Raw genomic sequence first — 230,686 nt, forward strand, 5'->3', positions numbered from 1 at the left:
GGCTGTTGCCTCGCGCATAGCTTAGTGGGTGCGTCAACCATCTATGTGTACTCGACTCGTCGGGGCTTGTAGCACACGCCGGATTCATCTGAGTGGTGGCTTCTTCCATAAGGAAGAACTGCTCTTTTTCGAAAGGGTGGTGCAAGTGGGAAAACAATCGTTTGTTGTCAGTACCAACCAAAAACATACTTGGGGTGTTACCATAGGGTGGCATGAATGCTAGAGCGTCAAACTGTCTAGCGATAGACGAAAAGACCTAGTGTTCTAACTCAAGCCCCCACTGAAACGCTTTATCTCAGTGGGGGTAGTTGACATAAAGCTAGAATGGTACCAACTACTTTTATTATTAAGGCGAGAAAGTAAAGTGTTTTTATAAAAAGAAGCCTATCATTTCAAATAAATGAAATGATAGGCTTCTTTATTTTTTAAAAAATGAGGTCAGAGGTGTACTTTTTTTATAAAAATGCATTTCATATAAAAGGTGTAATTATTTTTGGGAGGGGGATTGTTGTGCGTCATCATAGAAAGTGCAAAAAATTTGGAGTGGCACTGCCTCTTCCGCTTATAGGAGCAACTGGACCGACTGGTGATAGTGGCCCAAATGGCCCAACTGGAGGGCATGAAGGTCCGGTTGGGCCTCCTGGAATTACTGGGCCTACAGGAGCAACAGGTCCACAAGGCCCTCAAGGTATTGGGGGGATACAAGGGCCACGAGGGACAATGGGAGCTCAAGGAATACAAGGTGTCGTTGGTGATACTGGAGAACAAGGAATTACTGGGTCGGTTGGCTTACAAGGTCCTCAAGGATTAATTGGAGAGCAAGGTCCAGTTGGTGATATTGGATTACAAGGAGTAGAAGGTATACAAGGAATTACAGGACCTGCTGGTAGTCAAGGTCTCCAAGGTCCTCCGGGGATACAAGGTGAAATTGGAGAACAAGGACAAACGGGCGCACAAGGAATGCAAGGAGAAATAGGTGTAAACGGAATATCAGGTGTAACGGGCCCCCAAGGTCCCCAAGGAGCACAAGGAATCCAAGGAGAGGACGGAACGACAGGTATACAGGGAGAAGAGGGTCCACAAGGCATACAAGGAATCACTGGAGAGCAAGGACACCAAGGTGATCAAGGGATACAAGGTGTAGTAGGACCAATTGGTTCTACTGGCCCGCAAGGTCCTCAAGGTATAAGTGGCGTAAAGGGAATAACAGGTATAATAGGCCCCCAAGGTCCCCAAGGTGTTCAAGGAATACAAGGAATAAACGGATCTACAGGTTTTCAAGGAGCAAAAGGAGTACGAGGGATAACAGGAGCAACTGGAAGTATTGGTATGCAAGGACCAGAAGGACCTCCGGGTGCTCCGACGGGAACAACCGGTCCAATTGGTCCATCTAGTGGAGTGACTGGTCCATCTGGCCCACCCGGCCCACCTGGGGGACCAACAGGTCCAACGGGTGAAACTGGTGCACAGGGGGTAACCGGGGGAACTGGTACAATCGGAACGCAAGGGGTACAAGGTATAACTGGTCCCACTGGCGCTCAAGGTGTAAGGGGAGCACAAGGAGCTCAAGGTGTAGTTGGTGTAGCTGGCGTACAAGGTGCACAAGGTTCTCAAGGTAACCAAGGAATAACAGGAGCAACGGGTGCAGAAGGTCCAATAGGCATACAAGGTCCACAGGGGGAAATTGGTCCAACAGGTGCAGAAGGTTCTAAAGGTGTGCAAGGAATACAAGGGATAACAGGTCAGGCAGGAGCACAAGGCATACAAGGGTTACAAGGAATAATCGGTCCCACAGGCACAACAGGAGCGGCAGGAGTTCAAGGTGCACAAGGAATCCAAGGAGCAACCGGTCCAGCAGGAGCACAAGGCATACAAGGTGCGCAAGGAATCCGAGGAGAAACAGGGGCAGCTGGAGTACAAGGAATACAAGGAGTTCAAGGGATACAAGGGACAACGGGATTGACAGGTCCGCAAGGTGCACAAGGTCCTCAAGGTGTGCAAGGAATACTAGGACCGACTGGAGCTATTGGTTTGCAAGGAACTCAAGGAATACAAGGTATAGTAGGTCCAACAGGAGCGCAAGGCTCTCAAGGTATGCAAGGAATACAAGGAATAACAGGCCCGCAAGGTGCGCAAGGAATTAGAGGTCCCCAAGGGAATATAGGAGAAAACGGGATAACAGGACCACAAGGAGTGCAAGGTGCGCAAGGTAGTCAAGGACCCCAAGGCCCACAAGGAAATGTTGGAATTACTGGTGCAACGGGTGAAACTGGAACTACTGGAGCAACCGGGGGAACTGGACCACAAGGTTTGCAAGGTGTTCAAGGGATTACTGGAATACAGGGAATAACGGGAACGACAGGCAATACAGGTGCAACGGGTCCACAAGGAATACAAGGCATACAAGGAGTTCAAGGTTTGCAAGGCCCAACTGGAGCAAGTGGAGTGACAGGTGTTAGTGGTAGTATAGGACCAGTTGGAGCGCAAGGTAGTCAGGGACAAAATGGAGCGGTTGGACCTACAGGCGCAACTGGTAGTATAGGGGCTATAGGTTCCTTAGGGATAGTAGGTGCAACAGGGGCAACTGGCTTACCTAGCGGTGGCGGTTATTTCTTTTCTACTTCAACGAGTACAATTGCAGCGAATGCATTAATACCAATTAATTCCGGGTCTACAGTTTTTGGTTCTGATGTCAGTTTAACAAATGCAACAACTGTAACGTTAAGTACGCCGGGAATATATTTAGTCAGCTATTATTTTCAAGGTGATCCGAATGGGGGGAATGAAACGATTTCAGTGAGGCTGACGTTAAACGGAACACAAGTCACAGGGAGTTTTATTTTTTATGTTACAGGAGGTACTTTTATATTAGAACCAGCAATTTCTAATACGATGGTCATTAATGTTGTTTCTTCAAATGCTACTTTATCTTTACAAAATGGCCCATTAGCTATTGGGCATGTAACGACATTATCTGGTGTGATAACAGCTAGTTTAAATGTATTAAAAATAGTTTGATACGTTAGTTATAACGGGGGGAGATGCTTGTGAGGGATCAAGATAAGTGTAGTAAGTTTCAAGCACCTATTCCTTTTCCGGCGTCAGGTATTACGGGACCAACGGGTCCAACAGGTCCGACAGGTTCTTTAGGTGGACCGACTGGCCCGCAAGGAATACAAGGCGTACAAGGACCAATTGGTCCAACGGGTCCGACAGGAATTCAAGGAATGCAAGGGGTGCAGGGAGAAAATGGCCCAACTGGCCCAACTGGTTTAACTGGTCCACAAGGTTCTCAAGGGAGTCAAGGACCTATGGGGGAACAAGGTCCACAGGGAATACAAGGTGTTCAAGGAATACAAGGCGAAAGAGGTCCAACTGGTCCACAGGGAAATCAAGGTATACAAGGGATACCTGGTCCAATGGGAGAAACCGGTCCAACAGGAATACAAGGAATACAAGGTATGCAAGGTGAAAACGGTCCAGCCGGTCCAACAGGAATACAAGGAATACAAGGAGTGCAAGGTGAAAACGGTCCGACCGGCCCGACAGGAAATACGGGTATACAAGGTGTTCAAGGGAATTTAGGGAGTAGTGGTTTACAAGGTGTAACAGGAATACAAGGCATTGAGGGGCCGATTGGTCCAACCGGTCCAACCGGTTCTCAAGGGATACAAGGGGAACAAGGGCCAATGGGCCCAACCGGAGCAACTGGTGTTCAAGGCTTACAAGGTCCACAAGGTGAGATGGGGCAGACGGGTCCAACAGGCTCTCAAGGAATACAAGGAGTGCAAGGTGTAATAGGCCCAACCGGGGCAACTGGCTTGCAAGGGGATCCAGGTCCAACCGGTTCGACGGGTCAGGCTGGAGTAACAGGTCCAACTGGATCTGCAACAGGTCCAACAGGAGCAACCGGCCCAACCGGTCCGCCAGGAGGCCCGACCGGTCCAACTGGTCCAGCAGGATCACCGGGAGGTCCAACAGGTCCGACGGGAGCAACTGGGGCAACAGGGGTGACGGGAGCAACAGGAGCGACTGGAATCCAAGGAGTGCAAGGAATACAGGGACCAACAGGTGCGACCGGTTTAACAGGTTTGCAAGGAGTGCAGGGACCAATGGGGGCAACAGGTCCGACGGGTGATCAAGGTATTCAAGGACCCCAAGGTGTAATGGGAGTAACAGGCCCAACCGGTCTACAAGGTTTACAAGGGATACAGGGACCGGTAGGAGCAACGGGTCCAACTGGCCCGCAAGGCGTGCAAGGGGCGCAGGGTCCAATCGGTCCAACCGGTCCACAAGGAATTCAAGGCATGCAAGGTGAGCAAGGTGTAAGAGGAGCAACGGGTCCAACAGGTTTACAGGGGCTACAAGGGATACAAGGAATACAGGGACCAACTGGGCCCCAAGGAATTCAAGGAGTACAAGGACCGAGCGGCATAACAGGCCCAACCGGTCCACAAGGAATTCAAGGAATACAGGGCCCTCAAGGAAATATCGGTCCAACCGGCCCACAAGGAATCCAAGGTGTGCAAGGACCACAAGGCCCGACCGGTCCGACTGGAGCAACAGGTCCTCAAGGTATACAGGGAATTCAAGGACCACAAGGAGTAACGGGTCCACAAGGCATACAAGGTATACAAGGAATTCAAGGTGTAATAGGCCCAACCGGCCCAACTGGACCTCAAGGTATACAAGGGATAACCGGCTCGACGGGTCCAACAGGAGCAACAGGAGCAACAGGTTTGACGGGAGTAACAGGTCCACAAGGAATCCAAGGAATTCAGGGTCCGCAAGGGGTAACGGGGCAGGCGGGAGCGACCGGCCCTACGGGAGTAACAGGTCCACAAGGAATCCAAGGAATCCAAGGTCCACAGGGGATAACGGGTCCGACGGGAGCAACTGGAGTTACTGGAATAACAGGCCCACAAGGAATTCAAGGTTCACAAGGTGTGACTGGAGCAACTGGAGCAACTGGAGCAACCGGAGCGACTGGAGCGACTGGTGCAACAGGACCGACAGGAATACAAGGAATCCAAGGAATAACTGGAGCAACAGGGGGAACGGGAGTAACAGGCCCAACCGGTGCCACGGGTCCAACCGGCTTAACAGGTGCAACTGGATCATCTGCAATATCAACAGGTGGCGGCTATTTCTTCTCTACCTCAACAAGTACAATTGCAGCAAATGCCAACATTCCAATTAATTCGGGATCCACTGTATATGGAACTGGTGTATCTTTAACTAGTGCTACAACTGTTACAGTATCCACGCCAGGAATATATTTAGTAAGCTACTATTTCCAAGGGGATGCAAATGCTGGGAATGAGACAGTATCTGTCAGATTACTATTAAATGGAGCTCAACTAACAGGGAGTTTTATACAAAACGTAACGACATCAACTGTAGTAATCGAGCCAGCCATTTCAAATACACTTCTTGTGAATGTAACGAGTGCTAATTCAACATTAGTACTACAAAATGGCCCGTTAGGTGTAGGGCATGTGACTACTATAGCAGGCGCGATTACGGCAAGTTTAAATGTAGTGAGAATATTATAAGAAATATAAAAAACACAAGGAATGTCTTTTTAGACACACCTTGTGTTTTTGATGTTAAATGAACAATTTCTTTATCTTTTCGGTTGGAAAATATGTTGAAAGAAGTATTTGTGATGTAAATTATCTACAACTTTATTTGCTTGATATGTGCGATGTTGTTCGAGTCGAAGTCTTTGCTCCATCATTTTTATTGCGTGATCAGATAAACGTAACATTATACATGTCTCCTTTTCTATAAATATAGGTGTCTAATGGTATCGATTCCATATTTATAATTAAGGAGGTACACTGTGTAACATAGGCAAAAAGCACCTTCCTCTCCCATTACGCTTACGAGGTTAGCTGTCGGACTCGGGAAGTGAGAGTTTCCCTACTTAAATAAGATTCGCCCCAAGTAGCATGGCTACAAAAATGGTTCCCCCGCTCCAAAATTTGGACTCAGCAAAAGGTTTTATAAAGTAAAAGATAACATAAATAAATTAATGAGTCAAACTATTTATTGTTTTCTGATTTCTTAAGGGAGGTTAAAACCACACCATCGGGTAATATGATATCCTTTACTTCAATAAATCCGTGTTTTTTATATAATGCAATAGCAGGGGTATTTGCTTTCCCTGTTTGTACAATATATGTTTTGGAAGGGGAGAACATGTCAAATACATATAGTAGTAGTTTTGTTGCAATTCCTTTATGAAAATGATCAGGGGATACTACTAAACGATGAATATCAACTTCCTCTTCATCCATTTTAAATGAAATAAACCCGGCAAGTGTATCTTCATAAAAATAGCCGTAAAAAATTTCATCACATGATTGAATATCGGCTACAGTATCATAAAGACGAGGGATAGCGGTACTATTTATATATTTCGCCTCGATTTCATAAGCGGGTATTTGAATGTTTAAAATAGAAGCAGCGGTGTTGTGAGAAGTTGTTATTAATTTTTGAATCATAGGGTAAAACCTCCTTGTAGGCTTTATTTTCATAGATTTGACAAGATTTTTCTTTATTGGATATAATAATTATAATAGTTACATAATAATTTAGTATCAAAAAGAAATACACTATAATAGAAATGGAGGACTAAAAATGGGATGGATTATCACATTAATAGTTGGTGCTATTATAGGTGCAATTGCAAGTTCTATAACGGGTAAAAATTTTCCGGGTGGTATGTTTGGAAATATTATCGCCGGTTTATTAGGTGCTTCGTTAGGCAGTAGATTATTTGGATCTTTTGGGCCATCATTTGGTGGGATTCATGTCGTGCCAGCATTATTAGGGGCAATCGTGTTAATTTTTATTGTATCATTTGTAGTGAAAGCTGCAAGGAAATAAATATAGATTATGACGAAAAGCCCTGAATAAGGGCTTTTCATCATTCGAAGAGGTGGTTTAGTTGGAGAAAGTAAATATAAGAAAAAGAGATAAGCTGAAACAGTTTTTTAGAGAACACAATTATTTAGCAGTGCTACTTGGATTTGCATTATTGTTCATTAATATTTTATTGCTAACGAAAATTTCTTTTGTGTTTACTCCGTTTATCGTCTTTTTAAAAACAATTTTCTTCCCGGTATTATTAGCGGGTGTGCTATTTTATATTTTGCACCCATTCGTTTCGCTTTTAGAAAAGAAAGGTGTTTCAAGAATCGTATCAATCGCTTCTATATATATAATAGTACTAGGATTATTTGTGTTTTTAGTTGTAACAGTAATCCCGATTATTAAAGATCAAATTGATGCATTAATAGATAACTTACCGTATTTCGGTCATGAAATTGAACGAGCAGCACGTAGATTTGGAGAAAGTAATTTACTAGGAAAAATTCAGGAGAATTTAAATATTGATGTAGCGAGTATGGTAAAAGACTACACAGTTGATTTTACGAAGTCGTTATCATCAGTGACAGGAAATGTAACTGGATTTTTAAGTACTGTTACAGAGGTCGTTTTAACGTTTGTAATGGTTCCATTTATATTGTTCTATCTTTTAAAAGATGGTGAGCAATTGCCGAAGCACTTTTTAAAGTTTATTTCAGAACAAAGACACCCAGCAGCTAAGAGTATACTAGACGATATGCATTATGCGATTAGTTCGTATATTAGAGGACAAATTATCGTTAGTTTGTTTATCGGTATTATGCTATTAATCGGTTACCTTATTATTGGTATTAAATATGCAGTACTGCTTGCTATTTTAGCGATGATTGTCAATATCGTTCCGTACGTAGGACCAATTATTGCAATTACACCAGCGTTAATCATCGCATTTATTGACTCGCCAGGAATGGTTTTAAAGGTAATTATCGTAATGATGATCGTACAATTAGCGGAAGGTAAATTTATTTCCCCGCAAGTCATGGGGAAAAAATTAGATATTCACCCGATTACAATCATATTTATTATTTTAACTGCTGGAAACTTATTCGGGATTATGGGCATTATTTTAGCGATCCCAGGATATGCGATATTAAAAGTGTTAGTTACGCATGGTTATAGATTTGTTAAGTTGAATACGTGAAAAAAGCTAGAACAGATATTACTGTTCTAGCTTTTTTGCTCTTTCTATAGTAGACAAATTGACCTCATGCGTAGGCTTTTAATTCAACAATAGGTAGATTGCTTTCCTTCAGTTTGTAATTAAATATTAAATCGTCCATGCGAAAATTCGCATCCACTTCAAGAGAAATAAAAGTACCTCCGATTTCTACTTGATTTCCGTTCTCGTTTTCAAAAGTGAGCGCACCTTCAAACGATTCTATATACTCATCACAAGTGTATAAATATATAGCGATAGGTGTGAAATGTATAATTACCCCTAAAGTATCATCTTGCGTTGTATCATCGTTTTTAAACTCATCAATCTTTTCAACATTCTCTTTAGTAAACCAACCCATTACATCACCTCTTTTTTGTATTGCAAATCGCTTCTGTATATATTGATTATATATTATACGGAATAAATTGGTAATGATTATTGTTAAAATGTTAAAAGTTAGAATGTTTAGTTTTGTTCGAAGAGAAATTGTGATAAACTGTAAAAAATAACAAAAAGCAATGAAAGAGAAGAGTACATATTCGAAACTTTTCAGAGAGCTGATGTGTGGTGGAAATCAGTAAGGGATGAATGTGGAATGGGCTCTGGAGCTTCTAACTGAAATGAGTAGGTAAAGACGGTTGCTTCACGTTAAGAAGTTGAAGTGAGCTAACAATAGCTAATTAAGGTGGTACCGCGGGAGTCTCTCGTCCTTTTTAAGGATGAGGGGCTCTTTTTATTTTGAGAAAGGAGGAGTTAGGATGAGTGAAAAAATAATGTTAACAGGAATTAAGCCGACGGGTTATCCGCATTTAGGAAATTATATTGGTGCGATTAAACCGGCATTGCAAATGTCAAAGAAGAATGAAGGAAAAGCATTGTATTTTATAGCGGATTATCATGCGTTAAATGCTGTGCATGATCCGATTCAGTTTAGTAGTTATACGAAAGAGGTAGCAGCTACTTGGTTATCACTTGGACTTGGAGAAGATGTTATTTTTTATCGGCAAACAGAAGCGCCGGAGATTCTAGAATTAGCTTGGATATTAGCTTGCCTAACTCCGAAAGGTCTTATGAACCGTGCCCATGCGTATAAAGCGAAGGTGGAGCAAAATAAAGAAGCGGGTTTAGAGGTCGATGCTGGAGTGAATATGGGATTATATACGTATCCGATTTTAATGGCAGCTGACATATTACTATTTCAAGCTACGCATGTGCCAGTTGGAAAAGATCAAATTCAGCATATTGAAATCGCGCGTGATATTGCGACGTATTTTAACCATACGTTCGGCGCGACATTTACGCTTCCAGAGTATGTAGTGCAAGAAGAGGGTGCCATTTTACCTGGTCTTGATGGAAGAAAGATGAGTAAAAGTTATGGAAATGTGATCCCATTATTTGCAGAACAAGAAAAACTACGAAAGTTAATATTTAAAATCAAAACCGATTCTTCACTTCCAAATGAACCGAAAGAACTAGAAACATTATTTATGATATATAAAGAATTTGCGACGGAAGCTGAAATACAGTCGATGCGTGAAAAGTATGAAACTGGCATTGGATGGGGTGACGTGAAAAAAGAGTTGTTTCGCGTTGTAGACCGCGAATTAGCTGGACCACGGGAGAAATACGCAATGTATATAAATGAGCCGAATTTATTATATGAAGCGTTAGAAAAAGGTGCTGAGAGGGCACGGGCTATTGCGAAGGTGAATTTAGCGGAAATAAAAAAACGGATTGGATTTGAGAGGGGACGCTGAGCGTTCCCTTGTTTTTTCTATGTGAATCTTAATTGTTTATTCGCTGTATCTGCATGTAAAATGAGGGATTCACATTTTCTTACTGAATTTATTAGTTGCATATATGAAAAAGTATGCTAATATAGGGTTACTTATTAAACGTGTTTAATAAGTGAAATTAAATCCACTTATTAAAGAAGTTTAATAAGTGGAGCTCATTCAATAAAAAAGGAGAGGATTGTATGAAAACGGAGAAAGAAAAGATGGTGGCAGGAGAAATGTATATGCCAGATGATGAAGAGCTAGTAGCTGATAGGACTGAAGCAAAACGTTTAACACGCCTTTATAACGAGGCGATAGAGACAGGAGATGAACAACATTTTACGTTATTAAATCAGCTTTTAGGTTCTTCAGCTGACGGAAAACCCCACGTTAATCCTGATTTTCGTTGTGATTACGGCTACAACATTCATGTTGGAAAGAGCTTTTTCGCAAATTTCAATTGTGTGATTTTGGACGTTTGTGAAGTGCGAATCGGTGATAATTGTATGTTTGCACCTGGTGTCCACATTTATACTGCTACGCATCCGTTGCATCCAGTTGAACGGAACTCTGGCAAAGAATATGGCAAGCCTGTAAAAATAGGTAACAATGTTTGGGTTGGCGGTGGAGCTATTATTAACCCTGGTATTTCAATTGGTGATAATGTTGTAATTGCCTCAGGGGCAGTTGTAACAAAAGATGTACCTCATAATGTAGTAGTTGGTGGTAATCCAGCTAAAGTTATTAAAGCGATAGACGAATAAAAGGCGTTTTCACCAGTTCGTAAATTATCGTATAAACAATGTGAAAGGTGTTTCATATGGAGAAATATAGTGCAGACAATCATACAAAGACATTACGTGCCTCTCGAAACGCTCTTTTTCTCTTATTCGCTTTGCCGGGTGTCGCATTTGCTACATGGATTTCAAGAACAGCAGCTACTCGAGATATTTTAGCAGTGTCAAATGCAGAAATGGGCTGGATTTTGTTCGGACTATCTGTCGGTTCAATAATCGGTCTACTGAGTGCAAGTCGCTTTATTGACTGTAAGGGAGCTAGAGACGTTATTATAGGCAGTATGCTTTTTATGATTGTTGGATTACTTAGTTTAGGTATTACTATTTATTTTGTTTCTAGTATGGGGGCTTTTAGTAGCTTACTAGTATTTGGAGTGGGATATGGATTAGCAGAAGTCGCATTGAATGTAGAAGGTTCTTCTATTGAGCAGAAATTAGGAACAACTCTTCTTCCGAAATTCCATGGTTTTTTTAGTATAGGAACTTTAATAGGCGCGCTCAGTGGTTCTGCCGCCATTTCGCTTCACATCCCGATTCTGTATCAGTTTCTTGCGATTTCGGTCGTGTTTGTATTACTTGTATGTATGTTGTATCGTTTTCTTCCGCATGGAACAGGAAAGAAGGAGAAATCGCGGAACAAAAAGCGAGCGAAGCGTACGTCCTTACGTATGGAAAAAAAGGTGCTTTTAATTGGTCTTTTTGTGCTTGGAATGGCATTTGCAGAAGGGAGTGCGAATGATTGGTTATCTATTATAATGGTAGACGGGCATGAACAAAATGTAGTGACTGGTTCTATTATGTACACAATTTTTGTATTGGCAATGACATTAGCTCGAATGTGCAGTAGTTATTTCCTTGATCGATTCGGTCGCGTCGCTGTCGTACGTGTTACTATTATTATGGCGATTATAGGGATTTCAATCGTAATATTTGGGAGTAACTTATATGTTCTTTCAGTTGGTGTCGTACTGTGGGGGATTGGTGCCGCACTAGGTTTCCCGATTGGGCTTTCTACTGCTGGAGATGACAGTGAAAATGCGACTTCAAATGTTGCTACAGTTTCTATAATCGGTTTTACAGCGTTTTTAGTTGGACCACCATTTTTAGGGATACTTGGAGAAGCATTTGGAATACGTAATGCCTTGCTAGCTGTTTTAATATTTGTTATCTTGTCTGGAATTGTATCGTATGTTACGAGAGAGAATACATCGAGTTAAATACGGAGTGCCGCTAGTAGAAATATATCATCTCTATTGCTTTAGAAAATGATGTATGATATATTGTCAACGCAACTTATTAAAAGTGTTTAATAAGTATGTTGATTAAGGTGGTGAGCGATTTGAGTGAACAATTTATTACTCAAAAATCGATTAAAGAGACAATACTTCGCGGCATTCGTACAGCTCTTCTAGAACGAGGTAGTGCAACGAAAGTTGAACTTAGTAATACATTAGAAATTAGTTTTCCAACGATAAGTAAATTTATAGAAAATATGAAACAAGACGGTGAAGTCACTTTAGCTGGTTTAGATGATTCAAGTGGCGGAAGAAGAGCAAAACGATATGAATATAATCCAGAATATATGTTAGGTTTAGCGATATTTTTAGAGAGAAATGAGACGAACTATACAATTTTTAACTGTTTAGGGGAAGTAAAAGAACAAGGGAGTACTTCAAGTGCATTAATTGATACTGGCCTAAGCGTATTAACAGAACATATAGAAAGTCTTATAGCTACGTTTCCAAAAATAAGTTCTATATCAATTGGTGTTCCTGGTGCGGTCGATAATGGGCGTATTTTCTACATCCCTGGATATGAAAAGTTCCAAAATTTTAATTTGAAAAGTTACTTGGAGGAACGGTTTTCTATACCTGTAGTAATAGAAAACGATATGAATGCTGCAGTGCTTGGCTATCATAAAAACACGGGGAATAATGACAATTCTTCTCTTGTATATTTGTATTCAGGTCAAAATGGGCCAGGTGCGGGAATTATGGTAAATGGAGATGTCGTACGCGGAAGTACATTTTTCTCAGGAGAGATATCTTTCGTCCCGCAGTACGATAATAAAAATTTCTTGCAAGCTTTCAGAATTGGAGAAGAAGTTGAAAATTCCAATAATCCAGAGGGATATAATATAGATGCGATTACTCGTTTAATAGCTACATGTATAGCTATTATTAACCCTCATGGATTCATCTTCTGTCATGATGAAGTGAACCAATTCGTAATAGATCAAATTGTAAAAAGTTGTCCGCAGTATATCCCGGCAGAACATATTCCGAAAATAACAGTGAGTAATTGGAAAGAAGATTATTTATATGGATTAAAAAGTCTTGGACTTGATCTTATGATTACGAGAACAAATAAAGAAAATTAAATGTGCTGGCAATGAAGCGTCCAATTGTCAGTTGAATAACATAAAAGAAAAGGTGTCGATTATGAAAATTGAACATATAGCAATTTGGGTGAATGATTTAGAAGGAATGCGTGATTTCTATAAACAGTACTTTAATGGTGAAGAAAATAGCTTATATCACAATCCGAAAAAGCAGTTTGAATCTTATTTCATAACTTTTGAAGGTGGTGCGCGTCTAGAACTTATGAAGCAGGTAGGGATAGATGATGCATTACAAATACAAACAATAGGATATGCACATATTGCTTTTTCAGTAGGTAGTAAAGAAAAAGTGAACGAATTAACTAATACATTAAGAGAAGCAGGATGCCCTGTGTTAAACGGCCCGCGTACTACAGGGGATGGTTACTATGAAAGTGTAGTAAGTGATCCTGAAGGAAATCAGATTGAGATAACAATCTAACATCTTATTCATAATTGGTAGAAATATAAAACTTGTTGTTCCCCAAAATGTTTATGAGAAATCTATTATTTCTTCAGAAAGGGGGACATAGCACATGCCCATCAACTTAAGAATTTAGAATTCCCCCCAAAAACGAAATTTTGTTACAAGTTATCACAAAATTTCGTTTTTGGGGTAGTTTTATTTTCTTAGCTTGATTTCGATGAGTGTTACCCCATAAAGGCCCTGATACATAATTGATGTTCTGCCATTTGTAGAAAACAATCCACTTATACCATTTTAACAAGAAGAAATATCTCGTCCATGTTGTAATATTGGCTTACGTTAAGCTTGTGAAAAAATCATATTCATGTATAATACAATTGATGTATGATACAATAGTTGTAGGAGGGTGACCTTTTTGAAAAGAGAAGATGCCTTAAAACTAAGAACAGATATTAAGAAAATGATTATAATAACTGGGGTTTTTGAATCTCAAAATTTGCCCAATGGACCATTTGAAAAACCTTTACCAACTTCTCAAATGATGGCGTTAGAAGAACTAGAGGTGGAAAAATTAACTGTTTGGCAACTATCCAATAAACTTAGATTAGAGACTTCAACTGTAAGTAGATTGGTAGATAAGTTAGTAAAAAAGGGGCTTATTTATCGTGAAGTAAATGAAAAAAATAGAAGAGAACTTTTTCTGCACCTCACAGAAAAAGGTCACATAACTGTTAATTGCTTAAGAGAGCAATCCATTACGTTTTATCAAAGTATTCTCAATAATTTATCAGAATCAGAACAAAAAATAGTTGTGGATGGTTTTGAATTATTTATTGATTCTATTTCTAAGCCTTTTGATTAGAGTGAGGTAAGTCATAACATTTGGAGGATAAAATGAGTTTGCATTTTGAACGTCCTATTATTGAATTAAAAGAGAAATTTGATGAATTAAAGAAAATTATGAAAGAAAATAATGTAGATTTATCGTCAGAAATTCATGAATTAGAAAAACGTTTAAATAAAATGCAAGATAAAATTTATTCTAATATTACACCTTTTCAACGAGTTCAAATTGCAAGGCTACGTAACCGACCCACGACATTGGACTATATACCTTTATTGTTTACAAACTTTCTCGAACTTCATGGTGATCGATTATATGGTGATGATAAAGCAATGATAGGTGGTATTGCAAAATTTAAAGGAATGCCCGTTACAGTTATTGGTCATCAAAGAGGTAGAAATACAAAGGAAAGTATAGAAAGAAATTTTGGAATGGCACATCCAGAAGGTTATAGAAAAGCGCTAAGACTTATGAAACAAGCTGATAAATTTAATCGCCCTATTATTACATTTATTGATACAATAGGCGCCTATCCAGGGATAGGGTCTGAAGAACGTGGGATTTCTGAAGCGATAGCTCGAAATCTATTTGAAATGACTACACTTAAAGTGCCAATTGTTTGTATTGTAATTGGAGAGGCATCAAGTGGTGGAGCTCTTGGCATTAGTGTCGGTAACTATATCCATATGTTAGAGTATTCATGGTACTCGGTAATTTCGCCAGAAGGAGCAGCATCTATCCTATGGAAGGACGCTAAGTATGCTCCAGAAGCTGCTGAACATATGAAAATTTCAGCAAAAGATTTAAAACATTTAGGAATTATTGATGAAATCATTCCTGAAATTAAAGGTGGAGCACAAAATGATATAAAATCACAGGCAAAAATGATTGAATCTGTAATCGAATCATCTCTAAAAAAATTGATACTATTATCCTCGGAAGAGCTTATACAACAGCGATATGAAAAGTATAGACAAATAGAGAATTATAAATGAAAGTATTTAAAGTCCGTATTACATTTCGGAGGATTATCTAAAAAATTCTAAATATTTTGCAAGTAATCTCTTGAACTGGGATATGCTGATACTATTACTCTACAAAAGATGTGTGATCGGTATGGAAAAGGAAAATTTGTTCAAATGGAAGCATTATCAGCAAGATATTATTTTGTTAACTGTACGTTGGCACGGTACAACTTAATTTTTCGTGATTTAGTAGAAATGATGAGGAACCAGGATTATCCTACCATTATGCTAGAAATATATATGTTATATTTTCTTTTCCACTACCTTTGCACCAGAACCAAAAAATACGCTATTCTTTCTGTAGAATCATAGGAAAGGATGGCATTTTTGTATGTATCTATCAATTTCTGACGAATTACAATTATTAGCTGAAGAATTAGATGAACATCTTACCCCTTCATTTTTGGAAAATCTCGCTAGAGAGCTAGGTTTTGTAAAACGAAAACGTAAATTTTCAGGGTATGATTTAGCTACTATATGTGTCTGGATTAGTCAACGAGTAGCGAGTGATTCATTAGTCCGATTGTGTAGTCAGCTACATGGCATCAACAGGAACTCTTATGAGTCCTGAAGGGCTAAATAAGCGCTTTAATAAAAAGGCAGTGTTCTTTTTGAAACATATTTTCTCCACATTATTAAAAAATAAAGTTTGTGGAAAGTCAGCAATTCCAAGTGCTTCACTTACCTATTTTCAGCGAATTCGTATTTTAGATGCAACCATTTTTCACGTACCAAAACACTTGGCCAATGTATATCCTGGATCAGGTGGTTGTGCACAAACAGCGGGTATAAAAATCCAGTTAGAATATGATTTACATAGTGGTCAGTTTTTAAATTTCCAAGTGGAACCAGGGAAAAATAATGATAAAACCTTTGGAACAGAGTGTTTATCAACATTACGCCCTGGTGACCTATGTATTCGGGATTTAGGCTATTATTCACTGGATGATTTAGATCAAATGGATCAACGTGGTGTGTACTATATATCGCGACTCAAATTAAACAATAGGGTATATGTCAAAAATGAATTTCCTGAATACTTTCGAAACGGAACAATAAAAAAACAATCTCAGTACATCAAAGTTGATTTAGAGCACATCATGGATACCTTAAAACCAGGACAGTCCTATGAAATAAAAGAAGCTTATATTGGAAAGGATAAAAAACTATTCACTCGGGTGATTATGTATCGATTAACAGAAAAACAACTTCGTGAGCGTATGAAAAAACAAGTGTACACAGAAAGTAAAAAAGGGATTACATATTCGGAAAAAAGCAAACGATTAGCTGGCATGAACCTATATGTTACCAATACACCTTGGGAGATTGCTCCGATTGAAGTGATGAAAATCGCGAAGAATTCCCTCAATAACTGGATGAAGAGTACTAGGTAATTCATCAAGCGGAAAGAAACGTAATTCTTTTGATTCTGCTTGATCACATACAAGCTCACCATTGAATTCACGGCAAATATAAACAACGAGTACACCATGTACTTGATCACCGTTTGGATAGATTTGAAAGAAATCAGGTCCTGAGTATGTACGGAAGAGTTCTGGATTTTCAATGATAAGCCCAGTTTCCTCATATACTTCTCGTTTTAAAGCGTCTTCTAACGTTTCGTTATATTCTAAGGCGCCGCCAATAATACCCCAGCGGTTAAAATCTGTACGGAGCTGGAGTAATATTTCATTTTTCTCATTTACTATAATAGCGTGTGAACCTATTAAAATCAGTGGATGATTTCCTACTAAATTTCTCATATCTTCAATATAACCCATACTTGTTCTCCTTATATTTAATAATAGTTAGGCAGTTCTTTTAACATTTTTTCCGTTTTACGAGCTGTAAAGGCTAAGTTATGGTCATCTTTTGCTCTAAAAAATAATGTGCGTAAAAAGGTTTTAATATTGGCGCATAAAATACAATACTCGTTAAGCGAAAGGCGTTTTCTAATTTGGGGAAGCCTTTTTATTTTTTTATGAATAATAGTGACTAACTCATCTTGCGGGAAGTCATGATACAGCATTGCTAGTAAAGGAGTAACGATGCGTTCATCTTCGTTATTATGAAAAAGGTCAGATGGAATGAAAATTTTATTTAATAAGCAATGAATTAATTCTTCATACCATTCAAAGATTGTATAGGAATTGTGAACTATTTCAGTGAAGGCATCTGATACGTGGGCAAGACAATGAGCCCATCCTTTATTTTCAATATAACCTCGAAAATCTGTTTCTAAGTTTGTGTATGTAATGAGTTTGTTTTTTATTTCTTCGATATCCTCCTCTGTAAAAAAGTAGTGCGAATTAGCGAATTGGAGTATTAACGCAATTAACGAAACGGTGTAAGAACGTGTGAAAACCCCATCTGTATGTGGGGAGTAAATGTCACAATATAAATATTCATCACTTAAACAAGTTTGCAACAGTAATTTTAGCTGATCGTCCATAAGAAATTCGTGATGAATAAAATGGGCAAAACATTTATAGATAAGTTGGTAACGAATATAGCTATCAGTCGTTCCGATAAACTGTAACATGTTCAACGTTAACTCATTAATATCTATATGTTGTAGTTGCGTATAGTCATTTTGTTGTATAAGCTCTAACTGTTGTTGCAGCGCTGTAATATCCAATGGAGAACCTCCTCCGCACTTTAAAGATGCGATGTTTTCTAGTATTCTATATATTCAAGGACAATCCTGCTCATGCAAGGAGAACAAGTAGAAATTCGAGTATGACATAGATGAGGGAAGTATATGATGATGAAAGAACAGTTAGAAAAAAACTTTAAAATAAGAAGAAATGCTTCTTCTATAATAATAAAAGAAAATAATGCAGAGCCTTTTGCAGAAGAGCAATTAAAGCAAATGATGCAGTATTGCGTTGTTGAGGCTGAAAAAGAGGGAATAGAAAACTTACATTTTGAAATTTCTTCAAAAAGTCCAAATTATGATGTGTATAAAAAATGCTTCGAAACGTATTCATTTGAATATATTACTGAAAATGTAATTGTGTTTAAGGATATATATGAAGTAGAAGATGTAGAAAGTGAAATTGATTTTAAGCTTATTGAAGAAGTAGGTGAAGAAGCTTTTTATTCTCTTTGGAACGACATGACGGAAGAACAAGTCACTTATGATCAATTTGTAAATATGATGTTACAAGAAATTGGTGAACAGTGGAAAGAGCATTGTTTAACAGCGAGTATCGATGAAGAGTCGATAGGGATTGTCATCCCGCATATTGAAAGGGGTACGTTAGAAGAAGGGAAACTAATGTATTTCGCAATCGCTCCAAATATGCGAAATAAAGGGTATGAAACAGCATTCTTTACAGGGGCAATGTTTGTCTTAAAAGAAATAGGAGCATCTTATTATATTGGCGAGACAAATGTACAAAATGAGTGGATGAAGAATGTTTTTGAAAAGAATGGATGTCAGCTGCTAAGTTCCACTGAGCGATATGTGAGGAAGTTTTAGGAGGATGAAAAAGGTTCTTGAACTTGTTTAATGGGAATCCGTGTACAAATTTTGAACAAGTAAAAGAACTTATTGCCTATTTGTAAGATAAAAAGAAAAATGAGAACGACAAAATGGATATTTCTATAATACAATAAAGAAAGATTCGATTATATAAGAAAGCGTTGGTGAAAGAATGGAGCAGCAAAGAAATTGGCTACAAGCAACTGTAGAAAGAATTGAAGATAATACGTTACAAATAAAGTGGGAAAATAATATAGAAGAAGTTCGTATTTATTGGAGTACTTCACCAGATCATATTGAAGAAAAGGGAGAATTACTTGCAACGGTAAATGGAGAATTATCATATACAATTGAAAACCCGAGTGAAAATGAACGTCCATATTTTAGATTAGTAGGAAGTAATGGACAAGCAGTAACAGTGGCTGAGCGTAGACTGCCATTACAAGGCGCGTTTAACTTCCGTGATATGGGAGGATATGAAACGACTGAAGGCCGTAAAGTAAAATGGGGCAAGTTGTACCGTTCTGAAGAATTAGCAGGGCTAACAGAATGGGATATCGACTATTTACAAAAGTCTGGCTTAAAGCTAATTTGTGACTACCGTACAGACTTTGAAGTGAAGCATAAGCCGAATCCGGATATTACAGGGGCTCGTCAAGTGTGCTTACCAGTTATGCAAGATTTAGCGAAAGATTTGAATATAAATGAATTTTTCCAAGTTGGTGACCTTTCTATGTTAGGAAAACCAGGCGAGTATCTTGTGAAAATGAATCAAGATTTCGTAAGTGGTAATGAAGCATTCGTGAGCTTCTTAAACTTAGCACAAAACCAGGAAAACTTACCGTTAGTAAATCATTGTACAGCTGGAAAAGACCGTACAGGGTTTGGATCAGCCCTACTATTACTTTTACTAGGTGTACCAGAAAAAACAGTAATGGAAGACTACTTACTAAGTAACGGTTTCCGTGAAAAGTTAAATGAAAAAATGATGGCCTTTTTAGGTGCGAAATTACAAAATGATGAGAGCAGAGCAATATTAGGTGCGATGTTTGAAGCGCGTGCTGAATATTTACAAGCTGCGATTAATGAAATTAAGAAACTATACGGATCAATTGAAGCATATGCTGAAAAAGCTCTAGGCTTTACGAAAGAGTCGTTAGAGGAAATGAAAGTGTTATTGTTAGAGGATAAATAAGAAATCAGGAGGCTAATTGGATTAGCCTCCTTTTATTATTGTTGCTATAATTTTGTTAATTAGGATGTTGTGCACCGAGGAGAAAATGGATGAAAAGAACTTACGAATCGGGGGATAAAATGATTCATACACGTGTAAAAGCAGAGGGGTTAAGAGAAAAGCTAGCAACAATACTAAGTCTAGATTATAAGGAACTAGCTGTTCAGGATTTAAAGGTGATTGGAACGGGAGTGCAAAATATTGTTTTTCGAGGAGATTCAGAAAAGGGGCCTTTGGCATTTCGAGTGCCGTGGGAAAGAGAAGTGGAAAATATAAATGAAGATTTATTTAACAGTCGGATTTCGTTGCAAAAGGAAGCAGAACTGTCTAAGTATTGTCATTCAAAAAGTATTCCAGTACCAAGGATACACGGATTGCATCTTTCAACCGAACTTGATTTTTTAATTTCGGATTGTGTGTATACTGATCATATGCCAATTTCTGCATGTAAAATAGGGGAGTTAGTGAGCAATCTTCATAGTATGCCAATTGATGGTTTGCATTACGAACAAAATAGTGGAGAGCCCATTAGTAAGTATATAGCAGAACGAATTGTGAAACGGATAGAAGGGTTTAATACAATTACGAAATGTGAAATTATTCTTCCGGATACAAAAACAATTGAACATACTCTTAGTACGGCAGATCATGTAAAGTGTTTATTACATATGGACATTCGACCAGCAAATGTAATTGGGTATAACGGGGAAATTAAAGCGATAGTTGATTGGGATAATGCCCTAATTGGTCATCCATTATTAGAGCTTATGAGGATAGCTGAAACGAATGAGGTTAGCTGGGATGAATTTAGAGCTGGATATAAGAATGATAATATCTTTAACTCTATTCCTCATATTGTTAGCTTATTTTATAGACTAGATACAGCGGTCATGCTTGCAAACTTATTTATAGAACATTTGAAAATAGAAGATAAAGGTGTATTCTATAAAGAGCGGGTTAAAGCACTTCATAATGAAATATATAAAAGCTTATAAGATATGAGAGTGAAGCTTTTAAAATAGGAATTGAGGAGAACATCATGAAATACAAAGTTATATTATTCGACGTAGATGATACATTATTAGATTTTCCTGAAACGGAAAGAAACGCATTACATAACGCGTTTGTACAGTTCGGGATGCCTACAGGATATAATGATTATCTTGCAAGTTATAAAGAGATTAGTAATGGATTATGGAGAGATTTAGAAAATAAAATGATTACGCTAAGTGAATTAGCGGTAGATCGATTTAGACAATTATTTGCCATTCATAATATAGAAGTAGATGCGCAGCAATTTAGTGATAGATACCTTGAAAACTTAGGAAAAGAAGTACATCTTATAGAAGGTGCAGTGCAATTATGTGAAAATCTACAAGATTGCAAGTTAGGTATTATTACGAATGGATATACGAAGGTGCAACAATCAAGAATTGGAAATTCGCCTTTATGTAATTTCTTTGATCATATTATTATTTCAGAAGAGGTTGGTCATCAAAAACCAGCACGTGAGATTTTTGATTATGCATTTGAAAAGTTTGGGATTACTGATAAATCAAGTGTATTAATCGTTGGAGATTCGCTAACTTCTGATATGAAAGGCGGAGAAGATTACGGCATTGATACGTGTTGGTATAATCCGAGTTTGAAAGAAAATAGGGCAGGTGTTAAGCCGACTTATGAAGTGGAGAGTCTGCTACACATTTTAGAAATTGTGGAAGTGGCGGAAGAAAAGGTAACTTCATTTTAATTGTGTTGATATATTTTGAGTTACGGTAGATATATTGGAAAAATCGTCGATATAATTTGAGTTGCGTTCAATTTATAGGTACGATCGGTGTAATAACTAGAGGTGAGTAAAGAATGTTAACGTTTTTATTTGAGTTAGACAAGGCTATTCCGCAGAAGGATGATCCAAAGTATGATGCTTATACAAAGGGCTTTATTGAAGGGGATTTAACGATTCGCGTGAGTGATAGGGTACTTTTTCAGAAGTCGTGTATGAAGGTCGCAGAGCTCGGTATTTATTTAGGACAGTGGATGGAACAAGTACAACATGGGCAGAACGAACAGTTGAATTATGAAACGAGTGATCGTGAGGAAGTAATTCTCGGATTCTTATATGAAGAGGAAGATCAGTGGAGGGTTTCTTCCAGTTGGCAACAATTTGAACTTCAAGAGCGTATATCCACTACAGCATTAGTAGAGAGCGTTCAATGTTATTTATATGAGCTAAATAAGGAACTGCGCGCGATAAAATATCCGGTTACATTTGATCAGTACTTAAGAGGAGAGCGAATAATGCAGCTTTCTTATAAGCGACTGTGTGATAGTAAGGCGGATACGACGTCTATCGAGGTTTATAATGAAAGTAAACAGGTAGGCGTAGTACGGGGCTACTATAAAAATACGTTGATGAAAGTGCTAGACTTTATTCCGAAAGTTGGTAGTAATATCATTTACGAAATAAAGGATAGTAAGGACAATATTCGCGTCATTGCAAAGGATGTAAGTAGGCAGCGTCAAAGAAGGATTTTAGTAACATACATCGATCATAATGATGCAGAGCATGAAATACTTGTATGTGACGGGAAGTTATTGGATGCAAATTTCTTATTTACCTTTACATATAAGAGAGAAGAATTTGTTGTTCACAAAACTACAATTGGGCTTGGAAAGTTATTACGAAACGGCTATGTAACTGCAGATTGGAATATTCGTCTTGAGGAAGATATGTATTACATTGAGATGAATCTATATGAGGAGGATTATATAGACGATCAATATTTACTGTTAGGCGTATTTCATGCGGTTTTGTATGGGTGATAAATGAGAAATACCGGTATTCTTCATAGGAAGGATGCCGGTATTTTTACGTGGTTCTGGTGATTTTGTGTCCGTAATTAATCCTCAAAAATAAAAATTTCATCAATTGTACTATGAAGTGCCTTCGCTATATCGTGAGCAAGCTGTAAGGAAGGGTTATATTTACCTTTTTCGAGATGGCTAATTGTTTCACGGCGTACACCAACAGTTTTCGCTAAATCTTCTTGTGTCATGTTCGATTTGGCACGGTATTCTTTTATTCTTGTTACGAACGCCATGGCGCATCTTCCATTTCATCAACTGGTTTATCGTAAAAGAACATAGAGAAGCCGAATGTAAGAATGAGTGTGCCGAAAATAAGAGCGATATCAATTTCTTGTAGCGTAGGGTTTGGAAATAACATTTCAATAAACATAACGATAGCGGTAGTTAGTAATGTAACGATAAAGGCATTGCGGCACGATTTATTGACGATTTGTTCAAACAGTTCATCGTGTTGAACCGTTCTATAAGTCGTGAAAAAGGAGAAGAAACAGAACATAGTAAACAATCCTTTTTCATAAAAAAAGCCGAGGAAACCAAAGAAACCGAGAAATCCTAAATATTTTATCCAAGTTGTTTTCATGGTAGGACCTCCTTAAGGTGTTATAAATAATTAACATTATGTTATAAATATATCATATAAAGAAATGTATAGTAATAATAGTTTTCCAATTCTTTTCATAATAATAGTAAAAAGAGGAAATATACTGCGAAATAAAGAGGATAATATTGTAAAATGGTGTAAGGAGGGGGAGGAAGGTATGCTAACGTGGATCATGATCGTTGTATTACTTGTAGTGATTACTGTAGTAGCAACGGTGTTAATTGGACGAAATGGTGATGCGAATTATAGTAAAGCAACAAAGGGGAATATTAAACGGCTGACAATGATTTATATTATACTAGCTGTCGTTTTAATCGTTGGATTAGGCGTGTATATTTATTTTAAAGGTTGAAAAAACTGAAAAAATATAAAAATCTAAAAATAGAAGTATGCTATAATATCAATATAGTTATTTGGTAATTAAGGAAAGGATTGGATGGAATGATTGAAATTACGAATGTGTCAAAAAGTTATAATGGGTCTACCTATGCAGTAAAAGATTTAAGTTTATCTGTGCCTAGTGGAGAAATCTTTGGATTTTTAGGGCCGAATGGCGCGGGTAAATCAACGACAATTAAGATGATTACTGGTATTCATGGGGTGGACAAAGGAACGATTACGATTAACGGTAAAGATATTATGAAAAATCCGATGGAAGCGAAAAGGACGTTTGGTTATGTTCCAGATAGTCCAGATATGTTTTTACGATTAAAGGGAATTGAATATTTAAACTTTATGGCAGATATGTATGAGGTGCCGAAAGAAGTACGCCAAGAACGAATCGAGTCTTTAGCGAAGAAATTTGATCTTTACAATGCGCTATCGGATCAAATTCAAAGTTACTCGCACGGTATGAGACAAAAAATCGTTATTATTGGTGTGCTCGTGCATGAGCCTGATGTATGGATTTTAGATGAACCGTTAACGGGGCTTGATCCGAAATCTGCATATATTTTAAAAGAAATGATGCGAGAACACGCGGATAAAGGAAAGATTGTATTTTTCTCTACACACGTATTAGAAGTAGCGGAAAAAATCTGTGACCGCGTCGCGATTATTAATAAGGGGAATCTTCAGTTTAAAGGGAATTTAGATGAAATGAGAGATCATTTTAAATCCAATGAATCACTTGAAAAAATGTTCTTGGAGATGACGGGCAATGAGTAAAATTTGGACGTTAACGAAAGTATTATTGAAATTAAATTATGCAGATTTCATAACAGATAAGAAGAAGCGATGGGCATATGTATTTTCATTTGCAGCCATTTTATTTGTCGGCTTTTTAATATTTGGTTCTATCACGCACGGAATGTATGAAGGGATGAAACAATTAGGGCAAGACCCAGGAATGATTATCGCAATGGGACTTGCGATTGCGAGTATATGGGTATTTTTAATGAGTATTACGAACATTTTAACTGTATTTTACTACAGTAATGATATTGAAATGTTACTACCCTTACCATTAAAACCGGCGCAGATTATTTCGGCAAAATTTTTAACAGTATTAATTACACAATACGTAATGAGTTCATTTATTTTACTACCAATCTTTATTACGTATGGGTTAAAAAGTGGCGCATTTATTACATATTACATATACATGATTTTTATTTACTTACTCTTCCCGATTGTGCCGTTAGTATTAGCTTCGTTACTGATGACAGTTATTATGAGGTATACAAATATAGCGAAAAATAAAGACCGAGGAAATATATTTATCGGAATCGTAAGTATACTATTTATTGTAGGAATTAACGTATTTCTGCAGTGGAAAAATAAAAGTTCGTTTTCGGAAGGTGCAATTGCGGATTACCTTGCCAATAATCAATCCTCTCTTTTAGTACAAATGACAAATTATTTTCCAACTACATATTTTGGAGCAGTGGCGTTAGTAGAAAATGCAAATTGGAAGGGTCCTTTATACGTAATCATCTTTGCACTTATTTCATTTGTATTCTTTGTGTTGTTTTATTACATTGCAGAGCGTACATATTTAAAAGGGGTAATTGGCCTGTCAACGAGTACAGCAAAAAAAGAGGTCATTTCAGCAGAAGGCTTACAGAAATCAACGGTACAAAGTTCACATTTGAAAGCATATGTGAAAAAAGAATTTAAAACGTTATTCCGTACACCACAATTTTTCTTAAATTGTATCGTACAAACTTTCGTTATGCCGATTATGTTGTTCTTCGTTTTATTTGTACAAGATGGAAATTTAAAATGGATTACAGGTTATATTAATAATCCAAAATCAGCAGGTCTTGCAATTGGTGTTGGACTTTGTGCCTCTCTATTTTTAATGGGAAGTAACGTTATTGCAACAACTTCATTCTCACGAGATGGAAGTTCATGGTTTGTAAATCGATATTTACCAGTAAAAGCTTCAGACATCTTTTTTGCGAAAGCGATCACTGCTTGGTTAATTAATGTAATTATTTTAGCAGTATTCGGTATTACGATGGCAGTTGTAGCGGGAATTTCTCCAGTATTTATGGTTCTTTGGTTCTTATTAAGTGCGAACGGTTTATTGTTAATTAATTTAATCGGTACACGCTGGGATGCACAAACTGCAGATATACATTGGGATACAGAGCAGAAATTATTTAAGAGCCGCTATACAACTTTGTGGAATTTTTTAGCTAATATTTTAATAGCTTTAGTTATTGTAGCGGGAGTAAGTTTATTATACTTCTTCCTTCAAGTAGGGCTGTGGGTTATGTTTATTGTTTTATTTGTAATGTTTACGATAGTAAATTATATCTTTATTAAAATTTTAAAATTAGGTGCAGAACGTATATTGGCAAATATTGAATAAAAAGATAGATCCTCTGTATTCGTGCAGAGGATTTATCCATAGATGGAGGAGAAAAGGTGAAGAAAATAGCAATTGTAACAGGGGCAACTCGTCTGAATGGAATTGGTGCAGCTGTATGCAAGGTGCTTGCTCAAAAAGGAATAGACATTTTTTTCACGTACTGGTCTCAGTATGATAAAGCGATGCCATGGGGAATGCATGACAAAGAGCCCTTTTTGTTGAAAGAGGAGATTGAAAGTTTAGGTGTTCGATGTGAAATGGCAGAAATCAATTTATCGCAGTCATATTCGCCAAATCGTTTGTTTTATATGGTCTCAGAACGTTTAGGTGATCCATCTATTTTAATTAATAATGCAGCGTATGCTACTCATACGAGAATTGAGGAATTAAATGTAGAACAGTTAGATAAACATTATACAGTGAATGTTCGCGCTACTATGTTATTAAGCTCATTATTTATAAAACATTATGCACTGAAAGCGAGTGGCAGTATTATTAATCTTACTTCAGGGCAATCATTAGGACCCATGCCTGATGAACTAGCATACGTAGCGACGAAAGGAGCAATTGAAGCATTTACAAAATCAGTAGCACCAGTTGCGATGGAGAAGGGGATTACAGTGAATGCTGTTGATCCAGGACCGACGAATACAGGATGGATTACAGAGGAGCTGAAGCATCATTTAGTATGGAAGTTCCCGCAAGGTAAAGTAGGAGAATCGGCGGATGCAGCACGCTTAATTTCTTTTTTAGTAAGCGAAGAAGCAAAATGGATTACGGGGCAAGTCATTCATTCAAATGGTGGTTACTCATAAATATATTATGTTAACAATTGTTGAGAAACAAAAAAATAAAAGAAAATTTTATTTTTTTGTATAAATAAAATGTCAAGAAAGATAAAAATTTGATAGGAGAGTATATCGTCATATGAAGATAGTATTTCTTCATATGACAATATACTCTTTTTCTTTTACTACAGAGAAGAAAAATGTAGTAGAAGAAACTCGAATGTTCAAATGGGTTTATCGTTTTTTGTACGTATTATTATGAAGATTACTGTCGGAAAGATGGTAATTCATATGAAAAGGGATTTTTTAAGGGGAAATCGAATCGTAAAGGGGAGGATAAATTATATAAACATAGGGGGATTTATATGAAAATGAAAAAGGTCGCTATCGCATCGATAACAATTGGTACAATGCTTACTATGGCAGCTTGTAGTCCTTCAGCAGATAAAGAGAAAGAAAAGAAAGAACAAGTAACAGCGCAAAATGAAGGAGAAGCAAAAACGACAAGTGCAGATGAGACGTCAAAAACAACGAAAGATAATGAAAAAGAAACAAATACTTCTTCAAATGAAAAAACAGATAAAGATGCAAAAAATACGAAAGAATCATCAGGAACAGAAAGTAACGGTAAAACTTCAACTCAAAATGAGGGTGTGAAAACGAAAGAAAAAGAAACGACAGGAAAAACGAATGACGAAACGACTAGCGGAAAAACGACAGATCAAAGTACAAGTACAAACTCAAACGGAAAAACAACGAAAGATCCGAAGAAAAGCGTAGCTGTGAAAACAAATGTTAAAGAAGTTGCTGCATTAATTGAAAGCTTAGACAAGCAATTAGCTGCAAATCCTAAATTAGAAACAGTAAATAAACTTGGTAAACAAATTAATGAAAAGTGGGATGTAATCGAGAAAGAATTAGAAGCATCACATCCAGCTGAATATAAAACAATCGGACAAAGTATGTATCCGTTAATTGTAGGAGCGGAGAAGGAAAAGATTGATGTTACTAAAATGAAGTCGTTAACGACGAAAACGAAAAAAGATTTAAATCAGTTATTAACGAAACTTTCGTAGTTTCAAAAGCCTACTTGTGTGAGTAGGCTTTTTTATATTTTTTGTAAAATCCTATTTATTTTCATTTTCAACTACGATACGAAATGAACCGTATGCTTGTTGACTTACATAATGATCTTCACGCACTTTATAAGGAAATGGGAATGCAACTAGTTGAAAATTACTTTCCTGATCCACTGAAGGTAATGTGAAATTGAAAATTTGTCTCGTTTCAGGTGCGACTGCAGTATAAACGACTTTTTTATTATTAAATATTTGAACTTGTTCCCAATCTTTAAAGGCCACGATTGCATAAGTCATTTCATCTTTTGTTTCATTACCGTTAGATAGAGTTAATTTTTTACCTTCCTTTTCAGAAAATACCGTTTGTAATTTTTCTTCATTGTTCGTAACAAATAATGGTTCATAAAGACCATCTTTTAAAATAGTATTTGAATCTATAGGGGTGAATTTTATTTTTTCACTTTCTTCCTGAGAGGGATTTATTGAGTATCGCATACTTAAAATCTCTTCTAATATAGCTGCTTTATTTAAGTCATTATCTTTTAACTTATATTCAGGGTTTTTAATTATTAAAAAGGCTAATTCACTTGCATTAGGAGAAGTGGGTAAAGAGATTTTCGTAGTAATTGAACTATTTGGTTGCATATCGAAAGAATAGTATGATGTTTCATCTGCAGTATCTTCTATTATAAAAGGTTTTTGTTCGTAATCTTCTAGAACAATTAATGCATATTTTCGTTTTTCATCAATGCTATGTACGAATGATAATACTACGTTAATATTATTATTCTTATTAGTAATTTGACTGCCATTGTTAATATGTTGGCCTTGATTATCCTTCAATCCGTAAGAAATAGTGTTGGTTTGTTGCGCTCTCTTATTTTCTTTAGAAGGTGTATGTGGTTGTATGATTGAAGTATGGAACAAAACATAAATTATAAGTAACGAAATAAGTACAACGCTGATAATAATATACATTTGTTTCATAAATAGCACCTCAATATATTTAAAATATAAGAGAAAAAAGATATGCAAGATGCATATCTTTTTTCTCTTTCTTACCAGGAAGCTTTTGTTTCGTGATTCACATCATTATAACCATTCAATTTATAGGTATGATTACCAATAGCATAACCATCTCCATAATAAACACTTGTGTTGGTCGCTGTAGCACTTACATAAGTTGAGTTTTTTGCACTATTACTTTTCGTATTCACTAATGATCCGTCGCCATTGAAAGTTCTTGCTTTTGCATAAATATAGTCTTCGGTCGTAGTTGATCTCGATTTAGCAACTGCATAGGGGTTACCAAAAAAGGGAGTATACACGCTAATGTTAGAGTCATTCTTAGGTGCAGCTGCAACAACCAAACTAGGAACAGTAGATGCTTTTGTTGATTGAACTGTGTCATAGTCAACTAAAATAGGCTGCTTGTTTGCAGCACCCACCTCTGAGGCACTTGCGTTATTAGTAAAACCAAAACCTAAAACCGCTAACCCTAAAGTTGTCACCGCTAAAGATTTTTTCATATTCACTAATTTTCCCACCTTTTTAAATTTTTGAGTTCGAACTCAATTCATACAATATATGAAAAATTTGAAATTCTCAATAACTTGTCCCATACTTAACTTACCTTTTACTTTTGATTCAACATTTCTTCATTTGTAAAAAATCGAATATCTCTTCTAATGCTTAGCCAGCAAGGGAAACAGGTTTAACTTTATGAAGTTCGTGTAAATTTAAATCTATTCATTTCATGATCTCTGTTATTTTTAAGGTTATGTGGGAAACTTATTTAAAAAAGGATGGTGATAAAAATGACAATCGATCGAGTTTGTACAATTGGGCCAGCAAGTAATAATAAAGAAACGTTAGCGCAGTTAATAAACAATGGTATGAAAATAGTACGGTTGAATTTATCACATGGCACGCATGAAAGTCATAAAGACATCATTCGTTTAGTCAAATCGTTAGATGATTCTATTAAAATTTTAGGCGATGTACAAGGTCCTAAAATAAGGTTAGGTGAAATAAAAGGAGAACAAATTACACTTCAGGCGGGAAATTCTTTTATTTTACATACGCAACCAGTTACAGGGAGCAATAGAGAAGCAAGTGTTGATTATGAAGGAATCACGAATGATGTGAAAGTTGGAAGTAGAATTTTAATTAATGATGGAGAAGTTGAGTTAATTGTTGAAACGGTAAGTGCGGATAAAATAGAAACAAAGGTCAAAACAGGTGGTAATATCTCATCTCATAAAGGGGTGAACTTACCTGGGGCAATCGTTAGTTTACCAGCCATTACAGAGAAAGATAAAAAAGATATTCAGTTTCTTTTAGAAGAGGATATTGATTTTATCGCATGTTCTTTCGTACGGAAACCTAGTCATATAAAAGAAATACGAGATTATATACAACAGTACAAAGAAACATCACCTAATGTAATTGCCAAAATAGAAACGATGGAAGCCATCGAGAATTTTCAAGATATATGTAAAGAAGCAGACGGAATTATGATTGCAAGGGGGGATTTAGGAGTAGAGTTGCCGTATCAATTTATTCCGCTCTTGCAGAAAATGATGATTCAGGAATGTAATCGAACGAATACATATGTTATTACAGCGACACAAATGCTTCAATCAATGGTAGATCATTCTATTCCAACAAGGGCTGAGGTGACTGATGTGTTTCAAGCTGTACTGGACGGAACGAATGCAGTTATGCTTTCTGCTGAAAGTGCATCAGGCGAGCATCCAATTGAAAGTGTAAAAACATTACGTCTCGTTTCTGAATTTGCGGAGCATGTGAAAAAAGATGGGCCTTTTGTGATGAAAGAAGTACTGGAATTACTGCATAGATCTTTCGGTGATTGATGAATAAAAAAGAGGGCGGATATGCATCCCCCTCGTGTTTTTCATTCATATTAATCTTGCTCTTGCTCATCCAAAATCTTATCAAAAGCAGCAGATACTTTGTCAAACTCTTCGTCATTTTCAATGTATGAAAACTCATTATCTTCTTCTACTTTTAAAAAGAAGATATCAATGTCTTCCTCAGTTTCTGTTTGGATATCTTCAACAAAGGCAACTGCAATATATTCTGCGCCTTCGACATCCATCGCTCCAAGTACTTCTACTTCCTGATCCTCATTATTCTCATCACTAAGAGTAAACACTTCGCCAACTTCAATATCAGACATATTCATTCTCCTCCTGTTCGACTCTAAAAATAGAGCACTCAAACTGTATACATACTAACATATCTTTCCATGAAAAACCAAATTCATACTAAAGAAAAACAACTGATTCTTCTTTAGTATGAGTATCCAGCTATAAGGAGCATTATTTTTTGCGTGCTATGTTACTAAATCCATTCAACAATTGTATCCGTAGTCTGTCTTGTTTTATCACGCTTTGGCTCTTCTTTACGGTAACCAAAGGCAACCATAACAGATACTTCAAGATTATCGCCCTGTATAATGCCTTCTTGACGAAGTAAAGAATCTACTTTCTCTTTATCAAATCCTTCTATTGGACAAGAGTCAATGCCAATTTGAGCTGCACTCGTCATCATATTACCTAAAGCGATATAAGATTGCTTAGATGCCCAATCAAATACAGCACGATCGGATTGTAACAAGTTAAAATCTGATTCCTGGAACTTTTTGAAGAATTCATATCTAATTTTCTGAGTGTCTTCAGGTAATCCAATAATATCGTTCATCATATATTTAATATACTCTGCATCATAATGCATATCTTTAATATTTCTTGAAAGAACAATGACAAAGTGACTAGCTGTTGCAAGTTGCCCACCAGCGCCCCATGAATACGGTTGTAGTTTTTCTCTTAATTCTTTATTTTGTACGACAAGAAATTTCCAAGGTTCATATCCAAAAGAAGAAGGAGACAATCTGCCTGTTTCTAAAATAAATGTAAAATCCTCTTCTGAAATTTTGTGCATAGGATCGAACGCTTTACATGCATGTCTGAAATGAAAAGCCTCCATAATTTTTTCTTTTGTCATTTGGTTTGTATTTGTCATAAGAAATCCTCTTTTCATTTGTTTATTTTGTAAGTAAATTATATTTTTAAAGTAACATAGACACAAGTACGCACATTTATGTGGTATAGTATCAAAAAAGATACTATTGATAAGGGAAGGGATTTCTTATGGATTGTTCAAAAGAAAATAATATAAATTACCCATTTTTAAATAAATATTCTTGTCCAGTCGAAGCGATGGTCGAGGTGATTGGAGGAAAATGGAAAGGGGTTATTTTGTATCATTTATTAGATGGTACAAAGAGGTTTAATGAATTAAAAAGATTAAAACCTAATATCACACAAAGAATGTTAACACTGCAGCTTAGAGAACTCGAAGCAGATGGTATCATACATCGTGAAGTGTACCGTGAAGTGCCTCCAAAAGTAGAATATTCGTTAACCGAGCTTGGTGAATCACTTCGTCCAATGATTCTATTAATGATGGAATGGGCAACTCATAATATGGAGAAAGTTTTGGAGAGTAGGAATACGAAAAATAATAGTTAAGAGTTGTAGAAATAAAAGGTGGTTCCATAGGTGAAGACACCTTTTATTTTTTACTTTCTAAAATTTTGGTTGTCATTAAAATGCATGTGAATCTATTCTTGGGATGTGCTATTGATTTTGCTATGAATCAAAAACTTTCTTTTTAGTAGTGGAAATAGCATCTAATAAAAGGAAAACGGCTGCTATCATATGTAGAACGATTTCTATATAAGGAAAGAAGGCAAATAGAGTAACGATAATACCTATATAATGAGCGTACGTATTCATGCCTGCTTTTTTAGCTAATAAAATAGTAGTGATATGTAAAACAACCAATAGTAGTAAAGGTATCCCATTTAGGTTAACAAGACTTGGAAATAAATAATAACAAGGAAGTAAGAAAAGATGATAGATCCCTGTGGTCCACTTTAGTGCTTGTATGTAAGTTTTCAAAGTAAATCCTCCTAAAATCATTCGTATCTATATATTACCAAAAATAATAGATGATTGGATATTAAATACTTGTGGTTTTTAGTAGAATATAATTATTTTATGTAAACCAATTGTTTTCTTATCTTTAAAATAGAAAAACCACCCAAACGAGGGTGGTTCGTATTATAAATAACTATTTAAAGAAGAAAGGGGAACCTTCACTTCACTACCTTCCTTCATATTCCGCAGCATAACGGTTTCTGTACTAAGTTCTTCTTCCCCAATAATAAGCACATAAGGGATATTCTCTTTATTAGCATAATTAAGGGCACGCTTTAATTTGCGGCCTGCTAGTTCGAGTTCGACTTTTAAGGAAGTGGTAGCACGTAATTGCTGGGCAATTTGTAAGCATTGTAATTCTGTCCCGAGTGGGATGATAAATACATCCGCTGTAGATGATATCGTTTCTTTCTGCGATAGTGCTGTATAAATAACGTCTAAACCGAATGAAATACCGACTGTTGGATAGCTTATATTATCACCACGGAATGCCCCAATAATATTATCGTATCGACCGCCGCTACCAATGCTGGATGTAATTGAGCCGTCTTTTAGAAAGATTTCATATACGGTGCCTGTGTACATTGTAAGTCCTCGCGCTAAAAATGGATTGAATATAGCATTCTCACTTATTCCAAGGGCGATTAAATATTGCTGTAATTGTTGTAATTCGTTTACTCCATCAGCAACGAGTGGAGTATTGAAAGCGTCTTTAAAGTCAGCAATTGTAAGCTCTAGACAAGATAAAACGGTATTACATATCGTATCAGCCATTTCTTCAGAAATTCCGCGCTCTAACACATCTTTTCGTACACCATTAATCCCAATCTTTTCGATTTTGTCTAATGATAAAATGACGTCACTTGTTAATTCAGTAGGGATGTTAATGGCCTGAAGAATACCATTTAACAATTTTCGGTTATTATATTGGATCGTTATCTCTAAGTTTAATGTTTGGAACAGCTCAAACGCCATGCTCATAAGTTCCGCTTCTGCCATGACTGATTCTACACCGACTATATCAACGTCACATTGAATGAACTCACGAAATCTTCCTTGTTTAATTGGTCCATCTCGAAAGACTTTTCCAATTTCATACCGCTTAAAAGGAAGGCGGATGTTCGGATTCATTGCTACGACTTTTGCGAATGGAATTGTTAAATCATATCGTAAGGCAAGGTCGCGTTTTCCTTGATCCTGAAGCGTATATATTTCTTTTAATATTTCATCACCACCGCCGTACTTGTAAGACATAAGCTCATACATATTTAACGTTGGTGTTTCTAACGGTTTACATCCGTATCGTTCAAACGTGTCTTCACAAGTTCTTTTAATTTTATTTCGCAACACTTGTTCCTCTGGTAAATAGTCTTTCGTTCCTTTTACATTTTTCATTTCCATTGTAATCACTCCTTTTTAAATTAAAAAAAGCTATGCAGGTATAAAAATACCCACATAGCTTTATGAACGCTTCGTGGGTCAACAGGAAAAGCCCTGTACCCACGAAGAAAAATTTTTCTTCGGATACACGGCGTTACGTATGATGATGAAGTTGGAAAGAAGTATTAACATTTCGCATGACAAATCTCTCCTTAACATAAGTTTTTCCAAATTATATCAGATGATTTTTGAATTATCAATATTTTTAGTTTTGAAATATACGTGAAGTTATGTAGGAGAAATGGAAAAGAGTGTATAATAAAACTTAATAATATGAAATAACCTTTTAAGGAGAGCGCTATGAAAAAAGATAAAACGAATGCGATGCGAATATTAGATAAAGAAAAGATCGAATATTCGATGATGTCATATGATCCGGAAGACGGAAAAATTGATGGTGTATCAGTAGCTGAGAAAATTGGACGTGAAGTGAGAGAAGTATATAAAACGTTAATCGCTCAAGGGAATAGTAAAAATTATCACGTGTTTATCATCCCGGTAGATGAAGAGCTAAATTTAAAAGCTGCTGCAAAAGCAGTAAGTGAAAAGAAGATTGAAATGATTCCTGTTAAAGATATTACGAAAGTGTCAGGATACATTCGCGGTGGTTGTTCACCAGTAGGGATGAAGAAGTTATTTTCAACATGCATTGATGATAGTGCTCAATCTCTTGAAACGATTATAGTAAGCGGCGGGAAAATTGGCGTGCAAATTGAGCTGAAAGTGGATGACTTAGCGAAAGTGACGAGAGCGCAGTTTGGTGAAATAACGAAATAACGAAATAACGAAATAACGATATATAGGAAAAGAAGTTCTAGTTTTATTAAGTTTAGATAAAGATTTTAGGATAATTAGTCCGTTTTGTCTTAGAAAGGTGTAGATTTTTTGAATACGAAATTAATCATAGTAGAAGGGCTTCCTGGCTTTGGGAAATCCACCACTGCAAGCTTGCTTTACGATATTCTAATTGAAAAAAATATTGACGCTGAGTTATTTCTTGAAGGGAATCCAGACCACCCTGCTGATTATGATGGGGTATCTTGTTTTGATAAAAGTGAATTCGAAAGTTTGTTAGTGAATAGTGGTAATTTTAAGGAAGTAATTAGTGATAGAGTCACGAAGCGAGAAAACAATTATTTATTGCCATATAAAAAAATTAAAAATGAATACAGCTCTAATTTTCCTGAAAATTTATTAAATACCATTTTCAAAAATGATATATATGAATTACCGCTAGAGAGGAATATTGAATTAATAACTGAAAAATGGAGGGATTTTGTTGAAATAGCCAACAACGAAAATAAAATTTATATTTTTGAATGTTGCTTCATACAAAATCCATTAACAATCGGGATGGTTAAATATGGTGCAAAAAAAGAGAAAGTTATAAGTTATATTAATGCATTAGAGAAAATTATAGAGAAATTAAATCCAGTATTGTTTTATATAGAACAAGATGATTTGGACTTCTCATTCAGAAAGGTATTTAATGAAAGAGCAAAAGAATGGTCTTCTGGATTTATTGAGTATTATACAAATCAAGGGTATGGGAAGATGAAAGGCTATCACGGTTTAGACGGAACAATTAAAGTTTTAGAAGCAAGAAGAGATATTGAAAGAGAAATATTTGATATGTTAAATATAAAAAAGACAAAAATTGATAATTCACAGTATGAAGCTATCAAATATAAGTCAATGATAATTGGAAAATTGGAATCACTTAAATTTCTAGATTAATGTATTGCTTTAATTGCGCAAGAAACTAAAAACTTTTAACTTCCACTTTCGAAAATGATGTAAATAAGCTAATCACTGGATTCTCATAGAAAACTGTGGTGAGATGAAATTTTTGATTTTACAGCACTTCAAAATCTTAGCTAGATGGCTATGTATCGGTACCCCACAACAAAAAGGCAGGAACATATCAAATATGTTCCTGCCTTTCATTTCAGAGAGACGTTATGTCAATTAGATGTGTATAGAATATACAAGAGGAACTCTTTACTACTTACACGAATCTATTATAATTGAGAACGTCTTGATAATAAGGGGGAATCACATGTTTAAACAATTTGGGGCATCGATAAAGGGAGAAATAATAGATTAAAATTTATAAATTGATTGAGCATCTAAAAGGAGTATAAAGTATTTTGAAAAAAACTAAAATGAGAAACTATGTGAAATTATTTATTCTTTACTTAATTATTGTTTTAATATATTTCCTATTGTTTGATTGCAGTAAAGTATATATTAAGGGAAAAATAAATAACGAATTTTTATTTCAATTATATTTATTAATAGGACGTATTAGTATGGGCTTGGGAATATATTTTATTCCAGAGAAGCTAGGTATTAAGATTAAATTTAGATTTAAATTTCTTATAGCAGTTATCGCGATAATAACTACTATAATTTTTCTTGATATAGTTGGTTTAATTGAATAGCTTTGATAACTTCCTATATCGAAAATTATGCAAATAAGCTGTTCACTGGATTCTCATAAAAAACTGTATTGAGATGAATTTTTTGATTTTGCAGCACTTCAAAATCTTAGCTAGATGACCACGTATCGGTACCCCACAATAAAAAGGCAGGAACATATGAAATATGTTCCTGCCTTTGAATTTAGAGAGAGGTTTCCTAACAGTTGATTTTGTTAACGAAAGTCGACTCTAAATCTATATTTTATGTGGAATAAAGAACATATAATAAAAGTATGAGGTGATACAGTGAGAGAGATTTATATTCATAAAATCATTGCGGATAAGAGAAAAGAAAAGGGAATTACGCAGGAAGAGTTAGCGGCGTATATCGGTATTACGAAGGCATCTGTTTCCAAATGGGAGACGGGGCAGAGTTATCCGGATATTACATTTTTACCACTATTAGCATCGTACTTTAACATAAGTATTGATGAACTAATATGTTATACACCGCAAATGGAACAGGAAGATATTAAAAATTTATATCATCGACTAGCGGCAGCTTTTAGTGAAGAACCGTTTGATGAAGTAATAATAGAGTGCAGAGAAATAATCAAAAAATATTATTCTTGTTTTCCATTATTACTTCAAATGGGACTACTTTTTGTTAACCACCATATGTTAACTGAGGATACGGATAGAAGAATTGAAATGTTAGAAGAAGCAACGTCTCTTTTTAGCAGGGTGCAGGAAGAAAGTGATGATGTTTCTCTTGTGAAAGAGGCGGTATCGTTTCAAGCAACTTGCTATCTTATACTCAATAGACCAAATGAGGTACTTCAATTACTTGGCGAAACGATACGTCCTAACTTTCCAGAAGAGGATTTAATCGCACAAGCGTATCAAATGCTTCGAAATGCTGAAAAGGCGAATGAAATGATGCAAATTAGTATGTACCAACATTTAATACAGCTCGTTGGGACAATACCGAGTTATGTAGTAGTAAATGCTTCAAACGCTGAAAAGGTAGGGATAATCTTAAATAGGGCTTTCATGTTAATAGACATGTATGAAATAGAAAAACTACATCCAAATATGACTTTAAAAGTTTACTATGCTGCTGCGCAAGTGTATTGTATGCAAGAAAATTTTGAAAGTGCATTAGAAATGCTACGGAAATATGTAGCGGTTTGTGCGGTTAGCTTCACAGTAAATAGTCTGCATTTACACGGAGATTCCTATTTTGATGCGATTGATGGATGGTTTGCAGAATTTCCGCTCGGTGCTAAAACAATTAGAAATGAAGAAATTATAAAGCGGAGCATGCTACAAGGTATTGCAGAGAACCCGATTTTCGCATCGATGAAAGATTTACTAGAGTATAAAAATATGATAGCGAGTTTGAAATTTAAATTGGGTATAAAAGAATAGAGGGAGGGCAAAATGATGACCTGTGATGAATATGAAGTAGCGATAAAAAGTGAAATAACTTTGCGTGGTACGATTACAAAGCCGAAAAAAGATGGAAAGTACGCTGCTGTTGTAATTATCGCTGGATCTGGCGAAGTTGATCGTGACGGAACAATAGTACCAATGAATATGAAAGGGAATATGTATAAAGACTTGGCACATTTGATCGCAAACCTCGGAGGAGTTACATTACGTTTTGATAAACGTGGTGTCGGAAAGAGTGATGGGGAATTTCAGAAGACTGGAATGTGGGATTTAGTATCCGATATAGAAGCTGTTATTACGTATCTAAAAGAACAGCCATTTGTAGATTCGGAAAATATCATTTTAGCTGGTCATAGTGAAGGGTGTATGTTAGCGACTGTAGTAAACGCAAGAACGCCCGTTAATGGACTCATACTTCTTACAGGAGCTGCGGAATCGTTAGAAGAAGCTTTGAAAAGACAACGAGAGATTGCTTATAAAGAGTTAAAAGAGCAAAAAGGAATAAAAGGCAAGCTAATGCGTCTTCTCAATGTAGAGAAACGTGGAGAAAAGCAGATGGAAAAAATAAAAGAGAAAATGATGAATACAGAAAAAGATACGATTAAAGTTGGTTTTAAACCGATGAACGCAAAATGGTTTAGGGAGCATTTTGAGCATGACATTTATAAGGACTTACAACAAGTAACATGTCCAGTACTAGCAATTGCTGGTGATAAAGACTTTCAGGCGAATCCTGAAAAAGCGAAGCGAATTGGTGATTATGTGAAAGGTGGTTCTGAAGTACATGTCATAAAAAATATGGATCATATTTTGAAAGTTTTTGAAGGTGAGTTTAAAGCGTTAGAGTTTAAAAAGAATTATGAAGCAGGGGCCGGAAAGCCACTTCATCCAGAGCTGGAAGAAATAGTTGTGAATTGGATGGATGCACATTTTATCTCGCAATATGAGGAAGTTGGAAGAGAGAGTAACTACCTGTAAAAGTCCGATTAGTGTGGGTACCTATGAATCCTACACCAATCGGGCTTTTTTGTAATTGTCGCTTCAATTCCACGAAAGAAGCAGCATTGTTCAACTAACTCTATTACAGAAGCCGATACACCCTCATCACAATGATTCTTTAAAGAACCTATCATAAGAAATTTCTCTTTTTATTTATAATAAAGATTAAAAAAATGTGAATTTCATAGAAAAAGAACGACATATGAAGTAAAATGTCATGTATAGTTTCTATCATTTTCTTTAATAATTGTTTGAAATGTTCTTACATATTGATTTATCTGGGAGAATGTATAGATTTCGATTGATTATATGTAATGAAAAAATGAAGGTGTTATGTAACTATTAGGATGTACATTAGAAGAAGTGTGAGGAGGAAGGTATATCTATTAAAATAGCGAGATATACTAAATTAAACATGAGTATTAGATTGAATAAAAAAGTAGTAGCATTAACAGCAGGACTAACGGTATTATCCTCATCGATGGTATCATTTGCAGAAGAACAGCCATCTGTAAATAACCATCAATCTATAAGTATTCAGGAACAAAGCGGGACAGATCCACTTCAAGTATCAGAAGAACAAGTTTTAAAAAGTATTGAAGAAAGTTTTGAAGGGGTAGATGGACGTGGTGGAGGTACTGTCAATAATAAGAAAGTGGACAGTCTTCAAAGTTCAGAAGGTATTTATGAAGAAACGGGTACATTAACGGTTCCTCACAATTCAAATAGAACAAAGCGTAGTCTTGCTTTTTCAGCACCTACAGTTTCTAGTACGATAAACGGGGTTCCATTTACGGAATGGATTGTTCCAGCAGGTAACGATAATATTCGCCCTCAAAATCATATGATTCCAAAGTATATTACAATTCATGAGACTGATAATAAAAGCGTAGGAGCAGGAGCTAAAAGCCATGCTCAATACTTATATAACCAAGCAGTAGGGGAAACAGACCGAGCTGCATCATGGCACTTTACAGTAGATGATAAAGAAATTTATCAACACTTACCATTAAACGAGAACGGATGGCACGCAGGAGATGGTGATGGGTCAGGTAATAGAGAATCTATTGCAATTGAAATTGCAGTTAATAGTGATGGTGACTACAATAAGGCAGTCGATAACGCTAAGAAACTTGCAGCTTATTTAATGAAAGAAACGGGTGTACCATTAAACAACATCGTAAAACATCAAAAATGGAGTGGTAAAAACTGTCCCGATATGATGATTAATAGTGGACAATGGGTACCATTCGTAAATGGCGTTGAAGGATATTATAATAAATTTTATCAACCGACAGACGATATAACGGGAGGTTGGTATGAATCGGCTATTCGTGATTTGAACAGAAGAGGTATTATGGTAGGAGAAGGAAACGGCATTTTTGCGCCTAATAGATCTGTAACAAGAGCTGAGTTTGCGCAATTAATCTCGAATTCTTTAAGTCTTCCAGCTGGAGATGCGACGTTTAAAGATTTAAATGATGTAAATTCAACTTTACGAGATGGTATTAAACGTACTGCAAGTGCAGGCATCATTTCTGGTAGAGGAGACGGTAATTTTGATCCTAACACACCTATTACAAGAGAAGAAGCAGCGGTCATTGTAAATAAAGCTTTACAGTATAAAGGAATAAATGGACCATTGGTAAACTTGCCATTTGCAGATAAAGATCAAATTATCTATAAAGAAGCTGTACAAAGATTATACGGCTTAGGTATTGTAACAGGTATGGGAGATAACTTGTATGTCCCTAAAGGAACAACAACTCGTGGTGAAACTGCAGCATTCATTTTAAACATGCTTCAAGTTATTGAAACTGGGAATGTTCAAAAAGGAATTGGTACGGTTGAAATAAATGGTATTGGGGTAAATGTTCGCAGCGGAGCAGGATCTAGCTACTCTGTTGTTAGAAAAGCAAGCAAAGGTGAAAAAGCTACTGTATACGAAGAAAAGAATGGTTGGCTAAGAATTGGCACAGATGAGTGGGTTTATAATGAGCCTAGCTACATCGTCTATACGAAAGATAAAAATTAAATAGTTAAGAAGTAAGTCATACATCACATATTTCATTTATTCCCAGGCAATGGACAGCATTTTCTCCATTGCCTGTTTTGTGTTTCAGTTTTTTAATAGTTATATAGAAATTTGAAATGAAGTTTGAAGGAAGAGTAATTGTCTGTAAAATATTGGCCGTTTTAGGTTAGTTTAGTATATAGGCTTTTTTGGTTTTTTTCGCAATTATGTATTTGTTAACAAGTGTTTCGGGTTATTGTTAGGGGTGAAAACGAACATTTTTAATTATTTTATAAAAAATGTTCATGTTTTTATTGCGCGTATACTAATAGTTTGTTATATTATCCATACAATAATTTAAAATATCATCACTCGTATATACTCGGTAATATGGTCCGAGCGTCTCTACCTAGTTCCCAATGAAAGAACTGGACTACGGGTTAAAGTATTCGGTTGTGCTGTTCAATGAGCGCTATCGATCTATAATTTTGCATTTGTTTTACCTTATGCTTAATTAACTTTGACTACCGTAGTTCTAGAAAGTAGAGATTCTTCTACAATTTCTAGAACTTTTTTGTTTGGAGCAAAAGCATCGAGTATAGAAAACAACAAGAGAAAGAGGAGAGATTATTTATGAAGAACAATATGTCGAAAAAATGCGCTGCCCTAGCAACTACTATTACATTGTCATTCTCAATACTTGCGGGATGTAATGGGAGTCCAAAACAAGTAGTAGAAGCAAAAAGTAATCAACAACCTATTTTAATTCAAGGGCCAATGCCGATAGAAGCTGAAAAGTTTGCGAAAAGGCTAAAAAATGTGAAAGAAGAAAAGTCTGGAACTTTCGTATTTTATAAAGGAACTGTCGACAATTATCCTGTAATCGTAGCGAAAACAGGTAAAGGAATGGAAAATACAGCAGCCGCTACAGCAGTAGCTATTGAAAAATATAAGCCTCAGGCGATTATTAACCAAGGAACATCAGGTGGACATGATCCAAATTTACATGTATTTGATATTGTTTTAGGAAAACAAGTTGCAAATATAGGTTCATTAAAAACAACAAATATGGATGAGAATCAAGGAATTGAGCCGACAAAATGGATATCTATGGATTTAATGGCTTCTGAAGGAAGTGCAGGAGAAGATCCAAATGCTGAGAAAATCCGATACTACGAAGGAGATAAGGATTTACTTGCAGCAGCGAATGCGGTAAAAGACACATATACAAAGGGTAAAGTAGTTGAAGGTACGATTGGTTCAGCAGATGTTTGGAATAATGAAGTTGATAGAATGAAATGGTTCCATACAAAATACGGTACATCTGTAGAAGAAATGGAAGGCGCTGCAGCAGCGCAAATCGCAAAAGCGTATGACGTACCATTTTTAGGGATACGAGTATTATCTAACAATAAAACAAACGGCGGAAAATACAACCCAAATACAGCGGCGGCGAATCAAGAATATGTATATGAAGTAGTTAAAAAATATATAGGTTCTATGCAAAATAAGTAGTAGTTCTATTCCAACATAAACGTCAAGAAATCCTAATAGTTTCTGAGACGGGTAGATTTATCTTAGGAATGGTAGTTGAAAAAGAAAAGCTTGTTTCTTATAAAAAATATAAGAAACAAGCTTTTTTATTTAAAATAAATTGGGTAATTCAACTATAACATCAATATGCATCGTTGAATATCATAATAATATAATGGAGGTGATGTTATATGGCTCTTACTACAGGACCAATTGAAAACGTAGGAAATCAACCTGCTAATGCAAATAGAGTTAGGGTGAAGATCCTTAACCGTACTGCGGGCCCACTTACTGGAGTAGCTAGAGTTTTTAGACTTGACGGTTCATTAGTATTAATTGAACAGGTAAACTTCAATGTGAATTCTAATGCTTCTACTTTTGAAACTCTAAGTTTAGTTCATCCTGCTTTTGGACAAGCATTTGAATATGAAGTTCAAATTGTTCCTAATCAACCTGGTGGACTATATAGTGTTTATGGACTAACAGCTGAAAGTGTTATCATTACTGCACAACGTGTTGTGAATTCAGAATTAACACAGTTTCTTTAATTAAAATAGATTGGTGCCTATATGGTATCCAATCTATTTTTATACTTATTCTTCAGAGGAAGAAGGGCTTTACACAAAAATAAAGACAGTTATGGAAAAAAGAAAAAGTCGAGCTATCATCTTGATTTTTATTATTTCTGTCCTAAACTCTATCTTTTTTGTTGCATGGTTTTCTTTGAATGCTTTTTGTTCAAAATGTTTTTTGAAGTATTTATCAAATATGCATTATTGCATAAATAAATGGGAGTTTATAAGTTAACATTAAACTACTTTTTAATTGTAAGGAATATTTTAATAATCTTTACTAGAGAAGGATATTCCTTGTGAAAAGTGAAATTGCTTGAAAAGTAGATAAACCAAAGTGTGGAAATAATACAGACTCAATAGAGTTTTGTATTAAATAAAAAGAAGAGGATGGGGATGGCTTTCTAAAAGGTTTCGGGGGCTAGAAAGCACGTTTTAGTTAATAGCTTCAAATTATATTTTAAAGGGGAAATGGGTATATGAAGTTTCGAAATACAAAGCTTGCTATGGTTACACTATCTTCATTTTTTATTTTAAGTACTGCATCTCTAACATTCACCGATATCATACACGGTGAAGTAGCTTCTGCATCACCACAAGAGATTACTGTAAAAAGCTATGACGATACATATTATAATAATGCAATAGGAAAAACGGGTTTAGAATTAAAGAAGGAACTTCATAATATTATTGATGATCATACAAAGTTATCATACAGTGCGGTTTGGGAAGCACTAAGAGATACTGATGAAGATCCAAATAATAAAAACAATGTGCTACTCTTATATACTGGGCGTTCGCAAGGGAAACTTACGAATGGTTCAGGAGTTGATAATTGGAACCGAGAGCATGTTTGGGCAAAATCTCACGGTGATTTTGGAACGACTGCAGGAGCTGGAACAGATTTGCATCATTTAAGAGCGACGGATGTATCTGTAAATAGCTCACGTGGAAATCTGGATTTTGATAATGGTGGTGTGAATCATTCGGAAGCGACAGAATGTAAATACGATAGTGATTCTTGGGAACCTCGTGATAGTGTAAAAGGAGATATCGCTAGAATGCTATTTTACATGGCTGTTCGTTATGAAGGAGACAGCGGCGAAATAGACTTAGAATTAAATGAAAAGGTGAATAACAATAAAGATCCATACATGGGCAAACTATCCGTTTTACTAAAATGGAATGAACAAGACCCTGTAGATGATTTAGAGCGAAAGCGTAATGAAGTGATTTTTACGAAATATCAACATAATCGTAATCCTTTCATTGATCATCCGGAATGGGTAAATAAAATTTGGAAGTAAAATACTTAAAGGTATTTTACTTTGAGAGAAGGGATTGATTACTATGATCAATCCCTGTTTATATCTATACTAGAATAAATGATTTTTATAGGATTGGATAATAGAATAGATATTTTATTAAGTTAAGTATAATATGAGTCTTTTAATACGGTCCCCATTCAATATTCACACCAACAATAAGAAAAATAAGTCCAATGATAAACCAAATGAATGCAAGGGGTGCCATGAATCGAATCCATTTTCCATAAGAAATGCCGCTCGCTGCGAGAACGCCCATTAAAACACCAGAAGTTGGATTGAGGCAGTTCACTACACCTTCGCCGAGCATAACAGCCTGTACTGTGACTTGGCGTGTAATGTGCATGAAATCGGCTAATGGAGCTAATATCGGAATGAAAATAACAGATTCACCTGTCCCTGATGAAATAAGGAAATGTAATGCGGCACTACTTACATACATACCGAGAACGCCGAATACAGGGCTATGTCCTTCGAGAGACTGTGCGAGTTGGTTAACGATTGTATCAAGTAATTTACCTTGTTCTAAAATGACTGAAATACAACGAGCCATTCCGACGATCAAAGCACCGTATATGAGATTTTGGCAGCCTGCTAGAAAAGTAGAAGCGATATCGTTTGCTTTCATGCCACCTATTATTCCGGCTGTAATTGCGATGAAAATAAAAGTAGCAGTCATTTCTGCGTCCGTCCAATGTAGACGAAAAGCACCTATTAAAAATGCAATTAATGATAAAGCTGAAACGAGTAGAATTAATTTATGACGTATTGTCCAAGGAACTTCTGTTTTCTCTGTTTCTTTCTCGCTTGAAAGAGCATTACTTGGAAACCAGTTATCGCCGAGTATGCTTCCTTTATTCGATTTTTTTAAGCGTTTTATATACCAATTAATATATAGAATGGTAGCCAGTAAAAAAGAGATATAAATTGCTGTACGTAAACCAATTCCTGAAAACATTGGGAGTTCCGCGATTTTTTGTGAAATGCCTAAAGGTGAGGGAGATAAAATAGTAGCATTAAAACCAGCATAAGTGCCTAAATAAATAATTGCTACACCAACGATAGCGTCCCATTTCAATGTACGTGCAACGATGATGCCGATGGGGATAAAGCCGATAACTGAGTTAACAATAATGCCAGTCGTGCCGAGAATAGAAAAGAGCGCAGCGACAATGCAAATGAAAAGTAATTGCTGATTTCGAAATTTGTTAATAACATGATAGATTAAACCGTCAAGAGCACCTGTTTTTTCAAGAATGGCAATGGCACCCCCTGTAAATAAAATTAAGAATATGATAGGAGCAGCAAGTGTCATTCCTTTTTCAATAGCGGTAAAAAAAGAAACAAACCCTACAGGCGATTGTGGAACAGAATGATAACTTCCTGGTATTGTCGTTGTAACAGTCCCATTTGTAACTCTTTTAAACTCTCCAGCCGGAACGAAATAAGTAGCTATTGCACAAAGTAAGGCAATAAAAAACAGTAGTACGTACGCATCAGGCATTTTAAACTTTCGTTTACTAGGTTGTCTTTTTGTCTCAGTTTGTAATTGCATAAAATCCCTCCTTTTTCACTTGGTTAATTTTTAATATTCTGAAATTTATCTGTGAAATAGATTATAATAAAGGTGGCTTCTTAAGGCAATAGTTTTTCTATGCTTTTCCTGCACATACAAATTATTGCAACAATAGACAGGGAAACGAAAATAATCCAAGAATATGTTAAATAGAAGGAAAAAGAAAAGAGGGAAAAAGATGTGGAAAACTACGGATTTATGTGATGAGTTTGAAAAGGAATTACAAATATGTCGCCAGTCTTTTCGGTCTTTTGGGAAGAAAGAACAATTTCACGGGAAAATTGCAACGGTGAAAGTGAAGGATGATAATGTACTAGTAAAAGAGGGATTGCAAACATTACCAGAAGAAGCGGTATTAGTTGTTGATGGCGGAGCATCTACGAATTGTGCGTTACTTGGTGATAATTTGGCAGCTATTGCGGAGGAAAGAAAGCTGGCAGGGATTATTGTAAATGGTTATGTTCGTGATTCGAGTGAACTAAAGAATATTAATATTGGTATTTTAGCACTAGGGACGATGCCAAATAGAAGTGTAAAAGAAGGAAAAGGGGAACGGAATATTTCATTGCAATTTGGACAAGTAGAATGGAAACCAGATGAATATGTTTATGTGGATGAAGATGGCGTCATTATTAGTAAAAAGAGTTTACATAGTTAAGAGTTAATAAGTTACTATTCTTAGAAAATAAATCCGATAAAGCATGGACAAAATTCTTTGTCAATAGTAAAATAATACAGAAATTTATAATTAACAGAATGTATAGGTTTATCGTTTTACGATAACTGAAATGGAAGTAAGTTGTGCCTAGAAAAGTGAATGTTATCACAATGATACGTTCATGAACAAAATTATTTTTCCTATACAAATATAGCCGCGAATGATGCGGGTCGGAGGTGTTGCACAGTTTGTTCGACACTTACAAAAAAAGAGTGTCAATTGCACGCCCTTGAAGGGCCTTTTTTTGTGTAAATAGTAGTAAGGGAGGAAATTTTGGGATGGCAATGTTAAAAAAATGGCTGCTTACGTCGTTAATGGCAGTTACACTTGTATTTGTTTCTTTTGCGAATACAGTACATATTACGTTTGCTGAAGGAAATACAGCAAAACTTGCAATTGTTGGTGAATCACAAAAGGGCATTATGTTGTGTCCGAAAGAAGAGCAGATTACAGATGGGGAAACAGCTTTAAGTTTGCTGCAAAAAGTCATGGGGGACAAAGTAACAGCAGAGACGATGTCGTTTGGAACGTATGTTAAAGGCATTGACGGCTTAATGGCTGGGGACACAAGCGGCTGGCTGTATGATGTAAATGATAAATCTGCAGAAGTTGGAGCAGATAGTTATAAATTAGAGTCTGGAGATGTTGTTGTCTTCCGTTTTGTTGCAGACTGGGGCAATATGAGCCAGGAAACATTACAGCAAACATTAGATAAATTTGGTACTTGTAAAACTGTAGAAGAACCAAAGACAGATGATCCAAAACAAGAAAAACCAGAAGAACCAAAAACGGATGATTCAAAACAAGAAAAACCAGAAGAACCAAAGACGGATGATCCAAAACAAGAAAAGCCAGAAGAACCAAAGACGGATGATCCAAAACAAGAAAAGCCAGAACAACCAAAGCAAGAGAACATTCAAGTTCCAGCAGCACAAGTAAATGAAGCAATCTCTAAGACATCTGAAAAGATGTTACAAGATGGAATTGAAAGTGATTGGGTAGCATTAGGTCTTTCTCGTTCTGGAAAGAATATACCAATTGAAGCGACATTAAATTATGTTAAGTCAGTAACTGAAAAAGTAGAAAAGCGTGTTAATCGTTTTTCAGCGACAGATTTAGCTAGAACGATTATTATGATGAATGCAATGCATGCAGACCCTACAAAGGTAGGTGAACATAATTTAGTTCAAAAATTGTACGAATCAGATAAAGTGAATTCTGTTACAGGTTATACATTTGCCTTACTTGCATTTGATACGAAGAAATATGAAGTTCCAGTGAATTCAAAATGGAATCGAGTTGCTTTAGTAGATGCCCTTTTAAACGCACAGCATACAGATGGCGGCTGGACTTACGATAGTACAAGCAGTAAAGATAGTGCTAGTAGCGTTGATGTAACAGGAATGGTTTTATCAGCGTTAGCTCCTTATCAAGACCGAGAAGATGTGAAACCAGCTGTACAAAAGGCTGTTGCATACTTATATAATGAACAACTAGAAAATGGTGGTTTCTCTGCTGATGGACAAGAAAATTCTAATAGTGCTGCGCAAGCAATTATTGGATTATCACTTGTGAAAGATGTAGATCAAAATCGTCTACATAAGGCAGTGCAAAATCTATTGTCATATCAACTTCCAAATGGTGAATTCAAATGGTTACCAAGTGATCAAAACGGTAGCGGAATGGCAACAGAGCAAGCGTTATTAGCTTTACTTCAGTTTAAAGAGCCTGGAAAATCGATTTATGACTGGTCAAATGTATCTGTTCCTGAAATCGATAAGAAACCAAATGTGGATTCAGAAAATGTTGTAGTAGAAAAAGAAGTTACTGAACAACCACAAGAACAAAAACAAGTACAACAAGAAACGAAAGATGACACTCTAAAAGTTGTTGTCGATAATGAACCGGTTAAAAATAAAAAATCTGGAAACGGTAGCATGTTACCAAAAACAGGAGCATCTTCTCATAGTGCAGCTACAGAAGTAGGTATGGGTGTATTATGTATTGCTTCTGCATATGTATTATGGAGACGTAAAGCAGCTTAACAAAAATTAGGAGCAATCATTTGCTCCTAATTTTCTTATGAAAGGTGAGAGACAACATGAGTAAGATGAAGTGGTTTATTTCTTTAATGCTTTCACTTGGGCTACTTGCCGGATGTGAAGAGGCAGCTGTAAAGCCTGAGAAGAAAGTAGAACCAAAGCAAGAAGAGGTAGCAAAACAAGAAGAGAAAAAAGATGAAGCGAAGCCGGAAGAAAAACCGGAGGAAAAACAAGCTGAACAAGAGCAAAATAAGCAAGATGAGCAGAAAGAGAAACAAGAACAAAAAGTAGAAGAGAAGCCGAAAGAAGAAAAACCTCAGGCACAACCGGAAGTAAAGAAGGAAGAAAAACTTCAGGAACAGCCTGCTACTAAGCAACAAGAACAACAAAAAGCACAAGAAGAAAAGCAACAACCGAAAGCGCAGGAAGTAAAAGAAGAAGCGAAGGTTGTGAATCAGCCGAAAGAAACACCGAAGCAGGAGCAAAAGAAAAATCCAGAAGAGAACAATAGTGTACCAACTCCGCCAACACCGGTACCACCACCAAAGCCAGTACCACCAGTACCACCAGTACCACCAGAACCTAAAGCAAAACAAGTCACTATCTCAGTAAAAGGTGATAAAGGATACTTATTAGGTGCGAAAAAGGTTGATGTACAAGAAGGCGATACAGTTTATAAAGTATTGCAGCGTACAGGATTAGATGTGGATGCGAATGGATCTAAAGGCGATATTTATGTAAAAGGGATTAATGATTTATATGAAAAAGATATTACAGCTACTAGTGGATGGAAATATCGTGTGAACGGTGCGTTTCCAAACCATAGTGCAGGTGTAGTAACAGTTAAACCAGGAGATACAATCGAGTGGGTGTATGTATTAAAATAAGAAAGGCATTCGGTAAAGGACTATGAAAATAAGTTTTGCTTCTTTACATCCTTTTGTGAATTTTTTCTATTATATCGGGGTGATGATACTATGTATGATGTGTCTTCATCCTCTTTTTTTAATTGGAGCAATTCTATTAATCGTTATAATCAATGTGATGCAAGGGAATAGCGAAAAGATTAGAAAGATGTTACCGAGCACAATCGTTTTCTTTTTTATGGTCATTTTATTTAATTCGTTATTAACGCATAGAGGCCGAACTACGTTATTTTGGTTAGGTGATAGCCGGATTAAGCTTGAGGCGATTATGTTTGGATTAGTAATGGGGTTATTACTAGTTGCGATTATGTTTACGTTTGCTTCGTATAATGATATTATTTCAAGTCATAAATTTTTATATTTGTTTTCTAGAATTTCACCGAAAGTAGCATTGTTAACGATGATTACAGTGAGGTTTGTTCCTTTGTTTATTAGACGATTACAGAAAATAACACTCGTCCAAAAGACAAAAGGTGTACAAGTAGGTGCAGGTTCCATTATTGAACGCGTGAAAAATGGTATGCAATTGCTGCAAGTATTATTAATTTGTTCATTAGAAGATGCACTGCAAACGGCAGATTCTATGCAAGCTCGTGGATTTGGTGTAACGAAGCGTACGACGTATATTCGGTATAGAATGGAAAGGCGAGATTGGTATACGCTCAGTTATTTAAGCATTCTACTTATAATTGCTATTATATGTAGTACGTATGGCGGAGGGAAGTTAATCATTTATCCGAAAGTCGAATCTATTCTATTTCAGCAATACGACGGGATGATGTTTGTCGTATTTACGATGTTTATTAGTTTACCAATTATAATGGAAGGAAGGGAATGGATATGGTGGCGCATGCAGAAATAAACAATTTGTCATTTGTATATGCTGATGAAAACGAATACGCGTTACAGCATATTTCTCTTTCTATTCAAAAAGGAGAGTTTATTGCACTTGCTGGAGGATCAGGCTCTGGGAAGACGACTTTATTAAAACATTTTAAAAAGGAGTTACTTCCAATCGGTACGCGTACTGGAGATACATATTATGATGGTACTTTATTAGAAAATGTACCGGATTTATTATCTGCGCAAGAAATTGGTATGGTATTTCAAAATCCAGAAAATCAGCTCGTAATGGATACAGTAATTCAAGAATTAGCATTTTCTTTAGAAAATATCGGGTTACCATCTCATATTATTCAAAAGAGAATAGCCGAGCTTATTAGTTTCTTAGGATTTCAAGATTTATTGCACCAATCTGTACATACATTATCTGGTGGGCAAAAACAACTTGTCAATTTAGCTGCAGTATTAGTTATGCAGCCGAAATTATTATTATTAGATGAACCGACAGCACAGTTAGATCCGATTGCTGCGAAAGAGTTTTTAGGATTGTTAAAGCGTATTAATGAAGAACTTGGAATAACGATCGTTTTAAGTGAACATCGTTTAGATGAAGTGATACCACTTGCAACACGCGTCATTTGTATGAATAACGGCCGAATCGTTTATGATGGTAGTCCAAAAACAGTTATAGCGAACATGTGGGAAGTAGAAAATTTCCGTCCATTTATTCCGCAAATTCCAAGATTGTTTTTAGAGTGGAATGTAGAAGATATTCCATTTACAGTGCGAGAAGCACAAATGAAACTGAATAACTTTTCAGAGATATCATATGTGAATGAGCCAATAGCAAAAAGTGAAAAGCACGAAGTTATTTTAAGTGCAGAGCATATTTCGTTTCAATATGAAAAAAATAGTCCACTTATTTTACGAGACTTGACCGTATCGATTGAAAAAGGAAAATGGGTAGCGCTCGTTGGAAAAAACGGTACAGGGAAGTCTACACTGTTAACGATTTTAGCGGGATTACAAAAAGCGAGAAGAGGGAAAGTAAAGTGGAATGGGAAAGTGATACATAAAATTGATTCGAAAGAACGATTTAAAAGTATCGGGTATGTATCGCAACATCCGTATTATCATTTTACATTTGATACAGTGTGGGAAGAAGTGTATGAACGTGCACGTGAATTATACGGAGAACAAGGAAAAGAAATTGCAGAAAATATGCTAAAACAGTTTTGGTTGTATTCGCTTAAAGAACGCCATCCGCATGATTGTAGCGGGGGAGAGCAACAATTACTCGCATTATGTACAACGTTATTGTCAAAGCCGACGTTATTGTTACTTGATGAACCGACAAAGGGATTAGATCCATGGAAGAAAGAAAGAGTAGGAGAGCTATTTAGGAAGTTGCAAAAGGAAGGTACAACAATTGTAATGGCAACGCATGATATTGAATTTGCGGCGAAATATGTGGATCAATGTATGATGTTATTTGACGGAGCAGTTATTATGAATGATGCACCGAAAGAATTTTTTAGTGGAAACTTCTTTTATACAACATCTATCAATCGATTCATTCGAAAAGAATTGCCATATGCATTAACGTGGGAGGATGTGTACGAAGCGTGTCCAAACGATATGTTGCATTCATAATATGTATTTTTGCAGTTATAATAGCCACATTGTTCTTTACTACATTTATCATGGACGGGTATTACATGTTAAGTAGCTTGTTTTTATTAGTAGTTATTATGTTACCATTCTATATCCGCTTTGAAAGAAAGGCGTTTGTTTCACGTGAAATTGTTCTCGTCGCTGTGTTAGCAGCAATCGCAGCAGTGAGCCGCGTACCATTTTCGATTTTACCGAGTGTACAACCGACCTCTTTCGTTATTATCGTTTCTGCAATCGTGTTTGGGAGTGAAACTGGTTTTATGATCGGTGCAACAGCGGCTATCGTATCTAACATTTTTTTAGGACAAGGTCCGTGGACGCCGTGGCAAATGTTTTCATGGGGGATGATTGGTTTCATAGCTGGATTATTACGCAATACATTTTTAATGAAAAAGTTATGGGGAAGACTACTATATGGATTATTTGTTGGATTTTTATTTGGCTGGATTATGAACTTCTGGGGGCTTCTCGGTTTTATACAGGAAGCAACGTGGGAAACAGTTATTTCATACTATATCGCAAGTTTTTACTTCGATTTGAGCCATGCGATTTCGAATGTTGTGTTCTTACTACTATTTAGTACTTCTTGGATTACGATTCTTACAAGATTTAAAAGGAAATATGGTATATTAGATAAGCATAACATGGCATAGAAAAGCATATTCATATAAGGTAGGGTCGCGACTTACATATTCGTTTGCCTCTTTCATGCTTCTTACATATTGTAAGGAGCATTTTTCTGTATATTTTTTAATTATAACGGCAATAATAATGAAGTATGCCATTTGAAAAAACTTCCCACCAAATTGATGGGAAGTTTTTTCAATCTTGTTCTAAAATGTGAACGGTGTAATCACAGCGTTGAATAGCTTGTTCGATCGCATAAAGGGATTGTTCAATACGAGCGCGATTAAAATCTTTTTCAACAGTCTGTAGTGCTTCTTCTAAACAATGTTTTGCTTCTTGTAATGATTGAAAAGAATTTTGGACATATCCGCGAGCATTTTCGTGCATTTCATAATCCTCCTTGCATATTCATATATGTATAGTATGAACAGTAAGGAACAAAATATAATTTGTTATATTTATTTGACAATTAAAACGAAATTACGTATAGTAGGAATTAAGTGAATATTTTCTTATCCAGAGAGGTGGAGGGACTGGCCCGATGAAACCCAGCAACCGCGATGCAGGTGCTAATTCCAGCAGAACATATTTGTTCTGGGAGATAAGACGAAGATATAAACGTAACTTCTTCTTATCGGAGAGGTTTTTTTGTTGCAAAAAAACCGATTACGAAAATTTATCTTAAGAAGAAAGGGGTTGCGAAGTACTGTGACACTCGAAAAATACGTAAAACTGCGTAGTACAGTTTATGAATATATGATAGAGCAAGATAAGCCAATATCATTGTTAGATATTCAAGAACATATCGTTTCGCATCATGAAGGAAAATTCACGAAAAAGATGTTACATCAATTTTATTTATCAAGACTATTAGATGAACTGAAACTGGATGGGAAAATTACATTAGCTGATGAATATCTCTATACTGAAAAAGGGGTATTTTATAAGGCGGGAAAAGGGAGCTAAGCTCTCTTTTTTTTGAAGTATGTAGAGTAAAAGACTGCTTAAGCAGCCTGATACAAGGGAATGGTGTTGAGTGTGTAGTGTCAAAGATTGAATGTGCCTGAAAGAGGCACTTCATATCGGCTGCAAATGAAAAGAGACACCTCCGCCGAATAGGTGTCAGTCGTTTTGTCATATAGACTTGCTATTTGACAGTTATTAGAATAACATGCAGGGTTTTGGAAGTCAAAAGGGAATTAAAGGAAGAGGTGTTGTTATGTACGCTTACTTACTAAATGATATAACGAAATGGATTCCTAAGTACATTATGGATAAAGGGTATGAATATTATGAAGAAGGACATGTAGAAGATGTTGAAATACAAGAAAAGAAAATATTTGCTTTCGTTACTGGAAATGCAGGAAACTATGAAGTGATTATTGATCTTGAAAATTTTACAGAAAGTAGCTGCGAGTGTCCATATGAGAATTATTGCAAGCATATGGCGGCAGTTGTTTATGATATTCAAGGTGCTGGTGAAAGTACGCTTAAAGAGAAACTGAAAGATTTAGAAAAGGAAGAGTTACTTACATTATTAAATCGTTTATTACAAAGTTCGAAAAACGTGCAAATTGTAGAGAAGATGTTAAAGAAGGGGAAACTTTAACATATAGAGGGAGTTGTTGTGCAGTGAATATACGAATTGTATACGCTCATCCTAGTCCTCCAAGTTATAACGCAGCGATTTTAAAGCATGTGCAAAAAGGATTACAAGAAACAAATCATTCGGTTACGGTACTTGATTTATATAAAGAACAATTTGATCCAGTCCTTGTTTTTAATGAAGAGAAGAAAAGACCCGTACATTATGAATGAAATGGAACGTAGTGTAAACTGTTGTGGGTATGATAATGAACTTTTGCGAACGTATATTACATGTTTACTTCAATTGAATAAATGTAGCGAAACGTTTGAACAAATTCAAATGCAATTAAGAAATAATTATTTAATAAGAGGGATTTGTGAAAGAGAAGTTGATGAGGTTGTACGGGGAAGTAAAGAATATGAAATGTATTTTCTTCCTAAAGCGTTACAGTGGAATTTCTTGAGAGAAAATCCACATCTAATTGAAAAAGTATGTGAAGATTTTTTTGCATTTGAGGCATTACATCTTACGGAGATAGAGTGGAAGAGGATTATAAATTGCGTGGGAAATAAGTGATTCATTATGTAAAAAAGCTAGTATAAAACTAGCTTTTCATTTAAATAAATAGGAAACATAGACTTATGATAAATCCTGCATATAGTAAGTTAACAACGCAAAATCCCATAATATCACGGGCACCTAAACCAGCTATCGCTAATGCCGGTAATGCCCAAAAAGGTTGAATCAAATTTGTCCAAGCATCACCCCACGCAATTGCCATTGCTGTTTTTGCAGCGGGTACGCCAAGTTCAGCGCCAGCTGGAATCATAATTGGTGCTTGCACAGCCCATTGACCGCCACCGGATGGAACGAAAATATTAACGATGCCAGCGCTTAAAAAAGTAAAGAGTGGGAAAGTTGTTTCGTTTGAAATGCTAATAAAGAAATTCGAAATAGCTCCTCCAAGTGAAAGTCCTTCACTATTTGCTCCAATCATCATTCCCATAATTCCAGCATAAAACGGAAATTGAAGTAAAATGCCAGAAGCACTTTTCGTAGAGTCTGAAAAGGCACGAATGTATTGAATCGGAGTGCGGTGAAAAATAAGTCCAGCAATTAATAACATAAAAATAACGATGTCTAGCGTAAGGTTAAAGCCTTTCGTATAAAAGTAATTGAAAATATAAATGAGACCCAACAATCCAACACAAAGTGTAATAATGATGCTATTTTCCATTTTTTCAGCGAATGTATTGTTTCCTACTTCCTGAGCGGCGGCTTCTTCATGGAACACGCTAGGATCTACCGTTATCGTATGTTTTTCATCTGGATGCATGGCCCGGTTAATGAGAGGCATCGTAACGAGAAAAATAATAACTGGTACAAGTGCGTATGGTGAGAATAGCGTTTCTGTTATTGGAATCGCTTCTTTAATACTTCCTGCTGTCGTTTTAATTAATGTTTCACCGCCAGTTGCTAACGTAAGAGGAATAGAAGCAGAAAGTCCCGCATGCCAAATGAGAAATCCAGAGTAAGAAGAGGCAATGGCTAGTCTATAATCTAATCCTTCAAGCTGCCTTGCCACTTCTTTTGCATATAAAACAGATACAACAATACCAAATCCCCAGTTTATGTATGCCCCTAGTAAACTTACGATTGAAATGGCAATAATACCTTGTCCATTCGTTTTCGGTAGTTTTGCCGCTTTCGTTAATCCTTTTTTTATGAGGGGAGCATTTGCTAAAGCAGATCCTGTCACGAGTACAAGTGCCATTTGCATAGAAAAGGCGAGAAGCCCCCAAATGCCATTACCCCAGTGATTAATCATTTCCACAGGTGTTTGGTGCGTTGCAAACATGCCGAAGAAAATAACAAAAACAGTTAATAAACATGATAAAATAAACGGCTCTGGCAAGAAACGTTGCACTAAGGTGACGCAACCATTTGTAAAAGAACGAAACAAAATAGATCAACCTCCTTATGTATATTTATTACAATTATTCGGGGTTGTTTGAATAATATCCTTTAATATATAGAAAATTCAGATATTTATACCAGTTGTTTTTATTTATTAAACCGTTATTTCATTGTGTGTTGAAGTATAGTGCAACCATCTGTTTCAAACATTGCTACTCTTAGGTTACATCATGCTACTTCTCGATTCTTACGGATTTTTATAATCTATAGTAAAAACAAAGTTATAGGAGTTGAAATTATGGAGTTCTATAAAAAGCTAAAAGAAGAACGTTTAAAGCATAACTTATCACAAGAAGAACTAGCTCTTAAATTAAACATTAGTAGACAATCAATTTCTAAATGGGAGCTTGAAAAAGGTTATCCAAATATTGAAACACTTATTGCATTAAGTGATTTATTCAATATTAGCATTGACGAATTAATTAAAGGAGATGCTTTCTTGAAAGACAAAATCATTAAAGAAGGAAAAATGGGGGAATTAAAAATGACAGATCAATTCAAATGGTTATATGTAGTGAGTTCAATTTTAGTAGTATTTTGGCTTTTTGTACTGCCTTGGTCCAATTTATCAGGTCTAACATTAAGCATAATTAATCTCATAGCTATTATTTACTTTGTAATAGTCGTACACTACATCAAAAATAATAAGAAAAAATTTTTTAATTAAATTTTAAAATGAAAGCCGGCAGCAAGTCAGGGGATAAGCATTCTCTAATTGCTGTCAGCTTTAGTCAATTCAGGCTTAATTACAATTTTGGATACTCAAACTTTTGAAGTAGCGGTAGTATTTCTATCCCCAACAAGAAAAAGCCTCCACTACCGTGGAAGCTTCTCTAAATGATGTGCAATATCAATATACATATTGGAGTAAACGGAATGGATTTCATTACTTGGCGTAGCGTTAGAAGAGAAGTGGACAATGACCATATTTGCTTTCGGATCGATGTAGAGCGATTGTCCATAACTACCTAACACTTCAAAAGCATCCTGTTCATTGTGCGGAATCCACCATTGATTATGATAAGAAATGGAAGCTCCAGGGCCAACTGCAAGTTCACCTTCTTGGACATTTATTATATCTTCAGTAATAGAAGAAGGGAGAATTTGTTTTCCGTTATATTCCCCGTTGTTTAATAGTAATTGCCCGAATCTCGCCATATCTCTAGCAGTTGCATGTAAGCCAGCGCTTGCTTGTTCTACTTTTGTTTCATCTGTAACGTAATACGCGTTTTCTTCCATACCAATTTGAGACCATATGCGTTCGCTAACATTTTCTGCTAATGATTTATCCGTGATCGTTCGAATAACCCAAGCGAGTGTTTCAGCTGATCCGTTATCGTAAGAAAAATCGGAACCAGGCGGTTCAGTTTCTTCTACTTCTCGTAACATATCATAAATGTTCATCGGACCGTCGTAGTTTTTACCTCGAGGTAAAATATTACTAGCTAAATATAGTTGTGCATCTTGATTTTCTAACGCTGGATGTTCATATCCGTGAGTAGGGTATTCAACAGAAACTTGCATGTCCATTAATTGCTGAAGTGTGGCATTACCGAACGGTGTGTTTTTTAATTCTTTTATATATGTGTCAGCTGTTTTTTCTAAGTCAATACGGTTTTCTTCAGCGAGCGATTGTATCACTGCCCCAGTAAAGACCTTTGCTAATGACGCCATGCCATGAGGTTCATTCTCGTTATATCCATTGAAATATCGTTCATAAACAAGTTGTCCATTGTGTACCACGACAAAAGCATCTGTTTTGTTATCGTCTAAAAGTTTTTTTAGAGGAGTTGTATTTCCAAACCTACGCTCCACAGCAAAATCGTCTAAGTTTTGTAATGAGGTAGAGAAGTGGAAAACTTGATCCGGGTTATTATTTACCTCGTTAATTAAAGTGAATTCTTTCATATGAGTATACGACCAACGTAAGTAAGGGTCATCTAACCAATTTTTCTTCGTCACGTTATTTTTCGATGGGATTGTTTTATTATGTTTGAAGTATGTAAAACCGAGCCCTGTGATTACAAATATAAATGTGATTATGAGTAAGAGTAGGGGAGATTTTTTAAGTTTCATATCGGTCCCTCCTTTTTATTTCTATTATAAGTATACGCTTCTATTGAAAGAAATACAAAATAAGGAAAGTAAACGGGGAAGTTTACTTTCCTTATTCATGTTAAGCGGAAACTTTTCCGTCTGTATGTTGTTTCTTGAATTTTTGTTTTCGTCCGTGCAATCCATAATAGAGAAGTAAAGTGAAGGCAACGATAATAGCTGCGATGAAATACATATTATGGTAACTTGATTTCGCTGCGACAATACCTAAAATGAAAGAACCCAAACCGAGCCCGCTATCAAAGAATGAGAAGTACGTAGCTGTCGCAGAACCACGTCGATGGTTTGCAGCGGCAGAGATTGCAATCGTTTGGAAACTTGGAATTAATGTTCCGTAACCTAAACCAATTAACATACCTGCACCAAGGAACCAAAACGGAGTTTGCGCTTGGCTTAAAATGAACATACCAATTGTGAAAATAATGATAGCTGGGTAAACAAGTACATTTTCACCGAAGCGATCAAAAATCTTTCCTGTAAATGGACGAGAAATTACAACAACGAGTGCGTATAAAATAAAGAAGTAACTAGCAACTTCGCCTAAACCGAGCTCTTTCGCATAAATAGGAATAAAGGATAAAATACCACTATAAGAAAAGGCTAAAACAAATCCTGTCAGAGCGATCGGAATAGAGGCTGGTTCAATTAAGTCCTTCCATTTCATTTTTTCTCGTTTTTGTTTGCTCATTGGTACTTCATGCGGAATATTTACAAGTAGTCCTAATAAAAATGCAAGCAATGAAAATATGGAACAAACGATAAATAGTACAGTAAATGAAAAATGAGAAATAATTGTTAAACCTAAAAAAGGACCGATTACCATCGGCAAACTCATAAATACGCCGAAATATGCAAGTGCCTCGCCTCGTCTATGAGCTGGTGCAACATCAGTTACAATTGTTCCTGTGGCTGTTGTTGCCATACCGAACCCAATACCATGTAAGAAGCGAAGGGCAAGTAATAAAAATAAACTTTGCGCACCGAAGTACATAACGGTAGCAGCTAAAAATAATGAAAGTGAAATAAATAATATTTTCTTTCTTCCTAATTCATCGAGCCATTTTCCTGTAAATGGTCTACATAAAACAGATGAAATAAGAAAAACAGTTGCAACTAAACCAATTTCCTCAGGTTTTCCTTTTAGGCCGTCTATTACATAGATAGGTAAAGTAGTCATAAGCATATAGAATGTTAAGAAAAGAAATAGACTACTAAAACAAGTTCCGAGGAAATCTTTTGTCCAAAGCTTCTCACTTTGCATCGTCATCCCTCCAATTTAATCTAAATTTTTAATGATTTTTTGTAACACTTGAAATGCTTGATGTAAATCATCTTCGTTAATATCTTCTAGTGTTTTTTCTTCGAAAGTATCAACTTCTTCTTGCCATATCGGAATCATTTTTATCGCTGTTTCTGATAAAGAAATGAGCTTTTCACGGCGATCTTTTCCTTCAGTACGAATAATCCAACCCATCGTTTCCATACGTGTTAACGTACGAGTCATTGTTGGTGATTCAACATTTAAGTATTGGCACAATTCTGTTTGCGTACAAGAACCGGTTTGGTTAATGCGGAAAATAACGGCCCATTGCGCACTAAATAGCCCAGTTGGAGATACGCGTTCATTAAATTTCTTTGTGAATTTTCGAGAAGTCTGGCTGACAATGTGGAAAAAATGTTGTTTTTCGTCCATATAGTTAGATCCTTTCAAATTAGTTACCTAGCTAACTATATACTTTTTTATTATAATTGTCTAGTAATAGACATGTTGATTTATGTAATAATTTTGGATAGGCTTTATGTTGAGAACGTACATTCTGTATGTTATTCTTTAAGTAAGTAAAGAATTTTCTTTCTATTAAATTGAATGGGGGAACTTGTGATGATTAAGCCTGCAACAATGGAGTTTGTTTCACTATCGAACGGAGAAACGATTGCGTATCAGGAAGTTGGAAGGCAAAATACAGAAATTCTTGTACTCATTCACGGGAACATGACATCGTCACAACACTGGGATTTAGTAATTGAAAAACTGCAAGATCAATACCATATTTACGCTCTTGATTTAAGAGGATTTGGACAATCAACATATAATAAATCGATTGATTCAATACAAGACTTTGCAGAAGATGTAAAACTAGTTATCGATCAATTAAAACTAAAGAAATTTTCATTAATGGGCTGGTCAATGGGCGGTGGTGTTGCCATGCAATTTACGGCGAATCATCCAACGTTTGTTGAAAAGTTAATTTTAGTAGAATCAGTAGGAATGAAAGGTTATCCGATTTTCAAAAAAGATATTAACGGGCAACCGATCGTATCAAGTTTAGTAAAGACGAAAGAAGAAATCGCACAAGATCCAGTACAAATTGCTCCAGTGCTAGATGCGATAAAAAATATGAATAAATTATATTACCGTACAGTATGGAATCTATTAATATATACACATAATCAACCTGAACCGGATCGTTATGAAAAGTATTTAGACGATATGTTAACGCAGCGTAATTTCGTAGATGTGAATTATGCGCTCATTACATTTAATATTTCGGATGAACATAACGGGGTTGTAGAGGGAAATAAGCAAATTCATCATATTAAAGCTCCAACACTCGTCATACAAGGTGACAGAGATTACGTCGTACCGCAAGTAGTCGGTGAGGAATTAGCAAAACATTTGCCAAATGCAGAGTTAAAAGTGTTAGAGGATTGCGGCCATTCGCCGTTTATTGATTGTTTAGATGTATTTATACAACATGTAGAGGCATGGTTAGAACAGAAATAATCCCCGAAATGAAAGGTATTGCATATAATATAACAATTTGTATGTAAAAGGGGAGAATGTCAATGCATCACCCATTTTTAGTCGCGTATTCGCCATATAATCATCATGTATATACAAAAATGGTGATAAATCCGCTGTATATGCAAGTTTCACCAGCTGTAGTTCCTTTAGAAATGCAACATACACAGCCACCAATTACTGACGCACAGCAATATGTATATGGAACTGCATTTTATAAAAATCCGTATTTCAAGCAATTTCATAACAATGTGAAAGCGCAAGTATGGGAAGGATAAGAAGCGAAAAGATTCATTCTTTTCGCTTCTTTTTTATTGCGAATATTCGTACACGCATTTGAAGAAACAGTTTATAATGAAAAGTGGACAGCGTGAGAAGGAGAGGGAAAGGGATGTCGATGCGTTTTACTTTTTGGATTATGGTTGGAATTGTAGCAATCTCGGGTTTGTCACAAGGTATGCTCTTACCAGCCATTGCAATGATTTTTGAACAAGAAGGGGTTAGTTCAAGTATTAACGGTATTCATGCGACGGCATTATACATTGGGATATTAGTTATTTCACCGTTTCTTGAAAAACCGATGCAAAAGTTTGGAATGAAACCAATTATCGTTATTGGTGGGTTTCTCGTTATTATTTCATTATTCTTTTTTACACAAACCTTTTCATTTTGGGTATGGTTTATTCTTAGATTTCTAGTTGGAGTCGGAGATCATATGCTTCATGTCGGAACACAAACGTGGATCACGACAACATCAGACCCGAGTAAAATAGGGAGACAAGTATCGATATACGGTGTATTCTTCGGAATTGGTTTTGCAGTCGGTCCGTATTTAGCAAGCACTGTTCAGTACGGTCTTGCAACGCCATTTATTATATCTACTATACTTTGTTTAATAGGTTGGCTCTTACTACTTCCAACGAAAAATGCATTCCCAGCACAAGATGAAAGAGAAGAGAAGAGTGAATCATCATTTTCTCGTTATAAACAAGTTGTTGGATTAGGATGGATTGCATTACTTGGGCCACTTGCATATGGTGTACTCGAAGCAATGTTAAATAGTAACTTACCAGTATACGCGCTTCGCAAAGGATGGTCTGTTTCAGAAGTATCCTTCTTATTACCAGCGTTTGCAGTTGGGGGCATTATTACACAAATTCCACTCGGTATATTGAGTGACAAATACGGAAGGGACCGTATATTAACGTGGACGTTTAGCATAAGTACGGGTATTTTCCTACTTGCAGCAGTATTTGATCAATATTACTGGATCGTCTTTGCTTGCATGTTGTTAGCGGGTATGGTCATTGGATCGTGCTTCTCATTAGGTCTTGGATTTATGACAGATTTATTACCGAGACACTTACTACCAGCAGGAAATATATTATCTGGAATCGCCTTTAGTTTAGGAAGTATACTGGGACCTGTATTAGGAGGCGTATTTATAGAAAAAATACAGTATACAAGCTTTTTCATTGCGGTTATGATTATAATAGGAGTTCTCGCAATGGTATATATGATCTACATGAAGAGTCAATTCGCATCAAGAAAAATAGAAAGTAGGTTAGGGCATGACAAAACAACCTAATAAGAAAAAATTTGAAGTACTCGAAAACGAAACAATTACAGACTGTTTAGCGCGCATGGAACAAGAAGGATACGCACCGTCTCGTCGCATGGAAGAGCCAATCTTTCATGAAGTGAAGAAAGACGGCAAAACAGAAGTTGAACCGTGCGGTAGAAAAATTGTTTTTGAGGGGAAATTGAAGTAATAAGTTATATAAACAAAATTTGCTTTGAGGTGTAAGTAAGATAAAACATATCTTGTTCTCAAATAAAAAAACGCTATTGATTCTAATATCAATAGCGTTTTTATTTATATTAAATATATAGATCAAAATGAATTTCTGCTTGAATTGAACTAGCAAAATCAATAATGTTTTTTTGTAAATACATTGCGGGTGATTCGTTATTCGCCACTTGAATCACTACCATAAAAAGAAACTCTAAACTATACTTCTTCTTGAGATGTTTTAATTGTTCTGTTTTCCCTTCAAGAGATTTTAGAATAACGTTCAACTGATTATTTATGTCGTATGATTCTTGGTATCCAGTGCTTATAGTCCAATCCGTCTCTTTTCTATATAGGGTCTTGGTGGATACAAGATTCGGATTATCATGTCTTTCAACAATATCTCCTTTTTTATAAGTTTGTGTCGGCTCGATACTTAAGGCCTCGGTAATTGCTTCAATAGGGAATATATCACCCGTTACACTAAAATAGGCCATAACTTTGGTTTTATCCAGAACGGTTCCTCCTCTATTATTAAGATACTACTCTTATTAAATTATGAAAATTTATGAATGTAAATAGAATTTTCATCCTGCTATTTGTGGGCAGTCAAACTTCTAATGGGAGGAAAGTTGGTGAGAGCCAGTTGTCCATAAAAGCATGATTAGTGTGGGGCAATAAAACTTCACTAGTTTCATTGTATTGAATTCCGGCGTTGGGACATTAGTTAAAGCTGATACATATACCTTTGTAGGAAAGAACAATTATACAAAAGTATGATGCTTAAAAATATATTAATTTGTATGATAAAAACAAAATATAATTTAAAAAAATCAGAAGGTAGGGGAAGGAGAAATATATAATGATACAAAGCATATATGAAACTCATTTACATGTAAGGAATTTAGAAAAGGCGATAGATTTCTATCAAAATAAGTTAGGTTTATCATTAGCAAAAAAACTATCGAAAAGGCGGGTTGCTTTCTTTTGGGTAGGAAAAAATAAAGCACAAATGCTCGGGTTATGGGAAATGCATACGAATGAAGAGTTTGAGACAAAACACTTCGCTTTTCGCGTAGATTTAGAGTTTTTAAAGACTTCTAAATTATGGTTAGAGAATCGTGGAATAGAGGTAGTAGGGAGTCAGGGGAAGGGAAATGAAGAGCCAATTGTCCAAAGATGGATGCCAGCTGCAAGTGTATATTTTCTAGATTGTGATGGAAATAAATTAGAGTTTATTTCTATGTTATATGATGATCCAGATGAACTAGAATATGCAACGTATTTAAGTGAATGGGATACGGAGCACCCAAAAAAATAAAGTTTAATCAGTAGGAGTTTTATAGCTTTGGATTATGTTAAATAGATAGGGGAAAATAAAATCCCTCAAGAATAAGGCTGTTCTTGAAGGATTTTTTATATTTTATATTACTTGTAACTTATTAATGCTCTTTAGTTTTAGATATTTTAGATATTTCGGCGCGTTGAATATAACCATCAGAGAAGCTGAAATAAAGAGAATAGCTTCCTCGATTATATATAAAGCCTTCACTAGTCATATCCGCTCCAATTTCATCTGGTTCACCAAACCACTCTTTTAATTCACTGATAGGAATACCCATTTTTACCCATATATATCTTGCGTCCGAAGGGTACATATCAATATTATACTCTCCGTATACTGCTGTATTAGGTGCATCACATTCTGTACATGGTGCTTTCTGCAAAACATCAGGCACTCCAAATTCTTTTTTCACCTCAGATATATCTTTACCCAATGCATGTAATGTAAATGGACCAAACGTCCCATTCTGTAAAGCTGTTGTTAACATTTGTTTCAGTTCTTCTTTTGAATTGATGTTGAAATTATAAGATCTGTTTTTGGCTATTGCATTATAGAAAAATTGTGCATACTCCTCACGTTTCACAAGCATGTTACCATTGTAATTACCTGCCTCATCACCGTAGGATATTCGGTTACTACGTAGCGTATTTACAAATTCATAGGCCCAATGATCTTGAGGTACATCTTTAAAGTTACTTTGTCCTTTTGATTGTAATTGAAATGCTTTTTGTAATACTACTGCCATTTCATACCGAGTTAATGCATCATCTGGACGAAAAGCACCTGTTCCATCACCTGTCATAATTCCAGCCTGTACAATAGCTTTAATATCCTTTTCAAACATATGATTTTTAATATCGTTAAACATATTGCTCTGTTCATTGTTTGCTGTTAAACCTAAATGACGAGCGATTAAAGAAGTTACCTGGCCTCGAGTAATATTATCCCCAAAACCAAATTTTCCATTTCCATATCCGTTAAAAAGTCCTGCTGACGCTAAGTAATCAATAGCATCTTTTGACCAGTGGTCCTTTGGTACATCTGTAAATACAGTGTTCGCATTGCCAGCTACCTTATAGTTATTCGTAGTTGTTTGTGCGTTTGCTGTGCCTACCATCATTGTAGTTGCTAGTGCTGCGGTGATTACGAATCCGAAAATTTTTTTAGCTTTGCTTGTTTTCTTGCTCATTTGAGAGAGCCTCCCCAGTTTCATTTAACTTTATTATACGTATTACACATATACATCGTAATTGTAACATATAAACAATGATTATTTTCCATTAATTTCTGTAATGTGGATAAAATTTCAATGATCTACATGAAACTATAATTTTTCTTCAATTAAATATTCATTGCTATTTAATTGAAGAAAAATGCGAAAGCTTTTTATAAAATATGGAAATGTTAAAACCCCTTTGATAAAATGGCAATATGCAAAAATAATTATTTATAAATTCTCAATGTAATGAATATTCATGTTTAAATATACGAATTTAACTACATAGTTATTGTGCTAAAGGGGGAGAAAGATGTTAGATGAATTGTATAATGCTTTTTTAAATGCATCGGGTTTTACAGAAAGCGCGAGGAAACGAGACCAGTATGATAAATTACATGATTATTTAAAAGATCAAGAAAGAGAGTTAAAACAATTCATTCAAGAGGCTGAATCAGCGAAAAGAGATTATGAGAGTAAAAGTAATGGTTTAGAAGCTAATAAAATTCCGGCAGTTGAATTTGAACAAAAACGTCATGAAAAGGATGAAGACTTACATACAGTATTATCCTATTTTAAAAGTGCATTAAGCGATGTTGGATCTGCGATAAGTACAGCTTATGCAAAGTATTTGGAATATAAAGCGAAAGCAGAAGCGGAAAAAGCGTCAGCATACGCTGCAGCGACCAAAGCTTTTGAAGAGAAGAAAAAGGAAATTGAAAAACTTATCCATTAAGTATAGAAAGAATGGAGGGAATCCACATGAGTGGCAAAGAGGTTGAAATTATAGGAAGTAACACAGCAAGTGCCATTTCTTACGCGCAAAATATTGAAAATGGTATGAAGGATTCTTTAAATCAAGCGAAAAACTTAAAAGCATACGTTACATGTGCGAACTGGAATGGAAAAACGAGGGATGCCTTTTTAAGTTATCTAGATTTAATTATTCAATATAATTCAGAAATGGTAGAGGCATTTGAAGGACATACGAAAGCTTTGAAAGAGTTAGAGAAAAGTATTCAAACGTACGGCGATATATCGGAAGTAAGGGCGATAAAACAATTGTGATGGAGAAATGAGGGATAAAAGAATGGGGAAAGAAATGAACTTTGCACCTGCTGAATTATATGTTCTCGCAGGTGCAGCTGGAGTTACAGATATATTTGGATTGCCAAACCGTGACGTAATTATTTTACTTGATGAAGAATGTGTCACGAAAGCAACTACGAGTTTAAAAGAAAAGGGCTTACTTACAAGCGAAAATGGAATTACCCGTGCCGCTTTTCAAATGATTGAACTATTAAAGGAATATGAAAATTGTCATGAATACACGAGAATGAATAATGTATTAATTGGCTTTTTAAAAGAGGATAAAGACCGAGTGGCTGTATTAACAGAAATAGAACCAAATAAAAAATACGAGATCGACTACATACCAAAGCCAGACGTATATTTTTCCTTATTAACACGCATCCCTTTCTTGTTGAGAGAACCGAGGGAAATAGAAGATACATTTTTCTCAAAGAGAATGACAGAAATAGAACAACAAACATTTGAGGAAAAAGATTTATCAAATAAAGACGTTATAGCGATGGAAACGTATACGAGGCCTCGGAGTAATAGAGGAGGAAAATGGGAATGTTTTTTATATTTCACTGAAGGAGAAGATTTCGTTCAAATAGATGTAGAACGTAATCGATATGACTGGGTGAGTCTCTATGCGGTAAATAAGAAATTGTATGACGTGTTAAAAATGCCGTATAAAAAATTAATTGACCCGAGACAATTCTCGTTAGGAGGTATTGAATAATGCAAGTATCAATGGGAGATAGTGGTTCTGGTGGTGGAGAGGAAGTATTAGTTAATTTTCAAGAACTACTTGATATAGTAATGAAGTTAGAAGATATATATGCAATCCATGTAGGCGTCATTGGAACGAATATTGAGAGTTTATTAAGCAGTGATTTTTATCAAAAAGGTGAAGCGATGAGAGTAATTGAAAAATATCCTGATATATTACACAAAACACTTGAATTTGCTGAACACTATTCTAGGTCGGCGACACTTGTAAGGGTCGCATGTGTAGAAATGCTTGAAAAGGACGAACAATTACGTGAAATATTAAGTAAGTTGTAGAAATCACCATACGGCTGGGGGATGAAAACGAAATGGATGTGAAATATAGACCTGAACCATGGCAAAACATGGGAGATGGTATGAATCGAATTACAAAAGATACACTCATAAAATTACGGCACGCAAATGAATTATTGAAAAAAATTGATGGAAGAATACGAGATTTAGACTCAGATGGTAGTATACATTTTAACCCAAAAGATCAATCGCAAAAAATAGGGGAATTACTTGATAGCTATTCGACATTACAAAAATATTGCGGAGAAGCAGGGCGATTGGTCTCTGAACATATAGATAAACCTTTTTTAGTAGAAATGGATAAATTCGCTCAAAAAATGAGAGATACGTCTATTCTCAGTTTCAAAACAGATAACCGAATTGGCTCCACAACAACGACAGTATTACCAGATGCGCATGCAGGGTACGGAAGTGTACCACAAACAATAAAAACAAAAAAAGATAAAATAACAATAGAAGATATTTTTAAAGATTCACCTGCATTTGATAACGTACTGAGAGAGGAATACAAAGAACTAAAAAAACAAAATCCGGATGCAAAACTAAATTATGAAGAATATAAGAAAGTAGTCCCATCCACACGAGGGTTTGAATACAAATCGATAGAAGATGAACAGAAAAAACTAGAAATGGTGCGAGACATAGGAATAGGCCTAGGAATCATCATCACAACAATCCTTTGCCCGCCACTCGGAACCGCTGCCGCAGTAGTATACGGTGCTGTACAAATAAAAAGCGGTATCGACGGAGAAGACTGGGGAACACACCGGAAATTGAGCCAAGAAGAGCGGGTAGGAAACATCATTTTTGGCGGATTAGATGCAATCCCAGTTGTTGGAGCAGTAGGAAAAGGAGTAAAAGCATTCAAAGGCACGAGTGAATTAGCTGATTTAGCGAAATTATTAAAATTCAAAGAAGGAATGCCTGGTTTTAATCCAAATTTGGGTGGAAATGTGGTACAATCGCTTAAGGAAAATAATCTATTAAAAAATTTAAAAATACAAGGTTGGAAAACCGTAGATAAGATTAATGATGCGGACTATTTCATTAAAGGTTTAGTAGCAAAAGGTGTGGACTCCGTAACCCCATTCGTTAAAGGTGTAGAAATACTGCCAGATGGAAGTGTCGTTAGATCTGGAACGAACTATAGCGGGAAATTCCAAGAAGCCCATGATGCCTCAAAGGCGAGTATTCAGAGTAGGATCTCGAATTTGGAGAGTGGTGGGGTTAAGGGTACAGTTAAAATTGATTACGATTTAGCTAAAGATTATATTAGAGATGTAGAGTCAAAAACAGGATTGAAGCTTCATAAAAACCAAGTAGAACAATTAAAGGCTGCTCTAAGGGAACATAAGTATGAAAAAATGACGCCATTGGAAACGTTAAAACACAGAAATAAATTTAACAGTGTGAAAAACAAATTGATAAGTGAATGGGAAGAAAAAACAGGTCAAACATGGCCAAGATATACTGAGGAAGTTTATGATAAAAAAGGTAGAGTAGCAAGGGATATTGGGCAACCCTATGATGCGCATCATATTATAGAGAATAATTTTGGTGGGCCTCATGAATGGTGGAACATACATCCAGCTAAGTTTCCTGATGAACATCAGGCAGGAATTCATGGTAAAGGGTCACCATCAAATAAATTATTTCCAAGGAGGTAGTTTTTATGGCTACATTTGATTTTATAAAAAATAGTCATCATAAGTTTTTTAAATTACAAGAAAATGAACTTATAGTGGCAGAAGAGAGACTTGGATTTGCATTTCCTAATGAACTTAGAAGTTTTTACTTAGAAGTTGGTTATGGTTTTATAAAAGGAAATAATGTGGATGCAATAAATAGAATAATGGATCCAGATACTATAGCGGATATTACATTGAGAGAAGGTATTTACGAGTTTGATCCAGATTTAGAGGGAATATACGAGGAAGAAGATAAATTAGTTTTTTATGAAATAAACGAGGGTGTATATTTAACACTTGATTTGAATACACCTCAACAAACTCCTGTATATTTTTTTGAGACTCAAATAGCTGATTCATTGGAGGAATTTATACGAAAAATTAATCAGGATACTGAATACTTTGTGGATATGGTTGATTAATACTCTATAGTATGGATTAAAAGTCTTCAGTAATAAGTAAACAAACGAGATTGGTTATAGTAGCTTTATAAGTATTATAGTCACATACTACTCAATGTATACTTTACACAAGAGAATGACAAAGTTCGTAATGCTAAAGTTAAATATACACTGGCACATAAGACAAGCAAACGAAAAAGAATAGGCTGTTAAAAGGTATATACTCTATGATGGTTGTACCATCATAGAGTATTACGTGCAATGATAGAATAGAAAATAAAGTACAAGCTTAGGCGAGATAGCATTTTATTGGGCGATGAATATAAAAATGGAATGGGCATGAAACTAACGAACTCGCAAGTTTCAACGTAGTCGTTGTCACGACATATAAAAGGTGTCATACTGTTACTAAAAAACTTACAAATTTATGCTATTTAAAAATATATGAACTTAAAGCGCTTGATTGTCTATTTGAGGCAACAAGTGCTTTTTTAATTGAAAGGTATACTATAAATTTATAGAAATTATTTTTATGAATTAAAGCTAACAGGAATTACTAGTATTATATAATTGAAATTAAACTAGCAAAAGGTGTGGACTCCGTATCCCCAATCTTTAAAGGTGTAGAAATACTGCCAGATGGAAGTGTCGTTAGATCTGGAACGAACTATAGCGGGAAATTCCAAGAAGCCCATGATGCCTCAAAGGCGAGTATTCAGAGTAGGATCTCGAATTTGGAGAGTGGTGGGGTTAAGGGTACTGCTAATAGTCGAATAGATTATTTACGTAATAAATATGGAAAATTTACTTCAAAAGAATTGAATTATAGGATTAACTTACGCGGTGAAACACTTAAGGAATTGCAAAAGTTAAAGGATACGGGGATAAGTAAGAAAAAAATTGGTCCAGCCTTTGCTGGAGTGTATGATAAAACAACTGGTAAAATTCACTATTCGATAAATGACTACGATGGAATATTGCCCGATTTCCATCCTTTAATAAAGTCAAGATATGATTCTATGCCACAAGAAGTTATTGATTCATATACATTTACAAAAGGTGCAGGTTCACACGCTGAAGTAATTGCCTTGAATAAAGCATTAAAGGCTAATCCAAGTGCTGGTTTGGATAATTTTGTTATCAATGTAATTCGTACGGGGCAAAATAGAACAAAACCAGCTGGAATGATGTTTCTAAGGTGTCCTCATTGTGCTTATCTTACAGATGAATTTGAAATAATCACGGAGGTTTCAAAAAATGTTAAATGATATATTAACGAAGGAGTATATAATACAGAACGGCCTAGAGTTTGAGGAGTACTTAGAATACGGGGGGCCTTATGATTTAGGAATAGTAGAGTATACTGATGATGGAAAAGAAAAATTATTTACTGGATTAGCTTACGATATTTATGAAAATGGGAATATAGAAAGTTATTTCTACGTAGAAAATGGTGTTAAACAAGGAAAATATGTGGAGTTTTATCCGAGTGGTAATATAAAAAGGATAGGAAATATGAATAAAAACTCGGCAGAAGGCTACCAGGTTGAATTCTTTGAAAACAGGGCGAAAAAGTATGAGTCTGAATGTATTGCCGGACGTGAGATGACTTTTAAAAAGTATGATGAACAAGGGAATATTATAGAACAAAAAACAGAACCAAGTGAATCAGATTTATTATATGCTAAAAAATTCAGTAGGGAGCCAAAAGTATAATAAAGTAAATACTATACAAAATCAGTTGAAATGTTGAGTTGTAATTCATCAAATGAAGTATGGTTAGAAGACATACAGGAGGTATGCACTAAATTTGGTATGAAAGTGGAGAGGGAAATATGAAGAGGAGTTTAAATACGGCGATATGTTTATGTTGCGCTGAGCGGGATCAACAAGAATATATAAAAAAACAAAAGCTTGAATCAACCAAAGAGAATTTACTATTTATTGAAAAAATTTTACGCTGTGATTGCAATGGATAATTCTAAATTAAAACCTTTAATAGAGGAATTTAAAAATGAGCAGCGTGCATTCTTACCAAAAGTACAACTTAGAAATACCTTTCAATTAGAAGAAATACGATTTGTTGCAGGAGTAGATTTAGCGTATTGGGAAATAAATGGTAAAACGTATGGTACATGCTGTATTGTAGTCATTGATTTTAGTACACATGAAGTTGTTGAAAAAGTGTACAGTTATGGAGAAATAACAATCCCGTATATTTCAGGTTTTCTTGCTTTTCGTGAGTTGCCTTTAATTAAAGCTGCAGCAAAAAAACTAACTAAACAACCAGATATCTATATGTTTGATGGGAATGGTTATTTGCATTATCGACACATGGGTATTGCAACACATGCTTCTTTCTATTTAAATAAACCAACAATTGGTGTAGCGAAAAGTTATTTAAAGATTAAAGATGTAGATTTTACTATGCCTGAAAATCAAGAGGGATCGTATACGGATATTATCATTAATAATGAAATATATGGTCGAGCTTTAAGAACAACCAAAAGTGTAAAACCCATTTTTATCTCATGTGGTAACTGGATTGATATAGAGACAAGTACTGAAATTGTCATGAGACTTATTAATAAAGAAAGTCGGTTACCCATACCTGTTAGATTAGCAGATTTAGAGACACATATAATGAGAAAAAAACTATGGGAAAATTATAAGTTATAGAGCTTAAACCTTGATAAGTTGAATACTTATCAAGGTTTTTATGTAACTGCTTTAAATAGAGTATTACGTGCAAGGATAGAATAGAAAAAGAAGTACGAGCTTAGGCGAGATGACATTTTACTGTGGGATGAATATAAACGCATGGAATGTATATTAAATTAACGAACTCGTACAAACTCGTAAGTTTTAACATAGTAGTTGTCATGACATATAAAAGGTGTCATACTGTTACTACAAAACTTACAAATTTATGCTATTTAAAAATACATGAACTTAAAGCACTTGATTGTCTACGAAAGACAACAAGCGCTTTTTTTATTGAAAGATATACTATAAATTTAAAGAAATTATTTTTATGAATTAAACCTAACGGAAATTACCAGTATTATATAATTGAAAATACATTAGCAAAAGGTGTGGACTCCGTAACCCCATTCGTTAAAGGTGTAGAAATACTGCCAGATGGAAGTGTCGTTAGATCTGGAACGAACTATAGCGGGAAATTCCAAGAAGCCCATGATGCCTCAAAGGCGAGTATTCAGAGTAGGATCTCGAATTTGGAGAGTGGTGGGGTTAAGGGTACGGGTGATAGAGATGCTGATATTCCACCAGCCTTCAAGCAAGAGGAATTTGCCAGTACATATGAATCAAGATTCAAGCAAACACCCGCAGAAACGAATTCAAATGTCGTTTTTGAAGGGGTTAGAGGTGAGTCTTTATGTACCCTAAAACCACCACCAGATCCTACGTTACAGAAAATCTTAAATGAAGCTGGTATTAATGGAATTGAGTATAAAAATGGAGTTCCTGATTTTTCACCTGTAGCGAAGGCACAGTTGGAAATCGATTATATGCTAGGTGGAAAAGGGGCTAAAGGAAATACTGCTAGAGATTATAATTTTAAGCAAGCAAATGAAAGGTTAGCAGATCAGCTTAATAATTCACCAGAATTGGCAAACCAATTTGGAATGGAAGCTGGTGGAATTACGGCAAAAGATATAGAAAAATACCGAGTAAAAAATAAATTAACATGGCATGAGTTAAATGATGGAGTTACTATACAACTTGTGCCAACAGAAATAAACGCCAAATTTGGACACCTTGGTGGAGTTGGTGAAATAAACGCAGGAGCTTTTGAACCTGGAGGATTTGCAAATAAATAATAAGGAGATTATAAAATGACAATAAATGATAAAGTTTTTGGAGTACTTGATTATCAGTATACATGGGTAGGATACAGAACCATAAAGTTTTTAGGAAAGGACACGGAGATAGCATTATTAATTGGAGGAGAAGATGATGGTAAATTTGATGAAGGTCAATATGTGGCATACAATTCATTAATGGATAATTGGGAGAAAATCCAACATAACATATTACAACCAATTTTAAATTATTATAAACAAAAAAGGCATGAGCTTGGTTATGATGTTGCATTTAATGAAGATTACCCATTAATTGAAACAGTTGATCAATTAATAGAACATATAACATTAGTAGGTATTTCTGTTCCGTATGATTTCCTTCGCGATGGACGTGATGTAGGGGTCTCGTTTGATTGTTCATGGGATGAGGAAAATGGTTTAGGAATTCGTCTTATAAATGAAAGGGTAGATGAAGTAGGTTATCAAGATGTCGCTATTTAAAATGGGCTGTTAAAAAGTACAGACTAATGATGGTTGTATCATCATGGAGTGCAATGAAAGAACAGAAAACAAAGTACGAGCTTAGGTGAGATGAGGTTTTATTTGGCTACGAAGATATACACTTAAAATGAACCTGAAACTAATGAACTCGTACAAGCTCGTAAGTTTTAATGTACTTGTCACGATGCATATAAGGTGTCATACTTTTACTAAAATACTTATAAATTTATGCTACTTAAAAACACATGAAATTAAAGCACTTAATTGTCTATGATAGGCAACAAGTGCTTTTTTGCGTTTTAGCGTAGAAATAATGTGGTACAATCGCTTAAGGAAAATAAGACTTTAAAGAATGCACTAGATGCTATGAAAAATACTCCTATTCCAGTAGCAGTTAGGATGGTGGATACTGGAATAGGAATGAGGCTTCCTTATATAGAATCTTCAACTGTTGGAGAAGTAGCTGGAAAGTTTTCAAAGGCAAGTACGGCAGCTAAGGATGACGCTTATCAACTTGCTAAGGGTACGGGTAACGCTGTTCATAGATCTGAAATTGACGAAGTAATTAAAAATAATTACGATAAAGACGGAAATTTGATTAATAGATCAATTGTTCCTAAGGGATATGATAGTGTTGAAGATTTCTTAAAACAAGTAGATGATACTACCATCAAAGAATTTGGGTATGATAGTGTTGAAGAATTTAAATCAGTGGTAGGATATGTTGATGACTTTTTAAACGCTTCACCTAAAAATAATATAATTAATAAAGGATTGGCAGGAGGAACACATGTGCAGGGTGTAGACTATGATGTGTTAGGTTTTCCTATTTTTAAAGGAGATAACTTAAAATTTACGTTAAAATTAAAGGAAGAATATTATGTTATGAAAGATACAGATCAGTTTAAAGAGTGTACAAGGATATTAAAAAAGGCAATTGAAGAAGGTAAAGTACCAAGGGAACTTTTTACTCCACAACAGCTTAATCAGATTGAAAAGGGGAGAGCAAGAATAAAGGGGCTTACTTGGCACCATCATCAGGTTCCTGGAAAGATGCAATTAGTATTAACAGATATTCATGGGGTTAACCATCTTGGTGGAAATAAATTATGGGGAGAGGGTATTAGATGAGAAAAGATTTAGAGTGGGAATATGCTGATGCAGAAGTATCAGAAACTAAGATTAAAGAAATTGGATTACAATTAGGCTTCCAGTTACCTCAAGATTATATTGATTGTGTAAAAATAAATGGAGGTGCGAGTGTATTACCAGAAGAATTTAATGTAGGCAATGTAGAGCGTTGCTTTGGTAGTTTATTTAGTTTTGATGAGGAAAGTAGTGAGTACATTATTAAAAAGTATGAAATATACAAACCTACGCTTCCGCAAAAGATTTTCCCTATTGCAATTGATCCAGCTGGAAATTTAATGTGTTTAGATTATAAAAATAATACAGAAAACCCAATTGTAGTTTTTTGGGAGCATGAGAATGCTGGCGAAAAAGAAATGTTAATGCGTCAAGAAGGTTTAACAGAAGCACAAGTAGAAGAACTGGCAAGAGAAAATGTATTTTATATTGCAGATACATTTACTGATTTTTTAAGTAAATTACACGATTAAAAAATATAATGATGAATGAAAAATAAAGTTTATGTGAAGTGGATAGAAAAAATAATAGGGTGTTTGAAAATAGATACTCCATGATGGTTGTACCATCATGGAGTACTGTGTGCAATGATAGAATAGAAAACGAAGTACGAGCTTAGGCGAGATGACATTTTATTGGGTGCTGAATATAAACACATGGAATATATATTAAACTAACGAACTCGTACAAACTCGTAAGTTTTAACGTAGTAGTTGTTACCACATATAAAAGGTGTCATACTGTTACTACAAAACTTACAAATTTATGCTGCTTAAAAACAGATGAAACTTAAAGCGCTTGATTGTCGACTAAAGGCAATCAAGTGCTTTTTTAATTGAAAGGTATATTATAAATTTATAGAAATTATTTTTATGAATTAAAGCTAACAGAAACTACTAGTATTATATAATTGAAAATACATTAGCAAAAGGTGCGGACGCCGTATCCCCAGTCTTTAAAGGTGTAGAAATACTGCCAGATGGAAGTGTCGTTAGAACTGGAACGAACTATAGCGGGAAATTCCAAGAAGCCCATGATGCCTTAAAGGCGAGTATTCAGAGTAGGATCTCGAATTTGGAGAGTGGTGGGGTTAAGGGTACGGGTGAAACTCCTAAGATAACTGATATAAAAGAGAAAGATCTTGGGAAGCACATTGTTAAAGGGAAAAATGGAAGGAAAGAACTTGCGCCAAACGTACGCTATATCACTGAGGATGGTTATAAATATACAACAGATGAGCTTGGTAGAATAGTAGATGTTGAGGCGGAAGGATTAATACTTCAAAAAGGAAAACGAAACACAGGAATGCAAGTGGCTGCAGGAAGAGAAGATAGATTGCCGGATGATGATGGTGGGCATTTGATAGGGACGCAATTCCATGGATCCGGTGATATTGATAATTTAGTCGCTCAAAATAAACAAATTAATCGTTCGGGTGGAGAATGGTATAACATGGAGAAAGAATGGGCTAATGCATTAGGTGGAAAGCCTCCTAAAAAAGTGACAGTAAAGATTGAACCAGTATACTTAGGTTCATCGCTAAGACCAAACTCATTTAAAATAAAGTACCAAATTGAAGGCCAACGTAAGGTAATACGTGAAATACTTAATAAAACAGGAGGTTGATGTAAAAGTGTTCGAATTAGAATTAAATAAAATCTATCAAAATATAGCGCAAAAAATAAATGATACAATTCCCGTAGAATGGGATATCTTTTATTTTAATGCAGAGATTCATAACCAAGAGGGTGGGGTATTATTCTTTTTCAATATCACAGATAGATCGGATGAATATATATATTCCCATGATATACCAGATGTATTTAATGTGAGTGAAAAAGAATATGATAAGACATATGATGAATTATTTCATTTAAGTGTAGAGTTACAGGAAATATTTATAAAAAATAATCAGGAACCTTGGTATTCTTTTGATATGATTGTGACATCTGAGGGGAAAGTAAAAATTCATTATGGGTATACTAAATGGTATCAATCTACTTTTGGACCGAATGACCGAGTGGATTATTTTGAATATAAATATTTAGGGAAGAAACCTAGTAATGAAAATGAGCGAAGAAAATTCGAAGAGATGAAAGAATATGAAGAGCAAAATAAATCTTAAAATATTTTTTGTTAAATTAAGGAATGCATTATTAGCGAGTAAATATGTAAAATATCCAAATTAACTAGCTTTAGTTGGACTATTGAAAAAAAGAATAGTGACGGATTAATGTTACTTATAAAATATATAAATTTAAAGCACTTGATTGTTATTTTTGACAACAAGTGCTTTTTTCATAGACATATTTAAACTTGATGAATAATGCGCGGTATATATTGATAAAAGAAAATAAATTGTTAATATTATATAATTGAAATTAAATTAGCAAAAGGTGTGGACACCGTATCCCCATTCGTTAAAGGTGTAGAAATATTGCCAGATGGAAGTGTAATTAGATCCGGAACGAACTTCGGCGGAAAAGCAAAAGAAGCCCATGCTCCTTTAGGGTTTTAAGGGTACGGGTGAGGTTACTAAAGATGTAGACAAAATTGATTATGGAGCTTATTTAAAAAAGAATATAGGAGAGCCTCCAAAAGATAGGTATGATCCACATGCGCATCATATTGTATTTAAAAAAGGAGATGGAAAAGCCCAAAAAGAATTAGTTAAAGAGGGTCTTTATAGATTTTATTTCTATTTTTTTACAGGGATTATACAACTAACAACGAGAAAAATGTTCATAATTCCTTTCATTCCTATTATAATGAATTCTACAATAGAAAACAGAACGTATATTTGGTATAATCAAAATATACTATATGAAACGATGTACATGAGTTTGAGATTTATGAAAAAAGGTAAGTAATACATAATAATACATACGCTAGAGGATTCAGTTCATGTTATACAAATCAATCGTTAGAAAGGAAAAGAAGTATGAATCAAATTTCATTCGAAGATTTATTTGAAGAAGAAAACAAACGAGAAAAGGTGGAGGTAGCTGAGATTCCCGTACCTTTATCGCCCCTACAAAAAGATATTTTAGAATTAATTGATTCTGAAGAAATAAGTGCGCTTGAGCTATGTGAACGATTAATACGATCTGGTAAAATATCAGATGAGAGATTCACAACGAATAAGCCTAAAGCATATGGGCAAGTATGCTTACTATTAGAAGGGTTTGTTAAAGAAGAAAAGCTTATTTTTGTCAAAAGTGATGAGAAAAGAGATAGAGTATATAAATTGAATGAAGAAGTTTTTAACGGATAAGGTGTACAAAGGGGAGTTCATTCATTTTTCTCATTAAAAAGGTGTCAATCTTACTTAGATTGGCACCTTTTTTGATAATTTAACATCTAACATATTTACGCTTAAAACCAAGTCTTCCTCTATCAAGTTCTTTCTGAATACTCTCTGAAGCATGTAGCAAACTGCTTTTTTTGTTATCACGTTTGATTTCAACTATACCAACTTCTTTTGCAATCTCGACTGCTTTTTCGTGTAGTGGTACATATGAAATTGCTACCGTGTTTAGGAAATTATTCATAGCGGATTTTGTTCGTTCTGGAGAATAATGAATTGTATCTTTCACCATTTCAAGCATATCGGAAATTTTACTTTCGGAAAATTCATTGTCTTTACGATTTCCTAAAAGCCAACAGTAGCAACTCCACCCAGCAGACATTTTAAGCTCGTCCCCACTTGCGATCCATTGATCAGCAACGTCTTGTGCAATATTTGACTCCGATAAAGTTACTGCTACAACATAATCAGATAGCATGTAAAAATAAGCCCCATCTATCCAGCGATTAAAATCCGATTCACTCATAGCTTTCGGATCGGCAATAATGCCTGCAAAGTACATAGCATCGTAGTTGCCTGTGGCATAAAGTTCTTCAGCTAATTCTTGATTTAATTTTATTTTTTTAGCGATTGGTTTCATGGCACCTGTAGCTACGCCAAAAACTGGCTCATGCGCACCGTTAGATATGTATATTTTTTTCGTTCGTTCCTTACCTAGAGTTTCAAGTTCTTGCATAACTGTTTTAAAATCCATAGCTGTGCACTTCCTTCCTTCATGTAAGAGCCTTTTTCAGTCTTTCATATTTCTTATGTTAATACTAATTGTATTCAAGAGGTATGTCTACTTTCTAAAGGCATCGAAACCAGTTAGTGATTTTGAAGGCTTTGATTTTGTAACTACTACAAGCTATCTATAATGGTAAGAAGGTCACTGTAAGGTAAGGAAGAATGAAAAGTATGTATAGTTTTTCCAATAAATATTTGGTATGATGGTGAATGGGAAAAATATACAAGTTGTTAGTGGCTCATAAAAGGGGGATTGTATTGAAAAGAACGCTTGAATTCGTACTAGGTTTAATTGGTGGCATTATAGGAATTATTATTTCCATACTATTAATAGTTGTAGCGTTTAATATTATGGAAGGTTTTGATTATGAACTTTTAGCTTATTACTCTATTATTTTAATAGTTCAAATAGGGTTGCTTATTTTATCATGTTTAGTAAACAAGGTTAATAATAAAGTTTATGGAGTTTGTATGATTGTGATTCCTATAGTTATGTTATTTATGTCATTATTCTTTTTACTTATTCCAACAATATTACAAATTATGTCTGGTTCATTTGCATTTAGAACACTAAAGTTAGAATCGAATGTGGAATAAATATAATTATTTACGTCTGAATATTCGGTTTATTTAATGTTTTCATTTGCAGTTCAACTTAACATAAGGTACAAAGTTGTGCACTTTAGGAGGAGAAATAGATGATTATTTGGTCTGGTTGGGGTTTTTTAGTCGCAATTATTGTAATTATTAATACTCTTTTAGGTAAGGTTATCTTTGGATCTATAACGGGGGACGCTACATATTTTCAAGACCATAGTTGGCCAATGGCAGTAATGCTTATTATATCAGGGGTTATGTCTTGGTATTTAGGAAAATATATTAATAAGCCAAATGGGAAAGTTTATATAGATGCCGAAACTGGTGAAAAAGTTATGTTCACCAAAAAGCACTCACTATTTTTTATAAAAATGGAATATTGGGGACCGATTCTAGGAGTTATTGCGATTGTAACTTTAATTACAAGATAAAAAAAGAGGCTGGGTATAGTAAGAATAATCGATTGAAGTAAAAGGAGAAATTAGTCATGAATGTAAAGAAACTACTAGGGGTAGCAGTTCCGGTCATGTTGTTATTTGGTTGTGGAGTGTCTGAGAAAACGAACACTTCAAAACAGGAAAAAACGGAAGGGTCTAAAGTAAAAGAATCAAAGTCTAATAGTAAGAAAGAAAAAGTTTCAAAGGAAGACTACCCTAATAAAGTATATAAATTAGGAGTAGAGTTTGATAAGTTGTTTGCGGAGCATAACAATATTACAAGAGAGGTTTTTGACGGTAAGAAAAAGAAATCAGATATAGTAGATAGTGTGAAAGAATTAAATAAAATGTTAGATAAATTTGAGTCGATAGATCCCCCTGCAGAGTATGTAAATCAACAAAAGGATTTTGAAAAAGCAATTGGTTATTTTAGAGAGTCTTTTTCTTTAATAAATGAAGTATTCACCCGAAAAGAAAAAAGAGAAAAAGGCGATAAGACTGATAAAGAGTTAATGGAGAAATCCGAAAAGTTAGTGAAAGAAGGAGATATTTACTGGCTTAAGGCATTCAAAGATCTTGAAGGGGATATTAAAATCGGTGACGGTACAGTATCTGTGAAAGATTTGAAAGAGTTAGATAAGAAAGCTGGAATTAATACGGATAACGTTATGAAGAATGTGAAAGATGGTACGGAATTAATTGGTAATTGGGGATTCAAAGGAACAGACGGTTTCATTATGTCACTTATTCTAAAAGGTGATAAGACATTTGAAACGTATGGTAAAGGTGAGTATCCAAATAAAAAGAATTATATTGAAGGCACTTGGGAATATGATAAGGAAGCTTTTACAATCTATTTACATCTCAATAAACGTTTAGTAGATGGTGTAGAAGATACAATTCAAAAAAAGAAAATAGCATATAAAGTTCAAGACTATGATGGGGAAAACTTACGATTATTTAATGAGGCTTCATTCAACACAATTAAGTATGTGAAGCAAAGATAAAGTTATGTAGGACTAGGTTTAAATGACCTGGTCCTTAATTAAATTGTGGGCATGCAACGAATATTTTATCGTTGGTTTTGCCTATTATATATTATGTTCTTACTTTAATAAAGTAAGAAATTAGGGGATTGGTTACAAATGATAAAGAAATTTACTAGAGTAGTATTAACTGTAGTTATGCCAATTGGTATGATTGCGAGTTGTGGAACTGCTGAAAAAACTAAAGCACAAGAGACGAAAGCGGTACAATCTGGGAAAAAGGACTATATGGACTATTCAAATGGTAGCAAAGGTATAGTAGTAAGTAGCAAAGCGAAAGAGCGTCAACAATACGAGGTTGGGTTTATAGATGAAAACAAATTAATAGGAATTGATGAAAATATTGAGGACTGTATTATTTTAGATAATAAAGATGAAGCAAGTCTCGTTTGGAAACAAATAGAGCGTGGATCGATTATTGAAGTGCAATATGGTAAGGATCGCAATGATATTGTAGGCGTACAATTAGTAGGAGATCGTGAGCCATACGAAATTAGTGATAAGTTTGATCGAAATACGATAAACGAGATTGTCGAAAACGTTAAAGGGAATTTGTAATAGAGGCTAGAATGAAAAGATATTTAAGTTTACTATTAAGAAAGTCGATTCCTTATTAACATAAGAAATCGACTTGTTATAATTATTTATTTTGTAAGTTGTCTTTCCAATAATTATAGCTATTATCAATAACTTCTTTTAATTTGAAATAGTTTTCCCAAGTATCTTGCACATGGTAGAGAGTTTCACCTTCATCTATAAAAACATCACTGTAATCATTTATATATTTCCAGTCTTCGTCGTGGTTAAAGTAGTACATTGCGAATTGGTTGCCCTCATCATTTAACATGTCGTCTGCTAAAACGCCATCCCAGTTCATATAAATTTCTGTGCCAGTCATTTGTCTAAGTTTAAACTGGTTCATTTCGTCTTGAGACTCTTCTTCAAATTCTTGACTACATAAATGATGTTCAATTATCCATCCTAAAAACATGCCAGTATGTACAAAAGCTTGTTCGATTGGTAAGTCCTCAGGAAAATCACCTTCGAAATGGTACTTCGCTTTATCATAAACAATCGTATGTAACAATTCGTTCATCCCCTTTAACGTATTATCTAATAAACTCGTACTGTTTGTTTTAATATTTCAATTATGTTTTCAAGCCATTCTAGCGGTGTTATTTCTAGCCCTTCAAAATCTATCTCATCTGCTGAATATCGTATATACTCTCGTTTTTCTTCATCATTTTTCGGTCTTCTTCATTTCAGGTATCAATATGAGAAATCTTTTCCAAATAAAACTCTTTTCAATGTAAAAGGTTACATCTATATTATCGCAAGAATGTAAAAATGTTAATATTTTCAAAGGGGAAAGTACAAAGAAACAGGATTTATTTAATAGATACTTGATCGTTATGAAAAATTATAAAAATCCTTCTTATTGAAGAAAATCAGTAAAAGGTATCTTAATCTATTTTTTGAGAAGTAGTAGTGTGTATGAGGGTAAGTGCTTTTGACGGCAATTGCAATTGGTTATAAAATAATGTCTGTTAAGGAATTTTATTGAAACTATCATTCACCTGCTGGGGATAAAATGAAAGTATTTATAAAAGGGTGGAATAAACATAGTTTTATACATACATAGTAGATTCATAGTCTATTACTAATGAGAATATAAAGGGAGGTTGAGATACTACACGAACAGTGTAGGTATCGATTACAGCAATGAATACAATTATAAAAAAAAGAGTAATTGCACTATCAACAAGTTTAGTAATGTTAGGGAGCGCTCCTTTAGCAATATCAGCAGAAGAGAGTAAAAAACCTCAAACTGATCAACTTCGTATCGCACAAGGGGAACGTGGAACGAGCGGGTTAAGTTATTCTAATTTCAATCTAGAAACTCCAGATCACATGCAAATTAACGAAGCGGAAGTATCAGAGAATGAGAAAATTCTTTTAGAAGAATATAAACATAAACATGATGAAACAGAAGAGTTACATAAAATGAAAGAAGCTAAAACAGGTCAAGTAGCGGAAGATGAAGCTATTTCAAACATTGAAAGGGCTTTTGAACATGTAGACGGTCGAAATGATGGCTCTACTCGCGAAATGAAGCCGGTTGAAAAGCCAAGAGCTATTCAGTATAGTGCATCGATGACTACAAAGAAATATGGAACACTTGCAGGTGTCCCGTTTGTAGAGTGGGTTGTTCCAGCAGGAAATCCTGATATTCGCCCTGCCAATCCGATGAAAGCACGTTACATTACAATTCATGAGACTGCAAACACAGCTCGTGGTGCGAATGCTGAAAATCATGCGAAATATTTGTATAAACAAGCAACAGAAGGTACGTTCCGAACTGCTTCATGGCATTTTACTGTAGACGATAAACAAATCTATCAGCATCTACCAACAAATGAAAATGGTTGGCATGCAGGAGATGGTGATGGTTCAGGAAACAGAGAGTCTATCGGTATCGAAATTTCAGTTAACCAAGATGGAGATTACAATAAAGCGTTAGAGAATGCAAAGCAACTTGCAGGTTATTTAATGAACAAAGAAGGAATTAGCGCGGACCACATTTACAGGCATCAACAATGGAGCGGAAAAAACTGTCCTGACATTTTAATTTCTCGTGGGAATTGGAATGGCTTCGTACAAGGTATTCAATGGTATGCAAATGTTAACGCACAAATTGACTCGCCTTTACAAGAAAGAAATGAGCTATTTGATTCAAATGAATTTAATCCAGCGGAACCTAGCATGGAGCTAGTTGTTAATGGTGATGGTATAAATGTACGTAGCGGTGCAGGACTTGAACATCAAACCGTTCGTAAAGCTTCAAAAGGTGACCGTTACAAAGTGTTAGCAGTTAAAAACGGTTGGTACAAAGTAGGGAATGGAGAATGGATTTTCTATAATCCCAGTTGGATTAAGATTAACTACAATGTACCAAAAGAAGAAGTACAAAAGCCGAAAGATGATATTACAGGTGGATGGTTTGAAGGGCATATTCGTAAACTACATAGCCTAGGTATTATGCAAGGTGAAGGTAATGGTATATTTGCTCCTTATCGTAATGTAACGAGAGCTGAGTTTGCTGCATTAATTTCAAATGCTCTAAAGCTACCAGAAGGAAATAAGTCATTTGTAGATATTAACAATGCGCATCCGTCACTGCATAATGGTATTAAACGTAGTGCAAGTGCAGGAATTATTAGCGGTCGTGGTGGAGGTGTTTTTGACCCGAATGCACCAATCACTCGTGAAGAAGCATCGGTTATGATTGACAAGGCATTACAGTATAAAGGTGTTACAGGTAATTTAGTCGCATTACCATTTACAGATCAACATTTGATCGCATACAAACGGCCTGTTCAGCGATTATACAGCCTACAGGTAGTTACTGGTGTTGGAGATAACAAGTTTAATCCTAAAGGTACAACAACTCGTGGTGAGGCAGCGGCCTTTTTAGTGAAGATGTTAGACTCTATGCAGAAATAAATGAATGGTATGTAGAAGTTTGTATTGATGCAAGAAAAAATAATAAAGACTTTAAAGGAGCTATCCAAAATGAAAATTTGGAACAGCTCCTTTTTTATTTTAGCCCCTATGAAGCCCCTACCAAGCCCCTCATAAGCACCTACCAAGTAATAAATCACTAAGAAAAAACAAAACAAAAACAACTACAAGAACAAAAAAGCGTGAAAAAATAAAACCGGTGTTGTAGTAGTTAAAAAAATTTGGAATTCAAATGCAAAAAACCAAGCCCTCATTCCTATATGTATATTGAAGGATTGAAATCTGCCTTTTTATGAATGCAAGGAGGAGGTAAACATATGGCGGTGTACCGTAATGTGCAGGTGAACTTTTGGCAAGATGAATTCATATTAGATTTAACGCCAGAGGAGCGTTATTTTTACATATATTTGTTAACTGGTACGAAAACGAAGCAATGTGGAATTTACGTATTACCGAAGCGTGTGGCAGAACTGGAAACAGGCTACAGTATGGAAACGGTTGAGAAGCTGTTAAATAGATTTGTTGAATACGGAAAGATTTTATACGATGCGGAAACGAAAGAGTTATACATACTAAATTGGCTACACTATAATTCTATTTTAAATACGAATGTAGAAAAATGTGTGTTACGTGAGTTAAAGACTGTAAAAAATAAAGAATTCATACATAAGTTTTTACGTACATGTCTTGAAGAAGAATGGAAGATTCCATTGTTATTGCAGCATTTTGGTATGCCGGCAGAAGAGGACAATAGTATTTTAGAAGTAGTTGCTGAGGAGAAGGAAGAAGAGATAGAAGAGGATACTTCGCATAGTGAAGTTTATAAGTTTTACGAACAACATATAAGTAGTCTATCTCCATATATCGTGAAAGAATTGAAAGAGTGGATACAAAAAGCTTCAGGAGAGACAGTACTAGAGGCACTTAAAGTTGCGTTTGAACAGAATAAGCGAACGCTCGCTTATGTGAAGGGGATTTTGAGGAATTGGTGTAAGAAAGAACGAGGGGATGTAAGGGAAGGAAAGGAAGGAGTATTCAGTTTACATGATCCATAAAATGAGCAAGGAAGGATTTTTTCTTTTCTAAAAGGTTCTTTCAAAATAGAAGCGAATAGTTTGAGGAAGGAGGGGGTTATATGGAAGTTGTTATAAAAAAGAAACGAACTCGTGGTAAGAGAATTTTTATTTGGTCTAGTAGTATCGTCCTTTTGTTAGTTATATGTACAGCGATTTTTTTGAACATATATACGCTTAGATCTGTGCCAAAGATAGATGGAACGATAAAGCTAGAGGATTTACAACATGCTGTTATGGTGAAGCGAGATAATAAAGGGGTACCGCATATTAAAGCGGAAAATGCACATGATTTATATTTTTCGCAAGGGTATGTACAAGCGCAAGATCGTTTGTTCCAAATGGATTTAAGTAGAAGGCAAGCTTCTGGTATGCTGAGTGAAGTTGTAGGGGAAGCAGCTGTTGATCGAGATAAGTTGTTTCGAACGCTCGGTTTACGGCGAGCAGCCGAAGCGTCTATTAGTCAATATGATGGAGAAGCGAAATATGCCCTGCAATCATTTGCTGATGGGGTGAATGCTTTTATACGTGAGGCGAAAGAGGAAAAGAAATTGCCGGTCGAGTTTACTATATTAGGTTATGAGCCGGCTGAGTGGTCAATTGTAGATTCTTTAACAATTGGCAAGTATATGGCGTTTGATTTAGGCGGACATTGGCACGGTCAGGCATTTCGTTATTGGGCGCTGAAAAATCTACCGAAAGAGCAAGCAAATGAACTATTTCCTACATATCCGAAAGATGCGCCTAGATTGCTAGCTGAACTGGAAAATACAAATGTGAATGTAGCACAAAGTTTTGCAAAAGCGATCATTCCACCAGAGTTTAATGGTAGTAATAACTGGGTTATAAGTGGTGAGAAGAGTGCGTCTGGTAAGCCGATTTTAGCGGATGATCCTCATTTATCTCTTGCGACGCCTTCTATTTGGTATCAATCGAAACTTGAAACGAAAGATTTACATGTGAGTGGCGTTATTTTCGCGGGAGTGCCAGGCGTTATATTAGGTCACAATGACAAAATAGCATGGGGCGTTACGAATACCGGTCCTGATGTGCAAGATTTATATATTGAGAAGCGAAATCCTAATAATGAAAATGAATTTCTGTATAACGATAAGTGGGAAAAAGCTACTATTGTGGATGAATCTATTAAAGTAAAAGGCGGAAAGACAGTCCCATATAATGTTACGGTTACGAGGCATGGTCCAGTCATTTCAGAGTTTGCGGATAAACGGAAAGATAAAACGAAAACAGTATTTGCTTTGAAATGGACTGCATTGGAACCGTCAGCTGAGTTAAAGGCTGTATTAAATATGAATAAAGCGAAAGACTGGAATGAGTTTGAAACGGCTCTTCAAGATTTTCATACACCAACGCAAAACTTTGTGTTTGCATCAAACGATGGCACGATAGCTTATAAAGCGAATGGAAATATACCAGTGCGTAAAAAAGGTGATGGTAGTTTGCCGGTGCCAGGATGGACAGATGAATATGAATGGGAAGGTTATATCCCGTTTGATCAACTTCCAAAAGTAATCAATCCAAAACAAGGGTTTATTTCAACTGCAAATAATAAAATCGTTGATGATAATTATCCGTACCATATTAGTAATACGTGGGCGCAGCCATATAGGCAAATGCGTATTCAAGAGTTTTTGCAAGAAAAGGAAAAGTATACGGTGAAAGATTTAGAAGAGTTACAGATGGATCAAAAAAATTTATATGGGAAAGAGTTTGCTCCTATATTTTTAAAAGAGTTAAATAAAGCATCGTTAAATGAAGTAGAGAGAGAAGGCGTAAAACAATTAACAAAGTGGAATTTTTACGATAGTAAAGATGAAGCGGCACCGTTAATATTCCATTTGTTAATGAAAGAGATTTCAAATACGTTATTTTCAAAAGAAATACCGAAAGATGTGATGGAGTTATTTGAAGGGAAGGCACAGGTTGTTGATGAATTGATTCGAAAAGAGGTAGCAGGAGAAAAGAGCGCTTGGTTTACGAAGTACGGAGGCTTCACGAAAGTTGTGCATACATCGTACGAAAATGTAATGAAAAAATTACAGAAGGAATATGGACCGAATGTTGCGGAGTGGAAGTGGGGCGATTACCATCAACTGGCGTTCACACATCCAATTTCAAAATCATCTAGTATGTTAGCGCTACTTGCATTTAATCGCGAAAAACCAGTTCCAATCGGCGGAAGTCAAGTTACCGTTCAAGCAGCGAGTTACGGAGATAACGGTATTGTCAATCACGGAGCTTCTTGGCGATTCGTCATTGATACGAAAGATATGTCAAACGGTTATCATATCGTAGGGCCAGGACAATCAGGTCATTTTAGAAGTGATTGGTATCATGATCAAATAGATGACTGGGTAAATGGCACGTATCATACGACTACATTGAATACGGAGGGGATAGAGGGGAAAGTGTTAACTTTGCAGCCGAAATAATGTTAGAAGAGGCTCTTACTATAGGTAAGGGTCTCTTTTTTGTTATGTGACAAAATTTGACAAAATATTCTGTAGAACTTTGTTATAATTTTTTTTGGAATATTTGGTTTAAGGTTTTACAGCAATAGGGATACATATATTCTAAATTAAAGGGTTTTATAGGGGGATAAATACAAGAATGAACGACATGGAGAAATATCGAGAGAAAATTAAAGTGATTTCTTTTGATAGAGAAAAAAATCAAATGGTTGAAGTGGAAGAGAGTAAAATAACTTTTGATGATGTTGGTGGAATGGAAGATATTAAAAAGAAAATAAATATGGACTTTATTATGCCGATTAAGAATCCAGAGTATTTTCAGGCTTTTGGTAAGAAAGTAGGAGGCAGTTTATTATTTTATGGGCCGCCTGGATGCGGTAAGACATTTTTAGCGCGAGCAGTTGCAGGGGAGATAAACGCTAATTTTATTCATTTAGAGTTGCAAGCAATACTATCGATGTGGTCAGGAGAAGCGGAGAAAAATTTACATGAAGTGTTCGAAGAGGCAAGAAAAACAAAGCCTTGTATTTTATTTATAGATGAGTTAGACGCATATGGCGGGAATAGACAGAAGATGGGTGCTCATCATCAAAGAACGCTAGTTAATCAATTGCTAGTGGAGATGGACGGAAGCAATTCTTTTAATGAAGGTGTTTATATAATTGGGGCAACAAATACACCATGGTATATTGATCCAGCGTTACGACGACCAGGCCGTTTTAATTCACTTGTTTTTGTGGCACCACCAAATAACGAGGAAAGACTGACAATACTAGAGCTGAAAACAAAGGATAAACCGAGAATGGAATTGCAGTTAGATTTTGTTTCGAAGTATGCAGAACATTTTTCAGGGGCAGATTTAACATATTTAGTGGAAGACGCTATTAATGAAGCTATTCAGCGTTCATTTGAAACGGGGCAGTTACAGCCCTTATCCAATGAAGATTTATTAAAAGCAATGAAAAAACGGCAACCGACAACTTTAGACTGGTTCTCTACTGCAAAAAATTATGCAACGTTTAGTGATGTAAATAAGGATTTTGACAAAGTATTAGAGTATATGGAAGAGCACCAATTGAAATAAATGATATTAGATTGGGGGAAAGGAATAGATGGAGGAGCAACTTAGGAGAATCTCGCACTTATTGAAGCTTGGTGATGTTGAGCTTGCAAAAGAAGAAGCGGAATGGATGATTAAAGAAGATCCAGAAGATGCTACTGGTTATATTTGTTTAAGTCATGTGTACTACTTTGGTTTTCGACAAATTGATGAAGCAAGTAAATATTTAGAAGAAGCACTAAAAATAGATCACTTAGATGAAAATGTTTTGTTAACAGCGCTAGATATTTTTTATGCGCAAGAAAATTTTGAGAGATTAAAAGAGATAGGAGAAATAGGGATAAAAAATTATCCGGAAGAAGGCGTATATTACTTTTATGTGGGCGAGGCAAAAGTACATATAGAATCGCTTAATAAAGGTATTACATACTATAACAAAGCGATAGAGTTAGAACCTGAAAATGATATGTATGTAGGAAGATATGCTTTTATTCTTTTAAGTTATTATCCGAAACGAATAGAAGAGGGTATAAAGGCGGAAAAACGTGCTTTAGAGCTGAATCCAGAAAATGTAACAAATCTAGTCTCTTTTGCAAATGTAGCAAAAGAAAAAGGGAATTTTAAAAAAGCAAGAATGCTAGCTGAAACTGCAATACGATTAGAGCCAAATCACGAAGGTGCTTACAAAATTTATAGGGATACAATCGGAACGAAAAATAAGTATTGTGCCTTTATGGCAAGTTTTACGTATACATTTTGGAATGCATTTTCTAAGTTTTGTAAAATATTTTCGTTTGCAAGTAAGAGGAATCTTAAATTGCACTACATTTTAGTTATTTTAAGCCTTTTAGGTTGGATAATACTTCCTGTATATTTGACAGGTTGGTATGCCGGTTCCGTGTATATAGTTATTTTTATGATGTATAGCATTTCATCTATTATAAAAGGGAGGATTCATAAAGAAGTAGGATTAGGAACACGCTTTGATGCTGAATACAATGTGAAAAGAAATAAAATCATTCGAAATCGTGAAATTTCCAATATGGAAAGTACGGTTAAAAAAGAAGAGGCTACTACTATTCCAGTTGCGAAACTATCAAAAGAAGAACTGGAAGCACAGCTAGAGGGCTTCTGGAGTAAAGGAACTGTGTATGAGGGGCAGCAAGAGGTTGCTGCAGCAGTGAAAGAACCAGCTTTATCATCAGCTGAACATAAAAAGATTCAATCATATTCAGATATTGAATCACCAAAATATAATAAATGGTATATTTGTTTAATTGTCGTTTTATCGATCTCCTTTATATTTAAAGTTGGAAAATTGTATAACTTAAATAATACAAATGCGGTGAATACGACGCCACAAATGAGTCAAGAAACGAAGGATATTATTGTAGAGCAACAAGATAAAGCGCTCAAAGATAAAAAAGAATCGTTCGATAAGTTAGAAGTAGTAACTGTATTATACGTATTAAGAAAAGGTGATTGGAATGGAAGTACAATCGAGGGAGCTATAGAAAAAAGTTATGTACCGGTTATGTTAGAAAAGGTAGGACAACCAGCCGGGGAGAAGTTAAAAAAAGCAACTCCTATGAAAATATATAAAGAGGATACAAGAACGTATGTATTACTTCAAAATGGAGATAGCTCTTTTATTATTGAAATAACAGCAAGAAAGTTAACTCATATTTACGGTGAGAGCTGGAATAATGCGCAAGAAGAGATGCAAAAATATGAAGAGTTACTTGGAAAAATAGAGTCACAAGGTGTTGAAACAGGGGGGATTTAGCATGAGTATTAAAGTAATAAGGGCAACGGGAATGATGGGAGGAGCAGCAAGAGTCGCTGTAAAGGTAGATAATGAAGTAGTAATGAAACTTGAAAATAATGAAGAATATACGTTTCCTTTTGAGGGAGATGATGCAAATATAAAAGTAAAACAATTCTTTTTTGGGAGTAAAGAAAAGAAAGTAAAGGATGGCGATATAGTAGAAATTAAGATTAATAGTATCGCCATTTTATTAATGATTGTGTCAATAATAGCTGTTGTATTTGGCTCTTCAATTGGTATAAATATAGTTGTTTTTGGTGTTATTGGATCGTTAGTTACGTTAGTATATGGATTTAACAATTGGTTTAGTTTAGAAGTGAAATAAGTATTGTATTTGTTTTTATGTTAATTCATTTAATTTACTATACATGAAGTGTAATTATTTCTAATAGGGAATGGGGAGGATCATTATGAAGAAAATGATTGTAGCATCTAGTTTGGCGTTAATAGTAGGTTTGACAAGTGGTTGTAGTAGTGAGAAAACGAATGTTACAAAACCAGTATCTGTACAAAAAGAAAAAGAATTAGTCGCGAAAGATATTTTTAAAAAAGCAGGTGATAATTTTAAACAAGAGGATTTTCTCACTTTAACGTCTCTTATGTCAATGAAGGGGAACAGTCAATCAGAAGAGATTAAAATGAACATTCAAATGGAGCCGAAACGAAAGAATTCTAGAGCAGAAATGAAAATAAGTGGAACAGATATTGTAACGTACGAAGTAGATGGAAAAGTCGTTGCTCAAGTGAAAGACCCTAGTACAGGAGAGTTAATTACGATACCTAGTGATCAATTTAATGTAAATGACGTAATGGTAAGTAAAAATTTACTTAATGAGTTAGATTTACCAGAAGTTTTGGCTAAGAAAATGAAAGCGAAGAAGGAGGGAGATACATATAAGCTTACACTTGACCTAAAGGGGAAAGAAGCAGTAGATACATTACAGAAAATTAATGGAGATATGAACAAATTAATGGAAGGATTTAATATGGATGCGTTAACTGTTGAATATATAATAACGAAAGATTATAAATTTGAAGAGATGCGCACAGCTATAAAACTGAGTGAACGTAATACAGATAAGAAATCTAGTGCGGATAAAGAAAATTTGGATACAGTTGTGAGCATAAAAATTGATTCATTTGATAAATTTGATTCAATTAAGTTACCAGAAGGAAGTTAATAAAATCAATCATATAAGGGTAAAAAAGGAGCAGAAATACGCTCCTTTTTTATTTACCTTACTATTTTTAGGAGGTTAGTATGAATAAGGTATGAATAAAGGATGAATAGCATTTTTTTGGATGAAAATCCCACTCTTTTTTGTATGGAATATATGTGAAACGTTGTATAAAATAAGCAAGTATGCCAAGAATAATAGGAGGAAAGTTGTGAAGAGAAATAAGAGTTTAGTAAGTTTTTTAGGAGTGTTTATTATGTTGTTTTCTTTTTGTTTTCAAGGGAATATACAGGCAGCTGTTCAACCAGGAAAAATAAAATCAGGGAACGTAACGGTATGGGAAGTTGGAAATGTATCGAAAGTGTTAGCTGATGTGAAACGTTTAAATTTAAATACAGTAAATGTACCGATTCAAGTCGACATTCCGAATGTCACTTCTACTAATATGGTAATTAATCAGGCACAAAAGAAACAGGCTATTATTTTAATTCAAGAATTATTAAAGCGTAATATTCAAGTTATAGTGGAACCGTTCCCGTATATTCAGCAAGGAAATGTTGGAGAAACGGAGTGGAATCCAAGTAATATTAATGATTTCTTCTGGAATTGGAAAACGGTTGTTTTGCAAGACATCTTTCATTCGATTACAAGTAAATACAATGTGTATGGGCTCAAGATTGCTTCTAATTTCGTGAATATGGAATATGCAGAAGGATATTGGAGCGATACGATTGATTTTGTTCGTAAGCAGTATAAAGGAAATGTTTTGTATCAAATGAATTGGTGGTTAACAGCAACTTGGGATCCTTCATATGAGGCAAAGTTTAAAGTGAAAATCAATCGTCCGTATTTAAAAAAGGTGGATATTGTAAGTATCGATAGTTGGTTTGAAGTTTCAGGGAAAAGAAATCCATCGTATGAAGAAGTAAGACAAAATTTATTTGCGACGACAGTATATAATCGTGGACAAAATGTTGTTCAGCAACTAGAACAATTACATAAAGCAACAGGGAAGCCTGTTTATTTTGGCGGATTTAACGTTCCGGCGCGTGAACTTGGATTGCAAAATCCGTGGAATCCAGATGTTTCAAATGTATTTTCAAGAGATATACAACTAAACGGGTGGCGTGCTTATCGAAATGTTTTGGAATCGAAGCCATACTTTAAAGGATTCTCAGTTTGGTTTATTGGCTCTAATAATAGTACGCATGCGTATCAAATCCATAGTAAAGAAGCAGAGGCAGTTATTAACGGCTGGTACCGAAAATAAATTTTATTAAATAGGTAAGTTTTGAATTTTACCACATATATTTCTAGTGAAAGGCCTTTCACCATCTTATTACCTAGGGGGCAATCATAATGAAATTTTTGTCTTACCTTACAGTAGTTTTGGTGATTCTTGGCGGTTTGAATTGGTTATTTGTAGCGTTAGATTACAATGTAGTTGAGAAATGGTTTGGTTCAATGCCGGCGCTTGTGGACACTATTTATTGGCTCTTTGGTCTTTCTGCTATTTATCAAATTTTTGATCGGTTCTTTACGAACAATTAGCTATTATTCTATTACTACTAGAGTGTTAAGTACGATTATGTACTTAACACTTTTTTGTATGTTTATAAAAAATAGTTTGCACATGCAAGCGATTCCATTGCGTCTTGCGCCGTAATAATAGAAAACAAATTGACCGTATATTATATTTCGGGTTATAATTCAGAAAGTTTAAAAATTAATAAAAATGAGAAATAGGGAGGTTATTAGGGTGATGGAGAGAGTATATAACTTTTCAGCTGGACCATCAATACTCCCTTTGCCAGTTTTAGAGAAAGTGCAAAAGGAGCTTGTAAATTATAACGGGACAGGCATGTCTATTATGGAAATGAGTCATCGATCTTCTTATTTTCAAAGTATTATAGAGGAAGCGAGTAGCCTAATTCGTGAATTAATGAACATTCCTGATGAGTATGAAGTGTTGTTTTTACAAGGCGGTGCGTCATTACAATTTTCTATGATACCGTTAAATGTAATGAATACGTATAAAAAAGCAGGGTACGTATTGACTGGCTCATGGTCTAAAAAGGCGATGCAAGAAGCTGAAAAAGTAGGAGAAGTACAAGTGATTGCTTCTTCTGAAAAAGCGAAGTTTACTACGATTCCTAAGCTGGATGGTTTACGGAGCGATGAGAAACTAGATTATGTACATATAACAACGAACAATACAATTGAGGGGACGAAATATGTGGACATTCCACATTTAGATAAAGTACCGCTCGTTGCGGATATGTCCTCAAATATTTTATCAGAACGATATGATGTTACGAAGTTTGGCCTTATATATGCGGGAGCGCAAAAGAACTTAGGGCCAGCGGGCTTAACGATTGCTATTATAAAAAGAGATTTAATTGGGAGAGCAGATCGCTCTTGTCCTACGATGTTAAACTATGAAACTTACAGCAAAAATAACTCCTTATATAATACACCGCCGTCCTTTAGTATTTACGTAACGAAACTTGTACTAGAGTGGTTGAAAGAGCAAGGCGGGGTATCTGCGATTGAAGAACAGAATAGAATGAAATCTTCACTTCTTTACAATTTCTTAGATGAATCAAAATTGTTTACTTCACCAGTTGATCCTACGTATCGATCACTTATGAATATTCCATTTACAACGCCGTCAGAAGAGCTGAATAATGAGTTTTTACAAAAAGCGAAAGAACGCGGCCTTGTTACGTTAAAAGGACATCGCTCAGTCGGCGGTATGCGTGCAAGTATTTACAATGCGATGCCAGTACACGGTGTACAGCAATTAGTGAATTATATGAAGGAATTTGAGCTTGAGAATAGATAGGGAGATGGGGATATGTTTCGTGTTCAAACGTTAAATCAAATTGCAGAAAAAGGCTTGCAAGTACTTGGCGGAGAGCGTTATGAAGTAGGAGATAGAATGGACCATCCAGATGGTATTTTACTTCGCAGCTATTCTTTACATCAAGAAGAATTTTCAAAAGACTTAAAGGCGATTGCAAGAGCTGGTGCTGGTGTAAATAATATTCCTGTCGAGCGATGTACAGAAAAAGGGATTGTCGTATTTAATACACCAGGAGCTAATGCCAATGCAGTAAAGGAACTTATTATCGCCAGCCTTATTATGTCTTCACGTAACATTATTAACGGAGTAAGCTGGACGAAAAATTTAGAGGGTGAAGAAGTACCGCAGCTTGTTGAATCAGGGAAAAAACAATTTGTTGGATCAGAAATTGCAGGGAAACGTCTAGGCGTTATTGGCCTTGGTGCAATCGGTGCTTTAGTTGCGAACGATGCGTTAGCTTTAGGGATGGATGTTATCGGATACGATCCTTACATTTCAGTTGAAACAGCATGGCGCCTTTCTACGCATGTGCAAAGAGCATTTAGTTTAGATGAAATTTTTGCAACATGTGATTATATTACCCTTCATATTCCTCTTACAAATCAAACGAAGGGGATTATTGGGGAACACGCTGTAGAGAAGATGAAAAAAGGTATGCGTCTATTCAATTTCTCTAGAGGAGAACTTGTAGATGAAAAAGTTCTTCAAACAGCCTTAGAAGAAGATGTTATTACACATTACGTAACGGACTTCCCGAATGAAAATGTGATAAAGATGAAAAATGTAACAGCGACTCCTCATCTTGGTGCATCTACGTCTGAATCGGAAGAAAATTGTGCGGTCATGGCAGCACGTCAATTACGAGAATATTTAGAGACAGGAAATATTCGTAATTCAGTAAACTATCCAAACGTAGAACTGCCGTATATCGGAAAGAAACGTATTACAATCATGCATCAAAACGTTCCGAACATGGTAGGACAAATTACAGGATGTTTAGCAGAACATCATATTAATATTGCGGATATGATTAATCGTAGTAAACATTCTTGGGCGTACACAATGATTGATATTGATAACAGAATTGATGATATAATAAAAGAGAACATTGTGGAAAATATAAGCAAAATTACAGGTGTTGTAGCCGTTCGAATGATTGTGTAAAGGAGAGAGGAAAACTTGGCAAAAATCCGACCGTTTCGGGCCATTCGTCCAGTAGAAGAAAAAGCAGCACAAGTTGCAGCTTTACCGTATGACGTTTTAAATAGTGAAGAGGCAAGAGGTGTTGTAAAAGGAAATCCGTATTCTTTCTTACACGTTGATAAAGCAGAAATTGATTTAGACCCAGCACTTTCACCGTACGATGATCGCGTATATGAAAAAGCGGGTGAAAATTTGAATCAACTTATACGAGAAGAAGTGTTCATTCAAGACGAAGAGCCAGCACTATACATTTATGAGCTGACGATGCAAGGTAGAAAGCAGTCAGGGCTTGTCGTTTGTACATCTATTGATGAGTATGAAGATGATACAATTAAAAAACATGAAAGAACGCGTCATGAAAAAGAACTAGATCGTATTCGTCACGTAGATGTGTGTGACGCAAATACAGGTCCTATTTTTTTAACGTATCGTACAAAAGAAGACGTGAAACGATTAATTAGCAACTGGAAAGAAGAACATACACCAATCTATACATTTACAGCAGAAGACGGCGTTAAGCATGTTGCTTGGAAAATAGCTGATGAAGAAATAATTGCAAGTTTAGTAAACTTATTTGAAGATATCCCGAATCTTTATATTGCAGATGGACATCATCGCTCAGCATCAGCAGCAAAAGTAGGGCTAATGCGAAGAGAACAATTTCCAAATTACACAGGAGAAGAGGAATTTAATTTCTTCCTATCCGTTTTATTCCCTCATGATGAATTATCTATTTGGGACTATAACCGAGTTGTGAAAGATTTAAAGGGCTTATCAGAAGAACAGTTTTTAAAGCAAATCACGCAATACTTTTATGTAGAAGAAGCAGCTGTTTCTCCGTATAAACCAAATGAGCCAAAAACATTTGGTATGTATGTAAATGAGAAATGGTATAAGCTCACAGTGAAAGAGGAAACGTTTGATGCGAATGATCTCGTGAAAGGTTTAGATGTATCTATCCTGCAAGATCATTTATTAAGCCAAGTACTTGAAATACATGATCCGCGGTCTGATTCACGCGTCGATTTTGTAGGCGGAATCCGCGGATTAGAAGAACTAGAACGCCTTGTAAATAGCGGTGAATATAAAGCAGCGTTCGCATTATATCCGACATCAATGGAAGTTTTATTAGCAATCGCAGACGCTGGAGAAGTTATGCCGCCAAAATCAACGTGGTTTGAACCGAAACTGCGCAGTGGGTTGTTTGTACATTCATTAAAATAAATAGACTTCTTTAGATTGAAAAACCGAAATGATTTTTAGTTTCGGTTTTTCTTATTTTAAAAGGGTTTTTGAGGAGGGGTATGGATGAAATTACAAGTAGGCGAAAAAATCACCTTTGAACGAACTTTTACAAAAGAAGATGTTGCATTATTTACGGAAGTGTCTAAAGATGAAGGCGTTCATCATGTTACACCAGATGAGCAGGGGAGATTTGTTGTACAAGGGCTGTTAACATCAACGTTGCCTACAAAAATTGGCGGTGATTATAACGTGTTAGCTCGCAAGATGGATTTTGAATTTTTACGTCCTGTTTTTAGCGGTGATACAATTTGTTGTGACGTAACCATTGAACGATTTGAACGAGATGAAAAAAATCGTACAAAAATTATTGCGATGTTTACATGTAGGAATCAACTTGAAAAAGAAGTTATGAAGGGGAGTTTTTCGGGGATCATTCTTTAATTGATAGGAAAAGTAATGAGTGAGTGGGGCCCTCAGGCTTAGAGTTTTAATTCCCCCATAACGAAAAATTTATGCATTATACTATTTTCTTAACTATTAGAAAATAGTAGGATAATCTCGTCAATAAAAAGGACATTTCTAGTATTGCAAGAAATGTCCTCTCCACTATATTATAGGGTATTTTGTTAAAATTCAAACTCTAAAATTAGTTTACTAGTTTGACCTGTAAACTGATAATGATAGGAACCTCGCAGATTTTCTAAGTTACCGGTAGCTTTAATAATTGTTCCTGGGGAATCTAAATTTCCTTTATCAAATATTCCTTGCTCTATAGCTGTAAATGTTCCTTGTTGCCCCTTGTAAATTCCTTCAAAGTGTAAAAATCCAGAAATTTTAGCAGTAGCCAAGTGACCATCATTTATATTTGAGTCTAAATAATATAATAAGTATTCAACAAAAGCTTTTCCTTTTAATTCACCATCAATATCATACTCAACATGGGCAATATTAATAGGAAAATCTTTTCTAGTATCATCGATTAGTTTTTCATCCCATTTACTTACTGTAAATGTTACTTCCATACACGTAATCTCCCTCCAATTAGATACTTATTTAAAGTTTTCCTTTATTCCACGCCACTCTCTAAAATAGAGAAAGCCCCATTTTCACAATTAATTTCTGCCATCGCACCGTAAGGTAAAATAAACTTCGGTTCGGTATGTCCAAAATTTAAATTATAAAGAATCGGCAAATCTTCTAAGTTATGTTCCTTCATTACTTTCAGTATTTCGTGTTTATAGTCTTCATAATACATTTCGTCTTTTGGTTTACCAAAAATAATGCCTTTTGCTTTTTGGAGAATGCCTTGCGCTGCGTAATTTCGTAACCAATACTTTATATAGCTTGGTTCTGGATGGTCTTCAGAAGTTTCAAAGAAAAGGATACGATTCTCCCAATGTTTTTTCTCAGGCCAAAGTTCCGTTCCTTTTGCAAATTCCAATACTTCTATACAACCACCAATTAAGCGTCCTTGTACAGTAGTAGAGCCTTGAAGTACCTCATAGCCATTGTTTTGTTTCATCGTACGTCTTGTATCCTTATTTATTTCTATCCATTCTAAACGCTCACTCGTCCATTCATAAGCTGGTTGAATTTCGCCAATCATTTCATTAGAAAAGAGAGTTCGATTTACCATTTCAATCGTATATGGATCCATCTCTACATTTTCAGCAAAATCTGTTAAAATGGCTGGACCGTAAAAAGAGGAAATCCCTGCTTTATGGCAAAATAAATGTGAAATGGTAACGTCAGAGTATCCCATAAAAATTTTCGGGTTTTCACGTATCACATTAAAATCTATATAGGGAAGTAAGCGAATGCTATCTTCACCGCCAATATTCGCAATAATTGCTTTCACGCGCGTATCTTTAAATGCTGTCATTAAATCTTCCGCACGGGCCTCTGGGTTGTTATAAAGGTATTCGCTGCCTTTTAAGCTATTTGGCATTGGAATAACCGTAAGACCGAAAACTTCTTCTAATCTTTTTACTCCTTGCTCATATCGCCATCTTATTTCAGAATCACCTGCACCGCCCCATGAAGGACTTACTGTCGCCACGATATCTCCTGCTTGTAACCTCTTTGGTTTTATTAACATGTTAATCCCGCTCCTACATAATGTAATGGACTACAATTATACAAACTGTATCATTGAAAAAAACATGATGCATGACATTAGTTTCTTCATCATCAATCCGTTTACCTGCTGATATGCAAGAATTTAGCAGCAGTGTTGAATATAGGAATAATTGATTTATATTTAAAAATGACAGTATGCAACATTACATAAGAAAGATGGTTGCTATTTTTCACGGATTGCAACTATATTGGTTGCAGGTTGGTCGTATTCAATCCAAAAAATAAAATCATCATGAATGGAAAGGTTACAGCTTTTCCTGAACAAGAAAGCTATCGCCTTTAGGCACTTGGGATGAAAGTGAGATTGGATACGGAGTGTCACTAAAAATCGCAACGTTCGTGGTGCTAAAAGTGTCTGAAGTATATGTAGTTTATTCGTTTTTTTGTTGGAATTTTTAGGGGAGTATTCTTTAATTATTAGATAGAGAGGTAAAATAAAAAATACACCTAATTACTAGGTGTATTTTTTAGACTTGAAAACCACATATGTATTGGGAGTTTTTCTCGGGTAGAGTGTATCACAATAGAAATCATGTATATACATAATATTCGTTACATCGAATGGTTTCCTTGTAAGTATATGAAAATGGTAATCTAAATAGATTTTAATTTTGTTAACTTACCAACCTGTACCATGTTCAGAATTAGCAGGAGCCCCACCAGTGTCACCGATGTTTAATGCAGGAGCGCCGCCAGTATGGCCCTCAGAAAAAGAAGGAGCTGGTGGAGACGGGAAGTGAGTATGTCCAGCTTGATTTGTGAAACCTGCGTTTAAGCCAAATGCAGCAATACCCGTAAATGCAATACCTACAGCGATTTTACCAATTGTTTTTTTCATTTCTTTAACCCTCTTTCATTTGATTTTTTTGCTACTGTACTATTAAAGAAGTATAAACTTGCTTTTTCGTGTTGTTGTTTGTTATAAAACGCAAGAGCTAGTTTTTCAAGATACTCAGAAACATAGATATATAAAGATTCTTTATTGAAGTATTCAATTCCTTCTAAAACAATCGGTTCAATTTTGTCTAATTCAGTTTGATTTGTGAAAGCTTCTAATATAGCAAAGTGATGTTTGTGCTCTTCATTACCAAGTTCAGCAATAAGTTGTTTCCCTATTTTAATGTAGTGGTTTGCTTTGTCTATAAGTCCTAATTTTTCATGTTCTTGAGCAAGTAAGAATATAGCTTTGTAGTGAGATGGGATCTTTTCAACAACTTGTGTCAAGTGACGAATCGCTTCTTCAGAAAGATTCTGGCTAGCATATAGATGACCTAGATTACCGCGCACATACAGTTGTAATGAATCTTCATTTAATTTTTGGAGAATATCTAACGCTTTGTTATAGCTTTCCTCAGCTTGTTCAAAGTGTCCTACGTCTACATAAGAAGCACCAAGTACACTTAAACAGGATGAAATATTTCTTTCACATCCGTGTTGCATTTCAAAAATTTCTAATGCTTTAGAAGCATTTACAATGGCAAAACTTGGTTGTTGTTGGTGACAATGATAAGCAGCGTATCGGTAATAGAAATCAGCTTGTTCAATTTGACTGTGTCCAGATAAAAGTGCATGTGCTTTTAAGAAATATTCTTCTGCTTCTTGATAATGATTAATTGCTGCAAAGTAAATCGCTTTATAATAATGATATAGATAAGATAGGTGTTTATCTTCTGGTTTTTCTTGGTCTTCTATGATTTGAAAACTATCTTTCGTGATTGATAGTCCATCTGTCAGAGCTGTATGTCGGAACTGCAGTAATGCGTAATATAACTGATAAAGTGGAATCGTTTCTGTTTCTTTCAAAAGCATTTCTTCATGTTCTTTTTTAGCTTCTTGAAACTGAATTTGTGCTTCCTTAACGTTTTGCGTTAAGATTGCATGGTACCAAGCTTCTAAATGTTTTGTTGTATATGTATGTCCCTTTAATGAAATGTTCATATTAGCCCCCCTGTATATTTTTCTATATAATTGTAACTATAATGGTAACATAATTAAAAGTAATTATTTGGAATTTTTTCTTGATAAATAATATTCAGAATTCTATAAGTCGGTAAAACCTGTCAGTCCATGTGTTTTTATGGAGAAAAGGACACAATTGACTATAGAATCTTAATAAAATGATGCCACATGTACAATGCTAAAATAAAAGTTGAGAAAGTATGCATGAGGTGTGAATAGGGTAAGAAGGTAAAAATCCTAGCTACAATAGCTAGGATTTTTGTGTTAAATAGTCTCACCGTGAGCTTCTAGTTTTGGAGCAGGGAAATGTTCGTGCCCCTCAAGTTTAGGAGCAGGAGTATCAGCATGGCTCTCAAGTTTAGGAGCAGGAGTATCGCCATGAGCATCTAATTTTGGAGCAGGAGTATCGCCATGTCCTTCAAGCTTCGGAGCAGGAGTATCGCCATGCCCCTCAAGTTTAGGAGCAGGAGTATCAGCATGGCTCTCAAGTTTAGGAGTCGGCGTATCACCAACATTTAAAGCAGGAGCGCCAGTATTACCATGCGCTTCTAACGTAGGAGCAAAGAAGTCAGCGTGACTCTCTTGTTTAGGAGCCATTCCTTCTCCATGAGTATTTGTATAAGAAGGAGCCCAAGTATCTCCTTTATTGTATGATGAAATAGGAGGTCTGCCATGATCATAAGCAGGAGCGCCACCGTCGCCTCTATTATAAGAAGGAGCCCAAGTGTCGCCATGTGAATCTAATTTCGAGCTTAAATCAGCATGTGTCTCCAGTTTAGGAGCAGGAACGTCGCCATGCTCAGCTTTTACAACGCCGCCATCCCCAATATTTACACCAAAAAGACCAAAGCTAAATACCGATAAACCTACAACAGCTGTACTAATTTTTCTTTTCAATCTATATCTCTCCTTTTGCTATAGTTTTCCATTTTGTCTAAACGTGGTAGATAAAATGAAATGAATCGTAAAAAACTACCAATTATATTACGATATACGAATAATTCTGTGTAATATTTTGTAAAACCTCCTTGAAATTTGAATTTTATGAAAATAAAATTCGACATGGTTCATTTTTCAACTAGTTGAATAAATTTTGATTGAGTTTTTATAAAGCTATTTGTTAACCTTAGGACCGAAAGTAGTTCTTAATTTCTTTATACCGTGGTCATAAGGTTATTTTAGCTTTGAATTAAATTAAAGCTCTCTTGCTGTATATTTAAAAGTTACAGTATGCAACATTGCATAAGAAAGATGGTTGCTATTTTCTATAACCTGTAACTATAATAGTTACAGGTTGGTCGTATCCAATCAAAAAAATAAAATCATCATGAATGGAGAGGTTTCATAATGGGTATGAAAAAATTAATTTTAGCAGGTGCTTTAGGGATCGCAGCATTATCAGGAACAAATTTACCAGGATTAGAAGTAACAAAAGTGAGTGCAGCTTCTATTGAATCGAATTTCTCGACGTTAGAAGGACGAGTAGTAGAAGTAGATAACGGTGTACTTGTTGTGAAATCTAAGCAATATGAAGAACCTATTAGTGTGTATATAGATTCTCTTTCAAACGTGAAAGTAGGAGATGAAGTAAAAGCTACTGGATCTATGATGCGTAATTTTACAGAATATATGGTTGCAACTGCAATTGAAAATACAACAAACAAGTTAGGCATGCACATGAAAGAAGACGGTTCTCCTGATTATGTGATTGGAGAAGTATCAAAAATAGGGACGATGGAAGATGAGGGAGACGGTGCTACTAAATATGTCGTAGTTAAGTATCCATCGCTAAACGGGAAGAAAGTTATTATTGATGTTTTCTTAACAAAGGGACAAGTATTTAATACAGGTGAGAAAGTAAAAGTTGATATGAAGTATGTAGGTTGGGGCGGAAGTTCTATTAACTGGAACACAGTTGATCATATCGAAAAAGTTTATGAGGTAAAGAGCAACGTTGAAAATAATGATGGTGTTTGGATTTGGTCTTAATTAGACGCTTGTAAATAACAAATGTATCATGCAGTACCCATCGAATCATCATATGTATGATAATTCGATGGGTACTTTTTTGTTTTATGTTTTTTTGAGAATAACGGATTTCGGATTAGAATATGATGTTAATACTGGAGCGAAGGTGAAAAAAACAATATGGAAAGAGGTGTTTAAGGGTGGAGCGAGATGATGTTTATTTACGAGCTAAAAAAAGGGTAGAGAATTTACAAGCGTTTTATATTCATTTAACGGTCTATATACTAGTTAACTTAATGCTTTTTTTCATAAATATAAGTTCTGATTCAAGTAAATTATGGTTTTTATATCCACTTGGAGGTTGGGGGATCGGTATCGTTATACACGGTTTAACAACTTTTCCATTTGGGATATTCGGAAAAGAGTGGGAAGAACGAAAGATTAAAGAATATATGGAGAAAGATAAGTAAATGTATTTCTGGAATGTATGAATATAAAATCTCATATACATTTTTATAATCACACGCTTGAGGCGAAGTCTATTCTATAGCTTCGCCTATTTGCTTTGTATTCGAAGTTTGTGCGAGTGAGAGTGTGTATATTCATTTTTTAGGCTGAATTGCATGTGAAATCAAAACTTTATTTGTAGTACATAATAAATACAGTTGTTATCCTTTTTTAATCACATGTGGATATAGGCTAAAGTTGATGTATCATCCTATATTAAAATAAAAATAAACCACTGTTCGATTTGAATATTCCACGATATAATGGTGAGAGTTTATGACAGAATAAATATTTACATAAGAAGTGAGGTACTGTATGAAAAAAAGAACGACAGACATTATTTTTATTATTATCGGTGCATTTCTTTTTGCGTTAGGTGTGAATTTGTTTGTTATCCCGAACGAGTTTGGTGAGGGTGGAGTAACAGGTATCACGATTATTACGTACTATTTATTTGAATGGTCACCAGGCTTAGTTAACTTAATTTTAAATGCGATTTTGTTAATAGCTGGTTATAAATTTTTGAATAAGATTACAACAATTTATACGATTATCGCTGTAGTTACGAACTCGCTATTCCTTCATTTGACAGAAGGTTGGACGATTGCTTCGGATGAAATGCTTGTAAATGCCATTTTCGGAGGAATATTTATTGGGTGCGGGATTGGTCTTATTATTCGTGTTGGCGGAACAACAGCAGGTACTACCATCTTAGCAAGGATGACGCATAAATATTTAGGATGGAGCATTAGCTATGGTTTATTGTTCTTCGATTTAATTGTTGCGTTTTCATCTTATTTCATCATTGGTGCAGAAAAACTGATGATAACAATTATTATGCTATATGTAGCAACGAAAGTGATGGAATTTGTAATTGAAGGATTAAATCCGAAAAAGGCCATTACAATTATTTCTGATAACCCGAATGAGATTGCCGGGAAGGTCACTACCTTAATGGGCAGAGGGGTTACCGTGTACTCAGGTCATGGCTATTATACGAAAACTCCGAAGGAAATCCTTTATGTTGTTATTAATAAGCAAGAAGTAGTGAAGCTAAAACGGATTGTTCAAACTACAGATCCTGCTGCGTTCATCGCTATACACGATGTTCGTGACGTATTTGGAGAAGGATTCGTTGATATTTCTAAAGCATAGAAATTACTTTTCATTAAAATAATCTTAATACTAAAACGTAAGAATCTATTTTGAATAATCTTTTTTCAAAATAGATTCTTTTTCTTTTTCTTGCAAAAAAACCAATTGTTTCTTAATGTAAGAAATGTAGAAGGATGAACAAGAGAGGGTTTAATGAAGATGATACATATTTTATTAGCTGATGATGATAAGCATATTAGAGAATTGTTGCATTACCATTTACAAAAAGAGGGGTTTAAAGTTTTTGAAGCGGAAGATGGAAAGGTAGCGCAAGACGTATTAGAGAACGAAAATATTCATCTTGCGATAGTGGACATTATGATGCCGTTCGTTGATGGTTATACGTTATGTGAAGAAATACGGAAGTACCATGATATCCCGGTTATTTTATTAACTGCGAAAGATCAGTTAGTCGATAAAGAAAAAGGATTCATTTCTGGTACGGACGATTATATTGTAAAACCATTTGAGCCAGCTGAAGTCATTTTCCGTATGAAAGCATTGTTGCGCCGTTATCAAATGCTGAGTGCAGACATTATTACACTTCATGGGACGACAATTGATCGTAAAGGTGTTGAAGTAAAGTGTAACGGTCAAACGATTTTACTTCCATTGAAGGAATTTGAATTATTATCACAGCTCGCTAGTTATCCTGGAAGAACATTTTCAAGAGAAGAGTTAATTGAATTAGTATGGGGAATGGATTTTGAAGGGGACGAACGAACGGTTGATGTTCATGTGAAGCGACTGAGAGATCGTTTCTCAAAACGAACTGATGATTTTCAAATTACGACAGTGCGCGGACTCGGTTATAAGTTGGAGCTGAAATAAGATGAAATCACTATATTCTAGATTTGTTTTTATGACAGTGGGGATTATGCTTCTTAGTAGTATTATCGGTTTTTTATTAACGAACGTATATTATCAAGTGAAGTTAAAACCGTACAATAGTGAGAAGATTTTAGCGTATGCGGAAGAAGTTAAGTCATTATATGAAAAGCAAAGTGAAGGAAATCAAGAGGCATACTTGCATTCTATTGCAAAGTTAGGATATGAAATTTATATTGTCGATGATCAAAAGAATGGAAAGCGTATCGGGAATGCATTTCGTAAGACGTCTATTAGTGATGATACCGTACATAAAGTATTGCATGGCGAAACATTTAATGGTGTTTCTACGTATCCCACGCGTCTCTTTATTACCGGTTTTTTTGATAATGAGTTAATTAATAGTGTCGGTGTCCCAGTACAACACGGGGATAAACAGTACGCATTATTTATTCGTCCTGACATTCAGAACCAATTTGGTGAGATGCGAATTTTCTTAGCGGTTTTACTTGGGTTTATTGTGTTATTAAGTATTATTTTTATAGCGATTGCAGCAGGTTATATCGTTCGCCCAATTCGTAAATTTACGAAGGCTACGCAAAAAATTGCGAGTGGTGAATATGAAATTGAATTAGACGTAAAAAGAAAAGATGAAATAGGAACGTTATCTACAAGCTTCCAAAAGATGACGAAAAGTATAAAAGAACTAGATGAAATGCGACAAGAATTCGTTTCAAACGTTTCACATGAATTCCAGTCGCCGCTTTCTTCTATACAAGGTTTTTCGAAGACGTTGCAAACAGAAAAGATGAGTGAAGAAGAAAGAAATCATTACTTACAAATTATTGAGGGCGAAAGTAAGCGAATGTCTAGTTTATGTAAACAGTTACTCACGCTTGCTTCATTAGATAAAGAAGAGAAAGTGTTGCAAATAAAAGAATTCAATTTACAAAAGCAAATTAAAGATGTCATTTTTATGCTCGAATGGAAATGGCGTGAGAAAGATATCACTGTTGAGTTTGATGTGCCGGACATTACAATACAAGGCGATGAAAACTTACTTCATCAAGTATGGAGTAATATTTTTACGAATAGCATTAAATTTTCAAACGATGCTGGGACCATTGAGTTTTTTGTCGAAGAGTTAGAGTCTAGTGTCATTATCTCGATATCCGATAACGGAATCGGTATGGAAAAAGAAGAAATGGATCGTATTTTTGATCGTTTTTACAAAGTAGATACGGCAAGAGCAAGAAATGTAGAAGGTAGTGGTTTAGGGTTATCTATTGTGCAGAAGATTGTTGAACTGCATCATGGAAACGTTTCAGTGTATAGTACGAAAGGGGAAGGGACTACTGTTCGGGTGGAGCTTCCAAAATAGATGGAAGAGGCTGTTTGGGAACGGCCTCTTCTTTTTTGTCGCTAGTATACGTGTAAAGTGAAAAAATGTGAGCCATTTTAATTACATAATTGAACGAGTTTGTGGAGTGAGATCAGGAGGAAGTTTATTTGAAAATGTAGAATGTCTACAGAGTTATAAGGATTGTATTGAGACTTTAACTATTTAGGGAGGAAATTACTTTGAAACGAATTGATTTGTTATTAAACGCACTAGATTCAACATTCGATAAAGAGAGTTGGTATGCACCGTTTAAACAGGCTATAGAAGGACTTACAGCTGAACAGGCTATTTGGAAACCAGCTGGAGAGACAACGAATACCATTTGGGAGAACGTTAATCATCTCATTTATTACAAAGAGAGGCTTGTTGCAAACTTAGAAGGCCGTGAATGGACAAATAATCTCGACGGTGGTGAAACCTTCTATCTAACCAATCAATCTAATAGTGATAAGGAATGGAAGAAAGTCATTGAACGTTCTGAAAATGCTCAGCGTAATTTAAGGCAGGTATTAAGTGCAATTTCCGAAAGAGCGCTTGAGCAAAATTCACTAGAGGGGAAATTACTGGACATCATGCTTCATGATGCTTATCATACAGGCCAAATTATTCAATTAAGGAAAATGCAGGGGGCATGGCCATCAAAGCGTTAACTAAACGATTTAGTTGGTGCTATTGTTGAATAAAATTTAGATATTCAAACGACTTTATTGTTATATTTTTAGTGAAGTATTTTACATCCAAAATTAAATAACTATATGTTTAACCCCGTCCCCAATTTAGAACGGGGTTATGTTTGTTCTGCTATAAAGCCGTACCTTTCCCGCGCTCTACTTTAAATCGAACCCCAAAAGTATCCGCTGTAATTTCATCAGCTTTCGGCAAAGCCCTTAATTTCGGATGAAGTAGCCATACGAGAGAAATAAATAAAATCCCGATGCTAGCGAGTGCGAAAATGAGTTGGCTACTAAATACATTTGCGGTGTATCCGCCAATTAAGGAACCAAAAGGCATAGCAATTGTACCCATACTTCGCATGACTGAATTGATGCGTCCGATATACTGATTTGGGATTACAATTTGACTAATTGTCGCAAATAATATGTTGGTGGCACCAATCGGTACCCAAGCTAGGCCGAATAAAAAAATGGATAACCATTGAAACGGTACAATTGTAGAGAGAAACCAAAAGATAGCGCCAGTCGCAAAGCCAATAATAGAGACACGACCAACATTACGTTTACCAACCCATGAACTGAATAATGCACCAATGAGACTACCTGCTGATATAGCAGCTAAAAAGAAGCCATATGATTTCACGCCTCCTAAAGAATCAGCGAAAGAAGGGAGTATCGCCATCGTCATACCAATTGAAAAATTAGCAACAACTGAACCGATTAAGAATACGCCCATTAATGAACGGAAGACAATCGAAAAACCTTCTTTTAAATCAGTGAAATATTGTTTAGTTGATAGCGATGTATTGGTTTCTGTTTGCTTTGGCATTTTTAATGAAAAGAACAAAAGGGCAGTAATCGCGAATGTAAAGGAGTCGATTACATATAAGGTAATTGCGCCAAACAGTGCTACTAATATGCCAGAAAGAGTCGTGCAAATTAAATCAATGCCTTGATACGCAAATGAAAAGAGTGAATTTCCTTTTAATAGTTGTGTTTTATGCAGTAGAAGTGGTAAAGCTTTTGACTGTGCAGGATAGGCGAATTGTTCGATAAAAGCTACGATGGGCATGATGATAAGTAGTAGTTGAACGGTTAGTAGATCGAAGTAGTGTGTAATAGGAATGATTAAAATAAGAATGCATTGCAGAACTTGTGTAATGACGAGGGTGTTTTTTATTGGCCATCTATCAACGAATGGGCCGGTAAGGAATTGTAATGCAGAAGGTAATAAGGTAAGGAAACCAGCCAATCCAGAATAAAAAGAATTACCACTTAGCTTGTATACGAGCCACATCGCGGCTACATAATACAAGCTATCTCCTATGTTTGTGAAAATTCTCCCTAAAAATAATAAGAGGAAATTCCGGTTTTTTAATATGTCCACTTTATCTACTCCTTTATATTAAATTTATTCGGTAAAATAAATTTGACCGTCTCGGTAAAAAAAATCGTATTACGATTTTTCTTCTTCTTTAATAAATTGCTGCATTGTTCTCTCAGCGATTTGAAGTGCGGTGGTAGAAATGTAATAAGGTTTACTATTCGGATCTTTATCTGCACCTTTTGTGATTTCGTTTAATTCAGCCATCAATTCATGAAACTTTTTCACCCATACTTGAAATTGTTCTGGCGTAGCATCAAACTCCCAGCAAGATGAAACGTAATTCCACTTAGCTGGGTCTTCACTTGCATTTCGTAATGTAAAAGCTTCTTCTGGTGCAGCGAGAATTTGGCCTTTCGTTCTTTCTATCATTTGTAAAAAGATTTGGCGACCTGATTCGCTTAATATTTCTAAATGAGGTAATAGATCTGCGGCAGGGGTGAAGCCTTTAGCAACAGATTGATAAAACTTTTGAATGATGCCATTTTTTTCTTCGGTGTAAACGATCTCTATAAGCCCATTCTTTTCTAATTCTTTTAAATGATAATGAATTTTCGCCCTTGAAATGCCGAATTTCTCAGATAGCAGTTGTCCTGTATAAGGACGTTCGCATAGACGCATCATCATTTCGGCACGTAGTGGATCGCTTATTGCTTTTAGTTGGCTATAAGTAGTTAGTGTTAACATGGGCTTCAACATGATCAACTCCTCAAATAAAATTACTCGGTCAAGATTATTTGACTGAATTGTATCAAGGATTTTAATTATTTTCAATACTTTCTGAAAATTTAGTCTTCCCCTCTGTAATCTTCTGTTCATATTCCGTTCATATTTCTTTTTTATGATAAGTGCATAGAAAGAAAGAGGAAGGGGCGAGCGAAATGTTTTTAGCTCTGCGTGAATTAAAACAATCAAAATTAAGATACGGATTAATCGGACTGATTATGGTGTTATTATCATTTTTAGTCCTTGTGATTTCAGGATTAGCAAATGGATTATCATATGATAATGCTTCATCGATTCAAAATATGGAGGCAAATAAGTTTGTATTAGCAGATGATGCGGAAAATAAATTACTTCGTTCACAAATTAAGCAAGATGATGTAGATAACGTAGTAAATCAAGTAGGCGAGAAAGAGGCCGTTCCGTTTCGTGTAAAAATTTCAACCTATGAAAAGAAAGATAGTTCAAAAAAAGTGGATGTTGCTATTTTCTCAAGTGAACGCGATTCATTTTTAGAACCGAACATTGTAAAAGGTGAGAAATTAGGTACAGCAAACAACGAAATGGTTGCTGATGAATCAATTAAAGAAAAAGGAATCGATATTGGAGATACAATTATTGATCCTGTTTCAAAGAAAGAATTTAAAATCGTTGGATTTACGAAAGATCAAATGTTTAGCCATACACCAGTCGTTTATGTAAATGAAGACGTATGGGGTTCTATCTCTCAACCAAATCAAAAAGATTATAGTGCAATTGCGCTTAATACAGATAAAGACATTAAAAATGCACATGTTATCGACAAAAAAGAAGTATTACAAAGCATTCCAGGATTTAAAGAAGAACAAGGAACATTAACGATGATTATTGCGTTCTTACTTGTTATCGCAGCGTTACTAATTGGTGTATTCTTCTACGTAATTACATTACAAAAAACACAGCAATTAGGTGTATTAAAAGCAATCGGTACGAAAAATTCTTATTTAGCAAATAGCTTAGTCATACAGGCGTTATTCTTATCAGTTGTGGCGATGATAATCAGTATTGTTCTTGTACAAGGGTTAGAACAAATTTTACCAGCAGGTATGCCGTTCTTATTAACAACACCGATGATTGCACAATATGCAGCAATCTTTATCGTCATTAGTATTTTAGGAACACTTATTTCGTTATACCAAGTATTAAAAGTTGATGCATTAGAAGCAATTGGAGGCGGGATGTAATGACTTCATTATTAAAATTAGACAAAGTAAGTAAAGTGTACGGAGAAGGGAATACGGAAGTAACAGCCCTTCATCCGATGTCGCTTGATGTGAAAGCTGGAGAGTTTATTGGAATCGTCGGTCCTTCTGGATCAGGGAAAAGTACGTTATTATCAATCGCGGGTGCATTACTATCACCATCAAAAGGGGATATTTACATTCGTGAGCAAAATATTACGCAGCTATCGGAAAAGGAAATGACAGACATTCGCTTGAAAAAAATCGGCTTCATTTTCCAATTCGCAAATCTTGTTCCATATTTAAATGTGAAGGAACAGTTACTTTACATTGCAAAGCTAAAAAAAGAAAGTAAACAAGAATCTGAAAAACGTGCAGATCATTTATTAGCAGCATTTGGATTAGGCGAAAGAAAAAATCATTATCCAAATCAATTATCTGGTGGAGAAAAGCAGAGGGTCGCAATTGCTCGTGCGTTCATGAACAATCCAGATTTAATACTAGCAGATGAACCAACGGCAAGCTTAGACTCAAAACGTGCACGTGAAGTCGTTGAAATGATGAAACGTGAAGTGAAAGAAAGTCAAAAAGCAGCAATTATGATTACACATGATGAAAGAATGCTTGATGTATGTGATCGTATATTGACGCTTAGAGATGGGAAATTGGTATGATGAAAAAAGGAACTCTTACGATTGTAAGAGTTCCTTTTTTTATTTTGTCATCCATTAACAAGAGGAAGAGGGAGGGATACTTTGTGGAAACCGGAATAAATTTTCGGGATCATATTTTGCTTTTATTTTCCGTAGCTTATCGAAGTTTGCTCCGTAATATTCTTGTCCGAAATTTTCGATGTTTTGGTCTGGAACATTCACATAAGAACCAGTTACATAAGGTTTTATTAGTTGGCGTACTCTTTCAACTGATGCTAGATTAGCAGCTTCTTCGGATTTGTCTTTCCAGCTAGCAGTCCATTCCGTATAAAATAATGGGCTACGCCAAAAGAAAGCTGTTTTACTGCTAGGTACTTTACTTATAGCACCGCCCCAATTAATAAAAAAGAAATTAGCTTCGGTTCCAGTAGCTTCTTCTAAAAATTGTTTCATAATTGAAATAGGCTCTTCCGGCCAAAGGTTCAGTGCCCAAGCCGAAGAAAACTTAACGCTTTGATCAGATCGACCAGGGATTGGCTCATCAGGATCTAAGAAATCGATAGCGGCTGGGTAAGGTAATTCTTCTATAACAATTTGTGTTGGAGTTCCAGCACTTGTTAAAGGTTCTAACAGTTCTATGAGTTCACTTTTGGAACCTAAAAAAATACCTTCTGCATGACAAAGTCCATTTATTTTGCTGTAAATTTCAAGTAGGCACCCTAATCGTGAGTCTACAAAAGGAGCCCATTCTTGCCAGACTTTGAAAACAGTTTCTAACTGATCCCATGGCCAAATGATATTAAAAACAGTGGCAGTATTTGGGGCGCGATGAAGTTTCAATGTGTATTCAGTATTGTATCCGAAGTTTCCGCCGCCACCTCCTCTAGAGGCCCACAATAAATCTTTATTGCAACATGGATCCGCTTGAATGATTCGGCCTTTCGCATCGACCGTTTCTAAAGCTATAAGGTTATCACTTATTAGACCGATTGTTCGTGAAACGACTCCAAATCCTCCTCCCATTGTAATGCCGCCGATTCCAACTGTTGGACTATCTCCAAACGGTGACATAAAACCTTCTCTAGCTAGTCCTTTTACAAGTGGACCGACGTGGATTCCAGTTTGAACGGTTGCTATACCATTCTTTTTATCTAAACTTACTTTGTTCATATCACTTACATCGATAACAATGCCGCCATTTACTACAGAAAGGTTTTTATCTAGCGCATGTCGACCGCTTCTGACACGTAACGGAACATGATTTTCGCGAGCCCATTTAATGGCGTTACTGACATCATATGAACTTTGTGCAAAAACGAAGACGAGGGGGAAGACATCAACGTAAGGATTCCAATTCTTAATAGCTTCTATATAACCGGGGTCTCCTTTGTATATGACTCGTCCTGTGAGTTTTGTTGAACCCATGTATTTCACTCCTTAGAAATATTTATAGATGTCGTTCTAATGTAGCGGTGGAACATGGTCATGTAGTAATTAGAAGAATAAGAACTTTATGGGAGGTAGGATGAACATATCATGTAGGTACTAATAGAGGCTGAGTATATGGTGGTTTAGAGGGTTTGAAAAGCTTTATTGCTACACAAGTTCTATTAGTAGTGTATGAATTGAGAGTTAACAATGTTAAAGAATTGTACATTTTCCTATCAGCATGACTTTGGAGAATTACAATATGAGTGAAAGGCTTCTAGTTTGGTTAAAGCATAAGGAATGAATATGAGTTTGAAATTTGATCAATGTATTTGTTTTCTGGGGTAGTATCAGAGTGAAAAAGTAAAAGGTTTACTATTACAAAAATGATATGTGAATAGAGAGAATTCTATTTTAGAGGAATAGTTAGTTCATAAACTGACCTATATTTGGTCTTTGCCTTAAGAAGCCGATGCAATGGTTCTTAAGGCAGAGACCGTAGATTATATAATTTAAATTATAACTGTCTTATAAAAAACTTTTAATTTTATTGCGTGCAAGTAATAAAACGCCGCCTAGTACAGATAACATGCCTAAAGCCATATTATTTGATTCTTCACTACCAGCGTTAGGAAGTTCTCTAGCATTGTTGTTTGTATTTGTAGTACCAGTTTTTGTTTCTGTTTGTTTCGATTGAGATACTTCATTAATTTTGTTATCAACATTTTGCTTCGTTGTATGTACCTCAGCTAATTTGTCATCAATTTTTTTCTCAGTATGTTTAAAGTCGTTGATTTTAATATCTAAGTCTTGTTTTTTCTTTGTTAAATCATCTGAAACAGTTTGTTTCGATTGTTTTATTTCGTTAATTTTATTTAGTAACTCTTGTCTAGCTGTTTGTAATTCAGCTAGTTTGTTTTTTACATCTTGCTTAGCAAGTTCTAAGTTAGCGGAAAGACTATCTAAATTGCCTTTAATTTTTTTTAGTTCCTCTAGCGTGTTCCCAGTATTCGGCTTATTTTCTTTTAACTCAGCAAGTTTGTCCTCGGCAGTTTGTTTTGCTTTCTTTAACTCAGCTAATTTTTCATCTACTTGTTTTTTAACGTCCTTAAGTTCATTAACTTTTTGATCAATGTTCTCTTTATGTTGCTTCATTTCATTCACTTTTTCATCGACAGTTTGTTTATGTTCTTTAATCTCATTCACTTTGTTATCGATATTTTGCTTATGTTCTTTTACTTCAGCAACTTTATCTTCTACTTGCTTTTTATGCTCTTTAATCTCAGCGATTTTATCTTCGGCGATTTGCTTGTCTTGCTGAAGTTTTGCATCTAACTCTTGTTTACGTTGTTTCATCTCGTTAATTTTTTCATCAGCAACTTGTTTACGCTCATGTAGTTCGTTAACCTTCGTATCAACATTTTCCTTAACTTGGTTAAGTTCATTCAATGTTTGATCCACGTTTTCTTTGTGCTGCTGCAATTTCGCATCTAACTCTTGTCTATGTTGCTTAATTTCAGCTAATCGATCTCCCGTGCTTTGCTGAGGAGTAGCATCAGTTACTTCCGCATGAGCAGAGTTTGCGCCAGCAATCATCGCTAAAGCTAGTGTAGACGCAGCAATTGTTTGTTTTGTTTTCATATTTTTGTACCTCTTTTCTTTCATATGCATGAGCTGTTTTGTGTAAAATTGAGCATATAGAAGTAGATTATTTTATCATTATATACCATGTTAGGCTCTTAGAGGAAGGATTTGCATAATAATCTATGATTATGTAATTCTTATAGTCTCTTATTCTGGAGTAGGGGACAACTCTTTAGTTAGATGAACAATTTCTTCTATAGTAAACTGTAGATCTTTACTATTACGAATAACAAACAAATAATCAGCCTCGTTTTCTACAGGATCTACCACATCATCGTGAAGGGATTCAGTTTGTTGTCGATCAAGTACTTCTTTGAAACTAGAATATCCACCTCTAAAAATATTGGTACTTCGCGTGCTTCGAGCCACTCTTTCATAAAGTACATCATCTGGAATATCAAAATGAACGAGTACACGTACATATTCCTCTTTCTGAAATAATTCATTTAGCAAATACATTCGTCCGTTGCGGCTTCTATTTGAGTTGCAAATAATAAGGTGTAAATTTGTATGTTCTTTTGCATAATCAACAATGAATTTTGAAAGACCATGCTTAAATGTATTAGGGCCCTTAGCCGGCTGTAATTTTTCATAGTGCGTGTTAATAAATTCTGCTTGGTTATCTTGATCCATAACGAAAGAGTGGGGTAACTCTTTTTCTAATGCTCTTGCAAATGTAGTTTTTCCGCTGTGTGTTTTTCCTACGGTAATAATGACGAATCGTTTCATATTGGCCTCCATTTATATTGTTATAAGTTGAAATATTCCGTGTGAATTGAAATCTTCCTGCTAGAAAATAAGTAATTTGTCGGAGTGAGGAGAAATGACTCGATATGTGCGGGTAAAAGTGTTTTGTAATTGTTTGACAGACGGTTGACCTTTACACTATACTGTAAACAACTAGTTACAGTATGGTGTAAAGGATACAGTGAACTGAAAAGGATGGTTGGTATGGAAACTTTTACTGCAAAGCAGATTACAGAAATTCTTCAAAAGGAAGGGACGAATATAAATTTAAGAACTGTGCGGTATTATACGCAAATTGAAATTGTGCCTCCTTTAGAGTTAGTAGGGAATAAAAGGGCTTATACAGAGAAACATTTACATTATTTTCGGGCGATCATCACACTATCAAAAACAGGAGAAACACTTGCTTCTATTCAGGAAAAGTTGAAAGAAATGTCTCTTGAAGAAATTATAAAAATTGGGGAACGAATGACTTTTTATCAGTCGGATAAAATTCTTCAGCATGAAACACATAAAGTGAATGATGATGTGTTCATTACTTTAAGTACGAATGTTTCAGATGAATTGAAGCAACAAGTCATTAACTCTGTTTCACAAATTTTAAAAGGAGAAAAGTGATGAAAATCAAATTAGCGAAGTCGATGATTGAAAATGAAGAAGGAACGAACCATGTATTAATTGAAATTCCGGATTCTTTGTCTTACGTTTCAGCTGAAATTGCTATTTCTCTACCGAGTGGTTTATCTCGATCTAAAAATGTGAATGGATTTTATGAAGATGAATTTGGCACGATTTTTATTGATAATATTTCTGGAAAACTACAACTTTTAATTGAATTTTTCACTGAAGAACCAGTGTCATGTGGAAAAGAAATGATCGCTGTGAATCTAATTTATAAAGATAAAGAAGGCCAAGATACGTGTATAAATGAGTTTATCCCGTTGTTAATTACTCAAGAAGATGAGATGGATGAGTTAGTTGTTAATAAAGAGGTAACTGATCTTGTGAAAAGATTTCTGATAGGAGAAATAGTGGCTGAAGAAGGTGAAGATAACAGATTTGTTAACATTCGGCCGAAAATACAACAAATAAATAATCAATTCTCTGAGCTAGAAAAGAAATATCGAATTGATTTTTAATATGAAGTGGAGGAAATAAACATGAATTTGATTCCTTATGTCGTTGAACAAACCAATCGAGGGGAACGTTCGTATGATATTTACTCTCGATTATTAAAGGACCGCATTATAATGCTTACCGGTGAAATTACAGATGAATTGGCAAACGGTGTCGTTGCACAGCTACTATTTTTAGATGCAGATGATCCGGAGAAAGATATTAGCATTTATATAAATTCTCCTGGGGGATCTATTACAGCTGGGATGGCGATATTTGATACGATGCAACTTATAAAAGCTGATGTTAGTACATTATGCGTTGGAATGGCAGCTTCTATGGGAGCATTTTTACTCGCTGGAGGAGAAAAGGGGAAACGTTTTGCTTTGCCGAATGCGGAAGTGATGATTCATCAACCTCTTGGCGGAGCAAGAGGGCAAGCGACTGATATTGAAATTAGTGCAAAACGAATTTTGCATATGAGAGAACGTCTGAATCAAATATTATCAGAACGAACAGGGCAGACTGTGGAATCACTGCAACGTGATACAGAGCGTGACAACTTTATGACCGCTGAGAATGCGCTGAATTATGGATTGATTGATAAAATACTGGTACGCCAGTCATAAGGAGTGCAGAAATATGGATAATGAAACGAAGAGTGTTTATTCTGTAGAGTACGAAATGGCTGAAGTTGTATTTTATAAAAAAGTTGTAGCAACGAGTTTTGATAATGCGAAAAGTCAAATCCGTCAGCAATACCCTGATGTGCATATCCGAGCGGTTTCGATTTTAGATGATTTAAAAGACGTATAAGTTGACAAAAAAACTTATTTGTGCTATAATTTACCAATATAAAAATAACGTGTATAATAGGGTTCTCCTGGCCAGGGGGACCCTATTTTTGTTGTGAAAATGAAGGAGAGTGTATGTGCGTGAAAAAAGGTGAAGCAAGTGTAACGTCGTTAGTATCAGCTTTTGGAAGGGCATATCATAGTGAATTTGATAGTCCTAAAATCTTTGATGATTATGTAGCTAAAGATTTAATTTCACAAAAAGAACGTAACAATATTGAAATGAACATGGTTCAAGGGATACATTTTTTCAATAAAGACATTGCAGAGAAGTTTCAAGACAATCCAAAAGAAATATTAAAATGGATTACGCAAGTTCAGTTGTCACCAACACCTTTAGCACGTGCAGCCTATTGTGAACGAGTATTACTACATGAAATTACACTAGGAGCAAAACAATACGTCATACTCGGTGCGGGATTAGATACGTTCAGTTTTAGACACCGAGAATTAGAAAATAAAATAGAAATATTTGAAGTGGATCATCCTTCTACGCAACAGGCTAAGAAGGTAAGAGTGAAAGAAGCAGAATTTGAAATTCCAAATAACCTTCATTTTGTTTCGATGGATTTTACGAAAGGATTTTCCTATGAACAGTTACGTAATGAAGGATTTCAAAATAAAAAGACTTTCTTTAGTCTTTTAGGTGTTGCGTATTATTTAACGAAAGAGGAACTTTCCAGTTTAATAGAATGTTTATTTGAGTCGGTTCCAGCAGGGAGTTCCATCGTTTTCGATTATCCTGATGAAAACTTATTTACGGAAAAAGGATTATCCAATCGAGTTGAAAACATGGTGAAAATGGCTGTGGTAGGCGGAGAACCGATGAAATCATGTTTTTCTTATACCGAAATGGAATCTCTGTTAGAGAAGTCTGGTTTACTCATTTATGAGCACTTATCACCAGAGGATATTCATAAATTATATTTTGAGGGACGAAACGATTTTTTAGAAGCTTTTGAGACGGTGCATTACGTTCATGCGGTGAAGAAGTAGATAATCGTTATGGTGAATATTCAGGGGAAACAATTGGGATTTCTTAAGAAAGAAGAGATTTTGTCTTTTAATTGTACACACGAATCAATTTACTTTAATAGTTAGATTCAAATAAACTATGATATGATTAGTATTGGATTTCTTAATAAGGGGGTTTTAAAATGACGCCAGAACAAATTGTTAGAAAGTTTTTTGAAGAAGTACGTTCGGGGAATAATCCTGACTATTCAAATCAATTAATGGCAGAAAAAGTATTGGCACATCAAATTGTATCTGAAGAAGAACAAACAGTTTGCAGAACACCTGAAGATTATACTGAACATGTAAGAGAGATGATTGAAGTATACGGTAATTTTTCTTTAGAAATTCAAGAATTTTTAGTACAAGGAAATAAAGTATATGTACGTTGGAAACAAGTAGGTATGCATCTAGGAGAAATCGATGGATATCAACCTACAGGACTCCCAATAATTCAAATAGCAAGTGCGGTGTATAGAGTAGAAGATGGAAAAATTGCAGAGTATTGGATTCAAATTGATAGGTCAGGAATTCAAAACCAATTAGAGCGCAATAAAAATATGCAGTAGTTAACTTTTAAAGCTATAAGTAGGCATGGAGAGAAATCTCTGTGTCTCTTTTTTTAGGGGAAATAAGGAAATGAGATGTAGTGCTGGGAAGTAGTAAGTATATCGTTATTGGAAGGGGAATTCGATGGTTTAAAGAATATGTAGTATGAATATAAAAGATTAAGTAGCAATGATTAAGGAGAATATAATGTACACAATTGGACAAGTTGCTAAATTTTTAGGTGTATCTAGAGATACTTTGAAGTTTTATGAGGAAAAAGATTTGGTCAAGCCAAAGCAAAATATTGAGAATGGATATAGAAAATATAATCATTTTGATATATATGATATAACAACGGTAAATTTCTATAGGGAAATGGATATCGAAATAAAAAAAATTCAAGAATTAAGAAAAAGTAAGAGCATAGAAGGAGTAAAATCATTGCTGGAAGAGAAAGAGAAAGAAGTTTTAGACGAGATAGCATATAAAAAACTTCTTTTAAAAAAACTTCAAATTGTAAAAGAAGATTGCGAAAAAATAAAGCAATTCTTAGGGAAATACGTAGTAAAAGAAATGAAGCCATTAGAAGTAATCGGAGAAATAGAGCATTTTACTGCGTATGATGAATATGAATCTTTAAAAAAGAACACGGATAGCCTAAAAAAGGCAGTTACTCTAAACTCTTTACGAAGAGTCATAAGTTTTAATGAAGAAGGTATTATAGAAGATAAATTTATCATTGTAAGTAAAGTAGAGGACTTTGATAAAGGGATAGAAGGGAGAATTTTATCGCATCCAAAATGTATTTATACAGTTATTGAAGATGGAAGATGGTCAACTGGTGGGAAAAGTATAGATCATATCGTGGAATCCAGTTTAAGAAAAGCAGTAATAGAACAAGGCTATGAGCTTTTGGGGCTAGTGTATATAAACATATTACTTACCACGTATGAAGATGAACTTGAGCGTATATTTTTAGAAATATATGCACCTGTAAAATAATGCAGACATGTATTGACCTGTGAGTAACCCCCAGGTTTAAGCTGAGAGTATCTGTAAATATAAATACTATTATGTTTACGAAATACTTAGTTTGAAATGGGGATTGTGCATGAATAGGGAAAAGGAACTAAAAAAACCAGTAGCGAGTTTTATTGTACTAACCAATATCATTTTTCTACCACTTTTTTTGCTTGTAGGAGCTATAAGTATGTTGAAATTTCCTTTATGGATCTTTGATGTAATGTTTTGTATATCATCTTGGTCTTCAACCTTTGCTTTTGTCTTGCTATTTAAAAAAATTTATCCGGGGCAGAGTTTTATACAATTTGTAAAAGATAAATTCAAGACTAAACTTAAATTATCTGTGATTCTTACTGCAAGTATGATTCAAGCTTTCATATTTTTAATGATTTTGTTTCTAATAGCTAAAAATAGTGAAGTAGACTCTATTTTTACTGTATCTTCATGGGGAATGCTAATCTATTTCTTTGTTAAAAATTTTCTTGCAGGGCCATTGGGAGAAGAACTAGGATGGCGAGGATTTGCACAAATTGAGCTTCAAAAGAAGTATTCACCATTAAAAGCTTCAATAATCATTGGATTTTGGTGGGGGATGTGGCACCTACCTATTTGGTTTACTACAGGATTTGTTGGGATAGACCTAATTAAATATATTCTATTTTTTATGATCTCTATCATATCTATAAAAATCGTCATGACTGCATTTTACAACTTAAATCAGAATTTAATTATCCCAATCATCATCCATCAATTTTTTAATTTCTTTATTGGTATTATAAACGGAAACTTAATCGATCTAATTATGTATAATGCGATTTTTTATTTAGTAGTAGCAGTTTTAATGATTGGTATAAATCCAAAGAGAGTTCTGTATGGAAGGAAAGATATAGACATTATCAATGGAAAGTTTCATAGAGTATAGTAATTTAATCACTGTTTTGTGGAAACAAAACTGTCATTTTCTGCCAGATACACAAGTTGTAGGACTGGGGTAACAATGACAATTCAAGATGAAATTGTGTCTAATAATTCTCTAAAATGGATGCAGGGATCTCTTATATTGAAGACTTCAGTTTATCGGCATTAGGCTTTTAAATACGATTCGACGCTTATAACGTTATAAGATGAAGTTACTAAAAGAACAAATTAGATGGAGTATGGTGAAAGGTGAAAAAAATTCTTGCTATATGTATCCTATTTGTCAGTTTACTTGTAGTTGGTATCGTATTTGTTGATATAAAAAAGACGGTGACGCAGTCTGATGTCTCCAAACAGGAAAAAAATTCTACGTTTAAGGAAATCAACAATCCTATTATTTTAGAAGACAACTTTCAATCTGGACTAGAAAAATGGAAGATAGCGATCAACGACCCGGAAAGCCGTATGAACCTAGATACTGATACAATCTCGCGGCGTGTACATATAGTAGATGCGCCTGGCATGACGGGAGATTACAAAGCAGTGCAGTTCGTTGTTCCGCATTCTCAAGGACAATTCCGTTCAGAAATTGCACAACCATACGAAGAAGGATTCCATGAACGTTGGTATACAGCACGGACTTATATTCCGCGTGACTGGGTGTTGGACAAGAGCAGTGGCAACGATATCGTTATGCAATGGCACGCCGTACTTGGCAGTGAGCGAGTGGATCGGGATTTTCCGGAATTGGCTATTGCAGTGGAAGGGGACAGATGGAAGATACAACGAGCGTTTGGTTCTCCTGCGAGTATAGGGCGCGATTTTAAGACATTGGATGAACTAGTGCAACAAGGAGTTTGGTCTTCGTGGGTAATCTATGCAAGGTGGTCAGCAGGAAGTGATGGATTACTACGAATATGGAAAGATGGAAAAGTTGTATGGGAAGTGCAAGGTCCTAATGCCTATACGACACGTACACGTACGCCTTACTTCAAGATAGGACTTTACCACCCGCAGTGGAAACCGAAGTATGGCGAACCAAAACCTGGTCTGGTAAAAGAAAGGAAGGTTTTCATTACCGATGTCAAGATAGGAAGTGAAGAAGCGACTTATCAGGATATGATGACAAAAAGTGATTTATTAAAAAAGGAAAAATAGATATCCAGAATAAGTGGTAGCTCCTCATCGGTGACTTCTCTATTATTTATCAAAGATTATCGATATCTTTAATAACGAAACGATTTGTTATGTCATCAGTGAATCACAAACAATGACATTAGCACTGAATTAGAAGTTTTTGAAAAAGCACATGATGCACATACAGTGAAGAAGTAGAGGATTAGATTAGTAGGCATAGGGAGAAATCTATATGTCTTTTTTTTATCCCGCATTAACGGGCAGTAAGACCCCCATCTCAAAATTCAACGGAAGCAAAGAAGTTAGGTGGGGGATCAACTGCCCGTAAAAGCCCGATTGGTTCAACTGATAGTCAGTGGAGGATGAACAAAACCTCCACTGATTAAAGTTTCACTTTATATGGATTTTTAATTGTAAGAAATAATTTACAATTTGTAAAAAATAAATTACAATTATCTAAAGAGGTGTTGCTATTGTTGCATAATAAAATTGTAGTTTGTCGAGCAGAAAAAGGTTGGACCCAAGAAGAACTGGCAACAAGAGTGGGAGTTAGTCGTCAAACTATCGCTACTCTTGAAAAGAATAAATATAACCCTTCTCTAATTCTTGCCTTTAAAATCGCAAATGTATTTGAAAAGCCGTTAACCGACGTATTTGATTATCTAGAGGAGTGATACATATGTTTTTGTTAAAAATTTTGTTATTTGGTTTAATAGTGATAAGTAAGATGTATGTAATAAAATTTCAATCAAGTGATGAAGCAAATGACGAAAGAGGAAGAGAAATTCTATATAAAACAAATAATGCTTTGTACAATATTCTATATTTAGGTATCCTTGCCATTATTGTTTTACAATTAATTGATATTATTCCTTTGAAATTTCTACCTGATTTGTTGTTATATTTTGCACTTTCATTAAGTGTGTTAGGCAGTATTTTTATATTTATCAACAGAAACAGTAAAAATTACTAATACGAGTTAAGTGTTTAATCTTGTTCTGTTAGTTAATTGAACAAAATTTTTTTTAGTAAGCTACATAACATAATCAATCTTTTTCATGAAAATTTAAGGAAGCCAAAAGAACCCACACATTTTAATCAAAATGTGTGGGTTCTTCTTTTTATAAAATGAATATTTGTAGTGTGGAATATATCCAATTGATTAACCGAACTAGTATTTTAGGGGGATTAACTGAAACCATAAATATAACTTCATGTCTATCTTGTTGATGAATTTCATTGTCCTCGGATAAAAAATCAGTAAACCCTTTAAGTATGTAATACTTTGGTTTTTATTACAATTTTGTAAGGTTAAGTAATGAAAATCGATAGAACGGGATATTGGAATGGGATACTCTGATTGATGGGTAGAATATTCTGAAAAAAAGGAGTAGGACAAATGAAGAATAGACAAAAAGCATCGATAATATGCAAAAGTATTTTATGTTTAATTATTTGTATATTGATTACAAATGAAGTGCGGTTTATGAAAGTGGTGAGAGCAGAATCGGGCACGTTTACTGATAGAAGTATAGAGGATTTCAAAAAAAAGATGGATAAACAGGTACCAAAATGGCAGGGGAAATATGAGGTACCAGGGGTTGCAATAGGAATTGTACATGAGGGGCGTATTGCTTATACACTTAACTATGGTTATGTAGATAAAAAGACAAAAAAAGCGGTGAGTGATGATACTTTGTTTCAGGCTGGTTCCATATCTAAAAGTCTTACAGCATGGGGAATCTTGCATCTTGTAGATGAAGTGCGTTTATTACTAGATGATCCCGTTGGAAAATATCTGACCAAATGGAAATTACCTAATTCAGAGTTTAATAATAATGAAGTCACGATAAGAAGATTGTTAAGTCATACAGCAGGGCTGTCTGCACATAAAGGATACCTTGGAGTTGTACCAGGAAAACATCTTGATTCTATCGAGGAGTCTTTGTCTGGAAAAGGATGGCTTAATGAAGCAGTGGAGGTTACCAATAAACCAGGTTCAGAAACAATTTACTCTGGTGGCGGATATACAATTTTACAACTTGTAATTGAAGAGGTTACCGGAATACCGTTTAATCGTTATATGGAAGAACAAATTATGAAACCTTTAGGAATGAAATCAAGCTCATTCTCGCAACGTCCTGAAAATCTTAATCTTTCGAAAGTCTATGGATATTTTGGAGAGGAGCTCCCTAGTTACCAATTTACCGAACAGGCTGCTGCAGGTCTCAAGACAAATGTTACCGATATGATGACATTGATACTTGCAAGCATGGATGCAAATACTAAAGGGAAAGGTGTTATCAAAAGTGAACGTGTTGAGGAAATGCCAAAGCCGATATTAGGGGAGAATGGTTTAGGTATATTTGAAAAAAACTATCTAATCAATGGAAATTACTTTATCATTCTGGTGACAACCGAGGTTGGCATTCTTTTTATGGTTTCATTCCTAATACAAAGGATGGATTGGTAATCCTTACAAATGGTGAAGGTGGTATAGACTTACGACAAGATATTTACCACGCATGGATTGAATATGAAACGGGAAAATTACCTGAAAGTTACTTCGCTCTAGCTGAGCAGAGAAAAAATAACTCCATTACATCAATTGTTATTGGAGCCGCACTTAGTATGTACTTGCTGCTGTTTGTTTTTAGATTGTACAAAGGTAGAAGAACTTTCATTTTTAAGCAAGAGAAGAAATCTTACATCGGATTAGTAGTTAGGACATTTTTACTTATTATTACTGCTATTCTCGTTTTTTGTGCTGCCTATTTGTGGAGAGTGTTTAGTTTGAATTCTGGTAATACAATAAATTTTATTCTAATAATGGCATGGATTATAACGCTATTAATTAGTGGATTTTTCCCGAAAATTAAAAGTAATAAAAAACAACGTATGAAACTAAGAGATTTAACATCAAAATTTACAATTATGTAATGTTAAAAGCTAGAAAGCTAGATTGGCGTGAATCGCTAATTGGGGAGTGCAAAAAACAACAAAATCTCTTAAAAAACACTTAATTTTTTACTCCATCTATCTTTACAATCCCCCCTTATAATGTGAATTGGACAAGCACCTAAGAGAAAGCAGAACATGTCAGTTTGTACATTTTATGATTAGGGGGAGAATTTGTATGAAAAAGACAGTTGCTTCGTTAGCAGTTATGGCGGCATTATTACCGACATTTTCAGCACATGCGGAAGGGAAAGAGCAAGTCCGAAAGTCAACTACAACTTTTAATGTTATTAGTGATATTCAAGGGGATTTAGGGGATTTTGATCATGTGTTAAAAGATATGAACAAAGTGATGCCACTTTCTAGAGCGCTTATTATGAATGGGGATATAACATCAACTGGACAGCAGTCACAATATGATGATGTTAAGCGTGTATTAAACAAAAATAAGGTCCCGGAAAATGTATGGTCAACAGTTGGAAATCATGAATTTTATGCTGGTAAATGGACGGCTGATGGGAAACTTTCTCAAAATACATGGCCAAATGGTGTAACTGAGGAAACTTTATTTAACCGCTATCTGAAATTTAGTGGACAAGAAAAGGTATATCATAAAAAAGAATTAGACGGTTATCCGCTTCTATTTTTAGGAACTGAAAAATATATGAAATACCACGATTCAAAAATGTGGGACGAAGTATATATGAGTGATGAGCAACTAGGTTGGTTAAAACAAAATTTAGAAGAGTACAGCCAAAAAGATAAAAATAAACCAATTTTCATTTTCTCTCATCACGTTTTACCTGATACTGTGTCTGGATCAAGACAATCACCATATTTACAAGACTATTTAAACGTTGATAAATTGTACGATATATTAAAAGACTATCCGCAGGTCGTTTTCTTTACGAGTCATACGCATTGGGATTTAAACTTACCGGACTGGGCTGGTAAAAAGAAGATTGCAGGTGGAGATGAAAAAGGATTTACAGTTGTAAATACGGGCGGAATTGAAACGGGCTGGATGTCAGCTGGACCAAATGGCGGAGAGAAAACTGCTCCGGATGGATATTCATTTAAACAAGGACTACAAATAAAAGCATACGGTAACGATGTAATCGTAACAGCTTACGATTATAAACGTGATAAAGATATTAAAAAATTATTAATTAGCGATTCGAAAGTTGCACAAATGGCACCAAATGTTACAGCAGATGACAGTAAAAACGTAATCGTCGGTGCAACAGAATACATGGAGTATTCTATAGAAGGAACGAATGAGTGGCATACGTATAATCCAGGGAATCCTCCGAAATTTGATGGGGACAAAATTGTATACGTACGCCATAAAGGCGAAATGAATTTACAGCCGGGATTAACGCAGCTACTTCGTTTTTCGGTAAATAAGTAATTGGAAAGGGCCAACTTTTTAATAAGTGGTCCTTTTCGGTTTTGCCGGTAAGTCGATATATTTGAAAAATCGCTCGTATAAATTTCATGTACCGAATTGAAGTGATAAAAGCGTAAATGCAATTTCATGTACTAAATTCCAATACATTTTTACCCCAGAAAGATGACTTCATCATTTTTACATGCAATAATAGTATCGTTACATACATTGTGAAAGAAGTACAAAAGGAGCGTTATTTATGAATTTAGCTAAATTCCCGAGAAAAAAATATACAGAATCATATACACCGATTGAAAAATTAAACAATTTTTCTGAAGTACTTGGTGGGCCAACTATTTATTTTAAACGAGATGATTTACTTGGTTTAACAGCTGGTGGCAATAAGACGAGAAAGTTAGAGTTTCTAGTTGCGGATGCACAGGAAAAAGGTGCAGATACGTTAATTACAGCTGGTGGTATTCAGTCCAATCATTGCCGCTTAACACTTGCAGCTGCGGTAAAAGAAAAAATGAAGTGTATCCTTGTGTTAGAAGAAGGACTTGAGCCAGAAGAGAAGCGAGACTTTAACGGAAACTATTTCTTATATCATTTACTAGGTGCTGAAAATGTAATTGTCGTACCAAACGGAGCAGATCTTATGGAAGAGATGCATAAAGTTGCGAAAGAAGTAAGTGAGAAAGGTAATACACCATATGTAATACCAGTTGGTGGATCAAATCCTACTGGTGCAATGGGATACGTTGCTTGTGCGCAAGAAATTATGGCACAATCATTCGATCAAGGAATTGATTTCAGCTCAGTTGTTTGCGTAAGTGGTAGCGCAGGTATGCACGCTGGTTTAATTACTGGCTTTGCTGGAACACAAAGTAATATCCCTGTAATCGGAATCAACGTAAGTAGAGGAAAAGCAGAGCAAGAAGAGAAAGTAGCAAAACTTGTAGAGGAAACGTCAGCTCACGTTGGTATTCCGAATTTTATCTCGCGCGAAGCTGTGACATGCTTTGATGAATATGTAGGACCAGGTTACGCGTTACCAACGCCAGAAATGGTGGAAGCAGTTCAATTACTTGCGAAAACAGAAGGTATTTTACTGGATCCAGTGTATACAGGTAAAGCAGTAGCGGGACTAATCGACTTAATTAAAAAAGGTACATTTAATAAAGAAGACAACATTTTATTCGTACATTCAGGTGGTTCACCAGCTTTATATGCGAATACATCTTTATTTGCTTAAGTGTAAAAAAGCATTGGGTATCCAATGCTTTTTTGTTATATACTGGAACTAATAAGGGTGAGAGGGGGAAGTATATGAGTTTAAATGTAAAATGGATTATATACACGATACTCAGCATTTCTATTTTACTAATTTTATTTGTGGCTTATGGAGTTTATTTATCTTTCACTTAAGTGAAATGGTAACCAAACCAAAGGAAAAATAAAATAATTGCAGTGTTAAATAGAGTAAAACATAAACCGATAATGGCTAAAATTTTCTTCTCAGATCGGCTACAAAAAGAGATGAATGCTAATAGGATTGCTATAAAAGCGGAAGCTAATATGAAGTAGGCGAAAGGCACGACATATGCTACTCCAACTCGGTCTAAAATAGGTGTGAAGAGAAAGAGATTCATAGTAACGAATATACTTACAATGAGAAACGTATAACTTTTCCAAGTGTATGTTTGTAACTGCATGGAACGATACTCCTTTCTCTTTATTATTTATATTTTTAAGTTTAAATTAATTACCTTTATTTTACAAATTAAAATATTTTGTATTGAAAAGAGGGTATTAATATGAAATTTAGAAATTGGTCTCTAGTTATTATTAGTATCTGTATATTCATAATAACCGGCTGTTCAAATAGACTAGGAAATGAAGATCAAAGAATCGAAGTACAAAATTATACTGCTGATGATGAATATGAAGATTTTAAGGTAGTGACAGATAATAATGAAGTGTTGCAAGTAAAGAAAATATTAAAGGATACTACTTTTGAGAATAAAAAAGTGGAAATGTCTCGTCCAGCGGATTATCACTTTATTTTTCAATTTAAAAATCCGAAAATAGAGGCGAAAGCTGTGTTGTATCAAATTTGGGTAAGCACGAATAAGGAGAAATTGGAAATTAAGGCGGGGGATAATCGGTACGCTCAATTAGAGGGAAAACATGCAGCCACTTTGTTTCAGATCGTTACAGGGGAGAGGTTAGCTGAATAAACATATATAGAGTTATAGGAATTCAGTTCGTATTTTGCATTTTGAGAGATACTTAGTTTTCAACAAAAATAGTTATCTTTTTATATTGGAATAAATATTGAGAATCGGATAAAATGGAAATTGGACATTGAATCGATGAGCATGAGGTTCTACGCTTATAAGCGGATTCATGGACCTTAAGGTGTGCATGAATCTGCCAATGAATAATAAAATTAGGAAATATATTGTTTTTACAAAGATTCGATGTTATGTTTAATTTTCTTAATATAATATTTCCCTTATATAGGAGTGGCTATTTGAAGAAGTTAATATTATTAGTTTTATTGGCTACATGCTGCCTCACCATTGCAGGATGTTCTAATAATAGGATTATAACAAAGGATGAGTCTAAAACTTCAACACCTGTAAAGATTGAACGGATCAATAAAGCGTGGTACAAACATATATAATAGTTTAAAGAATCTTGAAATTGTTGATGATAAAGATTATAAGGTGAAATTAGTTAGGCCGATAGTAAATGTTGTGAAACATGGTGGAAAGCAGGGAGCATGATTTGCATTTAAATGTATATAATATGCGACATTAAAATATTCACAAAAAAGAGTCTACATGTAGTCCTTTTTTTGTGGATATTTTTCATAAATAATAAACACCCTATGGTGCCTTTCTCTGATTTGAACTATCCGAAAAGTATTTTATCAAGTTAAGTAGTATCGTTCTTCAAAATTTGGCGAATACGAGGGGCACGTAATAGCTCGATTGTTGTGATCCTTTTTCACTTTATCTATCATCTTTATATATCTTACTATTAAAAAATCTGACTTTAATCGATTAAATGAGATAAAAACTGGTTAAAAAGAATGAAATTTTAGGAAAAATAAGGTACACTATTCAATGGTTTTGGTTTAAAATCGATTGACGTTAATGTATACGGGGGAAAGATTGATGAATAACAATACTGTAAATGAATCAGTTGAAGAAGTTGAGAAAAAACGGGTAAGATCAAAAAAGCGTTTTACAAATTGGAAACTTATCGCAGCGGGTGGCGGTGTAATTGCACTTCTTATTGGGGGAATGAGTTATTATCAGGCAACTCACTTCAATTCAAATGTTACGATTAATGATACAAAAGTCGGTGGTTTGAGCGCTGATCAGGCAATACAGAAATTAAAAACATCTGGATTAGCAAACAAAGTCTATATTGATCAACAGCAAATTTTAGATGAACAAGAGACAAAGACGGAACTGACGGAAAAAGATTTGCCACAAGTTAAGAAACTATTAAAAAGCCAGTGGACATTTTTCCCTTCTTCAAAGGAAAAAGATTACTCATTGCTACCAGAAAAGGCAGAACAGTATCGTAGTGAAACGATGAAAAAACTTGTAGAAGAAAAGCTTGTCTCTATGAATGAAAAATTAAAGGCGCCTCAAGATGCTATGGCGAAGCTTGAACAAGGAAAAGTTGTTATTTCGAAGAGCGTTGATGGAAAACAATATGACGTTACGAGTCTACTAAAAGATTACGACAAACAGAAGCATAAAAGCGAAATTCATCTAAAGTCTGCATACATACAGCCTATTAAAGAAGACGATCCGATTATCAAAAAAGAAGAGAAAGCATTACAGAATCTTCTTGGGCAGTCTGTTGATTATAAAGTGCAAAATGAAGTCTATTCATTAAAAGCGAAAGATTTCATTCAAAATGCCTCTATGTCAAAGGATATGAAAGTGACAATCGATGCGAGCGATATTAAGAATAAGATTGTTGAAATTAATAAGGCTAAATCTACATTACATAAAGACTTCGCATTTAAAACACATTCTGGTTCGGTCATATCAGTAAAAGGACAAGGATACGGCTGGGCACTAGATATTGAAAAAGAAACAAAACAAGTTCAAGAAGCCTTTGAGAAAGGTGAAAAATCGCTTTCTGCTTCTAATATTCACGGAAATGGTTGGGAGAAGGAAGGTATCGGCTATGAAACAACATCGAATAATGGCATCGGAGATACATATGCGGAAGTTTCCATTGCAGATCAACAAATTTGGATTTATAAAGATGGAAAATTAGTCGTCACAACAAATGTAGTAACGGGTAAACATAGCACGGCTGAAGATACATCTCCAGGTGTATGGTACGTTCTATACAAACGAACTCCATACACGCTGAGAGGCAGCGCAGTAGGTAAAGCTGATTATGCAGTTAAAGTAGATTACTGGGTTCCATTCACAAATAGCGGTCAAGGATTCCACGATGCTGGCTGGCGAAAAGATTGGGCAAATAATGCTTATTTAACAGGGGGATCAGGCGGGTGTGTGAACCTTCTTCCTAACGTTGCAAAAACTGTATATGATAGTTTGAACACGAATGATCCAGTTATTGTGTACTAGAAAATAGGTACGTATTGAGAAATAAATAAAGCAGGGAATTTTATTTGATGGTACATGAAAAAACACCTCTTGAATTCGCATACGAAGTATGTAAATTTAATGGAGGTGTTTTTTTGTTTGAAGACAAGGGTTCATTGTTTATAAGAAATAAAGTGGAAAGAGATTGAGATGATAGGTATTCAAATAGTCAATAAAATTGACACTGAATATCATTTTCATTTATTATGGAATCGTCGCATGTAATTGTATATGATTTTCATGGGAAAGTTTACTAATATAATAGATTTTTATTAAGGTGTCTCATTTAAGAATTTAAAAGTAGGAAAGGGTAATATAAAAATGAACTGGAAAAAAGGCGGATTATGGATTATTATTTTTTTCATTGTAAAAGGTACAATTTCTACACTTTTAATCGTTACAGGTGCTAAATATTTTGATTTGTCATTTATGCAGATTCTCGTACTAATACTGATTTTATTACTGATTTCTCTCATAAGTCGAAAATTGCTGCATAGACATAAACAAAACAAAAAGCAAAAAGAGCTAAATATATAATGAAGCCCCAGAGACCTTTCGATTTCTGGGGTTTTATTTCGATATTTTTTTCCATAGGCATATCAACTTAACAGAACAGGTTGTCCAAAATGATAAAATCGATGCTGTTTATAATGCGTCGGTTACTTTTATATAAGGATTGAAGAGAGCTTTTAAATCAATCTTTATTCTGAAGCTACAGACACTCATAAATTATTTCCGTTTTTCAATTGGTAGTTTAAATGTAAAAGTACTGCCTTCTCCTAGTTCACTTTCAACGGTAATTTCTCCTCCGTGTAGTTCGACAATCCATTTTACCATCGACAATCCTAAACCTGTGTTTCCGATGTTTGAAGATGTTCGTGCTGCGTCAACTCGATAGAATCGGTCCCATATTTTAGTAATATGTTGCTCGCTGATGCCTATGCCATTATCGGAGACTTTACCTATTATGTTGGTTTCATCTCCGAACAATTGCACATGTACAGTTCCGTTCGCTTTACTATAAGCAATCGCATTCGTTAGTAAATTCATTAATAAACGCATCATCAATGTTTGATCTGCTTTCATAAACAGGTCTTCCTCTATATTAGTTGTTATATCAATCGAAGCTTCTTGAACCATTAATGAAAGCTCTTCTACAACGATTTCCGTTAATTCACTCATATTGATACATTCAAATTGAAGAGTATTATGCTTTCCTTGATCAGCTCTTGCTAATAATAAGAGTTGTGAGATTAGTGCGGACATTTTACGTGATTGCTTTAAAATTACTTCTAACGATTCTTCCATTTCTTTCGGATTATTTCTCTGCAATAAAGCGTATTCGCATTGCGAAATAATAACAGATGTTGGTGTTCTTAATTCATGAGATGCGTCAGATGTAAATTGTTTTTCACTTTCAAATGATGTTTCCAATCGCTCAAACATTTTGTCAAAGGTTTGTGCTAAATGATACATTTCGTCTTTTGGTGAACCGTGTAAATTAATTCTCTTGGAAAGGTCTTTACCATCACCAATTTTACTGGCTGAATCACTCATTTGTTGCACAGGTCGAAACGCTCTTTGCGTAATAAAATATCCTCCCACTGCGGCAATGAGAATAAGTAATGGGAATGAGATAAGTGTTACGACAATAAACGTATTCATCGTTGAGGATAATTGGCTCATCGTCATTATTCCACGAATCCAGACTTGCTCATCGCCGCCTGCATTATGGAGAAAATCATATACAATCCATTCTTTATTATCGTCTGTAATGGTTTGTATTTCATCGGATTTAAGCGATATCTTTTTATTAAAGCTTGTTGGACTATTTCCTGCCAGCAGCTCACCTTGTTTATTATAAATGATGATATTTACTCCATCTTCTAAGGTTTTAAAATCATCGTCCATTTTTAATTGTCCATGCTTATATTCGATATCTTCCATGCTTTCTTTTACTGTGTTCTTTAATTGAACTTTCATATTAAAAAGCAAAACTTTATCTGAAGAAGTTAAAATAAAAGCTAACACGAGTGCCATAATAATTACAATTAGCCCTGTATACCACAGGGTTACTCTCATTTTGATGGATAGTCTTTTCATGATTCCACTCGCAATACGTAACCAGTTCCTCGTACTGTATGAATTAACTTCGTTTCAAACTGGCTATCAATTTTTTTACGAAGATAGCGGATATAAACATCAATAATATTCGAGCCACCTTCATAGTCGTAATTCCACGCATGTTGCTCAATTTTATCTCGTGTCAACACAACTTCCTTATTACGAATCATATATTCTAAAATAGCAAATTCTTTACTGGAAAGAGTGATAACCTGATCTCCTCTTGTTACTTTATGCATATTACAATCTACCACTAGGTCAGCGATTTCAAACACATTAGATGTGTTTCCTGATTTTCTTCGCATTAACACTCGCATTCTTGCTAACAGTTCGTCAAAAGCAAATGGCTTTACTAAATAATCGTCCGCACCTAAGTCGAGTCCTGTTACACGATCATCAATTGTATCTTTAGCTGTAAGAAGCAAGACAGGAGTTGTATTATTGTCCGCGCGTAATCTTTGTAATACTTGTAAACCATCTATTCCGGGAATCATAATGTCAAGCACAATCAAATCGTAGGTAGCCATGTTTATATAATTCAAGGCATCTTCTCCATTCCCACATGCATCGACACTATAATGTTCTGTATTTAATCGTTTTACCAATATATTTTGTAAGTCTTGTTCATCTTCGACAATAAGAACTCGCATTAACATTCTCCTTTTTTCCTTATTTATATGTATCACTATAATTCCAAAACATTAAAGAAAGATTAGAAACGATTTAATTATATCATTTTATTTTTTTGTACATTAATCTTCCTTTAATGTTTGTTCAGTAATATAAAGGCAAGGATAAGGTGCACATGTAGAGGGAGGAAAACAGAATGAGAAAGTGGATGTTGATTGGAGCAATGTCTTGTCTATTCTTAACAGCTTGTTCTACTCAAGCTGATAACAATACAGAAGTACAACAACTGAAAGTGGAAAATGATACATTGCAAAAAGAAAGTGCTCAACTACAACAAGAACCACACAAAACAGGGCCTGCTACGAATGATACGAAGCAAATGCAAGATTTCAAAAACGAAGTCACATTTATCGTTGAAAAGGCAAATAACACGAAACCAGTTGGAGCAAAAGAAGAAAACTTAAATACGTACTTAGCAGCAAAAAAAGAAATTGATCAATTAGATGACAAGATAGATCTATCTGATAACCAGCTAGAAGCAGATTATCACGCTGGAACGATAACTGTTGAACAATATGAAATGCAAGAAAGAGAACACGATATACTGGAAGATCAATTAGAGCAAGCAGAAAATGCACTTGAAGCAAGATTTGGAATAGATGATTAATCATGAAGGAGTGGATGAAAATGTTAAAACATAAAAAGAAAATAATTATAAGTGTAATTGCTATTTTAGTAAGTGGTATTGCTATTGTTGGTGGATATTATGGTATGGGTTACAATTATGCGAAAAAGAATGAAAACTACACAGAGAAACAAGTTCGTGAAATTTCTTTAGCTCATACAAATGGAGAAATTATTAATGTGAAAAAAGAATTCGAATTAGAAGATGACAACTTAGCACAATCAAAATTTGAATATGAAGTGGAAATCAAGACGCCTGATAATCTGTTAAATATTTTAAAGGTTAGTGCTAGAACAGGTACAATAGAAATCAATCATGAAGATTAAAAAATATCGCATATTTGAAAAAACTCCTAACAAAATTTGTTAGGAGTTTTTTCATGTTTATACGCTACTATTTTAAAAGGAGGACCGTTATATCACCATCAAGCTAACAAAATACCACCAATACGCTATTCTTTCTGAATAATCATAGGAAAGTATCGGTCCAATCCAAGTGTATATTTGTGACGAGTTGAATTCAAACTTGACCTTAGATTCAGTGATTTTTCTTTTTCTCCAATCGTGCAAATTTGATTACGTATAATTACATAACAACTTGTCATTGTAACTTTGATATCTTGCTGTTACATTCCAAAATGCGTACAACAGCGTGCTTTCAAGGTTATACTGACGCTGGAGGTGATTCAAAGTGACATACGATTGGTTTATAAACGAATGCGCAGTATTTTTCGGAAGTTGATCTTTTCATTAGCCAGAAAGCTTTTGAGTCCTAATAGTAAACATCAATTCTTCATTTTGAAACTAAAATCGCTTTTATATTAGATTTCGAATTTTATGTGGTACAGACATTAGTTGAAAGATAGGTTTTGCCTGTTCTTGTTTATATCAAAAACTTGATAATTTATAAAAATGGATTTAACGGGGGGATATTATGAAAGACAGCAAACATTTTAATTTTCATAAGCTTTGGCTAGGGCAGTCTATAAGTTTGTTAGGTACTCAGTTTACAATAGTAGCTTTGCCACTTTTTGCATTAGAGGTGTTACAAACAAGTGAAGCAAATGCTGCTATGCTTCGTGGTGTTATATTCGTCCCGTACCTAATTTTCGGATTAGTAGCCGGTGCTTTAATAGACATTTTTCATAGGAAAAATGTCTTGCTAATTTGTAGTATATGTCAAGGAGTATTGTTTTTATCAGTATCCATACTGACTGTAACAAATATTATAACGTTCCCCTTATTGGTATTTATCATGTTTTTAAATGGAATATTCACCACGTTTTACAACATCGCTATTCCTTCTTTCTTACCGGAAATAGTAACAGATAAAGACAACTTAAAAAAAGGAAATGCTCAACTAGCACTTTCGGAATCTATTTCTATAGTAATTGGTCCTATGCTAGTTGGATTAACAGGCTCATTTACTTTTCATAAAGAAAAGACACCCTAAGGTGCCTTCCTCCGACTTGAACCACGTTCATTTAGTGTAAACACATCCTATAAAACAGAATCGTCTATATACATCAGATTGTTAGTTTACAAAATACAAGAGATTTGAGATCAGTATTAGAGTGACGCCACATCTTCTGTAATGATTGATATGTTACGCCTTTCAAAAGAATCTGCTTTATAGAATGTATCCACAATTTATATTTTACTACATTTAATATTTATTTGGTGTATTTTATGTAACTATGTATAATTGCATAAAGTTTTGAAAAAACGAGAGTATAATTTGGTATTGTGTCATAAAAATAAAGCTCACCTACGGTTATAGGTGAGCCTTATTTTTATGACTATCTCATTGCACAAAAGGGAATTTGTATTAACATAATAGCATATTCTTGGTGTTCTTATATTGAGAAAAAAGAAAAGACACCCAAAGGTGCCTTTTCCAATAGTTTTTTAGCAGAAGCAAGAAGCTCCAACGATGATTAATAAAATAAATAATACAACTAATAAAGCGAAGCCTCCAGCAAAACCGCCGCCGCCGCAACTACCGCAGCTACCACCGTAACTCATATTAATCTCTCCTTTTAGTAAGAGGCGAAAAAATGAGGTCACTCATGTATTTTAATGGATTCAAATTACTTTATGTTTTTATGGATTAATTGAGCAGGTCCTTTTGAAAATAGTTTTTATATCGAAAGTAGAGGATTAATTATCCTGCATGTCAATCAATATGCTAAATTGCATATCTAAAAAAGTAGAATTTGTTAACGTTTTCAAAATAAGGAATATTCTTATAAATTTCTGTTAATATCAAACTTGTACTTATTATAAAACAAGGGGATGTTTATATGTTTAAAAAAGTTACATTGGGGATATCATCATTAGCGGTGGCAACGGTAGTTGGGTTAGGAATGGCATCGGAGGCATCAGCAGGGCCAGCAGCACCTCTAACTTCTTTAAGTGTAGTAAAAGTGGAATCACAATTGGGTGGAGTTGAATACATTACCCCTAATAGTTTTAGTACAACTAAAGATCATGGGGGAAGTTACTTATATGTTTACACAAAAGAAATAGGGTATGGACAGTTTCCTTTTGCCAAAATGAATGGATTTGATGTGAAAAATATTGGTTCACAAATAATTGGTGGTAATCCTATTGTAGGTTGGGAATATAAATGGGACGCATCAAATCATCAAGAAGGGACTTTTGAATATCAAAAGACTTCAATAAACTATCCAAGAGATACGTGGCGCACTTCGTTATATATTAAATAATTAGTTTTCTATATTCGTAGCATGAAAATCCCTTCACAATGTGTGGGGATTTTTTCATAAAAAAAGACGCCATAAGGCGCCGTCCTTTTAGGTAGATAAGATTTAGTTTTCCAATCTAAAGAAATTTTGTATCAGCTCTTTGTGAGTATATCATAATATCTGATGGATTTATTATGCATTGTTACATATTCTTTCCCCCCCTCTATTTTTCGTTTGATAAAATATAATCCTAATATTACCAAAATTTAAATAAATATTTCTACATATTCAAAACATTTACATAATTTACAAAAGTGATACAGTTGAATTGTAAGCTATAAAAACTATTAAAGGGGGATTTATTATGTTCAAGAAATTAGTAGTAGGAGTATTAGCAACTGGTATTGCATTAACAGGAGGAATTGGGGCAGCTTCAGCTGATACGCAAAAAGCTGTGAGCTCTCCGAAGCAAGCAACATGTTCAATTCCTTATGAGTATTCTAATGGTAAATTCAAAAGAACTCTTTATTACTCAAATGGAGTATATGCTAATAGTTTTAATGAAAATGTTTGTGGCGGGACGATTACGTGGTATTTAAAACATGTTCAAAATGGAGTTGCTTTTTACGAAGGTAATTTAAAATAGTAGATTTTTTGAACCTCATTTATTGAGGTTCTTTTATTTTTGGTTTTCAAATTGATTCTCCATAAAAAAAAGACACCAAAAGGTGCCTTTCTCCGACTTAAACCACTTTAATTTTAATAATATGTATTGGAATCCCATCCGAATATTATTTTACCATGTTAAGTAATATTTTGGTACCGCCAGTATTTCAGAAAAAACCACGCTAAGTAAAATTGAAGTGAACCCGAATAGTGGTACATGAAAAAACACCTCCTGAATTCGCATACTAAGTATGCAAATTCAACGGAGGTGTTTTTCATTTGAAAGAAAGAGTACATTACCCAGAAGAAATAAAGTGGAAAGTAATTGAGATGAAAAAGGATGGTTATTCAAATCGTACCATGGGGGGATTTTTAACACAATTATAGCCCGGAATTGCGGGGGAGGGAAAACACATCTCGCTTATGCTATCGCAGATCAGCTTGCAGGGGCAGGGAAGTCAGTTGTCTTCGTCACAGTGGGTGAGTTGCTACGGAAAATCAAAAGTACGTTCAGTAAAGACTCTACATTAACTGAAGGTGCAATTATAAGAGGATTAGTAAGGGCAGAAGTATTAATAGTTGATGATTTAGGAGCGGAGTTAGGCGCATTAGATGCCAATACAAAAGCAACAAACTTCATTAATAGGGTGTTATTCGATGTTTTCGATGGTAGGGCAAGGTTAAATCTACTATTTTCACGACAAACCTAACAGGAAAGCGTTTAGACGAGGTATACGATGAACGGATTGTATCTCGGATTTTAAATAATTTTTAGAACGATCACTTTCAAAGAAACAAAGGATTACAGAAGAAAGGCATTGCCATGTTAAAAGGGGGAAATCGAAATGTGTGCATGTAATGGAACGGGTATGTATCAGTTTGGGACATGCGTTTGTAAAGCAGCAAATCAAACACCTGAAGAAGTGGATAGAAAGCGTCATGCTGTTATGGCGGAACTAAGAGAAATTCATCAATTACAACTGGAGGGGAAATGGGATGCCAAGACTTGGAACGGATTTGGAGAAGGAAAATTACACAATGGCGTTGCAGCAGAGAAAGTACATGAAGAAATCGCGTCATAACTTATATATCGCTCTAGAAGAATTGGATCTGGTGTTTGATGAAAGCGAAGTAATTCGATTAAAAGAAATGTGAAAGGAAGACACCAATTAGAAATTGCAGCATTGATTATGGATCAGGCCGATAAGAATAAAATTAAATCTCGTCCAATGGGGTTAGAGGCATGAAACAACTAACACTGGAGGATGTAATCGGAAGTTTTAATTATACGGCAACAAATACAGCGGAAAAGTTCTTGAAGCGTAATAGCGTTATGACGTACTCAATAGAGTTTTATGACAAAGACGAGAAATGGAAGCTTCGTTGGTTTGAAGCGAAGTCCGAGAGGGAAGCTATAGAAATGGCTAAAAAGAAATACGGAAAGATACAAATCATTACTACTTATATTTCGGATAGAACCTTAGCAGAGATTATGAATTTAGATCAGGAGACATAACGCTATGACGGGTGGTCAAATCGGCTAAATCTAGGTAATTATTTGATGATTCTGATAGTCTTATAAAAGCGTTATCTAAAAAAAAAGACCTCTTACGGAAAGATAAGAGGTCATCCAAAAGATGTTGTATTTGAAACACGTGATGTTTCATAAATGTATTATAATATAATTTATATATTACGTATAACTAATGTATGTATAAAATTGTGAAAAGAATAAAATTTTATAAAATAGTAATTTGAAACTGTTCATGAAAAAAGAGCACTATCGAAAGTGCTCTTAGAAAATCTAGTTTATATTCTGTTTTGAGCTACGATTTTAATATTCTCTGGTGGAATGATATCTTGAATTTTTTCTTTTAAATCTACGTGGACCATTTCTTCAAGATGCTCAAGTGAAACTTCATAGTTTATGCATTCCGCAGTTGAGATGTTTAATAAAGAATAATTTTCATTCTTTTTTACAACAAGATATTGTGATTGATCTGTAATTACAATACATCCTTGTTGAATGCCTAATTTACGATTATCTTCAAAAGTCATAAATATATCTCCTAACACTTTTCTGATAGGAATTGTACTACAGAAAAATGTTAGTGTCTAGTTAGTTTTATGTAAGAAATACAGTCAAACAAAAGCGTTATTTTATAGCAATGTGAAAAGAGCACACAGCAAATGTGTACTCATAACAATCTAAATTATTTTAAGGACCATGATATATCATCAAGGGCTTTATAAATATAACTATACATGCGGTAAAAGAGATACCTTGGATTGTATTTTTGTTTCCATTTCATAAAACTCACCTCTCATACAAATAGTTTAATTACATTATACAGTCATTAATTTGAATGTTAAGAAAACTCGGTGTGAATTAAGGTAAATTTAAACAAAGTAGTTAATTTGTAAAAAGCAGTTAGCTTTCGCTAACTGCTCCACTCCCAACTGGAGTTCTAGTTATGTAATTTAGATGAAGATACTACCTACTAGGATTAAGGCTCCTAGCAAAATTAGAGAATCAACTAAAATCAAGAACTGGTTTTTCTGTGGCTTTTTCAATTCCTTTATCAAACTAAAAACTGCACTCATTCCGAAACAAATATATAACAAAATCATTATTGTTACTGACATAATTAACACTCCTAATATATCGATAACTTAATTATATAACGAAAAACATGTACATGTCATTTTCTAACAAAATCCTTATTTAAAATGAAAAAAGCCCTAGAGGATTAGGACTAAGATTGAAGTATCATCTTTAAAGTGAAAGTAAAAAGAACGATATGAGGTTAGTTTAATACGAATCTTTAAATTAGGAAATAACGATATTAATAGGATAGTTAATTTAAATAAAAAAAGAGCCCTGCATAAGGGATGCAGAGCTTCATAAGGTAGAGTTATGTCGTACTCACAACGGATTTTAACATGAATGTTGTGGTAAACATACTGGTAAATGTATCTAATTTATTTAGAGCTGCTATTTTATAAAAAAAGAGAAGTCCTTAATCAGGTCGCTTCTCTTAATGCCAATATACAATAACTCTTCCATTATAATGTATGGGCGTAAAATATTTAATAATTATCTTCATGGTAAAACTTTCATTTTGTCATAAATAAAAAGGCAGTTATTTCCGCAACCACCTTTTTAAAAAACAGAGCAACTTTTTCAGAAATAAGATATGAATGATTTCTGAAAAGGTTATAGGATATAATCCCATTTTTATAATTCAAGTGACGAGCTTAATTCATAAGAAAGGAATGACTATATTATATGAAAACTTGTCTAACGGGGTTACATATAAAAGAGCAGCTAGCAAAAGCTAACTGCTCCATACAAGGAGATACAGAGAAAACTAAATTGATTTTGGCATACAGCCTATCAACATTATGGACATAATATTGGGTTTTATTCGAAGGAATGTATGTTTTATAAATTAGATTATGATAGTCGATATTCTCCATATTGACCAGAAAAGAACCATGAATTCTAGTAAAATTCCAAGTGTTCTTTTCCTAGTTTTTTGAAATTCTTTTACTAAATAGCCAACAGCACAAATTGCTAGAAGAATGAAAAGAAAAAGTTCTAGTGTAACTGGCATTTGATCTACTCCTAATCATTTAGTTTAATTTAGTATATAACGATTATAAGATTTTTTGTGGGTAATGGTGAAAAATTAAACAAAACTATCTCTATATGAAAAAAGGCCCTGTTGTCTCCAACAGAACCTCTTCTAAAATGGCAAAGAGTAACTCTTACCTTACTCTTTGTTTATATACTACAGAGAAGTGTTAATAAAAATCCAAGGCTGCTTATATTGAGAAATAAAGAAGAATTATTTTAAAGAATTTTATCATTGTTATAAATAAAGGAGCAGTTAGCCAAAACTAACTGCTCGGCTGGTTCTCCAAAAGGGGGAAAGGAGAAAGGTTAGGGACTTCATTAAATGAGTTATGGCCATCGCCTATCTATATTATTGACAAAATATTAAGTTTTATTCTACCGAACCTAAAAAGAGCACCTTTAAAAAGTGCTCTTTAAGGGAAAAGTGAGATGTTAAAAAGTAAATTAGGGTTTTTTACTTCGAGATAATATATGACCATTTCATCATAATGTGACGATGAATCACAAAAGAGCAGCTAGCAAAAGCTAACTGCTCGGTTCTCCAAGGGGGAACAAGGAGAAAGTAGCTTAATGGGTTGTCTATAATATTGACGGAATATTGAGTTTTATCAAAAGGGACTTATAATCTATAAATTAGATTATGATATTTGCTATTACCCATATCGCCCAGAAAAGAACTAAAAATTCTATTGAAATCCAAAGTGCTTTTTTCTCAGGTTTTTTAAATTCTTTTATTAAAGAGAAAACAGCACTAATTGCTATAAGAATGAAAAGAACGAGTCTTATTGTATCTGGCATTTTAACCACTCCTAATCTTAATTTAAATTCATTATATAATGATTTTTAAATTTTTAAATAATTATTGGTGAGAATTAAGCAAAATTTAAACAAAATAATCCTTTGAATAGAAAGAGAGGAATAACAATGGGACAAAGAAACCGTGGAATGGCATTTGAAATGCTTATCAACCTAGCGAACGAAATGTATCAAAGAGGTGGAGTGGCGCTTATAAACAAGCGTCCGACTCCTATGAAGGTGTTAAAAAGTAAAGTTGGACGTGTGCTAAACGGATTCTATGAAGCTTAAAAGTACAGTAGACTATGATGGTGTGTATAAGGGACGAGCTATAGTATTTGAAGCAAAGTCTACAGAGAATGCTACACGATTTGATTTAAAGAATATTGCGCAGCACCAATTGGATTACCTAGAGAAAGCGGAGAAAATGGGAGCAATTTGTTTCTTCCTTATAGAGTTTAGTAAGGATAAATCAGTATTTGTAGTATCACTGTCAGTCATTCGATCTTATGTGAGGATGTCGCATCAACCGAAAGGAAAGAAGTCCATACCAAGAGCAAGAGCCTTTTACTGGATATGTCATTTCAGTAGATAAGAATTACTTAGTGGTTGCTGTGACGTCTACAAAAGATGAAGCGTTTGCTTACCAAAATGATTGGTGGGATTTAGTTGCTCAGAATAAAATTTTAAGAGTTCCTGTTTCAGATAGGGAAAATTACACATTGGGTGAAAAATTAAACGTATATGCAGTTGGTTGGACTCCATCATTACCACCAATTGCTGTTATGCCTACAATTGAAAAATTAGCCTAATAGGTAATCGCATCTAAATATAAAATAAATAACCGATTCCTAAATCGTACAAGGAATCGGTTATTTTGTAACTGCCGGATGTTGGTAATATAAACATTGATTTCTGTTAAACGTTTACTTTTTTCAGCGTATGTAACCCCTTTTTTCTTTTCAACATAAGTTTGCTGTTTCCTACGTTTATGAACTTGAGTTGATGTGAGTCTGTATATTACAACTCGTGAGGGTAATTTTTGTTGTCCAACATAGGCATTTCGAATTTCATCAGTATCTCCTGGTTTTATCTGATGCATGATATGTTCAAAGTCAGGTAAAGCATATAAAGATTGCTTTTTTACTGTCCCATCCCGAAAGAATTCTGGAGATTCATTTTTCACATATACTCTATTGTTTTATGCTAAAATTCTCTTAGTGTATATTTTCGTTAAAATGTGGGTGGACCCCCTTTTAGCAAAACCGGAGTGGAAATGATGAGTATAAACAGTTTTGTGGGATTGATAAAGGACGAATTATTAAAAGAGGTAAGCATAAGAAGTGAGGATGACTTCGAGCCTGTAGTAGTTAAAGATATTCCTAGACTTTGGAAGTGTTTAGGGATGGGTAATTATGCCGCAGTATTTATGCACAAAGAATACAAAGATTGGGTAGTGAAAGTTTACGCACGAGAAGGAGAAGGAATTGAAAAAGAGTCAGAAGTATACCGAAAAATCGGAAATCATCCTTCTTATTCAAAGCTTATATATAAAGGAGAAAATTTCATAGTATTGAAACGTTTAAAAGAAATTACCTTATACGATGCTGTTCATAAGGGGATTAAAATTCCTAAGCAGGTGATCTTTGATATCAATGAAGCTTTAGAGTATGCAAGGGAACAAGGATTAACTCCTTGTGATGTTCACGGAAAAAATGTGATGATGGAAAACGGAAGGGGATATGTAGTCGATGTATCTGATTTCTTAAAAACAAAAGAAGATACTAAGTGGAGAGACCTAGAAAAGGCATATTTTACATTTTATTTGCCTGTCATTTATAAATTTCCTTTCCCTATTAAAATACCGTATTTTATATTAAACATTGTTAGACGTTCGTATAGAAAATATAAGAAGCTTAAAAAGAAATTCAAATTGTAAAAGGACCACATACTTATCTATAGGTTAGATAAGTGAACCACCAGTAAACAAAAGGACCGTACATTTTAGAACTGTCTAATATGTACGGTCCTAATTTGATTACTTCATGAAGTAATCAGTAAGCTTTACCTTTCCTTTTTCACGCAATTACTTATTTTCTTCCTCAAACCCCTTATTCTTTTTCTCTAATTTTTCAATTCTTCTTTCAAGTAAAGGAATGCCGGCATTTTGATTGTTCTCGTTCCGTTTAATCCTAGGGTCCACAAATACTTTTTATTGTTGATTTTGCAAGGAATTGATGCGTTTTTTGAGCACTGTATGGTTTTATTCACTCCGGCTTCTTTCTGTCACACTTTTGAAGTTAATTATATTTTTCTACGTACTAAATAAAAAGATAAGGCCCCCATAATAACAGGTGCAACGAAATCAAAGAAATGGGAAAAATTAAAAGGAAAAAGAAAAAGAAATGGTATAAGTGTATAGAGAACTGCTTGTCCTATAAATACAGGGATTCCAAATTGAAATTCTCTACATCGCTTGATTTTCCTGTATAACACTTCCCCAATTAGACAAGCTATAAGAGCTGGTATACTACCATAAGTGACGATCGTTTTAATGAATCCTAATACAACGTTCGGGTGAATAAAGCTAGGATGAGAAATATATGAAATTAAGAACCATCCAAAAATAAAAGCAAACAAACTTGCAGCATAACTAATTACAAATTTTATCAACGTAATCAACCTCACAGTTTTCTAATATTAACTCCATTGTATGACATAACGTCTCATTAACAGTAGTCAATGAGGCATATAATTTTCGTTTTTTGGGATTTGCTTTTCTTAGCTTGATAGCGATGGGGTGAGTCATAAATTGTGGGAAATCTCCATACTCCTATTAACCCGTTAGTTAAAGAAGAATTTCTTCCACAACTCTTAAGTTATTATAATATGAAAAAATGAAATTCTCCTTCTGCAATTCATTCAAATTGGCCAATCATCGTATCTTTTGAATGCCCTGAAAGTGCATAAGCAAAATAATTAACATATCCTATGCAAGAAAGTTGGGCTAGTTAATCGCATATGTTTTATTGAAAGGATGTGATTGAATTATGGAAAAGCCGAATTGGGGAATTGGAGGATTAGTATTTGTTGGCTGTATGTTTCTTGGCGGAGGAGTGGGATCTATATTAGGCGATACGCATGCTGGATGGCTAATAGGGATGGGGGCTGGATTTATTGGGATGGCTTTAACGAGACTGATCAGAAAGTAATATAATGGGATTCTGCTCCCAGTAAATAAGGAAATATGTATGTAATTCATGGCATAATAGCTTTATAAATTATAGTTAGAACCTTCTCTTTTCTAAATTTCTCCATACATAGATATGATTCTCAAGTCGGAGGATGGCACCTTATGGTGTCTTTTTTTTGTTCCCTAAAAATGACTTAACACATAAAGCCGAGTTAATTCAAATAATCCGGAATCATTGAGTTAATAGATTTTGGCGGATTGCCGTCATCTTTTTTGTAATAGAATAGATTCATTACCGTTTCAGACCTAAGTATTCATTCATAACCTAACAGTAAAAGGGGAGATGATTCAAGGTATGGCGTGTAATGATGAATTAATTTGTCAACAGTTTGCAAGAATTATAGGTGGCCAAGAAGGGTTCGCCGGTGGAAAATGCGTGGCTACAATAAATCGGGATGAAATACAAGCAACTATCTTAGGAAAACGTTTTAGAGTAACAAGTTCCTTCTCATTCGAATCACGAGATAATAAAACTGGACGAGCATTATGTTTAGGCCGGATAGCGCTATTGCAAAGAGAAGTCAATGGGTTTGTTGCTACAATTATTAAACAAGGAATAATCGTTTCGTCTATACACAATGAGTGGTTATGTGATGAGCCGAATTTAATTTACGTTAATATCGAAGACGTTGATGATCCGCTAAGCTTCGCAAGGAAAGTTAGAAAAGCGTTATGTAATTAACCAATCTATTTAGTTAAATGAGCGATATAAAAGGATCTTTAATTGAAAGATCCTTTTATACATAAGATGAAGGTTTTTCCTTGTATTTCATTAATTAAGTTCACTTGATTAGCAAACGAACGTAATTCCTGTGCACGAATCGATATAATAATTTCCGCTTTTATTGTACTGTCAGTCTTTTAGTGGAAATTAAATTTATACGACAAATTTTGACAAAGAAATACATGCATTTTTGTTATGCTATGAAAGTTATTGATTTGTAATGTATATATAGGAGGATTTTTTAATGTTAAAGAAATTGTTATTATTTGTACTTATGAGCTTGTGTGTAATGGCTTTAAGTGCTTGTAAAGGTGATGAAGAAAAATTAAAAGTAGCAGAGGAAGAGCAAAAAATAGATGAAGATAAAAAAGTAGCAGAGGAAGAAAAACGTAAGCAAGAAGAGCAACAAAGAGCAGAGGAAGAAAAACGTAAACAAGAAGAGCAGCAAAGAGTAGAAGAAGAGAAGCGTAAACAAGAAGAGCAGCAAAGAGTAGAAGAAGAGAAGCGTAAACAAGAAGAGCAGCAAAGAGCAGAAGAAGAGAAGCGTAAACAAGAAGAGCAGCAAAGAGTAGAAGAAGAAAAACGTAAACAACAAGAGCAGAAGACTCAGCAACAACAGTCTATACAACAAGAGAGAACACAAAAACAAGAAAAAACAACACAAGCAACAGGTGGGAAACCAACAAGATCACAAATTTCAGTTGGTTCACATGTAGTTATTCAATTAGATAATGACTATAGTAAAACTGTAAGTGGTGTTGTGAAAGACATTTTAACACATAGTGAAACACATACATACGGTATTAAAGTTCGATTACAAGATGGACAAATTGGCCGTGTTCAAAGTGTTAACTAGTGAAAAAAGATTTGACTATTTTTCAAATAAATAAAAACTACAAAAAAACGGTTCTTTCGTAAAGGAACCGTTTTTTTTGTAACGTTTTGCTTAGCGTACGAAATTTGCGTTTTGTTGGTGCAGCCACACCTCTATCAAGTTATCCGATATAGGGTAATAGATGTTTTTATAATTTGAAAGCCGAGGAAACGAACTTGGAGGGAGTATTGGAAGCATGTTTGAGAAGATGAAATCAAAGGAAAAGGAAATGTTTTTTAAGCCGGGGCCATGGACCTATCTTCCCGTTCTAATGAACTAAAAGAAGAACTTCCCCATACCGATTAGACTACTAATCATTCCTATTCCATTCATGCTGCTTTTTCCTACTGAAAGTAAGTTTCCAAGCATTCCTGGCTGACCGATTCCTCCGTTATTCCCCCATCCCATGGGATTTACCTGTCCTCCCCACCCTGGAGGGTTTCCGAAAGCACCCCAGTTATTGGCATTAAAATTAAAAGGCTTGACTGGCGGCGATAGTAAAGCGGCAAGATGACCTTGTGGGAACATCCCTGCATGATTGAATGGTTGGGGCCATACAGGTTTTTGAAAATTAAAGCCTGCATGGCCTGGTAATGGAGCCCAATGAGCAGGATGACCTTGGGGCATCATCGCTGCATAATGGATGGGCTGCTCCCAAGAGAAGGGAGGGGGCTCGGGATTGAAACCCGTATAATTGGCTGGTGAATCCCAACCAAATGGATAGACTCGACAACCCCAATTCTCAGGAATCTTCAGACCATCCATTCCCTCCGCTTTAGTTGTTTGAGGCTGTGAATATAATGATGACATTGAAATTTGGTTATTATATTGCTCCCCGTTTCCCTCTAAATTCAAATACCAATATTGGTGCATAAGCTTATTCCCCTCACTTTAAAAATGTAATGTTAGACTTAGCCTATGTAATATTCCTTTTTATGGATGGTTACATAACTAGATTTACAAGCCCGTATTTAAATGTTTATAAAGGTTTAATCAATAAAAAAATTTTAAAATGTTATGTTGAGCAAGTAGAATTGCTAAAAAGAGAATATCCATTCGAAGAGTTTGGCAAAATACTGCAAGAACAGTGTATTTTTGTGCAGATATGCAAATGATTTAAATGAATCAATGGAATTTATAATGAAGGGGCAAATAAATATATGAGTGAGACATTACATAAAAGAAAACCACCATATTTAATGCTTGTAATCCTTTTTATTGGCGCATTTGTTTCATTTCTAAATAACTCGCTTTTAAATGTAGCCTTGCCATCAATAATGAAGGATTTAGATATTAAAGATTTTTCAACAATCCAGTGGCTTTCTACAGGGTATATGCTTGTAAGTGGTATATTAATTCCAGCATCAGCATTTTTAATAACCCGCTTCTCCAATAGGAGCTTATTTATTACATCTATGGTGATTTTTATTCTTGGTACGGCCTTAGCGGCTGTAGCACCGAACTTTGGTTTATTACTTACTGGCCGGATGATCCAAGCGGCAGGTTCTTCAGTCATGGGGCCTTTGTTAATGAATATTATGCTGGTAAGCTTTCCAAGAGAAAAAAGGGGAACAGCAATGGGGATTTTTGGATTAGTTATGATTACAGCTCCTGCAATTGGACCGACACTATCAGGTTATATTGTAGAGTATTATGACTGGCGTTTGCTTTTTGAAATGATTTTACCGTTAGCAATCATTAGCTTACTGCTGGGGATTTGGAAATCGGAGAATGTCATGAGACAAAACAAAAATGCAAAACTTGATTATCTCTCATTACTATTATCTTCTGTCGGTTTTGGCGGTTTGTTATATGGATTCAGTTCTGCAAGCTCCGATGGCTGGACGAATAAAGTTGTCTTAACAACCTTAACCATAGGCGCTATTGCCCTAATTGCTTTCATTATCCGTCAATTAAAAATGAATGAACCATTATTGGATTTACGTGTTTACAAGTACCCAATGTTTGCACTTGCGTCTGTAATTGCAATCGTTAACGCAGTGGCCATGTTTTCGGGTATGATTTTAACACCAGCTTATGTACAAAATGTCCGTGGTATTTCACCGCTGAGCTCTGGGCTGATGATGCTTCCAGGTGCGGTAATAATGGGAGTTATGTCACCCATTACAGGTAAACTATTTGATAAATATGGTCCTCGAATTCTTGGTATAGTAGGACTTTCCATTACAGCTGTTTCAACTTATATGCTGGCAAACCTGCAAATCGACTCTAGTCACACACATATTATTCTTATTTATACGCTGCGGATGTTTGGGATGGCGATGGTGATGATGCCACTTATGACAAATGGCCTTAATCAATTGCCAACTCGCTTAAATCCGCACGGTACAGCTGTTAATAATACGGCTCAACAAGTGTCCGGTTCGATTGGTACTGCTATTCTTGTTACGATTATGAATTCTGTAACAAAAACAAAAGCTGAAAGTCTAATGGCTGATGTAGATCCAGCAACCTTCACAGAAGCTACGAAGGCAATATTAACGCAGAAGGCTTTATTATCCGGAATTCAATATTCATTCTATGTAGCGCTTGGCATGAATATTGTTGCACTACTATTAGTTTTTTTCGTTAAACGTGTAGATACAAGTGCGGAAGCTATTGAGAGATTAAATCGGTAGAATGAAACATAACTTTAGATAATGATTTCTACAAGTTTTTTGCTGTTTAGTTAGACTATGAAGAAATGCAAATTTCTGCTGCTAAGGCGCTAGTATTTAAAGCCGGAAAAGAAACAGTGAAATAATTATATAGTAAAAAGGATCTGATATTCATATCAGATCCTTTTTCATTAACGACACAGTATATTTGCTTATCGTATTTGTTTGGATTGACATTAGAAACTACTGGTTTTCCCAATACTACAATTTTTAGCTCTTAATTTTTGATAAACATTATAATAATACGCTTCATTTTAATTTAGTATTTTTTTCTGCAAGTTATAAATCCAATATCAACCAACAACTTAGATTACCAACCTTATAAGCAATATCATAATCGTGAATAGTTAGGGAAAAGATAAAATAAGGTAATCAATTACATATCTTTATCCCAGGCGATTCATTGCTATCTTCTTTTTATTGAATGGGATATTTTATTTCATGCTTTTTTGAAAGGGTGTTTTTAATGGATAAAAAAGTATCTGCCATTCCTCAGCCGAAAACATATGGACCGCTGGGTAATCTCCCATTAATCAATAAAGATAAACCGACTCTATCGTTTATTAAGCTGGCGGAAGAGTATGGTCCCATTTTTCAAATTCAAACTTTAAGTGATACCATCATTGTCGTTTCTGGACATGAACTGGTAGCAGAAGTCTGTGACGAAACACGGTTCGATAAAAGTATAGAGGGTGCTTTAGCAAAGGTTCGTGCCTTTGCTGGTGACGGATTATTTACAAGCGAGACTCACGAGCCGAACTGGAAAAAAGCTCATAATATTTTGATGCCTACATTTAGCCAACGGGCAATGAAAGACTATCATGCCATGATGGTCGATATTGCTGTACAACTCGTTCAAAAATGGGCACGGCTTAATCCGAATGAAAACGTAGATGTTCCGGAGGATATGACTCGCCTTACATTAGATACAATTGGTCTGTGTGGTTTTAATTACCGATTTAATAGCTTTTATCGTGAGACCCCTCATCCTTTTATTACTAGCATGAGCCGTGCTCTAGATGAGGCGATGCACCAATTGCAGCGGCTGGATATAGAAGACAAACTTATGTGGAGAACGAAACGTCAATTTCAGCATGATATTCAATCTATGTTTTCTTTAGTAGATAATATTATTGCTGAACGTAAAAGTAATGGGAATCAGGAAGAAAATGATTTACTTTCCCGTATGTTAAATGTGCAGGATCCGGAAACTGGTGAAAAATTAGATGATGAAAATATTCGTTTTCAAATTATTACCTTTTTAATAGCTGGGCATGAGACAACAAGTGGATTGTTATCTTTTGCAATCTATTTTTTATTAAAGAATCCAGATAAATTGAAAAAAGCCTATGAAGAAGTAGATCGGGTTTTAACAGATCCCACTCCAACATACCAACAAGTTATGAAACTAAAGTATATACGGATGGTTTTAAATGAATCGCTACGTCTATGGCCTACTGCTCCAGCATTCAGTCTCTATGCAAAAGAAGATACAGTAATTGGTGGGAAATACCCAATTAAGAAAGGAGAAGATCGTATTTCTGTTCTTATTCCTCAGCTACATAGGGATAAAGATGCGTGGGGAGACAATGTGGAAGAATTCCAACCTGAACGATTTGAAGAGATGGATAAGGTTCCTCATCATGCTTATAAGCCATTTGGAAATGGTCAGAGAGCATGTATCGGTATGCAGTTTGCACTTCATGAAGCCACACTCGTAATGGGAATGCTTCTTCAACATTTTGAATTCATTGATTATGAAGACTATCAGCTGGACGTAAAACAAACATTAACGCTAAAGCCTGGTGATTTTAAAATTAGGATTCTACCCCGAAATCAAACTATCAGTCATACTACTGTTCTTGCGCCTACAGAGGAGAAACTGAAAAACCATGAAATCAAGCAGCAAGTTCAGAAGACTCCTTCTATTATTGGGGCAGATAATCTTTCGCTGCTTGTTCTGTATGGCTCGGATACCGGGGTAGCAGAAGGTATTGCAAGAGAACTAGCAGATACAGCTAGTTTAGAAGGTGTTCAAACGGAAGTGGTAGCTCTTAACGATCGAATTGGAAGTCTGCCAAAAGAAGGGGCGGTTCTTATTGTAACTTCTTCTTATAATGGAAAGCCGCCAAGTAATGCAGGACAGTTTGTGCAGTGGTTGGAGGAATTAAAACCGGATGAGCTAAAAGGTGTTCAATACGCAGTTTTTGGTTGTGGAGATCATAATTGGGCTAGTACTTATCAGCGAATTCCAAGATACATTGATGAGCAAATGGCTCAAAAAGGAGCAACAAGATTTTCTACACGTGGAGAAGCGGATGCAAGTGGTGATTTCGAGGAACAGCTCGAGCAATGGAAACAAAGTATGTGGTCTGATGCGATGAAGGCATTTGGATTGGAATTTAACAAAAACATTGAGAAAGAGCGCAGTACTTTGAGTCTGCAATTTGTCAGCCGTGTTGGAGGATCTCCTCTTGCGCGAACATATGAAGCAGTTTATGCATCTATATTAGAAAATCGTGAACTTCAATCATCTAGCAGTGAAAGAAGCACGCGACATATTGAGATATCTTTGCCAGAAGGTGCTACGTATCAAGAAGGTGACCACCTTGGGGTGCTGCCAATTAATAGTGAGAAAAATGTCAACCGAATTTTAAAACGCTTTGGATTAAATGGGAAGGATCAAGTCATACTGAGTGCAAGTGGACGCAGTGTAAATCACATACCTTTAGACAGTCCTGTTAGTTTATATAACCTTCTTAGTTATAGTGTTGAAGTTCAAGAAGCAGCCACTCGAGCACAAATACGAGAAATGGTGATATTCACAGCATGCCCTCCTCATAAAAAGGAATTGGAATCATTATTGGAAGACGGAGTTTATCATGAACAAATATTAAAGAAACGTGTTTCAATGTTGGATCTTCTTGAAAAGTATGAGGCTTGTGAAATTCGATTTGAACGCTTTTTAGAACTTCTTCCGGCGCTCAAACCGCGTTACTATTCTATTTCAAGCTCTCCACTCGTTGCACAGGATCGTCTGAGTATTACGGTTGGTGTTGTTCATGCGCCTGCATGGAGTGGGGAAGGGACATATGAAGGAGTCGCTTCTAATTATTTAGCTCAGCGTCATAATAAAGATGAGATTATTTGTTTCATTCGAACGCCACAATCAAACTTTCAATTACCTGAAAATCCAGAAACACCAATTATCATGGTTGGGCCAGGTACTGGAATTGCACCATTCCGTGGATTCTTACAAGCGCGTCGCGTTCAAAAGCAAAAAGGTATGAACTTAGGACAAGCACATCTATACTTTGGGTGTCGTCATCCTGAAAAGGATTATCTCTATCGTACAGAACTAGAAAATGATGAAAGAGATGGATTAATCTCTTTACACACAGCTTTTTCTCGCTTAGAAGGACATCCTAAAACATATGTACAGCATTTAATAAAACAAGATAGAATGAATTTAATTTCGTTATTAGATAATGGGGCTCATCTTTATATATGTGGTGATGGAAGTAAAATGGCTCCTGACGTAGAAGATACCCTTTGTCAAGCATATCAAGAAATTCATGAAGTTAGTGAACAAGAAGCAAGGAATTGGTTGGAACATGTGCAAGATGAAGGGCGATATGGAAAAGATGTTTGGGCTGGTATATGAATTTTTCTTAATTAGATAAGCAATATGTAACGAATGAACTTCTTTCGAATAAGTGAATAACTCATTTATAAAAATCCCGTATTTTTATTAAATACGGGATTTCCTTATTTTTAATAAGCTGGACTGATACTGTAGAATAATAATAAGTAATTCATTTGACAATTAAAATGACCTAATTTAATATATATGTCATAGCATATATAGTGAAACAAACAAATTCACTGTGAAGAATTGACTGGTATGCTGTACCCTTTTATATCTTAATTTATAGAGGTGAAACATGAACTTACATGATTTAATAGGCTATCTTGTTCATCGTACTGATGTGAAAATGACCAATTATTTTACGAAGAAATTAAAGCCTTTTGGAGTTACGCCAGAGCAGTGGGGGATTATTAGTGTTCTTTGTAGCCAAAGGGCGACTACTCAAAAAGAGTTAGCAGAAGCTATTGATAAAGATCAAACTACTGTCGTAAGAATGATACAGTCAATGGAGAGAAAAGGGATTGTAAAGAAGGCTTTGAATGACCAAGATAGGCGTTCACACAACCTTTTTTTAACTGAAAAAGGTGACGAGTTAAAGAAAACAATCTTGCCTGTAGTGACAGACGCTCACCATTTCGTTACGAGTAATTTGAGCGAGGAAGAGATTAAAGTATTACAATCGTTATTAAACAAATTGTATGATACACGTTATTAATAGTTGTTCCTTATTGATGCTATGCTATTTATAAGGAACAACCTTTGTTTTAGGTATTATATATGCTATAGCATATAATTTTGTTTGTTTCGAGGAATGGTGGAGATAGCTTTATTTTGTATGTTATCTGATTCAGGATTACTTTTTTTGCCTAGTACCAGTCAAATTTTTGTATTATATATGCTGCAGCATATAAATTTATCAAATAAATAAGAAAGATGTGATTGCTATTTTAATATTAATCAATGTAGTAAAAGTTGTATTGTTTCTGTTCTTTATAATGACAGGTACGAAAATTATATCTGGGAAAATGGCAGATGAGTTCAAACGATTTGGTTTACCTTCGTTTTTTAATTTCTTAACTGGGGCTTTTGAGATTGTAGGAGCGATTGGAATGTTGATAGGAATTTGGTTCCCAATGGCGGCTTTATGGGCAGGATTGTTGTTAGGCGGCACGATGCTTGCAGCTGCATTAACTCTTATTGTATTAGCGAAAGATCCCTTTAAGAAAGCGATACCTGCACTTGTTTTGTTTGTCCTTAGTTTAGGGATCAGTTTGTATCATATTTTTTTAACATAACTGAAAACTGTTAAACTTTATGCGTTCAAGGTGATATCGTTTTGTAATTATTTTATAGATAGGGAGTGTGAAAACGTATGAATGAGTTATTATTTTTCAAAGTCTTAGCGTTTCTTGCTATATTGACAACAAGTATTGTTGCTGGAACTGTTTTTGCATACTCTAATTCTGTCATGCCTGGTCTGCGTAATTCGGATGATCGTACTTTCGTTCTTTCGGTTAGACACTTTACTTCATCAGTGGCTAATCCGATTTTTCTCTTTATTTCAAACGGAGCTCTTATAGCGCAGATCGGTTTTGTTGTATTAGCCGTTTACCTACAGCAATTTGATAAAGTCATTTTAGGATCAATCGCATTGATTAGTTATGTTGCCACTCTACTAATCACTTTCACAGGAAATCTTCCGATGAATAGAGCGATTATCTCAGCTGAACTACCTGTAAGAGATTCTGGATGGGATGAACTCAGAGTCGAATTTGAATCCCGTTGGACGTTGCTGAATCACACGCGTACCTTAACGTGCATCTTGAGTGTGTCGGCACTACTCATAGCGTTGCTTATTAATTAGTAGTATGAATATATTTAGGTGAAAAATAATTAACCTGACAATTCTTAAGGAATGTGTCATTGGAAAATAACTTGTCGTTCCAGATCTTATCAGATGAAAACCTGATTGATTTAAAAGCTATGGAAAGATTTTTTATCCAAAGGAATTCCTGATGAATTTTATATTAAAAATAGGAGTGATTGAAAATGGCATATTTATTACAAGTTGATTTTCCTTTTGAAGGTCCTTTTGGTGAAGAAATGGAAAAAGGATTTTGGGATTTAGCAAAAAGTATTAACGAAGAAGAAGGATTCCACTGGAAAATATGGACAGAGAATCGAGAAACAAAAGAAGCTGGAGGCATTTATGTATTTGAAGAAAAACAAGATGCTGAAAAATACGCTGAAATGCACAAAAACAGACTTGAAGCAGCAGGTGTTAAAGATATTAGAGTAAGAATTTTTAACATTAATGAAAAGTTAACGGAACTGAATCGTGGTTATACTAAATAATTCCGACAGTCGGAGCAAGCTTAAAAAGAAGGGGGATAATCCCCTTCTTTTTTGAATTCTTAAATTGAAGGTGAGGGGGATTTCGCACAAAAAAATCCCTATATAGATAGAGATTCACGTATCGGCATATAGTCCTTGAAAAAGGATGTATGAAGTGTAACATTTGAGAGTTTTTGAATTTGTGAAATTGATGTGAAAGTACTTTTAAAAAATTGTATTGAAATAGTGACTTGTAAATGGGTACGCCCCTTACTGGGAGGTAAGGGGCACAGGAAATGCAAATTTATTTGTAATTTGCTAAGTTTATTGTAGCATATATACCCGTCTATATATGTTACAAAAATATGAACAAATCTATCATTTAGTAACTAGTGGGAGTGCAGATTGTATGGCCTAAGCTGTTTTTAAAGGATTATAACAGAGAAAATACAAGAAAAGACCTGAAATAGGTTCGTTTTTGTTATTCTTTTGGAGAATAATAAATAATGTTGTTTCTCGCGTATCGATACGGGACAAATAAAAGGAATATCTCATCGCTATCCTTTCCTATGAAGCTATGGAAGAGTACATTAGAAAGAACAAATTAAGCCTGTAATATGCTATATAAAAAAGTCGATTCTTAGAAACTCGACTTTTTCTTTGCCTTCTAATTGTATAAAGTTCTACAAAATTGATTTAGCGTATATCTCCACTTAAATGTAAATAAAAGTAAGAAAGAAAGCCGTTTTTTTGTTCTTTAGTATACAGAAAATCGGCTTTCTTACGCATTGCTTAATTTTTCAAACGTATTTGTATTTGATTGTCGGTTAAACGATGGGTCATGACACGTATTATTACAATTTAGTAAGATTATTTTCCAATTTGTAAGGGGACAGTCATGTAATTAAACATAAATAACGTATATCTTTAAGATGTTAAACGCCTATACACTGAAGCATGTAGTTTTTTTGTAGGTGGATTAAACCATTCACAAGTAATTCTGATTGAAAACGGCTAAAAGTGAAGCTACTTGAATTAGGTTGTTTTAGACCATGTTCCCTACAATGCAGTTGCTTTCAGCGTGCTAAAGCTCAGTGTGGAAAATAAAAAAAGGAGCTGATAAAAATAAAAACATTAAGTCTGTTTCTAATAGTTAATAAATCTTTTATTGGTAGGGATATTTAAATTTACAGAGGCACATTTTTATTTTTGTAAAATAACCTTTAAGTGTATTAGGAGATTCCAAATGAATAAATTAAATGCGTATATAAGAATAGATACAATGGATTACTTACGAGGATTTGCCTTGTTGGGAGTTCTTCTTGTGAATAGTTATCAGGTTATGAATAATGTAGGTGTTAATAATGAATTCCATGATGAATTATATTCAATTTTTAACAGAAAATTTTACCCTATCCTATTCTTCTTATTTGGATTTGGTAGTTATCTTTTTATGAATCGATCCAAACAAAAAACAAAAAATAGATACCTTTTATTTTTACGAAGAATAGGATTTTTATTTGTACTAGGACTTATCCATATATTTTATGCACCATCTGGGATTAACGATGTGTTAATGGTGTATGCTGTACTTGGCCTATTTATTGCTATGTTTTTTAAATGTAAAAAATGGAATAACTTAATTGTAACGATTACACTAATTGTTTTATCTATAGTTACAGCATTTTGTCAACCTGTTTATGGTGAAAGGATAGTATGGCTAGAATTACTCTCAAACATAAGTAATTGGTTATCATTGATGATGCTAGGGTTTACGATGGGGCAATTTAAATTTTTTGAAAATATCTATGGGAAATTAAAGTATATTTCGATTTTCTTAATAGTTACTATTTTTGCTTATCTATCTCTATTTTATATTCAAAAGTTAATTGTCATTACTCCTGCAGGCCATGAAATATTAGAAGATTATATAGTTTCTTCAATGATTATTAGCTTTCTTCTAATTATTTTACAATGGGATAAAGCTAAAGTAATATTTTCTCCAATAAAATATTATGGACAAATGTCTTTAACAAATTATCTGGCACAAAGTGTCTTACTAATTGGGTTTAGTCTCATCATTGGTAGTGTACCTATTAATTCATTAATTATCTGCTTCATTATCCATACTATTCTAATTGTTTTTAGCATAATGTGGTTAAGGTCTTTTAATATGGGACCTGTTGAATTGTTGTTACGGTACTTCACTTATTGGGGCAAAATTCCAAATAAGAAATAATTATTAAAGAAAGTTTTAATGAAGGAACCTCTTTATAATGAAATGTTAAAGTCAATTTTCTTAACGTACGACACGTTATTGAGCTGTTACAACAAAGAGGTTTTTTCAGCAAACAGTTAGCAGCGAGTGGATTTTGAATACGCTGTATGCCTTGCTTTTCCATACTTGGGAACAGGTATATGAAGGAAATATGGCTAAAAAATCTGCTGCAGAGCTTGTTTTAAATACATTTTATTATGGTTTCAAAGCTAAGGATGAGTTGAGAGAGGAGTGAACTGATACAAATTCATGATAATTAACATCAATAATTATAAAAAGCGAAAAGGAGTAATGGGGGATGAATCAAATCTCTATTGTAAAGGCTGATCATCAATCCATGGTCGGTGCCAAGCTAAATGTAATGGCATTGGAATACATGGCGTTTCCACTTGCAGGATCTGAGGAGAAGAACACAGTCGAAGAGACATTTTGTAAGCTATGGCGGCAGGGGAACAACCGTTTTAGTCATCAATACGCTTATGAAGCTCAAATGGACGGGAAAACTTTAGGGATGATTACTTGCTATCCCATCCCCGTTTTAAATCGTCTTGCCTGGCCCACTTTTAAACAGCTGCTTTCATTCCGCAAGTTTGGTTTTGTTTTTTATAACATTCTGAATATCAAAATGCTTTATTCCATGGTTACCTCGAAGGAGGGAGAAGAGGACGAGTTTCACATCGGAACAATCGCTTTATTGCCCGAAAGTCGAGGACTGGGGATAGGTACCAGACTACTTGAGTTTGCTGAGGAACAGGCTACCCTGCAAGGCTTTGCCAAATGTTCTCTGACGGTAAAGAAAGAAAACAAACTTGCCATTAAATTGTATCAGAGGAGAGGCTATCAAATTACAGGTGAAATAAATAAACCAACGTTATCGATGTACAGAATGGCCAAAAACGTAGAACCTTACAACCACTTATAAAAAAGTTGTACCGTATTAGGGACACCACCACATCGCCATCAACCTAAGAGTACCTACTACATATTATTGTTATAAATATTACACTGCCTAGATTAATAAGAAGAGATGAAAAAACACGCTAAGTAAAAAATAAAGGAAGCTATCCATATGGACAGCTTCCTTACATAATTATCGTTATTAGCAGTAGGGACTTAATTTATTTAATGATTTTCAAAAACAAAATTCAATTCATATATTTAGAATATAATGAAAAATCGTTATAATGTATTAGAGGTCTACATGGCGTGGAGTTATTGTTAATCATTCAAATAGTTATTTTCACAGTAAATCCAAGCTGAAAAAAGAGATTTAATATGTTAAACGGTTTTGGAATTCCAGGAACTATTATTACTGTTTTAACTTTAAGTGGATTAGTATTTTTATTTAGAAAATTGTTTAGAAAAAATCAATAAAATAACATTTGATTTAAATAAGAAAAGAGGGGGAGTTATGTTGAAACAAGGATGGAGTAAGTTTAAATCCCCTAAAGACTGTTTACGAAAATCTTTAGACTTTATTTTTAGCGAAGTCATATGGGATTCTATTTTCAAAGTTTTCCTTAAACTGTTATGGGCATTTAAAGGTATGGCAAAAGGTTTGAAACGCCTAATAGATAGCATATTTACATAATAGGGTAGCATCCCATTAAGAAAAGAAATAGGAGAGAATATCCTATTTCTTTTTATTTCTATAATAAAATATAACTGCTAAATCTAAAGTAATGATAATAATTAGAAGTAATACTTCTATAAGTGCGTCAGTTTTCCAGTGTTGCAAAGACTTTATAAAGAAATCCCATTCTGTTTCATAGGGAGGCTCTGACCAATTTCGTTGCATTCCTAACACTATTCCATTTATGAAAAGGATCATACTTAATAGAATTCTTCCAACAAATACGGCAGCTACTTTTATATTCCAACGCTTTATCTTAATTACATACAGGATTGGAAATAGTATAAGAATCCAAAAAATAATGATATAGACTGTATTTATCATTCTCTACTCCTAACAAAAGGATTGTTTTGAATATAGGTGAGTCTTCGGATTGAAGGTATGTTTTATTGTTACTGGTTTAAAAACAAGGGCCGGAATTCCGGCTCTTTTTGTATCCCGCAAAATAAAGGTTTACTTTATCTCTCCGTTTCAAAAAACTCAATCCATTCTCCATCAGGACCAGCGAAGAATATGTAACGTGTTCCATCTGGTAATGTTTCAATTTCTTCTCCCAGTAAAAAAGTTATTTCGTGTTTCTTTAGTCTTTCGATTTCCTCTTCTAATGAATCCACTTTAAAGCAAATGTGATGTACTTTTCCTTCTGCCGGAAGAGAAGAGTTATAACCTTCAATTAATTCAAGTATCGTTTCCTTCGATTCTTCCACACCTAAAAAAGCGAGTTTTAAGTCGGGATTCGGGTGACCCATACGTTTAATGAGCTGTAAGCCAACTACTTCTTCATAAAATGAAATAGATGTTTCTAAGTTTGCAACCATAAGTCCAACGTGTTCGATTCTTCTAACTGGCATGTGGATTCCTTCTTTCTGAAAATTATATACAATATATTATTGAAAATTAAGAAAATAAGCAAGATAAAAACCTTACAAATTTTAGCGTGTTATATGGTATAGTGAGAAAGTATGTTTGGGGAGACGGAAGGAGATTATACGATGAATACACCTACTCAAACTCCTTCATTATCGGCAACGATGAAAGAGTGGCATTATGCATTAGCGTATGAAATTAAACATTGGAAAACGATAGGTGGTAGTAAAATTTCTATCATAAACGGTCGTTTTTTATATACAGATTATGAAAGTACAGTATACGTATTTCAGCTTATTTCGGAAGTAAGCTTACCTGAAGGTTCACCAATTCGAATTGAATTTGATGGTGAGGAAGCGACAGGGGAAGTATTATCTGTACACGGATTAGAAATAGAACTGAAATTAAATGATTATATACAAGGTGAAATACGAGAAGCGGTTTTATACAGTGAACCGTGGCAATTGCTAGAGCAACTACAAGAGCGATTGAAAGAGGCACATAAAGATAAGTTAAAACGTAATCGTATAAAGCGTCTTGTTGATGGGACGAGCAGTCCGAAGCATATTGAGAAGATGAAAAATCCGAAAAATGAATTGGCATATCGTTCATTTTACAATCCGACAACGTACGTATGGGGACCACCTGGAACAGGGAAGTCTTACAATTTATCACGTATTATTTCGGCTCATTATCAAAAAGGAAAATCGGTACTTGTGTTAGCTCATAGTAACGCAGCAGTGGACGTATTAATGAGTGAAGTAACGAAGCAAATTGAGAAGAAAAAGAAATGGACGCCTGGCGAAATTGTTCGTTACGGTTTTAGTCAACATGAACATATACGAAATCATGAAACGTTGCTTGCGTCGAAGTTAGTTGAAACGACGAACGGATCATGGGGAGAAGAAAGACTCTATTTAGAGGAAACACGACAAGATCTTCGTGAAAAGATTTTATCATATAAAGCGACTTCTGCTGATAAGAAGCGTATACAAGAGATTGAAAGTGATCTTCGAAAGCAAAAAGCGAAAATTAAAGAAGTAGAAAAAGAATACATTGAAAATGCGAAAGTAATCGGCGCAACTTTATCGAAATGTGCCATTGATTCACTTATTTATGAGCGTACATTTGATTTAGTTGTCGTAGATGAAGTGAGTATGGCATATGTTCCGCAAATCGCATTAGCTGCTTCTCTTGGGAAACGCATCGTCGTATGTGGTGACTTTTTACAATTACCTCCAATTGCGATGGCGAACCATGAACTCGTTCGAAAATGGCTTGGGGAAGATATGTTTTACCATGCCGGGATTGTTGAGTCTGTCAATAAATCAGAAGCACATCCGAATCTCTTTATGTTGCAGGAACAAAGACGTATGCATGCGGATATATCTAAGTTTACAAATTCATTTATTTATAAAAATAGAGTATATGATCATCCGTCTGTTTCAGAACGTAAAGAACTTGCGCAATTGCAACCATTCGCAAATGAGGCAAGTGTTTTATTTGATACGAGCTTAATGGGCGCCTTTTCGTTAAAAGACGCTGCTTCAGGTTCTCGTTTTAACATTATGTCTGGTTTAGTAGCGATGCAAATGATGTTAATCGGACTGTTAGATGGTGTTCAATCGATCGGTGTTGTTACACCTTACAGGGCACAATCCCGTTTTTTATCAACGTGTATTAGAGAAATGTTGCAGAGAACGAAATATCAAAACATACCAGTTTTAGCGGCGACGGTTCATAAGTTTCAAGGTTCTGAAAGAGATATGATGATATTTGATACGGTTGATAGTTATCCGCAAGAACGACCTGGCGTGTTATTCTTTGACCATAAAAATCATCGCCTCGTCAACGTTGCAGTGACAAGGGCGAGAGGGAAATTCATTCAATTATCGGATTGCCATTATATGCGTAAAAATCTTTCAAGAAAACAAGCGTTATCACAATTAACAGCTCATATAGAACGTCACGGAGATGTGTATGATCGTACGACATCAAGACAATTGTGGGAGCGGAAAATTTCGAAACGTTTACGCTGGTTTATGGAAATGAATCTTGAAGAACCGAAAGGGTTATTGAAAGATATTTTAGCTGCAAAACGAAAAATTATTATTTCACTTCCAAGTACAAAGCAAGTGGATAAACGAGTCTGGCAAGCGTTAATGCGTACAAATGCACAAATAACAGTGTATAGTGATGGACCAGTTCCGTTAAAAAATGTAAAGTTACAAAGACAAAATAAAGCTTTCCCGTTTATCGTAATCGATGATGAAATCTTTTGGGCAGGGGCACCGCTTACATCTCAAATGATGTTTGAAGGTAGTACGGAATTTCCGTACATATGTGCAAGGATGCAAGCACCTGAGACAATCGGCGTATTAAAAGGATTTTTAGATATTCGGTAAATTCGGATAGGAATTCCTTGACTTTTATTTGAAATGAACTTAGAATGAAAATAATTTAATATAATTTTATGAAAATTCTTATCACGAGAGGTGGAGGGACTGGCCCTACGATACCTCGGCAGCGGATTCTTTATGAATACTGTGCCAATTCCAGCAAGGTAACTTGAAAGATAAGAAAGAAGCTCATTTTGACTGTATATACAGAAGCCTCTTTCTATCTTTTAGAAAGAGGCTTTTTTATGTGAAAATATAAGGGGGAAGAAAAATGGGAGCGATAGGAGTAACGTCACAAAGAAAAACAATTGAAGAGAGTATTGAAAGAAATAAGGAAAAGTACATAGAAACAAGTCACGATATTCATGCGAATCCGGAGATTGGTAATCAAGAATTTTACGCATCAAGAACGTTAAGTTTATTGCTAGGTAGTGCAGGATTTCAGTTGCAACACAATATAGCTGGACATGAAACAGGTTTTATCGCGCGGAAAAGTTCAGGAAAGCAAGGGCCAGTTATCGCATTTTTAGCGGAGTATGACGCTTTACCAGGACTCGGTCATGCGTGTGGTCACAATTTAATTGGCACAATTAGCGTCGCAGCAGCAATCGCATTATCAGAAACGCTTGAAGAAATTGGTGGAGAAGTTGTCGTGTTCGGAACACCAGCAGAAGAAGGCGGGCCAAACGGTAGCGCAAAATCGAGTTATGTAAAGGCAGGTTTATTTAAAGATGTTGATGCGGCGCTTATGATTCATCCGAGCGGAAAAACAGCGACAACGAGTCCTTCACTTGCAGTCGATCCACTTGATTTTCATTTTTACGGAAAAACAGCTCATGCTGCAGCTTCACCTGAAGAAGGGATTAACGCATTAGATGCGGTTATTCAGCTGTACAACAGTATTAACGCACTTCGCCAACAACTTCCGTCAGATGTGAGAATTCATGGTGTTATTACTGAGGGCGGAAAAGCACCTAACATTATTCCTGACTACGCTGCAGCAAGATTCTTCATCCGTGCAGCAACGAGAAAAAGATGTGCGGAAGTAACAGAGAAAGTAAGAAACATCGCAGAGGGAGCAGCGTTAGCAACAGGTACGAAAGTGAAAATTCATCAATTCCAAAATGAAATCGATGAACTACTCGTAACAAAAACATTTAATGACGTCGTAGCCGAAGAACTAGAATTACAAGGTGAAGACGTAAATCGTAAAGAAAGACTTGGCATCGGTTCAACCGACGCAGGAAACGTAAGCCAAGTTGTACCGACAATTCACCCGTACATTAAAATCGGTCCAGATGACTTAATTGCGCATACGAATGAATTTAGAGAAGCAGCACGTTCAGAACTTGGAGATAAAGCGCTAGTTACATCGGCAAAAGCATTAGCGAATACAGCGTATCGATTAATTACAGAAGAAGGGTTGTTAGAGAAGTTGAAGGAGGAGTTTAGAGAGGCGCAGAGGAATCAAGGGTAGAGGGGATTAAGGTGCTCTTTTCAAAGAGCAATCTAATTAATAAGTAGAGATATAAAAAAGAACATTGAAATATCAATGTTCTTTTTTATTTACTAATCATTGATTTTGTTGGTTTTTTTCAAGAAAGAAAAACTTTTACTGTTACGTATCCCTTTATCAGAACGACAATTTCTCCTCAAACTCATTCTTTAATACAATTAAAGGAGATGATAAGCCAAACTGCATTAAAGAGTCTAAAAATGTAGCGAGAGAATCCATCGAATCGCTCATGACCTTCATCATATAATTAAACTCCCCGCTAATTCGATATAAATCTGTTACTTCAGGAGCGGCATTACAATATTGGATAAAATCAGAGCATTGGCTCGTTTTAAACATGATAAATGCTTGAATGTTTTTATTAATTTTGGAAGGCTCAAATTTCGTTCGGTAAGCTGCTATAACTCCTTGATCTTCAAGTTTATTAATACGCTCTTTTACAGCAGGCTGCGTCATGGATATGATCCGTCCTATTTCTGAAACGGAAATTCTCGCATTTTCATATAACAAGTTCATAATTTTATGATCGATTTCATCCAATTTTACTGCGTTTTGCATTGTGTAGCCACCTTTTTTTATTTTCTAAAGTAAATTGCAAATTATAACTATAATATCATAAGTGGAAGAATTAAATTGCCTATAAATCTATATTTAAAATTATTGGTGTTTGTATGAAAATATAAGTATAGCATTTATCAAACGGAAATTTAGGAAGGATGGAGAAAATGAAGAATCTTGATGGGAAAGTAGCGTTAGTAACAGGGGCGAGTCGCGGTATTGGTCGGGCGATTGCGATGAGATTGGCGAAAGATGGAGCATTAGTTGCGATTCACTACGGCCGAAATAAGGAAGCTGCAGATGAAACGATTAGTGAGATTGAATCTAATGGAGGAAAGGCATTTTTAATTGAAGCTGATCTCAATTCAATTGATGGTGTCAAAAAGCTAGTAGAACAGTTAAAGAATGAATTACAAATAAAAGTTGGTACATCAGAGATTGATATTTTAGTAAACAATGCAGGGATAGGTACACAAGGAACGATTGAAAATACGACTGAAGAAGTTTTTGATGAAATTATGTCCGTAAATATTAAGGCACCGTTCTTCTTAATTCAGCAAACATTACCGCTTCTACGAGAACAAGGACGTATTATTAACATTTCATCAGCCGAAGTACGGCTTGGTTTTACGGGATCAATTGCATACGGTTTAAGTAAAGGTGCGCTTAATACGATGACTCTTCCTCTAGCTAAACATCTTGGAGAAAGAGGTATAACAGTGAATACAATTATGCCGGGATATACGAAGACAGATATGAATACGAAATTGCTAGATAATCCAGAAATACGAAATTTTGCTACGAATTCATCTGTGTTCGGACGAATAGGGCAAGTTGAAGATATTGCAGATGCAGTAGCATTCCTTGCTTCTCCTGATAGCCGCTGGGTAACAGGGCAGATTTTAGATGTTTCTGGTGGGTTTTGTTTATAGGGGCACTACTCGATAACGATCAAATTAAAATTAAATACAGTTATAGAGACTCCATTCCTCGGAAATATTGTAACTATTAAGTTGTAACAAGAACCGTAGTTTTTCATTTTGAAAAGGCTATGGTCCTTTTTATTTGTAGCAAAGTTATGATGCGAGGAAGTTTTTTTGATTAATCAAAAAAACTTGATTAACTTGTTGCATAAAGAACTCACCAGCGTATATACTATAAATATCAAAAAAAGTTGATGAAGGGAAGTGAACTACAGTGGCACAAGATTTTCAACTGTATGAGAAAAAGTTTAAAGCGTTGGCGGATCAAAAGCGTTTAGAGATTATGTATGAACTTTGTCAGCGAGGCCAGACTTGTGTATGTGATTTAACAGAGATTTTTGAGATGACACAATCTAAGTTATCCTATCACTTGAAGATTTTATTAGAGGCCGGTTTAATTGTAAAAGAAACAAAAGGTACGTGGAGTTATTATGATTTAAATGACGCGGAAGTGAATAATTTATTATCAGAAGAATTGTGCTGTATCTTTAGAAAAACAGGAAAAGGTAGTTGTTGTTAAAATTTTGAGTTATTAATCAAAAAAAATTGATTAATGATATATAAAGAGGAGGAATAAGGTATGAGATATGTTCATGTCGGTATAAACGTTACGAATTTAGAGAAGACTATTGAATTTTATGAAAAGGTATTCGGTGTAACACCAGTTAAGGTGAAAACGGATTATGCAAAATTTTTATTAGAAAACAAAGGTCTTAATTTCACGTTGAACGTGCGAGATGAAGTGAAGGGAAATCAAGTAAATCATTTTGGTTTCCAAGTGGATACAGCTGAAGAAATTACATTACATAAAGAAAGATTAGAAAAAGAGGGATTCTTTGCGCGTGATGAGATGGATACGACTTGTTGCTATGCGGTGCAAGATAAGTTTTGGGTAACGGATCCTGATGGTAACGAGTGGGAGTTCTTTTATACGAAAGCAGATAGTGATGTTCACAAAATAGAAGAGTCATCTTGTTGTACGACTTCAAATGAGGCAGCTAAAAATTCTTGTTGTTAATAGGAGATGGAAAATAAAATGAAACGTTTATCATTTCTAGACCGATATTTAACACTATGGATTTTTCTAGCGATGGCTGTTGGGATTGGTTTAGGGTTTGTATTCCCTAGTGTAGTAGATGGACTAAATGCATTACAAGTTGGTACGACGTCTATTCCGCTCGCTGTTGGTTTAATTGTAATGATGTATCCACCATTAGCGAAAGTTCGCTATGAGGAAATGGGCCGAGTATTTAAAGATGTAAAAGTGTTAGTGCTATCTTTAGTACAAAACTGGATTATTGGGCCGGTACTTATGTTTGTTTTAGCAATTATTTTTCTTCCTGATAAACCAGAATATATGGTCGGACTCATTATGATTGGGTTAGCCCGCTGCATTGCAATGGTAATTGTTTGGAACGATCTAGCTGATGGTGATAAAGAATATGCAGCAGGTTTAGTTGCTTTTAACTCGGTATTCCAAATGTTATTCTTCTCAGTTTATGCATACGTGTTTGTAACAGTAATCCCGGAATGGTTAGGAATTGAAGGAGCTATCGTTAGTATTACAATGGCAGAAGTGGCGAGATCAGTATTTATCTATTTAGGAATTCCTTTTATTGCGGGTATGTTGACACGATTTGTATTCGTGAAGTTAAAAGGCAGACTATGGTATGAAAAGGTGTTTATACCTAAAATTAGTCCACTTACATTAATTGCATTGCTATTTACAATCATCGTTATGTTCTCTTTAAAAGGGGAAATGATTGTGAGTGTACCACTAGATGTAGTAAGAATAGCGATTCCGTTATTCATTTATTTTATCGTTATGTTTTTCGTTTCTTTCTTTATGGGAAGAAAAATTGGTGCAAGTTATCCGGTAACAACAACGTTAGCATTTACAGCAGGTAGTAATAACTTCGAATTAGCGATTGCGGTAGCGGTTGGTGTGTTTGGTATTCATTCGGGCGCGGCATTCGCAGCTGTCATTGGACCATTAGTCGAAGTACCTGTCATGATTGCACTTGTAAATGTCGCTTTTTGGTTTAAACGTAAATATTTTAATGATCAATCAGTCTAAATTTAAAAATAAAGGTGGAAAACAATATGGAAAACAAAAAGACAATTTACTTTTTATGCACAGGAAATTCATGCCGAAGCCAAATGGCAGAAGCTTGGGGGAAACAATATTTAGGGGATAAGTGGAATGTATATTCTGCAGGCATTGAAGCACATGGAGTGAATCCAAATGCGATTAAAGCAATGAACGAAGTAAATATCGACATAACAAATCAAACATCAGATATAATTGATGCAAACATTTTAAATAATGCTGATTTAGTCGTTACGCTTTGTAGTCATGCGGATTCTGTTTGTCCGTCTACACCTCCACACGTAAATCGTGTTCATTGGGGATTTGATGATCCAGCAGGAAAAGAGTGGTCTGAATTTCAACGTGTTCGTGATGAAATTGGTGAACGGATTAAAAGATTTTCTGAAACAGGGGAGTAAAGTAAAGAGTCAATCTCTATTTATAGGGATTGGCTCTTTTTTATTGATTTAAAACAACTGTTAAAATGAATAGAGAATATTCTGTCATGGTGGTAAAGTTAGAATAGAGCGGTTTCAGGAAGGTGGTTTAACATATGATTTCTGAATTAAACATGAATGATTTTTATAAATGTAACGGTTTAGTAAATGAAAAAGGGCAATTAGAAGTAAAGGCTGTAATTGCAGGGGTGAACCCTGGTCGTATATTTGTAGATAACATCTATTCTCCTAATTCAGGACTTATCTGGTTAGGGAATAATGATGGCTTCTTTTTTATAGGAAGTGCAGAAAATGAAAAGTTTAATAATGAAATGAATAGTTTTATTGATAATGTGATAGAACCTGAGGCGAGAAAGGCTGGACTAGATTGCTTTGAAGCAATTGGTAATCATTCAAAGTGGAATAAAACAATCGAAAAAATATTTCGATATCGTAAATTAAAGAGTTGGAATCAAAGGGTGTATACGCTAAAGGAAGAGGATTATGAGGGTAATTATGAACCTAAAATTGAACAAGGGTATACAGTGATAAAAATGAGTAAAGCTCTCTATGAAAATCAGGGGAATGTATTGAAGAATATTGAATTTTTACAATCAAAAATTTTAGAGTTTTGGTCCTCGCTTGATGAATTTTTTAATGAGGGAATAGGCTATTGTATAGTTTTTGACAACCTGATTGTAAGTGTATGTTTTTCAGGGTTCGTTTTTGAAAATATACATTGCATAGATATTGAAACGATAGAAGGTCACCAAGGGAGAAAATTAGCGCAAACGATAGCTCATAGTTTCGTAAAAGAGTGTTTGGAGAATAATATCATTCCATATTGGGACTGCATGGAAATAAATAGGCCTTCTGTGGCCGTTGTAGAAAATGTAGGTTTTACAAATGTGTTTAATTATGTAGGGTATTATTTTCCTTTTGAGTAAATTAAGTGTATGTTACAAACCTATCATCAAAAGTTTTTACATGTAAGGAGAATAGGATGAAACACATAATAAAAGACGTAGTAATAAATTATTTTAAAGAAATTCATACATTAGTAGTAGAAGAAGAATTACATAAGAACAGTTGGAATACTGATTTACACTATAAAATTATGGTGAATGGAAAGCGATATTCCGCACGGTTTATAAATAGCGATCGAACAATCAATCCGGCCTTTGGGACGTTATCAAACGAACAATTGAAAGAGCAAGTACGGTATACGTATTATTTACGCAAGCATGGGATTCCTTTTATGCAGATGAACAAGAATCGGGCAGGAGAGTCATTTACATTTGTCACTTGGAATGATGAACAGTACCGATTTGTATTGTCTAATTGGATTGAAGGAGAGCATATTACACATTGTACAGAAGCTATTGCAAAAACCTTTGGAAAGAAGGCAAGAAAGATTCATGATATTTCTCGTACGTTTCAAAGCTCAATTTTTCAAAGAAAATCTCATTTGGATGGGTATGCCCAGTTTATTCATATGTTAGAAAGTAAGGCAAGCGCATGTAAAGAATTACGGGAGTATATAGATCTTGCTACATATCATATAGAGTGCGCATATACGAATGAATTAGAGTTTATTGTACAAACAGACTTAAATCCTTTGAATGTTTTATGGGACTCAAGTCAACAGGTAAAAGGAATTGTAGATTTTGAATCGATTGGATATGTTGATCGTATTGAGGGGCTAGCCTTTTTACTAAAGTGGTATTCTCGAACAGAAGGAATACAATCACATGAAGTCAGTTCAAGTGTTGCTAGTGCATTATTAGAAGGATATAAGGCTAGTAATATTGTAACTTCAAATGATTATAAAAGACTGTCCTCATTACTATGGCTATCCGGTAGTTTGAATTGGAATTTTGTGAAGAAAACGCTAAGTGTAATAAGTGATGAGAGGGAATTGGAAAAACATTTGGAAGTTTATAGAGTAAGAGGAGAAAGACTATCTTCATTATTAATTTGTACATAACATGTATTCTCCTAATTTGGGATTCAAAAAGAAACCATATGAGGTGTTCAAAAAATGAAAATACAAATTGTATTGTTTGACGGTTTTGGAGAACTTGTTTCCTTTGCACCTTTTGAAGTACTGAAAAGAGCAATAGACGAAGGAGCTCCATTTACAGTTGAACTCGTATCAAGTGAACCAAAACAAGAGGTTACTACTTCTTTTGGAGTGACGGTTACACTACATGATTTTTTACGAATGGATAATCGCCCAGATTTGTTAATTGTACCTGGTGGTGGCTGGAATCATAAAGCTGAACACGGGGCACGAAAGCAAGCAGAGATAGGTACTTTGACCAAAATGATTAGAGCGATGCACAATGAAGGAACGATTGTTGCTGGAGTTTGTACAGGAGGTATGCTACTAGCTGCATCCGGTATATTGAATGGTAAAAAAGCGACGATGCACCATTTGGCGCAGAATGAAATGAGTGAATATGGGGCGGAGATTCTTCATTACAGAATTGTGGATCAAGGCGATGTTATCACTGCAAGAGGAGTCACTTCAGGGGTTGATTTGGGACTTTGGATTACGGAAAAGTTCGCAAGTTCTAAAATTGCAGCTGCTGTTGAATATAGAATGGAATATGAGCGGCGGGGTGTTGTTTGGAAGTAATTTAACCGTAATCATATTTTTTGCTGTAGAGCGTATTAGATATTGGAAAAGAGAAAGAGCTAACTCATACGAGTAGGCTCTTTCGTTTATATACTATATTGCTAATTTTTTACAGTAATATCCTTTTTGAAAGGTCATAGAATGGATCATGTATTTTGTTTCATAATGATAATGATTTTTATTATATATTCATAAATTCGTAAAAATTAGTTTACAAATTTGTATCTAGCTTATATAATTTGACTCATATAAAAAAGTTTACCAAGGGAAACTTTTTCGTGAATTAAATTCACATTATATTTTTTTGTTTAAAAGTTGCCTTTAGGCAAAAATATTACATAAACGAAAAAAAGAAGGGGGAATACACAAAAAATGGATAAGGCTATAATTGTCAAAGATTTGTTTGTATCCTATCAAGGAAATCAAGTAGTTCAAAATGTTTCATTTGAAATTGAAAAAGGAAAACTCGTTGGAATTATTGGTCCAAATGGAGCGGGGAAATCTACTTTAATGAAAGCTGTATTAGATTTAATTCCGAACGATAAGGGATATGTTCAAATTCTTGGAGAGGGTATTCGAAGCGTTAGAAAGAGTGTCGCATATGTACCACAAAGAAGTGATATAGATTGGGATTTCCCGATTACAGTTTTAGATGTCGTGCTAATTGGAACATATCCATCTTTAGGGATGATGAAAAGACCGAAGAAAGGGGAGCGGGATTGGGCATTTGAATGTCTAAAGAAAGTCGGAATGGAAGAGTTTAAAAATCGTCAAATTGGTGAGCTTTCAGGCGGGCAACAGCAACGTGTCTTTTTGGCGAGAGCTTTAGCGCAAAAGGCGGAAATATTTTTCTTAGATGAACCGTTTGTTGGAATAGATGTAACAAGTGAAGAAACCATTATTAAAATTCTTAGGGAGTTACGTAAAGAAGGAAAAACGATTGTCGTTGTTCATCATGATTTAAGTAAAGCAGAATCGTATTTTGATAAATTACTATTACTAAATAAAAGCTTAATTCATTACGGAGAAGTACGACAAGTATTAGAACCAACTGTTATGTCAAAAGCATATGTGAATCAAGGAATATTGTTTAATCATGCAGCGGAGGTACATTCATCATGAAAATTGTAGAATTTATAGATGCATTAACGCAGTACAGTTTTCTGCAGAAAGCGTTATTAACTTCCGTTATGGTAGGGATTATTTGTGGTGTCATTGGATGTTTTATTATTTTACGAGGTATGGCATTGATGGGTGATGCGATTTCACATGCTGTTCTTCCAGGAGTAGCGCTTTCTTATATGATTGGTATGAACTATTTTATAGGGGCTGTTTTAACTGGTGTGATTACTGCGGTTGGAATTGGGTTTGTAAGTCAGAACAGTCGAATCAAACATGATATGGCGATAGGGATTATGTTCACTTCTGTATTTGCTGTAGGGATTATTTTAATTACTTTTATGAAGAGTAGTTCAGATTTGTATCATATTTTATTCGGGAACGTCCTATCAGTTCGTTCTTCAGATATGTGGATGACACTTATTATCGGAGTGGTCATTATCGGGCTTGTAATGTTGTTTTACAAAGAATTACTCGTATCCACTTTTGATCCAACGATGGCGCAAAGTTACGGATTACCGAACAAATGGATTCATTATGGCTTAATGATTCTTCTTACAATGGTTACAGTCGCTTCACTTCAAACTGTAGGGATTATTCTAGTTGTCGCGATGCTTATTACACCAGCGGCTACAGCGTATTTATTAACAAATCGTTTATGGGTCATGATTTATTTAGCTGCAGTCATTGGTGCACTTTCATCTGTAGTAGGGCTATACTTTAGTTTCTCTTATAATCTTGCTTCAGGTGCGACAATTGTTCTTGTTGCAACATTCTTGTTCGCATTGGCATTCTTTTTCTCGCCGTCACAAGGTTTGTTTTGGAGAGCTATCAAAATTAGAAAAAATAGAGCAGAGTTGTCATAATTGATTGGAGGATAAAAATGAAATTTAAAAATGTTATACTTTCAATACTTTGTATTTTCGTATTTGCATTAACAGCGTGTTCTAGTAACACAAATGGAAAAGAAGAGAAAAATGGGAAATTAAAAGTTGTAACTACATACTCCATTATATATGATATGGTGAAGCAAATTGGCGGGGATAAAGTCGAGATTCATAGTCTTGTTCCGATTGGAGCTAACCCGCATGAATATGATCCACTACCAAAAGATGTTATGAAAATGACAGATGCGGATATGGTGTTTTACAATGGGTTAAACCTTGAAGAAGGTGGAGCATGGTTTGAAAAGTTACTAAAAACGGCAAATAAATCAGAAAAAGACGCACCTGTTTATAAAGTAAGTGAAGGTGTCGAGGCTATTTATTTAGAAACTAAGGGATTAGAAAAAGAACCAGATCCACATGCATGGATGAATATTAAAAATGGTATTTTATATGCTGAAAATGTGAAAAAGGCATTAATTAAAGAAAATCCTAAAAATAAAGAGTTCTATACTAAAAATGCCGACAAGTATGTAGCAGAACTTCAAAAGTTACATGATGAGACAGTGAATAGAATTCATCAAATACATGAGGGAAAACGTTTCTTAATCTCTAGTGAAGGTGCTTTTAAATACTTTGGAAAAGCGTATGACATTAAGACGGGATACATTTGGGAAATTAACTCAGAAAATCAAGGTACTCCAGATCAAATTAGAGATGTTGTAAGTTTAATTCAAACAAACAAAGTGCCAGCATTATTTGTAGAAACAAGTGTAGATCGACGTAGCATGGAAACTGTTTCAAAAGAAACAAACGTGCCGATTGCAGGGACAATTTTTACAGACTCATTAGGGAAATCAGGTGAGGATGGAGATACTTACTTGAAAATGATGAAATGGAATACAGATACAATTATTAATGGGTTACAAAAATAAAATCTAGCTAGTGTAACTATTGAAGTTTTATAAGGTAAGAAAGAGCCAACTCATGTGAATTGGCTCTTTCTTTTATGTATTATGTTTTATTAATAATTTGGCTGAATATACCTTAGTTATATTCGTTTCGTAACAGATTCTAAAGAAGATGAAACAATATTACAAGAAGCAGCACCTTCAAAAATCTCATTAGTCCGTGAAATGAGGGGAGTTCAACATAATGGACATAAACGTTGCTTATACATGTAAAGTAAGATGTCATAAAAATGAATAAAGACTGCTAATTTTCCTGCACTTTGATTATGGAGAAATAGGGGGCATGACATGAAAGACAATACTCCTAAGAAAATTTTATTTATTCAATCAGGAATTCCTTTTTATTACCCAATGATTGAAGAAGCAATTTTGAATAGTTTACAAAAGATAAACAGCAATACAATTATGGTGAATCCAGAAGAAGCTATAAAAACAGCGTTAAAAGTGAAACCAGATTTTATTTTGGTACTAAGTGGTTTAAGCGGAGAATTTAATAGTGTTATGCCAGTTCTAAAGAATGCAGGTTTTATTACTGGACTTTGGTTGACAGATGATCCGTATTATACGGATGTAACACGAAATCTCGTTCCGTATTATGATTACATATTTACGCAAGATTTAAATTGTATCAAGTTTTATAGGGGGATAGGATGTAAGAATGTGTTTCATCTCCCTTTAGCAGCAAATCAAGATGTGCTTAAATCTTCTCTTAAAGAAGATACATATAAGTATGATCTTAGTTTTATAGGCACCGCATTTGAAAATCGAATTAATTTTGTTGATTCGATTGCAGAGTATTTAGCAGAAAAGAACATAAAAATTGTAGGGTTTGGTTGGGAGAAGTTAAAGAATTATGAAAGATTAAAGGGTAAAATACAACTCTTGCCACTTGCAAAGTATGAAGATGCGTTACAGTTTTATGTATCTACTAAAATCAATATAAATTTACATCGTTCACCAAGTGATCAGGAATTGAATTGTAACGCTGCAAATATCCAAGCATATTCAGTAAATAATAGGACGTTTGAAATTAATGCCGTAGGTTCTTTTCAATTAACTGATATACGTCCAGATATATCAAAGCATTACATACCAGGCGTTGAAATAGAAACTTTTAATAGTGCACCGGAGTTTATACAAAAAGCGGAGTATTATTTGGAACATGTACAAGAAAGAAAACAAATAGCAAAAAATGGGCTGGATAGAACTTTGAAACATCACACATATGATAGACGTGTATTACAATTATTAAACTATATTAATTTCATGAGCGTGAAGATGTAGTCTAACCATTAACTGAAATGATACGTGTTGGGTGTTTTCAAAGAGAGTTAACCCTCGTATTCTATAAAAATCATTTAGGAAAAAGGGATTTGGATAATTTTGTTGAATTTATTTATTCTGAAAAAATAATTTCGCATTCAAACTAATTTATATCTGATAATTAGAGGAGATTAAAATGAATCACTTTTTTGTAGAATTTGGCGAATATGAAGCAAGTGTTTGTGAATGGGGAGATAAAAGTAATCCTCAAATCATTTGTTTTCATGGTTTAGGAAGTACAAAATTAAGTTTTATCCCACTTTAATGGGCAGTAAGACCCCCACCTCAAAATTCAGCGAAAGCAAAGAAGTTAGGTGGGGGATCAACTGCCCATAAAAGTCCGATTGGTTCAACTAATAATCAGTGGGGGATGAAGAAAACCCCCACTGATTAAAGTTTCACTTTATTGAAATAGCGGAACTTTTAAAAGATAACTATCATATTGTATCGTTTGATCTACCTGGACATGGGAAAACACCAAGTTTTGAGAAGGATAAAGATTACGTTGCATTCCATTTAACAAACTGGGTAGTAGCATTACTTGAGCACATAGGAAACGAAACATTTCATATATTAGCACATTCATGGGGCGCAAGTGTTGCGCTTCACTATGCAGCAGAGCGTCCAGAAAAAGTGAATAAAATGGTATTGTTAGATGGTGGTTATCATCATGGTAAAATGAATGCGGATTATTTTGCGAAGCTATATAAAGATGCGAAAGAAGGAGAGTGTCCACCGCGATCATTAGAGGAAGAAATCACTCATTATGAAAACGATTTTGATGAATATATTTTTGACAGTAAAGAAGCATTCATCCAATCAGAAAAAATGGTTTACAGCAGATGGTCACCATTAATAGAACGTGCGGTTTATGACTTAATGCGAGAAGAAGATAGTCTAATGAAATGGCATGCTAATGGCGATACCGCTAGAGGTGTAATTAAGTTTCAATATACGGTGTATAAAACATTGAAATCTTATAAAATTAAAAGCGATATTTTATTGTTGTATTGTGATCTTCCCGATAATTATTTAGAAATAAGAGAATTGCAGATTGCGGAATTTAAGAAGCATATTGATATTACGACTAAGCTTTACAAAGATACAGGACATCTAATGCATTGGGATAGACCAGAAGAGATTGCTGAGGATATTTTAAATTGGTTCATATAAAGAAGGTCCGTTGTTCGAATGTGAGCAACGGATTTTCTCTTGAAAAACTTAATGTAGTTGTCATAGCCAGTTCCTTGTAAATAGAGATAATAATTTTGTTTTGTGAGTTCTTCAAAATACCGAAAAAATGAAGATAATGTTATTTATTTTTTATTTGGTGACTCTAGGATATCAGTTTAATTGAACTGATAGCGATGTATCTGTATTTCTAAAAAATTTACCTTTGGCATTAGGAAATTTTTTAGGGGGATAATTATTACAAGTGGATTAGGTTTCTTGTGAATTTTAAATTAAAGGTCTTATCCAAAGTTGAGAAAAATCCACATAACCAAAATATTTCATCTTAATATTCGTTAAATCTGATGAAAAAGGAATTTGACGTGTATCATAGTATAAGGGAATCATGATAGAGGATTCTATCAGTTCTTTTTCAAGATTCTTATTTAATAAAGCCCACTTTTCAAAATGTGTATGCTTGTACTTAGATAGTTGCTTTCTTAGTGATTCATTTGTTTTTAAGACTTTAGCCAATGGTGAATATCTAGCTGTTAAAAAATAATAAAATGATATCTCTTGGTTCATCTCGAATACTTCACCATGAATAAAAAGATCAACTTGTTCATTAAGTTTTTCATCCTTAAGATAGTTTTCAAATGGAACCCATTTAACTTGAAAAGGTATATTTTCTTTTTCTAAGATATTCATTAACCATTTTGTTGTCGCTTCTGTATACTGAGTAGCTTTTATAATAAGTGGTTCTTTAAATTCGGGACGTTTTCTTTTTGGAATATTGAATTGATGATCTATGTCTTTCAAACAGCTTTTAATATTTGGTTTTTTTTGAGAATCATATTCATGAATATGATTTATATTGTTAGCGATAATCGAATGTAAGTAATTACGAACTTCTATGTGCTGAATGGAAGAATCGCGCCAAGCATTCATAATTATAACGCCAAAACCTGAATTCCTTTCTACTTGAAAGGTAGAATTACATTTATGGTGTTTGGAAGATTGATAAATAGTATCAAATTCTAGGGGGACCTGAATGAATTCTACTATATCTAGCAAAGGTCTTTCTTGAAAATAATCATGAAATGCTATTAATGATGTTTTCTCCAGGTTATTCTCTCCTATATAAAAACCACCAGTTCCTATGATTTGACCGTTATTTTCTTTATAAATGCTTGTATTTATCATGCATAACATTTGTAAACAATAACTACACCCCTTTGGATAATGTATATCAATAATTAATGGTGAAACAACTTCTATTTTTTCTATGGGTGCCCATAAATCTTTATAGTATGTATGACTGCGTAATTTTGAGAGACATAGTTTCACATCAGACGCTGTTAAGATGGATCCATCATGAAATTTTATAGACTTTTTTAAATATAGTCTAAGCGTAGATTGAGTTAAATCCCAACTGTGAGCTATTTCAGGTAATATGTTCCCCTTTTCATCCATATAAACAAGTCGATTGAAAACGTTCGCGACAATATGTGCACTATGTACATCGGCAGCCTCGAGCGGATGTGTTGTTAAAAAGGGCTTTCTTCTAGGAATAATTAATTTATCATCTGAATTATGTATATAGCCAAATTTTGAATGAAACTTAGTCATCAAGCGTAGTTTGCTGTTTGGAGACCAATTATATAGTAAATATTTACTACTTTTTTCAACAGGCTGTTGGTCCATAATTTCCATTACATGTGACTCATAGATTTGTTCTATATTTTTCAACCATTGGAGAGAGGAGGGCTTTCCTCTACCTTTTCCAGAAATGAAAGTCAGCCAACCTTCATCCATCCATTTATGTAGGTAACGTGCTGTTTGCTTTGTACTTAAATTTAAAAAATCTGCTAGGTCTTGTATTTTTATATTTCCTGAAGAAAATGTTTGCCATAGATTCAGTAAATTTTTATCCATTTTCCTATCTCCTTTTATAAGTGGACATGTTTTTCTGAAGGTGTCCATTTTTAATTTGATAAGTCTAGTTTAATATAACATTAGACAAGGGGAGGAGATACGATGAATTGGAAAGATTTTGAGCAAAATATAAAAGTACGCTTAATTACATCGTTTTTTAATCGTGCTGTCACATCAGCAGTAATGCCTTTCATGGCATTGTTTTTTGCTCAAGAAATAAATAAAGTATGGGCCGGGTTATTTTTAATCTTAACGGTTACTTTAAGTTTTTTTTCAAATTTAATTGGAGGTTACATTTCAGATCGATTTCAACGAAAGAAAATCTTATTATTAACTTCTTTTTCTAGTACTTTAATGTTTTTATTTATGACTTTAAGCCTATTTCCTACAAATAAGATAATTTGGTTATTTGCAATTGCTTATGTAGGTTTTATTATAACTAGCAGTCTTGGGAGACCATCCATGCAAGCTATCATCATAGACTCAACTACACCGGAAAATCGAAAGGCTGTCTATACAATTGACTATTGGCTTATGAATCTTTCTATGGCAATTGGTGCAGCATTAGGTGGTTTTTTATACATTAATCACCAACAAGAGTTGTTTATACTACTGACTTGTGTTTCTGCTACAGTACCGATTGCTTATAAAATTTGGCTAGTTGCAGAAGTTAATGAGTGCTTAGAAAAAAGGCAGGGAAATATAGTACTTGATCTAATTCAAAATTATAAAATTGCTATTCAAGATAGAGCATTTTTAAGAGTTGTCATAGGGTCTACCTGCATATTTGCAGCAGAGTTTTCGTTAAACAGTTATATTGGTGTACGACTTTCAGAAACATTCAATCCAATAAGCATTGGGAACTTTGAAATAGTAGGAGTGAGGATGCTAAGTATTCTTAACATACAAAATATGCTTTTAGTAGTATGTTTAACATTTATTGTAAATAAATTTACAGAACATCTAAGTGGAAAAAAAGCGTTACTTTTAGGTCTTGTGCTCTATGGGATAGGTTATGTGGTAGTTACATCTGCAAACACCTGGTACGTACTAATTATTTTTAACTTTATTGCTACTGTTGGTGAACTTGTCTACTCACCAATTAGAAATGCAGAACAAGCTAATATGATTCCGGCTGATAAGAGAGGATCATATTCAGCCTTTGCGAGTCTATCAGATATTGGGGCGGACCTAATTGCAAGAATGACTATTATCGTCGGTGCATTCTTAATTCCTACGATGATGTCTGTTTATATTGGTATGATTGTAATAATAGGGGCATTTTTCCTATATAAGGGTCTGTTTGTTAGAACTAATAGTCAATCACAGGAAAGATTGAATAAAATTTCAATATAGTATAATGCCTAAAATGAAATATACACTATTCTTTCTATAGAATCGTAGGATAGGTGTGTAAAGAGGGAGTATACAACTTTGGAGGAATTATCATGGTAAAATATATTTCGATTCTTGGTTCAACTGGCTCAATTGGTACGTCTGCATTAGATGTAGTCACTTCTCATCCGGAACATTTTAAAATTATTGGTTTAACAGCAAATCACAATATTGACCTTCTTGAACAACAAATACATACATTTCACCCTCGAATTGTAAGCGTAAGCACAAAAGAATTAGCAGATGCACTTCGGAAGCGAATTTCGAAGGACACAAAAGTCACATATGGAACAGATGGATTAATTGAAGTTGCAACTTACCCTGATTCTAATCTTGTATTATCTTCAGTTGTCGGTGTTTCTGGTCTCCTTCCAACAATTGAAGCATTAAAAGTGAAAAAAGATATAGCAATTGCGAACAAAGAAACATTAGTTGCGGCAGGGCATATTGTGACAGATTTAGCGAAACGAAACGGCTGCCGCTTAATTCCAGTAGACAGTGAGCACTCTGCCATTTTTCAATGTTTAAATGGGGAAAATACTCAAGAAATCGAGAGGCTTATTGTTACTGCTTCAGGCGGTGCATTTCGAGATAAAACGCGTGAGGAAATGGAAATCTTACAAGCTAAAGATGCCTTAAAGCATCCCAACTGGTTAATGGGAGCAAAACTAACCGTTGATTCAGCTACTTTAATGAACAAAGGCTTTGAAATCATGGAAGCACGTTGGTTATTTGATATCCCTTATGAGAAAATTGATGTTTTAATTCATAAAGAAAGTATTATTCATTCTTTAGTTGAATTTATAGATGGCTCTATCATGGCACAGCTCGGTGCCCCTGATATGAGAATACCGATTCAATATGCGTTTCATTATCCAACTAGATTACAATCAGACTATAAAAAATTAAACCTATTAGAGATAGCTAGCCTACATTTTGAAAAACCAAATTTCAAAAAATTCCCTTGCTTACATTATGCGTATGAATCAGGAAAAATCGGTGGTACAACACCTGCTGTCTTAAATGCAGCGAACGAAATTGCAAATGCGCTATATTTACAAAAAAAAATTTCATTTTTTGATATTGAAAAAACAATTTATTCTACTCTTGAAGCTCATCATAGCATTGCAAATCCAGATTTGGAAACAGTATTAGACGCCGATCATTGGGCTCGTGAATATGCAAACGAATTATTAATTAGAAGATGAAAAAAGAGCTAGAACAGAACTCGCTTTTTTAGCTCTCCATTTTACGTGTTCTTTTATTTTAATACATTTACATTTACGGAATTGTAATGAAATGTATTTAAGATATCGCATGCAGAAGGATTTATAGTAATTATTAGTTATGGTCATTGGGAAAGTTCTTTTTAATTAATATAAGCTATATAAGGAATAAAAAAACCTAAAAAACTGGAGGTCATTATGAAAACTTTCATATATATGGTTAGACATGGAGATTCACCAAAGTTTGGCAAAGAAGCAACAAGAGGATTAACCGAAAAAGGAAAATTAGATGTTCAACGAATAACAGATATATTACAAGGTGAGGGAATCGATGTTGTTATCTCAAGTCCATACAATCGTTCAATTCTAACTGTTCAGCAGTTAGCGAAGCAAATAGGACAAGAAGTTTTAGTGTTTGAAGACTTAAAAGAGAGAATTTTTATTGCTGAAGAGGAACGAATGTTAGATAAAGAATTATTTCCTTTGATAAAAAAGTCATTTTTAGACCCCGACTTTGCTTTAACGGGAGGAGAGTCTAATGTCGACTGTCAGAAACGTGCTATAAAAGTCTTAAAAGAATTATTAAACACCTATCGAGGGCAGAGAGTAGTATTAGGAACCCATGGAGCTGTTATGACTTTGATGATGGGGTATTATGATAGTAAGTATGGTCTGAATTTTTTACTACAGACATCAAAACCAGATATATACAGAATGGAATTCAATGGACAGGAATTGGTGGAGATTAAAAGATTGTGGGAAATTGAATAGATTGACTTTATTCATCCATAGCTTTTCCTAGTGACGTGTATTATAAACAATAGGGTTACTGCGGTAACTCTTTTTCTTATGGCACTATCGGGGGATTGAGTTCAAAAATCTAAAAAATTCGGTTCCTTAGCGTACAAAATTCGCGTTTTGTTCTTGCTATCCCGAGATGAAATGGGAGGGAATGTTTTTGGACAGGATACTTTTAAAGTTATTTTTTAAATCAATTCTATTTTTGTTCTTATGCGGTATTGTTGTTTTTTCTATATTTCAGATTATTTTTGTCTGGAGTGTTTCGACAGGATTAGGAAGGGATGATATAGTCGGATTTTCTGATAATAAGTATGTAATTGGTCGTCCACCTGTTAGCTATAATTTATATAAAAAAGATAGTGGGGAAACTATATTAGATAATGTTATTGGTTATAAAAAGGGAAAAACTAAAAGCTATGTTCGGAATGAAATTGAATTTGTAGTGATAAATGAGATAAAGGGTAGCTATGAACTGTATAAAATAGAAAATGTTTCAGAAAAGGAGATAGCATGGCTGGAAGAAATGAAGAAATTAGAATAATAGAGACTATCTGAAAGGTAAAGAAGCACACTTGTTATTGTTAGATCTAAAAAATGATTTAGACTGATAACTGATTTTTATTTCATGAAAAGGGTCATTATTAAAATAAAGTATTAGGGGGTCAGTCCCATCGCCATCAAGCTAATATTTTGAAGCACCACCAAAACAAAAATTGTATCTCTCGACATTTATATATAAGAATTAAGCTCGTTTTTTCGTTTTGGGGTGAATCTGTTTTCTTAAGTTGATGCGCATGCGGCTGTACCACTTATTAGAAAAAACGATATTTTGATGCAAAGTTATGGTGCAAGCAAAAGCATTACAGTTCTATCACCAATTCATTTTTTGATATAATAGATGTGAAGCAGGAAATAGATAGAAAGATACTGCTAGTCATTTATACTTAAATGTAGGGAGATTGAACTGAGTTATGGGGACAGAAAAAGAAATTAGTTCCGCTAAATTAATATGGAAGATGACGCGCCCGCATACATTAACGGCGACGTTTTCTCCTGTAATTTTAGGAACAGTAGCATCACTGTATGTTACAGAAATTCATTGGCTTTTATTTATTGCGATGATGGTTGCATGTTTAGCATTGCAAATAGCAACGAACTTATTTAATGAGTACTATGATTTCAAACGTGGATTAGATACCGCTGATTCTGTTGGCATCGGTGGCGGAATTGTCCGTCACGGATTGAAACCAAAAAATGTGTTAACAGTTGCACTTTTATTGTATGTAGTAGCAGCATTTATTGGCATTTATATTTGTATGAATAGTAGCTGGTGGCTAGTCGTCATTGGTTTAATTGGGATGGCGGTTGGCTATTTATATACAGGTGGTCCATTACCAATTGCGTACACTCCGTTTGGAGAATTAGTTTCTGGATTACTGATGGGGACATGTTTTGTACTCATTGCTTTCTTTATTCAAACGAATACGATAACGATTGAAAGTGTATTGATTTCCATTCCAATTGGAATTTTAGTCGGTGCAATTAACATGTCAAATAATATCCGAGATATTGAAGAAGATATTAAAGGTGGAAGAAAGACATTAGTAATCCTCCTTGGGAGAGAAAAAGCAATAGTAACACTAGCTGTAGCCTTTTTCATTGCTTATTTATGGATTGCTGTAATTGTATTGATGGGTTATATAAGCCCTTGGGCATTAGTTATGTTCCTAGGTTTGAGAAAGCCAATCTCTGCCATTCAAAGTTTCCAAAAAGGAGCAAAGGATCCCGGATATATGCGCATCGCAATGAAATCAACAGCGATGACAAATACGATTTTCGGCTTCTTATTATCGGCAGGATTATTAATTAGTTATCTGTTTTAAATAAAAACTATTGTTAAGTGACTAAACCCCAATTTCTCGATTTTAATATAGAGAAATTGGGGTTTTTATCATTTTTAAACAAAATCGACATTATCTGCATTTTATCTTTATCCATCTCTATTAATCTATTTATTGTAAACATCGGTTGAAACTAATGATTCAGTCGAATAAAGGCTCAGCCTTATAAATAATGAATATGAAAATTAATAGGGAAAGGATCGAAAAATAATGAAAGAATCGCAAAGTAAGAAAAAAACAAGTGTAGTAACGAAGGCAATCATATCTTTAGGAGTTGTTTTAGCAACGACCTTTTTCACATTCTTTTTAATTGGGAAATGGAACTCTATCCCAGTGAAGGGAGTAGCTAATGAAAGTAGTAAACAAGTTAATACGCAACAACAAGAAAAGAAAAAGGAAACACCACCGACAAAACAGAAAAGACCTGATGGAAAACCGGTAGGAAAAGTTGTTTATTTAACATTCGATGATGGTCCTAGCGAATTAACTGGGGAATTTTTAGATGTACTAAAAGAGCAAAATGTTGCCTCGACATTTTTTATGCAAGGTAGCAATTTACAAAATACAGGTTTTCAGGAAAACGTAAAACGAGCGGTAAAAGAAGGACATTATATTGGTGCTCATAGTATGACACATAATAGTGATAAGCTATACAAAAAAGGACAATTCGTACCGGAGATGAAAGAAACGTTAGCTCTTATCCATAACATTACGGGTACAACTCCTAAACTAGTTCGTCCGCCATATGGATCTGCACCAGGATTAAAGGGTGAGGAAATTCGTAATCAAATTGTAGAAGCAGCAATAAAAGTTTGGGATTGGACAATAGACTCAAATGATTGGAAATTAAAAGGAAACCCACAGCAAATTATAGAAAATGTAAAGCGTACAACAACAGAAGATGTGGAAGTAGTTCTAATGCATGAAAAGGCACAAACATTACAAGCTCTTCCTGAAATTATAAAATTTTATAAAGAGCAAGGGTATGAATTTGGGGTATATAATGATGAGGATCATTTTCGTCTAAATTTCCAGAAAGATCAACGTCTATAGTATAAACAGAATTATCTTGAAAAGAAGGTTTCTATTACTAAATTAACAACTAAACTAAAGTCGATTTTCTATACGATAAAGAAATCGGCTTTTTCTTTATAAAATTTTATTGTAAAACGGTATTTGAGGGCTCGTATTATTTTTTCTAAACTTATTAGTTAAGATTATTCGACAATCATATTAATAATAATTAAAGTATAGAATATACACATCTTAGGGAGGGCATATATGTGAAGAAGTGGATGAAAATTGTTCTGTACTCTTTATTAGGTATTTTACTTATGGGAAGTATTACTTTTTTTGTTTGGTCTCAGTTTACTTATAAACCAACGAAAGAGGCCTTGTCGTTAGTGGATGATAAAAAAGATGAAGATAATATCGTCTTTGGAGAGAAAGAGACTAAAATAGGGGTTATTTTTTATCAAGGAGCTAAAGTAGAAGTTGAGGCTTATAGTTACTTAGGAGAAGCTCTTGCAAAAGACGGACATTTTGTAGTAATGCCTAAGTTACCATTAAACTTAGCGATACTTGGAATAAATGAGGTAGACAGTGTAATTGAAAAGTATCCTGAAGTTCAAAAATGGTATGTTGCGGGGCATTCAATGGGAGGAGCCATGATTTCTAAGTATGCCTTTCAACATGAAGAAAAGGTAGAAGGGATTATTTTCTTAGGTTCTTATCCCGCAGAGGATTTCTCTACGAAATCGATTCCGATGCTATCTATTTATGGCGAAGTAGATGCTTTAGCAACTGTAGAAAAAATAGAGAACAGTAAAAAGTTCATGTCAAAGAATACAACTATGCACATGATAAAAGGGGGAAACCATGCTAATTTTGGCATGTATGGTGAGCAAAAGGGTGATAATGCGAGTTTAATTACGGCAAAAGCACAACGAGATGAAACAGTGAAAGTAATGGAACAATGGTTACTAAAATAAGGATAATATATTTACCGAAAGAATTCTCCTTCCCCAGCCCAATGGTAGGTGGGAGAGGTAAGAAAGAGCCAACTCATACAAGTAGGCTCTTTTAGTTATCTACTATTTTTAATTTCCCCCTTACTTTCTCCGGAATATCCTCTTCAGAAATAATATCGTAAGAATACACATACTTTCCTTTTACATGAATTCTCAAGTAAGTTTTTCTTATAAAATCATTAGGAGTGTTCGTTCCTACTATATATTCTTTCTCATTCCTTAATTCATCAACACCTTTTAGTGAGTAAATAGACCGGTCTTTATACTGATAATCTGGAATACCATAACCCTTCGCAACGGCGTATACATTTTTTTCTTCAGCAATCGGATTAAATTTGTCTAAATCCCCGCGTAACATGAAAGGTAGTAAGTATATAGGAAGACCTATTCCTATGATGCAAATTACAAATTTCTTCATGATCGTTTCTCCTCTTGTTCATTTACATGATTCAGTATAGAAAAAAATTCTTATGAATAATGGGAGATTTTCTTAAGTTTTTCTTAAAAAGAGTTGTAAGGTTATTTAAATTTTTTCTAGTGGGTGGATAAAGGAGAGGAAAATCCGTTCTTGTATGAATTGGCTAACAGTAGCTACAGGTTCAATAGGGAAACTTAAACTAACATTCATAAAGATAGTATCGGATCATTACTCGATTGAATTGAAATTATAAATTTGGTGACATTTAAAAGCCACGAAACGTCTTCATACCAGCGTTTCGTGGTTTTTTTGAACTATTCATGTACATATTTTTATACATTGTCCCCTAACTTTTACAGACTTACTTGAAATTACATTAAGCTTTATTCAGCGGGCGCTTGATTAGCGTCCATTTCTACAAATTCACTAAATTCATCTCCCCAATCACAGATGGCAGTTACTACGCGTTCTAGGCGACGACCTACTTCACTAAGTTCATACTCAACCTTTGGGGGGACTATAGGATATACACATCTAGTAATTATTTTATCTTCTTCTAACTCCCTTAATTGTCTGATTAACATGCGCTGATTCACATCAGGAAGTTTTTTTTGTATTTCACTTAATCTTAAAGGTGAACGTTGTAATAAACACCATATAATTGCTATTTTCCAACGCCCTCCTATTACAGATAAAGCTAAATCTTTTCCAGTGAAAAATTCCTTGTCCTTATAATGAATAACCAAAATTTTTGACCTTCCTTTCGTAAAAAATGTTTATAGTGACAAATTTGTCAGTATTGTAATTAAAATTATAAAGTGTAATCTTAGTGGTGTAAACAATAGAAAAAGAAAGTAGGGATTCAGTTGAAAAGTAGAGCTGCTGTTGCATTTAAGTCAGGAGAACCACTTCAAATCGTAGAAATCGATGTAGAAGAGCCAAAAGCAAAGGAGGTATTAGTTAAAATACTATATACATCCGTCTGTCATACAGATGCTTTTACATTATCAGGTGACGATCCAGAAGGAGTATTCCCCGCTGTACTAGGTCATGAAGGTGCGGGTGTTGTCGTTTCAGTAGGTGATGAAGTTACTTCAGTAAAACCTGGTGATCATGTTATTCCACTATATACACCTGAATGCGGAGAATGTAAATTCTGTCGTTCTGGTAAAACAAACCTATGTAGTGCTGTACGAGAAACACAAGGTAAAGGCTTAATGCCTGATGGAACAACTCGATTCTCTTATAACGGAGAACCGCTTTATCATTACATGGGAACTAGTACATTCAGTGAATATACAGTTGTGAATGAAATTAACTTAGCAAAAATCGACGAAAACGCTCCGTTAGATAAAGTTGCCTTATTAGGGTGTGGTGTAACGACAGGTATTGGTGCTGTACACAACACTGCAAAAGTTGAAGAAGGAGCTGTGACAGCTGTATTTGGTTTAGGAGCGATTGGATTAGCTGCTATTCAAGGACTAGTTCAAGCGAAAGCAAGCCGAATTATTGCAGTTGATCTAAATCCTCAAAAATGGGAACTAGCTAAAAAAATGGGAGCGACTGATTTTGTGAACCCTGCAGATTATGATCGCCCAATTCAAGAAGTTATAGTCGAAATGACAGATGGAGGCGTGGATTATAGCTTTGAATGTATTGGTAATGTTGAAGTAATGAAGTCCGCTCTTGAAGCATGTCATAAAGGGTGGGGCGAAAGTATTATTATCGGTGTAGCTGGTGCTGGTAAAGAGATTCATACTCGTCCATTCCAATTAGTAACGGGCCGAGTATGGCGTGGATCAGCCTTTGGTGGAGTTAAAGGAAGATCAGAGCTTCCAGAAATGGTTGCAAATTATATGCAGGGTGATATTGATTTAGATTCATTTATTACTCATCATTTAGAATTTAAAGATATCAATGAGGCATTTGATTTATTACACAAAGGTGAATCCATTCGTACGATTTTAACTTATGGAGAGTGAGAAAATGAGTCTTACATGTATTGAACAACATCGTTCTTTCGGCGGAGAGCAACGTAAATATAGTCACTATTCAGAAGTTTTGCAATGTGATATGAAATTTAGTATCTATTTACCATCAAATAAAGAAAAGAAAAAAATCCCGCTTATATGGTGGTTATCTGGTTTAACTTGTACAGATGATAATTTTAGTCAAAAAAGTGGATTTCAACGTTTGGCTGAAAAGCATCAAGTTGCAGTAATCATGCCAGATACTTCACCACGCGGAGAACACGTTTCAGATGTTGCAGCATGGGATCTTGGACAAGGAGCAGGTTTTTATGTAAATGCTACCGAGGAGCCTTGGGCAAAGCATTATAAAATGTATTCCTATATAGTAGATGAATTAACATCCATTGCTGCAACTATCGTACCTAATTTTTCAGGTGAAGAAAGCATAATGGGACATTCAATGGGAGGACATGGGGCGTTGATGATTGGTTTAAAAAACGCTAAGAGATTCAAAGCAATTTCTGCTTTTTCGCCAATCCTAACCCCTAGTCAAGTTCCATGGGGAATACATGCTTTCACCTCTTATTTAGGTGAAGACAAAGATTCTTGGAAACAATGGGATGCTTCAGAATTAATTAAAGAAGATACGATTCCACCTATTCTTATTCTGCAAGGTAGTCAAGACGAGTTTTATCCAAAACAATTGGTAGAGCATATTTTCTTAGAGAATGCTCAAAAAAATAGTCAAATGGTAACTTATAAAAAAATGGAGGGCTATGATCATAGCTACTTCTTTATTGCTACTTTCTTACATGAGCATTTCTCTTTCCATATGAAATATTTAAGATGATTCATATTTACAAGCAAAATATAGTAACAAAAGTATCCGCATGTAGGGGTGTGGGTACTTTTGATTGTTATATTTTGTCGTGTTTTGTCGTCTGTAAAACAATTAAATGAGGGGGAAGAGTTTATGTGTATTAAAAAAATGCTATTTAATTACGGTGTTAAACGATTCTTATTAAAAGCTCGTTATGGAATTGAAAAGGAAAATCGCCAAGTTGACTTAGTTGAGAGTTTAACTGAAACGTCTAAATCCATTTCATATATTCAGTTTAATGCTAAAACAGTAGAAGACATGATTAATAACTTAGCAGCTATCCACGAAATCCCTTCTCTTTCTGTGGATAAGAATAAAATGCTTTGGCCATTAATATCCAAATGCTGAATGTAAAAAATAGCTATAATTTTGTCGATTTCTATATCGAATATTTGAGTTGATGGGGGGTACCGTTTATATGGAAATGAAAAAAATGTTACACAATGACCGTATTAAACCATATGTATTAAAAGCACGTTTTGGCGTTGAAAAAGAAAGTCAACGAGTGGATCTATCAGGAAGTTTAGCTAAAACAGAACATCCCAATAGTATTTCAGTAAGAGATGACCATCCTTATATTCAGCGGGATTTCTCTGAAACACAGATGGAACTAATCACACCTGTTACCGAGACACTAGAAGATTTATTTAATTATTTAGCAGCTATTCATGATGTTGCCTATCGTTCTATGGGCGTTAACGAAATGCTTTGGCCATTAAGTATGCCACCACAGTTGCCCGAAAAAGAAGAAGATATTATGATTGCGAAACTTAATAATCATGAAAATGTTTTATATCGCCGATATTTATCTAATTCTTATGGTCGACGAAAACAAATGATTAGTGGTATTCATTTCAATTTTGAATTTAGCGATGATTTAATTCAGGCATTATTTGAATTACAATCAGAAATAAAAGATTATCATCAATTTAAAACAGAAATTTATTTGAAAGTCACAAGGAATTATTTACACTATCGATGGCTAATAACGTATTTCTTCGGTGCTTCTCCTAGTAGTGAAAAGAATTTCTTTGAAAAAGATCCTTTAAATGGCGCCGTAAGAAGCATTAGAAATAGTAAATATGGTTATAGCAATGAAAACGATGTTCAAGTATCCTATAGTAGTTTACAAAACTATATATATGATCTTTCTTCGTTAGTGCGTAAAGGGGTTTTATTAGAGGAAAAAGAATTTTATGCATCTGTCCGTTTAAGGGGCGGCCCAAAAGTCTCAGATTTAAATGATCAAGGTATTCGTTATATGGAATTAAGAAACCTAGATTTAAATCCTTTTGAAACATATGGAATTAGCCATGAACAAGCAGAATTTCTGCACCTTTTCCTCATCTATTTACTCTGGATTGACCAAGATGATCACAATGATGAATGGGTAAAAATCGGTGATATTCAAAATAATTTAGTGGCTCTTGAACATCCTTTAGAACATACGCAATTTAAAACAGATGCTGAGCGTATTGTTGATGAGATGGAACATGTAACAGAGTTGTTAGACATAACGGTTTCGAATACATTATTTGTTAACTTAAGAGAAATGCTAACAGATCCAAGTAAGACTTTAGCTGGACGACTTTATAAAGAGATTATAAAAAGTAGTCAAAGACAGGTAGCTTCCCGCATTGCTAAAGAAAATTATAAAAAATCATGGGATAAACCGTATCAGCTATCAGGATTTACTGACATGGAGTTATCTACACAAATTTTAATGTTTGATGCTATTCAACAAGGAATACAAGTAGACGTTTTAGATCGACAAGATCAATTTTTAAGACTAAAGCTAGGAAGTCATGTTGAATATGTGAAGAATGGGAATATGACTAGTAAAGATAGTTATATATCACCATTAATTATGGAAAATAAAACAGTAACAAAGAAAATTCTTCAACAACATGGATTTCGTGTGCCGATAGGCGAGGAATTTAACGATATAGAAAAAGCTTTACGTTCCTATAATTTATTTGCAAGAAAGCCTTTTGTTGTAAAACCAAAAACAACAAATTATGGATTAGGAATATCTATCTTTAAAGAAGACGGAACAAGTTACGAAGACTATCAAAAAGCACTCACATTAGCATTTAAAGAAGACTCATCCGTATTAATAGAAGAATTTGTTTATGGAACAGAATATCGATTTTTTGTTCTAGATGACAAGGTTCATGCTGTTTTATTACGAATTCCTGCTAATGTTGTAGGGGACGGTACACATACGATTGAAGAATTGGTTCTTCAAAAAAACTTGGATTCATTAAGAGGAATGGACCATAGGACACCTTTAGAAAGTATACAATTAGGTGAATTGGAGCTCTTAATGCTTAAAGCTCAAGGGTACCGAAAAAATTCAATTCCAACAAGTGGCGAAATTGTATTTCTGCGAGAAAATTCTAATGTCAGTACAGGTGGAGATTCAATCGATGTGACAGATCAAATTCCCGATGATTATAAGGAACTAGCTATAGATGCGGTAGCTGCACTTGGAGCTAATATTAGCGGTATAGATTTGATTATTGAAAACACAGAAATCCCTGCAGCAAATAAAAACGCTTATGGAATTATTGAGGCAAACTTTAATCCATCAATGTACATGCATATATATCCGTATAAAGGAAAGTCTAGACGTTTAACTATGTATGTACTACATTATTTATTCCCTGAATTGTTAGTTGGTAGTTAAATTTAATTAAAAAGGTCCTTAGCTATGTCTAAGGACCTTTTTGTATTAACTTAAGTATGATACTTTTTTAAATTTATTGGTGTTGCTACAAAATCATGAATACTAGCCATCATCAGACGGAGTCTTCTTGCCGAAAAGGATAAATACATTTAATACAATCATTTTCACAGCTTCCTTTTCATAATAAGAAAAGTATAATTGGAGATTGAATATTTTTCTTTCAAAATCTTGTTTTAATATTTGTTCTCTAAGAAATATGAATCGAAAAGGCATACATACGATTGAAAAATTAGCTTAATATTTTTTGAAATACTTAAAGCAATCCCTCGGTATATAGGAGAAGAATTACATTTACATATTATAAAAATGGCTATCTATATAAAAATTACATAACAGCACATGATATAAATCCATTAAATGAGACAATTATTTGTACCGATGATGCTTTTCATAATAAAAGAATGTTTTAAGTTTGGTGATGTAATTGAGATTGATTAAAGCCTGCTGCACAGATATAGGGCCATGAAATGAGAGTATTATAATTACAGTGAATCTTTAGATGTTTTTCTTTGTCATTTTTATATAAAATCTAAGAACCATTATTGAAATAAAAATATTTGATAATAGACGTTCTCTAACGCTGTATAAAAATATTAGGAAATTGCAATTTAATAAACTAAATAATAATGTACAAAGAAAAAAGGGACCAAGTATGGTTACTAAAAAAAGGAAGTTGTATGACATCCTTTGGAAAATAATCTGCAATAATACCATATGGTTTTATTACCATTTTTATAACTAAAAAATAATTATTTTTATGTCTAATATTGTTTCATAGTGGACATAAAAAATGCTTATAAATGATATGAGGGTAGGGAGTAGCGTGGGATATTAAAACAACTAAGGGGTGTTGATTATCACTACATTAATCTCGCACTTTTATAATGAAGAATATTTACTACCTTGGTGGTTAATGCATCATAAACAAGTTTTTGATCATGGTATTTTAATAAATAGGGGTTCTACAGATCGATCAGTGGAGATGTGTAGAATATTCGCACCGAACTGGGAAGTGAGGAATTCAAGAGTACCAGAGTTCGACGCGGAACAAGTGGATAATGAAGTTATGGATATTGAAAGTGAAGTGACAGGGTGGAAAATGACTTTAAATACTACCGAATTTCTTTGTTATCCAAATAAAACTGAATTTTTTAATTCGCTAAATGAATTAAAAAAGAGGATATATGCAATTCGAATGATCTTAATGGCCGATCCTTTAAATTATGAATATCGTAATCCAAGATACTCTATTCCATTGGTAGAACAAAGATTTCATGGTTATTTTCCACACAATCCACATCCCGGAAAAAGTTGGAGGTTGATCCACGATTATAAAAGCGGGGAATATACGCCAGGGAGACATTCATCAGCGTATTCATTCCAGTTGTATCCTTCACCGGCTTTTGTTTTGAAATTCTATTTTAGTCCATGGAACGATCAAATGAAAAGGAGAAGGTTACAAATTGCTCCAACCTTATCTAAACGTTGGAGTGCTTTAACATCTTTTTATGGAACAAGTTTAGAAGAACTGGAGGAGAAATTTATAGGAACTGCAGAGCATACGCAAGACCTTCGCTTAAATCCAGAGTATCAAGCAGTATTTTTAACAAAGAATAAATTTACATGGGAGGAATGACATGAAAGATAATAGGCCGAAAACATTTTATTTATTCAATTTGGAATTTTTTTGTTATATTTACTTGAAACCGTACTTTTTAATGTACTATCCGAAGGAAGTTCAAGCGTGTGAAAGGCGATAGTCTAGCGGTAGGTGAGAGATAATGCAAAATATCCCACATCAAATCGTGTACGATTTCTATGCCAATTACGTGTCTATTTTGACTAAATATGAAAAAGAAATCACGCAGAAAGAAATAGAACGTGTAGTTGGATTAGGGATGAATTGTATGTGAGTGGCGAAGAGGAGAAAGCTAATGTAGTTCACATTCAATGAGATTATATGTTTATATTTTTGAATTTAGGTGTATATCTTTTAATAATATATACCATGTTCTTTTATTCAAATAATTCTTTGAAACTTGAAGTGTACAAACGTGATCGATACCCCATTCTAATGTCGTGATTTCATTTTCTGCTCCTGTTGGAGAGAGTAGAAGTATCTTAAAGTTATTTCTAACAATCCTTGATAACATAGACTGTAATTCTAGTGTCTCAATGAGATTACCACCCCATCTAACAAATAAAATAGATTGGGATTTTTCCATTATTTTATAAAAATTATTAATTCTTCGATCTAATGTTTGTTTAAATTCAGGATATGTGGTAGACCATTCTTTATTGGAGATAACAGGGAAATCATGATAGGATGTTATGTTATATTTTATATCTTTTACAATATGGGAGGATACAGGTTGTATCACCCCATCATTAAAAACAATATTTTTATCTGCCATTGCATACATATTATCTAAATCCATAAAATCTATGAAATCATTTTTTAATAAACCATTTATGGAGGAGAGATCTGGCGACGTAACCCAATCTAGAGGACCAGAATGTTTCCTTAGCTTGTATTTTTGTGAATTGATGGCAGTATAACAGTTTTCACCTAAACTAATAACATCATCGTATAATCCATGTAACTCTTTGAATTCCAATATAATCATCCTCTATTGAATAAACTAACTAATGTATTGCATTTAAAACCCAGTGATTTTTACGAGTAAATTCCGTTAAAGGGTAAATGTAGTTGATTGTTAAATAAAAATTAATAAGGAAAGGGTTATGTTCTTAAAAAATTATTATAAATAATATATGTATGTTTAATAATTAAAGTGAAAATAATTTACAGGGTTTAATAATATAAAAATAAAGGTATAGAAAAGCTATAAATAGGAAAGTGGTTGTACGTTTAATTAAAATGCTCTTATAATAAAAATCTAGGTTTTTTCCAACAACAATAAATATTATGTCGCAAAGCAAAAATTAAATTGGATATTTTTGATTTAATTATATATAAATAGCAGGATAAATAGTGGAGATAAATAAAACGTATTATAAAAATGTAGTGATGTTAATGAATGACGAAATTAGAATTTCATAAAAAAGAACACTGTTACACAGTGTCCTAAATTATTATAAGAGCTGTATGAGGAAATTTAATTAGCTGGATTTAAGTTTCTCTATCATATATGAAAAGGTTTCTAATGATCTGTTATCTTTTTAAATTAGATTTAATGAGTATTCATATGTCTTGAAATCATCTTTGAAAATATCTTTGACCAATTGAATTGTTTCTTCATCATAAAAACTATCGTAGGTGGGATGTCTTGGGAATAAAGGATCAGTAATATCCCCATCTGCATATGTCCCCTTGTAAACTGCTAATTTGTTTTGGTGGTGCCACGAGTTAATCAATCCATTTAGAGGAGATTTTTTTAATCCGTATTTGTCTTCTAAATTAGAAAGTTCCGTAGAGAGATTCTCCAGGTAAATATAATTTGTTACAAACTCTTCTTCTCCTTGTATATACTGTGGTGTGAAGTGTGGATTTACGCCCTCAAAATCCGGTGCATGTGCTTTTAAATAGTACAAGTAAAGTTTAAAGGAAATTCTTTTATTACAGGATTCATCACCATAAAGATAACGACGGATGTGCTTCCATTCAATGGATTCGTAATACGGAGCAGGAATCAGAGAAATAAAGGAGCTTACGGCCCTTTTGAAGGGATTTCTTACTAATTTATAGGTGTCTTTTTCTTTTTTTTGTAATGCATTGGCTAAATCAATGAAATAAGGTATGGAGTTTTTATAAATTTCAAATTCATAGTGATGAACAAAGGGATTATATTTAACCGCTTCTTTAAATAAATTAATGTGATAAAAGAACCAATATACAAGTGAAGTGCAGCCGCTTTTTTGGCTCCAAAATAAGATTAGGGGAAAGTCTTTGTGAAAATGAGGGGGACGCCCATACTTAGATATAAAATCATAAATATTTGTGATAGGCATTTTTTTGCCTCCCTTTATATTTTGATGGTTTTTTATAATATATGGAGGAAGTATTTATATATGAAATAACAATAAAGGTATCTAAATAATTGTATACGAACGCGTTAATTGAAAACAAAAAGGGGCGCACATGTAAGTGGACGTACTCTGCTGGCATTATCAAATTGTGAAAAGCTAAAAAGAATAAAAAAACCACTAGTAACTAAAAAGACCGATAACGAATCAATATAAAATCATTTCATACAAAATCTACAAGAAGGTTGAAGTAGACACTCACGTGGGTGTCTTTTCTTCATAGGGTGTAATTGCTATCCTAGATTGATATAGGTGAAGGGCTACCTATTTTTACGGATAGCTGTATCGGAACAATTTATTTAGTACATAACTTTCAATGAATATTGAATTGAGGACGGATGTAAGTTGAAATTTAATAGCCGATTTCTAATAGGAAAGAATGGCGTTTTTTATCTTTAAATACTTTACAAGATCGAACTAGAGATGTCGGATTTGTATAATGCGCCAATAAATATCAGTGAAAAGATATACGTATTGTTGATATGACATTTGATGTGATTTTAATAAATTAATTTAATAGTACTTAAAAAGTTAGCTTTGGTATAAGAAGCATAATAGTACCGGGAACACATATTATATAAAGACAAATGAAGGGTAATATAATTTCGCGTATCAATATAATGCAGTCGTATTATAGGAGTTGATGATGTGGCTGATAAAAATGAAATGCAAAAAATATATGAATTGCTTCAAGCTCATGCAATAGATCCTGATTTAATTGGACCTACTTTTCCGCCAATTCCATCAATAACATTTCCTACGGGGCCGACAGGAAATACGGGAGCAACCGGAAGTACGGGGGCAACCGGAGATACAGGAGCAACCGGAGATACAGGAGCAACCGGAAGTACGGGGGCAACCGGAGATACAGGGCCGACCGGAAGTACGGGGGCAACTGGAAATACAGGTTCAACCGGAAATACGGGCCCGACCGGAGACACGGGAGCAACCGGAAGTACAGGAGCAACCGGAGATACAGGGCCGACCGGAAGTACGGGAGCAACTGGAAATACAGGTTCGACCGGAGATACAGGGCCGACCGGAAGTACGGGAGCAACTGGAAATACAGGTTCAACCGGAAATACGGGCCCGACCGGAGACACGGGAGCAACTGGAAGTACAGGAGCAACCGGAGATACAGGGCCGACCGGAAGTACGGGAGCAACTGGAAATACAGGCTCAATCGGAGATACGGGAGCAACTGGAAATACGGGATCAATCGGAAGTACAGGTCCAACAGGAGACACGGGAGCAACCGGAAATACAGGGCCGACCGGAAATACAGGCTCAACCGGAAATACAGGGCCGACCGGAAATACAGGCTCAACCGGAGATACAGGCCCGACTGGAAATACAGGTTCAACCGGAGGAACGGGAGCAACTGGAAGTACGGGTCCAACCGGAGGAACGGGAGCAACTGGAAGTACGGGTCCAACCGGAGGAACGGGAGCAACTGGAAATACGGGTCCAACCGGAGGAACGGGAACAACTGGAAATACGGGAGCAACCGGAGGAACGGGACCGACCGGAAATACAGGTTCAACCGGAGAAACGGGAGCGACAGGAAGTACAGGTTCAACCGGAGGAACGGGAGCAACCGGAAGTGGAGCAATTGTACCATTTGCTTCTGGCGGCCCGGTTATTTTGACTACAATTGCAGGTGGATTAGTAGGAACAACAAGTTTAGTTGGATTTGGGAGTTCGGCGACAGGTATAACGGTTGTTGGAGGCAATATTGATTTGACCGGTACGGCATTAGGCCCTATTATAAATTTTGCATTTTCAATGCCGCGTAGTGGTACTATTACTTCGTTAGCAGCATATTTTAGTGTTACTGTCGCATTAAGCTTGGTTGGTACGACGGTGACATTAAATGCGCAATTGTATCAGTCAACTACCCCGGATAATACTTTTAGCCCGATCCCAGGGGCAACAGTTACTTTAGCACCTTCTTTAACGGGTGCATTAGCTCTAGGAACTATATCATCTGGGATAATAACGGGATTGAATATTCCGGTAACTCCAGCAACAAGACTCTTGCTTGTTTTTTCCGCTACAGCTTCTGGTCTTTCACTTGTTAATACTATTACGGGTTATGCAAGTGCAGGACTAGGCATTAATTAAATGAATTTAAGGTTACTATTTTAATCTTTATATAAGTCTCGAAAGAGATTTTAATATGTATTATTTATGAATCAAATTAACGAATGTAATAACCCATTTAAAAGTGATAAAAATAAAAAAATACACCTTCAATAAATGAAGGTGTATTTTTTTATACTGCTTGGGTTTATATACCCGTATCGTATATAGAATCTTATTTATAAGTACATAACATTAGTTGAATTCTGATCCATTCTGTTTTAGTAAGTAAAAAGAAATATCTCTTCCTAACTTAATTATATCACGTAAATCAAGTTCGAAATAGACTGTTTATTCGTATTTACTACTGCTACAATCAAGAGCACAGGCAAAATAAGGAGAGATGTTACATGAGTTCTTTCGTTCTCGATTTTCAGGAAATAGAAAAAACACAGCTTTCGCTCGTTGGTGGAAAAGGATTGAATTTAGGGGAGTTATCCAACATGCAAGGGATACAAGTGCCAGAAGGTTTTTGTGTTACAACGATAGGATATGAAAAGGCTATCGAGCAAAATGAAGAGCTTCAAACTTTATTGCAGCAGCTAACAAAACTGAAAAAGGAAGAGCGAGCTCAAATTGGTGAAATGAGTAAGAAGATTAGAGAAGTCATTATGGGAGTAGAAATCCCTTTCGATGTAGTGGAATCGGTAGTTCAATATCTCTCACGTTTTGGAAATGAACATGCGTATGCTGTGCGTTCTAGTGCTACGGCTGAAGATTTACCGTATGCCTCGTTTGCTGGTCAACAAGATACGTATTTAAATATTACCGGAAAAGAAGCGATTTTGCAGCATATAAGAAAGTGCTGGGCTTCTTTATTTACAGAGCGAGCAGTTATGTACCGCATGCAAAATAGTTTTGAGCAGAATCAAGTTTCTATATGCGTTGTCGTTCAAAAAATGGTCTTCCCACGGGCTTCGGGCATTTTATTTACGGCTGATCCGATTACTTCTAACCGAAAGGTATTATCAATCGATGCCAGTTTTGGACTTGGTGAAGCGTTAGTATCAGGACTTGTCTCTGCTGATAATTATAAAGTAAAAGAAGGCGAAATCGTCGATAAGGTGATTTCAACTAAAAAAGTAGCTATCTATGCCTTAAAAGAGGGCGGAACAGAGAAAAAACACATTGATCCGGCTCAGCAAAAGCTTCAAACATTATCAGAGCAACAAATATTACAACTGGCACACAGCGGAAGACAGATTGAAGCTTATTTTGGCTGTCCACAAGATATTGAATGGTGTTTAGTGGATGATACATTTTATATAGTTCAAAGTCGACCAATCACGACTTTATATCCAATTCCTGAAGAAAATGATGGGGAAAATCATGTGTATATATCAGTTGGTCATCAACAAATGATGACCGATGCGATGAAACCACTAGGATTATCTTTTTTCTTGTTAACGACTAATGCCCCTATGCGTAAAGCGGGAGGAAGGCTATTTGTGGATGCTACACAAAGATTAGCTTCACCTGCTAGCAGGGATTTCTTAATAAACACTTTAGGGAAATCTGATCCGCTCATAAGAGATGCATTAACGACTGTAGTCGAGCGAGATGATTTTATTACATTGTTACCAGATGATGAAACAGGAAAGAGCGCTAGTAAAAGTGTGCCGCCTGCAAGCTCGCAACCAGAAATCGAAAATGATCCGGCAATTGTTACGAATTTAATAAAGAATAGTGAGGCATCAATCGAAGAGTTAAAACGAAACATGCAAACGAAATCAGGGGTGGATGTACTTGATTTTATTTTGGAAGATATTCAGCAATTAAAGAAAGTATTATTTAATCCGCAAAGTATCGCTGCCATTATGGCGGGTATGAATGCTTCAACATGGATTAATGAAAATATGGAGCAATGGCTAGGCGAAAAGAATGCAGCAGACACACTTTCTCAATCAGTACAAAACAATATTACGTCTGAAATGGGGCTAGCATTAATGGATGTTGCTGATGTGATTCGGCCGTATCCAGAAGTTATTGCGTATTTACAACATGTAAAAGATGATAGCTTTTTAGACGAATTAGTTCAGTTTAAAGGTGGGGAGAAAGCTCGAGATGCAATTGGTGCTTTTCTAAATAAATACGGAATGAGATGCAGCGGAGAAATAGATATTACGAAAATACGCTGGATTAAAAAGCCAACTACTATTATCCCGATGATTTTAAATAACATTAGAGACTTTGAATATGGTGCGAGTAAACGGAAATTTGAAGAAGGATTGCAAGAAGCTTTGAAAAAAGAAGAAGAGTTAGTAGAGCGATTGCAGCATTTGCCGGATGGTAAACAAAAAGTAGAAGAGACGAAGCATATGATTCGTAACATCCGGAATTTCATCGGTTATCGTGAATACCCGAAATACGGCATGATTAATCGCTATTTTGTATATAAGCAGGCGTTACTGAAAGAAGCTGAGCAACTTGTGCAGAGCGGTGTCATTCATGAAGTTGATGATATATACTATCTAACTTTTGAAGAGCTTCACGAAGTTGTTCGTACGAATAAATTAGATTACGAGCTTATTCATAAACAAAAAAATGATTATAAATTATATGAAAAACTAACGCCTCCGCGTGTAATGACGTCTGATGGAGAAATCATTACAGGTAAGTATAAACGTGGAAATCTTCCAGTCGAGGCTATCATAGGTTTGCCTGTTTCTTCAGGTGTAGTTGAGGGGAGAGCACGCGTTATTTTAAACATGGAAGAAGCGGATTTAGAAGAAGGAGATATATTAGTTACTGCTTTTACTGACCCGGGCTGGACACCGTTATTTGTGTCTATAAAAGGATTAGTCACTGAAGTCGGCGGACTCATGACGCACGGAGCAGTTATCGCACGTGAATATGGCTTACCGGCAGTCGTTGGGGTAGAGAATGCTACGAAATTAATAAAAGATGGACAGCGAATTCGGGTACATGGAACAGAAGGGTATATTGAAGTGTTGTAGTTGTGCTTAGATAATAAAGAGATTAATCACTATAATTAGTGACTAATCTCTTTATTTTTTTAGCTAGCAATTACCACCTGGAACATTGATGAATCAGAATGTATACCAATTCGAACTAAAGAATCTTTTCAAAAATATTACAAATTCAGACAACATCTTGTAAGTTATCTGAATTTTCATTATTATATAAACGTTATAACGTATTTAATATTGGGGAGGAATAGGGATGAAGAAAAAACCTTTTAAGGTGCTGTCTACGCTTGCGGCGACAGCTGTGCTTAGTTGCACATTTGGATTTAGTAGTCAATCTGTTTATGCGGCAACGCCGTCTCATACAGGAACTGTAAGTCCAATTGATGAAAATTTAATTCAAGAGGATCGTTTAGCAGATGCACTCAAGAAACGCGGTGTAATTAGTGAATCTACGTCGAAAGAGGACACATTAAAAGCTGTTGAAAAATACGTAGAGAAGAAAAAAGGTGAAAATGCTGGAAAAGAACCAGCAGCAGGGGATAGTGTCTCAAGAGAAGCTTTTGACTTTTTGAAAAAAGTTAAAGATGCAAAAGCAGATGCGAAAGAGAAAGTTGATCAGCCTGCTGCTGGTCCAGTAGTAGGTGAAGCGCCGGTTAAAGGGGGATTAAACGGCAAAGTACCAACTACTTCAGCGAAGCAAAAACAATATAATGGTGATGTTCGTAAAGATAAAGTTCTAGTATTGCTAGTAGAGTTTGCTGATTTTAAGCATAACAATATTGATCAAGTACCAGGTTATATGTATTCAAATGATTTTAATCCAGAACATTATCAAAAAATGTTATTTGGCGATGAGCCATTTACACTCTTTGATGGTTCAAAAGTCCCAACATTTAAACAATATTATGAAGAGCAATCTGGTGGTAGTTATACAGTCGATGGGACAGTAACAAAGTGGTTAACAGTTCCTGGTAATGCAGCGGATTATGGGGCAGATGCAGGAGATGGTGGTCATGATAATAAAGGCCCAAAAGGCCCACGTGATTTTGTGAAAGAGGCATTAAATGCAGCTGTAGAAAGTGGAATTGATTTATCTGAATTTGACCAATACGATCAATATGACAATAATGGCGATGGCAATAAAAACGAGCCAGATGGTCTAATTGATCATTTAATGGTTATTCACGCGGGAGTTGGACAAGATGGAGGCGGTGGTAGACTAGGTGATGACGCAATTTGGTCACATCGCTGGAACCTTGGAACACCATATCCAATTGAAGGAACAAAAGCAAAGGTTGACAATTGGGGCGGTAAAATGGCAGCATACGACTACACAATTGAACCAGAAGATGGAGCAGTTGGTGTATTCGCACATGAATTTGGTCATGATTTAGGCCTTCCAGATGAATATGATACGAAGTACTCAGGAGCAGGTGAGCCAATTAACTCTTGGTCAGTTATGAGCGGCGGCAGTTGGGCTGGCAAAATTGCAGGTACAACGCCACCGAGTTTCTCTCCGCAAAACAAAGAGTATTTTCAAAAGAACATGGGTGGGAACTGGGCAAATATTGTAGAGGTTGACTATGATAAATTAAATCGCGGTATCGGTCTGGCGACGTACTTAGATCAAAGTGTAACGAAATCAGCTCGTCCTGGTTTAATTCGCGTTAACTTACCTGATAAAGATGTAAAAGGTATTCAGCCTGCATTCGGTAAGAAATATTACTATAGTACAAAAGGCGATAACCTTCATACAACATTAGAAACGCCAGTATTTGATTTAACAAATGCAACACAGGCGAAATTTGATTACAAAACATTGTATGAAATTGAAACGGAGTATGACTTCCTTGAAGTACATGCAGTGACAGAAGATGGTAAGAAAACGTTAGTGGATCGCATTGGTGAAAAGAATGTGAAAAATGGTCTAGATACAACGGATGGTAAATGGGTAGATAAGTCATATGACTTAAGCACATTTAAAGGTCAAAAAATAAAACTAGCATTCGAATACATTACAGATGGTGGTTTAGCACCGAACGGTTTTACACTTGATAACGCTACGTTAACAGTAGATGGAAATGTTGTCTTCTCTGATGATGCAGAAGGCGAAGCGAAATTAAAATTAAATGGTTTCGTTGTATCAAACGGTTTTGATAAGAAGAAACATAACTACTATTTAGAGTGGAGAAACTACGCTGGTGCGGATCAAGCGTTAAAATATAGTAGTGGTGTACCATATAATACAGGTCTTGTCGTATGGTATGCAGACTCTAGCTTTACAGATAATTGGGTTGGTCTGCATCCAGGAGAAGGTTTCTTAGGAGTTGTTGACTCTCACCCAGAAGCAATTGTTGGCACACTAAATGGTAAACCAACTGTTCAAAATAGTACACGATTCCAAATTGCAGATGCTGCGTTCTCCTTTAATCAAGCGCCAGCATGGAAAGTTGTATCTCCAACACGCGGAACATATGATTATAAAGGATTACCAGGTGTAACGAAGTTTGATGATTCTAAATCGTATATGAATGATTTAATCCCAGATGCAGGACGTAAATTACCGAAGCTGGGACTGAAATTTGAAGTAGTTGGACAAGCAGACGATAATTCTGCAGGTGCAGTTCGTTTATATCGTTAATAATGGAGAAGCTGTTGAAGGGAATACCTTTCAACAGCTTTTTTCATATGGAAATTTGTTGATGTTCAGATTGATCAAAACATGTTTCCATGCATATGGGCTCATTTCTTTAAACCAGCCGCATAAAAAGGCCCATGAACTGCGATTGTAGATAAAATACGAGCAATTTCCTCAGGTGTTTCTTTTTGGCCACTATTTAACCATTGCTGGATGACACCTATATGAGCTGATGCCATATAAGAAGTTAAGTATTGGCTTGGGACAAGTAAATTTTCTTTATTAATGAGAGCACCATTCGTATCTTCAAATAGTGTTTTCCACATAAAATCCTTCAATTTTGTTTGGAAAGACAAGTCTCCTTTCGGGCTAAGTACAGCTTTAATAAAAGCACTATTTTCATTTAGAAATTCAAGAATAGAAGTGATAAGTATAAATGGCATTGTTGGAGAAGGATTTGATCCAAGGTCAGCAATAACTTCCGGGAATTTCTTTTTGGCAATTTTAGAAAACTCATACATAATATCTTCTTGGCATTTCGTCATTAAATCAAATTTATCTTGATAGTGCGCATAGAAAGTACCGCGATTAATGTTTGCTTTCGTTGTAATATCTTTCACTGTAATGGCGTCAAAACCTTTTTCTTCAATTAGTTCCACCAATGCACTTCGTATGGCAGTTTTCGTACGAACAACACGTAAATCTAAATTACTATCACGCAAAGTAGATCCCTCCTTAATGTTAGTCAACACATTTTAAAAATGTGTCTTATAACCGACACATTCACGATTTTTGATTATTGTATAAGGTTCAACTCGAACATATAATTCAAAATATAAATATACAACACGTTGTTGGTTATTATAAATCAAATTAAAGGAGGAGAAAAGAAAATGTTTAAAAATAAACTTTTATTGTTATCACCGGTTATTGCACTACTTGTAGTTTTTATTTTTTCATTAACATTATTTCCAACTGTTCAACCTAAACCGAAAAACTTGCCAATCGCAATTGTAAATGAGGACCAAGGGGTAGAAATTCCGAATCAACCGAAAATGAATATGGGGCAAACGATTGTTGATAATATGAAAAAGACATCAAAAGCAGAGGAAGAACCTGCGGTAAAGTGGATAGAAGTAAAAAATAAGGAATCCGTGCAAAAAGGCTTAAATAATCAAGAGTATTACGCGGCGTTAGTCATTCCGAAAGACTTTAGTACGAAGCAGGCATCGTTACGAACACAACAGCCATCTTCGCCAGAGGTAGAAATATTTATAAATCAAGGAATGAATACAGCGGCTTCAACTATGGCAGGAGAAATGTTAAATGCGATCGTTGATAATGTGAACAATACTGTTCGCGCGCAACTATTAGAAGGGTTGAAAGCAAAAGGAGCTACTTTAACAGCAGACCAAGTTTCAAATGTAGTAACACCGATTACGAAGAAAGTAACAAATGTGAATGAAACCGGCAAAAATAGTGCAAATGGTAACTCGCCAATTTCTTTATTCCAGCCGTTATGGATTGCAAGTTTAGCGAGCGCAGCAATCATCTTTATTGCAATTCGTAAAATACCAGTCGGCTCACGAAAAGAAAACTTTATATTGAAAGTAAAACAAATCGTAACAGGGGCTATTGCGGCACTTGTAATCGGATTTGGACTAACATGGATTGCGGACGGAATGGTAGGACTAAACATTTCGAATTTCACAGATACGGCACTGTTTTTATCTATTACATCCTTTAGTTTCTTCTTAATGATTTCTGCAGTGCTTTCATTAGTTGGACTAAATGGGATCGGTTTATTCGCTCTCTTACTATTCTTCGGGGCACCGTTATTATCGTTAGCACCGGAAATGTTGTCGCCATTTTACCAAGACTGGGTGTATACATGGTTGCCGATGCGATTTATGATTGAAGGACTTAGAGAAATATTCTTCTTTGGAAAAGGGTTAAGCTGGAGTACACCTGTTACTGCGCTCGTTTGGATTGGTGCGGTAAGTATGGTTATTATTTTAATGACTGCTTTCAAACGTAGTATAATAAAGGAACATACAACAGAATTAAACGCTTAGACAAAATAACGTTTCACTCGTAGTGAAGCGTTATTTTTTGTGGTGAAATGATTATTAGTCTATAGGAAAATGAAGAGTTCGCATTTGTGGTTCATTTTGTATACATGCTCCTACTATTTCAAATTGCATAAAATGTTATGCGAAATAATGGAGGGGATACGATGGATAATTCAAATTATTATGATTGGTATAGGCAAAATGATAAGCTGATTCGTGATATTGAGAAAGCGATAAATGGAGAGTTTAGTGCTATAAATTGCTATGCGAAATTAGCTAACATGGCTCCAAATGCGGCGGAACGAAATCAAATTCTTGAAATTCGTAATGATGAAATAAAGCATTTTCATCATTTTGTACAAATCTATACAAATTTAACAGGTCAGCAGCCTAAACCACAAATTACGGAAGAATGCCCGAATACGTACTTACAAGGATTAGAATTTGCAATACAAGATGAACAGAAGACAGTGGATTTTTATTTGGAAATTTCAGATGAGACATCGGATGCGCATATGAAAGAGTTATTACGCAGAATAGCTGCTGATGAACAAAATCATGCGGTGTGGTTTTTATATTATTTTGTGAAGACGAAGTAAATGTTTAAGGAATTAAAACCGTTTCACTAGTAGTGAGACGGTTTTTTGTGGAATACAAGCTGTAAAATAGATATCTTGAAAGTGTAGTGGTTAATTTTGGTATATAATGTATAAAACGAAAATTAGTAAAAGAAGTAAGTATATGAAAGGGGAACGGCAATATGGAGAGAACTACAGTTCAAGAATATACAATTCGAACTGCTACTGAAGAGGAAAGCGATAGTATTATTATGCTATTAAAAGAAGTAGCACAGTGGCTACAATATAAAGAAGTAGATCAGTGGCAGTATCTGTTAGGCGGAGAGGCTACGGCTGAAATATTAGAAGGCATAAAAGAGAAATATACGTATGTTGCAATGAGAGAAGAGGAAATTGTCGGTACGGTTACGGTATCTCCTAAACAAAATGAATGGGATGAACGTATTTTTGGTAAAGAGGAAGTTTCTAATTCATTATATATTCATAGATTTGCGGTGAACCGGAAGTATAAGGGGAATGGAATTGGAAAATGGATTTTACGGTGGATAGAAGAGAATGTACAACACGACAAAGAGTTTTTGAAGCTAGATTGTGTGGGACATAATCGTACGTTGAATGATTTTTATAAGAAAAATGGTTTTGAATATGTTGGGAGTACAGAAGGACTTAGTAAGTTTCAAAAGAGAAGGAGAATGTGAATGCATCCAATTAACGTAAGTTTAGTTGAAAAGTTAATACAGGAACAGTTTCCTGAATGGGCACATTTAGAAGTGAAACCTGTAAAGTTTAGTGGGCATGATAACAGAACGTTTCACTTAGGGGATGAGATGAGTATAAGATTACCAAGTGATGTAGCATATGCACCACAAGTAGAGAAAGAAAACAAATGGCTTCCGCTATTAAGCAAGGAACTTTCTTTACCAATTTCTTCTCCAATTGCGAAAGGGAATCCCTCTGCAGAATATCCATGGCCTTGGTCTATTAATAAGTGGATAGAAGGAGTGACAGTTACGAAAGGAAATGTACGTGACTTAAATGAATTTGCGGCGAAATTAGGATCATTTCTAGTAGAATTGCAATCTATTGATGCGAGTAATGGGCCGATAGCCGGAGCACATAATTTTTACCGAGGTGGGCTTATGTCCGTATATGATGAAGAGGCGAGAGCTGCTATCGAAAATAATAAGGATGTTTTTGATGAAACAGTATTAAAGCATCTTTGGGATGTAGCACTTCAGTCAACGTGGGAGCGTAAGCCAGTTTGGATTCATGGGGATGTTGCCCCGGGGAATTTACTCGTTAAGGACGGAAAGCTTTGTGCCGTCATTGATTTTGGTATTTTAGGAGTAGGAGATCCGGCTTGTGATGCAGCGATGGCTTGGACATTTTTTGATGAAAATAGTAGAAACGTATTTAAAGAAATATTGCGCATAGATGAAGAAACGTGGAATCGAGCGAGAGGATGGGCGCTTTGGAAGGCGTTAATTACATATGATGCGAATAAGACTAGTAATAAAATGGTGGCAGAGGAATCGTATCGTGTGATTCAAGTGATTGTGGATGATTATGAGAGGTAGTAGAAACAGCCTATTTTAAAATAGGCTGTTTTTATATGATGAAATATTAGAAATGGAAAGAAGGAATCTAATGTAATTATACAGAATATTTAGATAATATGGGGGTGTCGAATTTTGAGTGAAATTGAATTAAAAAGGAATGTAATTAAGACAGGGAGTGAGAAGGGGATCATTTTTCGTTTTATACTCACTAGTCTAGTTGGGGTGTTTATGTTTTTCGTACCAGTTACGATAAACGGTGCTTCTTCCATTATGATTGATCATATCGTATCATGGATTAGGACTTCTGTTCCGAGCGTAGTACCTTATTACGCTCTACTCGTTATGGTAGTGGGGGCGATTTATCCGTTTTATACGAAAAAATGGAATGCATCTATCGTAGATATTTGTTTTTCTATTTTAAAAGTAGTTGGTGTTGTCTTTGGTGTATTATATTGTTTGAAAGTAGGACCAGCTTGGTTCTTTGCACCAGATGTAGGGCCCTTTTTGTATGAAAAACTAGTCATATCGGTAAGTTTACTCGTTCCAATTGGCTCGGCTTTTTTAGCATTATTAGTCGGGTACGGATTACTTGAATTTATCGGTACGTTTTGCCGTCCGATTATGAGACCGTTATGGAAAACACCTGGACGATCAGCAATTGATGCGGTTGCTTCTTTCGTTGGAAGTTATTCGCTAGCGCTTCTCATTACTAACCGAGTTTATAAAGAAGGAAAGTATACGACAAAAGAAGCAGCCATTATCGCTACAGGGTTTTCTACAGTATCCGCAACATTTATGATTATCATCGCAAAAACATTAGATATTATGCATTTATGGAATGTTTATTTTTGGACTACTCTTGTTGTAACATTCATCGTAACCGCTATCACCGTAAGAATCCCGCCACTTAGTAGAAAACCAGATACATACGTAACGGAAGAAGGGTTTCCAGAGCCTGTTTATAAGGAGAAAATGTTAGAACGTGCTTGGGAAGATGCATTAGAAGTATCAAAAACTGCACCGAGCGTTATGAAAAATATCGCAGTGAACTTAAAAGACGGTTTCATTATGACGATGGGAATTTTACCATCGATTATGTCAGTAGGGTTACTCGGTATCGTATTGGCGAAGTTTACGCCAATATTTGATTGGATCAGTTATATTTTTTATCCTTTTACATGGGCTTTACAGCTTCCAGAAGCAGAACTAGCTGCTAAAGCGGCATCCGTTGGTATTGCCGAAATGTTTTTGCCATCATTATTAGTAGTAAGTGCACCGCTCGTGACAAAGTTTGTTATTGCGGTTGTTTCGGTCTCATCAATATTGTTTTTCTCAGCTTCCATTCCTTGTATATTATCGACAGATATTCCGTTAAAAGTATCGGAACTTATTATTCTGTATGTACAAAGAACGATCTTAACGTTACTTATTATTACGCCGATTGCTTATTTGTTGCTTTAAAGTGTTAAAAAGATAAAGCTATAACAAAAGAACCCTTCTGTAAAAGGAAGGATTCTTTTGTTTAAAAGCAGGGTACGCTAAGAAAATCAAATATCCCAAACGTGAAAATGTACAACTTTCATGTTTTTGGATACTTTTATTTATCTTTCGTATATGACGTAACGCTTCTTAAAAAGATTCCTAATCCTGCAAAAAAGAATCCTAAGCATAATAAGCTGCCTGGCGTTCCCCAAGTAATTTGATCTAGCATTTTTATCCCCTCCCGTTTATTATTATATAGTATTTATTGTATATTTCCAGAATTTTCTTTTTTATAAGTGCGATATTAATGATTATCGATGAGCCATCCTACCCTATATGGGATGTTTATATTCGAAGAAGAATTCATATGTTTGGTTCTAAGGAAGAGATGTTGAGTGAAATTGATTTAGGCTAAGTAAAGATAAAATGACATGAGAGTCGCTTTTTATAGAAGGGATTCTTTTAATTATATTCATTTATTCTTATAATTAATTTTTGTTTCATATGATATAGTAATAACAAAGAGGGGGCTTACAAATGGAAATGATTCACGAAAGAGCAAAGTTACGATTAATGGATAGTGATGATGTCGAAACTTTGTTTTCGATTGTAGAAGGAAATCGGGATATTTGGGCGTATTTAATCTCTAAAATGGATAGTGTTCAAGAGATGCAGCAATATGTTCAAAAAGCGATACAAGGTTATGGAAAGGGAATGCAAATGCCTTTCGTTGTAGTGGATCAACAGACGAATACGATTGTAGGAAGTACACGTCTATATAATATTTCAGTGGAAGATAAAACAGTCGAGTTAGGGCAAACGTGGTATCATCCAAGTGTGCAACGTACGAGTATAAATACAGAGTGTAAGTATATGCTTCTCCAGTATGCTTTTGAAAAACTGCATATGCTGAGGGTGCAAATTAAGACGGATGCAAGAAATGAAAAAGCACAGCGAGCAATTGAAAGGTTAGGCGCAGTAAAAGAGGGTGTGCTTAGAAATGAAAGAAAGTTACCGAATGGTTATGTGAGAGATGCAGTTGTGTACAGTATTATCTCAAGTGAATGGCCAGGCGTAAAAGAACAATTGTTAGAAAAATTAGAGTTGTATAAAGAAAAGCTATAATTCGTGTTTTGAAAGGTATATTGTTCGTGATGCATGAAAAATATACCTTTTTTCTTACAAAATGCTACTTTATTTTAATTCCTTTTGTTTCATCGTTCCCTTCTGAGAAAAAATTCGTTACAATGTAGTTGTATGGTAATAAACTTATGAATTTAAAAAATGTAATGAAAACCGCAAATGAAAATGAATTGATAATCCTCAATTTTAAATGAAAACCCTTTTATACATAAATAACAAGTAAAGTTCCTTCTTTTAAATAAACTCAAACAAAATGATTTGATATAAATGTTTTTTTATAGAAGTATGGATGATGTACGGAGGCAATTACAAATGAAAGAATATAAGAAGAGTAAGAAAAGACGAATCTTTCAAGTATTTTTACTAATGATTTGTTCTGCTATTTTATATGTAAGTTATGCAGCTTATGATATTTGGAGTTATCGTTTTAAAACAAATGATGGCGTGAAAACGGATGCTGGTATCGTACTAGGAGCAGCTTCATGGAACGGAAAACCATCTCCTGTATTTAAAGAAAGAATTAATCATGCGATTTCTTTATATAAGAACGGAAATATTAAAAAGATTATTTTTACAGGTGGTACTAAATTCGAAGCAGAACTTGAGGAAGCGCGTACTGCAAGAGTATATGCAATGAAACAAGGTGTAAAAGACGAAGATATTTTAATTGAAACAAAATCCCTTTTCACTGAAGAAAACTTAAAGAATGCGAAGGAAGTTGGAATAGAGAACGGAATACGCACATACACGATTGTAAGTGATCCACTTCATATGAAACGTGCAATGAGAATCGCAAAACATATTAATATTGAAGCGTATGCTTCACCAACGCCGACATCAGCATATAAAACGTTAGACACAGAAATACCATTCTTCTTTAAAGAATTATTCTCGTACATTGGATATGTAACCTCTTTGCCATTAAAGGCATTGAAGGGAGACTAACATAAGAAAAGAACCTATCTTAAAATAGGAACTTTTCTTATTGGTCAAAAACATTGTATTTTTATCGGAATAGTGAAACAATAGAGAGGTAGCTTCATATAATCATAATGAAAAAGTGAGCGGTTGATGAATCGAACATAAAGGAGATTATAGTATGGCACTCTCATTTGTTGAAACAGAAGAACAATCTTTCATTATTGAACAAATAAATAAATTGATTCCGAAGTTCATGGAAAGGGAGCATCAATTAAGTGAATTAGGATCATTTCCGTATGAAAATATGAATGATTTGAAAGATATCGGATATACGAAATTAACGTTACCGAAGGAATTTGGTGGTAGTGTAATTTCTTTATATGACTTCGTTTTATTTCAAGAGAAAATCGCGGAAGGCTGCGGAGCTACTGCATTATCGATTGGCTGGCATCTTGGTATTGTGAAAGAGCTAGCGGAAAATCGCTCTTGGAATGATGAGATGTTCAAATGGTTTTGCGAAGAAGTGCGTAATGGTGCGCTCTTTAACCGGGCAGCAACAGAGCCGAAAACAGGGAGTCCGACGCGTGGAGGTAAACCAGAAACAATAGCGGTTCAACAAGGCGAAAAGTGGGTTATAAATGGAAGGAAAACTTTTACAACGATGGCGCCAATACTTGATTATTTTATTATTTCAGCAAGTATTGAAGGCCGAGAAGAAGTTGGTGAGTTTGTCATTCCGAGAAATACACTCGGTGTATCCATTGAAGAAACGTGGGATAGCGTCGCGATGAGAGGGACTGCTAGTCACGACCTTGTCTTACAAAATGTAGAGATAGAAAACCGCTTTTTTACGGATGTAAAGGGCGGAAAAGTGAAACAAAAGGGTATTGGCTGGTTGTTACATATACCAGCATGTTATTTAGGAATTGCACAAGCAGCAAGAAATTATGCAGTTCAGTTTGCGGGATCATACAAGCCAAATAGTTTAAATCATTCTATCAGTTTATTGCCGAATGTTAGAAGATTAGTTGGAGAATTAGAACTCGAGCTTATGCAAGCTCGCGTCTTTTTATATCAAATTGCAAAAAAGTACGATGAAGCAGAAGATAAGCTTTCACTACAGGCAGAGCTAGCAGCAGTGAAATACGCCGTAACAAATGCGGCGATATCCATAGTGGATAAATCAATGCGCATCGTAGGAGCAAAAAGTTTATCAGAAAAAAATCCGCTTCACCGTTACTATTTAAATGTCAGAGCAGGACTACACAATCCACCGATGGATGATGCAACACTGTCTATGCTTGCGGATGCGGCGTTTCGGTCGTAGGTTTTTAACTTAAATTATATTATTTATGGGCAATATAGTTGTTTGAAAGCACGGGTTTGATTACTAATCAAATCCGTGCTTTTTATTCGCTTGATATACTAGTTTAAAATGCAGCATTTTAATATAAATAATCATTATGATTTTGTAAGTGTTCCTTGATGGAAAAACATTTGCCATTTTCCATCTATCATTTTCCAAATGGAGCTTCGCAAAGTATTCTGCATTCTAGTTTCATCTCTTACACGATATGTCGCCAACACGGTACCTTCTGATAAAGAGTATATTTCAAAATTAGAAAGAGTCATTTTTCTCACGCTAAGTCCACTTCCACCAACAAAATCATTCTTATACCAAACATTCCCCGAACTACCAAATTCAAAAAAATCGACTGCAAGTAATTTGTCTAGTTCTTCTGGTGCTGTACGAGTTTTAGGTTCTAATAGCTTTTCCTCTAGTTCACATAAATGCTTTTTTAATTCAGAATGCTTTTTCACGTGATCAGCCCCATATATTAATTATTGTACAAAAACTAAACTGCTCTTTTTAACTAACGAAAAGGATTTTGACTAGTTAGATAATTGGTTGCGTATTATTATAATGCCAGTATAGAAGCGTTGTAAACATTTGTCGTATCTAATCCCAAATTAAAGGTCTTTCCAAGTTAACCATTCGTAAATATTGTAAAAATTGCCCTGCATGGACCGCATCATGATAGGCAATTCGTAATAGCATATCACCTAAATATCTTTGATAGCCAACATCGCTTCGATCAATAAGGGTTGAATCTAGCTCAGTTATACTTATGGATTGAACATATTCTATGAAGTCAGTAAAGTATGATTGTGCCAATTCAATTTCTTTTTTTACACAAGTAATTGGCTCGTCATCATACGGGATATGTATGTCATTTATTGAGCCGTTGTTTTTTAAAATCATATGATAGTAAAAAGTTGAGCTCCATACATGACGAATCATCTCACCAAAGGACATCGCTTCATTATCAGGCTTCCAATTAAGAAATTTATCGGGAAGAGAATTCCATAATTTTTCTGAGCGCCTTCGGGTTTCTTTCAAATTTAATATACTAAGATCAATTGTATTCATAATACATTCTCCTTTACTATTTAACTTAAAATAATTGTATCAATTTAACAGTTAGGGTATCATCGAAATATGAATGTATATCCGAATATCTCATATATAGCTAAACTAATTGCTGAACCTACAAGAGCAATCATCTTAGATTGTTTAATGAATAATCAGGCACTACCTGCTAGTGAATTGGCTTATATGGCAAAAGTGTCACATCCAACGATTAGTTCCCATCTTTCTAAATTAGTAGAGGGGAATCTACTTACAGTTGAACAACATGGTAGACATCGTTACTATCGACTTGCTAATCAAGAGGTAGCAGAAGTTCTTGAAAAGTTAGGAACAATCGCACCAACAGCCCCAGTTCGCTCTTTAAAACAATCGGATCAACTAAAACAAGTTCGTTATGCTCGAACTTGCTATGATCATCTTGCAGGCAGACTTGGTGTAGAGATAACTGAAAAATTACTACATAAGGAATTTATAATTTTAAAGGAAGGAGAATACATTGTAACGGAACAAGGTAAACAATGGTTTCTGAATTTTGGAATAAATGTTGAAACGGCAAATATAAAGAGGAGGATATTTGCAAAACCTTGTCTTGATTGGAGTGAACGACGCTACCATATTTCTGGTTGGTTAGGATCTGCGATAGCAAAACTGTTTTTTGAACAAGAATGGATTACAAAAACGGATAAAACTCGAGCCGTCCATCTTACAAAAAAAGGTATGAAGTTATTGAAAGACCAATTAGGCATTGACATGGAAAATAAAAAAGTCCATCAAAATGCAGTGCCTCCTGTCGAGTAAACAGTATGAAATAACCTGAGTTCTATATTTATATAGACTCAGGTTATTTAAATTGTTTAAAAGTCTTTGATGATATTTGCGCACGGCAACTTTAGCCTCATTCGCTTTACGGAAAGAGGCTAAATGAAAACAAAGTAGTAGAAGTAATTCTATTAAATTAGTAATCATATTACTTGAAATTTATGCGTAAGAATATAGTAAATGAAGGGAGATATAAAATGAATAAAGTGAAATTAAAAGTATTAAATGTAAGATATGTAGTGATATGTATTTTATTCACGATTATATGTATCCTCACTTCATTCTTTATTTCTAGTAATTCAAACGTATTTAAATCGTATTATATTAATCAGTTATTGGGAACGAATTCTACTAAAGGTCTTATGTACATGATAGGAAGTGAAAATCGTTATTTTGCAGAAGAATTCCATAAAGAAAAAGGACGAGCGTCTCTGGAATCTTTTTTACTTTCACTTTCTACAAACATTAATGTAAATGATCTCCGAAGTTTATTAACTCGAGAACTTCCTAATATGAATCAATTTTATTCGGAAATATTGATTGCTGGGGAAGGAACAGATTATACGAACATTCCGGAAGAATCCAGTATTCCTTTAGATAACATTAAAGATAAAGGTACTGCTATTGAACACCCAAAGAGTGGGAAAGAAAACAATTCTACTGGTGAAAATCCAAATACACAAAATAACGGTGAAAATAAGGTTTTTATTTATCATACACATAGTTGGGAGTCGTTTATTCCTCTAATTCCAGGTGCTGCTATACCCGATGATGCTTCTAGTACAAATAATGAAGTGAATATTACGTTTGTTGGAAATTATTTGAAACAAAAGTTAGAAGAAAAAGGAATCGGTGTTTCACATGATACGACAAATATGAGGGATTTTCTGCGAAATAAAAATTTAAATTGGGCCCAATCTTACAAAGGGTCCCGTCAAATATTACAAGATAAATTGGCACAAGATAAAAATATTATGTTTCCAATGGACCTTCATAGAGATGATGCACGAAAAAATACTACTACAAAAAATATTAACGGAAAGAATTATGCCCGGCTTTACTTTATTTTAGGACGAGAAAATCCTAACTATGAAAAAAATAAAAAAATAGTAACGGCAATAAATTCATATTTAGATGATAAGTATTACGGTTTAAGCCGAGGGATTTTTATTAAAGATCGTAAAAGCGGTAACGGAGTGTATAATCAAGATCTTTCTCCAAATGCATTACTTATTGAAATGGGAGGGGTAGATAATACACCAGAAGAATTGTATGCGTCAGTAGACGCATTAGTAGAAGCATTTAGCCACTATTATAATGGAGTAACTAAGAAAAATAACTAAATATATAGGGGAAACCTAGTGTTTTTGTAAAATAAAAAGGAGTAACACCTAGTCTGAAGTTCTAGGAGGCTACTCCTTTTTTATAGAATTATCAATTTAAAAAATCTTTCTTTTCATTCTTCTTTTTATAGTTTTAAAGGAGAAAGCTAGGTTTCTTATTTTTACTAATGTTATAATAAGAAAAAAGCACGAAAAGAGGTCATCTCATGCTAGAGGTTATTGCAACATGTTTAGAAGATGTAAAACGAATTGAACGAGCTGGCGGGAAGCGAATTGAATTAATTTCATCTTATACAGAAGGCGGTTTAACGCCGAGCTATGCATTTATTAAAAAAGCGGTAGAAGCAGTACATATACCGATTCACGTTATGATTCGTCCGCATGCGAAGTCTTTTACATATACGGAAGAAGAAATTGAAATGATGAAAGAAGATATTGTAGTTGCTCAGAAATTAGGAGTAGCTGGTGTTGTATTAGGTGTATTAAATGAACGAAATGAAGTAGATGAAGAGAAACTAGCGGATTTATTATCTGTGGTAGAGGGGATAAATGTCACATATCACCGAGCAATAGACGACACAGAAAGTCCAGTAGAAGCGATGAGAACTTTAAAGAAGTTTCATAAAGTGACTCACGTCTTAACTTCAGGTGGGCAAGGAAATATAGTTGATAATATTCCGATGCTTACAGAAATGCAAAAGGTAAGCGATGGTCAAATTCAACTTGTAGCTGGAGCTGGCGTGACGAAAGAAAATATAAAGCGATTGCTAGATGAAACTGGAATTTCGCAAGCTCATGTCGGTACAGCGGTAAGAGAAGGGAAATCATGTTTTGCTGAAATTGATCCTAATTTAGTACAGGAATTAGTTCAAATCATACAATAAACACGTAAGAAAGAGGAGAAACGATGAAGGAAAATACGAAGAAAGAATTATTCTCATGGGCTAAAACGATAGGATTTACCCTTGTATTAATCGCTATTATTCGCGGTGTCTTATTTACACCGTCATTAGTACAAGGTGAATCGATGATGCCCACTTTAGAAAATAACGAACGAGTTCTTGTGAATAAGATTGGTTATAGTATAAGTGGATTAGAACGCTTTGATATTATCGTCTTCCACGGAAAAGAAGGATACGATTTAGTAAAAAGAGTAATTGGTTTACCAGGCGATACAGTTGAGTATAAAAACGATGTGTTATATGTAAACGGAAAAGCGATGGAAGAACCATATTTAAAAGAGTTTAAAGAAAAAGCAGCAGGCCGTGTATTAACTCCAGACTTTACGTTAGAACAAATCACAGGAAAAACGAAAGTGCCAGAAGGCCAAGTGTTTGTTTTAGGAGATAATCGTGAAGTTTCTAAAGACGGTCGTATGTTCGGATTTATTTCAGAAGATGAGATTGTCGGAAAAGGACAAGCTGTTTTCTGGCCGTTGAAACAAGTAAGAGCGTTATAAAGAAAAAGTATGGGAGAAATATTCTTCCATACTTTTTTTGTCATATTTATTTAAATGTTTGGCTTGGCTATAACTTGAACTTTTGAAAGAGAACCATCATTATTTCTAAAATTGATCTTGTATTCACCTTCAGGAAGCCAATCACTCCAATTTATACTAAATTCACTTATTGCTTGTTCCCCAGGTTTTAAAGTTCCATCAATCATCCAAGAATCTTTAGCGTTATATAAAGTGTAACGCAGAGGAGAATCGCCTATATTTTTTACAAGAACGCTTAAGTCATCCCCATGAGAGTAGTTAAAGCCAGAAATACTTGATCCGAAAAAATGAATTTCTTCGTTCGCTATTTTATGATGTTGTGCAACTTTAGCGGCTGAATGAGTATCTTCATTTGTCGCAAAAATCACATTATAACCTATACAAAAAGATAACATAATGGCAGGAATCACTAGCAGTTTTTTCAAAAGAAACACTCCTCACATTTTATTGTACATATACCATAATAAATCAAATGGTTCGAAAGGATTATAGTCTAATATAAAAATTTACAGATGTATGTAATTATTTATGCTTATTTTAAATTACTGACAAAATATATCGGATTATGTGCTTGAAAAAAATATTGATAGAATTGAAAGAATATTTTATAATTTTAAATTATATGTTTGTTTCGAAAAACGGAATTCAAGTTCCGCATTTCGGAACAAGAGGGAGATAGAATGAGTATAAATAAAACGGCAGTTAAGACAATGGATATTTTAGAGTTGTTTTATGAGTATGAAGAGCTAAGTTTAACAGAGATGGTTCAGCTTACGAGTATGCCGAAAACATCTGTATATCGTTTAATTGGCTCGTTAGAAGAAATGGAGTTCTTACAAAAAAACGAGAAGGGGAAATATCGTTTAGGGGTCGTATTTTTACGGTTCGGTCAACTTGTTTCACAAAGATTATCAGTAAGGAATATTGCGATCCCATATATGAAAGAGCTTAGAGATAGTTTAGGCCAGGCAGTTAATTTAATTATTCAAGATGGTAATGACGCGATTTATGCGGAAAAGATGGAAGGCGTTCAGCCTGTACGCGTGTATACGGCAGTTGGAAGAAGAGCGCCACTTTATGCGGGTGCATGTCCGAGAATTTTACTATCATATTTTTCTGAGGAAGAGAAACGGAAATACATAGAGGAAACGGATTTAAAACAGTTTGCAGATGGAACAATTGTGGATAAGGAACAATTGTTAGAAGTGTTGCAAATGGCGAAAAAGGAAGGACATACAATTAGCTACTCGGAGTTAGAAAATCATACAGCGGCTATAGCAGCGCCCATTTTCGCAAGCGATGGAACGGTTGTAGCGGGTATTAGTATTTCGGGATTAGCAATTGAGTACAGCGAAAGTAATATTTCATATTTTATCGCGAAGGTGAAAGAAACAGCGAATCGCATTTCGAAAGAACTCGGCTTTTTGGCATAGAAAGAGGGAGTGGGATGAAATTTTCTGCGTTAGGGGATCAAGCAATTATTGTTACATTTGGTGAAGAAATCGGGATGGATGTATACGGAAAAGTACAACGACTATTTCAAGCGTTGCAGCAACATCCATTTGCAGGAATGATTGAATGCGTTCCGTCGTTTACTTCATTAGCCGTTTACTACAATTTATATGAAGTATGGAAAGGAAATGATAGAAAGATAAGACCGTATGATTACGTATGCGAATACATAACAGGAATGTTCGATACGTATAAGGAAGAGTTGAAACGAGATGTGAAACATATTTCTATACCAGTTTGTTACGGAGGAGAATATGGACCTGATTTAGAAGAGCTCGCACATTATCACGGTTTGCAAGTAGAAGATGTCATTCGTATACATAGTGAAACAACATATTTTGTGTATATGTTAGGTTTTACACCAGGGTTCCCGTATTTAGGAGGACTATCAAAAGAACTAGCAACACCTAGAAAAGAAATACCGCGGTTACAAATCTCTCCTGGTTCAGTAGGTATTGGCGGAAATCAAACAGGTATTTACCCGCTTGAAACACCGGGTGGATGGAATATTATTGGCCGAACACCAATCTCCTTATTTAATCCGGAAGAAGAAACACCAACGTATACCCAAAGCGGTATGTATTTACGATTTATCCCAATAACGAAGGAAGAGTACATATCACTTGAGGGGGCTAAAGAATGGATGTAGAGGTTTTGCATGCAGGTATGTTTACAACAGTCCAAGATTTAGGGCGATCTCATTATCAGCAATACGGTGTACCTGTTGGCGGGGCTATGGATCAAAGTGCACTTCGGATAATCAATATGTTAGTTGGTAATGACGAGAATGAAGCGGGACTCGAAATGACGATCATGGGGCCTAAATTGTTAATAAAGAAAACGACGTTACTTGCGATTGGCGGTGCGGATATGGAACCGTTATTGAATGGAGAACGTATCCCGTTATGGCGTCCCATTTTAGCGGAAGAAGGTAGCATGCTTTGTTTTGGGAAAGTGAAAAGTGGTTGCAGAACGTATGTAACATTTGCAGGTGGTATACATATTGATCGTACGATGGGAAGCAAAAGTACTTACATACGTGCTGCGATTGGTGGTATTGAAGGAAGAATGCTGAAAAAAGGAGATTATTTTCAAATAGGTACCCACTCAGAAATAGCGAGTCGTTTCATTCAAGATTTACAAAAGGATGAGCGAATCAAAACGAAATGGGCAATTAGCAGCAGCATACTGCCAAAGTATAAGAAATACCCTAAGCTTCGCGTCATAACTGATTTTGAATATGATCAATTTACAGAAGAAAGTATACAGGCATTTTTTTCGAAAGAGTATAAAGTATCTAATCACGCTGACCGCATGGGCTATAGAGTTGAAGGAGAAGTTTTAAATAGAGTGGAAGAAAAAGAGATTTTATCGAGTCCCGTTACATTTGGGACCATTCAAGTTCCTAATGGAGGACAGCCGATTATATTAATGGCAGATAGGCAAACGACAGGTGGCTATCCGAGAATGGGGAATATTATTTCAGTAGATTTACCACTTCTTGCTCAGCTAAAACCGGGGGACTATGTTTCTTTTGAGAAAATTACGCTTGGAGAAGCGGAACAATTGTACATAGAACAAGAAATAAATATGAATCTATTAAAGAAATTCATCGCTTTACGAAGCTGACACTAGGAGGGAAATATCGTGACGACAATCGATTTAAACTGTGATTTGGGAGAAAGTTTTGGAGCTTATAAAATGGGGAATGATGATGAAATTCTTCCGTTCGTTTCCTCTATAAATGTTGCTTGCGGTTTTCATGCGGGTGATCCGGTTGTAATGAGGCAAACGGTTGGAAAAGCTCTGCAGCACAATGTAGCAATAGGCGCACATCCTGGTTTTCCAGATTTAATTGGATTTGGAAGAAGAAATATGAATGTGTCAGCGAGTGAAGTATACGATTATGTATTGTATCAAATTGGCGCATTAGACGCATTTGTGAAAGCGGCAGGCGGGAAAATGCAACATGTAAAGCCGCACGGTGCTCTATATAATATGGCGGCGACTAATCTGGAAATTGCAGATGCAATCGCAAAGGCAATGTATCGTATTAATCCAAGTCTATTACTTTACGGATTAGCAAATAGCGAGGCATTTATACAGGCTGCAGAAAAATACAATATAACTCTCGTACAAGAAGCTTTTGCAGATCGTACGTATAAGCAAGATGGAACATTAACGAGCCGGACAGAAGAGAATGCACTTATAAAAAATGAAGACGAAGCGATAAAGCAAGTGCTTCAAATGGTGAAAGAAGGCTATGTAAGAGCGGTGAGCGGAGAGAAAGTAGCAGTTCACGCACAGACGATTTGTTTACATGGTGATGGAGAGAAAGCAGTCCAATTTGCGAAAAAAATATACAGAACATTCGAAAATAATGGTATTTCTATTTGTGCACCGAAATGAAAAATGAGGGGAAGTGCTAGAAATGATTAAATTAATCGGGATATTACTTGTTGCAGTGGGTTTTTTATTTAGGCTAAATACACTGTTAGTCGTTATGGTCGCTGGTATTGTTACTGGTATGGTTTCAGGATTAAGTTTTTATGATGTGATCAGTATGTTCGGTAAATTTTTCATAGAAAACAGATATATGTCTATGCCAATTATATTAACTTTACCGGTAATCGGAATTTTAGAGCGTTACGGTTTAAAAGAAAGAGCAGAAGCACTTATAACGAAATCAAAAGGCGCAACAACTGGAAGAGTATTAATGTCGTATTTTACGATAAGAGAATCATCAGCAGCACTTGGACTGAATATTGGTGGTCATGCACAAACAGTAAGACCGCTCGTTGCACCGATGGCAGAAGGGGCTGCGCAAGGCAAATACGGTAAGCTCCCTGAAAAGTTAAGAGAAAAGATTAAAGCAAACGCAGCAGCTGCGGAAAATACAGCTTGGTTTTTCGGAGAAGATATTTTTATCGCAACTGGTGCGATTTTATTAATGAAAGGATTCTTTGATTCAGTAGGTATGCATGTCGGTGTGTGGGATATGGCGCTCTGGGGTATTCCAACCGCAATATCTGCACTTATTGTAAGCTGGATCAGATTTAGAAGATTTGATAAATATATAGCGAAAACGATGGAATCAAAAGAAAAAGAAGAGAAGGAGGCAATATAAAATGAACATTATCACAATGGATACAATTTATTACGTATTAGGTATAATCGTTGCCTTTATCGCTGTTCGTATTGCATTTGATCGTGAACATCCAAATCGATTTGGTTCTAGCTTATTTTGGGCGTTATTTGCAGTTACATTTTTATTTGGAAATGTAATCCCTTCGTTTTACGTTGGTTGTATCGTACTCGCTATGGTCGTGTTAGCTTCACTAAACAAAGTAACAAAATCAGAGGAGAAAGAAGTTCCAATACAAGAACGTGTGAAACATGCTGAGAAATTGAAAAATAAAATTTTTATGCCTGCACTATTAATTCCTATTTTTACGATTATCGGTACATTAACGTTAGGGAAAATCAAATGGGGAAATGTCTCACTTGTTGATCCAGATAAAGTAACGCTAGTAGCATTAGCACTAGGAGCATTACTTGCGTTCGTTGCGGCGATGCGTATTACAAAGTCGAAAATAACAACGCCTGTTCAAGAAGGAAGCAGACTATTACAAGCTGTCGGCTGGGCTGTAATTTTACCACAAATGTTAGCTGCACTTGGCGGGATTTTCGCGAAATCTGGCGTTGGACAAGTCGTTTCTGATTTAGTTGGACAAGTGTTACCGACAGAATATCCGTTCGTTGCTGTTATGGCATATTGTTTAGGAATGATGCTATTTACAGTCGTGATGGGAAATGCTTTCGCAGCGTTTGCAGTAATTACTGGCGGAATTGGCTTACCTCTAATTGTACAAATGCACGGCGGGAACCCAGCAATTATGGCAGCTCTCGGTATGTTTGCTGGATATTGCGGAACGCTGCTTACACCAATGGCAGCAAACTTTAATATCGTTCCAGCAATGCTTTTAGAATTGAAAGATAAAAATGCCGTTATTAAGGCTCAAGTACCAATTGCTCTTTCCATTTTCATTATCAATATGTTTATTATGTACGGCCTAGTATATCGTTTCTAATTAGGAGGGGAAAACTATGAAAACAGTATTATTAACAGGATTCGATCCGTTCGGCGGAGAAAGTATTAACCCAGCTTGGGAAGTCGCAAAAAGTTTACATGAAAAAACAATCGGAGAGTACAAGATTATTAGTAAACAGGTACCAACTGTATTTCATAAATCAATACAAGTTTTAAAAGAATATATAGAAGAACTAAATCCTGAAATGATTATATGCATTGGGCAAGCTGGGGGCAGACCAGATATTACGATAGAGCGTGTCGCAATTAATATTGATGATGCAAGGATTGCTGATAATGAAGGGAATCAGCCAGTAGATGTACCAGTTGTAGAAGAAGGACCGGCTGCCTATTGGTCTACGCTTCCGATGAAAGCAATTGTAAAAAGACTACAAGCAGAGGGCATACCAGCTTCCGTTTCACAATCAGCAGGTACATTCGTTTGTAATCATATATTCTACGGTCTCATGCATGAACTAGAAAAGCATGATAAGAAAATAAAAGGCGGATTTATTCATATTCCGTTTTTACCAGAACAAGCGAGTAACTATCCAGGTCAACCGAGTATGTCACTTTCTACTATTAGTAAGGGGATAGAGTTGGCAGTTGAGGTAATGACGACAGTTGAGGTAGATATTGTAGAAGTTGGGGGTACGACACATTAAGTAAGATTCTTAGGTAGTACCGAAGTGCGTATGTAGTTGTTATTTTTGTTTGGAGGAAGGATGTATCGTTAGCTTGATAATGATAGGATACATTGCACATTTCAAATTCTCCCATTTTCATGTATAATTATTTTAAAAATCGGAATTTTTAAAATTGAGGTGGGTATCTTGAAAAGTTTTGGTATGTTAGTAATCGCTACCGTGCTTTCAGCGGGCCTATTATATTATAATGCTCAATCCTTTTATAATAGGTTTGCCTCTGGAAATACATATTACTGGGTAAACGGTATCCTAGCAGTTATCTTCTTTGTATTTCTTTACAAAAATGCAAAAGATATCATTAAGAAAAACTATATAAAATAAGGAAGTTTAAAGAGTTCGTTATACAAAGACAACACCTCCTGTAAACAACTGGTATAATAAGTATAGCAATATACATAGAGGTGATTTTTGTGCAATTTGAAGAAGTACGTTCAATTTTAGAAAAAGCGAAGAAAATTACAGTGTTAACAGGTGCAGGAGCAAGTACGGAAAGCGGTATTCCAGATTTTCGTTCAGCAAATGGATTGTATGCTGATGCGAATGTGGAGATGTATTTATCAAGAGGGTACTATAACAGAAGCCCGAAAGAATTTTGGAAGCATTATAAAGAAATCTTTCAAATTAATACGTTTCATCAATATAAACCAAATCGCGGGCATCGCTTTTTAGCTGAATTAGAAGAACAAGGGAAAGATATTACGATTTTAACGCAAAATATTGACGGTTTACATCAATTAGGCGGTAGTAAGCATGTCATTGATTTACATGGAACACTTCAAACAGCACATTGTCCGAAGTGTAAAGTGGGATATGATTTGCAGTATATGATTGATCATGAAGTGCCTCGCTGCGAGAAGTGTAATTTTATTTTAAATCCAGACGTTGTTTTATACGGAGATACATTGCCGCAATATCAAAATGCGATAAAACGTTTATATGAAACAGATGTACTTATCGTTATGGGAACGTCATTAAAAGTGCAACCTGTCGCTTCATTCCCGCAAATCGCAAAGAGGGAAATCGGAGCAACGACCATTTTAGTAAATGAAGAGTTAACAGGGCAAGAATATAACTTTGATTTTGTTTTTCAAAATAAGATTGGTGAGTTTATTGACGGGGTATCGTCGGTTAAATAAGTTATTATTTTTATGAAAAACTGAGGTGTATAGAGAACACCTCAGTTTTTTGTTTGAATAACATTCATGTTATTCTTTAATAAGGGAATGGTAATAAATGGGATGTAAAATTAAAAAACTGAAAATTAAATCTTTTATTTCTTTAGTAATTAATATAAAATTCTATATATATCATATAAATAAATTTGATACATAATGATTCTATGTAGAAATGTTAATAGAATGAAGCGAGGGAGCGAAATGAGACAGAAAAAGGAGCAGAAGAAACAATCGAAAAAGAAAAAGACTCATATTCCATTTCGATTAAATGTACTATTTTTTATCGTCTTTCTTTTATTTTCAGCTATTATAATTCAATTAGGTAAAGTACAAATCATTGATGGAGAAACGTATAGAAATGAAGTAAACAAAAAGGAAGATGTAACGGTAAGCACTCCTGTTCCTAGAGGGAAAATGTTTGATCGGGTAGGTCAAGTTATTGTAAATAATAAACCGCTACGAACCGTTACATATACGAAAATGAAAGGAGCAGATTCGAAAGAAGTTTTACAAGTAGCAAAAAATTTAGCCCAGCTAATTGAAATGTCGCCAGAAGATATAAATAAGTTGACAGAAACAGATAAAAAAGATTTTTGGATGCAGTTAAATGAAAAACGAGCAGCAGAAAAAGTAACGAAAGAAGATGAGAGTGCATTTAGGAAGCAAGAGATAGAGGGGAAAGAATTAGATAAAAAAGTTGAAGAGTTGCGCCGTGAAAGAATTACGCAAGAAGAATTAAGCGAACTATCAAAAGAGGATCTAGAAGTACTAGCAATTAAAAGTAGGATGAATGCGGGATATAAAATGACGCCGCAAATTGTTAAAAAAGATGTAAGTCAAAACGAATATGCAATCGTAAGTGAAAGGTTGGCAAGTTTACCAGGAGTGGATACGACAGTGGATTGGGAACGTGAATACCCAAATGATAAAATACTTCGTTCTATCCTTGGTAGCGTTTCTACTGAAAATGAGGGTTTGCCAAGAGAGCAGTTAGATTATTATTTAGTGCGTGATTATAACCGAAATGATCGCATTGGTAAGAGCTACATCGAAAAACAATACGAAGATGCATTACATGGAACGAAAGAACAGTCTAAAAATATTACGGATAAAGCAGGGAATATTATTCGGACGGAAAAAGTGACTGAAGGAAAAAGCGGAAATAATTTAATGTTAACTGTTGATATGGAGTTACAGAAAAAAGTAGAGGAAAGTCTTGAAAAGAATTTACGAGCATTTCATTCTGCAGAGCCAATGATGGATCGTGCGTTCGTTGTAATGATGAACCCGAAAAACGGTCAAATTTTATCAATGGGTGGAAAGAAAATTGTAAATAAAGATGGCGGAATGCAGATAGAAGACTTTGCTTTAGGAACGATGACAAGTTCTTATGAGTTAGGGTCAACTGTGAAAGGCGCTACGTTATTAGCCGGATATCAAACTGAAACAATTAAGCCGTATACGCATTTCTTTGATGCACCGATGTATTTTAAAGGAAGTGTCAAGCCAAAGAAATCGTGGAAAGATTTTGGTGATATTGATGATTTAAGAGCTTTACAAGTTTCATCAAACGTTTATATGTTTAATACAGCATTAAAAATGGCAGGTGTAAATTATGTACCAAACAATCCGCTAGATATTAAAAAAGAGACATTTAATAAAATGCGCTACTATTTTAGACAGTTCGGATTAGGTGTACCGACTGGAATTGACTTGCCGAATGAATCGATTGGTCAAATGGGTAGAACAGATAACATACCTGGTTTTTTACTTGATTATGCGATTGGACAGTACGATACATATACGCCGCTGCAACTTGCTCAGTATATTTCAACAATTGCAAACGGCGGTTACCGAATGAAACCACAAATTGTACAAGAAGTGAGAGAGCAACCACATAGACCAGAGGATATTGGAAAAGTTGTTCGGTCTATAGAACCAGTTATTTTAAATCGAGTGGATATGGACACTTCATATATTAATCATGTAAAAGAAGGGTTTAGAAGAGTATTTCAAGAGACTGACGGGACAGGTACTGCAACGTTTAAAGGATTACCGTATAAACCAGCTGGAAAAACAGGAACAGCTGAAACCGTATATGGTGGGGAAAGTGATATTGGAAGAGATGAAAACAATAACAGAAAAAAATGTTATAATTTAACTCTTGCCGGTTATGCACCATATGATGCTGATCCGGAAGTAGCTTTCTCAGTTGTTGTACCATGGGTGAATGATGACAAATCAGGAATTAATTCCGCGATTGGTAAAGAGATTTTGGATGCGTATTTTGAATTGAAAGCGAAAAGAACGGGTGGAAATCCAGTCCCAGTAGAACAACCGAACAAGGCCCAGTAAAAATAGTATCACTGCATGGAGATATATTGTGCAGTGATCTATTTTTTGAGTTAAAAAGCGTTTAAATAAGGTGGGAATGGATATGAAACAGGAAATTAAAAGAGGCTGGGGGAAATACATACTCTTCGTGTTTGTTTTGGTAGTAGCCTATCATTCTTTTACTTTATGTAAAGTGGAAGGGAAATCGATGCAACCAACTTTATATGAAGAAGATTACGTATTTGTAAATAAAGCAGCAGTACATTTTTCTAATTTAGAGCACGGAGAAATTGTCATTATAAAGGAAGAGGATGAGTCGAAATATTATGTGAAACGAGTAATAGGACTTCCAGGTGACGTAATTAGCATAACGAATGGATCAGTATATGTGAATGATAAAAAGCAAGAAGAACCGTATACAAATAAAGATTTATTCAATAATACGCAGGTGTTTTACAACTTTCAAAAGACAAAAATCCCGCCAAATAAGTTATTTGTAATGGGAGATAATCGTGAACTTAGTAGAGATAGTCGAAATGGCCTAGGATATATTGAAGAAGATAACATAATAGGAAAAGTGGAGTTTGTATATTATCCTTTTTCAAAGATGAAGATCATAGAATAAGTGGGGATGAACAAAACCCCACTTATTAACGTTTCACTTTATTTTCTTTAAAAAACCTTTTGGATTAAATGATATGAAAAACTTATGTTTAGATTCATCGATTATGAAATTTTTATTTGTAGCTAAAAACTCTTCAACAGCTTCCATTGGACCAGGACCCCAATCAGGATAAACAGGATTTCCGTTAATAGATGTATCCTCTACAATAATATAACTGCCAGTCGTAACGATAGATTGATAAAGTAAAAGTTCTTTTGCTACATGCTCTTTACTATGGTCTGAATCTAAAATAACTAAAATTACATCAGCAGGTTTGCGCATATTTAATATAGTTTGAACGGCCTGTACAGAAACAGAAGAAGCTGTTACATACGTAATTCGGTCATGGGATGGACGATTTGGTTGAGGGAATATATCAATAGTAACAACGTGACCCTTCCCGATTAAATCTAATATAGAAGCTAAATACAATGCGCTACCACCATAACAAGTGCCGCATTCAATAATTAAATCGGGTTTTAATTCGTAAATAATTTCTTGATACAAAAAAAGATCAGAGGGAAGCTTGAGAATGGGGACCCCGAGCCAATGTGTATCATGTAACCAAACATTGCTGTCGTAATAAAGTTTTAGAAATTCATTGCTTATAGTATCGATGTTAATTCTCCTTTCTAAAAAGGATTCTTTCGCTTTACGTAAAGTGTTTACGTATGAAAGTTGTACTATATATTATGTAGTAAGGAATTGTAAGGCGAGTGTTTTTACTTAAAAATAAACTAAATAACTCATGTGTAAAGAAAGGTAATGGACGTATGTATAAGTACACAATTTGCTTCATTAGAAAAGGAAATGAAATACTCTTATTGAATAGAAATAAAAAGCCGAATGCCTTATAGGATTGGGCTTTTTGCAAGGGGAAAATTTTATTCTATATAATTTTTTTAATAGTATAGTGTTGTTTTACAATAAAATATGAAATTTGCATTTTTATATGAAAATTATTAAATTGTTCGGTTTTCCTGATAACTCTTGAGAAAAAAATAAAATGTGTATTTTTACCA

229 protein-coding genes, 18 pseudogenes, 4 riboswitches and 1 other annotated feature (1 of these 252 only partly in view) are annotated in these 230,686 nt (G+C 35.0%); of the genes and pseudogenes, 192 read left to right on the forward strand and 55 right to left on the reverse strand.

Annotated elements, in window-relative coordinates; translation table 11 throughout:
- The 3 genes from KVT31_RS16755 to KVT31_RS16765 all read left to right on the forward strand — a co-directional run.
- Positions 1 to 25, forward strand: partial view of an RNA-guided endonuclease TnpB family protein gene (locus KVT31_RS16755; RefSeq protein ID WP_217613535.1) — the final stretch only. The gene continues 1,331 nt to the left of window position 1, outside the view; 25 of the gene's 1,356 nt are visible here — the last part of the coding sequence; its start codon lies off the left edge, out of view; its stop codon occupies positions 23 to 25.
- A 485-nt stretch (positions 26 to 510) separates the two neighbouring features.
- A complete protein-coding gene (locus tag KVT31_RS16760) occupies positions 511 to 3,018 on the forward strand; it encodes a collagen-like protein (protein WP_140392505.1) in 2,508 nt (835 codons plus the stop codon).
- Positions 3,019 to 3,041: 23 nt separating this feature from the next.
- Positions 3,042 to 5,555: a BC_3345 family exosporium-associated protein gene (locus KVT31_RS16765; RefSeq protein WP_088097085.1), complete on the forward strand. Its 2,514-nt coding sequence runs from the start codon at positions 3,042 to 3,044 to the stop codon at positions 5,553 to 5,555.
- A gap of 71 nt (positions 5,556 to 5,626) precedes the next feature.
- On the opposite strand, the gene KVT31_RS16770 is transcribed toward KVT31_RS16765, so the two are convergent.
- A complete protein-coding gene (locus KVT31_RS16770) occupies positions 5,627 to 5,770 on the reverse strand; it encodes a hypothetical protein (RefSeq protein ID WP_000945246.1) in 144 nt (47 codons plus the stop codon).
- A 96-nt stretch (positions 5,771 to 5,866) separates the two neighbouring features.
- Positions 5,867 to 6,009: riboswitch (cyclic di-AMP (ydaO/yuaA leader) on the reverse strand.
- Positions 6,010 to 6,047: 38 nt separating this feature from the next.
- Positions 6,048 to 6,509, reverse strand: a complete 462-nt coding sequence (locus KVT31_RS16775; RefSeq protein ID WP_088097084.1) for a GNAT family N-acetyltransferase — start codon at positions 6,507 to 6,509, stop codon at positions 6,048 to 6,050.
- Positions 6,510 to 6,645: 136 nt separating this feature from the next.
- Between KVT31_RS16775 and KVT31_RS16780 the strand changes: the two genes are divergently transcribed.
- The gene (locus tag KVT31_RS16780; protein ID WP_088097083.1) at positions 6,646 to 6,894 is read left to right on the forward strand and encodes a GlsB/YeaQ/YmgE family stress response membrane protein; all 249 of its coding nucleotides are present in this window, start codon (positions 6,646 to 6,648) and stop codon (positions 6,892 to 6,894) included.
- Positions 6,895 to 6,955: 61 nt separating this feature from the next.
- A complete protein-coding gene (locus KVT31_RS16785; protein ID WP_088097082.1) occupies positions 6,956 to 8,077 on the forward strand; it encodes an AI-2E family transporter in 1,122 nt (373 codons plus the stop codon).
- A 64-nt stretch (positions 8,078 to 8,141) separates the two neighbouring features.
- Here KVT31_RS16785 and KVT31_RS16790 read toward each other — a convergent pair whose 3' ends face one another.
- Positions 8,142 to 8,453 carry a hypothetical protein gene (locus KVT31_RS16790; RefSeq protein WP_088097081.1) on the reverse strand — a complete coding sequence of 104 codons (312 nt, stop codon included), beginning with the start codon at positions 8,451 to 8,453 and terminating at the stop codon, positions 8,142 to 8,144.
- Positions 8,454 to 8,604: 151 nt separating this feature from the next.
- Positions 8,605 to 8,810 (forward strand) — a binding site (T-box leader).
- 4 nt (positions 8,811 to 8,814) lie between these two features.
- Between KVT31_RS16790 and KVT31_RS16795 the strand changes: the two genes are divergently transcribed.
- From KVT31_RS16795 to KVT31_RS16835, 9 genes and pseudogenes are all read left to right on the forward strand, one after another.
- On the forward strand, positions 8,815 to 9,852 hold the full coding sequence (locus KVT31_RS16795; protein ID WP_098343962.1) for a tryptophan--tRNA ligase: 1,038 nt from the start codon (positions 8,815 to 8,817) through the stop codon (positions 9,850 to 9,852).
- A gap of 221 nt (positions 9,853 to 10,073) precedes the next feature.
- Complete coding sequence (locus KVT31_RS16800; protein ID WP_088097079.1) at positions 10,074 to 10,637, forward strand: maltose acetyltransferase domain-containing protein; 564 nt, start codon at positions 10,074 to 10,076, stop codon at positions 10,635 to 10,637.
- 56 nt (positions 10,638 to 10,693) lie between these two features.
- Positions 10,694 to 11,887: an MFS transporter gene (locus tag KVT31_RS16805; protein WP_088097078.1), complete on the forward strand. Its 1,194-nt coding sequence runs from the start codon at positions 10,694 to 10,696 to the stop codon at positions 11,885 to 11,887.
- A 122-nt stretch (positions 11,888 to 12,009) separates the two neighbouring features.
- Positions 12,010 to 13,050, forward strand: a complete 1,041-nt coding sequence (locus KVT31_RS16810) for an ROK family transcriptional regulator (protein WP_140392504.1) — start codon at positions 12,010 to 12,012, stop codon at positions 13,048 to 13,050.
- A gap of 61 nt (positions 13,051 to 13,111) precedes the next feature.
- Positions 13,112 to 13,492 carry a VOC family protein gene (locus KVT31_RS16815; protein ID WP_088097076.1) on the forward strand — a complete coding sequence of 127 codons (381 nt, stop codon included), beginning with the start codon at positions 13,112 to 13,114 and terminating at the stop codon, positions 13,490 to 13,492.
- A gap of 400 nt (positions 13,493 to 13,892) precedes the next feature.
- Positions 13,893 to 14,339, forward strand: a complete 447-nt coding sequence (locus tag KVT31_RS16820; protein WP_000817662.1) for a MarR family winged helix-turn-helix transcriptional regulator — start codon at positions 13,893 to 13,895, stop codon at positions 14,337 to 14,339.
- A 32-nt stretch (positions 14,340 to 14,371) separates the two neighbouring features.
- Positions 14,372 to 15,316, forward strand: coding sequence for an acetyl-CoA carboxylase carboxyltransferase subunit alpha (locus tag KVT31_RS16825; protein WP_088097075.1), 945 nt, complete (start codon positions 14,372 to 14,374; stop codon positions 15,314 to 15,316).
- Positions 15,317 to 15,437: 121 nt separating this feature from the next.
- A pseudogene (locus KVT31_RS16830) lies at positions 15,438 to 15,556 on the forward strand (IS6 family transposase); the annotation flags it as partial.
- A 121-nt stretch (positions 15,557 to 15,677) separates the two neighbouring features.
- Positions 15,678 to 16,686: pseudogene (locus tag KVT31_RS16835) on the forward strand (IS4 family transposase); the annotation flags it as partial.
- On the opposite strand, the gene KVT31_RS16840 reads toward KVT31_RS16835, so the two are convergent.
- Positions 16,645 to 17,127, reverse strand: a complete 483-nt coding sequence (locus KVT31_RS16840) for an NUDIX hydrolase (protein WP_088097074.1) — start codon at positions 17,125 to 17,127, stop codon at positions 16,645 to 16,647. The pseudogene KVT31_RS16835 and the gene KVT31_RS16840 sit on opposite strands and share 42 nt — an antisense overlap.
- Positions 17,128 to 17,144: 17 nt before the next feature.
- The gene (locus tag KVT31_RS16845) at positions 17,145 to 17,984 is read right to left on the reverse strand and encodes a DUF2785 domain-containing protein (RefSeq protein ID WP_088097073.1); all 840 of its coding nucleotides are present in this window, start codon (positions 17,982 to 17,984) and stop codon (positions 17,145 to 17,147) included.
- Between the two features lie 123 nt (positions 17,985 to 18,107).
- Between KVT31_RS16845 and KVT31_RS16850 the strand changes: the two genes are divergently transcribed.
- The 5 genes from KVT31_RS16850 (at position 18,108) to KVT31_RS16870 (ending at position 22,893) form a co-directional block, all read left to right on the forward strand.
- Positions 18,108 to 18,830: a GNAT family N-acetyltransferase gene (locus KVT31_RS16850; protein WP_088097072.1), complete on the forward strand. Its 723-nt coding sequence runs from the start codon at positions 18,108 to 18,110 to the stop codon at positions 18,828 to 18,830.
- 175 nt (positions 18,831 to 19,005) lie between these two features.
- Positions 19,006 to 20,028, forward strand: a complete 1,023-nt coding sequence (locus KVT31_RS16855; protein WP_088097071.1) for a tyrosine-protein phosphatase — start codon at positions 19,006 to 19,008, stop codon at positions 20,026 to 20,028.
- 89 nt (positions 20,029 to 20,117) lie between these two features.
- The gene (locus KVT31_RS16860; RefSeq protein WP_088097070.1) at positions 20,118 to 21,062 is read left to right on the forward strand and encodes a phosphotransferase family protein; all 945 of its coding nucleotides are present in this window, start codon (positions 20,118 to 20,120) and stop codon (positions 21,060 to 21,062) included.
- 44 nt (positions 21,063 to 21,106) lie between these two features.
- Positions 21,107 to 21,817: a YjjG family noncanonical pyrimidine nucleotidase gene (locus tag KVT31_RS16865; protein ID WP_088097069.1), complete on the forward strand. Its 711-nt coding sequence runs from the start codon at positions 21,107 to 21,109 to the stop codon at positions 21,815 to 21,817.
- Between the two features lie 113 nt (positions 21,818 to 21,930).
- Complete coding sequence (locus tag KVT31_RS16870; RefSeq protein WP_088097068.1) at positions 21,931 to 22,893, forward strand: tubby C-terminal domain-like protein; 963 nt, start codon at positions 21,931 to 21,933, stop codon at positions 22,891 to 22,893.
- Between the two features lie 77 nt (positions 22,894 to 22,970).
- On the opposite strand, the gene KVT31_RS16875 is transcribed toward KVT31_RS16870, so the two are convergent.
- Together KVT31_RS16875 and KVT31_RS16880 are read right to left on the reverse strand one after the other, a co-directional pair.
- Entirely contained in the window at positions 22,971 to 23,171 is a 201-nt protein-coding gene (locus KVT31_RS16875; RefSeq protein WP_087984149.1) for a helix-turn-helix transcriptional regulator, read from the reverse strand.
- Entirely contained in the window at positions 23,159 to 23,518 is a 360-nt protein-coding gene (locus tag KVT31_RS16880; protein ID WP_088097067.1) for a DUF3796 domain-containing protein, read from the reverse strand. Before KVT31_RS16880 ends, KVT31_RS16875 begins: the two co-directional genes overlap by 13 nt.
- A gap of 178 nt (positions 23,519 to 23,696) precedes the next feature.
- Between KVT31_RS16880 and KVT31_RS16885 the strand changes: the two genes are divergently transcribed.
- The 5 genes from KVT31_RS16885 to KVT31_RS16905 all read left to right on the forward strand — a co-directional run bounded on the left by KVT31_RS16885 (position 23,697) and on the right by KVT31_RS16905 (position 28,221).
- On the forward strand, positions 23,697 to 23,891 hold the full coding sequence (locus tag KVT31_RS16885) for a hypothetical protein (protein ID WP_000958865.1): 195 nt from the start codon (positions 23,697 to 23,699) through the stop codon (positions 23,889 to 23,891).
- A gap of 89 nt (positions 23,892 to 23,980) precedes the next feature.
- The gene (locus KVT31_RS16890) at positions 23,981 to 24,706 is read left to right on the forward strand and encodes an ABC transporter ATP-binding protein (protein ID WP_088097066.1); all 726 of its coding nucleotides are present in this window, start codon (positions 23,981 to 23,983) and stop codon (positions 24,704 to 24,706) included.
- The gene (locus KVT31_RS16895; RefSeq protein WP_088097065.1) at positions 24,699 to 26,357 is read left to right on the forward strand and encodes a putative ABC transporter permease subunit; all 1,659 of its coding nucleotides are present in this window, start codon (positions 24,699 to 24,701) and stop codon (positions 26,355 to 26,357) included. Before KVT31_RS16890 ends, KVT31_RS16895 begins: the two co-directional genes overlap by 8 nt.
- Before the next feature lie 56 nt (positions 26,358 to 26,413).
- Positions 26,414 to 27,172: an SDR family oxidoreductase gene (locus tag KVT31_RS16900; protein ID WP_088097064.1), complete on the forward strand. Its 759-nt coding sequence runs from the start codon at positions 26,414 to 26,416 to the stop codon at positions 27,170 to 27,172.
- 338 nt (positions 27,173 to 27,510) lie between these two features.
- Positions 27,511 to 28,221, forward strand: a complete 711-nt coding sequence (locus KVT31_RS16905; protein WP_088097062.1) for a hypothetical protein — start codon at positions 27,511 to 27,513, stop codon at positions 28,219 to 28,221.
- Positions 28,222 to 28,272: 51 nt separating this feature from the next.
- On the opposite strand, the gene KVT31_RS16910 is transcribed toward KVT31_RS16905, so the two are convergent.
- Complete coding sequence (locus KVT31_RS16910; RefSeq protein ID WP_088097061.1) at positions 28,273 to 29,211, reverse strand: hypothetical protein; 939 nt, start codon at positions 29,209 to 29,211, stop codon at positions 28,273 to 28,275.
- Positions 29,212 to 29,282: 71 nt separating this feature from the next.
- On the reverse strand, positions 29,283 to 29,759 hold the full coding sequence (locus KVT31_RS16915) for a XoxI protein (protein WP_088097060.1): 477 nt from the start codon (positions 29,757 to 29,759) through the stop codon (positions 29,283 to 29,285).
- Between the two features lie 270 nt (positions 29,760 to 30,029).
- On the opposite strand from KVT31_RS16915, the gene KVT31_RS16920 reads away from it, so the two are divergent.
- Positions 30,030 to 31,100, forward strand: coding sequence for a pyruvate kinase (locus KVT31_RS16920; RefSeq protein WP_088097059.1), 1,071 nt, complete (start codon positions 30,030 to 30,032; stop codon positions 31,098 to 31,100).
- A 50-nt stretch (positions 31,101 to 31,150) separates the two neighbouring features.
- Here KVT31_RS16920 and KVT31_RS16925 read toward each other — a convergent pair whose 3' ends face one another.
- Together KVT31_RS16925 and KVT31_RS16930 are read right to left on the reverse strand one after the other, a co-directional pair.
- The gene (locus KVT31_RS16925; RefSeq protein ID WP_098267525.1) at positions 31,151 to 31,432 is read right to left on the reverse strand and encodes a DUF1292 domain-containing protein; all 282 of its coding nucleotides are present in this window, start codon (positions 31,430 to 31,432) and stop codon (positions 31,151 to 31,153) included.
- 158 nt (positions 31,433 to 31,590) lie between these two features.
- On the reverse strand, positions 31,591 to 32,271 hold the full coding sequence (locus tag KVT31_RS16930; RefSeq protein WP_088097058.1) for an NAD(P)H-dependent oxidoreductase: 681 nt from the start codon (positions 32,269 to 32,271) through the stop codon (positions 31,591 to 31,593).
- A 128-nt stretch (positions 32,272 to 32,399) separates the two neighbouring features.
- Between KVT31_RS16930 and KVT31_RS16935 the strand changes: the two genes are divergently transcribed.
- On the forward strand, positions 32,400 to 32,780 hold the full coding sequence (locus KVT31_RS16935) for a winged helix-turn-helix transcriptional regulator (protein ID WP_000340640.1): 381 nt from the start codon (positions 32,400 to 32,402) through the stop codon (positions 32,778 to 32,780).
- Positions 32,781 to 32,900: 120 nt separating this feature from the next.
- Here KVT31_RS16935 and KVT31_RS16940 read toward each other — a convergent pair whose 3' ends face one another.
- Together KVT31_RS16940 and KVT31_RS16945 are read right to left on the reverse strand one after the other, a co-directional pair.
- The gene (locus KVT31_RS16940; protein WP_088097057.1) at positions 32,901 to 33,212 is read right to left on the reverse strand and encodes a hypothetical protein; all 312 of its coding nucleotides are present in this window, start codon (positions 33,210 to 33,212) and stop codon (positions 32,901 to 32,903) included.
- Between the two features lie 162 nt (positions 33,213 to 33,374).
- The gene (locus KVT31_RS16945; RefSeq protein WP_088097056.1) at positions 33,375 to 34,652 is read right to left on the reverse strand and encodes a histidine--tRNA ligase; all 1,278 of its coding nucleotides are present in this window, start codon (positions 34,650 to 34,652) and stop codon (positions 33,375 to 33,377) included.
- A gap of 339 nt (positions 34,653 to 34,991) precedes the next feature.
- Between KVT31_RS16945 and ybaK the strand changes: the two genes are divergently transcribed.
- From ybaK to KVT31_RS16985, 8 genes are all read left to right on the forward strand, one after another.
- Entirely contained in the window at positions 34,992 to 35,468 is a 477-nt protein-coding gene (gene ybaK, locus KVT31_RS16950) for a Cys-tRNA(Pro) deacylase (RefSeq protein WP_088097055.1), read from the forward strand.
- A gap of 108 nt (positions 35,469 to 35,576) precedes the next feature.
- Positions 35,577 to 36,428: a P-loop NTPase family protein gene (locus tag KVT31_RS16955; protein WP_087981258.1), complete on the forward strand. Its 852-nt coding sequence runs from the start codon at positions 35,577 to 35,579 to the stop codon at positions 36,426 to 36,428.
- Between the two features lie 992 nt (positions 36,429 to 37,420).
- Positions 37,421 to 38,545: a helix-turn-helix domain-containing protein gene (locus tag KVT31_RS16960; protein WP_088097053.1), complete on the forward strand. Its 1,125-nt coding sequence runs from the start codon at positions 37,421 to 37,423 to the stop codon at positions 38,543 to 38,545.
- Between the two features lie 12 nt (positions 38,546 to 38,557).
- Entirely contained in the window at positions 38,558 to 39,547 is a 990-nt protein-coding gene (locus KVT31_RS16965; protein WP_140392503.1) for an alpha/beta hydrolase, read from the forward strand.
- A 436-nt stretch (positions 39,548 to 39,983) separates the two neighbouring features.
- Positions 39,984 to 41,603 carry an S-layer homology domain-containing protein gene (locus tag KVT31_RS16970; protein ID WP_088097051.1) on the forward strand — a complete coding sequence of 540 codons (1,620 nt, stop codon included), beginning with the start codon at positions 39,984 to 39,986 and terminating at the stop codon, positions 41,601 to 41,603.
- A gap of 331 nt (positions 41,604 to 41,934) precedes the next feature.
- Positions 41,935 to 42,038: riboswitch (purine riboswitch) on the forward strand.
- 177 nt (positions 42,039 to 42,215) lie between these two features.
- Positions 42,216 to 43,097, forward strand: coding sequence for a 5'-methylthioadenosine/S-adenosylhomocysteine nucleosidase (locus tag KVT31_RS16975; protein WP_088097050.1), 882 nt, complete (start codon positions 42,216 to 42,218; stop codon positions 43,095 to 43,097).
- Positions 43,098 to 43,306: 209 nt separating this feature from the next.
- Complete coding sequence (locus KVT31_RS16980; RefSeq protein WP_088097049.1) at positions 43,307 to 43,663, forward strand: ATPase; 357 nt, start codon at positions 43,307 to 43,309, stop codon at positions 43,661 to 43,663.
- A 503-nt stretch (positions 43,664 to 44,166) separates the two neighbouring features.
- On the forward strand, positions 44,167 to 44,994 hold the full coding sequence (locus KVT31_RS16985; protein WP_088097048.1) for an endonuclease I family protein: 828 nt from the start codon (positions 44,167 to 44,169) through the stop codon (positions 44,992 to 44,994).
- A gap of 142 nt (positions 44,995 to 45,136) precedes the next feature.
- Here KVT31_RS16985 and KVT31_RS16990 read toward each other — a convergent pair whose 3' ends face one another.
- Positions 45,137 to 46,567: a YfcC family protein gene (locus KVT31_RS16990; RefSeq protein WP_088097047.1), complete on the reverse strand. Its 1,431-nt coding sequence runs from the start codon at positions 46,565 to 46,567 to the stop codon at positions 45,137 to 45,139.
- Between the two features lie 199 nt (positions 46,568 to 46,766).
- Between KVT31_RS16990 and rraA the strand changes: the two genes are divergently transcribed.
- From rraA to KVT31_RS17020, 6 genes are all read left to right on the forward strand, one after another.
- Positions 46,767 to 47,246, forward strand: a complete 480-nt coding sequence (rraA, locus tag KVT31_RS16995) for a ribonuclease E activity regulator RraA (RefSeq protein WP_088097046.1) — start codon at positions 46,767 to 46,769, stop codon at positions 47,244 to 47,246.
- Positions 47,247 to 47,584: 338 nt separating this feature from the next.
- Positions 47,585 to 49,351: a DUF4430 domain-containing protein gene (locus tag KVT31_RS17000; RefSeq protein WP_088097045.1), complete on the forward strand. Its 1,767-nt coding sequence runs from the start codon at positions 47,585 to 47,587 to the stop codon at positions 49,349 to 49,351.
- Between the two features lie 56 nt (positions 49,352 to 49,407).
- Positions 49,408 to 50,235 carry a DUF4430 domain-containing protein gene (locus tag KVT31_RS17005; protein ID WP_217613536.1) on the forward strand — a complete coding sequence of 276 codons (828 nt, stop codon included), beginning with the start codon at positions 49,408 to 49,410 and terminating at the stop codon, positions 50,233 to 50,235.
- A 22-nt stretch (positions 50,236 to 50,257) separates the two neighbouring features.
- A complete protein-coding gene (locus tag KVT31_RS17010; protein ID WP_088097043.1) occupies positions 50,258 to 51,136 on the forward strand; it encodes an energy-coupling factor transporter transmembrane component T in 879 nt (292 codons plus the stop codon).
- Positions 51,109 to 52,770: an ABC transporter ATP-binding protein gene (locus KVT31_RS17015; RefSeq protein WP_140392502.1), complete on the forward strand. Its 1,662-nt coding sequence runs from the start codon at positions 51,109 to 51,111 to the stop codon at positions 52,768 to 52,770. Before KVT31_RS17010 ends, KVT31_RS17015 begins: the two co-directional genes overlap by 28 nt.
- Positions 52,743 to 53,444: an ECF transporter S component gene (locus KVT31_RS17020; RefSeq protein ID WP_088097041.1), complete on the forward strand. Its 702-nt coding sequence runs from the start codon at positions 52,743 to 52,745 to the stop codon at positions 53,442 to 53,444. Before KVT31_RS17015 ends, KVT31_RS17020 begins: the two co-directional genes overlap by 28 nt.
- Positions 53,445 to 53,613: 169 nt before the next feature.
- Here KVT31_RS17020 and KVT31_RS17025 read toward each other — a convergent pair whose 3' ends face one another.
- Positions 53,614 to 53,805, reverse strand: coding sequence for a hypothetical protein (locus KVT31_RS17025; protein ID WP_000545003.1), 192 nt, complete (start codon positions 53,803 to 53,805; stop codon positions 53,614 to 53,616).
- 122 nt (positions 53,806 to 53,927) lie between these two features.
- A riboswitch (SAM riboswitch) is annotated at positions 53,928 to 54,026 on the forward strand.
- A 40-nt stretch (positions 54,027 to 54,066) separates the two neighbouring features.
- On the opposite strand from KVT31_RS17025, the gene KVT31_RS17030 reads away from it, so the two are divergent.
- From KVT31_RS17030 to KVT31_RS17045, 4 genes and pseudogenes are all read left to right on the forward strand, one after another.
- Complete coding sequence (locus tag KVT31_RS17030; protein WP_002096439.1) at positions 54,067 to 54,384, forward strand: hypothetical protein; 318 nt, start codon at positions 54,067 to 54,069, stop codon at positions 54,382 to 54,384.
- Between the two features lie 253 nt (positions 54,385 to 54,637).
- Positions 54,638 to 55,027: an SWIM zinc finger family protein gene (locus tag KVT31_RS17035; RefSeq protein ID WP_088097040.1), complete on the forward strand. Its 390-nt coding sequence runs from the start codon at positions 54,638 to 54,640 to the stop codon at positions 55,025 to 55,027.
- Between the two features lie 23 nt (positions 55,028 to 55,050).
- Positions 55,051 to 55,218 (forward strand): annotated as a pseudogene (locus tag KVT31_RS17040) (NAD(P)H-dependent oxidoreductase); the annotation flags it as partial.
- 10 nt (positions 55,219 to 55,228) lie between these two features.
- Complete coding sequence (locus KVT31_RS17045; protein WP_140392501.1) at positions 55,229 to 55,582, forward strand: group-specific protein; 354 nt, start codon at positions 55,229 to 55,231, stop codon at positions 55,580 to 55,582.
- Between the two features lie 40 nt (positions 55,583 to 55,622).
- On the opposite strand, the gene KVT31_RS17050 is transcribed toward KVT31_RS17045, so the two are convergent.
- The gene (locus KVT31_RS17050; RefSeq protein ID WP_088097037.1) at positions 55,623 to 56,969 is read right to left on the reverse strand and encodes a short-chain fatty acid transporter; all 1,347 of its coding nucleotides are present in this window, start codon (positions 56,967 to 56,969) and stop codon (positions 55,623 to 55,625) included.
- Positions 56,970 to 57,221: 252 nt separating this feature from the next.
- On the opposite strand from KVT31_RS17050, the gene KVT31_RS17055 reads away from it, so the two are divergent.
- A complete protein-coding gene (locus tag KVT31_RS17055) occupies positions 57,222 to 57,650 on the forward strand; it encodes a helix-turn-helix domain-containing protein (protein ID WP_088097036.1) in 429 nt (142 codons plus the stop codon).
- A gap of 149 nt (positions 57,651 to 57,799) precedes the next feature.
- Here the strand turns inward: KVT31_RS17055 and KVT31_RS17060 are convergent, their stop codons facing one another.
- The 3 genes from KVT31_RS17060 to KVT31_RS17070 form a co-directional block, all read right to left on the reverse strand.
- Positions 57,800 to 59,059 (reverse strand): serine hydrolase domain-containing protein, encoded by a 1,260-nt coding sequence (locus KVT31_RS17060; protein WP_088097035.1) that lies wholly within the window; start codon positions 59,057 to 59,059, stop codon positions 57,800 to 57,802.
- A 100-nt stretch (positions 59,060 to 59,159) separates the two neighbouring features.
- Positions 59,160 to 60,359, reverse strand: coding sequence for an MFS transporter (locus KVT31_RS17065; protein ID WP_088097034.1), 1,200 nt, complete (start codon positions 60,357 to 60,359; stop codon positions 59,160 to 59,162).
- A 15-nt stretch (positions 60,360 to 60,374) separates the two neighbouring features.
- The gene (locus tag KVT31_RS17070; RefSeq protein ID WP_120341119.1) at positions 60,375 to 60,791 is read right to left on the reverse strand and encodes a MarR family winged helix-turn-helix transcriptional regulator; all 417 of its coding nucleotides are present in this window, start codon (positions 60,789 to 60,791) and stop codon (positions 60,375 to 60,377) included.
- A 174-nt stretch (positions 60,792 to 60,965) separates the two neighbouring features.
- Between KVT31_RS17070 and phaZ the strand changes: the two genes are divergently transcribed.
- The 4 genes from phaZ to KVT31_RS17090 all read left to right on the forward strand — a co-directional run bounded on the left by phaZ (position 60,966) and on the right by KVT31_RS17090 (position 63,673).
- Complete coding sequence (gene phaZ, locus KVT31_RS17075; RefSeq protein ID WP_140392500.1) at positions 60,966 to 61,883, forward strand: intracellular short-chain-length polyhydroxyalkanoate depolymerase; 918 nt, start codon at positions 60,966 to 60,968, stop codon at positions 61,881 to 61,883.
- A gap of 62 nt (positions 61,884 to 61,945) precedes the next feature.
- On the forward strand, positions 61,946 to 62,179 hold the full coding sequence (locus KVT31_RS17080) for a hypothetical protein (protein ID WP_088097031.1): 234 nt from the start codon (positions 61,946 to 61,948) through the stop codon (positions 62,177 to 62,179).
- A gap of 113 nt (positions 62,180 to 62,292) precedes the next feature.
- Positions 62,293 to 63,489, forward strand: a complete 1,197-nt coding sequence (locus tag KVT31_RS17085; RefSeq protein ID WP_088097030.1) for an MFS transporter — start codon at positions 62,293 to 62,295, stop codon at positions 63,487 to 63,489.
- The gene (locus tag KVT31_RS17090) at positions 63,473 to 63,673 is read left to right on the forward strand and encodes an NETI motif-containing protein (protein ID WP_000166302.1); all 201 of its coding nucleotides are present in this window, start codon (positions 63,473 to 63,475) and stop codon (positions 63,671 to 63,673) included. The genes KVT31_RS17085 and KVT31_RS17090 overlap by 17 nt, the downstream gene beginning before the upstream one ends.
- Positions 63,674 to 63,782: 109 nt before the next feature.
- On the opposite strand, the gene KVT31_RS17095 is transcribed toward KVT31_RS17090, so the two are convergent.
- A complete protein-coding gene (locus KVT31_RS17095) occupies positions 63,783 to 64,190 on the reverse strand; it encodes a DUF4279 domain-containing protein (protein WP_088097029.1) in 408 nt (135 codons plus the stop codon).
- A gap of 365 nt (positions 64,191 to 64,555) precedes the next feature.
- Between KVT31_RS17095 and KVT31_RS17100 the strand changes: the two genes are divergently transcribed.
- Positions 64,556 to 65,014, forward strand: a complete 459-nt coding sequence (locus tag KVT31_RS17100; RefSeq protein WP_088097028.1) for a VOC family protein — start codon at positions 64,556 to 64,558, stop codon at positions 65,012 to 65,014.
- 121 nt (positions 65,015 to 65,135) lie between these two features.
- Here the strand turns inward: KVT31_RS17100 and KVT31_RS17105 are convergent, their stop codons facing one another.
- Positions 65,136 to 66,227, reverse strand: a complete 1,092-nt coding sequence (locus KVT31_RS17105; RefSeq protein ID WP_088097027.1) for an S-layer homology domain-containing protein — start codon at positions 66,225 to 66,227, stop codon at positions 65,136 to 65,138.
- A gap of 340 nt (positions 66,228 to 66,567) precedes the next feature.
- Between KVT31_RS17105 and KVT31_RS17110 the strand changes: the two genes are divergently transcribed.
- The 18 genes and pseudogenes from KVT31_RS17110 (at position 66,568) to KVT31_RS17190 (ending at position 79,242) form a co-directional block, all read left to right on the forward strand.
- Positions 66,568 to 66,990 carry a hypothetical protein gene (locus tag KVT31_RS17110; RefSeq protein WP_088097026.1) on the forward strand — a complete coding sequence of 141 codons (423 nt, stop codon included), beginning with the start codon at positions 66,568 to 66,570 and terminating at the stop codon, positions 66,988 to 66,990.
- A gap of 26 nt (positions 66,991 to 67,016) precedes the next feature.
- Positions 67,017 to 67,322, forward strand: coding sequence for a WXG100 family type VII secretion target (locus KVT31_RS17115; RefSeq protein ID WP_016087084.1), 306 nt, complete (start codon positions 67,017 to 67,019; stop codon positions 67,320 to 67,322).
- Positions 67,323 to 67,344: 22 nt separating this feature from the next.
- On the forward strand, positions 67,345 to 68,064 hold the full coding sequence (locus tag KVT31_RS17120; RefSeq protein ID WP_088097025.1) for a DUF5081 family protein: 720 nt from the start codon (positions 67,345 to 67,347) through the stop codon (positions 68,062 to 68,064).
- Complete coding sequence (locus KVT31_RS17125) at positions 68,064 to 68,390, forward strand: MFS transporter (protein WP_088097024.1); 327 nt, start codon at positions 68,064 to 68,066, stop codon at positions 68,388 to 68,390. Before KVT31_RS17120 ends, KVT31_RS17125 begins: the two co-directional genes overlap by 1 nt.
- 32 nt (positions 68,391 to 68,422) lie before the next feature.
- Complete coding sequence (locus tag KVT31_RS17130; protein ID WP_088097023.1) at positions 68,423 to 70,075, forward strand: hypothetical protein; 1,653 nt, start codon at positions 68,423 to 68,425, stop codon at positions 70,073 to 70,075.
- 5 nt (positions 70,076 to 70,080) lie between these two features.
- The gene (locus tag KVT31_RS17135) at positions 70,081 to 70,518 is read left to right on the forward strand and encodes an SMI1/KNR4 family protein (RefSeq protein WP_088097022.1); all 438 of its coding nucleotides are present in this window, start codon (positions 70,081 to 70,083) and stop codon (positions 70,516 to 70,518) included.
- A 572-nt stretch (positions 70,519 to 71,090) separates the two neighbouring features.
- Positions 71,091 to 71,765, forward strand: a complete 675-nt coding sequence (locus KVT31_RS30720; protein WP_170930146.1) for a YwqJ-related putative deaminase — start codon at positions 71,091 to 71,093, stop codon at positions 71,763 to 71,765.
- Complete coding sequence (locus KVT31_RS17145) at positions 71,755 to 72,213, forward strand: toxin-antitoxin system YwqK family antitoxin (protein WP_000930862.1); 459 nt, start codon at positions 71,755 to 71,757, stop codon at positions 72,211 to 72,213. Before KVT31_RS30720 ends, KVT31_RS17145 begins: the two co-directional genes overlap by 11 nt.
- 255 nt (positions 72,214 to 72,468) lie before the next feature.
- Positions 72,469 to 73,176 carry an endonuclease V gene (locus tag KVT31_RS17150; protein ID WP_140392499.1) on the forward strand — a complete coding sequence of 236 codons (708 nt, stop codon included), beginning with the start codon at positions 72,469 to 72,471 and terminating at the stop codon, positions 73,174 to 73,176.
- A gap of 152 nt (positions 73,177 to 73,328) precedes the next feature.
- Positions 73,329 to 73,535 carry a hypothetical protein gene (locus KVT31_RS30310; protein ID WP_140392514.1) on the forward strand — a complete coding sequence of 69 codons (207 nt, stop codon included), beginning with the start codon at positions 73,329 to 73,331 and terminating at the stop codon, positions 73,533 to 73,535.
- Positions 73,536 to 73,592: 57 nt separating this feature from the next.
- On the forward strand, positions 73,593 to 74,339 hold the full coding sequence (locus KVT31_RS17155) for an HNH endonuclease (RefSeq protein ID WP_088097019.1): 747 nt from the start codon (positions 73,593 to 73,595) through the stop codon (positions 74,337 to 74,339).
- Between the two features lie 15 nt (positions 74,340 to 74,354).
- Positions 74,355 to 74,822 (forward strand): DUF6985 domain-containing protein, encoded by a 468-nt coding sequence (locus KVT31_RS17160; protein WP_088097018.1) that lies wholly within the window; start codon positions 74,355 to 74,357, stop codon positions 74,820 to 74,822.
- A gap of 312 nt (positions 74,823 to 75,134) precedes the next feature.
- Positions 75,135 to 75,953: pseudogene (locus KVT31_RS17165) on the forward strand (HNH endonuclease); the annotation flags it as partial.
- Positions 75,950 to 76,441, forward strand: coding sequence for an SMI1/KNR4 family protein (locus KVT31_RS17170; RefSeq protein ID WP_088097015.1), 492 nt, complete (start codon positions 75,950 to 75,952; stop codon positions 76,439 to 76,441). The pseudogene KVT31_RS17165 and the gene KVT31_RS17170, both read left to right, overlap by 4 nt.
- Positions 76,442 to 76,940: 499 nt before the next feature.
- On the forward strand, positions 76,941 to 77,594 hold the full coding sequence (locus KVT31_RS17175) for a DNA/RNA non-specific endonuclease (protein WP_249276719.1): 654 nt from the start codon (positions 76,941 to 76,943) through the stop codon (positions 77,592 to 77,594).
- A gap of 7 nt (positions 77,595 to 77,601) precedes the next feature.
- Positions 77,602 to 78,093, forward strand: coding sequence for an immunity protein YezG family protein (locus tag KVT31_RS17180; protein WP_088097013.1), 492 nt, complete (start codon positions 77,602 to 77,604; stop codon positions 78,091 to 78,093).
- A 273-nt stretch (positions 78,094 to 78,366) separates the two neighbouring features.
- A pseudogene (locus KVT31_RS30315) lies at positions 78,367 to 78,468 on the forward strand (hypothetical protein); the annotation flags it as partial.
- Positions 78,469 to 78,909: 441 nt separating this feature from the next.
- Positions 78,910 to 79,242 (forward strand): DUF3895 domain-containing protein, encoded by a 333-nt coding sequence (locus tag KVT31_RS17190; RefSeq protein WP_088097012.1) that lies wholly within the window; start codon positions 78,910 to 78,912, stop codon positions 79,240 to 79,242.
- A gap of 79 nt (positions 79,243 to 79,321) precedes the next feature.
- Here KVT31_RS17190 and KVT31_RS17195 read toward each other — a convergent pair whose 3' ends face one another.
- A complete protein-coding gene (locus KVT31_RS17195; RefSeq protein WP_088097011.1) occupies positions 79,322 to 80,029 on the reverse strand; it encodes a DNA alkylation repair protein in 708 nt (235 codons plus the stop codon).
- 290 nt (positions 80,030 to 80,319) lie between these two features.
- On the opposite strand from KVT31_RS17195, the gene KVT31_RS17200 reads away from it, so the two are divergent.
- From KVT31_RS17200 to KVT31_RS17215, 4 genes are all read left to right on the forward strand, one after another.
- Positions 80,320 to 80,658, forward strand: a complete 339-nt coding sequence (locus tag KVT31_RS17200) for a DUF4064 domain-containing protein (RefSeq protein ID WP_088097010.1) — start codon at positions 80,320 to 80,322, stop codon at positions 80,656 to 80,658.
- Positions 80,659 to 80,759: 101 nt separating this feature from the next.
- The gene (locus KVT31_RS17205; protein ID WP_079245755.1) at positions 80,760 to 81,089 is read left to right on the forward strand and encodes a hypothetical protein; all 330 of its coding nucleotides are present in this window, start codon (positions 80,760 to 80,762) and stop codon (positions 81,087 to 81,089) included.
- A 56-nt stretch (positions 81,090 to 81,145) separates the two neighbouring features.
- On the forward strand, positions 81,146 to 82,102 hold the full coding sequence (locus KVT31_RS17210) for a DUF3994 domain-containing protein (RefSeq protein WP_088097009.1): 957 nt from the start codon (positions 81,146 to 81,148) through the stop codon (positions 82,100 to 82,102).
- 138 nt (positions 82,103 to 82,240) lie between these two features.
- Complete coding sequence (locus KVT31_RS17215; protein WP_088097008.1) at positions 82,241 to 82,699, forward strand: hypothetical protein; 459 nt, start codon at positions 82,241 to 82,243, stop codon at positions 82,697 to 82,699.
- Positions 82,700 to 82,781: 82 nt separating this feature from the next.
- Here the strand turns inward: KVT31_RS17215 and KVT31_RS17220 are convergent, their stop codons facing one another.
- Positions 82,782 to 83,228, reverse strand: a complete 447-nt coding sequence (locus tag KVT31_RS17220) for a DUF7832 domain-containing protein (protein ID WP_088097007.1) — start codon at positions 83,226 to 83,228, stop codon at positions 82,782 to 82,784.
- A 635-nt stretch (positions 83,229 to 83,863) separates the two neighbouring features.
- On the opposite strand from KVT31_RS17220, the gene KVT31_RS17225 reads away from it, so the two are divergent.
- From KVT31_RS17225 to KVT31_RS17285, 13 genes are all read left to right on the forward strand, one after another.
- Complete coding sequence (locus tag KVT31_RS17225; protein ID WP_088097006.1) at positions 83,864 to 85,645, forward strand: S-layer homology domain-containing protein; 1,782 nt, start codon at positions 83,864 to 83,866, stop codon at positions 85,643 to 85,645.
- A gap of 335 nt (positions 85,646 to 85,980) precedes the next feature.
- On the forward strand, positions 85,981 to 86,718 hold the full coding sequence (locus KVT31_RS17230; protein ID WP_088097005.1) for a DnaD domain-containing protein: 738 nt from the start codon (positions 85,981 to 85,983) through the stop codon (positions 86,716 to 86,718).
- Positions 86,719 to 86,798: 80 nt separating this feature from the next.
- A complete protein-coding gene (locus KVT31_RS17235; RefSeq protein WP_088097004.1) occupies positions 86,799 to 89,189 on the forward strand; it encodes a penicillin acylase family protein in 2,391 nt (796 codons plus the stop codon).
- Positions 89,190 to 89,367: 178 nt separating this feature from the next.
- On the forward strand, positions 89,368 to 90,312 hold the full coding sequence (locus KVT31_RS17240) for an ATP-binding protein (RefSeq protein WP_044443441.1): 945 nt from the start codon (positions 89,368 to 89,370) through the stop codon (positions 90,310 to 90,312).
- 28 nt (positions 90,313 to 90,340) lie between these two features.
- Complete coding sequence (locus KVT31_RS17245; RefSeq protein WP_088097003.1) at positions 90,341 to 92,074, forward strand: tetratricopeptide repeat protein; 1,734 nt, start codon at positions 90,341 to 90,343, stop codon at positions 92,072 to 92,074.
- A gap of 1 nt (position 92,075) precedes the next feature.
- Entirely contained in the window at positions 92,076 to 92,441 is a 366-nt protein-coding gene (locus tag KVT31_RS17250; protein ID WP_088097002.1) for a hypothetical protein, read from the forward strand.
- Between the two features lie 85 nt (positions 92,442 to 92,526).
- Positions 92,527 to 93,297: a DUF6612 family protein gene (locus KVT31_RS17255; protein WP_088097001.1), complete on the forward strand. Its 771-nt coding sequence runs from the start codon at positions 92,527 to 92,529 to the stop codon at positions 93,295 to 93,297.
- 208 nt (positions 93,298 to 93,505) lie between these two features.
- Complete coding sequence (locus KVT31_RS17260) at positions 93,506 to 94,564, forward strand: glycoside hydrolase family 113 (protein ID WP_098343850.1); 1,059 nt, start codon at positions 93,506 to 93,508, stop codon at positions 94,562 to 94,564.
- 89 nt (positions 94,565 to 94,653) lie between these two features.
- On the forward strand, positions 94,654 to 94,845 hold the full coding sequence (locus KVT31_RS17265) for a DUF378 domain-containing protein (protein ID WP_088097000.1): 192 nt from the start codon (positions 94,654 to 94,656) through the stop codon (positions 94,843 to 94,845).
- A gap of 211 nt (positions 94,846 to 95,056) precedes the next feature.
- Positions 95,057 to 96,139 carry a 3-phosphoserine/phosphohydroxythreonine transaminase gene (serC, locus tag KVT31_RS17270; protein ID WP_088096999.1) on the forward strand — a complete coding sequence of 361 codons (1,083 nt, stop codon included), beginning with the start codon at positions 95,057 to 95,059 and terminating at the stop codon, positions 96,137 to 96,139.
- Positions 96,140 to 96,151: 12 nt separating this feature from the next.
- Complete coding sequence (locus KVT31_RS17275; protein ID WP_088096998.1) at positions 96,152 to 97,324, forward strand: 3-phosphoglycerate dehydrogenase family protein; 1,173 nt, start codon at positions 96,152 to 96,154, stop codon at positions 97,322 to 97,324.
- Positions 97,325 to 97,339: 15 nt separating this feature from the next.
- The gene (locus KVT31_RS17280) at positions 97,340 to 98,587 is read left to right on the forward strand and encodes a DUF1015 domain-containing protein (protein ID WP_088096997.1); all 1,248 of its coding nucleotides are present in this window, start codon (positions 97,340 to 97,342) and stop codon (positions 98,585 to 98,587) included.
- 84 nt (positions 98,588 to 98,671) lie between these two features.
- Positions 98,672 to 99,049, forward strand: a complete 378-nt coding sequence (locus KVT31_RS17285; RefSeq protein WP_088096996.1) for a hotdog family protein — start codon at positions 98,672 to 98,674, stop codon at positions 99,047 to 99,049.
- 185 nt (positions 99,050 to 99,234) lie between these two features.
- Here KVT31_RS17285 and KVT31_RS17290 read toward each other — a convergent pair whose 3' ends face one another.
- The 5 genes from KVT31_RS17290 to KVT31_RS17310 form a co-directional block, all read right to left on the reverse strand.
- Complete coding sequence (locus KVT31_RS17290; protein ID WP_000454078.1) at positions 99,235 to 99,630, reverse strand: DUF3224 domain-containing protein; 396 nt, start codon at positions 99,628 to 99,630, stop codon at positions 99,235 to 99,237.
- A 44-nt stretch (positions 99,631 to 99,674) separates the two neighbouring features.
- Positions 99,675 to 100,706: a S66 family peptidase gene (locus tag KVT31_RS17295; RefSeq protein ID WP_088096995.1), complete on the reverse strand. Its 1,032-nt coding sequence runs from the start codon at positions 100,704 to 100,706 to the stop codon at positions 99,675 to 99,677.
- A gap of 660 nt (positions 100,707 to 101,366) precedes the next feature.
- The gene (locus KVT31_RS17300) at positions 101,367 to 101,585 is read right to left on the reverse strand and encodes a hypothetical protein (RefSeq protein WP_088096994.1); all 219 of its coding nucleotides are present in this window, start codon (positions 101,583 to 101,585) and stop codon (positions 101,367 to 101,369) included.
- Positions 101,582 to 102,685: a tetratricopeptide repeat protein gene (locus KVT31_RS17305; protein ID WP_088096993.1), complete on the reverse strand. Its 1,104-nt coding sequence runs from the start codon at positions 102,683 to 102,685 to the stop codon at positions 101,582 to 101,584. Before KVT31_RS17305 ends, KVT31_RS17300 begins: the two co-directional genes overlap by 4 nt.
- Positions 102,686 to 102,970: 285 nt before the next feature.
- Positions 102,971 to 103,603: a hypothetical protein gene (locus KVT31_RS17310; protein ID WP_088096992.1), complete on the reverse strand. Its 633-nt coding sequence runs from the start codon at positions 103,601 to 103,603 to the stop codon at positions 102,971 to 102,973.
- A gap of 450 nt (positions 103,604 to 104,053) precedes the next feature.
- On the opposite strand from KVT31_RS17310, the gene KVT31_RS17315 reads away from it, so the two are divergent.
- From KVT31_RS17315 to KVT31_RS17340, 6 genes are all read left to right on the forward strand, one after another.
- Positions 104,054 to 104,695, forward strand: a complete 642-nt coding sequence (locus KVT31_RS17315) for an ATP F0F1 synthase subunit alpha (RefSeq protein WP_088096991.1) — start codon at positions 104,054 to 104,056, stop codon at positions 104,693 to 104,695.
- Between the two features lie 179 nt (positions 104,696 to 104,874).
- A complete protein-coding gene (locus tag KVT31_RS17320) occupies positions 104,875 to 105,144 on the forward strand; it encodes a 2TM domain-containing protein (protein WP_088096990.1) in 270 nt (89 codons plus the stop codon).
- Positions 105,145 to 105,496: 352 nt separating this feature from the next.
- Positions 105,497 to 106,336, forward strand: coding sequence for a YitT family protein (locus tag KVT31_RS17325; RefSeq protein WP_000747488.1), 840 nt, complete (start codon positions 105,497 to 105,499; stop codon positions 106,334 to 106,336).
- Between the two features lie 153 nt (positions 106,337 to 106,489).
- Positions 106,490 to 107,167 (forward strand): response regulator transcription factor, encoded by a 678-nt coding sequence (locus KVT31_RS17330; protein ID WP_016080976.1) that lies wholly within the window; start codon positions 106,490 to 106,492, stop codon positions 107,165 to 107,167.
- 1 nt (position 107,168) lies between these two features.
- Positions 107,169 to 108,545: a sensor histidine kinase gene (locus tag KVT31_RS17335; RefSeq protein WP_088096989.1), complete on the forward strand. Its 1,377-nt coding sequence runs from the start codon at positions 107,169 to 107,171 to the stop codon at positions 108,543 to 108,545.
- A 200-nt stretch (positions 108,546 to 108,745) separates the two neighbouring features.
- Positions 108,746 to 109,216 carry a DinB family protein gene (locus tag KVT31_RS17340; protein ID WP_088096988.1) on the forward strand — a complete coding sequence of 157 codons (471 nt, stop codon included), beginning with the start codon at positions 108,746 to 108,748 and terminating at the stop codon, positions 109,214 to 109,216.
- Positions 109,217 to 109,367: 151 nt separating this feature from the next.
- On the opposite strand, the gene KVT31_RS17345 is transcribed toward KVT31_RS17340, so the two are convergent.
- The gene (locus KVT31_RS17345; RefSeq protein ID WP_088096987.1) at positions 109,368 to 110,627 is read right to left on the reverse strand and encodes an MFS transporter; all 1,260 of its coding nucleotides are present in this window, start codon (positions 110,625 to 110,627) and stop codon (positions 109,368 to 109,370) included.
- A gap of 69 nt (positions 110,628 to 110,696) precedes the next feature.
- Positions 110,697 to 111,320, reverse strand: coding sequence for an ArsR/SmtB family transcription factor (locus KVT31_RS17350; protein WP_088097220.1), 624 nt, complete (start codon positions 111,318 to 111,320; stop codon positions 110,697 to 110,699).
- Between the two features lie 185 nt (positions 111,321 to 111,505).
- Between KVT31_RS17350 and KVT31_RS17355 the strand changes: the two genes are divergently transcribed.
- Both KVT31_RS17355 and KVT31_RS17360 read left to right on the forward strand, forming a co-directional pair.
- Entirely contained in the window at positions 111,506 to 112,570 is a 1,065-nt protein-coding gene (locus KVT31_RS17355; RefSeq protein ID WP_088096986.1) for an ABC transporter permease, read from the forward strand.
- On the forward strand, positions 112,570 to 113,241 hold the full coding sequence (locus KVT31_RS17360; protein WP_029442791.1) for an ABC transporter ATP-binding protein: 672 nt from the start codon (positions 112,570 to 112,572) through the stop codon (positions 113,239 to 113,241). Before KVT31_RS17355 ends, KVT31_RS17360 begins: the two co-directional genes overlap by 1 nt.
- A gap of 54 nt (positions 113,242 to 113,295) precedes the next feature.
- On the opposite strand, the gene KVT31_RS17365 is transcribed toward KVT31_RS17360, so the two are convergent.
- The 3 genes from KVT31_RS17365 to KVT31_RS17375 all read right to left on the reverse strand — a co-directional run bounded on the left by KVT31_RS17365 (position 113,296) and on the right by KVT31_RS17375 (position 117,033).
- Positions 113,296 to 114,645, reverse strand: a complete 1,350-nt coding sequence (locus KVT31_RS17365; protein ID WP_088096985.1) for an FAD-binding oxidoreductase — start codon at positions 114,643 to 114,645, stop codon at positions 113,296 to 113,298.
- A 531-nt stretch (positions 114,646 to 115,176) separates the two neighbouring features.
- Positions 115,177 to 116,289: an LPXTG cell wall anchor domain-containing protein gene (locus KVT31_RS17370; protein WP_088096984.1), complete on the reverse strand. Its 1,113-nt coding sequence runs from the start codon at positions 116,287 to 116,289 to the stop codon at positions 115,177 to 115,179.
- A 150-nt stretch (positions 116,290 to 116,439) separates the two neighbouring features.
- A complete protein-coding gene (locus tag KVT31_RS17375; protein WP_140392497.1) occupies positions 116,440 to 117,033 on the reverse strand; it encodes an ATP-binding protein in 594 nt (197 codons plus the stop codon).
- A gap of 210 nt (positions 117,034 to 117,243) precedes the next feature.
- Between KVT31_RS17375 and KVT31_RS17380 the strand changes: the two genes are divergently transcribed.
- The 14 genes and pseudogenes from KVT31_RS17380 (at position 117,244) to cuyA (ending at position 129,253) form a co-directional block, all read left to right on the forward strand.
- Positions 117,244 to 117,657: a MerR family transcriptional regulator gene (locus tag KVT31_RS17380; RefSeq protein ID WP_088096982.1), complete on the forward strand. Its 414-nt coding sequence runs from the start codon at positions 117,244 to 117,246 to the stop codon at positions 117,655 to 117,657.
- A complete protein-coding gene (locus KVT31_RS17385) occupies positions 117,657 to 118,178 on the forward strand; it encodes a hypothetical protein (protein WP_088096981.1) in 522 nt (173 codons plus the stop codon). Before KVT31_RS17380 ends, KVT31_RS17385 begins: the two co-directional genes overlap by 1 nt.
- Before the next feature lie 21 nt (positions 118,179 to 118,199).
- Positions 118,200 to 118,784: an ATP-dependent Clp endopeptidase proteolytic subunit ClpP gene (gene clpP, locus KVT31_RS17390; protein WP_088096980.1), complete on the forward strand. Its 585-nt coding sequence runs from the start codon at positions 118,200 to 118,202 to the stop codon at positions 118,782 to 118,784.
- Between the two features lie 13 nt (positions 118,785 to 118,797).
- Positions 118,798 to 118,971, forward strand: a complete 174-nt coding sequence (locus KVT31_RS17395) for a hypothetical protein (protein WP_170930145.1) — start codon at positions 118,798 to 118,800, stop codon at positions 118,969 to 118,971.
- A 113-nt stretch (positions 118,972 to 119,084) separates the two neighbouring features.
- Positions 119,085 to 120,005, forward strand: coding sequence for a class I SAM-dependent methyltransferase (locus tag KVT31_RS17400; protein ID WP_088096979.1), 921 nt, complete (start codon positions 119,085 to 119,087; stop codon positions 120,003 to 120,005).
- 161 nt (positions 120,006 to 120,166) lie between these two features.
- Complete coding sequence (locus tag KVT31_RS17405; protein ID WP_088096978.1) at positions 120,167 to 120,592, forward strand: ester cyclase; 426 nt, start codon at positions 120,167 to 120,169, stop codon at positions 120,590 to 120,592.
- A gap of 187 nt (positions 120,593 to 120,779) precedes the next feature.
- The gene (locus KVT31_RS17410; protein WP_088096977.1) at positions 120,780 to 121,574 is read left to right on the forward strand and encodes a MerR family transcriptional regulator; all 795 of its coding nucleotides are present in this window, start codon (positions 120,780 to 120,782) and stop codon (positions 121,572 to 121,574) included.
- Positions 121,575 to 121,683: 109 nt separating this feature from the next.
- Positions 121,684 to 122,517, forward strand: coding sequence for a CPBP family intramembrane glutamic endopeptidase (locus tag KVT31_RS17415; protein WP_088096976.1), 834 nt, complete (start codon positions 121,684 to 121,686; stop codon positions 122,515 to 122,517).
- A gap of 245 nt (positions 122,518 to 122,762) precedes the next feature.
- Positions 122,763 to 123,671 carry a polysaccharide lyase family 20 protein gene (locus KVT31_RS17420; RefSeq protein WP_088096975.1) on the forward strand — a complete coding sequence of 303 codons (909 nt, stop codon included), beginning with the start codon at positions 122,763 to 122,765 and terminating at the stop codon, positions 123,669 to 123,671.
- A gap of 452 nt (positions 123,672 to 124,123) precedes the next feature.
- A complete protein-coding gene (locus tag KVT31_RS17425) occupies positions 124,124 to 124,324 on the forward strand; it encodes a helix-turn-helix transcriptional regulator (RefSeq protein WP_000903049.1) in 201 nt (66 codons plus the stop codon).
- 5 nt (positions 124,325 to 124,329) lie between these two features.
- Complete coding sequence (locus tag KVT31_RS17430) at positions 124,330 to 124,623, forward strand: hypothetical protein (RefSeq protein ID WP_088096974.1); 294 nt, start codon at positions 124,330 to 124,332, stop codon at positions 124,621 to 124,623.
- A 426-nt stretch (positions 124,624 to 125,049) separates the two neighbouring features.
- A pseudogene (locus KVT31_RS17435) lies at positions 125,050 to 126,590 on the forward strand (serine hydrolase domain-containing protein).
- Between the two features lie 196 nt (positions 126,591 to 126,786).
- Entirely contained in the window at positions 126,787 to 128,019 is a 1,233-nt protein-coding gene (locus KVT31_RS17440; RefSeq protein WP_088096973.1) for a DUF4073 domain-containing protein, read from the forward strand.
- A 238-nt stretch (positions 128,020 to 128,257) separates the two neighbouring features.
- The gene (cuyA, locus tag KVT31_RS17445; protein WP_088096972.1) at positions 128,258 to 129,253 is read left to right on the forward strand and encodes a D-cysteate sulfo-lyase; all 996 of its coding nucleotides are present in this window, start codon (positions 128,258 to 128,260) and stop codon (positions 129,251 to 129,253) included.
- 169 nt (positions 129,254 to 129,422) lie between these two features.
- Here cuyA and KVT31_RS17450 read toward each other — a convergent pair whose 3' ends face one another.
- A complete protein-coding gene (locus KVT31_RS17450) occupies positions 129,423 to 129,713 on the reverse strand; it encodes a hypothetical protein (protein WP_088096970.1) in 291 nt (96 codons plus the stop codon).
- A gap of 102 nt (positions 129,714 to 129,815) precedes the next feature.
- Here KVT31_RS17450 and KVT31_RS17455 point away from each other — a divergent pair, with 102 nt between their 5' ends.
- The 3 genes from KVT31_RS17455 (at position 129,816) to KVT31_RS17465 (ending at position 133,184) form a co-directional block, all read left to right on the forward strand.
- Positions 129,816 to 130,238: a YhfM domain-containing protein gene (locus tag KVT31_RS17455; RefSeq protein ID WP_088096969.1), complete on the forward strand. Its 423-nt coding sequence runs from the start codon at positions 129,816 to 129,818 to the stop codon at positions 130,236 to 130,238.
- A gap of 945 nt (positions 130,239 to 131,183) precedes the next feature.
- Positions 131,184 to 132,629 (forward strand): L,D-transpeptidase family protein, encoded by a 1,446-nt coding sequence (locus tag KVT31_RS17460; RefSeq protein WP_088096968.1) that lies wholly within the window; start codon positions 131,184 to 131,186, stop codon positions 132,627 to 132,629.
- Positions 132,630 to 132,968: 339 nt separating this feature from the next.
- Positions 132,969 to 133,184, forward strand: a complete 216-nt coding sequence (locus KVT31_RS17465) for a hypothetical protein (RefSeq protein WP_088096967.1) — start codon at positions 132,969 to 132,971, stop codon at positions 133,182 to 133,184.
- Positions 133,185 to 133,376: 192 nt separating this feature from the next.
- Here KVT31_RS17465 and KVT31_RS17470 read toward each other — a convergent pair whose 3' ends face one another.
- Complete coding sequence (locus KVT31_RS17470; RefSeq protein ID WP_088096966.1) at positions 133,377 to 134,750, reverse strand: sensor histidine kinase; 1,374 nt, start codon at positions 134,748 to 134,750, stop codon at positions 133,377 to 133,379.
- Positions 134,747 to 135,421: a response regulator transcription factor gene (locus KVT31_RS17475; protein WP_088096965.1), complete on the reverse strand. Its 675-nt coding sequence runs from the start codon at positions 135,419 to 135,421 to the stop codon at positions 134,747 to 134,749. Before KVT31_RS17475 ends, KVT31_RS17470 begins: the two co-directional genes overlap by 4 nt.
- 176 nt (positions 135,422 to 135,597) lie before the next feature.
- Here KVT31_RS17475 and KVT31_RS17480 point away from each other — a divergent pair, with 176 nt between their 5' ends.
- The 3 genes and pseudogenes from KVT31_RS17480 to KVT31_RS17490 form a co-directional block, all read left to right on the forward strand.
- Positions 135,598 to 136,068 carry a hypothetical protein gene (locus tag KVT31_RS17480; protein WP_088096964.1) on the forward strand — a complete coding sequence of 157 codons (471 nt, stop codon included), beginning with the start codon at positions 135,598 to 135,600 and terminating at the stop codon, positions 136,066 to 136,068.
- Positions 136,069 to 136,088: 20 nt separating this feature from the next.
- A complete protein-coding gene (locus KVT31_RS17485) occupies positions 136,089 to 136,412 on the forward strand; it encodes a PepSY domain-containing protein (protein WP_088096963.1) in 324 nt (107 codons plus the stop codon).
- A gap of 607 nt (positions 136,413 to 137,019) precedes the next feature.
- Positions 137,020 to 137,514: pseudogene (locus KVT31_RS17490) on the forward strand (MFS transporter); the annotation flags it as partial.
- A gap of 479 nt (positions 137,515 to 137,993) precedes the next feature.
- Here the strand turns inward: KVT31_RS17490 and KVT31_RS17495 are convergent.
- Positions 137,994 to 138,110: a YjcZ family sporulation protein gene (locus KVT31_RS17495; RefSeq protein WP_088096962.1), complete on the reverse strand. Its 117-nt coding sequence runs from the start codon at positions 138,108 to 138,110 to the stop codon at positions 137,994 to 137,996.
- Between the two features lie 278 nt (positions 138,111 to 138,388).
- On the opposite strand from KVT31_RS17495, the gene KVT31_RS17500 reads away from it, so the two are divergent.
- From KVT31_RS17500 to KVT31_RS17525, 6 genes and pseudogenes are all read left to right on the forward strand, one after another.
- Positions 138,389 to 138,814, forward strand: a complete 426-nt coding sequence (locus tag KVT31_RS17500; RefSeq protein ID WP_088096961.1) for a DUF4879 domain-containing protein — start codon at positions 138,389 to 138,391, stop codon at positions 138,812 to 138,814.
- Positions 138,815 to 139,157: 343 nt separating this feature from the next.
- Positions 139,158 to 139,439, forward strand: coding sequence for an LCI fold-containing protein (locus tag KVT31_RS17505; RefSeq protein ID WP_060629797.1), 282 nt, complete (start codon positions 139,158 to 139,160; stop codon positions 139,437 to 139,439).
- A 388-nt stretch (positions 139,440 to 139,827) separates the two neighbouring features.
- Positions 139,828 to 140,289, forward strand: a pseudogene (locus KVT31_RS17510) (ATP-binding protein); the annotation flags it as partial.
- 15 nt (positions 140,290 to 140,304) lie between these two features.
- On the forward strand, positions 140,305 to 140,541 hold the full coding sequence (locus tag KVT31_RS17515; protein ID WP_088096960.1) for a hypothetical protein: 237 nt from the start codon (positions 140,305 to 140,307) through the stop codon (positions 140,539 to 140,541).
- Positions 140,456 to 140,706: pseudogene (locus KVT31_RS17520) on the forward strand (helix-turn-helix domain-containing protein). The gene KVT31_RS17515 and the pseudogene KVT31_RS17520 overlap by 86 nt, the downstream one beginning before the upstream one ends.
- The gene (locus KVT31_RS17525) at positions 140,703 to 140,975 is read left to right on the forward strand and encodes a hypothetical protein (RefSeq protein ID WP_088096959.1); all 273 of its coding nucleotides are present in this window, start codon (positions 140,703 to 140,705) and stop codon (positions 140,973 to 140,975) included. The pseudogene KVT31_RS17520 and the gene KVT31_RS17525 overlap by 4 nt, the downstream one beginning before the upstream one ends.
- 293 nt (positions 140,976 to 141,268) lie before the next feature.
- Here KVT31_RS17525 and KVT31_RS17530 read toward each other — a convergent pair whose 3' ends face one another.
- Both KVT31_RS17530 and KVT31_RS17535 read right to left on the reverse strand, forming a co-directional pair.
- Positions 141,269 to 141,517: a hypothetical protein gene (locus KVT31_RS17530; RefSeq protein ID WP_088096958.1), complete on the reverse strand. Its 249-nt coding sequence runs from the start codon at positions 141,515 to 141,517 to the stop codon at positions 141,269 to 141,271.
- 2,215 nt (positions 141,518 to 143,732) lie between these two features.
- Entirely contained in the window at positions 143,733 to 143,897 is a 165-nt protein-coding gene (locus KVT31_RS17535; protein WP_076542666.1) for a hypothetical protein, read from the reverse strand.
- Positions 143,898 to 144,023: 126 nt separating this feature from the next.
- Here KVT31_RS17535 and KVT31_RS17540 point away from each other — a divergent pair.
- A pseudogene (locus KVT31_RS17540) lies at positions 144,024 to 144,453 on the forward strand (Holliday junction resolvase RecU); the annotation flags it as partial.
- Positions 144,446 to 144,706: pseudogene (locus KVT31_RS17545) on the forward strand (DUF3221 domain-containing protein); the annotation flags it as partial. The pseudogenes KVT31_RS17540 and KVT31_RS17545, both read left to right, overlap by 8 nt.
- 77 nt (positions 144,707 to 144,783) lie before the next feature.
- Here the strand turns inward: KVT31_RS17545 and KVT31_RS17550 are convergent.
- Positions 144,784 to 145,095: pseudogene (locus tag KVT31_RS17550) on the reverse strand (IS4 family transposase); the annotation flags it as partial.
- Between the two features lie 78 nt (positions 145,096 to 145,173).
- On the opposite strand from KVT31_RS17550, the gene KVT31_RS17555 reads away from it, so the two are divergent.
- Positions 145,174 to 145,833 (forward strand): protein kinase family protein, encoded by a 660-nt coding sequence (locus KVT31_RS17555; protein WP_088096934.1) that lies wholly within the window; start codon positions 145,174 to 145,176, stop codon positions 145,831 to 145,833.
- A 365-nt stretch (positions 145,834 to 146,198) separates the two neighbouring features.
- Here the strand turns inward: KVT31_RS17555 and KVT31_RS17560 are convergent, their stop codons facing one another.
- Complete coding sequence (locus KVT31_RS17560; RefSeq protein WP_088096953.1) at positions 146,199 to 146,576, reverse strand: hypothetical protein; 378 nt, start codon at positions 146,574 to 146,576, stop codon at positions 146,199 to 146,201.
- A 368-nt stretch (positions 146,577 to 146,944) separates the two neighbouring features.
- Here KVT31_RS17560 and KVT31_RS17565 point away from each other — a divergent pair, with 368 nt between their 5' ends.
- From KVT31_RS17565 to KVT31_RS17575, 3 genes are all read left to right on the forward strand, one after another.
- Positions 146,945 to 147,106: a hypothetical protein gene (locus KVT31_RS17565; protein ID WP_170930143.1), complete on the forward strand. Its 162-nt coding sequence runs from the start codon at positions 146,945 to 146,947 to the stop codon at positions 147,104 to 147,106.
- A 336-nt stretch (positions 147,107 to 147,442) separates the two neighbouring features.
- Positions 147,443 to 147,829 carry a DUF1259 domain-containing protein gene (locus tag KVT31_RS17570; RefSeq protein ID WP_098342248.1) on the forward strand — a complete coding sequence of 129 codons (387 nt, stop codon included), beginning with the start codon at positions 147,443 to 147,445 and terminating at the stop codon, positions 147,827 to 147,829.
- Positions 147,830 to 148,115: 286 nt separating this feature from the next.
- Entirely contained in the window at positions 148,116 to 148,727 is a 612-nt protein-coding gene (locus KVT31_RS17575; protein ID WP_088096932.1) for a YwbE family protein, read from the forward strand.
- 294 nt (positions 148,728 to 149,021) lie between these two features.
- On the opposite strand, the gene KVT31_RS17580 is transcribed toward KVT31_RS17575, so the two are convergent.
- Positions 149,022 to 149,618: a hypothetical protein gene (locus KVT31_RS17580; protein ID WP_088096931.1), complete on the reverse strand. Its 597-nt coding sequence runs from the start codon at positions 149,616 to 149,618 to the stop codon at positions 149,022 to 149,024.
- Between the two features lie 287 nt (positions 149,619 to 149,905).
- On the opposite strand from KVT31_RS17580, the gene KVT31_RS17585 reads away from it, so the two are divergent.
- The 10 genes and pseudogenes from KVT31_RS17585 (at position 149,906) to KVT31_RS17630 (ending at position 161,275) form a co-directional block, all read left to right on the forward strand.
- Entirely contained in the window at positions 149,906 to 151,384 is a 1,479-nt protein-coding gene (locus KVT31_RS17585; RefSeq protein WP_088096930.1) for a DHA2 family efflux MFS transporter permease subunit, read from the forward strand.
- A gap of 505 nt (positions 151,385 to 151,889) precedes the next feature.
- The gene (cypD, locus tag KVT31_RS17590; RefSeq protein WP_088096929.1) at positions 151,890 to 155,087 is read left to right on the forward strand and encodes a bifunctional P-450/NADPH--P450 reductase; all 3,198 of its coding nucleotides are present in this window, start codon (positions 151,890 to 151,892) and stop codon (positions 155,085 to 155,087) included.
- A 280-nt stretch (positions 155,088 to 155,367) separates the two neighbouring features.
- Complete coding sequence (locus tag KVT31_RS17595; protein WP_001048550.1) at positions 155,368 to 155,787, forward strand: MarR family winged helix-turn-helix transcriptional regulator; 420 nt, start codon at positions 155,368 to 155,370, stop codon at positions 155,785 to 155,787.
- A 223-nt stretch (positions 155,788 to 156,010) separates the two neighbouring features.
- A complete protein-coding gene (locus KVT31_RS17600) occupies positions 156,011 to 156,367 on the forward strand; it encodes a DoxX family protein (protein ID WP_088096951.1) in 357 nt (118 codons plus the stop codon).
- A gap of 77 nt (positions 156,368 to 156,444) precedes the next feature.
- Entirely contained in the window at positions 156,445 to 156,936 is a 492-nt protein-coding gene (locus KVT31_RS17605) for an anthrone oxygenase family protein (RefSeq protein WP_088096928.1), read from the forward strand.
- 185 nt (positions 156,937 to 157,121) lie between these two features.
- Positions 157,122 to 157,427: a monooxygenase gene (locus KVT31_RS17610; protein ID WP_088096927.1), complete on the forward strand. Its 306-nt coding sequence runs from the start codon at positions 157,122 to 157,124 to the stop codon at positions 157,425 to 157,427.
- A 1,225-nt stretch (positions 157,428 to 158,652) separates the two neighbouring features.
- Positions 158,653 to 159,645: a DUF418 domain-containing protein gene (locus tag KVT31_RS17615; RefSeq protein ID WP_088096926.1), complete on the forward strand. Its 993-nt coding sequence runs from the start codon at positions 158,653 to 158,655 to the stop codon at positions 159,643 to 159,645.
- 65 nt (positions 159,646 to 159,710) lie between these two features.
- A pseudogene (locus tag KVT31_RS17620) lies at positions 159,711 to 159,919 on the forward strand (TetR/AcrR family transcriptional regulator); the annotation flags it as partial.
- A 63-nt stretch (positions 159,920 to 159,982) separates the two neighbouring features.
- Complete coding sequence (locus KVT31_RS17625; RefSeq protein ID WP_088096925.1) at positions 159,983 to 160,606, forward strand: GNAT family N-acetyltransferase; 624 nt, start codon at positions 159,983 to 159,985, stop codon at positions 160,604 to 160,606.
- A 489-nt stretch (positions 160,607 to 161,095) separates the two neighbouring features.
- Positions 161,096 to 161,275 carry a hypothetical protein gene (locus KVT31_RS17630; RefSeq protein WP_088096924.1) on the forward strand — a complete coding sequence of 60 codons (180 nt, stop codon included), beginning with the start codon at positions 161,096 to 161,098 and terminating at the stop codon, positions 161,273 to 161,275.
- 42 nt (positions 161,276 to 161,317) lie between these two features.
- Here KVT31_RS17630 and KVT31_RS17635 read toward each other — a convergent pair whose 3' ends face one another.
- Both KVT31_RS17635 and KVT31_RS17640 read right to left on the reverse strand, forming a co-directional pair.
- Positions 161,318 to 161,641, reverse strand: a complete 324-nt coding sequence (locus KVT31_RS17635) for a hypothetical protein (RefSeq protein ID WP_088096923.1) — start codon at positions 161,639 to 161,641, stop codon at positions 161,318 to 161,320.
- A 134-nt stretch (positions 161,642 to 161,775) separates the two neighbouring features.
- Positions 161,776 to 162,168 (reverse strand): VOC family protein, encoded by a 393-nt coding sequence (locus KVT31_RS17640; protein WP_088096922.1) that lies wholly within the window; start codon positions 162,166 to 162,168, stop codon positions 161,776 to 161,778.
- Positions 162,169 to 162,279: 111 nt separating this feature from the next.
- Between KVT31_RS17640 and KVT31_RS17645 the strand changes: the two genes are divergently transcribed.
- Together KVT31_RS17645 and KVT31_RS17650 are read left to right on the forward strand one after the other, a co-directional pair.
- Entirely contained in the window at positions 162,280 to 164,589 is a 2,310-nt protein-coding gene (locus tag KVT31_RS17645) for an AAA domain-containing protein (protein ID WP_140392489.1), read from the forward strand.
- A gap of 75 nt (positions 164,590 to 164,664) precedes the next feature.
- A riboswitch (SAM riboswitch) is annotated at positions 164,665 to 164,766 on the forward strand.
- Positions 164,767 to 164,854: 88 nt separating this feature from the next.
- On the forward strand, positions 164,855 to 166,060 hold the full coding sequence (locus KVT31_RS17650; protein ID WP_088096920.1) for a M20 family metallopeptidase: 1,206 nt from the start codon (positions 164,855 to 164,857) through the stop codon (positions 166,058 to 166,060).
- Positions 166,061 to 166,216: 156 nt separating this feature from the next.
- Here the strand turns inward: KVT31_RS17650 and KVT31_RS17655 are convergent, their stop codons facing one another.
- Positions 166,217 to 166,657 carry an Lrp/AsnC family transcriptional regulator gene (locus KVT31_RS17655; protein WP_088096919.1) on the reverse strand — a complete coding sequence of 147 codons (441 nt, stop codon included), beginning with the start codon at positions 166,655 to 166,657 and terminating at the stop codon, positions 166,217 to 166,219.
- Between the two features lie 167 nt (positions 166,658 to 166,824).
- Between KVT31_RS17655 and KVT31_RS17660 the strand changes: the two genes are divergently transcribed.
- The 14 genes and pseudogenes from KVT31_RS17660 to KVT31_RS17725 form a co-directional block, all read left to right on the forward strand.
- The gene (locus KVT31_RS17660; protein WP_140392488.1) at positions 166,825 to 167,589 is read left to right on the forward strand and encodes an SDR family oxidoreductase; all 765 of its coding nucleotides are present in this window, start codon (positions 166,825 to 166,827) and stop codon (positions 167,587 to 167,589) included.
- Positions 167,590 to 167,854: 265 nt separating this feature from the next.
- Entirely contained in the window at positions 167,855 to 168,160 is a 306-nt protein-coding gene (gene arsR, locus KVT31_RS17665) for an arsenical resistance operon transcriptional regulator ArsR (RefSeq protein WP_000046016.1), read from the forward strand.
- Positions 168,161 to 168,220: 60 nt separating this feature from the next.
- On the forward strand, positions 168,221 to 168,658 hold the full coding sequence (locus KVT31_RS17670; RefSeq protein WP_088096917.1) for an ArsI/CadI family heavy metal resistance metalloenzyme: 438 nt from the start codon (positions 168,221 to 168,223) through the stop codon (positions 168,656 to 168,658).
- 18 nt (positions 168,659 to 168,676) lie between these two features.
- Entirely contained in the window at positions 168,677 to 169,717 is a 1,041-nt protein-coding gene (arsB, locus tag KVT31_RS17675; RefSeq protein WP_088096916.1) for an ACR3 family arsenite efflux transporter, read from the forward strand.
- 26 nt (positions 169,718 to 169,743) lie between these two features.
- Positions 169,744 to 170,148 carry an arsenate reductase (thioredoxin) gene (gene arsC, locus KVT31_RS17680; RefSeq protein WP_088096915.1) on the forward strand — a complete coding sequence of 135 codons (405 nt, stop codon included), beginning with the start codon at positions 169,744 to 169,746 and terminating at the stop codon, positions 170,146 to 170,148.
- Between the two features lie 134 nt (positions 170,149 to 170,282).
- On the forward strand, positions 170,283 to 171,113 hold the full coding sequence (locus tag KVT31_RS17685; protein WP_088096914.1) for a GNAT family N-acetyltransferase: 831 nt from the start codon (positions 170,283 to 170,285) through the stop codon (positions 171,111 to 171,113).
- Positions 171,114 to 171,169: 56 nt separating this feature from the next.
- Positions 171,170 to 172,153: a phosphotransferase gene (locus KVT31_RS17690; RefSeq protein ID WP_140392487.1), complete on the forward strand. Its 984-nt coding sequence runs from the start codon at positions 171,170 to 171,172 to the stop codon at positions 172,151 to 172,153.
- A 54-nt stretch (positions 172,154 to 172,207) separates the two neighbouring features.
- The gene (locus KVT31_RS17695) at positions 172,208 to 172,807 is read left to right on the forward strand and encodes a DJ-1/PfpI family protein (RefSeq protein ID WP_088096913.1); all 600 of its coding nucleotides are present in this window, start codon (positions 172,208 to 172,210) and stop codon (positions 172,805 to 172,807) included.
- A gap of 372 nt (positions 172,808 to 173,179) precedes the next feature.
- Entirely contained in the window at positions 173,180 to 173,929 is a 750-nt protein-coding gene (locus KVT31_RS17700; RefSeq protein WP_088096912.1) for a metal ABC transporter ATP-binding protein, read from the forward strand.
- Positions 173,926 to 174,792: a metal ABC transporter permease gene (locus KVT31_RS17705; RefSeq protein WP_088096911.1), complete on the forward strand. Its 867-nt coding sequence runs from the start codon at positions 173,926 to 173,928 to the stop codon at positions 174,790 to 174,792. Before KVT31_RS17700 ends, KVT31_RS17705 begins: the two co-directional genes overlap by 4 nt.
- A 17-nt stretch (positions 174,793 to 174,809) precedes the next feature.
- Positions 174,810 to 175,745 (forward strand): manganese ABC transporter substrate-binding protein/adhesin MntA, encoded by a 936-nt coding sequence (mntA, locus tag KVT31_RS17710; RefSeq protein WP_088096910.1) that lies wholly within the window; start codon positions 174,810 to 174,812, stop codon positions 175,743 to 175,745.
- A gap of 324 nt (positions 175,746 to 176,069) precedes the next feature.
- Positions 176,070 to 177,065, forward strand: a complete 996-nt coding sequence (locus KVT31_RS17715) for a CgeB family protein (protein ID WP_088096909.1) — start codon at positions 176,070 to 176,072, stop codon at positions 177,063 to 177,065.
- Between the two features lie 175 nt (positions 177,066 to 177,240).
- Positions 177,241 to 177,345: pseudogene (locus tag KVT31_RS17720) on the forward strand (alpha/beta hydrolase); the annotation flags it as partial.
- Positions 177,346 to 177,497: 152 nt separating this feature from the next.
- Positions 177,498 to 178,277 (forward strand): annotated as a pseudogene (locus KVT31_RS17725) (alpha/beta fold hydrolase); the annotation flags it as partial.
- A gap of 285 nt (positions 178,278 to 178,562) precedes the next feature.
- Here KVT31_RS17725 and KVT31_RS17730 read toward each other — a convergent pair.
- Entirely contained in the window at positions 178,563 to 180,209 is a 1,647-nt protein-coding gene (locus KVT31_RS17730) for an ABC transporter substrate-binding protein (RefSeq protein ID WP_088096908.1), read from the reverse strand.
- 102 nt (positions 180,210 to 180,311) lie between these two features.
- Here KVT31_RS17730 and KVT31_RS17735 point away from each other — a divergent pair, with 102 nt between their 5' ends.
- From KVT31_RS17735 to KVT31_RS17765, 7 genes are all read left to right on the forward strand, one after another.
- Complete coding sequence (locus KVT31_RS17735; RefSeq protein WP_088096907.1) at positions 180,312 to 181,565, forward strand: MDR family MFS transporter; 1,254 nt, start codon at positions 180,312 to 180,314, stop codon at positions 181,563 to 181,565.
- A 92-nt stretch (positions 181,566 to 181,657) separates the two neighbouring features.
- Complete coding sequence (locus KVT31_RS17740; RefSeq protein ID WP_088096906.1) at positions 181,658 to 182,812, forward strand: 1-deoxy-D-xylulose-5-phosphate reductoisomerase; 1,155 nt, start codon at positions 181,658 to 181,660, stop codon at positions 182,810 to 182,812.
- A 216-nt stretch (positions 182,813 to 183,028) separates the two neighbouring features.
- Positions 183,029 to 183,601, forward strand: a complete 573-nt coding sequence (locus KVT31_RS17745) for a histidine phosphatase family protein (protein ID WP_088096905.1) — start codon at positions 183,029 to 183,031, stop codon at positions 183,599 to 183,601.
- A gap of 187 nt (positions 183,602 to 183,788) precedes the next feature.
- Positions 183,789 to 184,172 (forward strand): hypothetical protein, encoded by a 384-nt coding sequence (locus KVT31_RS17750; protein WP_140392486.1) that lies wholly within the window; start codon positions 183,789 to 183,791, stop codon positions 184,170 to 184,172.
- A gap of 430 nt (positions 184,173 to 184,602) precedes the next feature.
- Positions 184,603 to 185,514 (forward strand): 1,4-dihydroxy-2-naphthoate polyprenyltransferase, encoded by a 912-nt coding sequence (menA, locus tag KVT31_RS17755; RefSeq protein ID WP_088096903.1) that lies wholly within the window; start codon positions 184,603 to 184,605, stop codon positions 185,512 to 185,514.
- Positions 185,515 to 185,742: 228 nt separating this feature from the next.
- The gene (locus tag KVT31_RS17760; RefSeq protein ID WP_088096902.1) at positions 185,743 to 186,585 is read left to right on the forward strand and encodes a polysaccharide deacetylase family protein; all 843 of its coding nucleotides are present in this window, start codon (positions 185,743 to 185,745) and stop codon (positions 186,583 to 186,585) included.
- 230 nt (positions 186,586 to 186,815) lie between these two features.
- Positions 186,816 to 187,523 (forward strand): alpha/beta hydrolase, encoded by a 708-nt coding sequence (locus KVT31_RS17765; protein WP_088096901.1) that lies wholly within the window; start codon positions 186,816 to 186,818, stop codon positions 187,521 to 187,523.
- A 91-nt stretch (positions 187,524 to 187,614) separates the two neighbouring features.
- On the opposite strand, the gene KVT31_RS17770 is transcribed toward KVT31_RS17765, so the two are convergent.
- Complete coding sequence (locus KVT31_RS17770) at positions 187,615 to 187,980, reverse strand: YxeA family protein (protein ID WP_088096900.1); 366 nt, start codon at positions 187,978 to 187,980, stop codon at positions 187,615 to 187,617.
- A 383-nt stretch (positions 187,981 to 188,363) separates the two neighbouring features.
- Positions 188,364 to 188,726 carry a winged helix-turn-helix transcriptional regulator gene (locus KVT31_RS17775; RefSeq protein ID WP_088096899.1) on the reverse strand — a complete coding sequence of 121 codons (363 nt, stop codon included), beginning with the start codon at positions 188,724 to 188,726 and terminating at the stop codon, positions 188,364 to 188,366.
- A gap of 120 nt (positions 188,727 to 188,846) precedes the next feature.
- Here KVT31_RS17775 and KVT31_RS17780 point away from each other — a divergent pair, with 120 nt between their 5' ends.
- The 7 genes and pseudogenes from KVT31_RS17780 to KVT31_RS30325 all read left to right on the forward strand — a co-directional run.
- Positions 188,847 to 189,962, forward strand: a complete 1,116-nt coding sequence (locus KVT31_RS17780; protein ID WP_088096898.1) for an S-(hydroxymethyl)glutathione dehydrogenase/class III alcohol dehydrogenase — start codon at positions 188,847 to 188,849, stop codon at positions 189,960 to 189,962.
- Positions 189,963 to 189,966: 4 nt separating this feature from the next.
- Positions 189,967 to 190,800 carry an S-formylglutathione hydrolase gene (gene fghA, locus KVT31_RS17785; RefSeq protein ID WP_088096897.1) on the forward strand — a complete coding sequence of 278 codons (834 nt, stop codon included), beginning with the start codon at positions 189,967 to 189,969 and terminating at the stop codon, positions 190,798 to 190,800.
- Between the two features lie 123 nt (positions 190,801 to 190,923).
- Positions 190,924 to 191,178, forward strand: coding sequence for a UDP-N-acetylmuramoylalanyl-D-glutamate--2,6-diaminopimelate ligase (locus KVT31_RS17790; protein ID WP_088096896.1), 255 nt, complete (start codon positions 190,924 to 190,926; stop codon positions 191,176 to 191,178).
- A gap of 70 nt (positions 191,179 to 191,248) precedes the next feature.
- A complete protein-coding gene (gene gshAB, locus KVT31_RS17795) occupies positions 191,249 to 193,519 on the forward strand; it encodes a bifunctional glutamate--cysteine ligase GshA/glutathione synthetase GshB (RefSeq protein ID WP_088096895.1) in 2,271 nt (756 codons plus the stop codon).
- 344 nt (positions 193,520 to 193,863) lie between these two features.
- Positions 193,864 to 194,017: pseudogene (locus tag KVT31_RS30320) on the forward strand (YolD-like family protein); the annotation flags it as partial.
- Positions 194,018 to 194,432: 415 nt separating this feature from the next.
- Positions 194,433 to 195,215, forward strand: a complete 783-nt coding sequence (locus KVT31_RS17800) for a glycosyltransferase family 2 protein (RefSeq protein ID WP_088096949.1) — start codon at positions 194,433 to 194,435, stop codon at positions 195,213 to 195,215.
- A 161-nt stretch (positions 195,216 to 195,376) separates the two neighbouring features.
- Positions 195,377 to 195,515, forward strand: a pseudogene (locus tag KVT31_RS30325) (RNA-guided endonuclease TnpB family protein); the annotation flags it as partial.
- A 28-nt stretch (positions 195,516 to 195,543) separates the two neighbouring features.
- Here KVT31_RS30325 and KVT31_RS17805 read toward each other — a convergent pair.
- Together KVT31_RS17805 and KVT31_RS17810 are read right to left on the reverse strand one after the other, a co-directional pair.
- Entirely contained in the window at positions 195,544 to 196,206 is a 663-nt protein-coding gene (locus tag KVT31_RS17805) for a DUF1796 family putative cysteine peptidase (protein ID WP_088096894.1), read from the reverse strand.
- A gap of 556 nt (positions 196,207 to 196,762) precedes the next feature.
- Positions 196,763 to 197,551, reverse strand: a complete 789-nt coding sequence (locus KVT31_RS17810; protein WP_088096893.1) for a sulfotransferase family 2 domain-containing protein — start codon at positions 197,549 to 197,551, stop codon at positions 196,763 to 196,765.
- Between the two features lie 741 nt (positions 197,552 to 198,292).
- On the opposite strand from KVT31_RS17810, the gene KVT31_RS17815 reads away from it, so the two are divergent.
- The 3 genes from KVT31_RS17815 to KVT31_RS17825 all read left to right on the forward strand — a co-directional run bounded on the left by KVT31_RS17815 (position 198,293) and on the right by KVT31_RS17825 (position 205,339).
- A complete protein-coding gene (locus tag KVT31_RS17815) occupies positions 198,293 to 199,750 on the forward strand; it encodes an exosporium glycoprotein BclB-related protein (RefSeq protein WP_217613538.1) in 1,458 nt (485 codons plus the stop codon).
- A gap of 368 nt (positions 199,751 to 200,118) precedes the next feature.
- Positions 200,119 to 202,725 (forward strand): phosphoenolpyruvate synthase, encoded by a 2,607-nt coding sequence (gene ppsA / locus KVT31_RS17820; RefSeq protein ID WP_088096892.1) that lies wholly within the window; start codon positions 200,119 to 200,121, stop codon positions 202,723 to 202,725.
- A 226-nt stretch (positions 202,726 to 202,951) separates the two neighbouring features.
- Positions 202,952 to 205,339, forward strand: coding sequence for an immune inhibitor A domain-containing protein (locus KVT31_RS17825; protein ID WP_088096891.1), 2,388 nt, complete (start codon positions 202,952 to 202,954; stop codon positions 205,337 to 205,339).
- A gap of 101 nt (positions 205,340 to 205,440) precedes the next feature.
- On the opposite strand, the gene KVT31_RS17830 is transcribed toward KVT31_RS17825, so the two are convergent.
- Positions 205,441 to 206,058 carry a TetR/AcrR family transcriptional regulator gene (locus KVT31_RS17830; protein ID WP_088096890.1) on the reverse strand — a complete coding sequence of 206 codons (618 nt, stop codon included), beginning with the start codon at positions 206,056 to 206,058 and terminating at the stop codon, positions 205,441 to 205,443.
- A 132-nt stretch (positions 206,059 to 206,190) separates the two neighbouring features.
- Between KVT31_RS17830 and KVT31_RS17835 the strand changes: the two genes are divergently transcribed.
- From KVT31_RS17835 to KVT31_RS17870, 8 genes are all read left to right on the forward strand, one after another.
- Positions 206,191 to 207,411 (forward strand): YhgE/Pip domain-containing protein, encoded by a 1,221-nt coding sequence (locus KVT31_RS17835; RefSeq protein ID WP_140392495.1) that lies wholly within the window; start codon positions 206,191 to 206,193, stop codon positions 207,409 to 207,411.
- Between the two features lie 161 nt (positions 207,412 to 207,572).
- Positions 207,573 to 208,007 (forward strand): ferritin-like domain-containing protein, encoded by a 435-nt coding sequence (locus KVT31_RS17840; protein ID WP_088096888.1) that lies wholly within the window; start codon positions 207,573 to 207,575, stop codon positions 208,005 to 208,007.
- A 161-nt stretch (positions 208,008 to 208,168) separates the two neighbouring features.
- Complete coding sequence (locus tag KVT31_RS17845) at positions 208,169 to 208,684, forward strand: GNAT family N-acetyltransferase (RefSeq protein WP_088096887.1); 516 nt, start codon at positions 208,169 to 208,171, stop codon at positions 208,682 to 208,684.
- Positions 208,685 to 209,563, forward strand: a complete 879-nt coding sequence (locus KVT31_RS17850; RefSeq protein ID WP_088096886.1) for an aminoglycoside phosphotransferase family protein — start codon at positions 208,685 to 208,687, stop codon at positions 209,561 to 209,563.
- Between the two features lie 114 nt (positions 209,564 to 209,677).
- Complete coding sequence (locus KVT31_RS17855; RefSeq protein WP_088096885.1) at positions 209,678 to 211,006, forward strand: YjiH family protein; 1,329 nt, start codon at positions 209,678 to 209,680, stop codon at positions 211,004 to 211,006.
- A 558-nt stretch (positions 211,007 to 211,564) separates the two neighbouring features.
- A complete protein-coding gene (locus KVT31_RS17860) occupies positions 211,565 to 212,152 on the forward strand; it encodes a GNAT family N-acetyltransferase (protein WP_088096884.1) in 588 nt (195 codons plus the stop codon).
- A gap of 330 nt (positions 212,153 to 212,482) precedes the next feature.
- Positions 212,483 to 213,115, forward strand: a complete 633-nt coding sequence (locus KVT31_RS17865; protein ID WP_088096883.1) for a YdcF family protein — start codon at positions 212,483 to 212,485, stop codon at positions 213,113 to 213,115.
- 154 nt (positions 213,116 to 213,269) lie between these two features.
- Positions 213,270 to 214,418, forward strand: coding sequence for an acyl-CoA dehydrogenase family protein (locus tag KVT31_RS17870; RefSeq protein WP_088096882.1), 1,149 nt, complete (start codon positions 213,270 to 213,272; stop codon positions 214,416 to 214,418).
- A gap of 134 nt (positions 214,419 to 214,552) precedes the next feature.
- On the opposite strand, the gene KVT31_RS17875 is transcribed toward KVT31_RS17870, so the two are convergent.
- Positions 214,553 to 214,912 (reverse strand): nuclear transport factor 2 family protein, encoded by a 360-nt coding sequence (locus tag KVT31_RS17875; protein WP_088096881.1) that lies wholly within the window; start codon positions 214,910 to 214,912, stop codon positions 214,553 to 214,555.
- 139 nt (positions 214,913 to 215,051) lie between these two features.
- Entirely contained in the window at positions 215,052 to 215,522 is a 471-nt protein-coding gene (locus tag KVT31_RS17880; protein ID WP_088096880.1) for a DinB family protein, read from the reverse strand.
- Positions 215,523 to 215,591: 69 nt separating this feature from the next.
- On the opposite strand from KVT31_RS17880, the gene KVT31_RS17885 reads away from it, so the two are divergent.
- The 4 genes from KVT31_RS17885 (at position 215,592) to lepB (KVT31_RS17900) (ending at position 219,143) form a co-directional block, all read left to right on the forward strand.
- Positions 215,592 to 216,320 (forward strand): ArsR/SmtB family transcription factor, encoded by a 729-nt coding sequence (locus KVT31_RS17885; protein ID WP_088096879.1) that lies wholly within the window; start codon positions 215,592 to 215,594, stop codon positions 216,318 to 216,320.
- Between the two features lie 218 nt (positions 216,321 to 216,538).
- Positions 216,539 to 217,684 (forward strand): stage II sporulation protein P, encoded by a 1,146-nt coding sequence (locus KVT31_RS17890; protein WP_088096878.1) that lies wholly within the window; start codon positions 216,539 to 216,541, stop codon positions 217,682 to 217,684.
- Positions 217,685 to 217,890: 206 nt separating this feature from the next.
- Entirely contained in the window at positions 217,891 to 218,568 is a 678-nt protein-coding gene (locus tag KVT31_RS17895) for a copper homeostasis protein CutC (RefSeq protein ID WP_088096877.1), read from the forward strand.
- 23 nt (positions 218,569 to 218,591) lie between these two features.
- A complete protein-coding gene (gene lepB, locus KVT31_RS17900) occupies positions 218,592 to 219,143 on the forward strand; it encodes a signal peptidase I (protein WP_000662493.1) in 552 nt (183 codons plus the stop codon).
- Positions 219,144 to 219,193: 50 nt separating this feature from the next.
- Here the strand turns inward: lepB (KVT31_RS17900) and KVT31_RS17905 are convergent, their stop codons facing one another.
- Positions 219,194 to 219,607, reverse strand: coding sequence for a hypothetical protein (locus tag KVT31_RS17905; protein ID WP_088096876.1), 414 nt, complete (start codon positions 219,605 to 219,607; stop codon positions 219,194 to 219,196).
- Between the two features lie 255 nt (positions 219,608 to 219,862).
- Here KVT31_RS17905 and KVT31_RS17910 point away from each other — a divergent pair, with 255 nt between their 5' ends.
- From KVT31_RS17910 to lepB (KVT31_RS17960), 11 genes are all read left to right on the forward strand, one after another.
- Positions 219,863 to 220,615 carry an IclR family transcriptional regulator gene (locus KVT31_RS17910; protein WP_088096875.1) on the forward strand — a complete coding sequence of 251 codons (753 nt, stop codon included), beginning with the start codon at positions 219,863 to 219,865 and terminating at the stop codon, positions 220,613 to 220,615.
- Positions 220,616 to 220,629: 14 nt separating this feature from the next.
- Positions 220,630 to 221,343 carry a 5-oxoprolinase subunit PxpB gene (pxpB, locus tag KVT31_RS17915; RefSeq protein ID WP_088096874.1) on the forward strand — a complete coding sequence of 238 codons (714 nt, stop codon included), beginning with the start codon at positions 220,630 to 220,632 and terminating at the stop codon, positions 221,341 to 221,343.
- Positions 221,334 to 222,323, forward strand: a complete 990-nt coding sequence (locus KVT31_RS17920) for a 5-oxoprolinase subunit C family protein (protein WP_088096873.1) — start codon at positions 221,334 to 221,336, stop codon at positions 222,321 to 222,323. The genes pxpB and KVT31_RS17920 overlap by 10 nt, the downstream gene beginning before the upstream one ends.
- Positions 222,324 to 222,341: 18 nt before the next feature.
- Positions 222,342 to 223,103, forward strand: coding sequence for a 5-oxoprolinase subunit PxpA (gene pxpA, locus KVT31_RS17925; RefSeq protein WP_088096872.1), 762 nt, complete (start codon positions 222,342 to 222,344; stop codon positions 223,101 to 223,103).
- A 22-nt stretch (positions 223,104 to 223,125) separates the two neighbouring features.
- Positions 223,126 to 223,821: a DUF969 domain-containing protein gene (locus KVT31_RS17930; RefSeq protein ID WP_060631398.1), complete on the forward strand. Its 696-nt coding sequence runs from the start codon at positions 223,126 to 223,128 to the stop codon at positions 223,819 to 223,821.
- Between the two features lies 1 nt (position 223,822).
- The gene (locus KVT31_RS17935) at positions 223,823 to 224,785 is read left to right on the forward strand and encodes a DUF979 domain-containing protein (protein ID WP_088096871.1); all 963 of its coding nucleotides are present in this window, start codon (positions 223,823 to 223,825) and stop codon (positions 224,783 to 224,785) included.
- Positions 224,786 to 224,801: 16 nt separating this feature from the next.
- Positions 224,802 to 225,449, forward strand: a complete 648-nt coding sequence (gene pcp / locus KVT31_RS17940) for a pyroglutamyl-peptidase I (protein ID WP_088096870.1) — start codon at positions 224,802 to 224,804, stop codon at positions 225,447 to 225,449.
- Between the two features lie 168 nt (positions 225,450 to 225,617).
- Positions 225,618 to 225,812 carry a hypothetical protein gene (locus KVT31_RS17945; protein ID WP_088096869.1) on the forward strand — a complete coding sequence of 65 codons (195 nt, stop codon included), beginning with the start codon at positions 225,618 to 225,620 and terminating at the stop codon, positions 225,810 to 225,812.
- A gap of 80 nt (positions 225,813 to 225,892) precedes the next feature.
- On the forward strand, positions 225,893 to 226,627 hold the full coding sequence (locus KVT31_RS17950; protein WP_088096868.1) for an NAD-dependent protein deacylase: 735 nt from the start codon (positions 225,893 to 225,895) through the stop codon (positions 226,625 to 226,627).
- A gap of 240 nt (positions 226,628 to 226,867) precedes the next feature.
- Positions 226,868 to 229,021: a peptidoglycan D,D-transpeptidase FtsI family protein gene (locus tag KVT31_RS17955; RefSeq protein WP_088096867.1), complete on the forward strand. Its 2,154-nt coding sequence runs from the start codon at positions 226,868 to 226,870 to the stop codon at positions 229,019 to 229,021.
- Between the two features lie 82 nt (positions 229,022 to 229,103).
- A complete protein-coding gene (gene lepB, locus KVT31_RS17960) occupies positions 229,104 to 229,625 on the forward strand; it encodes a signal peptidase I (protein WP_046954250.1) in 522 nt (173 codons plus the stop codon).
- 33 nt (positions 229,626 to 229,658) lie between these two features.
- Here the strand turns inward: lepB (KVT31_RS17960) and KVT31_RS17965 are convergent, their stop codons facing one another.
- On the reverse strand, positions 229,659 to 230,282 hold the full coding sequence (locus KVT31_RS17965) for a CmcI family methyltransferase (protein ID WP_140392483.1): 624 nt from the start codon (positions 230,280 to 230,282) through the stop codon (positions 229,659 to 229,661).
- Positions 230,283 to 230,437: 155 nt separating this feature from the next.
- Between KVT31_RS17965 and KVT31_RS17970 the strand changes: the two are divergent.
- A pseudogene (locus KVT31_RS17970) lies at positions 230,438 to 230,512 on the forward strand (DNA mismatch repair protein MutT); the annotation flags it as partial.
- Positions 230,513 to 230,686: the final 174 nt, after the last annotated feature.

It is taken from the genome of Bacillus sp. GbtcB14 (genome assembly GCF_019091205.1).
In the GTDB taxonomy this organism is placed as follows: domain Bacteria; phylum Bacillota; class Bacilli; order Bacillales; family Bacillaceae_G; genus Bacillus_A; species Bacillus_A cereus_AG.

Excerpts from the sequence above, each read along its gene's own strand:
- KVT31_RS17205 (WP_079245755.1), top strand. The coding sequence starts at position 80,760 with ATGATTATTTGGTCTGGTTGGGGTTTTTTAGTCGCAATTATTGTAATT.
- KVT31_RS17070 (WP_120341119.1), bottom strand. The coding sequence starts at position 60,791 with ATGGACGAAAAACAACATTTTTTCCACATTGTCAGCCAGACTTCTCGA.
- KVT31_RS17295 (WP_088096995.1), bottom strand. The coding sequence starts at position 100,706 with ATGTTAATAAAACCAAAGAGGTTACAAGCAGGAGATATCGTGGCGACA.
- KVT31_RS17255 (WP_088097001.1), top strand. The coding sequence starts at position 92,527 with ATGAAGAAAATGATTGTAGCATCTAGTTTGGCGTTAATAGTAGGTTTG.
- KVT31_RS17580 (WP_088096931.1), bottom strand. The coding sequence starts at position 149,618 with ATGCACCAATATTGGTATTTGAATTTAGAGGGAAACGGGGAGCAATAT.
- serC (WP_088096999.1), top strand. The coding sequence starts at position 95,057 with ATGGAGAGAGTATATAACTTTTCAGCTGGACCATCAATACTCCCTTTG.
- KVT31_RS17880 (WP_088096880.1), bottom strand. The coding sequence starts at position 215,522 with ATGAATACAATTGATCTTAGTATATTAAATTTGAAAGAAACCCGAAGG.
- KVT31_RS17210 (WP_088097009.1), top strand. The coding sequence starts at position 81,146 with ATGAATGTAAAGAAACTACTAGGGGTAGCAGTTCCGGTCATGTTGTTA.
- arsC (WP_088096915.1), top strand. The coding sequence starts at position 169,744 with ATGGAAAACAAAAAGACAATTTACTTTTTATGCACAGGAAATTCATGC.
- KVT31_RS16980 (WP_088097049.1), top strand. The coding sequence starts at position 43,307 with ATGGCTCTTACTACAGGACCAATTGAAAACGTAGGAAATCAACCTGCT.
- KVT31_RS17505 (WP_060629797.1), top strand. The coding sequence starts at position 139,158 with ATGTTCAAGAAATTAGTAGTAGGAGTATTAGCAACTGGTATTGCATTA.
- KVT31_RS16945 (WP_088097056.1), bottom strand. The coding sequence starts at position 34,652 with ATGGAAATGAAAAATGTAAAAGGAACGAAAGACTATTTACCAGAGGAA.
- KVT31_RS17515 (WP_088096960.1), top strand. The coding sequence starts at position 140,305 with ATGTGTGCATGTAATGGAACGGGTATGTATCAGTTTGGGACATGCGTT.
- KVT31_RS16790 (WP_088097081.1), bottom strand. The coding sequence starts at position 8,453 with ATGGGTTGGTTTACTAAAGAGAATGTTGAAAAGATTGATGAGTTTAAA.
- KVT31_RS17715 (WP_088096909.1), top strand. The coding sequence starts at position 176,070 with ATGAAAGACAATACTCCTAAGAAAATTTTATTTATTCAATCAGGAATT.
- KVT31_RS17245 (WP_088097003.1), top strand. The coding sequence starts at position 90,341 with ATGGAGGAGCAACTTAGGAGAATCTCGCACTTATTGAAGCTTGGTGAT.
- KVT31_RS17325 (WP_000747488.1), top strand. The coding sequence starts at position 105,497 with ATGAAAAAAAGAACGACAGACATTATTTTTATTATTATCGGTGCATTT.
- clpP (WP_088096980.1), top strand. The coding sequence starts at position 118,200 with ATGAATTTGATTCCTTATGTCGTTGAACAAACCAATCGAGGGGAACGT.
- KVT31_RS17760 (WP_088096902.1), top strand. The coding sequence starts at position 185,743 with ATGAAAGAATCGCAAAGTAAGAAAAAAACAAGTGTAGTAACGAAGGCA.
- KVT31_RS17870 (WP_088096882.1), top strand. The coding sequence starts at position 213,270 with ATGGCACTCTCATTTGTTGAAACAGAAGAACAATCTTTCATTATTGAA.
- KVT31_RS17610 (WP_088096927.1), top strand. The coding sequence starts at position 157,122 with ATGGCATATTTATTACAAGTTGATTTTCCTTTTGAAGGTCCTTTTGGT.
- KVT31_RS17090 (WP_000166302.1), top strand. The coding sequence starts at position 63,473 with ATGACAAAACAACCTAATAAGAAAAAATTTGAAGTACTCGAAAACGAA.
- KVT31_RS16855 (WP_088097071.1), top strand. The coding sequence starts at position 19,006 with ATGGAGCAGCAAAGAAATTGGCTACAAGCAACTGTAGAAAGAATTGAA.
- KVT31_RS17025 (WP_000545003.1), bottom strand. The coding sequence starts at position 53,805 with ATGCACGAAAATGCTCGCGGATATGTCCAAAATTCTTTTCAATCATTA.
- KVT31_RS16780 (WP_088097083.1), top strand. The coding sequence starts at position 6,646 with ATGGGATGGATTATCACATTAATAGTTGGTGCTATTATAGGTGCAATT.
- KVT31_RS17230 (WP_088097005.1), top strand. The coding sequence starts at position 85,981 with ATGGCGGTGTACCGTAATGTGCAGGTGAACTTTTGGCAAGATGAATTC.
- KVT31_RS17360 (WP_029442791.1), top strand. The coding sequence starts at position 112,570 with ATGACTTCATTATTAAAATTAGACAAAGTAAGTAAAGTGTACGGAGAA.
- KVT31_RS17215 (WP_088097008.1), top strand. The coding sequence starts at position 82,241 with ATGATAAAGAAATTTACTAGAGTAGTATTAACTGTAGTTATGCCAATT.
- KVT31_RS17845 (WP_088096887.1), top strand. The coding sequence starts at position 208,169 with ATGGAGAGAACTACAGTTCAAGAATATACAATTCGAACTGCTACTGAA.
- KVT31_RS17430 (WP_088096974.1), top strand. The coding sequence starts at position 124,330 with ATGTTTTTGTTAAAAATTTTGTTATTTGGTTTAATAGTGATAAGTAAG.
- KVT31_RS17740 (WP_088096906.1), top strand. The coding sequence starts at position 181,658 with ATGGTAAAATATATTTCGATTCTTGGTTCAACTGGCTCAATTGGTACG.
- KVT31_RS17060 (WP_088097035.1), bottom strand. The coding sequence starts at position 59,059 with ATGAAACTTAAAAAATCTCCCCTACTCTTACTCATAATCACATTTATA.
- KVT31_RS16825 (WP_088097075.1), top strand. The coding sequence starts at position 14,372 with ATGAGTTTGCATTTTGAACGTCCTATTATTGAATTAAAAGAGAAATTT.
- KVT31_RS17885 (WP_088096879.1), top strand. The coding sequence starts at position 215,592 with ATGAATGTATATCCGAATATCTCATATATAGCTAAACTAATTGCTGAA.
- KVT31_RS17190 (WP_088097012.1), top strand. The coding sequence starts at position 78,910 with ATGAATCAAATTTCATTCGAAGATTTATTTGAAGAAGAAAACAAACGA.
- KVT31_RS17225 (WP_088097006.1), top strand. The coding sequence starts at position 83,864 with ATGAATACAATTATAAAAAAAAGAGTAATTGCACTATCAACAAGTTTA.
- KVT31_RS16865 (WP_088097069.1), top strand. The coding sequence starts at position 21,107 with ATGAAATACAAAGTTATATTATTCGACGTAGATGATACATTATTAGAT.
- KVT31_RS17160 (WP_088097018.1), top strand. The coding sequence starts at position 74,355 with ATGACAATAAATGATAAAGTTTTTGGAGTACTTGATTATCAGTATACA.
- KVT31_RS17355 (WP_088096986.1), top strand. The coding sequence starts at position 111,506 with ATGTTTTTAGCTCTGCGTGAATTAAAACAATCAAAATTAAGATACGGA.
- KVT31_RS17860 (WP_088096884.1), top strand. The coding sequence starts at position 211,565 with ATGGAAATGATTCACGAAAGAGCAAAGTTACGATTAATGGATAGTGAT.
- KVT31_RS17010 (WP_088097043.1), top strand. The coding sequence starts at position 50,258 with ATGAAAATAAGTTTTGCTTCTTTACATCCTTTTGTGAATTTTTTCTAT.
- KVT31_RS17415 (WP_088096976.1), top strand. The coding sequence starts at position 121,684 with ATGAATAGGGAAAAGGAACTAAAAAAACCAGTAGCGAGTTTTATTGTA.
- phaZ (WP_140392500.1), top strand. The coding sequence starts at position 60,966 with ATGGGGGAACTTGTGATGATTAAGCCTGCAACAATGGAGTTTGTTTCA.
- KVT31_RS16965 (WP_140392503.1), top strand. The coding sequence starts at position 38,558 with ATGATGACCTGTGATGAATATGAAGTAGCGATAAAAAGTGAAATAACT.
- KVT31_RS17605 (WP_088096928.1), top strand. The coding sequence starts at position 156,445 with ATGAATGAGTTATTATTTTTCAAAGTCTTAGCGTTTCTTGCTATATTG.
- KVT31_RS17695 (WP_088096913.1), top strand. The coding sequence starts at position 172,208 with ATGAAAATACAAATTGTATTGTTTGACGGTTTTGGAGAACTTGTTTCC.
- KVT31_RS17585 (WP_088096930.1), top strand. The coding sequence starts at position 149,906 with ATGAGTGAGACATTACATAAAAGAAAACCACCATATTTAATGCTTGTA.
- KVT31_RS17910 (WP_088096875.1), top strand. The coding sequence starts at position 219,863 with ATGAGTATAAATAAAACGGCAGTTAAGACAATGGATATTTTAGAGTTG.
- KVT31_RS17525 (WP_088096959.1), top strand. The coding sequence starts at position 140,703 with ATGAAACAACTAACACTGGAGGATGTAATCGGAAGTTTTAATTATACG.
- KVT31_RS17250 (WP_088097002.1), top strand. The coding sequence starts at position 92,076 with ATGAGTATTAAAGTAATAAGGGCAACGGGAATGATGGGAGGAGCAGCA.
- KVT31_RS17570 (WP_098342248.1), top strand. The coding sequence starts at position 147,443 with ATGGCGTGTAATGATGAATTAATTTGTCAACAGTTTGCAAGAATTATA.
- KVT31_RS17275 (WP_088096998.1), top strand. The coding sequence starts at position 96,152 with ATGTTTCGTGTTCAAACGTTAAATCAAATTGCAGAAAAAGGCTTGCAA.
- KVT31_RS17745 (WP_088096905.1), top strand. The coding sequence starts at position 183,029 with ATGAAAACTTTCATATATATGGTTAGACATGGAGATTCACCAAAGTTT.
- KVT31_RS17135 (WP_088097022.1), top strand. The coding sequence starts at position 70,081 with ATGGCTACATTTGATTTTATAAAAAATAGTCATCATAAGTTTTTTAAA.
- KVT31_RS17815 (WP_217613538.1), top strand. The coding sequence starts at position 198,293 with ATGCAAAAAATATATGAATTGCTTCAAGCTCATGCAATAGATCCTGAT.
- KVT31_RS17705 (WP_088096911.1), top strand. The coding sequence starts at position 173,926 with ATGAAAATTGTAGAATTTATAGATGCATTAACGCAGTACAGTTTTCTG.
- KVT31_RS17565 (WP_170930143.1), top strand. The coding sequence starts at position 146,945 with ATGGAAAAGCCGAATTGGGGAATTGGAGGATTAGTATTTGTTGGCTGT.
- KVT31_RS17095 (WP_088097029.1), bottom strand. The coding sequence starts at position 64,190 with ATGGCCTATTTTAGTGTAACGGGTGATATATTCCCTATTGAAGCAATT.
- KVT31_RS17265 (WP_088097000.1), top strand. The coding sequence starts at position 94,654 with ATGAAATTTTTGTCTTACCTTACAGTAGTTTTGGTGATTCTTGGCGGT.
- gshAB (WP_088096895.1), top strand. The coding sequence starts at position 191,249 with ATGGAAATGAAAAAAATGTTACACAATGACCGTATTAAACCATATGTA.
- KVT31_RS16920 (WP_088097059.1), top strand. The coding sequence starts at position 30,030 with ATGGTGATAAAAATGACAATCGATCGAGTTTGTACAATTGGGCCAGCA.
- KVT31_RS17330 (WP_016080976.1), top strand. The coding sequence starts at position 106,490 with ATGAAGATGATACATATTTTATTAGCTGATGATGATAAGCATATTAGA.
- KVT31_RS16890 (WP_088097066.1), top strand. The coding sequence starts at position 23,981 with ATGATTGAAATTACGAATGTGTCAAAAAGTTATAATGGGTCTACCTAT.
- KVT31_RS17470 (WP_088096966.1), bottom strand. The coding sequence starts at position 134,750 with ATGAAAAGACTATCCATCAAAATGAGAGTAACCCTGTGGTATACAGGG.
- KVT31_RS16970 (WP_088097051.1), top strand. The coding sequence starts at position 39,984 with ATGAGTATTAGATTGAATAAAAAAGTAGTAGCATTAACAGCAGGACTA.
- KVT31_RS17370 (WP_088096984.1), bottom strand. The coding sequence starts at position 116,289 with ATGAAAACAAAACAAACAATTGCTGCGTCTACACTAGCTTTAGCGATG.
- KVT31_RS17375 (WP_140392497.1), bottom strand. The coding sequence starts at position 117,033 with ATGGAGGCCAATATGAAACGATTCGTCATTATTACCGTAGGAAAAACA.
- KVT31_RS17865 (WP_088096883.1), top strand. The coding sequence starts at position 212,483 with ATGAAAGAATATAAGAAGAGTAAGAAAAGACGAATCTTTCAAGTATTT.
- KVT31_RS16870 (WP_088097068.1), top strand. The coding sequence starts at position 21,931 with ATGTTAACGTTTTTATTTGAGTTAGACAAGGCTATTCCGCAGAAGGAT.
- KVT31_RS17530 (WP_088096958.1), bottom strand. The coding sequence starts at position 141,517 with ATGACTTTTGAAGATAATCGTAAATTAGGCATTCAACAAGGATGTATT.
- KVT31_RS17385 (WP_088096981.1), top strand. The coding sequence starts at position 117,657 with ATGAAAATCAAATTAGCGAAGTCGATGATTGAAAATGAAGAAGGAACG.
- KVT31_RS17395 (WP_170930145.1), top strand. The coding sequence starts at position 118,798 with ATGGATAATGAAACGAAGAGTGTTTATTCTGTAGAGTACGAAATGGCT.
- KVT31_RS17440 (WP_088096973.1), top strand. The coding sequence starts at position 126,787 with ATGAAAAAGACAGTTGCTTCGTTAGCAGTTATGGCGGCATTATTACCG.
- arsB (WP_088096916.1), top strand. The coding sequence starts at position 168,677 with ATGAAACGTTTATCATTTCTAGACCGATATTTAACACTATGGATTTTT.
- KVT31_RS17625 (WP_088096925.1), top strand. The coding sequence starts at position 159,983 with ATGAATCAAATCTCTATTGTAAAGGCTGATCATCAATCCATGGTCGGT.
- KVT31_RS16935 (WP_000340640.1), top strand. The coding sequence starts at position 32,400 with ATGGATTGTTCAAAAGAAAATAATATAAATTACCCATTTTTAAATAAA.
- ybaK (WP_088097055.1), top strand. The coding sequence starts at position 34,992 with ATGAAAAAAGATAAAACGAATGCGATGCGAATATTAGATAAAGAAAAG.
- ppsA (WP_088096892.1), top strand. The coding sequence starts at position 200,119 with ATGAGTTCTTTCGTTCTCGATTTTCAGGAAATAGAAAAAACACAGCTT.
- KVT31_RS17110 (WP_088097026.1), top strand. The coding sequence starts at position 66,568 with ATGTTAGATGAATTGTATAATGCTTTTTTAAATGCATCGGGTTTTACA.
- pcp (WP_088096870.1), top strand. The coding sequence starts at position 224,802 with ATGAAAACAGTATTATTAACAGGATTCGATCCGTTCGGCGGAGAAAGT.
- KVT31_RS17400 (WP_088096979.1), top strand. The coding sequence starts at position 119,085 with ATGTGCGTGAAAAAAGGTGAAGCAAGTGTAACGTCGTTAGTATCAGCT.
- KVT31_RS16990 (WP_088097047.1), bottom strand. The coding sequence starts at position 46,567 with ATGCAATTACAAACTGAGACAAAAAGACAACCTAGTAAACGAAAGTTT.
- KVT31_RS17410 (WP_088096977.1), top strand. The coding sequence starts at position 120,780 with ATGTACACAATTGGACAAGTTGCTAAATTTTTAGGTGTATCTAGAGAT.
- KVT31_RS17045 (WP_140392501.1), top strand. The coding sequence starts at position 55,229 with ATGAATGAAATGGAACGTAGTGTAAACTGTTGTGGGTATGATAATGAA.
- KVT31_RS17895 (WP_088096877.1), top strand. The coding sequence starts at position 217,891 with ATGCTAGAGGTTATTGCAACATGTTTAGAAGATGTAAAACGAATTGAA.
- KVT31_RS17935 (WP_088096871.1), top strand. The coding sequence starts at position 223,823 with ATGAACATTATCACAATGGATACAATTTATTACGTATTAGGTATAATC.
- KVT31_RS17115 (WP_016087084.1), top strand. The coding sequence starts at position 67,017 with ATGAGTGGCAAAGAGGTTGAAATTATAGGAAGTAACACAGCAAGTGCC.
- KVT31_RS16840 (WP_088097074.1), bottom strand. The coding sequence starts at position 17,127 with ATGGGTTATATTGAAGATATGAGAAATTTAGTAGGAAATCATCCACTG.
- KVT31_RS17130 (WP_088097023.1), top strand. The coding sequence starts at position 68,423 with ATGGATGTGAAATATAGACCTGAACCATGGCAAAACATGGGAGATGGT.
- KVT31_RS17840 (WP_088096888.1), top strand. The coding sequence starts at position 207,573 with ATGGATAATTCAAATTATTATGATTGGTATAGGCAAAATGATAAGCTG.
- KVT31_RS16815 (WP_088097076.1), top strand. The coding sequence starts at position 13,112 with ATGAAAATTGAACATATAGCAATTTGGGTGAATGATTTAGAAGGAATG.
- KVT31_RS16905 (WP_088097062.1), top strand. The coding sequence starts at position 27,511 with ATGAAAATGAAAAAGGTCGCTATCGCATCGATAACAATTGGTACAATG.
- KVT31_RS17065 (WP_088097034.1), bottom strand. The coding sequence starts at position 60,359 with ATGCAAAGTGAGAAGCTTTGGACAAAAGATTTCCTCGGAACTTGTTTT.
- KVT31_RS17365 (WP_088096985.1), bottom strand. The coding sequence starts at position 114,645 with ATGGGTTCAACAAAACTCACAGGACGAGTCATATACAAAGGAGACCCC.
- KVT31_RS17290 (WP_000454078.1), bottom strand. The coding sequence starts at position 99,630 with ATGGAAGTAACATTTACAGTAAGTAAATGGGATGAAAAACTAATCGAT.
- lepB (WP_000662493.1), top strand. The coding sequence starts at position 218,592 with ATGAAGGAAAATACGAAGAAAGAATTATTCTCATGGGCTAAAACGATA.
- KVT31_RS17450 (WP_088096970.1), bottom strand. The coding sequence starts at position 129,713 with ATGCAGTTACAAACATACACTTGGAAAAGTTATACGTTTCTCATTGTA.
- KVT31_RS17735 (WP_088096907.1), top strand. The coding sequence starts at position 180,312 with ATGAATTGGAAAGATTTTGAGCAAAATATAAAAGTACGCTTAATTACA.
- KVT31_RS17455 (WP_088096969.1), top strand. The coding sequence starts at position 129,816 with ATGAAATTTAGAAATTGGTCTCTAGTTATTATTAGTATCTGTATATTC.
- KVT31_RS17315 (WP_088096991.1), top strand. The coding sequence starts at position 104,054 with ATGGGTATGAAAAAATTAATTTTAGCAGGTGCTTTAGGGATCGCAGCA.
- KVT31_RS17770 (WP_088096900.1), bottom strand. The coding sequence starts at position 187,980 with ATGAAGAAATTTGTAATTTGCATCATAGGAATAGGTCTTCCTATATAC.
- KVT31_RS16765 (WP_088097085.1), top strand. The coding sequence starts at position 3,042 with ATGCTTGTGAGGGATCAAGATAAGTGTAGTAAGTTTCAAGCACCTATT.
- KVT31_RS17475 (WP_088096965.1), bottom strand. The coding sequence starts at position 135,421 with ATGCGAGTTCTTATTGTCGAAGATGAACAAGACTTACAAAATATATTG.
- KVT31_RS17170 (WP_088097015.1), top strand. The coding sequence starts at position 75,950 with ATGAGAAAAGATTTAGAGTGGGAATATGCTGATGCAGAAGTATCAGAA.
- KVT31_RS17630 (WP_088096924.1), top strand. The coding sequence starts at position 161,096 with ATGTTGAAACAAGGATGGAGTAAGTTTAAATCCCCTAAAGACTGTTTA.
- KVT31_RS17005 (WP_217613536.1), top strand. The coding sequence starts at position 49,408 with ATGAGTAAGATGAAGTGGTTTATTTCTTTAATGCTTTCACTTGGGCTA.
- KVT31_RS17670 (WP_088096917.1), top strand. The coding sequence starts at position 168,221 with ATGAGATATGTTCATGTCGGTATAAACGTTACGAATTTAGAGAAGACT.
- KVT31_RS17730 (WP_088096908.1), bottom strand. The coding sequence starts at position 180,209 with ATGGATAAAAATTTACTGAATCTATGGCAAACATTTTCTTCAGGAAAT.
- KVT31_RS16775 (WP_088097084.1), bottom strand. The coding sequence starts at position 6,509 with ATGATTCAAAAATTAATAACAACTTCTCACAACACCGCTGCTTCTATT.
- KVT31_RS17405 (WP_088096978.1), top strand. The coding sequence starts at position 120,167 with ATGACGCCAGAACAAATTGTTAGAAAGTTTTTTGAAGAAGTACGTTCG.
- KVT31_RS17300 (WP_088096994.1), bottom strand. The coding sequence starts at position 101,585 with ATGAAAAAAACAATTGGTAAAATCGCTGTAGGTATTGCATTTACGGGT.
- KVT31_RS17080 (WP_088097031.1), top strand. The coding sequence starts at position 61,946 with ATGCATCACCCATTTTTAGTCGCGTATTCGCCATATAATCATCATGTA.
- KVT31_RS17640 (WP_088096922.1), bottom strand. The coding sequence starts at position 162,168 with ATGCCAGTTAGAAGAATCGAACACGTTGGACTTATGGTTGCAAACTTA.
- KVT31_RS17575 (WP_088096932.1), top strand. The coding sequence starts at position 148,116 with ATGTTAAAGAAATTGTTATTATTTGTACTTATGAGCTTGTGTGTAATG.
- KVT31_RS16880 (WP_088097067.1), bottom strand. The coding sequence starts at position 23,518 with ATGAAAACAACTTGGATAAAATATTTAGGATTTCTCGGTTTCTTTGGT.
- KVT31_RS16800 (WP_088097079.1), top strand. The coding sequence starts at position 10,074 with ATGAAAACGGAGAAAGAAAAGATGGTGGCAGGAGAAATGTATATGCCA.
- KVT31_RS16910 (WP_088097061.1), bottom strand. The coding sequence starts at position 29,211 with ATGAAACAAATGTATATTATTATCAGCGTTGTACTTATTTCGTTACTT.
- KVT31_RS17235 (WP_088097004.1), top strand. The coding sequence starts at position 86,799 with ATGGAAGTTGTTATAAAAAAGAAACGAACTCGTGGTAAGAGAATTTTT.
- KVT31_RS17660 (WP_140392488.1), top strand. The coding sequence starts at position 166,825 with ATGAAGAATCTTGATGGGAAAGTAGCGTTAGTAACAGGGGCGAGTCGC.
- KVT31_RS17055 (WP_088097036.1), top strand. The coding sequence starts at position 57,222 with ATGGAGTTCTATAAAAAGCTAAAAGAAGAACGTTTAAAGCATAACTTA.
- KVT31_RS17920 (WP_088096873.1), top strand. The coding sequence starts at position 221,334 with ATGGATGTAGAGGTTTTGCATGCAGGTATGTTTACAACAGTCCAAGAT.
- KVT31_RS17125 (WP_088097024.1), top strand. The coding sequence starts at position 68,064 with ATGCAAGTATCAATGGGAGATAGTGGTTCTGGTGGTGGAGAGGAAGTA.
- KVT31_RS17465 (WP_088096967.1), top strand. The coding sequence starts at position 132,969 with ATGAACTGGAAAAAAGGCGGATTATGGATTATTATTTTTTTCATTGTA.
- KVT31_RS17615 (WP_088096926.1), top strand. The coding sequence starts at position 158,653 with ATGAATAAATTAAATGCGTATATAAGAATAGATACAATGGATTACTTA.
- KVT31_RS17380 (WP_088096982.1), top strand. The coding sequence starts at position 117,244 with ATGGAAACTTTTACTGCAAAGCAGATTACAGAAATTCTTCAAAAGGAA.
- KVT31_RS17955 (WP_088096867.1), top strand. The coding sequence starts at position 226,868 with ATGAGACAGAAAAAGGAGCAGAAGAAACAATCGAAAAAGAAAAAGACT.
- KVT31_RS17535 (WP_076542666.1), bottom strand. The coding sequence starts at position 143,897 with ATGCCAGATACAATAAGACTCGTTCTTTTCATTCTTATAGCAATTAGT.
- KVT31_RS16850 (WP_088097072.1), top strand. The coding sequence starts at position 18,108 with ATGATGATGAAAGAACAGTTAGAAAAAAACTTTAAAATAAGAAGAAAT.
- KVT31_RS17890 (WP_088096878.1), top strand. The coding sequence starts at position 216,539 with ATGAATAAAGTGAAATTAAAAGTATTAAATGTAAGATATGTAGTGATA.
- mntA (WP_088096910.1), top strand. The coding sequence starts at position 174,810 with ATGAAATTTAAAAATGTTATACTTTCAATACTTTGTATTTTCGTATTT.
- KVT31_RS16975 (WP_088097050.1), top strand. The coding sequence starts at position 42,216 with ATGAAGAACAATATGTCGAAAAAATGCGCTGCCCTAGCAACTACTATT.
- cypD (WP_088096929.1), top strand. The coding sequence starts at position 151,890 with ATGGATAAAAAAGTATCTGCCATTCCTCAGCCGAAAACATATGGACCG.
- KVT31_RS17655 (WP_088096919.1), bottom strand. The coding sequence starts at position 166,657 with ATGCAAAACGCAGTAAAATTGGATGAAATCGATCATAAAATTATGAAC.
- KVT31_RS17555 (WP_088096934.1), top strand. The coding sequence starts at position 145,174 with ATGAGTATAAACAGTTTTGTGGGATTGATAAAGGACGAATTATTAAAA.
- rraA (WP_088097046.1), top strand. The coding sequence starts at position 46,767 with ATGTGGAAAACTACGGATTTATGTGATGAGTTTGAAAAGGAATTACAA.
- KVT31_RS17485 (WP_088096963.1), top strand. The coding sequence starts at position 136,089 with ATGTTAAAACATAAAAAGAAAATAATTATAAGTGTAATTGCTATTTTA.
- KVT31_RS17685 (WP_088096914.1), top strand. The coding sequence starts at position 170,283 with ATGATTTCTGAATTAAACATGAATGATTTTTATAAATGTAACGGTTTA.
- menA (WP_088096903.1), top strand. The coding sequence starts at position 184,603 with ATGGGGACAGAAAAAGAAATTAGTTCCGCTAAATTAATATGGAAGATG.
- KVT31_RS17635 (WP_088096923.1), bottom strand. The coding sequence starts at position 161,641 with ATGATAAATACAGTCTATATCATTATTTTTTGGATTCTTATACTATTT.
- KVT31_RS16985 (WP_088097048.1), top strand. The coding sequence starts at position 44,167 with ATGAAGTTTCGAAATACAAAGCTTGCTATGGTTACACTATCTTCATTT.
- KVT31_RS16885 (WP_000958865.1), top strand. The coding sequence starts at position 23,697 with ATGCTAACGTGGATCATGATCGTTGTATTACTTGTAGTGATTACTGTA.
- KVT31_RS16805 (WP_088097078.1), top strand. The coding sequence starts at position 10,694 with ATGGAGAAATATAGTGCAGACAATCATACAAAGACATTACGTGCCTCT.
- KVT31_RS17930 (WP_060631398.1), top strand. The coding sequence starts at position 223,126 with ATGATTAAATTAATCGGGATATTACTTGTTGCAGTGGGTTTTTTATTT.
- KVT31_RS16930 (WP_088097058.1), bottom strand. The coding sequence starts at position 32,271 with ATGACAAATACAAACCAAATGACAAAAGAAAAAATTATGGAGGCTTTT.
- KVT31_RS17495 (WP_088096962.1), bottom strand. The coding sequence starts at position 138,110 with ATGAGTTACGGTGGTAGCTGCGGTAGTTGCGGCGGCGGCGGTTTTGCT.
- KVT31_RS17825 (WP_088096891.1), top strand. The coding sequence starts at position 202,952 with ATGAAGAAAAAACCTTTTAAGGTGCTGTCTACGCTTGCGGCGACAGCT.
- KVT31_RS17120 (WP_088097025.1), top strand. The coding sequence starts at position 67,345 with ATGGGGAAAGAAATGAACTTTGCACCTGCTGAATTATATGTTCTCGCA.
- KVT31_RS17480 (WP_088096964.1), top strand. The coding sequence starts at position 135,598 with ATGAGAAAGTGGATGTTGATTGGAGCAATGTCTTGTCTATTCTTAACA.
- KVT31_RS17150 (WP_140392499.1), top strand. The coding sequence starts at position 72,469 with ATGGATAATTCTAAATTAAAACCTTTAATAGAGGAATTTAAAAATGAG.
- KVT31_RS17240 (WP_044443441.1), top strand. The coding sequence starts at position 89,368 with ATGAACGACATGGAGAAATATCGAGAGAAAATTAAAGTGATTTCTTTT.
- KVT31_RS17650 (WP_088096920.1), top strand. The coding sequence starts at position 164,855 with ATGGGAGCGATAGGAGTAACGTCACAAAGAAAAACAATTGAAGAGAGT.
- KVT31_RS16895 (WP_088097065.1), top strand. The coding sequence starts at position 24,699 with ATGAGTAAAATTTGGACGTTAACGAAAGTATTATTGAAATTAAATTAT.
- KVT31_RS17690 (WP_140392487.1), top strand. The coding sequence starts at position 171,170 with ATGAAACACATAATAAAAGACGTAGTAATAAATTATTTTAAAGAAATT.
- KVT31_RS17335 (WP_088096989.1), top strand. The coding sequence starts at position 107,169 with ATGAAATCACTATATTCTAGATTTGTTTTTATGACAGTGGGGATTATG.
- KVT31_RS17100 (WP_088097028.1), top strand. The coding sequence starts at position 64,556 with ATGATACAAAGCATATATGAAACTCATTTACATGTAAGGAATTTAGAA.
- KVT31_RS17305 (WP_088096993.1), bottom strand. The coding sequence starts at position 102,685 with ATGAACATTTCATTAAAGGGACATACATATACAACAAAACATTTAGAA.
- KVT31_RS17195 (WP_088097011.1), bottom strand. The coding sequence starts at position 80,029 with ATGGATTTTAAAACAGTTATGCAAGAACTTGAAACTCTAGGTAAGGAA.
- KVT31_RS17000 (WP_088097045.1), top strand. The coding sequence starts at position 47,585 with ATGGCAATGTTAAAAAAATGGCTGCTTACGTCGTTAATGGCAGTTACA.
- KVT31_RS17805 (WP_088096894.1), bottom strand. The coding sequence starts at position 196,206 with ATGATTATATTGGAATTCAAAGAGTTACATGGATTATACGATGATGTT.
- KVT31_RS17285 (WP_088096996.1), top strand. The coding sequence starts at position 98,672 with ATGAAATTACAAGTAGGCGAAAAAATCACCTTTGAACGAACTTTTACA.
- KVT31_RS17015 (WP_140392502.1), top strand. The coding sequence starts at position 51,109 with ATGGATATGGTGGCGCATGCAGAAATAAACAATTTGTCATTTGTATAT.
- KVT31_RS17595 (WP_001048550.1), top strand. The coding sequence starts at position 155,368 with ATGAACTTACATGATTTAATAGGCTATCTTGTTCATCGTACTGATGTG.
- KVT31_RS17700 (WP_088096912.1), top strand. The coding sequence starts at position 173,180 with ATGGATAAGGCTATAATTGTCAAAGATTTGTTTGTATCCTATCAAGGA.
- KVT31_RS17460 (WP_088096968.1), top strand. The coding sequence starts at position 131,184 with ATGAATAACAATACTGTAAATGAATCAGTTGAAGAAGTTGAGAAAAAA.
- lepB (WP_046954250.1), top strand. The coding sequence starts at position 229,104 with ATGAAACAGGAAATTAAAAGAGGCTGGGGGAAATACATACTCTTCGTG.
- KVT31_RS16925 (WP_098267525.1), bottom strand. The coding sequence starts at position 31,432 with ATGAATATGTCTGATATTGAAGTTGGCGAAGTGTTTACTCTTAGTGAT.
- fghA (WP_088096897.1), top strand. The coding sequence starts at position 189,967 with ATGAGTCTTACATGTATTGAACAACATCGTTCTTTCGGCGGAGAGCAA.
- KVT31_RS17035 (WP_088097040.1), top strand. The coding sequence starts at position 54,638 with ATGTACGCTTACTTACTAAATGATATAACGAAATGGATTCCTAAGTAC.
- KVT31_RS17645 (WP_140392489.1), top strand. The coding sequence starts at position 162,280 with ATGTTTGGGGAGACGGAAGGAGATTATACGATGAATACACCTACTCAA.
- KVT31_RS17850 (WP_088096886.1), top strand. The coding sequence starts at position 208,685 with ATGCATCCAATTAACGTAAGTTTAGTTGAAAAGTTAATACAGGAACAG.
- pxpB (WP_088096874.1), top strand. The coding sequence starts at position 220,630 with ATGAAATTTTCTGCGTTAGGGGATCAAGCAATTATTGTTACATTTGGT.
- KVT31_RS17145 (WP_000930862.1), top strand. The coding sequence starts at position 71,755 with ATGTTAAATGATATATTAACGAAGGAGTATATAATACAGAACGGCCTA.
- KVT31_RS17810 (WP_088096893.1), bottom strand. The coding sequence starts at position 197,551 with ATGCCTATCACAAATATTTATGATTTTATATCTAAGTATGGGCGTCCC.
- cuyA (WP_088096972.1), top strand. The coding sequence starts at position 128,258 with ATGAATTTAGCTAAATTCCCGAGAAAAAAATATACAGAATCATATACA.
- KVT31_RS16795 (WP_098343962.1), top strand. The coding sequence starts at position 8,815 with ATGAGGGGCTCTTTTTATTTTGAGAAAGGAGGAGTTAGGATGAGTGAA.
- KVT31_RS17085 (WP_088097030.1), top strand. The coding sequence starts at position 62,293 with ATGTCGATGCGTTTTACTTTTTGGATTATGGTTGGAATTGTAGCAATC.
- KVT31_RS16860 (WP_088097070.1), top strand. The coding sequence starts at position 20,118 with ATGAAAAGAACTTACGAATCGGGGGATAAAATGATTCATACACGTGTA.
- KVT31_RS16875 (WP_087984149.1), bottom strand. The coding sequence starts at position 23,171 with ATGGCGTTCGTAACAAGAATAAAAGAATACCGTGCCAAATCGAACATG.
- KVT31_RS16770 (WP_000945246.1), bottom strand. The coding sequence starts at position 5,770 with ATGTTACGTTTATCTGATCACGCAATAAAAATGATGGAGCAAAGACTT.
- KVT31_RS17105 (WP_088097027.1), bottom strand. The coding sequence starts at position 66,227 with ATGAGCAAGAAAACAAGCAAAGCTAAAAAAATTTTCGGATTCGTAATC.
- KVT31_RS17500 (WP_088096961.1), top strand. The coding sequence starts at position 138,389 with ATGTTTAAAAAAGTTACATTGGGGATATCATCATTAGCGGTGGCAACG.
- KVT31_RS17790 (WP_088096896.1), top strand. The coding sequence starts at position 190,924 with ATGTGTATTAAAAAAATGCTATTTAATTACGGTGTTAAACGATTCTTA.